General features: G+C 40.9%; 208 protein-coding genes, 1 tRNA gene, 3 rRNA genes, 4 pseudogenes, 4 riboswitches and 1 other annotated feature (2 of these 221 only partly in view). Of the genes and pseudogenes, 60 read left to right on the forward strand and 156 right to left on the reverse strand.

The genetic code is table 11. The features are described 5' to 3' along the window. From DESMER_RS16315 to DESMER_RS16325, 4 genes are all read right to left on the reverse strand, one after another. Positions 1-224 carry the 5' end (the start) of a DUF4367 domain-containing protein gene (locus tag DESMER_RS16315; RefSeq protein ID WP_014904167.1) on the reverse strand. Its footprint begins 541 nt before the window's first position, so only the first 224 of its 765 coding nucleotides appear in the window; it begins with the start codon at positions 222-224; its stop codon lies beyond the left edge, outside the window. Next, complete coding sequence (locus DESMER_RS16320) at positions 214-786, reverse strand: RNA polymerase sigma factor (RefSeq protein WP_014904168.1); 573 nt, start codon at positions 784-786, stop codon at positions 214-216. The genes DESMER_RS16315 and DESMER_RS16320 overlap by 11 nt, the downstream gene beginning before the upstream one ends. Before the next feature lie 180 nt (positions 787-966). Then, positions 967-1,176, reverse strand: a complete 210-nt coding sequence (locus DESMER_RS23185; protein WP_083856549.1) for a DUF2188 domain-containing protein — start codon at positions 1,174-1,176, stop codon at positions 967-969. 121 nt (positions 1,177-1,297) lie between these two features. Then, positions 1,298-1,549, reverse strand: a complete 252-nt coding sequence (locus DESMER_RS16325; protein ID WP_014904169.1) for a helix-turn-helix domain-containing protein — start codon at positions 1,547-1,549, stop codon at positions 1,298-1,300. Between the two features lie 343 nt (positions 1,550-1,892). Between DESMER_RS16325 and DESMER_RS24865 the strand changes: the two genes are divergently transcribed. Then, positions 1,893-2,096 (forward strand): hypothetical protein, encoded by a 204-nt coding sequence (locus tag DESMER_RS24865; RefSeq protein WP_345787945.1) that lies wholly within the window; start codon positions 1,893-1,895, stop codon positions 2,094-2,096. A 201-nt stretch (positions 2,097-2,297) separates the two neighbouring features. Further along, positions 2,298-2,495 (forward strand): antitoxin VbhA family protein, encoded by a 198-nt coding sequence (locus DESMER_RS16335; protein ID WP_014904170.1) that lies wholly within the window; start codon positions 2,298-2,300, stop codon positions 2,493-2,495. A 520-nt stretch (positions 2,496-3,015) separates the two neighbouring features. Here DESMER_RS16335 and DESMER_RS16340 read toward each other — a convergent pair. From DESMER_RS16340 to DESMER_RS16370, 7 genes are all read right to left on the reverse strand, one after another. Then, positions 3,016-3,843: a hypothetical protein gene (locus tag DESMER_RS16340; protein WP_014904171.1), complete on the reverse strand. Its 828-nt coding sequence runs from the start codon at positions 3,841-3,843 to the stop codon at positions 3,016-3,018. A gap of 1 nt (position 3,844) precedes the next feature. After that, on the reverse strand, positions 3,845-4,375 hold the full coding sequence (locus DESMER_RS16345) for a hypothetical protein (protein WP_014904172.1): 531 nt from the start codon (positions 4,373-4,375) through the stop codon (positions 3,845-3,847). A gap of 256 nt (positions 4,376-4,631) precedes the next feature. Beyond that, a complete protein-coding gene (locus tag DESMER_RS16350; protein WP_014904173.1) occupies positions 4,632-6,488 on the reverse strand; it encodes a serine/threonine-protein kinase in 1,857 nt (618 codons plus the stop codon). 34 nt (positions 6,489-6,522) lie between these two features. Then, positions 6,523-9,402, reverse strand: a complete 2,880-nt coding sequence (locus DESMER_RS16355; protein WP_014904174.1) for a coiled-coil domain-containing protein — start codon at positions 9,400-9,402, stop codon at positions 6,523-6,525. Continuing rightward, entirely contained in the window at positions 9,399-10,034 is a 636-nt protein-coding gene (locus tag DESMER_RS16360) for a hypothetical protein (RefSeq protein ID WP_014904175.1), read from the reverse strand. The genes DESMER_RS16355 and DESMER_RS16360 overlap by 4 nt, the downstream gene beginning before the upstream one ends. Then, positions 10,021-11,337 (reverse strand): hypothetical protein, encoded by a 1,317-nt coding sequence (locus DESMER_RS16365; protein WP_014904176.1) that lies wholly within the window; start codon positions 11,335-11,337, stop codon positions 10,021-10,023. The genes DESMER_RS16360 and DESMER_RS16365 overlap by 14 nt, the downstream gene beginning before the upstream one ends. Positions 11,338-11,581: 244 nt before the next feature. Beyond that, positions 11,582-12,112, reverse strand: coding sequence for a hypothetical protein (locus DESMER_RS16370; protein ID WP_014904177.1), 531 nt, complete (start codon positions 12,110-12,112; stop codon positions 11,582-11,584). A gap of 132 nt (positions 12,113-12,244) precedes the next feature. Here DESMER_RS16370 and DESMER_RS24530 point away from each other — a divergent pair, with 132 nt between their 5' ends. Then, a complete protein-coding gene (locus DESMER_RS24530) occupies positions 12,245-12,370 on the forward strand; it encodes a site-specific integrase (protein ID WP_242830999.1) in 126 nt (41 codons plus the stop codon). Between the two features lie 469 nt (positions 12,371-12,839). On the opposite strand, the gene DESMER_RS16380 is transcribed toward DESMER_RS24530, so the two are convergent. The 10 genes and pseudogenes from DESMER_RS16380 to DESMER_RS16425 form a co-directional block, all read right to left on the reverse strand. Further along, positions 12,840-14,639: a hypothetical protein gene (locus DESMER_RS16380; protein WP_014904178.1), complete on the reverse strand. Its 1,800-nt coding sequence runs from the start codon at positions 14,637-14,639 to the stop codon at positions 12,840-12,842. After that, complete coding sequence (locus DESMER_RS22650) at positions 14,623-16,650, reverse strand: McrB family protein (protein WP_014904179.1); 2,028 nt, start codon at positions 16,648-16,650, stop codon at positions 14,623-14,625. Before DESMER_RS22650 ends, DESMER_RS16380 begins: the two co-directional genes overlap by 17 nt. A gap of 1 nt (position 16,651) precedes the next feature. Beyond that, complete coding sequence (locus tag DESMER_RS16390) at positions 16,652-17,974, reverse strand: hypothetical protein (protein WP_014904180.1); 1,323 nt, start codon at positions 17,972-17,974, stop codon at positions 16,652-16,654. Positions 17,975-18,218: 244 nt separating this feature from the next. Continuing rightward, positions 18,219-19,157: pseudogene (locus DESMER_RS16395) on the reverse strand (transposase); the annotation flags it as partial. A 318-nt stretch (positions 19,158-19,475) separates the two neighbouring features. Beyond that, positions 19,476-21,890: an AAA family ATPase gene (locus DESMER_RS16400; protein WP_014904181.1), complete on the reverse strand. Its 2,415-nt coding sequence runs from the start codon at positions 21,888-21,890 to the stop codon at positions 19,476-19,478. After that, positions 21,877-22,539, reverse strand: coding sequence for a hypothetical protein (locus DESMER_RS16405; protein ID WP_014904182.1), 663 nt, complete (start codon positions 22,537-22,539; stop codon positions 21,877-21,879). The genes DESMER_RS16400 and DESMER_RS16405 overlap by 14 nt, the downstream gene beginning before the upstream one ends. Beyond that, entirely contained in the window at positions 22,536-24,032 is a 1,497-nt protein-coding gene (locus DESMER_RS16410) for a hypothetical protein (protein WP_014904183.1), read from the reverse strand. Before DESMER_RS16410 ends, DESMER_RS16405 begins: the two co-directional genes overlap by 4 nt. A 61-nt stretch (positions 24,033-24,093) precedes the next feature. Beyond that, positions 24,094-26,352, reverse strand: a complete 2,259-nt coding sequence (locus DESMER_RS16415) for a DEAD/DEAH box helicase family protein (protein WP_042333889.1) — start codon at positions 26,350-26,352, stop codon at positions 24,094-24,096. Positions 26,353-26,366: 14 nt separating this feature from the next. Next, a complete protein-coding gene (locus DESMER_RS16420; protein WP_014904185.1) occupies positions 26,367-27,452 on the reverse strand; it encodes a DUF429 domain-containing protein in 1,086 nt (361 codons plus the stop codon). Positions 27,453-27,813: 361 nt separating this feature from the next. After that, positions 27,814-28,602, reverse strand: coding sequence for a 4Fe-4S binding protein (locus DESMER_RS16425; RefSeq protein WP_014904186.1), 789 nt, complete (start codon positions 28,600-28,602; stop codon positions 27,814-27,816). A gap of 143 nt (positions 28,603-28,745) precedes the next feature. Here DESMER_RS16425 and DESMER_RS23195 point away from each other — a divergent pair. Then, positions 28,746-28,958: pseudogene (locus DESMER_RS23195) on the forward strand (transposase); the annotation flags it as partial. Positions 28,959-29,026: 68 nt separating this feature from the next. On the opposite strand, the gene DESMER_RS16430 reads toward DESMER_RS23195, so the two are convergent. The 3 genes from DESMER_RS16430 to DESMER_RS16440 all read right to left on the reverse strand — a co-directional run bounded on the left by DESMER_RS16430 (position 29,027) and on the right by DESMER_RS16440 (position 31,482). Next, complete coding sequence (locus DESMER_RS16430) at positions 29,027-29,404, reverse strand: HIT family protein (protein ID WP_042333892.1); 378 nt, start codon at positions 29,402-29,404, stop codon at positions 29,027-29,029. Positions 29,405-29,884: 480 nt separating this feature from the next. Continuing rightward, complete coding sequence (locus DESMER_RS16435; protein ID WP_042334682.1) at positions 29,885-30,700, reverse strand: nitroreductase family protein; 816 nt, start codon at positions 30,698-30,700, stop codon at positions 29,885-29,887. A 131-nt stretch (positions 30,701-30,831) separates the two neighbouring features. Beyond that, complete coding sequence (locus DESMER_RS16440) at positions 30,832-31,482, reverse strand: flavodoxin family protein (RefSeq protein WP_014904188.1); 651 nt, start codon at positions 31,480-31,482, stop codon at positions 30,832-30,834. A gap of 196 nt (positions 31,483-31,678) precedes the next feature. Here DESMER_RS16440 and DESMER_RS16445 point away from each other — a divergent pair, with 196 nt between their 5' ends. Together DESMER_RS16445 and DESMER_RS24535 are read left to right on the forward strand one after the other, a co-directional pair. Next, positions 31,679-32,047, forward strand: coding sequence for a winged helix-turn-helix transcriptional regulator (locus DESMER_RS16445; RefSeq protein ID WP_014904189.1), 369 nt, complete (start codon positions 31,679-31,681; stop codon positions 32,045-32,047). Between the two features lie 28 nt (positions 32,048-32,075). After that, positions 32,076-32,366 carry a hypothetical protein gene (locus DESMER_RS24535; protein ID WP_242831000.1) on the forward strand — a complete coding sequence of 97 codons (291 nt, stop codon included), beginning with the start codon at positions 32,076-32,078 and terminating at the stop codon, positions 32,364-32,366. A 386-nt stretch (positions 32,367-32,752) separates the two neighbouring features. On the opposite strand, the gene DESMER_RS16455 is transcribed toward DESMER_RS24535, so the two are convergent. Then, positions 32,753-33,058, reverse strand: coding sequence for a helix-turn-helix domain-containing protein (locus DESMER_RS16455; protein WP_014904190.1), 306 nt, complete (start codon positions 33,056-33,058; stop codon positions 32,753-32,755). A 348-nt stretch (positions 33,059-33,406) separates the two neighbouring features. Here DESMER_RS16455 and DESMER_RS16460 point away from each other — a divergent pair, with 348 nt between their 5' ends. Next, on the forward strand, positions 33,407-33,625 hold the full coding sequence (locus tag DESMER_RS16460; RefSeq protein ID WP_014904191.1) for a hypothetical protein: 219 nt from the start codon (positions 33,407-33,409) through the stop codon (positions 33,623-33,625). 149 nt (positions 33,626-33,774) lie between these two features. On the opposite strand, the gene DESMER_RS16465 is transcribed toward DESMER_RS16460, so the two are convergent. The 5 genes from DESMER_RS16465 to DESMER_RS16485 all read right to left on the reverse strand — a co-directional run bounded on the left by DESMER_RS16465 (position 33,775) and on the right by DESMER_RS16485 (position 36,895). Then, positions 33,775-34,869, reverse strand: a complete 1,095-nt coding sequence (locus tag DESMER_RS16465; protein WP_014904192.1) for a plasmid pRiA4b ORF-3 family protein — start codon at positions 34,867-34,869, stop codon at positions 33,775-33,777. 353 nt (positions 34,870-35,222) lie between these two features. Next, the gene (gene arr, locus DESMER_RS16470; protein WP_014904193.1) at positions 35,223-35,972 is read right to left on the reverse strand and encodes an NAD(+)--rifampin ADP-ribosyltransferase; all 750 of its coding nucleotides are present in this window, start codon (positions 35,970-35,972) and stop codon (positions 35,223-35,225) included. A 26-nt stretch (positions 35,973-35,998) separates the two neighbouring features. Continuing rightward, a complete protein-coding gene (locus DESMER_RS16475) occupies positions 35,999-36,193 on the reverse strand; it encodes a hypothetical protein (protein WP_014904194.1) in 195 nt (64 codons plus the stop codon). A 2-nt stretch (positions 36,194-36,195) separates the two neighbouring features. Next, on the reverse strand, positions 36,196-36,600 hold the full coding sequence (locus tag DESMER_RS16480) for an iron chaperone (protein WP_014904195.1): 405 nt from the start codon (positions 36,598-36,600) through the stop codon (positions 36,196-36,198). 76 nt (positions 36,601-36,676) lie between these two features. Further along, positions 36,677-36,895: a hypothetical protein gene (locus tag DESMER_RS16485; protein WP_014904196.1), complete on the reverse strand. Its 219-nt coding sequence runs from the start codon at positions 36,893-36,895 to the stop codon at positions 36,677-36,679. A 529-nt stretch (positions 36,896-37,424) separates the two neighbouring features. Here DESMER_RS16485 and DESMER_RS24770 point away from each other — a divergent pair. Then, entirely contained in the window at positions 37,425-37,556 is a 132-nt protein-coding gene (locus DESMER_RS24770) for a hypothetical protein (protein WP_282433028.1), read from the forward strand. A 334-nt stretch (positions 37,557-37,890) separates the two neighbouring features. On the opposite strand, the gene DESMER_RS16495 is transcribed toward DESMER_RS24770, so the two are convergent. From DESMER_RS16495 to DESMER_RS16505, 3 genes are all read right to left on the reverse strand, one after another. Beyond that, complete coding sequence (locus DESMER_RS16495) at positions 37,891-39,552, reverse strand: methyl-accepting chemotaxis protein (protein WP_014904198.1); 1,662 nt, start codon at positions 39,550-39,552, stop codon at positions 37,891-37,893. A gap of 760 nt (positions 39,553-40,312) precedes the next feature. Continuing rightward, entirely contained in the window at positions 40,313-40,747 is a 435-nt protein-coding gene (locus tag DESMER_RS16500) for a HepT-like ribonuclease domain-containing protein (protein WP_014904199.1), read from the reverse strand. Then, positions 40,731-41,027, reverse strand: coding sequence for a nucleotidyltransferase family protein (locus DESMER_RS16505; RefSeq protein WP_014904200.1), 297 nt, complete (start codon positions 41,025-41,027; stop codon positions 40,731-40,733). The genes DESMER_RS16500 and DESMER_RS16505 overlap by 17 nt, the downstream gene beginning before the upstream one ends. A 538-nt stretch (positions 41,028-41,565) precedes the next feature. Between DESMER_RS16505 and DESMER_RS16510 the strand changes: the two genes are divergently transcribed. Further along, entirely contained in the window at positions 41,566-42,006 is a 441-nt protein-coding gene (locus DESMER_RS16510) for a hypothetical protein (protein ID WP_014904201.1), read from the forward strand. After that, positions 41,999-42,217: a hypothetical protein gene (locus tag DESMER_RS16515; protein WP_014904202.1), complete on the forward strand. Its 219-nt coding sequence runs from the start codon at positions 41,999-42,001 to the stop codon at positions 42,215-42,217. The genes DESMER_RS16510 and DESMER_RS16515 overlap by 8 nt, the downstream gene beginning before the upstream one ends. A 107-nt stretch (positions 42,218-42,324) precedes the next feature. On the opposite strand, the gene DESMER_RS16520 is transcribed toward DESMER_RS16515, so the two are convergent. From DESMER_RS16520 to DESMER_RS16540, 5 genes are all read right to left on the reverse strand, one after another. Beyond that, on the reverse strand, positions 42,325-42,642 hold the full coding sequence (locus DESMER_RS16520; RefSeq protein ID WP_014904203.1) for a hypothetical protein: 318 nt from the start codon (positions 42,640-42,642) through the stop codon (positions 42,325-42,327). A 316-nt stretch (positions 42,643-42,958) separates the two neighbouring features. Beyond that, complete coding sequence (locus DESMER_RS16525) at positions 42,959-44,884, reverse strand: cell wall-binding repeat-containing protein (protein WP_014904204.1); 1,926 nt, start codon at positions 44,882-44,884, stop codon at positions 42,959-42,961. Between the two features lie 702 nt (positions 44,885-45,586). Then, positions 45,587-45,826: a hypothetical protein gene (locus tag DESMER_RS16530; protein ID WP_242831001.1), complete on the reverse strand. Its 240-nt coding sequence runs from the start codon at positions 45,824-45,826 to the stop codon at positions 45,587-45,589. A gap of 210 nt (positions 45,827-46,036) precedes the next feature. Continuing rightward, complete coding sequence (locus tag DESMER_RS16535) at positions 46,037-46,381, reverse strand: type II toxin-antitoxin system HicB family antitoxin (RefSeq protein ID WP_014904206.1); 345 nt, start codon at positions 46,379-46,381, stop codon at positions 46,037-46,039. Between the two features lie 2 nt (positions 46,382-46,383). Then, complete coding sequence (locus DESMER_RS16540; protein WP_014904207.1) at positions 46,384-46,641, reverse strand: type II toxin-antitoxin system HicA family toxin; 258 nt, start codon at positions 46,639-46,641, stop codon at positions 46,384-46,386. Between the two features lie 305 nt (positions 46,642-46,946). Here DESMER_RS16540 and DESMER_RS16545 point away from each other — a divergent pair, with 305 nt between their 5' ends. Then, positions 46,947-47,831 carry an SPL family radical SAM protein gene (locus DESMER_RS16545; RefSeq protein ID WP_014904208.1) on the forward strand — a complete coding sequence of 295 codons (885 nt, stop codon included), beginning with the start codon at positions 46,947-46,949 and terminating at the stop codon, positions 47,829-47,831. Between the two features lie 133 nt (positions 47,832-47,964). On the opposite strand, the gene DESMER_RS16550 is transcribed toward DESMER_RS16545, so the two are convergent. The 17 genes and pseudogenes from DESMER_RS16550 to DESMER_RS16625 form a co-directional block, all read right to left on the reverse strand. Continuing rightward, positions 47,965-48,705, reverse strand: coding sequence for a sulfite exporter TauE/SafE family protein (locus DESMER_RS16550; RefSeq protein ID WP_014904209.1), 741 nt, complete (start codon positions 48,703-48,705; stop codon positions 47,965-47,967). 318 nt (positions 48,706-49,023) lie between these two features. After that, positions 49,024-49,242: pseudogene (locus tag DESMER_RS24965) on the reverse strand (biotin synthase BioB); the annotation flags it as partial. Between the two features lie 166 nt (positions 49,243-49,408). After that, on the reverse strand, positions 49,409-50,332 hold the full coding sequence (locus DESMER_RS16555) for an ABC transporter ATP-binding protein (protein WP_014904211.1): 924 nt from the start codon (positions 50,330-50,332) through the stop codon (positions 49,409-49,411). Positions 50,333-50,343: 11 nt separating this feature from the next. Beyond that, positions 50,344-51,180, reverse strand: a complete 837-nt coding sequence (locus DESMER_RS16560) for an ABC transporter permease (protein ID WP_014904212.1) — start codon at positions 51,178-51,180, stop codon at positions 50,344-50,346. Between the two features lie 63 nt (positions 51,181-51,243). Continuing rightward, positions 51,244-51,714, reverse strand: a complete 471-nt coding sequence (locus DESMER_RS16565) for a nitrous oxide reductase accessory protein NosL (RefSeq protein WP_014904213.1) — start codon at positions 51,712-51,714, stop codon at positions 51,244-51,246. A gap of 1 nt (position 51,715) precedes the next feature. Further along, on the reverse strand, positions 51,716-53,227 hold the full coding sequence (nosD, locus tag DESMER_RS16570) for a nitrous oxide reductase family maturation protein NosD (protein WP_014904214.1): 1,512 nt from the start codon (positions 53,225-53,227) through the stop codon (positions 51,716-51,718). Continuing rightward, positions 53,179-53,793, reverse strand: coding sequence for a hypothetical protein (locus DESMER_RS16575; protein WP_014904215.1), 615 nt, complete (start codon positions 53,791-53,793; stop codon positions 53,179-53,181). The genes nosD and DESMER_RS16575 overlap by 49 nt, the downstream gene beginning before the upstream one ends. 121 nt (positions 53,794-53,914) lie before the next feature. Further along, positions 53,915-55,798: a Sec-dependent nitrous-oxide reductase gene (nosZ, locus tag DESMER_RS16580; protein WP_014904216.1), complete on the reverse strand. Its 1,884-nt coding sequence runs from the start codon at positions 55,796-55,798 to the stop codon at positions 53,915-53,917. Between the two features lie 37 nt (positions 55,799-55,835). Next, positions 55,836-56,309, reverse strand: coding sequence for a hypothetical protein (locus DESMER_RS16585; RefSeq protein WP_014904217.1), 474 nt, complete (start codon positions 56,307-56,309; stop codon positions 55,836-55,838). A 27-nt stretch (positions 56,310-56,336) separates the two neighbouring features. Further along, positions 56,337-56,738, reverse strand: a complete 402-nt coding sequence (locus DESMER_RS16590) for a cytochrome b family protein (RefSeq protein ID WP_345787929.1) — start codon at positions 56,736-56,738, stop codon at positions 56,337-56,339. A 15-nt stretch (positions 56,739-56,753) separates the two neighbouring features. Beyond that, positions 56,754-57,356: a selenite/tellurite reduction operon b-type cytochrome ExtP gene (gene extP, locus DESMER_RS16595; RefSeq protein WP_042334694.1), complete on the reverse strand. Its 603-nt coding sequence runs from the start codon at positions 57,354-57,356 to the stop codon at positions 56,754-56,756. A 56-nt stretch (positions 57,357-57,412) separates the two neighbouring features. Beyond that, positions 57,413-57,862: a QcrA and Rieske domain-containing protein gene (locus DESMER_RS16600; RefSeq protein ID WP_014904219.1), complete on the reverse strand. Its 450-nt coding sequence runs from the start codon at positions 57,860-57,862 to the stop codon at positions 57,413-57,415. Beyond that, positions 57,846-58,082, reverse strand: a complete 237-nt coding sequence (locus DESMER_RS16605) for a hypothetical protein (protein WP_014904220.1) — start codon at positions 58,080-58,082, stop codon at positions 57,846-57,848. The genes DESMER_RS16600 and DESMER_RS16605 overlap by 17 nt, the downstream gene beginning before the upstream one ends. Positions 58,083-58,111: 29 nt before the next feature. Next, the gene (locus tag DESMER_RS16610; protein ID WP_014904221.1) at positions 58,112-58,417 is read right to left on the reverse strand and encodes a hypothetical protein; all 306 of its coding nucleotides are present in this window, start codon (positions 58,415-58,417) and stop codon (positions 58,112-58,114) included. 43 nt (positions 58,418-58,460) lie between these two features. Beyond that, complete coding sequence (locus tag DESMER_RS16615; protein ID WP_014904222.1) at positions 58,461-58,880, reverse strand: DUF4418 family protein; 420 nt, start codon at positions 58,878-58,880, stop codon at positions 58,461-58,463. 31 nt (positions 58,881-58,911) lie between these two features. Continuing rightward, positions 58,912-59,631 carry an ABC transporter ATP-binding protein gene (locus DESMER_RS16620; RefSeq protein ID WP_014904223.1) on the reverse strand — a complete coding sequence of 240 codons (720 nt, stop codon included), beginning with the start codon at positions 59,629-59,631 and terminating at the stop codon, positions 58,912-58,914. Between the two features lie 12 nt (positions 59,632-59,643). Further along, entirely contained in the window at positions 59,644-60,846 is a 1,203-nt protein-coding gene (locus tag DESMER_RS16625; RefSeq protein WP_014904224.1) for an ABC transporter permease, read from the reverse strand. A gap of 430 nt (positions 60,847-61,276) precedes the next feature. On the opposite strand from DESMER_RS16625, the gene DESMER_RS16630 reads away from it, so the two are divergent. Further along, the gene (locus tag DESMER_RS16630) at positions 61,277-61,843 is read left to right on the forward strand and encodes a Telomeric repeat-binding factor 2 (RefSeq protein WP_014904225.1); all 567 of its coding nucleotides are present in this window, start codon (positions 61,277-61,279) and stop codon (positions 61,841-61,843) included. Here DESMER_RS16630 and DESMER_RS16635 read toward each other — a convergent pair. From DESMER_RS16635 to DESMER_RS16670, 9 genes are all read right to left on the reverse strand, one after another. Further along, on the reverse strand, positions 61,827-63,221 hold the full coding sequence (locus tag DESMER_RS16635) for a sigma-54-dependent transcriptional regulator (RefSeq protein ID WP_014904226.1): 1,395 nt from the start codon (positions 63,219-63,221) through the stop codon (positions 61,827-61,829). The genes DESMER_RS16630 and DESMER_RS16635 overlap by 17 nt on opposite strands. Beyond that, complete coding sequence (locus DESMER_RS16640; protein ID WP_014904227.1) at positions 63,214-64,524, reverse strand: ATP-binding protein; 1,311 nt, start codon at positions 64,522-64,524, stop codon at positions 63,214-63,216. Before DESMER_RS16640 ends, DESMER_RS16635 begins: the two co-directional genes overlap by 8 nt. A gap of 42 nt (positions 64,525-64,566) precedes the next feature. Continuing rightward, on the reverse strand, positions 64,567-65,586 hold the full coding sequence (locus DESMER_RS16645; RefSeq protein ID WP_014904228.1) for a uroporphyrinogen decarboxylase family protein: 1,020 nt from the start codon (positions 65,584-65,586) through the stop codon (positions 64,567-64,569). A 4-nt stretch (positions 65,587-65,590) separates the two neighbouring features. Beyond that, positions 65,591-66,223, reverse strand: a complete 633-nt coding sequence (locus tag DESMER_RS16650) for a cobalamin B12-binding domain-containing protein (RefSeq protein WP_014904229.1) — start codon at positions 66,221-66,223, stop codon at positions 65,591-65,593. A 169-nt stretch (positions 66,224-66,392) separates the two neighbouring features. Further along, complete coding sequence (locus DESMER_RS23210; protein ID WP_345787946.1) at positions 66,393-66,620, reverse strand: HIT family protein; 228 nt, start codon at positions 66,618-66,620, stop codon at positions 66,393-66,395. Further along, a complete protein-coding gene (locus DESMER_RS16655; RefSeq protein ID WP_242831002.1) occupies positions 66,617-66,805 on the reverse strand; it encodes a hypothetical protein in 189 nt (62 codons plus the stop codon). The genes DESMER_RS23210 and DESMER_RS16655 overlap by 4 nt, the downstream gene beginning before the upstream one ends. Positions 66,806-66,919: 114 nt before the next feature. Continuing rightward, complete coding sequence (locus DESMER_RS16660) at positions 66,920-69,526, reverse strand: polynucleotide kinase-phosphatase (protein WP_014904230.1); 2,607 nt, start codon at positions 69,524-69,526, stop codon at positions 66,920-66,922. Further along, the gene (locus DESMER_RS16665) at positions 69,519-70,955 is read right to left on the reverse strand and encodes a 3' terminal RNA ribose 2'-O-methyltransferase Hen1 (protein WP_014904231.1); all 1,437 of its coding nucleotides are present in this window, start codon (positions 70,953-70,955) and stop codon (positions 69,519-69,521) included. The genes DESMER_RS16660 and DESMER_RS16665 overlap by 8 nt, the downstream gene beginning before the upstream one ends. A 227-nt stretch (positions 70,956-71,182) precedes the next feature. Next, positions 71,183-73,084, reverse strand: coding sequence for a hypothetical protein (locus DESMER_RS16670; RefSeq protein WP_014904232.1), 1,902 nt, complete (start codon positions 73,082-73,084; stop codon positions 71,183-71,185). 556 nt (positions 73,085-73,640) lie between these two features. Between DESMER_RS16670 and DESMER_RS16675 the strand changes: the two genes are divergently transcribed. The 3 genes from DESMER_RS16675 (at position 73,641) to DESMER_RS16685 (ending at position 78,603) form a co-directional block, all read left to right on the forward strand. Beyond that, positions 73,641-75,284 carry a sigma-54-dependent Fis family transcriptional regulator gene (locus DESMER_RS16675; protein WP_014904233.1) on the forward strand — a complete coding sequence of 548 codons (1,644 nt, stop codon included), beginning with the start codon at positions 73,641-73,643 and terminating at the stop codon, positions 75,282-75,284. Positions 75,285-75,607: 323 nt separating this feature from the next. Next, positions 75,608-77,638 carry an anaerobic carbon-monoxide dehydrogenase catalytic subunit gene (locus tag DESMER_RS16680; protein WP_014904234.1) on the forward strand — a complete coding sequence of 677 codons (2,031 nt, stop codon included), beginning with the start codon at positions 75,608-75,610 and terminating at the stop codon, positions 77,636-77,638. 185 nt (positions 77,639-77,823) lie between these two features. Continuing rightward, on the forward strand, positions 77,824-78,603 hold the full coding sequence (locus tag DESMER_RS16685; protein WP_014904235.1) for an HPP family protein: 780 nt from the start codon (positions 77,824-77,826) through the stop codon (positions 78,601-78,603). A 172-nt stretch (positions 78,604-78,775) separates the two neighbouring features. Here DESMER_RS16685 and bzaB read toward each other — a convergent pair whose 3' ends face one another. The 14 genes from bzaB to DESMER_RS16750 form a co-directional block, all read right to left on the reverse strand. Further along, positions 78,776-80,056, reverse strand: a complete 1,281-nt coding sequence (bzaB, locus tag DESMER_RS16690) for a B12 lower ligand biosynthesis ThiC-like protein BzaB (protein ID WP_014904236.1) — start codon at positions 80,054-80,056, stop codon at positions 78,776-78,778. A 19-nt stretch (positions 80,057-80,075) separates the two neighbouring features. Next, positions 80,076-81,374: a phosphomethylpyrimidine synthase ThiC gene (thiC, locus tag DESMER_RS16695; protein ID WP_014904237.1), complete on the reverse strand. Its 1,299-nt coding sequence runs from the start codon at positions 81,372-81,374 to the stop codon at positions 80,076-80,078. Between the two features lie 150 nt (positions 81,375-81,524). Beyond that, positions 81,525-81,714, reverse strand: a riboswitch (cobalamin riboswitch). Positions 81,715-81,988: 274 nt separating this feature from the next. Further along, a riboswitch (cobalamin riboswitch) is annotated at positions 81,989-82,161 on the reverse strand. Between the two features lie 141 nt (positions 82,162-82,302). After that, positions 82,303-82,890 carry a DNA-3-methyladenine glycosylase gene (locus tag DESMER_RS16700; RefSeq protein ID WP_014904238.1) on the reverse strand — a complete coding sequence of 196 codons (588 nt, stop codon included), beginning with the start codon at positions 82,888-82,890 and terminating at the stop codon, positions 82,303-82,305. A gap of 206 nt (positions 82,891-83,096) precedes the next feature. Then, positions 83,097-84,767: a formate--tetrahydrofolate ligase gene (locus DESMER_RS16705; RefSeq protein WP_014904239.1), complete on the reverse strand. Its 1,671-nt coding sequence runs from the start codon at positions 84,765-84,767 to the stop codon at positions 83,097-83,099. A gap of 66 nt (positions 84,768-84,833) precedes the next feature. Next, complete coding sequence (locus tag DESMER_RS16710) at positions 84,834-86,258, reverse strand: MFS transporter (RefSeq protein WP_014904240.1); 1,425 nt, start codon at positions 86,256-86,258, stop codon at positions 84,834-84,836. 44 nt (positions 86,259-86,302) lie between these two features. Beyond that, positions 86,303-87,160, reverse strand: a complete 858-nt coding sequence (locus DESMER_RS24775) for a methyl-accepting chemotaxis protein (RefSeq protein WP_014904241.1) — start codon at positions 87,158-87,160, stop codon at positions 86,303-86,305. Positions 87,161-87,295: 135 nt separating this feature from the next. Then, a complete protein-coding gene (locus DESMER_RS16720) occupies positions 87,296-88,651 on the reverse strand; it encodes an MFS transporter (RefSeq protein ID WP_014904242.1) in 1,356 nt (451 codons plus the stop codon). Positions 88,652-88,874: 223 nt separating this feature from the next. Continuing rightward, complete coding sequence (locus tag DESMER_RS24045; RefSeq protein WP_014904243.1) at positions 88,875-89,018, reverse strand: hypothetical protein; 144 nt, start codon at positions 89,016-89,018, stop codon at positions 88,875-88,877. A 20-nt stretch (positions 89,019-89,038) separates the two neighbouring features. Further along, positions 89,039-90,193, reverse strand: coding sequence for a uroporphyrinogen decarboxylase/cobalamine-independent methonine synthase family protein (locus tag DESMER_RS16725; protein ID WP_014904244.1), 1,155 nt, complete (start codon positions 90,191-90,193; stop codon positions 89,039-89,041). 1 nt (position 90,194) lies between these two features. Continuing rightward, complete coding sequence (locus DESMER_RS16730; RefSeq protein WP_014904245.1) at positions 90,195-90,833, reverse strand: cobalamin B12-binding domain-containing protein; 639 nt, start codon at positions 90,831-90,833, stop codon at positions 90,195-90,197. Positions 90,834-91,026: 193 nt separating this feature from the next. Next, entirely contained in the window at positions 91,027-91,833 is an 807-nt protein-coding gene (locus tag DESMER_RS16735; RefSeq protein ID WP_014904246.1) for a methyltetrahydrofolate cobalamin methyltransferase, read from the reverse strand. Positions 91,834-92,073: 240 nt separating this feature from the next. Then, on the reverse strand, positions 92,074-93,924 hold the full coding sequence (locus DESMER_RS16740) for an ASKHA domain-containing protein (protein ID WP_014904247.1): 1,851 nt from the start codon (positions 93,922-93,924) through the stop codon (positions 92,074-92,076). Positions 93,925-93,970: 46 nt separating this feature from the next. Beyond that, positions 93,971-94,669 carry a GntR family transcriptional regulator gene (locus DESMER_RS16745; protein ID WP_014904248.1) on the reverse strand — a complete coding sequence of 233 codons (699 nt, stop codon included), beginning with the start codon at positions 94,667-94,669 and terminating at the stop codon, positions 93,971-93,973. After that, positions 94,662-95,342: a cobalamin B12-binding domain-containing protein gene (locus DESMER_RS16750; RefSeq protein ID WP_014904249.1), complete on the reverse strand. Its 681-nt coding sequence runs from the start codon at positions 95,340-95,342 to the stop codon at positions 94,662-94,664. The genes DESMER_RS16745 and DESMER_RS16750 overlap by 8 nt, the downstream gene beginning before the upstream one ends. Before the next feature lie 560 nt (positions 95,343-95,902). On the opposite strand from DESMER_RS16750, the gene DESMER_RS22655 reads away from it, so the two are divergent. Continuing rightward, on the forward strand, positions 95,903-96,391 hold the full coding sequence (locus tag DESMER_RS22655) for a YoqH family protein (protein ID WP_202949400.1): 489 nt from the start codon (positions 95,903-95,905) through the stop codon (positions 96,389-96,391). Between the two features lie 107 nt (positions 96,392-96,498). Here DESMER_RS22655 and DESMER_RS16760 read toward each other — a convergent pair whose 3' ends face one another. The 4 genes from DESMER_RS16760 to DESMER_RS24050 form a co-directional block, all read right to left on the reverse strand. Continuing rightward, entirely contained in the window at positions 96,499-97,158 is a 660-nt protein-coding gene (locus DESMER_RS16760) for a hypothetical protein (protein ID WP_014904251.1), read from the reverse strand. A 359-nt stretch (positions 97,159-97,517) separates the two neighbouring features. Further along, on the reverse strand, positions 97,518-98,174 hold the full coding sequence (locus DESMER_RS16765) for a DUF1638 domain-containing protein (RefSeq protein ID WP_014904252.1): 657 nt from the start codon (positions 98,172-98,174) through the stop codon (positions 97,518-97,520). Between the two features lie 187 nt (positions 98,175-98,361). Then, complete coding sequence (locus tag DESMER_RS16770; protein WP_083856508.1) at positions 98,362-99,087, reverse strand: acetate--CoA ligase family protein; 726 nt, start codon at positions 99,085-99,087, stop codon at positions 98,362-98,364. Then, a complete protein-coding gene (locus tag DESMER_RS24050; RefSeq protein WP_042333907.1) occupies positions 99,009-99,263 on the reverse strand; it encodes a hypothetical protein in 255 nt (84 codons plus the stop codon). The genes DESMER_RS16770 and DESMER_RS24050 overlap by 79 nt, the downstream gene beginning before the upstream one ends. Before the next feature lie 55 nt (positions 99,264-99,318). Here DESMER_RS24050 and DESMER_RS24780 point away from each other — a divergent pair, with 55 nt between their 5' ends. Further along, the gene (locus DESMER_RS24780; protein WP_083856551.1) at positions 99,319-99,477 is read left to right on the forward strand and encodes a DUF378 domain-containing protein; all 159 of its coding nucleotides are present in this window, start codon (positions 99,319-99,321) and stop codon (positions 99,475-99,477) included. Positions 99,478-99,728: 251 nt separating this feature from the next. Here DESMER_RS24780 and DESMER_RS16780 read toward each other — a convergent pair whose 3' ends face one another. From DESMER_RS16780 to DESMER_RS16805, 6 genes are all read right to left on the reverse strand, one after another. Then, positions 99,729-101,072, reverse strand: coding sequence for a vWA domain-containing protein (locus DESMER_RS16780; protein WP_042333909.1), 1,344 nt, complete (start codon positions 101,070-101,072; stop codon positions 99,729-99,731). Continuing rightward, positions 101,048-101,704: a hypothetical protein gene (locus DESMER_RS16785; RefSeq protein WP_014904254.1), complete on the reverse strand. Its 657-nt coding sequence runs from the start codon at positions 101,702-101,704 to the stop codon at positions 101,048-101,050. Before DESMER_RS16785 ends, DESMER_RS16780 begins: the two co-directional genes overlap by 25 nt. Continuing rightward, the gene (locus DESMER_RS16790; RefSeq protein ID WP_014904255.1) at positions 101,701-102,783 is read right to left on the reverse strand and encodes an AAA family ATPase; all 1,083 of its coding nucleotides are present in this window, start codon (positions 102,781-102,783) and stop codon (positions 101,701-101,703) included. The genes DESMER_RS16785 and DESMER_RS16790 overlap by 4 nt, the downstream gene beginning before the upstream one ends. A gap of 267 nt (positions 102,784-103,050) precedes the next feature. Further along, the gene (locus DESMER_RS16795) at positions 103,051-103,263 is read right to left on the reverse strand and encodes a hypothetical protein (RefSeq protein ID WP_014904256.1); all 213 of its coding nucleotides are present in this window, start codon (positions 103,261-103,263) and stop codon (positions 103,051-103,053) included. Positions 103,264-103,412: 149 nt separating this feature from the next. After that, positions 103,413-103,961, reverse strand: a complete 549-nt coding sequence (locus DESMER_RS16800) for a hydrolase (RefSeq protein WP_014904257.1) — start codon at positions 103,959-103,961, stop codon at positions 103,413-103,415. A gap of 233 nt (positions 103,962-104,194) precedes the next feature. After that, a complete protein-coding gene (locus DESMER_RS16805) occupies positions 104,195-104,677 on the reverse strand; it encodes a GNAT family protein (RefSeq protein ID WP_014904258.1) in 483 nt (160 codons plus the stop codon). Between the two features lie 712 nt (positions 104,678-105,389). Between DESMER_RS16805 and hcp the strand changes: the two genes are divergently transcribed. Both hcp and DESMER_RS16815 read left to right on the forward strand, forming a co-directional pair. Next, the gene (hcp, locus tag DESMER_RS16810) at positions 105,390-106,676 is read left to right on the forward strand and encodes a hydroxylamine reductase (protein ID WP_042334701.1); all 1,287 of its coding nucleotides are present in this window, start codon (positions 105,390-105,392) and stop codon (positions 106,674-106,676) included. Positions 106,677-106,937: 261 nt separating this feature from the next. Further along, positions 106,938-107,405 carry a CBS domain-containing protein gene (locus DESMER_RS16815; protein WP_014904260.1) on the forward strand — a complete coding sequence of 156 codons (468 nt, stop codon included), beginning with the start codon at positions 106,938-106,940 and terminating at the stop codon, positions 107,403-107,405. Positions 107,406-107,576: 171 nt separating this feature from the next. Here DESMER_RS16815 and DESMER_RS16820 read toward each other — a convergent pair whose 3' ends face one another. Both DESMER_RS16820 and DESMER_RS16825 read right to left on the reverse strand, forming a co-directional pair. Further along, entirely contained in the window at positions 107,577-109,322 is a 1,746-nt protein-coding gene (locus DESMER_RS16820) for a methyl-accepting chemotaxis protein (RefSeq protein ID WP_014904261.1), read from the reverse strand. Between the two features lie 171 nt (positions 109,323-109,493). After that, on the reverse strand, positions 109,494-110,270 hold the full coding sequence (locus DESMER_RS16825) for a histidinol-phosphatase HisJ family protein (protein ID WP_014904262.1): 777 nt from the start codon (positions 110,268-110,270) through the stop codon (positions 109,494-109,496). 105 nt (positions 110,271-110,375) lie between these two features. Between DESMER_RS16825 and DESMER_RS24560 the strand changes: the two are divergent. After that, positions 110,376-110,453, forward strand: a pseudogene (locus DESMER_RS24560) (MerR family DNA-binding transcriptional regulator); the annotation flags it as partial. 71 nt (positions 110,454-110,524) lie between these two features. Here DESMER_RS24560 and DESMER_RS16830 read toward each other — a convergent pair. From DESMER_RS16830 to DESMER_RS16840, 3 genes are all read right to left on the reverse strand, one after another. Beyond that, a complete protein-coding gene (locus DESMER_RS16830) occupies positions 110,525-111,709 on the reverse strand; it encodes an MFS transporter (protein ID WP_014904264.1) in 1,185 nt (394 codons plus the stop codon). Positions 111,710-111,927: 218 nt separating this feature from the next. Then, positions 111,928-112,122, reverse strand: coding sequence for an aspartyl-phosphate phosphatase Spo0E family protein (locus DESMER_RS16835; protein ID WP_014904265.1), 195 nt, complete (start codon positions 112,120-112,122; stop codon positions 111,928-111,930). A gap of 244 nt (positions 112,123-112,366) precedes the next feature. Continuing rightward, the gene (locus DESMER_RS16840) at positions 112,367-112,567 is read right to left on the reverse strand and encodes a helix-turn-helix domain-containing protein (protein ID WP_014904266.1); all 201 of its coding nucleotides are present in this window, start codon (positions 112,565-112,567) and stop codon (positions 112,367-112,369) included. Positions 112,568-112,724: 157 nt separating this feature from the next. On the opposite strand from DESMER_RS16840, the gene DESMER_RS16845 reads away from it, so the two are divergent. After that, positions 112,725-113,291, forward strand: coding sequence for a helix-turn-helix domain-containing protein (locus DESMER_RS16845; protein WP_014904267.1), 567 nt, complete (start codon positions 112,725-112,727; stop codon positions 113,289-113,291). Between the two features lie 61 nt (positions 113,292-113,352). Here the strand turns inward: DESMER_RS16845 and DESMER_RS16850 are convergent, their stop codons facing one another. Continuing rightward, complete coding sequence (locus DESMER_RS16850) at positions 113,353-113,691, reverse strand: winged helix-turn-helix transcriptional regulator (protein ID WP_014904268.1); 339 nt, start codon at positions 113,689-113,691, stop codon at positions 113,353-113,355. 113 nt (positions 113,692-113,804) lie between these two features. On the opposite strand from DESMER_RS16850, the gene DESMER_RS16855 reads away from it, so the two are divergent. From DESMER_RS16855 to DESMER_RS16865, 3 genes are all read left to right on the forward strand, one after another. Further along, complete coding sequence (locus tag DESMER_RS16855) at positions 113,805-114,197, forward strand: pyridoxamine 5'-phosphate oxidase family protein (RefSeq protein WP_014904269.1); 393 nt, start codon at positions 113,805-113,807, stop codon at positions 114,195-114,197. A 321-nt stretch (positions 114,198-114,518) separates the two neighbouring features. After that, the gene (locus DESMER_RS16860) at positions 114,519-114,959 is read left to right on the forward strand and encodes a C-GCAxxG-C-C family protein (protein ID WP_014904270.1); all 441 of its coding nucleotides are present in this window, start codon (positions 114,519-114,521) and stop codon (positions 114,957-114,959) included. Positions 114,960-115,168: 209 nt separating this feature from the next. Continuing rightward, the gene (locus tag DESMER_RS16865; protein WP_014904271.1) at positions 115,169-115,738 is read left to right on the forward strand and encodes a TetR/AcrR family transcriptional regulator; all 570 of its coding nucleotides are present in this window, start codon (positions 115,169-115,171) and stop codon (positions 115,736-115,738) included. 98 nt (positions 115,739-115,836) lie between these two features. Here DESMER_RS16865 and DESMER_RS16870 read toward each other — a convergent pair whose 3' ends face one another. From DESMER_RS16870 to polC, 4 genes are all read right to left on the reverse strand, one after another. Beyond that, positions 115,837-116,418 (reverse strand): Uma2 family endonuclease, encoded by a 582-nt coding sequence (locus DESMER_RS16870; protein ID WP_014904272.1) that lies wholly within the window; start codon positions 116,416-116,418, stop codon positions 115,837-115,839. Positions 116,419-116,690: 272 nt separating this feature from the next. Next, the gene (locus DESMER_RS16875; protein ID WP_014904273.1) at positions 116,691-117,176 is read right to left on the reverse strand and encodes a pyridoxamine 5'-phosphate oxidase family protein; all 486 of its coding nucleotides are present in this window, start codon (positions 117,174-117,176) and stop codon (positions 116,691-116,693) included. 93 nt (positions 117,177-117,269) lie between these two features. Continuing rightward, the gene (gene sugE, locus DESMER_RS16880; protein ID WP_014904274.1) at positions 117,270-117,587 is read right to left on the reverse strand and encodes a quaternary ammonium compound efflux SMR transporter SugE; all 318 of its coding nucleotides are present in this window, start codon (positions 117,585-117,587) and stop codon (positions 117,270-117,272) included. 49 nt (positions 117,588-117,636) lie between these two features. Next, positions 117,637-117,736: riboswitch (guanidine-I (ykkC/yxkD leader) on the reverse strand. 192 nt (positions 117,737-117,928) lie between these two features. Next, positions 117,929-122,260, reverse strand: coding sequence for a DNA polymerase III subunit alpha (gene polC / locus DESMER_RS16885; RefSeq protein WP_014904275.1), 4,332 nt, complete (start codon positions 122,258-122,260; stop codon positions 117,929-117,931). Positions 122,261-122,651: 391 nt separating this feature from the next. Between polC and DESMER_RS16890 the strand changes: the two genes are divergently transcribed. After that, the gene (locus DESMER_RS16890; RefSeq protein ID WP_014904276.1) at positions 122,652-123,728 is read left to right on the forward strand and encodes a GTP pyrophosphokinase; all 1,077 of its coding nucleotides are present in this window, start codon (positions 122,652-122,654) and stop codon (positions 123,726-123,728) included. Positions 123,729-123,741: 13 nt separating this feature from the next. Here DESMER_RS16890 and DESMER_RS16895 read toward each other — a convergent pair whose 3' ends face one another. Then, a complete protein-coding gene (locus DESMER_RS16895; protein ID WP_014904277.1) occupies positions 123,742-124,248 on the reverse strand; it encodes a GNAT family N-acetyltransferase in 507 nt (168 codons plus the stop codon). Between the two features lie 114 nt (positions 124,249-124,362). Between DESMER_RS16895 and DESMER_RS16900 the strand changes: the two genes are divergently transcribed. Further along, positions 124,363-125,061 carry a YjjG family noncanonical pyrimidine nucleotidase gene (locus DESMER_RS16900; protein WP_014904278.1) on the forward strand — a complete coding sequence of 233 codons (699 nt, stop codon included), beginning with the start codon at positions 124,363-124,365 and terminating at the stop codon, positions 125,059-125,061. 102 nt (positions 125,062-125,163) lie between these two features. Here DESMER_RS16900 and DESMER_RS16905 read toward each other — a convergent pair whose 3' ends face one another. The 3 genes from DESMER_RS16905 to DESMER_RS16915 form a co-directional block, all read right to left on the reverse strand. Further along, a complete protein-coding gene (locus DESMER_RS16905; RefSeq protein WP_014904279.1) occupies positions 125,164-126,210 on the reverse strand; it encodes a vWA domain-containing protein in 1,047 nt (348 codons plus the stop codon). Positions 126,211-126,620: 410 nt separating this feature from the next. After that, positions 126,621-129,287: a PEP/pyruvate-binding domain-containing protein gene (locus tag DESMER_RS16910; protein WP_014904280.1), complete on the reverse strand. Its 2,667-nt coding sequence runs from the start codon at positions 129,285-129,287 to the stop codon at positions 126,621-126,623. 39 nt (positions 129,288-129,326) lie between these two features. Continuing rightward, the gene (locus DESMER_RS16915) at positions 129,327-129,950 is read right to left on the reverse strand and encodes a TetR/AcrR family transcriptional regulator (protein WP_014904281.1); all 624 of its coding nucleotides are present in this window, start codon (positions 129,948-129,950) and stop codon (positions 129,327-129,329) included. Between the two features lie 562 nt (positions 129,951-130,512). Between DESMER_RS16915 and DESMER_RS16920 the strand changes: the two genes are divergently transcribed. After that, positions 130,513-131,157 (forward strand): flavodoxin family protein, encoded by a 645-nt coding sequence (locus tag DESMER_RS16920; RefSeq protein ID WP_042334704.1) that lies wholly within the window; start codon positions 130,513-130,515, stop codon positions 131,155-131,157. A gap of 6 nt (positions 131,158-131,163) precedes the next feature. Here the strand turns inward: DESMER_RS16920 and DESMER_RS16925 are convergent, their stop codons facing one another. The 3 genes from DESMER_RS16925 to DESMER_RS16935 all read right to left on the reverse strand — a co-directional run bounded on the left by DESMER_RS16925 (position 131,164) and on the right by DESMER_RS16935 (position 135,241). Further along, positions 131,164-131,799 (reverse strand): hypothetical protein, encoded by a 636-nt coding sequence (locus DESMER_RS16925; RefSeq protein ID WP_014904283.1) that lies wholly within the window; start codon positions 131,797-131,799, stop codon positions 131,164-131,166. A 69-nt stretch (positions 131,800-131,868) separates the two neighbouring features. Continuing rightward, positions 131,869-134,010: an ATP-dependent helicase gene (locus DESMER_RS16930; RefSeq protein WP_014904284.1), complete on the reverse strand. Its 2,142-nt coding sequence runs from the start codon at positions 134,008-134,010 to the stop codon at positions 131,869-131,871. A gap of 163 nt (positions 134,011-134,173) precedes the next feature. Next, a complete protein-coding gene (locus DESMER_RS16935) occupies positions 134,174-135,241 on the reverse strand; it encodes a sulfite oxidase (RefSeq protein WP_014904285.1) in 1,068 nt (355 codons plus the stop codon). 340 nt (positions 135,242-135,581) lie between these two features. Here DESMER_RS16935 and DESMER_RS16940 point away from each other — a divergent pair, with 340 nt between their 5' ends. The 5 genes from DESMER_RS16940 to DESMER_RS16955 all read left to right on the forward strand — a co-directional run bounded on the left by DESMER_RS16940 (position 135,582) and on the right by DESMER_RS16955 (position 137,830). Further along, complete coding sequence (locus DESMER_RS16940) at positions 135,582-135,938, forward strand: BlaI/MecI/CopY family transcriptional regulator (protein WP_014904286.1); 357 nt, start codon at positions 135,582-135,584, stop codon at positions 135,936-135,938. 3 nt (positions 135,939-135,941) lie between these two features. Next, entirely contained in the window at positions 135,942-136,853 is a 912-nt protein-coding gene (locus tag DESMER_RS16945) for a M56 family metallopeptidase (RefSeq protein WP_014904287.1), read from the forward strand. Between the two features lie 12 nt (positions 136,854-136,865). Continuing rightward, positions 136,866-137,042 carry a hypothetical protein gene (locus DESMER_RS23830; protein ID WP_014904288.1) on the forward strand — a complete coding sequence of 59 codons (177 nt, stop codon included), beginning with the start codon at positions 136,866-136,868 and terminating at the stop codon, positions 137,040-137,042. A gap of 249 nt (positions 137,043-137,291) precedes the next feature. Beyond that, positions 137,292-137,609: a YbjQ family protein gene (locus tag DESMER_RS16950; RefSeq protein ID WP_042334709.1), complete on the forward strand. Its 318-nt coding sequence runs from the start codon at positions 137,292-137,294 to the stop codon at positions 137,607-137,609. A 2-nt stretch (positions 137,610-137,611) separates the two neighbouring features. Continuing rightward, positions 137,612-137,830, forward strand: coding sequence for a hypothetical protein (locus DESMER_RS16955; RefSeq protein WP_014904290.1), 219 nt, complete (start codon positions 137,612-137,614; stop codon positions 137,828-137,830). A gap of 322 nt (positions 137,831-138,152) precedes the next feature. Here DESMER_RS16955 and DESMER_RS23225 read toward each other — a convergent pair whose 3' ends face one another. The 5 genes from DESMER_RS23225 to DESMER_RS16980 all read right to left on the reverse strand — a co-directional run bounded on the left by DESMER_RS23225 (position 138,153) and on the right by DESMER_RS16980 (position 144,907). Further along, the gene (locus DESMER_RS23225; RefSeq protein WP_148275300.1) at positions 138,153-138,449 is read right to left on the reverse strand and encodes an SdpI family protein; all 297 of its coding nucleotides are present in this window, start codon (positions 138,447-138,449) and stop codon (positions 138,153-138,155) included. Positions 138,450-138,546: 97 nt separating this feature from the next. Then, positions 138,547-138,662, reverse strand: a 5S ribosomal RNA gene (gene rrf / locus DESMER_RS16965). A gap of 104 nt (positions 138,663-138,766) precedes the next feature. After that, positions 138,767-141,676, reverse strand: a 23S ribosomal RNA gene (locus DESMER_RS16970). A 393-nt stretch (positions 141,677-142,069) separates the two neighbouring features. After that, a 16S ribosomal RNA gene (locus tag DESMER_RS16975) occupies positions 142,070-143,636 on the reverse strand. The 16S, 23S and 5S rRNA genes sit together here, the layout of an rRNA operon. A gap of 428 nt (positions 143,637-144,064) precedes the next feature. Further along, positions 144,065-144,907, reverse strand: coding sequence for a 4Fe-4S binding protein (locus DESMER_RS16980; protein ID WP_014904291.1), 843 nt, complete (start codon positions 144,905-144,907; stop codon positions 144,065-144,067). 273 nt (positions 144,908-145,180) lie between these two features. Here DESMER_RS16980 and DESMER_RS16985 point away from each other — a divergent pair, with 273 nt between their 5' ends. Beyond that, entirely contained in the window at positions 145,181-145,507 is a 327-nt protein-coding gene (locus tag DESMER_RS16985; RefSeq protein WP_014904292.1) for a PadR family transcriptional regulator, read from the forward strand. After that, on the forward strand, positions 145,507-146,061 hold the full coding sequence (locus DESMER_RS16990; RefSeq protein ID WP_014904293.1) for a DUF2812 domain-containing protein: 555 nt from the start codon (positions 145,507-145,509) through the stop codon (positions 146,059-146,061). The genes DESMER_RS16985 and DESMER_RS16990 overlap by 1 nt, the downstream gene beginning before the upstream one ends. Here the strand turns inward: DESMER_RS16990 and DESMER_RS16995 are convergent, their stop codons facing one another. The 6 genes from DESMER_RS16995 to pdxR (DESMER_RS17020) all read right to left on the reverse strand — a co-directional run bounded on the left by DESMER_RS16995 (position 146,062) and on the right by pdxR (DESMER_RS17020) (position 153,800). Further along, complete coding sequence (locus tag DESMER_RS16995) at positions 146,062-146,991, reverse strand: ketopantoate reductase family protein (RefSeq protein WP_014904294.1); 930 nt, start codon at positions 146,989-146,991, stop codon at positions 146,062-146,064. It lies immediately after the preceding gene. Positions 146,992-147,292: 301 nt separating this feature from the next. Further along, positions 147,293-148,771 (reverse strand): Lsa family ABC-F type ribosomal protection protein, encoded by a 1,479-nt coding sequence (locus DESMER_RS17000; protein WP_014904295.1) that lies wholly within the window; start codon positions 148,769-148,771, stop codon positions 147,293-147,295. A 316-nt stretch (positions 148,772-149,087) separates the two neighbouring features. Beyond that, the gene (locus tag DESMER_RS17005; RefSeq protein ID WP_042334711.1) at positions 149,088-149,618 is read right to left on the reverse strand and encodes a hypothetical protein; all 531 of its coding nucleotides are present in this window, start codon (positions 149,616-149,618) and stop codon (positions 149,088-149,090) included. A gap of 46 nt (positions 149,619-149,664) precedes the next feature. Then, positions 149,665-150,399 (reverse strand): energy-coupling factor transporter transmembrane component T family protein, encoded by a 735-nt coding sequence (locus DESMER_RS17010; RefSeq protein ID WP_014904297.1) that lies wholly within the window; start codon positions 150,397-150,399, stop codon positions 149,665-149,667. After that, positions 150,380-151,918, reverse strand: a complete 1,539-nt coding sequence (locus DESMER_RS17015) for an ABC transporter ATP-binding protein (RefSeq protein ID WP_014904298.1) — start codon at positions 151,916-151,918, stop codon at positions 150,380-150,382. The genes DESMER_RS17010 and DESMER_RS17015 overlap by 20 nt, the downstream gene beginning before the upstream one ends. Positions 151,919-151,983: 65 nt before the next feature. Beyond that, positions 151,984-152,157, reverse strand: a riboswitch (cobalamin riboswitch). Between the two features lie 131 nt (positions 152,158-152,288). Next, positions 152,289-153,800 carry a MocR-like pyridoxine biosynthesis transcription factor PdxR gene (pdxR, locus tag DESMER_RS17020; RefSeq protein ID WP_014904299.1) on the reverse strand — a complete coding sequence of 504 codons (1,512 nt, stop codon included), beginning with the start codon at positions 153,798-153,800 and terminating at the stop codon, positions 152,289-152,291. A gap of 115 nt (positions 153,801-153,915) precedes the next feature. On the opposite strand from pdxR (DESMER_RS17020), the gene DESMER_RS17025 reads away from it, so the two are divergent. After that, positions 153,916-154,641 (forward strand): AzlC family ABC transporter permease, encoded by a 726-nt coding sequence (locus tag DESMER_RS17025; protein WP_014904300.1) that lies wholly within the window; start codon positions 153,916-153,918, stop codon positions 154,639-154,641. Continuing rightward, on the forward strand, positions 154,631-154,948 hold the full coding sequence (locus DESMER_RS17030) for an AzlD domain-containing protein (RefSeq protein WP_014904301.1): 318 nt from the start codon (positions 154,631-154,633) through the stop codon (positions 154,946-154,948). The genes DESMER_RS17025 and DESMER_RS17030 overlap by 11 nt, the downstream gene beginning before the upstream one ends. 242 nt (positions 154,949-155,190) lie before the next feature. On the opposite strand, the gene DESMER_RS17035 is transcribed toward DESMER_RS17030, so the two are convergent. Further along, positions 155,191-156,468, reverse strand: a complete 1,278-nt coding sequence (locus DESMER_RS17035; RefSeq protein WP_014904302.1) for a 4Fe-4S dicluster domain-containing protein — start codon at positions 156,466-156,468, stop codon at positions 155,191-155,193. 285 nt (positions 156,469-156,753) lie between these two features. Here DESMER_RS17035 and DESMER_RS17040 point away from each other — a divergent pair, with 285 nt between their 5' ends. From DESMER_RS17040 to DESMER_RS17050, 3 genes are read left to right on the forward strand one after another with little or no spacing between them, the layout of a single operon-like run. Then, positions 156,754-157,542 carry an electron transfer flavoprotein subunit beta/FixA family protein gene (locus DESMER_RS17040; RefSeq protein ID WP_014904303.1) on the forward strand — a complete coding sequence of 263 codons (789 nt, stop codon included), beginning with the start codon at positions 156,754-156,756 and terminating at the stop codon, positions 157,540-157,542. 12 nt (positions 157,543-157,554) lie between these two features. Further along, positions 157,555-158,763, forward strand: coding sequence for an electron transfer flavoprotein subunit alpha/FixB family protein (locus DESMER_RS17045; RefSeq protein ID WP_014904304.1), 1,209 nt, complete (start codon positions 157,555-157,557; stop codon positions 158,761-158,763). A 49-nt stretch (positions 158,764-158,812) separates the two neighbouring features. Beyond that, complete coding sequence (locus DESMER_RS17050; RefSeq protein WP_014904305.1) at positions 158,813-160,213, forward strand: FAD-binding oxidoreductase; 1,401 nt, start codon at positions 158,813-158,815, stop codon at positions 160,211-160,213. Between the two features lie 147 nt (positions 160,214-160,360). On the opposite strand, the gene trmB is transcribed toward DESMER_RS17050, so the two are convergent. After that, entirely contained in the window at positions 160,361-160,999 is a 639-nt protein-coding gene (trmB, locus tag DESMER_RS17055) for a tRNA (guanosine(46)-N7)-methyltransferase TrmB (RefSeq protein ID WP_014904306.1), read from the reverse strand. A 295-nt stretch (positions 161,000-161,294) separates the two neighbouring features. Here trmB and DESMER_RS17060 point away from each other — a divergent pair, with 295 nt between their 5' ends. The 7 genes from DESMER_RS17060 to DESMER_RS17090 all read left to right on the forward strand — a co-directional run bounded on the left by DESMER_RS17060 (position 161,295) and on the right by DESMER_RS17090 (position 166,451). Continuing rightward, on the forward strand, positions 161,295-162,023 hold the full coding sequence (locus DESMER_RS17060; RefSeq protein WP_014904307.1) for a GGDEF domain-containing protein: 729 nt from the start codon (positions 161,295-161,297) through the stop codon (positions 162,021-162,023). Positions 162,024-162,144: 121 nt separating this feature from the next. Continuing rightward, the gene (locus DESMER_RS17065; RefSeq protein WP_014904308.1) at positions 162,145-162,675 is read left to right on the forward strand and encodes a UBA domain-containing protein; all 531 of its coding nucleotides are present in this window, start codon (positions 162,145-162,147) and stop codon (positions 162,673-162,675) included. Between the two features lie 166 nt (positions 162,676-162,841). Beyond that, positions 162,842-163,729, forward strand: a complete 888-nt coding sequence (locus DESMER_RS17070; protein ID WP_014904309.1) for a phosphatidylserine decarboxylase — start codon at positions 162,842-162,844, stop codon at positions 163,727-163,729. Positions 163,730-164,003: 274 nt separating this feature from the next. Beyond that, complete coding sequence (locus DESMER_RS17075) at positions 164,004-164,375, forward strand: GntR family transcriptional regulator (protein ID WP_014904310.1); 372 nt, start codon at positions 164,004-164,006, stop codon at positions 164,373-164,375. Beyond that, positions 164,372-165,070: an ABC transporter ATP-binding protein gene (locus DESMER_RS17080; protein ID WP_014904311.1), complete on the forward strand. Its 699-nt coding sequence runs from the start codon at positions 164,372-164,374 to the stop codon at positions 165,068-165,070. The genes DESMER_RS17075 and DESMER_RS17080 overlap by 4 nt, the downstream gene beginning before the upstream one ends. Beyond that, positions 165,064-165,864: a membrane protein gene (locus tag DESMER_RS17085; protein WP_014904312.1), complete on the forward strand. Its 801-nt coding sequence runs from the start codon at positions 165,064-165,066 to the stop codon at positions 165,862-165,864. The genes DESMER_RS17080 and DESMER_RS17085 overlap by 7 nt, the downstream gene beginning before the upstream one ends. 284 nt (positions 165,865-166,148) lie before the next feature. Then, positions 166,149-166,451: a hypothetical protein gene (locus tag DESMER_RS17090; protein WP_014904313.1), complete on the forward strand. Its 303-nt coding sequence runs from the start codon at positions 166,149-166,151 to the stop codon at positions 166,449-166,451. Here the strand turns inward: DESMER_RS17090 and DESMER_RS17095 are convergent, their stop codons facing one another. The 5 genes from DESMER_RS17095 to queC form a co-directional block, all read right to left on the reverse strand. Then, positions 166,452-166,919, reverse strand: coding sequence for a hypothetical protein (locus tag DESMER_RS17095; RefSeq protein ID WP_014904314.1), 468 nt, complete (start codon positions 166,917-166,919; stop codon positions 166,452-166,454). It abuts the gene before it with no gap. Between the two features lie 29 nt (positions 166,920-166,948). Beyond that, positions 166,949-168,025: an HD-GYP domain-containing protein gene (locus tag DESMER_RS17100; RefSeq protein WP_014904315.1), complete on the reverse strand. Its 1,077-nt coding sequence runs from the start codon at positions 168,023-168,025 to the stop codon at positions 166,949-166,951. Next, positions 168,018-171,797, reverse strand: a complete 3,780-nt coding sequence (locus DESMER_RS17105) for a response regulator (protein WP_014904316.1) — start codon at positions 171,795-171,797, stop codon at positions 168,018-168,020. Before DESMER_RS17105 ends, DESMER_RS17100 begins: the two co-directional genes overlap by 8 nt. A gap of 410 nt (positions 171,798-172,207) precedes the next feature. Further along, positions 172,208-173,467: a diaminopimelate decarboxylase gene (gene lysA / locus DESMER_RS17110; RefSeq protein WP_014904317.1), complete on the reverse strand. Its 1,260-nt coding sequence runs from the start codon at positions 173,465-173,467 to the stop codon at positions 172,208-172,210. Between the two features lie 264 nt (positions 173,468-173,731). Next, positions 173,732-174,406, reverse strand: coding sequence for a 7-cyano-7-deazaguanine synthase QueC (queC, locus tag DESMER_RS17115; RefSeq protein WP_345787930.1), 675 nt, complete (start codon positions 174,404-174,406; stop codon positions 173,732-173,734). A gap of 375 nt (positions 174,407-174,781) precedes the next feature. Between queC and DESMER_RS17120 the strand changes: the two genes are divergently transcribed. The 4 genes from DESMER_RS17120 (at position 174,782) to DESMER_RS23230 (ending at position 177,746) form a co-directional block, all read left to right on the forward strand. Then, on the forward strand, positions 174,782-175,327 hold the full coding sequence (locus DESMER_RS17120) for a UBA domain-containing protein (protein WP_014904319.1): 546 nt from the start codon (positions 174,782-174,784) through the stop codon (positions 175,325-175,327). Positions 175,328-175,359: 32 nt separating this feature from the next. Further along, positions 175,360-176,034: a response regulator transcription factor gene (locus DESMER_RS17125; RefSeq protein ID WP_014904320.1), complete on the forward strand. Its 675-nt coding sequence runs from the start codon at positions 175,360-175,362 to the stop codon at positions 176,032-176,034. Next, a complete protein-coding gene (locus tag DESMER_RS17130; protein WP_014904321.1) occupies positions 176,024-177,490 on the forward strand; it encodes a sensor histidine kinase in 1,467 nt (488 codons plus the stop codon). Before DESMER_RS17125 ends, DESMER_RS17130 begins: the two co-directional genes overlap by 11 nt. 82 nt (positions 177,491-177,572) lie before the next feature. Continuing rightward, positions 177,573-177,746, forward strand: coding sequence for a CDIF630_02480 family spore surface protein (locus DESMER_RS23230; RefSeq protein WP_014904322.1), 174 nt, complete (start codon positions 177,573-177,575; stop codon positions 177,744-177,746). Between the two features lie 275 nt (positions 177,747-178,021). Here DESMER_RS23230 and nifJ read toward each other — a convergent pair whose 3' ends face one another. Continuing rightward, a complete protein-coding gene (gene nifJ, locus DESMER_RS17135; RefSeq protein WP_014904323.1) occupies positions 178,022-181,549 on the reverse strand; it encodes a pyruvate:ferredoxin (flavodoxin) oxidoreductase in 3,528 nt (1,175 codons plus the stop codon). A 381-nt stretch (positions 181,550-181,930) separates the two neighbouring features. Between nifJ and DESMER_RS17140 the strand changes: the two genes are divergently transcribed. Next, positions 181,931-183,982: a sensor domain-containing diguanylate cyclase/phosphohydrolase gene (locus DESMER_RS17140; RefSeq protein ID WP_014904324.1), complete on the forward strand. Its 2,052-nt coding sequence runs from the start codon at positions 181,931-181,933 to the stop codon at positions 183,980-183,982. Between the two features lie 81 nt (positions 183,983-184,063). Here DESMER_RS17140 and DESMER_RS17145 read toward each other — a convergent pair. The 6 genes from DESMER_RS17145 to DESMER_RS17170 all read right to left on the reverse strand — a co-directional run bounded on the left by DESMER_RS17145 (position 184,064) and on the right by DESMER_RS17170 (position 189,009). Beyond that, positions 184,064-184,137: transfer RNA gene (locus tag DESMER_RS17145), tRNA-Gly, on the reverse strand. A 259-nt stretch (positions 184,138-184,396) separates the two neighbouring features. After that, on the reverse strand, positions 184,397-185,119 hold the full coding sequence (locus tag DESMER_RS17150) for an ABC transporter ATP-binding protein (RefSeq protein ID WP_014904325.1): 723 nt from the start codon (positions 185,117-185,119) through the stop codon (positions 184,397-184,399). Continuing rightward, the gene (locus DESMER_RS17155) at positions 185,112-185,879 is read right to left on the reverse strand and encodes an ABC transporter ATP-binding protein (protein WP_014904326.1); all 768 of its coding nucleotides are present in this window, start codon (positions 185,877-185,879) and stop codon (positions 185,112-185,114) included. Before DESMER_RS17155 ends, DESMER_RS17150 begins: the two co-directional genes overlap by 8 nt. 25 nt (positions 185,880-185,904) lie before the next feature. Continuing rightward, positions 185,905-186,885, reverse strand: coding sequence for a branched-chain amino acid ABC transporter permease (locus DESMER_RS17160; protein WP_014904327.1), 981 nt, complete (start codon positions 186,883-186,885; stop codon positions 185,905-185,907). Positions 186,886-186,918: 33 nt separating this feature from the next. Next, the gene (locus DESMER_RS17165; RefSeq protein WP_014904328.1) at positions 186,919-187,794 is read right to left on the reverse strand and encodes a branched-chain amino acid ABC transporter permease; all 876 of its coding nucleotides are present in this window, start codon (positions 187,792-187,794) and stop codon (positions 186,919-186,921) included. Positions 187,795-187,809: 15 nt separating this feature from the next. Beyond that, positions 187,810-189,009: an ABC transporter substrate-binding protein gene (locus DESMER_RS17170; RefSeq protein ID WP_014904329.1), complete on the reverse strand. Its 1,200-nt coding sequence runs from the start codon at positions 189,007-189,009 to the stop codon at positions 187,810-187,812. 99 nt (positions 189,010-189,108) lie between these two features. Then, positions 189,109-189,392: a binding site (T-box leader), on the reverse strand. Positions 189,393-189,562: 170 nt separating this feature from the next. On the opposite strand from DESMER_RS17170, the gene DESMER_RS17175 reads away from it, so the two are divergent. Together DESMER_RS17175 and bshB2 are read left to right on the forward strand one after the other, a co-directional pair. Then, positions 189,563-189,913: a YojF family protein gene (locus tag DESMER_RS17175; RefSeq protein WP_014904330.1), complete on the forward strand. Its 351-nt coding sequence runs from the start codon at positions 189,563-189,565 to the stop codon at positions 189,911-189,913. Positions 189,914-189,937: 24 nt separating this feature from the next. Then, positions 189,938-190,609, forward strand: a complete 672-nt coding sequence (gene bshB2, locus DESMER_RS17180) for a bacillithiol biosynthesis deacetylase BshB2 (protein ID WP_014904331.1) — start codon at positions 189,938-189,940, stop codon at positions 190,607-190,609. 145 nt (positions 190,610-190,754) lie between these two features. Here bshB2 and DESMER_RS17185 read toward each other — a convergent pair whose 3' ends face one another. From DESMER_RS17185 to DESMER_RS17215, 7 genes are all read right to left on the reverse strand, one after another. Further along, positions 190,755-191,645, reverse strand: coding sequence for a formate/nitrite transporter family protein (locus DESMER_RS17185; RefSeq protein WP_014904332.1), 891 nt, complete (start codon positions 191,643-191,645; stop codon positions 190,755-190,757). A gap of 325 nt (positions 191,646-191,970) precedes the next feature. Then, positions 191,971-193,134 carry a cache domain-containing protein gene (locus DESMER_RS17190; protein WP_014904333.1) on the reverse strand — a complete coding sequence of 388 codons (1,164 nt, stop codon included), beginning with the start codon at positions 193,132-193,134 and terminating at the stop codon, positions 191,971-191,973. 539 nt (positions 193,135-193,673) lie between these two features. After that, the gene (locus tag DESMER_RS17195; protein ID WP_242831004.1) at positions 193,674-194,240 is read right to left on the reverse strand and encodes an HD domain-containing protein; all 567 of its coding nucleotides are present in this window, start codon (positions 194,238-194,240) and stop codon (positions 193,674-193,676) included. A 173-nt stretch (positions 194,241-194,413) separates the two neighbouring features. Beyond that, positions 194,414-195,715, reverse strand: coding sequence for a homocysteine S-methyltransferase family protein (locus tag DESMER_RS17200; RefSeq protein WP_014904334.1), 1,302 nt, complete (start codon positions 195,713-195,715; stop codon positions 194,414-194,416). 263 nt (positions 195,716-195,978) lie between these two features. Further along, on the reverse strand, positions 195,979-196,971 hold the full coding sequence (locus tag DESMER_RS17205; protein ID WP_014904335.1) for a M42 family metallopeptidase: 993 nt from the start codon (positions 196,969-196,971) through the stop codon (positions 195,979-195,981). Then, complete coding sequence (locus DESMER_RS17210) at positions 196,971-198,023, reverse strand: M42 family metallopeptidase (protein WP_014904336.1); 1,053 nt, start codon at positions 198,021-198,023, stop codon at positions 196,971-196,973. The genes DESMER_RS17205 and DESMER_RS17210 overlap by 1 nt, the downstream gene beginning before the upstream one ends. Continuing rightward, complete coding sequence (locus DESMER_RS17215; RefSeq protein WP_014904337.1) at positions 198,004-198,957, reverse strand: zinc-binding metallopeptidase family protein; 954 nt, start codon at positions 198,955-198,957, stop codon at positions 198,004-198,006. The genes DESMER_RS17210 and DESMER_RS17215 overlap by 20 nt, the downstream gene beginning before the upstream one ends. A gap of 293 nt (positions 198,958-199,250) precedes the next feature. Between DESMER_RS17215 and DESMER_RS24565 the strand changes: the two genes are divergently transcribed. Both DESMER_RS24565 and DESMER_RS17225 read left to right on the forward strand, forming a co-directional pair. Continuing rightward, positions 199,251-199,559 (forward strand): hypothetical protein, encoded by a 309-nt coding sequence (locus DESMER_RS24565; protein ID WP_014904338.1) that lies wholly within the window; start codon positions 199,251-199,253, stop codon positions 199,557-199,559. 236 nt (positions 199,560-199,795) lie between these two features. Further along, positions 199,796-200,455, forward strand: a complete 660-nt coding sequence (locus DESMER_RS17225; protein ID WP_014904339.1) for a response regulator transcription factor — start codon at positions 199,796-199,798, stop codon at positions 200,453-200,455. Between the two features lie 4 nt (positions 200,456-200,459). Here DESMER_RS17225 and DESMER_RS17230 read toward each other — a convergent pair whose 3' ends face one another. From DESMER_RS17230 to DESMER_RS17250, 5 genes are all read right to left on the reverse strand, one after another. After that, a complete protein-coding gene (locus tag DESMER_RS17230; RefSeq protein WP_014904340.1) occupies positions 200,460-202,139 on the reverse strand; it encodes a two-component system response regulator in 1,680 nt (559 codons plus the stop codon). 34 nt (positions 202,140-202,173) lie between these two features. After that, on the reverse strand, positions 202,174-204,894 hold the full coding sequence (locus tag DESMER_RS17235; RefSeq protein WP_014904341.1) for a hybrid sensor histidine kinase/response regulator: 2,721 nt from the start codon (positions 204,892-204,894) through the stop codon (positions 202,174-202,176). A gap of 71 nt (positions 204,895-204,965) precedes the next feature. Continuing rightward, positions 204,966-205,958 carry a sugar ABC transporter substrate-binding protein gene (locus DESMER_RS17240; RefSeq protein WP_014904342.1) on the reverse strand — a complete coding sequence of 331 codons (993 nt, stop codon included), beginning with the start codon at positions 205,956-205,958 and terminating at the stop codon, positions 204,966-204,968. A 350-nt stretch (positions 205,959-206,308) separates the two neighbouring features. Continuing rightward, the gene (locus DESMER_RS17245; protein WP_014904343.1) at positions 206,309-206,704 is read right to left on the reverse strand and encodes a rhodanese-like domain-containing protein; all 396 of its coding nucleotides are present in this window, start codon (positions 206,702-206,704) and stop codon (positions 206,309-206,311) included. A gap of 213 nt (positions 206,705-206,917) precedes the next feature. Continuing rightward, positions 206,918-207,235, reverse strand: coding sequence for a DUF2680 domain-containing protein (locus DESMER_RS17250; protein ID WP_014904344.1), 318 nt, complete (start codon positions 207,233-207,235; stop codon positions 206,918-206,920). A 308-nt stretch (positions 207,236-207,543) separates the two neighbouring features. Between DESMER_RS17250 and DESMER_RS17255 the strand changes: the two genes are divergently transcribed. Further along, positions 207,544-209,280 (forward strand): ABC transporter ATP-binding protein, encoded by a 1,737-nt coding sequence (locus tag DESMER_RS17255; protein ID WP_014904345.1) that lies wholly within the window; start codon positions 207,544-207,546, stop codon positions 209,278-209,280. 203 nt (positions 209,281-209,483) lie between these two features. Here the strand turns inward: DESMER_RS17255 and DESMER_RS17260 are convergent, their stop codons facing one another. Both DESMER_RS17260 and DESMER_RS17265 read right to left on the reverse strand, forming a co-directional pair. After that, complete coding sequence (locus tag DESMER_RS17260) at positions 209,484-210,473, reverse strand: diguanylate cyclase domain-containing protein (RefSeq protein WP_014904346.1); 990 nt, start codon at positions 210,471-210,473, stop codon at positions 209,484-209,486. Between the two features lie 431 nt (positions 210,474-210,904). Then, the gene (locus DESMER_RS17265; protein WP_014904347.1) at positions 210,905-211,270 is read right to left on the reverse strand and encodes a winged helix-turn-helix transcriptional regulator; all 366 of its coding nucleotides are present in this window, start codon (positions 211,268-211,270) and stop codon (positions 210,905-210,907) included. Between the two features lie 167 nt (positions 211,271-211,437). Here DESMER_RS17265 and DESMER_RS17270 point away from each other — a divergent pair, with 167 nt between their 5' ends. Next, complete coding sequence (locus DESMER_RS17270; protein WP_014904348.1) at positions 211,438-212,013, forward strand: flavodoxin family protein; 576 nt, start codon at positions 211,438-211,440, stop codon at positions 212,011-212,013. A gap of 405 nt (positions 212,014-212,418) precedes the next feature. On the opposite strand, the gene DESMER_RS17275 is transcribed toward DESMER_RS17270, so the two are convergent. The 3 genes from DESMER_RS17275 to pdxR (DESMER_RS17285) form a co-directional block, all read right to left on the reverse strand. Then, positions 212,419-212,802, reverse strand: coding sequence for a response regulator (locus DESMER_RS17275; RefSeq protein WP_085931666.1), 384 nt, complete (start codon positions 212,800-212,802; stop codon positions 212,419-212,421). A gap of 197 nt (positions 212,803-212,999) precedes the next feature. Beyond that, entirely contained in the window at positions 213,000-213,596 is a 597-nt protein-coding gene (locus DESMER_RS17280; RefSeq protein ID WP_014904349.1) for a DUF4352 domain-containing protein, read from the reverse strand. Between the two features lie 313 nt (positions 213,597-213,909). Further along, the gene (pdxR, locus tag DESMER_RS17285) at positions 213,910-215,298 is read right to left on the reverse strand and encodes a MocR-like pyridoxine biosynthesis transcription factor PdxR (protein WP_014904350.1); all 1,389 of its coding nucleotides are present in this window, start codon (positions 215,296-215,298) and stop codon (positions 213,910-213,912) included. A 109-nt stretch (positions 215,299-215,407) separates the two neighbouring features. On the opposite strand from pdxR (DESMER_RS17285), the gene DESMER_RS17290 reads away from it, so the two are divergent. Next, positions 215,408-216,265 carry a pyridoxamine kinase gene (locus DESMER_RS17290; RefSeq protein WP_014904351.1) on the forward strand — a complete coding sequence of 286 codons (858 nt, stop codon included), beginning with the start codon at positions 215,408-215,410 and terminating at the stop codon, positions 216,263-216,265. Positions 216,266-216,367: 102 nt separating this feature from the next. Here the strand turns inward: DESMER_RS17290 and DESMER_RS24785 are convergent, their stop codons facing one another. Both DESMER_RS24785 and DESMER_RS17300 read right to left on the reverse strand, forming a co-directional pair. Next, positions 216,368-217,177, reverse strand: coding sequence for a methyl-accepting chemotaxis protein (locus tag DESMER_RS24785; RefSeq protein WP_014904352.1), 810 nt, complete (start codon positions 217,175-217,177; stop codon positions 216,368-216,370). A 590-nt stretch (positions 217,178-217,767) separates the two neighbouring features. Next, entirely contained in the window at positions 217,768-218,493 is a 726-nt protein-coding gene (locus DESMER_RS17300; RefSeq protein ID WP_014904353.1) for a peptidoglycan-binding domain-containing protein, read from the reverse strand. Between the two features lie 126 nt (positions 218,494-218,619). Between DESMER_RS17300 and DESMER_RS17305 the strand changes: the two genes are divergently transcribed. Together DESMER_RS17305 and DESMER_RS17310 are read left to right on the forward strand one after the other, a co-directional pair. Continuing rightward, positions 218,620-219,123, forward strand: coding sequence for a hypothetical protein (locus DESMER_RS17305; protein WP_014904354.1), 504 nt, complete (start codon positions 218,620-218,622; stop codon positions 219,121-219,123). A 348-nt stretch (positions 219,124-219,471) separates the two neighbouring features. After that, entirely contained in the window at positions 219,472-221,706 is a 2,235-nt protein-coding gene (locus DESMER_RS17310) for an acetyl-CoA hydrolase/transferase C-terminal domain-containing protein (RefSeq protein ID WP_014904355.1), read from the forward strand. Between the two features lie 106 nt (positions 221,707-221,812). On the opposite strand, the gene DESMER_RS17315 is transcribed toward DESMER_RS17310, so the two are convergent. The 7 genes from DESMER_RS17315 to DESMER_RS17345 all read right to left on the reverse strand — a co-directional run. After that, on the reverse strand, positions 221,813-222,271 hold the full coding sequence (locus DESMER_RS17315) for a universal stress protein (protein WP_014904356.1): 459 nt from the start codon (positions 222,269-222,271) through the stop codon (positions 221,813-221,815). Positions 222,272-222,448: 177 nt separating this feature from the next. Beyond that, complete coding sequence (locus DESMER_RS17320) at positions 222,449-223,561, reverse strand: YeiH family protein (protein ID WP_014904358.1); 1,113 nt, start codon at positions 223,559-223,561, stop codon at positions 222,449-222,451. Positions 223,562-224,045: 484 nt separating this feature from the next. Further along, positions 224,046-225,476 (reverse strand): sigma-54-dependent transcriptional regulator, encoded by a 1,431-nt coding sequence (locus DESMER_RS17325; RefSeq protein WP_014904359.1) that lies wholly within the window; start codon positions 225,474-225,476, stop codon positions 224,046-224,048. Between the two features lie 3 nt (positions 225,477-225,479). Then, positions 225,480-227,612, reverse strand: a complete 2,133-nt coding sequence (locus tag DESMER_RS17330; RefSeq protein WP_014904360.1) for an ATP-binding protein — start codon at positions 227,610-227,612, stop codon at positions 225,480-225,482. Then, entirely contained in the window at positions 227,609-228,556 is a 948-nt protein-coding gene (locus DESMER_RS17335) for an ABC transporter substrate-binding protein (protein ID WP_242831005.1), read from the reverse strand. Before DESMER_RS17335 ends, DESMER_RS17330 begins: the two co-directional genes overlap by 4 nt. A gap of 468 nt (positions 228,557-229,024) precedes the next feature. Further along, positions 229,025-230,554 carry an ABC transporter ATP-binding protein gene (locus DESMER_RS17340; protein WP_014904362.1) on the reverse strand — a complete coding sequence of 510 codons (1,530 nt, stop codon included), beginning with the start codon at positions 230,552-230,554 and terminating at the stop codon, positions 229,025-229,027. Between the two features lie 12 nt (positions 230,555-230,566). Continuing rightward, a protein-coding gene (locus tag DESMER_RS17345; protein WP_014904363.1) for a BMP family lipoprotein crosses the window boundary here: on the reverse strand, positions 230,567-230,686 show its final stretch. The gene runs 900 nt beyond the window's last position; 120 of the gene's 1,020 nt are visible here — the last part of the coding sequence; its start codon lies beyond the right edge, outside the window; it ends in the stop codon at positions 230,567-230,569.

The following is a 230,686-nucleotide window of genomic DNA, read 5'->3' on the forward strand; positions in this document are numbered from 1 at the left end:
GCATAAGTTTGTGACTTTTTTAACTGAGTATCCAGTTGCCGGCTAAATTTTTGAATTGCCTCTTTTGAAGGAGCAAATTCGGGATCATTTTTGAGTTTTTCCTTTTCCTCCAGGAAAAGCTTCCCTTCCCTTTCGGCAGCATCGTGCATAACCAGCTTAAACAAACTGTCCTCATATTCTTCAAAAAGTTTTTTTCGAATTTGATCCGGACGGTTATTTGTCATAATTATCCATCTCCTTGCCAATCATTTTTTTAGCGTTTTTACGGGCTCTTGTTAAATACTGCCGGACGCTGTCGGGAGCGATATTCAAAATTGGCGCGATTTCACGATCATCCATATCCAAAATGTATTTAAAATACAACAATTCTTTCTGGTTTTCAGGAAGTTTCAATATGGCATTTCCCATTTTTTCGATTTCTTCCTGTTGAATAATCTTGTCGACTATCGTATCTTCACCATCTGGAATTGATTTCGCCAAGTCACTTTCTTCTCCATAATATAAGTGTTTTGTTTCTACGTCTCTGTGTTTAATAAAGTTGATAGCCACACTCCTAGAACTATAGAAAACATAAGCGGCCGTTTTGCAACTATTTAAAGTACGAATTAGAGAGATTTTGTCAACTAATTTTAAAAAGGTATCATTAATCAGGTCCTCAAGGTTGTCCAAATCATGGGTAATATTATAAATAGTCTTCCGTACAAGACCATAATAATCATGATATAAGTTCAACGCAAAGGCCTTATCGCTATCGTCTGCTAGTACCGCGATTATCATCATTACCATCAGATCACTTCCCATTATTTACTTTTGTAAAGTTTTTCCCAAGAATAAAGAGAGTTATTTTTATAGTCCCTACTGAAGCTTGTTGATCAAGATATTTATTTCATGCCTTTAGAAGTTAGTAAGTTGGTGTCAGGCCCGGGGCAAGTTAAAGCCACCGCCTGTAAAAGCGGTGGTTTTATATTACTCTCTTGGCGGAAATGGGTCATTACCGAAGGAATCTTTATCTCTTATCTGACCGTTAGGGCGATGAATTACAAGTTCTAATTCTTGATTACGGGCTATGCTTCTCGCGATATCAATAGCCTCAGACTGTCTATCTGTCTTTATTGTTGCTTTTGTATTTCCAGCACCCTTAACTTGCCAACACCATCCGAAAGTCGCGAGGGATATGCTTTTAAGGGAGTAAGATCACACTTAATCTTACTCCCTTGTAAGAGCTTCGTAACGGTCAGATGACGAGTTCAATAATACTACAAACAATAATAGCAAATTAAAGCGTAAAACTAAATGACTACTTAAACATTAGAAGTTGGCTCGGATCGACGTCAAGGGCTTTAGCGATTCTGTAAATAGCAATAATAGATAAACCATAGACTGATGTACTTTCAAGATGGCTAATGGTGGTATAACTCAATTCCGATTTTTCGGCAAGCTCACTCTGACTGAGGCCTCGCTGCTTCCGAAGAAATTGAATTTTAAAACCTATATTCTTCAAAAATTGATTCTCTTCCTTGGTATATGACTTGCTGCTGATAGGGGGCATATGATTCCTCCATTAGATACAACAATATTTTATCTAATTCTACCCAAAATGGAATTGCAAGAATACGCAGTATTAAGATATAATATTGTTGTTATACCGCAATATCGAATTCATTATTGTCCAGAAATAGTAGAGGAAGGAGTATTACATTGTTAAACATTTGTATATGTGACGACAAGCTTATCCAGCGTAAATATCTGATGATGCTAATTCAAGAATATGAAACTGAAAATGACGTCAGATTCAAACTTTATCAATTTGATAGCGGAGAAACACTTATTGAAAGTTCAACGAGGATAAGGAATTTTTTGATCTTTTCTTCCTTGATAACTATATGAAAGGAATGACCGGACTGGAGACGGCTTTACATATTCGGCGCGACAATACTACCTGCCATATTATTTTTGCATCGGCTTCCGATGAGGCTAATGCTTTTATGACCGCTTCTCCACTTCAAATACTTTCTAAGCCTGTTCAAAAAAAAGATGTTAAGTTCATATTGAATAAAGTATTAGCTTGGAAAGCCGGCGATAGTTACAAATCATGAGTTCTTAAGATATATGTAAGCATTAAGGCGCCAGCGCATTTCCTGTATATCATGTCGTGATAAAGACCACAAAATAAACCTGACCCCTTGAGTTGCCACTGGTAGGCAAGTGATTACTTGCATCTTAATTTTGAGTAAACGCATGTTAATAATTGTCTATTATCATGGATTTGCGTATAATAACATAAGAGGTGAATCGCTTTGAAAACGAGTGTTATAAAGGGTAAAAGAAATCATAAAAGAGTAATCTCCAGTGTCAGAGCTTCAATGGCGATGGAAGGATTGCAACCAAGTTTACATGCTCAAGCACTTGGCAAACTGTACCTTGAAGATAAAATTACCGGCAGAGAAGCAATTGCGAGGATAAAGGAAAAACACTCTGCTAAATTTGGGCTATAAAATGGGTAACGGCTTTTCAACTTATGACCCTTTAGAAAATCGGCAGTCAATCTATTCAGGGAATTCCTATGGCAGTTGGCTTTTGAAAGAGGTTATATTATTAATTAGTCCTTAATTACAAGTGAGCCTTGTAGAGGCGATGATTACTGCGGTTAATAAAAGTATTGAACCATTAATAAGTGTATCTTTGAATACATAGAACACAAGTAACTGAAAAAAGCAATTAAGACGCACCTAGGGCTAGGTGCGTCTTAATTCGGCGGAACTTGTCGTTCCGTGCAGGTTCCTGGACCCAACGCGGAACGACAAAAAGGCTACTCCAATATATTCCGCCGAGTACGGATGTTCTCTAGCTAGTAGTCCTGGGCTTGTTTTCCAATTGGATGGAGTCAACCTCTAGGCACATTGGCAAAAACTCCCTTTTCCTCCCATCATCGGAAAAAGAAGTCTTAATCTCTCCGACACTTTCAGTCGAATAGGGATTTTTCCGCTCAACATATTATCAGTCTCCTTGAAGCTGTTAATAAAGCCGGATGATCGAGTTAGCGCATCTTTTTTCGTTGCCTACCGGCGTCGTATAGTAACGCTGTTCTATTCCATAAAGCAGTTTTTTCAGTTCGTCATCCGATTTTATTTTAAAGGCATTATTCTGGTATTCCAAGTCTGGACAATAATCTCGGATATAGTCCATTACTGTGCCTTTTTGTTCTACCTCAAAGTTATTCAATGTATCTAGTGCCATTGCAATTCGATGCCTGTTCGCCTTTCCGACTTTGGCTACAGAAAATTCTTCGTCTAGCTGAACAAACTCACTTAGTAAAAAATCGGCTGTCTCAACTTCCGTTGCTTCTCTATACAGCACGTCCATTCCTTTGAAAATACAGGAAATTTTGGGCAACCGTTTAAAATATAAAATATCCTGGTCTCTTATGTAAATCGCATCTGCAATAGAATTGATTACTATTGTTTTGCAGTTTTCTTCATATCGAAATGCGTCTCCTAAATACAGCCGCTTTTTACTGAGTAGTTGGGCTTTGGTTACATTCTGAAAATAGTATTCATTTTCGTTTTGATATGAGCATAAAAAATCAAGCTTGTCCACATCTATGGTATTAAGCACATCATATTCAGCTGAATTAAAAGGGGTCTTTAAAAAATCCAAACAGAATGCTTTTGTCGAAAATTGAGCAATTCCAAACCATGAATCTTCATCAAGGTTATGATCAGGGCTATACTGAACATAGGATACAAAGTCATCAGGTAACTCGTATAAAGACACATCAGAAAGCAACTTTTTGTATTTTGGGACATTGCCTCTTAGCCTTAATTTTGCTATCAGATGATTCATTCTATTTGCCACCCCTATCAATATATGTGAAATTATTAATTCGCTTTAATTTCGAAAAACTGAGTCCCTGAGTGCTGCGAATACGTTTTTTGCTTATAAGAAATATTTTAACATTGTTTTCTGTCGTAATGTAGTAAAATTGATACCCCCATAATAGAAATAAGGGGTTGAAATATAGCGTTTGGGAAAAATAGGTAAATACGAACAGAATAGCGAAAGTAAATATCAACGTTTCGCAGTACGGAACACTAAGGGCAACAAAAAAATACCCCAAATAGCTGGGCAGAAAAGCATTGTTTGCTTGTTCTAAGTCTCTAATATCGCCTTCAATATTGTCATTGCTCAAAAAACGAGTGAATATTAAGCTAATTCCCGTTAACAGGACTGGCATACAAATGAAAATAATATAAGATATCCATCTAGGATAGCCGGATAATAAACCAATTTTCACCTGAGCTTTAATTAGAAAGACTACAATAATTAATGATGTAGAATTCATAGTTAAAAATAGCTGATATAGAACATTTAACACACAAGATGTACCTCCCTTCAATGCTAGATATTTTTAAACATTCAATTTGCTGCACCAATAGCTATAGAGCACCTTTTTGCTTCTTTTTCACTGGATTGTACAACGAAAAATATGTTATAGCCGCTGGGCTTTAAAGCATACCCTGAACCCATAATATTTTGTAGTAAAGCAGTATAATTTCATCATAAAGCCTCTGAGTTTCAGTTAACCATGCTATGGTTCATCTAAGTGATCCAGTTATTCTTTAGGGCATACACTAATTCCCTAAACTTTTTATACAATCATTTAAATCTTTTTCAAACTCATATATACTCTGATAGCGTCGTCCTCTCTTATCCATAGCTTTCATAACAACACTCTGACACATAACTGGAACGTAAAATCTCTTTTTAGGTAGTTTGCTACTTAATAAATAGTACAGTAAGGCTCCCAGGGAGTAAATATCAGATAGATGAGTGGAGTCCGCTAAATTATTTAGCTGTTCGGGATCAGTAAAATCTTCTTGTCCATAGCTCTTTTTGGATAAGCTAGTCCTAAATGACACTGATTCAGGATCTTTTGCCAATCCAAAATCGGCTATTTTTACTTTCAAACCATGTTTAGTTTCATATAACAAAATGTTATTTGGCGCTAAATCTCGATGATATTTATCTTTCTCATGTAAGTACTTAATACCTGATACAATCTGATCAAAAATTTTAATACGTTGATCTACTGAAGCATCATGATTATCTTTTATCCATTTTTCCAGAGAAAAGCTTGCTAATGGCATAGTAAACCAAAAAGGTGTACCTTCCAGCTGAATCTTCTCAACCTCTACAATGTTTTTGTGCCGTAACTCTTTAGTTAGCAATCTAACCTCTCTCTTAAACCGAAGTATATATTCATCCCCATCATTTCCATAAACCTGTTTAAAGTAACTTCTCGGAAAAAGCACTTTACAAGCTACAATTGTATTTGATTCAGGATCAAATACTCTATAAACTCTGGCAAAAGAACCACTTCCGATTTCTTTTAAGACGATCAGCTCAAACTGCTGTTTTATCTGTCCTATCTTTAGGATCTCTTTTTTCAGAACATTAATGGAGTATTTTAAATCGTTTAAGATTGACAGCTGGACTTCTTTGGAGCTAACCTCAACAAGCCTTTCCGTACAATCATTATATACCTGCAAAAAAGTATATAAGGCGCTTTCCGTGGAATCTCCGACAACTTCACCAATTCGTTGGAGACAGCAATTCATTTCATTTATGTAAAACAATATTGAATCTTGCTGAATTTCGGACTCTATAAGTTTAACAACTAATTTTTGCAATTCCTCTACTGGTGAAATTAGTATTAAGGGTGCATGCAAAGTATTATTTATATCTGGAAGAAACACCGAGTTAAGCTCATCCAAGGTTATGCCTGCTGAAAGAGCAATTTCATTCTTGTAATTATTTAATAATCCTGGCTGACTCCAGATTTGATTTGATAAATAACGTAAAGGTAATTTGCTTCCCTTTTCTTTTAAATTGACATAGTAAGCAACCGAAAGAACTATTGACTTATATTTTTTAAATGACGTGCAATCCGCTATCACAGCACCTGATTGATCTTTTATTTCTGCATCTTCAATCCATTGTAATAAATAATCTTTCATCGGGCTTCCGCTATCACTTAGCAAGTTTATTACTGAATCTTTTATCCTCATGAGCTCTAAGTTGTAATCTGGACCTCTCTCGATTAGACATTCCATAGCCCTAGGATCAAGTTGTATTATTTTAGGCAGCCAATCAACCGTTTTTCGAGGCTTTTGATTTTTGAAGGTGATTTGAATAACACCATCTAATAATAGAATTTCTAAAGAGTCATTTAAATCTAACCATGTAAATCGTTGAAGTACTTGATTAACAAAAGGCTTATACTGTTTTGGACCTTTTAAAAGTAATTTAAGGACAAATTCCATGATCACTTTTTTACCATGCGGTTTATTTAAAGTAACCTCTACCCCACTATACTTCCGTCCGCTCGCTAACATTTCAGTTGGGAAACGATACTCATTCTTATATAGTTTACTTACTTCTATGCCGATATGATGTTCATCAATCTTTAAAATGTACTCCGGAACCATCTTTGATCATCACCCCTATTGATACCTTCTTCGCTTATTGCAGGTTTCTTCTAGCACGCTTTTTTAATATAAGTTGGTTGGCAAATTCTTTTCCAGGCTCACAGGCGCTACAAGTAAAGGCATGATCGATCCAATCAATGCTTTTTAAAGACTCGCCTTGTTGATGGGTGATAAAATACTGGATATCCGTAACTTGCAGAAGTTGCCCAATTTCATTGCCCCGATCGTCGTCCACCCGGGCCTTTGGCTCATCTAAAAACATGATGGGTGTTGTTTTTCCGTTATTGTTTTCACTTAAAGCTGCGAGCAAAATCATTAAACTGGTACTGGCCTTTTGCCCTGAACTAAGGTGTGGACCGTCAACTGCAACTGGTTCTTTTCCATCATAGCCAATAAAGAGATGAATTTCCCAGGTTTCCGGTTCTGGAGTGACTTCGACCAACTTTCCTTTGGCCGAAGCCTTGAGTAGGTCTGCAAAGCTTTCAAATTCTGTAATATAATCTTTCATGATTTCTTTAATATGACCGCGGAATTGAAATAGCAAATCATCACAGGTCCTTTCAAGATCCGAACGGTCTTCTTTTAATGTGCGTAGGTTCTTGGCTAGAAATTCTACTTGTCCTTCCTGCGCTTCGACCAAGCGGACGACTTCCTCATTGACAGAGGAATCATAAAGCTTTTCTTTGTCCAGGAGTAAAACATTCAACTCATTGCCCATTTGCTTGGAAGTAAGCAAATTCCCTTGTGGGTCCATAAAGGCGCTACCTTGTACATCATAAGCGATAAAGGCGATGTCATCGTCACTGAGTCCCAGCGCTTTCACTTCCGCCAAGGTTCGCTCTACAGAGAAAACGTGGGAATCAAGTTTATTCTGCAACTCCTTATACCGTCTGGAAAGATCTGCTGCCTTTTGTACGGCCTGATTTTTATTTTCAGTAAATTTTATTTTTTCTTCGCTGGCAACCAGCTCTTTTCTCCGGATTTCTTCTTTTTCCTTTTTTGCCTCAGTCCTTTTCACCGCAGTTTCTTCTATCAAAATTGAAAGTTTTTCTACTCCATCCTGCAACAGACTATACGTTTGTTGCATCTCCGGCAGCTTAGCCAATAACTCTTGGTTTTTGATAGCCTCCTTTACTTCGTCTAATTCGGCTTGGGCATTACGGACACTGTCCTGCAGTTCTCGAACAATGCTTTCTTTTTTCGGCAGCAATTCTTTTGCTCGCTTTTTCTCTTCTTCAATAGCTAATTTACCGCAGCATAGAGTATGGTATTTCATATGAATCGCGCCATCATTATCTTGAAGCAGGCCTTCCAGCGTAATACTTTCAATCCCGCGCGCTTGAAGGGCGTGGCCTTCTTCGACCGTTTCCACAAGATAGACGTGGTTCAATCGGTCCAGATACCCCTCCACCTTTCCCTGGTAGGTGATATTGATAGCCGAGCGAATGCTGGAATAGGGGATATCTTTTCTTTGAGGAAGTTCTTTTCCACTCTTGGGCAACGATACACGAGCCCCATATCTAGCCTTTTCCTGTATTTTTTTGGCAGGAAGGTAGTTGTCCGGTTCCACAATGATCCGGTATCGGTTGTTGCCGATATAGGCCTCGATAGCCTCTTGCCATTTTCTCATATCCGGTTTCACACTGATGGCATCGGCGAGCATAATAAAAGGAATTTGATTCACCTCAAGAATTGGTCTGAACTTTTTCGCTTCTTCTTTATAAGGCAGGAGGTTCCTTTCCAAATCGGAGAGCTTTTGTTTGATTTGGGTAAGTTCCGCTTGCCCCTGAGAATAATCCAGCCTCTTTTTCTCCAGACCCTCTGTGAGAATATCTTTTAGTTTGTCCAAATCATCCATGTTTTGCGATTCAATTTGTTTAAGCCTATTAATTTGCTGACCAAGCTTCTCAACTTCAGGTTCCTGCCGTGTTTTATCGTTTGTATATCGGATAATATCATTATTCGCTTGCTCTTCCAGCGCATCCAGACGGTTATATTCGTCTTCCAATCGGTCAATCTCTGCTTGTTTGGCGGTAATTTTTACAGTTAGCTTATTAACTTTATCCGACTCAGCTTTTCCCATTTCTTCAACTTCGATTAATCCTTCTTCTATTGACCTCAGCGTCTCCTGAGATTCAAAATATTCAAGCTTTTTAAGTCTTAGTCTCGTTCCATTAACTTCCTTTTCCGCAGCTTGATAAAGACGGAATTTTTGTGCTTTTTGTTTAGTTTCTTCAAAACGAGATTGAGCTTGCTTCATTTCTTCTTCTGCTCGCTCAATGGATACTTCCTGTTCACTTAGCCTCTGTTTACTGTTATCGTAACGTTTCTTATAATCCTTTGTGCCTTTCAGATCAAAGATTAAATGAAAAATTGCGTGTGGAGATGCGTTCACCACTTCTCGTATTGTATCAGGGCTCATTGCCATCAGATTACGAAATTCTTTTGTAATCCCCAGGCATTGCTCCAAATCTTCGAGATATTTTCCCACAGTCAACGCCACTTCACTGTAGGCTTTGGTATTAAAATGAAGATCCTTCAGATCATGAAATTCTCCATCGAATAAATAATAATCTCTGGCCCATGAACCTTGCTCATTTTTATAGATCCTACAACAAGCGGTAACCTCGTCTTTAAATTTTCGGGCCGCTTCAAAAGGACGCACCCCATTCACCGGCAAGTTATGAAAAGCTACTCTTACTACAGCCCAGTTACTTTTTTTATGAACATAAAACGAAAATGTCCTTTTGCTTTCAAAATGGCTGGCACCCAGCATCAGGCGAAGTCCATCCCAAATTGTTGTTTTCCCGTGACCGGATGGGCCAATAAAGGCATTGACCTTTTCATGAACTTTATACGGACCATTCGTGCTAGGCAGGTATCCCCAGAATACAGTTGAGAAGTCTTTAATCATTCCAGCTCATCCTCACCGTCAGCTATTTCTTCTTCAATTTTTTCAATAGAGTTCAGGCTTGCAGTCAGACCTTGGATGACATAATCGCATATATCCATCAGCATATCACTATTCAACATATACATGGCCGGCCCGACAGTTATTTTTGATTTACCTTTTTCTAAGAGAATATAGTGGTGTTTTTTTAGAGGCGTCAACAAGGTTTCAATCGTTTTGCGCGAGCTCTGTTTACCTTGCTGAAATTTCGCTCCATAGTTGTAAACAAGCTCATCCACGGTCAGACTCAGTTCATTTTCTGGGTCGACATGACGAAGCTCCTTCGGAAGGACGAGCTTCGTATATATGATGGTTAAGAGGGCCATATGCCTCCTGTCTATCCCTTTAACTCGTTTCAGAAAATAATCGAATGAAGCAGAATCATACTCTTTTTTCAAACGTATAACATACCATTCGGTTCCAGGAGGATTGAGCAACTCGTAGCCCATTAGGGAAAGATAGGTCTGGACATCACGAAACAGCTTAAGATCCCTTTCAATTGGTCCAATTTCCTTTTTAGAGATCCAGCCATAATGAAACATAGAACATATTTTTTGCGCTTCAGGATTAATGGTGGATTCATTAATTTGATCCATTCTTACTTCTCCTCAAATTGCACTCTGTTACAATTTCAACGGGACCTTCGGCTAACTTCTTATAGGAGTCGTTTACTTCGAGTTCGAATATTTCTTTTCCCGTAGTTTCCGGTTCTTTGTTGCTTCTTAATTCTCCGGTCAATTTGATCAGTTGCCCAGTCTTATACATAGCCAAGCCGAAACCATCGATATCTTTAAAGAGAAGTTCATCCATGGGGGCTTGATCTTTCAATTTCATTTTTAACACAATTTCCTGATAAAAGAGTTCCATAGGATTTTGCATCCGATCAATGATCATTTCTTCTTCAATGATATCCACAGGTTCTGGAGGAGGCGTAGCGATGATCTCTTCTTTTTCGTGTTCGAAAAACGCCCGCGTCCTGCTTTCAATAATTTCCTCTCTGAGTTGGAATACTTGCTTGGGTGCTGAAAAGTTTTTTTCAGCAAAGTTTGCCAGAATTTCCTTAGGCGCGTCATGTAGGGCGGCTTCTATCATTTCAGGGGAAATAAATTCACCTAATCCTTTTTGACTTTCTCTCTGAAATTGAATAGCCATTGATAGGATTTGGGTTGTTAAATCCAAAATACTGCTTGTTACGTCAAAAAATTCATCGTATCTTACTCTGGTAAAAATCTTTCGATTGCTGTTAAGCGTTTTTTGCGTATCTTTAATCACTTTAATAATTCCTTGGGTCTGCTTGCCGATCTCTAAAATTTCCCGCCGTGATTTCTTTTGAATCACACGCTCCAGATAGTCTTTCCATACTGACAACTCTCGAAATCCCATTTTTTTAAGAGACTCAGTATGCTCTTCATCCATATTAAATTCATCAGCGAACTCCGCTAGCATAACGGTGGTTTTAATCTGCTCTTCTATAGAAAGGTTTTCCTTGGCAAAGGATAAAAACATAGAGGACAAAAAGGATCTTACTTTCCCAGGGACTTCATAATCAAATCCGTCGAATACGATCCAACCTTTGTCCTGAAGTTCTCTGATTACTCTATCCCGGGACCTCTTGCTCATATAACTTAAGTATTCTTGGGCTTCCTCAATGGAAAACCGTCCTGCTTCACCGGCTAAAGTTTTGGCACCTGCCAGAATAAGAATGATTAATTGAGTGTTTCTTATTTTGAAAATATCAAATAGCTTAAGGTGCTTTTCAATACTTTTGATCATAACGATATCTTTATGCGCTAAATCGTAATCGCTTTTTCCCTCTACCCCCTTTCGATTGTTAGAATTAATAAAATTGATTCTCCCGGCAGAACCAGCACTGTGTTCGTTATTAAGAGTATCTTCCAAAGAAACACCTCCTTGTAAGATTAGTAGAAGGTTAAGGTTAAAACCAACCCGAATAGTCTATGATAACTTATTCTTTAATGTTTAGATGAATTGATTGCCACGCTGCATCTATAATTTCGTGCCAAAGATCTAAAAATAACACCCTTATTCTCATCTGACTCCTTACCCAATGAGTTCTTCCAGCTTAATAGATAACACGTCTCCAATTACCTCCGCAATATAATTCCTTAGGATTTCAAGATCGCTAAATTGTCCAAGATATACGCCATTCCTTTGCGCCAGTGATACTGCTTAAGCGCGCTGCGGGACTTATTGTCTTTGCTTCTTGCCAAGAAATCAAGCACAACCTAACTGTAAAAAGACCTGTATCTGGCCCTAGGGGCACCGTATTAATCCCCGACAAAAGGTCTTCACCAAGATTAGGATCTAAACTTAAAGCACTTAAATGGTCTACTCTTGAATTGCTTCGGAATTTGTATCTGTCCAAGCTGATAAATTCATGAATGCCACTCCAAGCATGTAGGAATCCAACTCCCCAAATAATAAGCAATTTTGTTAATACAGTTGCTCTCCTTTGCCAAAGAAGAACTGGTATTACAAATCGGCGGAACATGTCGTTCCGCGTAGGTTCCTGGACCCGATGCGGAACGACAAAAAATGACTGCCGGTAAGTATGTTCCGCCGAGTAATGACGATGCTTAATCACAAACCGTGCCATTCTTTCCCTCGCCCCAGTTAACACGGATACTAGGCAACCAACTGGGCTTTTCCTCATGCAACCCACCCCGAGTTACCCTCGATGCAATTTCGGATGGAAATATCCTTACTACTAGGACATCAGACCTGTGTCTGCACTAATTTTCAAGAAGAAGCTGCTTAATACTACTTGCAAGGAGATGATTAGCAAATGCAATCCAATAAAACTTGTCCCCTTGTTGAACAGTACCTAGGGTATCTTGTCGTTATAAAAGGCAGATCAGAAAACACGGTTAAGGAATATCGTACCGATTTACTTATGTTTTCAGCTTTGTAATGGCATCCCGAAACAAGCCTATAGCAAAATCTTTGTAGAGGTTGACTTGGAATTCATAAAAAAAAACGATAACTCTTAACGATATGTTTACAACAATGCATATTGTCAAACTGAACTACACGCTTTGAGCCTAGCACTAGAGCAAGAAAAACCGTATCTATCTGACAATTTTGGAAGTATCTCAAAACAAAGGCTCATCTTATTAATAACAATATTGCTGATAAATGACAACCCCAAAACTCCCTAAAAGAATACCAAAATATTTAAGTCTAGAAGATCAGTTAGGCTTCTAATTCAATGCGAGGAGTCTCCAGCGATCATTCGTGAATGGAATCGAGAGGCTGCGTTTAATAAGGTCTTACTTATTCAAATGTCCTATTAAGGCTATCCAAGAGAAGACTGGATTTGTCATCAATATATTTAAGTTGTTCATTGTTGCGCGTTCGTTTTGTTTTATATCAGGTTGTCATTAGTCAATTTTCGTTCCAACCCATTCATAAAACTCCTTTGAAAGTTCGTCTTCACCGATAGTTATCATTTCACCTTGCTGTGAAATTTGAGGAAACAAAGAAATATAGGTGACGTCTTCATAGTTTTTAATATCAACAGAGTCTCTTCCGGAATAAACACATATAACTTTGTCAACAGCCTGTCTGCCTGTTTTACTTTTAGGGTCCCGATACTTAATCCTATAATAAGAATCAAGTTGTTCCATGTCCTTTGTGTTGTAACGTTCCGAGTATATCCCAGAAAAGTTTTTGTGTTTAGCATCAATAACCAACATACCAAGAAACTTTTCTTCTGCAGGTTGAATATCATAAAGTTCTATTCTGATATCTGGCGCGTTTCTATTCATTGTATAAAATAGCTTATTAAAATTCTCTGCATCGTGTCTATTTCTCGGAAGTTCTTCATTAAAGGTAATTTCAATTCGATGAGTCTCATTTGTCAACGAAAAGCCCTGACCATTTGGAATGCCCTGAAAGATGGTTTTTTCAAAATCCCCATAAAACTCATCTGCAGGGCTGTAGCCAACTCCTGTTAATAACTCTATGATTTTAAACACTACGTAGTATTCATATACTTGCCATGTTGGCTTAACTATGGGTGAACGTTTTCTTGTTTCCGCATTCGCCCTAGAATCAAACTTAGAGTTTTTATAAAGCTGATAGAACCTTTTTAACGATCGGTCATTGAACTTATAATCCTGTCTTCGAGGGATTAAACGAATCTGGCTAAATTCAGGTTCATTTAATAGTTTCGAAAAGCGGTTTTTTATTAAGCACAACGAATCAAGCCATTCATTGTATATAGAAAGATGCAACTCTAACTCTTTTATCTTCTTTTTATTAACTATGGATTTGTTGCTTAGATAATATGAGTAAACCGTGGATGCATTATAAGGCAACGACCGATACTTATCATATGCCCAGATACTATCTAAGTTTAATTTAACGATCGCATCATCAGTATCTGCGGCTTCCTTATTCACCATATCTAACACTGATTCAATATTACTAATCCAGTTTGTGATTATGTGTTTTAGAGCAGCACATAATTCCAAATCAATTTGCAACAAATGTTTCTTACTATAATGAGTTAGCTCGCCTTTTCTATCAAAGGGTTTCATTATACCAAGTTTAATCACCTTTGAATCAATTCGCTGGGCCGTATGACCATTAAGGTACTTTTTCTCAAGATGGTATAACTTATCAGATTTGATTCCTTCAACTAAACTAAGTATTTCATGATTATGCTCGACATGAAATCGTGCATAATCATGATGCCACTTGTTAAACTGAAACCGTGGGTTGTTATGACCTCGTTTTCTCTCTAATAAATCGTAGCACATGCCTCGATAGGTTTCTTCGAGATAATCATGTATCATACCAACTTGAGTTTCATCTAAGTGGATCGGACATATTTTAATAAGATTAGTGTAGCAAGACTCGTTGCAGAAGAGCCTAACGGTTGAATACCCCAATCTAAATGGAAAACCACCATTATGAGAGTACAAGTTTTGAGGTTCCCCGACATGAATCGTAATAACCTCACGGGAATCCTGAACCTCTACTTCAAGAAATGAAGAAGTTTCCTTAAACCCCTCGTCAGACAAAAGACTAATATCGAGCGAATACTCTTCTAATATGGTAATTTTTCCGTTATCGCCATAGAGCTCAGGACTAAATGAAGAAACATGATGCTCCTTCTGGCCTACTTTGATGGTTAGAGACAATGGTAGAATTTCGCCATTACATTGTATAGCCATGAATTACCAGCTCTTTCGCCTTTTGTTTTAAGAAATTAACCGATTGTTCAAAGTTCTCAAAGACCTTTTCCTTGTCGTCATCATAAGCTTCAAGAAGTTGCATTATCTTGCTATTTACTACCCTATCTGTATCTAGGTTATATTCCCCTAAAAGTTCGATTAACATTTCTTTGTGGCCTTTAAGCTTTGTAAAAACCCTTTGCCGTAATTGCAAATCAAATGCAGAACGTCGAGCTATTAGAAGTTTACCATTTTCGTCATATGGTATGTTTGCAATATAACTACCAATAGCTTTGCATACCCTAAAACTAACTCCATTTTGTGCATCAATTTTACTTAGCTCTGTATGGATTTCATCTAATAGTGTCAATTCTTTATCGTTCATGCTTTGAAGTAGAGTTAATTCTTGCGCGGCCTTTCTCCAACTGCGAAAGATGTCTGCAGATATAGCATCATATGGCGGCACGCTAACTTCTTCTTCATTGACATTTTTAGCATTTAAAAATGATTGTTTAGTCAAATAAATAACATTGGCCCTATCGAGCAGTCGATTGCTAAATTCTTTGGTTGTCTCGTCAAAATTAGCCGTTCCGATCAGAATAACATTTTTCCCAAGTTTGATTGACTTTCGATATTCTTCGTTTAAGCAATATTGTCGTTCACTAACCAATTTTAATTCTCGGTGATTTTCACTTAACTCAAGAAGTGATATAAACGGACTAAACCAATATTCAACCTGACTTAAGTTCATTTCATCAAAGATAACCATATAAAGTCGGTCTGGGTTTTGGCTTGCATTATATAAAAACCTCGCCAGTCCGCTTTCACTTTCTACATAAGCCCCTGTTAAAGGGTTGAGGTATCCAAGAAGGTCTGAAGGTTCCGAATAAGAAGGGCTAATAGGTATAAAAAGTAAGTCCTCCCCATTTTTTAAACCTAAAGCCTTTGCATACTCTAACGCAAGTTGCGTTTTCCCAGTTCCGCTCATTCCTCCCAAAATTGTCAAGGAATTTGTTTTTACGGCTGTATGAAAATTATAGAGATCTTTCTCTTCATAGTATAAATTACTTTCGTTTACACAATTCTTCAAGGATTGCAGAAACTCATATTCTGTAACCTGGCCTGCAGGTGTCTGTGGCTCGGGTGAAGCTTCTTGCGTTTGAATTGAATTTATAAAATTCATATTTGTGTGATTGTTCTTTAATTCCTCTGTGTAAGAGACACCCTCATTGTTAAATAATGTTCTTAATTCTTCTGCGTAATTATGCGGGATAAAATACAGCCCTTGCCAGCTGCATCGGCTTGTTTCCTTAAATTCTGGCGGTAGCAATACCTTCTTTATCTGTGAGGGGTCTACAGGGGTAAAAGTGTTAATGTTTCTCGGATTGGCGGTTAAAGCATTCGAAGGCACATGATAAAGTACATCTTCACAAACAATGAATTCAGGACATGGCATCATTCCGTTATAGTGTATAAATTGAACTTGGGTCTTTTTCTCGAGAATCGACTCAAATCGTCTGCGGTCAATATGAGATACAACACTAGGAACGGTTACGTAGGAATCTGCCTCAGGTTTTTCATCTGAAATATGAACCATCTCAAAATTATAGAAATATCGTTCCCTAGAATCATTTGGGTCTCTAATTGGCCGAAGAACCGGAATGGCTAAAATAAGTCTATTCGCAAGATTTTCCTTCAAGAACGATAGATAATTCTCTGGTTGATGAGGAAGACCAATACTATTAAGAACTTTTAAATTTCTTTCCACAAATGAAACAAATGACTGAGATGAAACTTGGTTAAACTTTACAATCGGCTCGGGCAATGTTGACACGGGCTCAAGATATATTACAATGCCACCCAAATTTTTATGATATCCGATCGGAGTCCTGTCTACAGATAACGGGAAATTCCCGTTACCTGAACCACCTGGAGCTTTAAATAATATATAGTTTCGTTTAATCCAATCTATATCCCCCATATTTAAGGTTTCATTCTCTAACCATCCCATGTTATACTCCCTTTCCTATCAATGCTCTCAACCAATCTGATTCGTCAAGTGCCGGAATTTCAACAACCTTCATACAATAATCCGAGGCAATATTCTTAACTTCTTCTAGGTCTTTTGTTTTTCTAAATGCCTGTCGATGGAGAAATAATGTCTTACTTTGGTTATCCTCATACCATTTAGGGTTTTTACATTCCGAAATGTAAATAATCTGTTCCTTTGGAATCCACTTCGGTATACTACCTAGCAATACTCGTGTTGATGCAATAACATAGTTGTTATCGCTAGGGAATACTTTCATTAACATGTTTGCTTTCCGCACGGTTTCCTTAATTGTATTTAAAACATCATAAATTGAATTACAGTTTAATGCTTCAATTATCAGTCTAAGTTCTCTTTGTGACTCCCCGACCTTTGTTGTTTCATCTGTTAAGCGACTCTTTAATTCTTCAACCTCATTTTCTTTATGATATAAGTTTTCTTGCAATTCGAGATGCTTTTTTTCTTCTTCTTCGAGTTTAACATTGACCGTTTCAAGCTTCAGCTTTTCTTGATTCAATTTTGAGTTTAAGAATTCTATCTGTTCCTCTTGCTTTTTGATTGTTTCCCTAAGAATCTCCCTTTCTCCCAAATATGTTCGTTCATCTTTCTTTTGCGTTTGCCAAGTTGTTAAACACTGCCAAAACTTCACGCGATTTTCAATATCTAAATCCTTGCTGTAATCACCATTTAAGAAAGTATAGAGTAAAGCCATTTTTTCAACAATCGTTCCCTCGAACGCTAAAATATCAGATATTGTTTTTGCCTCTGTCGTTGATTCAATAGATGATAATTCATTCTTAATGTCATCCGTCCGAAAATTACACAATTCGGCATACTGCTTAACCAAAAAAGTTTCAAATCCAGAATTCGTTATATACTCCTCAAATAACATGTTTCTGTTTATAGCAATCCAATCGTTAATATGGTTCTTATATGTCTCAGGGTCTATTGTGAAAATGTAGGCTAAAAGGTAAGGTTCAGGTACGTTTGTACGCATAGCACACTCGAATAAAATCATCTCCCCTTGAACTTTTGGTAGTTGTAGGTCTTCAACAACTTTTTGACCTATGCGTTCTAATTCATCATAGAATTTTAGGCCTAACGGTTTGCCACGTCTTATCTTGTATCCTTCTTTAAACAATTCGTCTAATGAATTTTTTAGCATTTGAAAATTCATTTTATCGATTGACACTTTTCCCAAAGGTCTATTTAACGGTATGGTTTTAACATAGTTTATCAACTCTGTTTCTTTAAACCGCGAAATAAAAAATTCATGTTCGTACATTATTTTTTGTCACCACCATACATGTAATTTCATAGGTAAGAATTTCAATCTAGTAATTCTAATTCAAATTCTAAACATGGCCCCACCCCTTCCATAAATTGATTATTTTAAATTTTTATGTACCATTTTTATAATGAGTTATCTTATTAAATGTTGCAAGAGCAATTAATATAAAAATACCTTAATATCTATAAATGAGCAATTTCCATAACATATATTTACAGATAATTAGTTAAACTTCTCCTTAAGTAACTTTACGATGCTTTAAAATAACGTCTAAAGGTATTCCATTCCTACCACACTATAATCCATTGAATGTATTGACCTTTTACCGCTTTTCTTACTTTTCGCAGTCCATTACCAAAGAGTAGAGGTTGATGTAGTCCAATGGTACAGTACATATGAGTAAAAGCAATTAAAACTACTTGGTATTTATTAAAACCAAGATTTCCCTTACTTTGTCGAAAGAATATCTCAATTGACCATCGTCTGCTGTAGTAATTCAAAATGGTGTGTGTTTCTAATGAGACATCCATACACAAAAATACATGCAAAGTTTTTGGCTTTTGAAAGGCTTCTTTAGGCCAACAAAATAAGACCACAGCATTCTCAACCCCATTTAAAACGCCTTCATATCTATAAACCCAATAAGATGAACCGTTCACAGCCACAAGGCGAACTTCTTTTTGAGTCACGTAGGATGCAAGGTATCGAGACGATACTCTAATTCCTTGAGGATAGAGAATGCGATTAGTTTTAAGAGCACCAATTAGTTGGTAACCTTTTGCTGCATAGGCGTTAATTAGCTTAGGGCATGTGTACCAAGAATCGACTAAGGCGTAGCCTGATTTAGGGGGAATCGGCATGGTTTTGGTCAAGTTGCAGGCATCATCTATTTTGCTTTGTTTAGTTTTATCATACCGATCAATTTCATAAATGAGCGAGTGTTCGCCGCACTGAACAAGAGTTGCTTGGACTTGATGTCCCCAAACACTTTTACCCTCTAAGTGTGAAAAAATGAAAATCTGCCTGTGTTCGATTGTATGTTGTGCCTGTGACGAAGGTTTAGTCTTATTACAAACAGTGTCATCACGAATCACGAAAATAAGTTGCTCAGTTTGTTTGAACGCGATACAACAAATTGGAGGGATTCTCGTTTAACAATTTTCCGAAGATAGTATTCGACGGAACAACGTTAGAGTTGTCATTTATTGTCGTTCCGCGTCGGGTCCAGGAACCTTTGCTGAACGACAAGTTCCGCCGAGTACTAATGGAGGTTCGCCCAATTCAAAGTTTGTTTAATAAAAGGAAAGTGCTGGCTTGTTTAATGAGATAGCACTAATATGCATATTTTTGACCTTTTATGGATCCGATCTAACTGCCCTCCCATTTCGAATGATCTAAACAAGTTTTTATTAAATAGACTCTTCATCTTTAGTTGCTGCCAAATAATATTATTTATTATTGGTGAACAAATATAGCGTGCTCTTGAACGGACTTATTACATATCAAGATCAATCAACGATACAGGAATCTCAAACCCATCCATCTTATACTGGAACATCCGCTTCAGGTTTCCGTCGCAGGTGGAAAAGAAGAATTGCTGAATTGCAGCATTTTCTCCATTCCCTTTTCTACTCTCCGCTAGCTGATACTTAATGAGATCTATAAAGGATACCAAATTGATATCGTCCATACTATTTGTTATGTCATCGACAAAGTAGCAATGAAAACTTCCTGCCTCCTTACGGCGGAACGCGTTGCCCAACAAATACGACAGCATAAACGCACCCAACTGTCCATCGCTGATTATATTTAAAATAGGATTCTTATTTTCATCACTGAAAGTCAGCTTTGTATCTGACGCTTTGGCGTCGTTGCCCTGTAGCTGGAAGCCTTCAAGGGTGGAGTGCTTGACCAGTTTACTGAAAATGCTAAATAAATAGGGAGCAACCCCTTTCACCTCGTCGTTTTTCATCTGGTTGAGTTTTCCTCGGAGTACGTTTGCCCGTTCTTTAACCAGACTCTCTAACTCTGCTTTTTCCTTAATCTGTTCGTCTAGCATATCATTTTGTTTTCTCTTCTCGCCAAGTTTCCTTGTAAGGTCCGTCAAATGGCGATTTCCTTTACGTAATCGTAATGATATAATTTTCTCTCGTACCTCCAGTTCTTCAAAAACAAACATTGATGGAACTTCTTTCCCCAGCGGCCTAATAGCTTCTCTTACCACCTCCGGCGCAGTAGTTATCTGTTCGCAGTCTGAATAACCGAGAAAAGTTAGCAGCGAATAAATATTCTGCTCCTGTTTTCGAATTAAGTCTGAATCTATCTCCGCAAAGCCATTATATATTTCGAGCGTAACGAGGTCAGCAAACTGCTCTGGATTCAAACCTAGCGCTGCAATCTGTGTGAAGAACAATGCTGTAGTCTCTACAATTCTCTTATCCGTCTCAAGCTCTTTATTCAATATTTCTTCCGCTGCTTTCAGGACATCTTTCAGGTCTTTACCCAGTCGGACCTGGCACGTTTTCCACAGCTGTTTTTCCTCTTTTACCTGCTTCTCCATCGTCAGTTTTTTAGCATCATGGGCCTTAACGTAACTTTCAGCTTCCAAAGCAAGTTGTTCTGCCGGTTTAGATGCAAAAGGTTCTTCAGCGCCGCACAATGGGCATTTTCTATTCTCCTTGCGGTAGTCATCAATTTGTGCTCGGACACCCACCAATCTTGAAAATGCAGTCAGCAACTCATCGCCCTTTTTGGAGTCCTCAAAGGTGGATTCTGTCTTGCGCCAGGCGTCATTCAAGCGAAAATATTCTCCCCAGCGCGTCTGCCACTCGGCTGGCGTAAGTTCAGCGTACCTCAGCTCTGAGGCAAATTTACCGGCCTGTTCCAAAGTTTGATAAGTTAGACCCTGGAGCTGTTCTGATATTTTCCTTCTCTGCTCCTCTAAGGTACGCAGCGTATTTGGGTCGTACAGTTTATCTCTGATTGCTTGCTGAATATCTACTTTTTGTTCTTCAAACTGCTCCTTTACTGTCAGCCTGCGTCTCAACAGCATAAGCTCATTCAACCAGTTTGTGGCAGCATGATACCCTCCAGCAATTAGATCTTTAAGCTGTGTTTCCTGCTCCTCCAGGCTCAGCTGATCCACATCCAGTCGTTCGCCCGGATAGCTGGCACGTTGTGCATAAACTGGAATCTGAGCAGCTTCTTTAAGGCTTTGCTGCTCCTGTTCCAACTGTGTAAGCCGATCGTCGGGTGTTTTTTCGCTTTGTAAAGCTGTTACTTGATTTTCCAATTGTATTTGCAGTTGTTCCAGATTAGCAAGCACTTGCTTCGCTTCAGAATGTTCGAGTGTAAAATCCTCAAATTCCTCTGTCATATCCTTGCGGCTTTTACAGCGAAAATCTTCTGCTTTCTGTAAATCACAAATAAAATATTTATAAAAAAAATCTGTAAATGGTCTATCGCCGGAGTCAAACCACTTTGTAAACCATTGTTGTGCAATTTCCGCAGTCAATGTTTCTCCTGCCTGTGTAATGAATAAAGACGTCTTCTCTGGGTCAAGCTCATAGTTTGTTGTACTACGCCGAAGAGTCGATTCCATACCATCTTCCTCGAAAGTCAGCTCAACCCAAGTTTCTTCCCTCTTTTTGCAGTTTTTGTTGCGCAGCAAGCCAAAACTGTGTGCTTTCAGCGCATCACCCTTGATGCGCATTTTATAAGGTTTATTTAAATGCTGCACATTACCTGTTAAGCACCATTCTATTGCGTCAATAATGGAAGTTTTACCCTTGCCGTTACCTCCGAAAATCAACACTAATGGCGCAATTTCTGCATTCTCTGTGGCAAATATGAACTTCTTATCCTGATAAATTCGAAACATATGAATGTGAAGTGCCTTAATTCTTAGCATTGCCCAGCCACTCCTTTACTGCTGCCACTTCTTCCTCTGAAAATGCTTTTTCCGTTGTATACGTTTCGTAAAGACACATCACTTTATCGCGCCTGGGAAGTATCTGTTCAAGCTCAGATTCAGACTCCGATGCTGTAGTACCCTGTGTCAGCTGATCAAAATAGAAGGGCAACATTGAGAGGTCCGACTCGGTAACGTCACCATTTTCTATTGAGACAAACAGCTTGCGTGAAATATTCGTACTCTTTTCCTCCGACATGGCAGCGGCACAGCGTGCTATCACAGGATCAGAAAGCAAGATCTGCATAACATTGTATTTTAGCAGATACTGTGACTGCTGCTCGCGACCGGGTAAGCTACCGAAGTTTAAAAAGCTCAGAATCCGCTCGTCCCATTCTCTGCACAGAGCTTTTATTGCGTCTTCTTTCCAGCCGTCACTAACGTCTAACACTAGCAACAGTTCACATGGAACCCCTGATTCGTTGCATAACAGGTAAATTTCGCTCAATTCTTCCGGTACTGTCCCATCATCATTGCAGAATTCCTCAATAATAAAGCTCTCAGGACCGTCAGTCTCCATCTGAAGCAGCGGTTGATACCCATTTTTAGCAAAATATGTGCGCCACGCCTCCTGATACTGTTCACTCATGATTTCCCTCCGTATTTACATTTTTTAGAGAAAATACTATCAGCGCAATTTTCATTTTTTGCCCATTCACCTTCATCAATGCCAATGCATTCCATGCACTCTACTACAAACCGATCCGGTGAAATTGACGCTACGTCCAGTTCTTCCGGAGCAATGCGTGCAACATCGATCGAATAATCACCAAATCCACGTGTATCAGCACTTCTGAGATACCACTTTTGTGGCCGTTCATTCCAAGCACGTACCCGCTTCTGCACATTTTGAATCTTTCTCCTTGGACTGTCCCCAATAGAACTCATGATGATACTACGCCTCGACCAGTCTTTATGATTTTGGAAAGAAAATGCGATATACTCTCCGATTCCAGGTAATAAGCACTCTTCAAACGTTTCTTGTCTTAAGTTAAGTTTTATCTTCCAAATTTGATGATAGAAAGTTATAATTCTATCTTTGCAAATATATAGCGTATTACGTAGGTTCTGCGCTCTGTCACTTTCACTTGGCACTTTTGAATCAGTACTAACTGTATTCAACAATTGGACAACACCACAAGGTCTATCCAAATTATTCTTTACCCACTCGTTGGTAGAGACATACAAACGATTTAAACGTTTGTGGTTATCAGGTGATAATTGCTCATCGACAAGCTCACAGTATGCTTCATCCACAAAGCTTTGTATAACAAAATTAAATGACTGTTCAAAAGCCAGCGCTTGTCCTAATGCCGCGAAGAAATCTTCACGTATCACCTTGCGGTGCTTTAGCAGTTCCTGATTGTCTGCCGGCTGGTCAGGTTCATTATAGCGGTCTTGCACCAGCTTTGTTGCCAAGGCAATTAACAGGTCTTGCCGATTATCCGTATCCTCAACCGGGCAACAGTCTATTTTAATGAGAGTATCGAGTTTCTCTCCCAGTGCTTTCCGGTAACTACTGATGCTTTCCCCCACTTCTTCCATCTTATACACTCTAAGAAAGTCTCTCAGGTCTTCCAGTTCATAGAAAGATGCGAACAGATTGTTTTCCCGTTCTTTCTTGATACCTGTCTGAATACATTCTTTAACTTTCAACTTAATCTCAGCAGCAGTTCCCTGAAATCTCCTATGTCCCTCCGAAAGATTCAAATATTGCTTTGCAATCTCCTCATCTGGCTTAGTCGCTACATCTGCATGAAAGCTTAACACTGGAATAATGTCCCCGCTATAGCCGTACTGACGTAACTTGATATATTGGTAATAAAGCTCCCGGGTAATTGCTTCAATATCCAAATTTGTCTTTGGTGTATATTTGGCTTGAATAATGCGGACACCATTGTTAGTTACTGCGCAAACATCTTCGATATATTCAGAGCAAACATACTCTGTTTCTTCTTTAATCAACTCTTCAACAGCAAGTAAATCCTGAAACAAAAAACCACGAACCCCTGGCGCAGCATCTCTCCTGTTTTCACCAATATGCATATCTGGCAGATAAATTTCTGCGTCTTCAGTTACCAAATCTCTCTCACTTCTTTTCTACATATTCATTATTAAAAAGCTAAAAGTCTTCTTTAAGCATCTAAACCCGCTTCCTATAATACTCCTCCAACTTCTCATCACACCGCCCAACAATCCATTCCTTCTCCTCCTGAGTCATCCTCTTCCAAACATGCCGATTAAATTCCACATACTCAATATCCCGGCACCGACTCATAAACCGCATATCCTCAAACCGCTTAAAGGGATTGCTAAAGATATTTCTCTCAACATCCTTTCGGGTATATCCGTCTTTGCAATACAGACTGGATTTCTTCTCAACCACCAGCCCGCTCTCTTTTCTGACCCAATAGAAATCCATGAAGTAATTAACCATGTCCTCGACCCGAACTCTTCCGCTTTCGTCAACATTCTCAAGCATGGCTTTGAGCAGTACCGGCTTATAGGAAAAACTCATATCCATAGTCATGACCATATCCATAAACTTATCTTTCATATTGGCAGGATTAATCAGCTCCCAGCCGTATTGTTTAGCATAGCTCTCCACAGTCGCTTCCTTAAAATACTTAAAGCTCCTTTTATCCCCGAAGGGTACCTCTAAATCAGGGGTTATCTTGCCTTCACGCAGATACCGTTCAATGGTTTCTGTTTGCACATCAACCATTCTCACGAACTCCAGCTGAGATATCATCCCTTTCACTTCATCCTGCCAGTTAAAGAGATCAATCAGCTCATAATCTGCAGCATTCACTGGGAAATCCAGAAAGACAGACGGTTTTTCTCCTCTGGCGATTAAATCCCTGTCCATTTCAAACTGTTTCTGGGAAGCGACAACGTACTCTCCCGCCCTATATTCCTTCAGGTTAAACATTCGATGCAAGGAGTAGGGCATGTTGAACAATCCGGCATTATCAATAAAATCAAAAACCATCAGGTAGTCCTTACCCGCACACTTGCGCATCCCACGGCCCAGCTGCTGAACATAAAGTGTCTTGGAAAGCGTTGGCCTGGCCATGAACAACACTTCCGTTTTCGGACTGTCCCAACCCTCGTTTAAGAGATCACAGGCACATAAGACTTGGATGTTTCCATCTTCATAACGATCTAAAATCCTTGCCCTTTCTTTTGATTTCATAGAGCCGGAAACAGCTTCGCAATGAATTCCCATTTCCTTAAACAAGGCAGAAATCTCCTGCGCATGCTGTACGGAGGCACAGAATACCACGGTTTTCTTATCCCCAACATAATTCAGATAGGTTTCTGCAATGAGCTTATTTCTTTCCGGCACAAAGAGTTTACTTTCTAAGTCCTGAGCGTAATATTTAATGCCATTGATTCTCACCGTGGAAAGATCCACATTGGTCTTGACCCGGATACACCTGATGGGAACAAGTTCCCCTAATTCCACGGCTTGCTGCAAATCCAGTTTATGGGCCACATTTTTAAAGTCCTCCAGGATGCTCTCGCCATCGGCTCTGTCCGGGGTAGCCGTAAGCCCCAGAGTAAATTCAGGCTTGAAATAACTCAAAACCTTCCTATAAGTATCTGCCGTTCCATGATGGCATTCATCGACGATGATATAGCCAAAGTCATCGGGTTTGAACCCTTCCAGATTTCTGGCAACACTCTGAATACTGCTGCAGATAACATAAGCGTCTTTAGCTTTTTCTTCGGCAACATAGAGACCTGTCTCCGCCTGATCCCAAAGTTCTTCAAAGGTGCCTTTAGCCTGGGTTATTAGTTCTTTGGTATGAGCCAGAAACAGGGTTCGTTTCCCCAGACGTTTGGCGTCACTGACTGCGGTCACAGTTTTTCCCGTGCCGGTAGCATGATAAAGCAGAGCGATACTCTCCCCTTGATCACGCATGGTCTCTAGGCTGTCTAAAGCAGCTTGTTGATGTTCCCGCAGTTCAATCACCTTGCCCTTCTGCTTAGGCAGATAATCCTCTAGCATTCTGAAGGCAGGCATTTCTCCCACAAAAATCCGCAGTTCGTCCTTGACCTTTTCAGGTTGGTGCTTCAATTGATTGTATACCCAGCGATAAATCTTCCAGTTATGATAGATCAGGCTGTTTTGCTTGGCAAGGTCATCATAATATTTATTAGAAGAAACCTTATTGGGGTTATGATAGGTTTCACCATCAATCTCGATGGCAATTTTTAAGTCTTCACTTTTCAGCGCAAAATCTATGGAGCGTCTATTGCCATAAATATCGGTGACCGGATACTGAAGAAAGAGATACTCAGCTTGATCCGGACCAAAGGTATCACAGAACAGCTCGACGAAGAGATCTTCAGCGACACTGCCCAAACTGCCCTTCTGCTTAATCTTTTCTGTCAATTCCCTTCAACCCCTCAACTGTCGCTTACTTCTTTAAGCAGGAGCTTATCCCGGAAAGCGCCTCTCTCCTCGACCTTTTGCTTTCTGATATCCTTGAATTCCTGCCGAGAGACCCCTTTATAATCCAAGATGGCGTAGACCACTTCCACTAAATCCGCCAGTTCTTCAACCTTCTGGCTGTCCAGATACTCCAGAAGCTCTTCCCCTAACTTGGCGTTTAATAAGCCCAGGTACACTGGGCCTGAAACCTTTTCAATAATAGCTTTCTTACCGCTGTCTTCGATGATCTGGGGGATCTTGTCGCGAATCAGTTTATTGTAGACTTTTACCTTCTCTGATTTGCCATCACGGACTTCATTCTCATCTATTATTGGAATAGTAATGAACCCATCCTGATCATCACCGAAAACCTTCCCCTGATTATTGGCCAGCCAATAGGCAGCATAGGAGCATAAAAAAGCATCCAGCTTGTCCTCAAGGTTCTTAAACCCCTTCTTAGACATAGCTTGAATGCTCAATGAATGATTGAAGAAATCTTCTATATTATAGACGGGGGGATTGAAATCACTTAACCTCTTTAAAAGGTTAACCATCCGACCCATCTCCGTTTTAGTTGTTTCAAATTTGATCTTATGTTTGATTTTATATTTAACAGGAAAGGCATCGGGAAAAAGGCCTAAAGTTATTCCCGTGGGAAAGGTTTCGATAATCACGTGCTTCTTATTGGTTAAGTCACCTGTGAGAGCAAAAGCCGGCATCCGCTTTTGAATGGCTTTGACGACCTCTTCTCCTCTGACTACTCCGAAGTGGTTGAGCATAAAGCTTTTACTGCAGGTGAAAACAGACAGATTTTTACCATGAATTTTCTCTCTCATAATAGCTCCGTCACAGTATCTGGAACCTGTTTCGTTATTCACGATTAAAGGAGCATCAATCCCTACGATGGCTCCTTCTTGAGCATGTTCTGCAACGATGTCCGCTATCATTTCGTCGCTGAAAACCTGGGACTCAAAATAGACGATTTCCCCATTGTCAGCGATCACACAAATTCCCGATTCATTGGCATAGGTCCATGCTAAGTCGATTCCGATGTAACGCATTTATTTAACCCCCAAAGTCTTTGGCTTTAAGTCAATTTTCAAGCGAACAGTCTTTTGGACATCATTTGACGTATAGTTTCTTTTTCGCCGAACTTCCTGCTTTTCCTTCCACCAATCACCAAATATTTTAAAAACTATGCTAAGGAGCGCCAGTCAGTCTTAAATCTGATTGGCGCCCTTCAGAACTTTTGGCATCTATATTCACCTAACTTTCCAAACTAAAATAAAGCAAAGGGACTCGAACCCTCGTAGTTTGAGTCTTTTTGCTTCTATCATTTTTATGCTACATTAAGAATTGGCTATTTGTATAACCAATTCTTAATTGTTAAAGAAATGAATCGACACCTGCTCATAGCACCATCTATAAAAATAGCGGTATTAAAAAGGTTAACAATATGTAAAGCATTCCTGCCATTGCTACAAACAAAACTAACGGGATTTTTCTGCCTGCAAAACTATTAGTTAATGCCCCTTTCTTTGGACATACAACAATGCATTTTTGGCAGTTAAAACATTCAGCCGATATTACCTTCTTCATTTTATGCACCTCTAGATTTGAGGGACATTTCTTTGTACATAACGTGCAATTGATGCACTTATCTTCGCATCGGACGATACCACTGGGGCTAAACCGACCTGCAACTCCGGCGATAGCGCCCTGTATGCAGATATATTTGCAGAAGAAATAATCAATAAAAAATGAGCCAATAATTGTTACAAACATCAACATAATACTTATCCAGGCTAATCCAGGCAATATTATGCTATATTGCTCAAACACATCGTCAACACTGACTTGTAGCAGAAACTTGCCGCTTGCAATGGATAATGCTACAAAACCTGTAAGTATGATGTATTTCACTGCTCTAAGATATTTATCGAGTGTTGCAGGAACTGTGAACCTTTTTTTTAAAAGCTTGAATCCTATATATCCAACAATTCTTTGCAGCGCCCCCACCATGCACAAAAAACCACAAAAGCTTCTTTTGAAGATAATGGCAAACAAAATAAATACTATTAGAGCTGCCATAATGCTAAGTTGAACTGCATTTTCGAAAATCGCCTCAATAAGGGAACTAAAAACAACCGAGAACATTATTAGAAAAAAAGGAATGGTCGTTTTTGCTAATTTCTTAGTATTAATATTCATTACATGACCTCCGTATAATTGGTTTGGTTTACATACCGATTTCAGTATAGTTGTTGCAAATTAATGTTATATAAAAAAAAGATTAGAATATCAAAAGAGTTTTTTAATCATTTATTAATCTTTCTCCAACGATCACACTGTCCGGCAAGAAGGAAGTCGTAAACCTGCAGATAGGAGAAAACGAAAGCGGCAAATACTGGTTTGGAATTCTGAACGATCTGAAGAACCGGGGAGTTAAGGATATCATCTGATCTGTGCAGACGGGCTTACAGGGATAAAAGAAGCTATTTCGGCGGCTTTTCCTAATACGGAATACCAGCGCTGCATTGTACATTAAGGTAAGGAATACGCTTAAATGTCTCATCAGATCATTAGAAAATAAACATGGCCCAGAAACGACAACATTGTCATTCTAGGCCATGCTTTACTTCTCCCCATCCCCGGCATATGGAACAATACTCTTCTTAACATTCCGGACTCCGCCCAGGGGGTTTGTGACATCCCCCTCATAACGGGGAATAACATGAATATGCGCGTGAAAAACGCTCTGCCCGGCAGCTGCTCCTACATTAACCCCCACATTGTAAGCGATGGGATGGAAGCGGCTGTCTAACAAATCTTTTACTTCCTGAACTAATCTCCAGGTGCCCAGAACTTCTTCTTCGGTTAGGTCAAAGAAGCTTGCTACATGCCTCTTGGGAATAATCAGAACATGTCCTTCATTGACCGGGAACTTATCAAAAAAGGCCAGGGCCAGATCGTTCTGGACAAGGATAGCTATCTCTGGGAGCTTACAAAAAATACATTCATTTACTTTGCTTCCCCTTCTTTCCTAACAATGTGATCTTCTCTCTTTCAGGCCTTTTATATGTGAGCCGGTTGAATAGTTTACAATCTATGGATATAATATTTAATAAGGACTGACGTGTTGGAAGCACGCCAGCCCGGCAGATTGTCTAACCGAAGGGTTAGCCGGAACTACGAGTTACTAAGAAATAACCGCAATCCTTGGACGGGGGCGGTTATTTCTTCTTCATGATCATAACAATGAGTGTAGCAAGTATTATAGCGTAGGCTTCCAACAAAAGGATGGAAACTCTCGACGATTCCACCGGGTTAGGGCCCCCTCATGGATGGGGTTCTCCTTATCTGAGTGTATAGATTAATCCCCAGAAATGACCGAACAAAAAACCTCACCGATAGCACTGACAAAACTAATTTTTTGAAAACCCTCGCCTGAAAAGCGAGGGTTGTTTGATTTTAATTGGTACCAAGCACCCCTTTAGCCCCACCACGACACTTGCAACGGTTTTCTGTCCACTAATCGTTTATAAGTATACTTTGGAAAACCTACTAACAATCCACCGGTGACTACCATGTTTTCCGGTAGGTTCAAGATACTCAGCAAGGGCTGATAATTGGCAGAGGCGCACCCTTCAAAGAATCCCGCCCAACATGTTCCCAATTCAATAGCCGGGGCGTAGAGCTCAGCGTAGGCCAGGGAAAAATGGGTATTATCCCGTCCACGGGGGTGAAAGTCCTTGGAGGTCATAGCTATAATCAGACAGGGAGCGTTTCGTAATATGACATCTTGACCGGTTTGGCGATAAGTTTCCACCACTCTGCTATAATACTGTGCCCAGGCAGAACCCTTTTTTAATTGTTCTTCCATCCAATCAACGGTAACAGCCGTTATTTTGCTTAGTATTTCAGCGTTATCAATGACGAGATAGGAAACACCCTGAGTGTTGCCTCCGCTTGGGGCCAAGCGCGCCATATCCAGGAGCTGCACTATTTTTTCCCGGGGTACGGGATTTTCTTTGTAGCGGCGAATAGACCGTCGGGAGCGGAGAAAGCGGGCTGCAGTGTCAGCGTCAAGGACAGGTACATTTTCCAGGGGCAACTGTTTGGCCAGCGGTGCCTTCACGTTATCTATTGCCGCCACAGGACACACAGCTACGCAGTGTCCACAGGCAATACAATTCCGTTCTGTGGCCTGGGGCATTTGGTTTTCGATAATGATACTTCCTGTGGGACAGATTTCCGCACAGATTCCACAGCGGATACATTTTTCCTGGCTAACTTGAATCAGATCCATACTCATAAATTCATCACTCCTACTTTCCACTTTGTCCGGTTTTTTCAAATTCTTCATATACTCACCAATATATTGATGTGGAAGCTCTTGTCTCCCTTTCATCATGAGTAATTTGGTGAGTCCCCCAGTTGTTAGATCTCAGTGGATGCCAGCTTGATTCCCATTTCCCAAGCCCTTTGACAATCAAGGGGAAATTGTTCAGCTTTCTGTTTTGCCTTAGCCTCTTCAGAGAACATCGATGATTCATAGTTTTCATAATCAGAAAATTGATAAGTATCATAGCTGTATAGAGTTGTAAGAGGATTTCCAATGGTTTTGGCAATCATCATTTCATGTAAATTTAAACTTTGCTTAAGCCCAAATTGCTCGATTTGCTTTTCTGATGCGTTCATAGTATAGATAAACCCGGCTGGGATTTTCCTGGGATACACTGTTGGTATTTCCGGATTATAGATGCTATGGGAAAACAAGAATCGCTCTAAAAGTGCCCTCATACCGGCTGTAATGCTCATATAGTAAATCGGTGAACCAAAAATAATCCCATCAACTGTTTCTAATTTTTTCAGTATCTCTGCTAAATCATCCTTCATGGCACATTTTCCATGCTGCCCGTCTTTTCGTTTACACGCAAAGCAGCTGATGCACCCTTTGAAATTCAAATCATTGAGATGAATCAATTCAGTTTCAGCTCCTTGGGAAGCAGCCCCTTCAAGAGCTTTGTTCAGCAAGGTTGTTGTATTCCAGGTTTTTCGCGGGCTGCCGTTAAGAGCAATAATCTTCACTATAGTTCTCTCCTTCAATGATCTTGAATTTTTAAAGACTGGTTAACTTTTAAAACACATTTTGCACAGCTATTTTCGTTACCTTAATCATGCTATAATTATAGTACTTGGTCAAAACTAAACAAGTACGCAAATTATTTTGACTAAGTATATTATTTTTTACCAAGTATTTTTATTGACTAAAGGGGTTCGATAGATGGGAAATAACCGAAGTGATAAGCCGTTAACTACCCCTGTTCAATATTTGTTGCAAGTACTCGGCAGCAAATGGAAATTGCCCATACTATGTACCTTAAGCAAAAAAGACGTCCTGCGTTTTAATGAGTTAAAACGAGAATTAGCCGGAATTACAAATATGTCCCTAAGTAACTGCCTTCAGGAATTAGAGCATTACAAAATAATCAAGCGCGTTCAATACCTGGAAATGCCGCCTCGGGTGGAATATTCCTTAACGGACAACGGCAAAAGTTTGCTTCCTATCTTAAAGAATCTTGATGAATGGGTAAACAAGCAGCTGGAAATTAATTGCGAAAAAGCACAGGAAACCGAACCGAGGGACTCTTAACCATTTAGAAATGACAGGGCGCGGAACTGTGCCGGTCTGCATAACGAGGAGGAATAAAACATGTACATTTTCAGTATCTCAGGCAGCCCCCGAAAGGGAAGCAACACAGATCTATTGCTGGATGAAGTACTTAAAGGCGCACAAGAATAATGGAACAATCCAGGAAATTAATGCTGACGGGATGGCAATCCCTGGCCTAGTTAACCTTGATGCCGAAAAACTGGAGAAAATTTTCGGAGCCCAGGGGCAGGCTGTTTACGAAAATGCCCAGTCGTTGCTAAAACAAGCTTACCAAGTAGGTAAAAATTTAGTTTCCTAAGCAGCCGCAGGATGAGTGAAATCCCAAAAGATGCCGACGCTTGAATCGTCGGCATCTTTTTTCTTTAAAATTTACGAATATACGCAATGGACGACAAAGGTTTTGAAATTAACCTTCCGAGATTAGCTTTACTTCTCCCCATCCCCAGCATATGGAACAATACTCTTCTTTATAATTAGAATAGCCCCGCATGTCCGCTTCAAATATATGACGCACTTTCTTTGTCACAATGATACTACTACTTGGCAAAACTTGTCGTTTCGCGGAGTGGCATGGAACCTACGCGGAACCGACAAAAATGACTGCCTGTAAGCATGTTCCGCCGAGTACTCTCGATAGATCAAACTATAAAAGAGTACCTTATAGGTACCCTTAAAGCCAAAAAATCAATCTTTACTAAGCGATTCCAGTAACTTCTGAAGATAGTCGATTTGTTCTGGTGAAAGCTTTTTCGCAGTACCCAGTAGTCGTTGGATTTCCGGTCCTAAGACCTGTTCTTCTTCTGTGAAGAATTCCGCAAGACTAATGTTGAGAGCAGCGCATATGCTTTCGAGGGAACCCAGTGAGGGTTTAGAATCGTTGGCTTCAATTTTATAAATTGTAGTCGGATCCAGTCCAACTTTCTTCGCTAAAGCATTGGCTGAAATTCCAACTGTATTACGAAAGAACTTTATTCGCTGTCCATAATTCATTTCATCACATCCTGAATATAATTCATGTTCAATTATATCTGAATCGCACAAATGTAAATATCATGATTTTAATTCATCTTTTTCTATTGACATTTAGAATATAATTCTATAGTCTTTTAACTAGTAGTCTTATTGAATACTATAGACACAAATAAAAAGATAAGAACGATACAAAGTGACACAATAACAACTTGCTGATTTAGTTGATATCGATGAAGCATAATAAATAAAATCTAAAATGGTCTTTCTACAGGCTCAATCCAAACCTTAACTAACTCGCTACCGTTCTCGGTGTTAGTATTGCCGAACTAATCGGAGAACAATCCCCAGAAAAACCGGAGGAAAACGATGTCCAGACAAGACCTCAGTGATTTTGAGATTGGCTATGAATATGTCCGTAAGCGCTATTCGTTTTTAGCCGAACATAGCTCCCAAGATTTATGGAAACTGGGAGTCGCATATATGCAGGCAAGGGGGGTTAACGCAGAGCTTTCCCGAGGTATGGGCTTCTATTTCCTGGAGTTAGGTATTAAAATCCGTCTTGTTGAGATTACATCAGATCATTAGAAAATAAGCATGCCCCAGAAACGACAACGTTGTCATTCCGGACATGCTTTGCTTCGTCGGTATTTACAATCTATGGATATACCTTAAAGTAATTAGTCATTGGTAGCCTTTGTTTCATCGACGACCCAGGCAGTTCTCAACTAACATCACTATACACGTAAGATAGTTTCTAACCTTCTATTGATTAATCCTATATCAAAGTTTCTATACCATTGACTCTGCGCCCACTTTTGCATCGTTTCATAGTCAACATGGTTCGGATCAGCCATGATTTTTAAAAATTCCACGTATCCCGGAATGCCCCCCACATCTTCCGGTGGTGCATCACCTTCCCCCATTAAGCAAACCGGATAGGTTTTATTATATTCAGTATTTGTCCCTCGAATGGTAATTTCATGCTCCCAGTTGTCGCCGTAATCATAGCAATACGTAATTTTATTAGGCTGCTTGGCATATTCCGAGAAGTTAACCTCTGAATCTAACCGTATTGGGCAGTCCGGGCTTGATTCATAAACTTCTTCAAATTCACTGATCACCTTTAAAACGCACGTACTTGCCTCGTCCAAAATCTCAAAATCATAAAGATGATAACTTTTCCAACCGAATACTGCTTGTAATATGATATGCAGCTGTTTGAACGTAATATCTACAGGAGTAATAACTCGTCTCCAAGCTGTGTGGCGATCTAAATTTAGCTTGACCATTATATCGACAGCCTCACACTGAACGATTTCTTCCCCGGCAAAAAGCTTGAAATCCCTGTACAAAAGGGCATGCGGGTATGTATAAACCGCTTCCTGAGGAATTTTCATGAGGTCATTATTCATCCTTTTGGCAACATTAGTCTGATAAAGTTCCTTTGTTTCTAATCTATCATCAAATATATTTACCTGTTCACAGGCTTTATTGAGACGAGCAACGTATTTAGCACCTCTAGTCTTAGAGAAAACTAACTCTCCGGCTGCTTTCAAATAGCTTTCGATGATTTCGCTCTTTATTTTCTCGTCTCGCAAACAATTTCTAATTCCTTGGATAAGTAACTCATTAATGTTTTTGAAATCCTTGGCTTTCAAACCATGCAGAACAAACCCATAGCGATTGCTGTCATTGACTGCGACTAGCGTCTTTCTGCGCTTCACCGTGATTAAATGCACGCTCCAACAAAATAGATCGTTTTCTTCGGTTCCTTTTCCAGGCACTATTCCCATTTCGTCATATAGTTTTTTCGTACAGCATATTTGCATTTTTTCCCTCCTAAGTCCAAGAACTTAATCCTATATCTAATTCGACGAGATTCTAAGCCTTTTTAGATGTTCGCTTTGCTATGTTTACTCATAGATAATTTCTGCTTTTTTCTGCTAAACCCTGCTGCAGTTATTGCCATTCTTACAAAATGTATAATTAATGACTTGAAGATAACCTAGAAAAGTTGGCAAAACAAAAGGACTGACGTGTTGTACGCACGTCAGCCCAGCAGATTGTCTAACCAAGCGGTTAGCCCGAATTATAAGTTATAAGAAATAACCGCAATCCTAGCCAGGGGCGGTTACTTCTGGCTAATGATCATAACAATGAGTGCCACTCATATGAAATATGTTCAGTTGATAATTTCGCCCTTGTGTTTAGCTAAATTTTCGCGCCATTCGCGTCGCTCCGTAGTTGTCAGTTTCGCCCACTCTGTTTCTTCACCAATAATTCTTAAAGGTTCTTGTGAGCGATAAGAACGTGTTAAGTTACCAGGGAACTTTTTGTCACTAACATTTGGGTCGTTTTCAAATTCACCCGTTGGTTCTATTATATAAACGCGTTCTCTTCCATCTCCATTTGCTAATGCTGCTGCCAGCCCTGCGCCATTGATATTAGCGGTGAAATAAATGTGATTCATTATAAGCCCAGGTTTGTAATTTGAATTTCCACCCGCTGTCAGTAAATCACCAACCTGCAAATCTGCCTTTGTCCCATGATAAAATGGTCCTTCATCAGAAGGTGCACCTTTATATGAATTTGACAATTCATAATTTCTTTTTGCATTATATGAATCACACAACTCCTCATAACATTTGGCAATGTATGAATATAAAGTTGAGTATGCACTCTTAACATTTTCATCATTGATATTTAGTGCACACTGTAAAGATGTTTCCATCCATTTCAATTTGTCTGTAATACTCTTTTGTTGACGAGCTAAATGATAAGCTGCTATAAATCTTTCATAGTCGTCTGTTGCTTCGTGCCATGCTTTATGAAACATCATGAGTGCATCTTCGATGTTTCCACCATCTTCCAAACTCATCCCACTCATACAGAGTTTAACAACGACGTTATTGGGATCAAATTTTATATTCATCTAATCACCTTCAAATTAATTGATTATTATTCTCCCGGCTCTTTTTGGCCCTGTTCCTTCTCGATCAGCGTCAGTGCAACCTTTAGGGCAGCGATTCGTCGTTCAAGAAGAGTTTGCTGTGACTTGCCCAGTTTCGTTGCATCTATCTTCTCGCACTTGTGGAGCGTGGACAGCAAGGCGCGATGCGCTTCGCTCAACTCTTCAGATGTAAAGTCTGGCATATTCAACCCTCCGCTTGTTTTACCCTCCACCGCACGATGTCGGTGATGAGTTCATAATCTATCGGCTTACCAAGCGGAAACTGAATCGCTCCCTTGGAAGTCTTATAACCTGCGAGCCGCTCCGCGAACTCGGATGTGGCTTCGCCGCCGGGGTACAACCCGATGTGTTTTTTGAACGCAGCAAAGTGGATGAGGTTCTCACCCTGCCAGAACGTCGGCATCTGCCACGAGATTTTCTCTGTGGCTTCCGGTGCGGCTGCGCGGATGGTTCCGCGGATACTTTGCATCAGAGATTGCACATCTTCCGGTTGTGCGGCGATATATTCGTCAATGCTGTTCGGTTTCACGCAAAAGTGATCTTGTTCCTTGTTTTTGAACTCACGGCCGCACTTCGGGCATTTCCACATTTCACCCACGCTCCTTGTTATTGTGTCACACAAAAAATCTATTAACCGGATAATTTTGATCACAGTTTTTTCCGAATCAAATAAGCTTATTCAGCTTCTCCGCGTATTCAACTTCAGACCTTACATCCACCAGAATGATACCATTTTCATTATCTAAACGTTTCTTGGCAGTTTCACTGGTAATAGTTTGATAAGCAGGCTTCTTGTCAGATTCAGATTGAACTGGTGAACACCCTGCCAAGCTTAGGAAAGTTACAAAAACTAAAACGATGAATACCTGCACGATTTTTTTCAATTTAGTTTTCTCCTCAATATTTGCAGTTGCTTTTTTACTTATTAGTTTAACTCACTTCGTTTAGTAAAGAAAATCATCCAGCTATTCAATTGTTGGAATCCTTAAAAAAGAGTTTAACCCCGATTCTCATCGATGAGCTCTTGAATCTCAGACAATTAGACAAGTTGGCTGCCCCTACGAAAGCGGATGAATCTAAAGGGATAACCATATAACGCAAAGTAAAATTTTGAAAGTGGCTTAGAAGGGGTGATTTACCCCTTCTATTTGTCTATAATGGTTATGGGTGATTTTAATGAAATCTTTTTTTAGGACGATGGCTTTAGGAACGATATTCATTTATTTGTATGTTTTTTTTGCTCAATACTTTACTTTACTAATGAATAAATACAATCCATACATAGTTTTTATCCTTTTTATAGTTACGTTTGGAATAGCACTAAGAATTGTTATTATAATTATTAGGGCATTCGGAAGGTGATATGATTTCAACAAAGAGGAAGAGAAGTCGTCAAACGAGGAGGACGAGAACATGAACGTTGCTGTAAAAGACCACGGATATAGAAAAACATCACTATCACCACAAAAACTAAAGGCAATCTCTGTTCGCCCAGTGACAATTAAAGATGGAAAATTTCTGTTCGAGACCACAGGTATATTGTAAACGAGAGAGAATAAGAGGTTGAGTAAAATCGAACATATTCACGATAATCAGTAAGACCCCTTGCACTGGGGGTCTTTTCTTATTCCCTCCGTTCCCATGCAATTCTAATTTGACACGAGAGAACCGTCCCTCTGTGCCCATGACACGAGAGAACCGTCCCTCTGTGCCCACCTCCCTCTGTGCCCACCTCCTTCACTTTTTCCTAATAGGCCTGTGTGCGCACTCTTTTTCCTCAATCCATTTATCTTGTTTCGATCAGTCAAATATCTGTTATATGGAGTGATTCTGTTTCTTTTAATTTCACCAATTATCTCACCCAGCATTTTGACACTACTCAAATTTTGAAACGTCCGACGACAAGCTTAAGATCACTCGAAAGATCATTCAATGCACTCATATTCGCGCTTACCTCTTCGAAAGAAGCTGTCTGTTCTTGTACCGCAGCCGCAACGTTTTGTGTGTTGCTGGAGTTATTCGTCACAACTTCGGAAATCTTGCTCGCCGAATTTGCAATTGTTCCGAATTGATCTTTGACTACCAAATTGATGGATTCAATTTCTTTGGCATCTGTATAAGTAGTTTCAGCTTTGTTAACTATTTCATTTAATTTACTCATAACAACATCCATGCTTTGAGACTGACTTTCAATGCTCTCAGCCATTTGAGCCATGTTATCTCTTACCATGACTGTTTGTCCAGTGATATTGTTTATAATTTCGGATATTTGAACTGTAGCTTGACTTGTACCCTCTGCTAGTTTTCTTATTTCTCCTGCAACTACTGCGAATCCTCTTCCAGACTCACCCGCACGAGCCGCCTCTATTGCGGCATTCAACGCCAGTAAATTAGTTTGACTAGATATGTTATTGATTATCTCCAAAATACCTTTAATATCATTGGAATAGCCTTCAAGCCTTTTTACTGATGTATTTGCATCTGCTAAGCTCGAAACAACTTTCGTTAAATCTCTTGATTGAAGCTCCAGAAGTTGATTTCCTTCTCCCGCAGAAGCTTTAGAGCTTGCCGAACCCTGAAGCAGTTTCTCAGCCTTATCAAGCACCTTTCCCACATCATCATTCATCTGTTCCACCAAAGCATTGAGACTGCCTATCATTTCAGTTTGCTCTACGCTGCCGTTAGAAACTTCCATTACGGCATTGGCAATCATTTCTGTGGACTTTGATAGTTCATAGCTAGTTCCAGAAATACCCTGCATCGAGTTACTAAGCACATAAGAGGACTTTGATATCTTAATTACTATCTCCCTAATGCTAGCTAAGAAGTTGTTGAAATGCAGGATCAATTCACCAAGTTCATCCTGTCTTACAATTTTGATCAGCGTCGTTAAATCACCGTCTCCGGAAGAAATACCTTTCATTTCCATGGATAGACGTTCAATTGGACGTATTACTTGTGCCCTAACCATAATCACGCCAAATATTCCAAAGAAAACTGTGATTAAGAGCATGAGCTCACTAATAACTTTTGCATTGGTTACTTTACTCTGGGATAGGGCCGAATATGCACCAACAAGTTGGTCAACTTCAGCTACAAAGCTATCTACTGAATCCTCAATACTAGTTAGTCCTTGTTTATTTCCATCCCTAGCTATCATTTCATAGGCAGTTTTGTATTGATTACTCCATTTGCCTTCAATGGCTTGCAATTTTTCCAGCATTTCTGGCTGTTCTAGTTTCTTTAGTCCAAGAGCTTCATCCCCATTGATCAATGACTTAATCAAGTTATCAAAGAACGCAACCCTTTCCAGTAACTCTTTACTCTCTGTTTGTTGATCAATCCCACCAATAATAATTCGTTCTGAAAGGTATGCCATTCTGTAGCTGTTTGCTCTCAATTTTCCGGCGCTGTTTACAAAGACAGCATCACTGTCTAATGATTTGTAGGTGATTAAATTCAATCCCACGGTTGCAATTGATAGAAAAACCATAATAGAAAACACTAATAACAGTTTAGTCTTGAGTTTCAATTTTATCATCCCTTCACTTCATCCTGCATTATCATCCATTATTTTTTACGACTAATGTAAAGCCTCCAAACGACTCATAGTTAATCGAAGGAAAACGCGCCACTATGTACTACCTTCTGAGCAACCTTAACCACAATTGGTCCAAATTCAACGGTATCTACTACTTTATCAGCAAGCTAAAACTTGATTTATTGTAAGCCAAACATACTCATCTCTTGTTTTCCTTCCTAATATATATTATTTCTCTGGTGATAAGTTAAGTTTAGATCAAAATTAAAAGTTGTATCGTGATAGTTGTGATAATTTTACTGTGAAAAAAGTCACACCTCTCACTAACAACTCATGGATAAAAATTCGGATGAAGCATATTTTAATAAAATGATCTTAATAGTCCCAGATTGGTCTGGGATTTTATGTTTTACATCGGTGATCTTAGCAAAGCAAAGTACTCCGGGCCTGTCAAATAGCTCGGAGTACTTTGCTTTGCTCTCCAATATTCACTTGCACAAAAACTTTTCCCTTTAGACTATCTTCAATCCCATTCCGATATAACAGTTGCTGGCATTCAGTATCGCGACTCTATCTTTTTAATCCGCCGATAAAGCTCTTCATTTAATCATCTCGCTTGTAATTCCATTCAGGTCGGATAAGATGATGGTATGTTCACCTACCAATTCCCAATGCCCCTAAGCCAATAATGGATACCTTCTTTATCTCCATAGTACTTTAACACTTCTGGAATTGCTGTTATCCCATTTCTCGTACTTATTTAATCAAACTTAATATGCCGATAATAGAAACTCTTCTTAGCGGCCTCGTATTCCTCTGTATCGAAACTGCCCTTATCCAGTTCTATTCCCACAATATTCATAATCGTACCCCTAAGCATTTTGAGATCATTTGTGACGATATCAAATACCATAAAAGTATCAATATTAATATAGTCATGAACTACCCGATTCCTGAAGCTTTTTATCAACGGCCAATCTACATCCGAATATATTTGTTTAAGCTCTTTGCTGATTTTTCCAACATTCTCACCGATGTTCGTCAAAAGATTTAGAGTGGCGTTGAAATTCATCTGCTCATTCTTTTCCAAGAAGTCTTCAGCATCGGCACAATCTGCGGAATACAGTATGATTTTCTCGATGCACTCAAGTATATTTAGCAGATACATGAGGTCGTTCTTAATGCTCGGTAACATAGATAATCTCCTTTTTTGCTCTATGCAGCACTATGGGATTGGCATACTTTTCAATTACAATATCTATATGCTTATTTGTAAGTTTTTGGAGCTCATCTCTAAAGACTGAAAGTGATCGGTAATCAACATTGTCCTCAATGAGAATATCTATATCATTAGACACTTCTCCTCTTGCGGTAGAACCGAATACTCCCAATTTACTCAATTTGAATTTCTTAAATAGATTATTTTGATGCATAATACTCTCTAATTCAGATATCCGATGATTTTGCCCAGGCATTCAGATCACATCCTCTTGTCATTATCTAAGACTTTTCGTTTAATATCATTGGCTAATTAAAAAACTTAACTATTAACTTGGCAATTTCCGTCTCCAATTATTGGTATTCTCAGCATAGCATGCTGAAATTGTCCCGTCAATGTGCTTTTCTTGGTTTTAATCATCACATCAATATACAGCCCCGGCGGTGAATTGGAGGTAAAGGGCTGACGTGTTGCACGCACGTCAGCCCAGCAGATTGCCTAACCAAGCGGTAGCCCGAATTATAAGTTATAAGAAATAACTGCAATCTTAGCCAGAGGCGGTTATTTCTGACTAATGATCTCTATGTTCTTTTGCTGAATACTGTTCTATCGCTTCTTCAACATACTGATTCATGATTTACCCTTAGCGATCGACTAAACTGTAATCCTCTGTCTTGCGGAATCTCTTCATGGGCAACAACCCGAGAGTTCAGATGATGAACCGGGGTTGTTATATTCCCTCAAAATGTATATTGCGTACACTATGTACGTAATATACAATAGGAGGTGAAAGCATGGTTCCGAAAAAGGTGGGTGTAATTATGCAAGAAGTTATTAATGCCACAGATGTGAGGAGAGATTGGGGACGTTTTATTGATAATGTTGTGCGTTTAAAGCCCTCTTTGGTAAAACGGAACAGAGACTATCTCGCAGCTATGTCTCTTGAGCATTTAGAAGTTGTTTTAACACCGTATAGGTTCACTATTGAATATGAAAAAGAGGCTGACGACAGCTTAAGTGGTTCTCTGAAAGAGCTGGATATCATAGCTAATGCTGCAAGTTTAGGAGCGTTAAAAACAGAGTTTGCTAAAGAATTGATTGAATATGCACAAGAATACATGGATGAGTTCGATAAATATTATGGGGCTCCCAATAGAAAAGCTCATTTCCCTTATGTTATGCGGGTGCTAATCCAGAAAGATGAGGATGCCGTAAGAGGTTTGCTTGATGCCTAGCTGGAGAGAATTAAAGCGATTTTGTGAACGGGATGGATGGGAGCTATACAAAGATACAGATCATTATTTTTATCGAAAAATAATGGACGATGGAAGCTTAAAACGTACCAAAATCTCCAAGGGGACAGGTGAAATATCTTCGCGGTTATGGAAGAATATTTTAAAAAAGCAATTGCAGGTGGATGAAGCATATTTTAATACAATGATCTAAATAATCCCAGATTGGTCTGGGATTTTACATTTTACATCGGTGATCTTAGCAAAGCAAAGTACTCCGGGCCCAGTCAAATAGCTCGGAGTACTTTGTTTTGCTCTTCTCTACTTCTCCCCATCTCCGGCATATGGAACGATACTCTTCTTAACATTCCGAACTCCGCCCAGGGGATTTGAGACATAGGTGTGATTTTCTCTCTTGCGGGACTTTTTCCGAAATGCATTTTCTTGTCGTTTCTCATACATTTCCCGGATCCAGACACTTACAGGAGCCTTCCACTGTTCACTTTTACTAGGTATGTTTTTTATTAAACTTCTAGGATTTAAACCCATCTCTTTAGCCATTTTCAAGGTTTCTTCGTTAAGCCTGCATTTCTTTTTTGCTTCGGCCCATTCTGCATCCTTCTTAATAGATTTAGCCAATGCACTTACCCTTTCTCTTTGCTCAATTTAACCATAGGTGAGCCGGTTGCATATTTTACAATCTATGGATATATTATTATATAAGGACTGACGTGTTGCAGGCACGCCAGCCCGGCAGATTGTCTAACCGAACGGTTAGCCGGAACTATGGGTTATAAGAAATAACCGCGATCCTGGGCAGGGGCGGTTATTTCTTTTTCATGATCATAACAATGAGTGTCGCAAATGCAATCATGAGATACATCGTCTCAACCATTGAAATCATCCTACCACCCCCTTTCTAAAAGGGTGTGGCCAGTATAAACAGTTTTAAATCTTAGGACTGGTTTGCTTTAGCAGAAGTATTCTGATAACCGGAACCAGCCCGGTTCTTAATTGCAGAATCCAAGTTCGGTCCTTGAAGAACGGTCCAGTAATATTTTGCTGCAATTGCGGAGGATGCAGCATTATTCTCTAACACCAAAGCATCTGCTGAATCTAAGAGGTTGTTATAGGTGTTAAGGATTTTCTGAGAAACCATCGTCTTATCCCCTGACGAAACCAATGGGCTATTATAAAGAGTATTATAAAATGCTAAGGCCTGTACATAGTAATCGCCCCTGGGCTGCTGAGGGATTTCATAGTTATACCAGAAATCCCCGTTAGTCATCAATGACTCAGAATCAAATGCCAGATCTCCGCTGTGCATGGGAGTTGGCGTGCTCCAGCAACTGGAGAGATTCGGCGGATCTGTAAGGGGTAATAGGGATTTGGGAAGAATTGTGGCACCTGGAGCAAATGTAATTGCACTGTTGTATTTTTGACCGAGAAGGCCAAATACCTTATCCTGATAGGCGTCTTGACCCGTATAGTAATTCGGGTTATTTTCTTTAGTCCAAGCATTATAGGCCCATACGGCAAAATACCAATTTTCTAAGACGTTGCGATTCCCGTCTCCAATCTTGGGGTAGGCTCTAAACTTGTTATTGAGAATTTTACAGCCTGTGTCAATATTATAATCCAGATCACTTTTCAGCCTGGCAACATCGTATTCGGGATAATTAGCCGGAGAAATCTGCATAATTCCTATGCCGCCGTCGGCAGATATAAAGGGTTGATCGGTCAGAGGCTGTCCCGTTGTTGGATCTGATTCGTATTGTTTCCATCCACTCTCTATCCATGCAATAGCTTTAACCAGCGCGGGCGGAATATCATTCTGATTGGCTATATCCTCTATTTTTTGGGCAATTATTGCGTTTTTTACATTTGTATCTATTGTAGTTACAAGATTACGTTGACTCTCCGTAACGACTGCTTCGCCTCCGAGTGCAGTGACAATACAGTCAACGGACATCTTGCTTTTCACAAAAACGCCTGCAGCAGGAGACTTAACGCCGTCAGTGAGGACTATGGCAGACTTAGTTTGAGCAGCCAGCGGTGCACCGGAAAGAGCATCAATACCCGTAACTCCATTGGCCAAGTATACCTGGTCAAACAATAGAGAACCGGCGAAGTCTTTAATGACTTGATCATTCGTATCGTAAGCTGTGATTCCTGAATGGCGGGTAGGCTTTGGAAGTTGATTTAATACCGTACTATTAATGACGCCGGTTCCGCCAATGACATCAGACGTCGTGATGCCAGGATTTTCTTTTAAGAATTCTTGGACAATATCAGGAAGTTTAGCACTGTTCGTTAAAAGAATCGGCTGACTCCCCTGGGAAGCAATAGAGGCAATTGAGAGCGCGTCTTGGGTTAACCAGCCGTAGGCGACCGCGACCTTTGTCACCGGTGCACCGAGAGTAACCATCAGTTGAGCGATCTTAACCGAGGTTTCAAAACGGTCAACTCCACCAAGAGGTACAACCGTAATATTCATTGCTTTCAGCTCATCGAGGACTCCTTGCCTGATCACCGCCGTTCCGCTGGTCACATAAACCTTAGTAACGGCGAGTTTAACAAGTTCGTCTTTGGTAGCAGAGTCAAGTTTGTTTCCAGCTCCGGTCAGAAGGATAGGCGCTTTTAAATAATAGGCCAGCGGACCTGAGGTTAAGGCATCAACCATACCATAGGAAGTTGAGGAAGCAAGAATTGCGGTTCCGGCCCAACCAGTTTGATCAGCAATTCTGACTGCGGTTTGTTCAGCATTTGTACCTGCCAATCGAGTTGGAACCGTGTCGGAAGCAAATACGGTAAAAGGAACCATTGTCAATGCCATACTGGCCATAACTAGAGCAGCTAAAGCTTTTTTAATTTTACTCATTATTATTTTTTCGCCTCACGTCTCTTTAGATTTCTTTTTAACCATCGCTCTCGAAGCATCTTACTGCCTCTAATTAGACTTAAGTAAATTTGACCTGATGATCAATATTATGGCTTACGTTTAGTATTCGTTGGCGTGATGAATTTTCCTTCTGGTAATATTTGTGCCGATTGCGAATGTCTCACCGCGTGGATTTGAGACATCCCCCTCATTTCATGATCATAACAATGAATGTCGCAAATGGGTGTGGCTAACCGTTCCTCGACAACCTGTTCAAAACATTATGGCATAATATTCCAAAAAATAGATGAATGATATCTCTGATCACCGAGTTCAGGCCGCCTCACAACACAAGGCGGCCTGTTTTGTTCTAATCATGTTCTGTTATCCTTGAAGAATACTAATCTTGTCAAGGTTTTGCTCATATTGCGATTGTTATTGACATCATCAAAAGCAGCCAAGGTTTCAGCATTAGGTTGTTCAATTCGGAGGTCAAAAGGAATGCCGCCGAAGCGACATTCATCAGTGGTGCCGCAAAGCGGCATGGAAATCTGGTAGTATAAAAGATGAAGCATATTTTAATAGAATGATCTAAATAATCCCAGATTGGTCTGGGATTTTACATTTTACATCGGTGATCTTAGCAAAGCAAAGTACTCCGGGCCTAGTCAAATAGCTCGGAGTACTTTGTTTTGCTCTTCTCTACTTCTCCCCATCTCCGGCATATGGAACGATACTCTTCTTAACATTCCGAACTCCGCCCAGGGGATTTGAGACATAGGTGTGATTTTCTCTCTTGCGGGCCTTTTTCCGAAATGCATTTTCTTGTCGTTTTTCATACATTTCCCGGATCCAGACACTTACAGGAGCCTTCCACTGTTCACTTTTACTAGGTATGTTTTTTATTAAACTTCTAGGATTTAAACCCATCTCTTTCGCCATTTTCAAGGTTTCTTCGTTAAGCCTGCATTTCTTTTTTGCTTAGGCCCATTCTGCATCCTTCTTAATTTTACAATCTATGGATATATTATTATATAAGGACTGACGTGTTGCAGGCACGCCAGCCCGGCAGATTGTCTAACCGAACGGTTAGCCAGATTTACGGGTTATAAGAAATAACCGCAAACCCTGGCAGGGGCGGTTATTTCTTCTTCATTTTTGTTCTTTTGCTGAATACTTTTCTATCGCTTCTTCAACATACTGATTCAATGATTTGCCCGCTATCAAGGCCCTTTGTGCTGCTTGTTTATGAAGCTCAGGGGTTATTCTTACATTAAAGCTACCTTTATACATCTTTTCAGGTTCTTTACCGTTCAAATTGCACAGTTCAAGATAATCCTCAACCGCTTCTTCAAATGCTGACTTTAGTTCACTGACACTACTGCCTTCATAACTGATTGAATCATTTATGCCTTCAATCTTGCCATAGAAAATCTCGTCTTCTGTGTTGTAATGCACTGAACCAATATATTCTTTGTATATCATCACATCTTTCATAATCAAACCACTCCCTGATTTTTCAACTCTTCAATCAACTGCTCGATTTGATATTTCTTCAATATATTTCCCGGATGCAGTCTATGAAGTCTTATAATATGTCCTGTTTCGCAGTGGACAAAAGCAACTCTCGACCCAGAAGTATGCCCTCTGTTGTCTTCTTTGTAACCGAATTTTGCTAACAGTCTTCTTGCTTCATCATATTCAAAGTCGATAGGTCTATTAAGCAATCTGTCTATAAGTTTATCTCTTTTGCTCATCGTGCACCTCTTATTTTAAATATATTATCAACGGTCGAAATATGTAACTAAATATTAGTTGCATATTTCGACCGTTGATAACTTAGCAAGCTGCACCTCCTGTTAGCATCGGGATGAAGCATACTTTAATAGAATGATCAGTTAATAATCTCGGCAAGCAGGCTATGGGTACCGCCGCTTTCGTATCCTGCACCTTGAGACACGATGAATATGACAGACAGTTGTCGTATTTTCGAGATATACTAATCTAAGGTGATAAGCTGCAAATGACAGATTGTTAATAATCATAGTGAAAGGGATAATATATGGATTTCATACCGGCGAAGACAATTATATCAGGTTACAGTGGAGACAATAAATGGTTTGGAAACAACTATAATATGAACATTTATAAAGGGTGTAGTCATGGCTGTATCTATTGTGACAGCAGAAGTGAGTGCTACCATGTCGAAAACTTTGATAATGTTAGAGCTAAAGAAAATGCTCTGACCTTAATTCACCGTGATCTTAAGTCAAAACGTAAAACAGGAGTAATCGGTACAGGTGCCATGAGTGATCCATACAACCCTATAGAAAAGGAGTATGAACTTACCAGAGGTGCTTTAAAACTAATTAACTCCTTCGGTTTTGGAATTTCGATTGCTACAAAAAGTAATTTGGTGACTAGGGATATTGATATCTTAAATAAGATACGCCAGCATTCCCCAACTCTCATCAAGCTGACCATCACCACCTGTGATGACGTGCTTTGCAAAAAGATTGAGCCTAATGTGGCGGTTTCCTCGCAGCGTTTTTCTGCGCTTAAACAATTAGCTGAGAACAAAATTTTTGCAGGGATACTGCTCATGCCTGTCTTGCCATTTATTGAGGATAACGCAGAGAACATTAGCGGTATTATTCGTCTCGCCTCTGAGAATGGCGCTAAATTCATCTACCCAGCTTTTGGTGTAACACTAAGACAAAATCAAAGAGATTGGTATTATCGAAAACTTGATGAAATTTTTCCGCATCTTAAAGAGAAATATGCTCGTCAATATGGTAATTCCTACGAGTGTCACTCCCCAAGCTCCAACGAGCTCTGGCAGTTGATGAAGAGTGAGTGTGAAAGGCTTGGCATGCTTTACAAAATGGACGACATTATTCGAGCATACAAAAAAGGCTATTGCAATGATCAGCTTAGGTTGTTTTAGCAATCGTAAAGATCCTCTAAGTAGTCGTTTTAGAGACACATAAAGAGCATGTATACCAGAAAAAGGCTGGTTACATGCTCTTTATGCTTTTGTTATCAAATGAATAGTTTCCGTTTGCACGTAATCTTGTCTATTAACTGAATTGTTTCACCAATGCGCTGGCAACACTAACTACGCCACAAATAAATATAATCGCCAAGGTCAGCCATCTGAAAAGTTTAGGACTTACTTTGGCAAAGGTCTTTTCTCCCAGCCATACACCCGCTAGAACTCCGGGAATTGCATATATAAGATGTGTAAATACGCCTGTATCTAAGGCATCCATGTAATACATTGTGATTAGAGTCGCAAAATTTCCATAGCAAAAAAAGCGAATGAGATTTGCACGAAAAGCTTCCTTATCTTTTTGCTGATTCATTAAAAAAAACACAACCGGCGGCCCGCTTAAGCTCGTTGAACCTCCCATAAAACCGCTGACAATACCAACTAAAATTGTCGCTAACTTTTCACGTTTAATGGTGAAAACATAATTTGAGGTCATTAAAAATCCTAACAATAGAACCAAAGTTCCAATACTAAGCTTTAGTACAGAAGGGTCTATAACCTTAAGTATATATACTCCAAGTATAATTCCAAACAAACTGGCCGTAAACAATGGCCATATCACTTTTGGATCTGACCTTCCTCTTGTCTTATAGATAACTATAAGGTTCAGTAATAAACCGACGATGGTCATCAGACTAACAACCTGCTCCGGTTGCATAAAAAACAGCAGCAGCGGTGTACCCACAATTGCAAAACCAAATCCAGTAATTGACTGTAAAAATGATGATAAGAAGATAATGATGCATATATTAATTGCTAAAATGTCCATAAATTTACTCCATATTTATATTTAAATCATTACGAGCTTTTCGAGCGCGGTAAACGAATAGTAGGTACGCCTCGTTAAACTGAATAGAGACTCCGCTAATGGCAACTCCGTTATAAAAACCAAAAGCCATGAAATTGCAGCGTCCTTAGCTAGAGTTGGACTTGGTATAACTATTATTCCAGAATACTACGCGGAACGAGATATAGCAAGCAATCAATCATTATGCTATTACAGTTTAGAAAAAGGAATCGAACCTCGGCACGTCGGGTTAGTTTATTCTTCAAAAAAGCTTTATCTCATGCAGCAGGTGCGTTCAAGGATATACTTTTCGCTCAATTTCTTGGCGGAAGTGACGATGGAATAACGAAGTACTCCTCTTTCAGCGTTGTACTTGGCCAGTTTTACAAGGGTTTCAGTATCCAAAAGTGAATATTCGTTGATCTTACTAGTGGAGAAGGCTGATTGAGCACAGTATTTACAGTTTTCGGAACATCTGCCGCTCTTCCCGTTAATAATGGCGCAAATATCAAAGTTGTTCCGTAAATTTGTTTCATATCAAAATCAGAGTCTGGCGTTAACCTTGAAGTCGGTTCACCGAACGGGTGGTCTCCTTTACCTATCTCTACATTTAAAGTTGATGTTCCTACTCGACACTTGCTAAATATATTTAAATAGGAAGGAGACTTCACTCCAAATCTTTATCTTAACCAGGGGTAAACTGATTCATGACTTTCTGGTAAACTATGTCTAGTCCTGGTTCTTCAACTGAAAAATCCTCTATCACAACGCCATCATTTATGAGAGTCTGCAAAATGCTCATTTTCTCCTGTGATTCACAATAACAGATCAACGCATTATCATGGATCTCAAACAACCCGGTGTAATTATCAGCCAGTTGCTGACTAGTGAGCTTTGTGATTTGATCTCTGGAGACTCTCACTTCGATCCTCGTTTTTAATCTGTAATCATGCTTAAGTTTTGCTAAAGATCCTTCAGCAACCACAGAACCTTTGTGCATAATAGCTATGTTTTCGGCGAGTTCCTGAACATCCGAGAGATTATGAGAGGAGAAAAACATCGTTGTTCCTTCTTTATTCCAGGTACGAATCATCTCTTTTAATTCTAGGATTCCAATCGGGTCCAGCCCTGTCGTCGGTTCATCGAGGACGAGCAATTTAGGTCTGTGAATAATGGCTTGTGCCAGCCCCAGTCTTTGTTGCATGCCTTTAGAAAACGCCCCGACTTTCCGATGTTTAACATCAGCAAGTCCCACCTGCCCCAGCGCCTCTTCACAACGGTTTGCCGAAACGCCCTTAAGTTTTGCATAAAAGGTTAATGTTTCCCAAGCGCTTAAATTATCATAAAAGTTCATTCTTTCCGGCAGATATCCAATCAGATTCTTGATTTCTTTGCTTTTTTGCCCGTATTCAAGCTCATCAATCAGAATTCCTCCGGAAGTAGGATTCACTAAACCTAAAATCATCTTGATCAGCGTGGATTTGCCTGCTCCATTATGTCCGAGAAGGGCAAAAATCTCTCCTTGCTCAATACTCATGTTCAACTTATTAACAGCAACGAAATCTCCATAGTGCTTTTCCAGGAATTTTACGTCCAATATATGTCCCATAGCATTCTCTCCTAATAATCTTGTTTTCGGCTAAACAACCAGACAGATAATCCCAGAGGGCCAAAAAGCCAAAGAAGAAGCACCACACCCAGTAATACTTCGCCTGAACCGCTCCCCATCATCCGAGTGAGGGCTGCAAGGGTCGGACCAAATGTCTCTTCTCCACCCAATTGCAAAACGACCAGTACTCTGACCATATCGGCTGGGTTTAACAGCAGGAGGGTTAGCAATAGGGGGACAACAACCGTTACCTGTTGCAAAGAAGCAATTCCGATAGCTAAAAAATCATAAACTAAAATCGTGAAAAACCAAACAAGGATGGCTAAAGCGACTGCTTGAGAACGTCTCACAGTAACCACCGATATCAGTAAGGACATACTCAAAAATACAAGTGCTAAGACAATCGACAAAATTACAAACACCAAATAATCTAAGATACTTAAGGTCCCCGTTTTCCAGGCAATAACTACTCCCGCACCGCCAAAACCTGCTAAGATGGAAGCGGTTAAGGCCAAGGCCAAGCCCAAAAACTTTCCAATAATAACTTCACTTTTGTTAACAGGCTGGGTTAAGAGAACATGAAGAGAACCCGCTTCTTTCTCGCCTGCGATTGTAGAGGAGCCTATCACTAAGGCGATCAAGGGCAGAAGATAAAGAACAAGATTCAAAAGACTTGCTGTTACGCGGTTAAACCCTTGATATCCCCCAACTCCCATACCAGAAAGACCGAAAAATGAGATAAGTAAGGCTAGTAATCCGAAAATAATTGTAAAAGTAATCAGCCAGCGGCTGCGCATAGATTCCAATAGTTCTTTTTCAGCCACTACTATTACGTTAGCTACGCTCATCATGGCTTCTCCCCTTTTTGCTTGTAGGCCAATGTTAAATGTAGTAGAAAAATTCGAGTCTCCTTAAAAGCTAACAGTCTGCTTTGCCGTTAGGACCTCTTGCCAATTCATTATCCTAGCATCTTCATGCTCTTTTCTAAAAGATTGAGCAGCTTCAGGAGACCCAAATCCCACGATTCCAAAATTCATGGGGGTATTGATATGTGCTTTAATATAAGTGGCCTCGGAAGCTTTAATCCACTCCATGGTATTATAGTCCTTGACATAGATCATGCTCTCTTTGATAGCTGGCTCTTGACTGTTCTTTTTAAGGTATAACGCTAGGCAGCCAATATCATCAAATTTCTCCACATGCCCCTCTTGGGTAACAATTTCACCCGCAAAGCGCATGTCGACAATGCTCATGTTACAGGTCGGGCAGATATCAAGGCTCGAATCAATCGGTTGGGGGGAAGTATCCACCTGCGTCGAACATCCGCTCAATAATAAAGTCAAGCTTAAAACGAAGATAATCGCCACCATCTTTTTACCCATATCAGTTCCCCCTCTTTTTTCTGAACCCTGTCATTTCCTGGGTATGAGAACTTATCCTGAACACCCTATAGCAAACTAATCCGGCAACCGCCAGCATGACAATCGAATATAAACCTAATACTTTATTGCTGCTTCTGGGCGCCGTAAACTCCTCGGCCAGATTCGGGAGCGGCAAGGGAACAGGTTCGGCATAAGGATACTGGTCCTTTACCTTAGGGATATTGATAATCGAAAACATTCTCTCCGAAAACTCCAGGGCTGTTGCCGCCGGACTATTGAGAAACAGACGGACGGCAGGGGCCTTTTTCATTAAATACGTAAAGGGATCCCCACTTAAGTAAGGAATATCTCCAATTCCGTTACGATCCAGATCGAATCCCCGATAATCGTTCCAATAATTTCCCTGACCATCTTTAAAAAACGCGTTCCCGTCACCGACTAGGCCTGCAATCATCGCCACTTGTTGCAAGTTGTCGATTAGGTTATTACCCACGAAAAGATTATCCGTGGAGCTCGAGATCAGGTCTAGGCCAACATCATTTGAAGCGACTAAATTGTTACGAAACTCATTGTGCAAGGAAACATCAAAAAAGGCCCCGCGCGTATTATCCATAATAATATTTCCTTCGGCCAAGCTATCGTCACACGTTGCAAACAAGAGACCATATGATCGGTGCCCTCGGCTATGAGCGAAGACATTATTCCTAAAGGTTATATCTTTGGAAAACATCAAGGCAGCACCTGCCACATTGTTAATTAATATATTCTCTAGAAATGTATTCTCGTTAGAGTACATATAGTGAATTCCGTAGCGGACATTAGAAATTCGATTCCCAATAAGCTCATTGCCTTCCGCATAGTTGAAATAGATCCCATCCCGGGTATCCTGAATAATATTATTGATAACCTTGTTTTCAGGCGCTGCAAAAAGATGAATCCCGTCTCCTCCATCCCCTTCAAACGCCGGATGCAAACCCGAGTATTGGTCATTTTCAGCTTCGTTCTCTTCAAGTTTTTCTTTTATGGGCCGACCTTGAATGAGATTACCTTCCAAAATGTTTTGGGAGGCTTTATTAAGATAAATTCCAAATAAGTTATCTAGGATATGGTTATCCTTTACAATATTACCCCTTGAGAAAATCTTAATTCCGGCATCAGAGTTCTCAAGTTTTCGACCGCTGCCCCTCACTTCAAATCCCTGAAAGGTGACACCATCAGCCTTGATCGTTATGGCATCTCCTTTACCCCCGCCCTCAATTTCAGGATAATTTAAGCCCATGAGCTTTACCCTCTTATCGATGAGAAGTGGGCCCTGATAAACACCGGGATGGACAGTGATTTCATCCCCAGGGGCAGCCTTTGCTATGGCTTCGGTTATCGAGCTAATCGGACCGGTCGGGCTTACCTCAATAGTTTGAGCTTGAACCGGCTTAGCCCAAAGTACCAGTAAAAGAAGAACCCCAACTATCCAGCCATTATATTTGCCTTGGAATCCCTCTCTTTGTTTTCCCATCCCCTAAACCTCCAAAGCGCAATCATCATGCAAAAAATACTTAAACCTAAAAAGTAACCACCTATACCAAAGCCTGTATGGGTCACGAAATTCGCTACGTCATTACTCCCGATCATTGGAGGCACGAAAGGATCGATTCTAATTGGAGCTTGAGGATCTAATTCCGTTCCATAGCGGTGTAACCAGTACCAAAGATCATAAATTCCCAGCCCTCCCCCGATTAAAAGCAGTACTAAAGTGCTTAGTCCAAACCACACTTTTCTAAGCAAAGCGGCTAAAAAAGCCAACCCCGCTAAGCCAAAGGCTATATAGGACATATACTGAATTTCCGGAAAATCAGATTCCACAATTTCCTTCATGCCAATGTAATGGTTCAAGTTATTAATGATATCGATGCGGCCGCCGATTTTATCCATGTAAACAATCATTGCTAAGCCCTCAGGATACTGGGGTGCATCCAACTTCATATACCACAAAGGAAAGTAAGTACTCGCGATCAGACAAATACCTGCCAATACAAGCAAAATCCTTCCGGGCAGACTTAACTTACCTTGCAAAAACTTCATCTTATACCCTCCTTGAGTTACCTCCGGGGAATTACCTTAAATAGCTTCGGAGGAGCACAGACCTTTATTGGTAACTCCCCATAATAGGTCCGTACTCCTGAATTGGAATCAGGGTTCAAATTTAGGATTTTGGTTTAACTAAGAGATACCCTTGCATTTCCTGATGCAAGGCTGAGCAGAAGTTCGTACAGTAGTACGGATAGACCCCAGCTTTATCCGCCACAAATTCCAGCTTCTGCGTCTGACCGGGTTGGGCTTCGCAGTTAATGTCGTAGAACATGATCCCAAAGCCATGGGTAATGTCCTCATCGAAGTCCGTGTTCGTGAGATACCAGGTAACATGGTCCCCTTCATTGATTTCAACAGTATCCGGGTAGTAGCGGCTCCGGAAGCCCATCATATAAACCGTGACATTATTGCCGTCACGGACAACCCGGGCATCTTCCTTCGCATAGACAGCTCCTTCTATTGTCTCATCTTTAGGATAGACTTCGAAGGTTTTGATTTTATCCGCTTTAATCATTTGGGCAAAGTGTGGTTCCGGATCCACCGGGCTATCGTAGAGAACTTTCATCTTAGAACTCGTAAGGTCAATTAACTGCATACTTTCTGGGTGAGAAGGCCCTACAGACAGGTATTTATCTTTAGCCAGCTTATTCAAGGATACCAGGTACTTCCCATCAGGGTTTACTGTATCTCCCTCTGCTGCAGTTAAGTGTCCGGGACAATAATGTACTTGGGTTTTATCACTTACTTTAAAATCACTTAAACTCCATTTGGCGACGGCACTTTCGACGAACAAACTTGTGTACGCATTCCCTTGGTCGTCAAATTGAGTATGCAAAGGTCCTAAGCCAACTTCTACTTCCGCGACCCGTGTCTTTTCATAGTTCACAATCGGGAAGCCCCTTTCTTCCCCTTGAAAATCCTTATTGTTTACACACTCCATGAACTTTTCGAAACTAAAAACAGTGACTGTGGGAGAAAGTTTACCATTTCCGACGAAATACTTGCCGTCAGGGGTTACATCCACTCCATGAGGACTTTTTGCACAAGGAACCAGGTAGACCGAACCGGGAACATCGTTGGGATCAATGACTTTCGCCCCACCGATATCTTTAACTTTACCGTCTTTAGCTGCTTGTTCAAGCATCTTCCAATTGATCGCCACGATATAGTCCCGTTCTCTTTGGGAGGATTCAACTTCTAAAAGGTGGTACGCTTCTTCAGTATTATACGTCGTAAGGAAACACCAGCCATCACTGACACCCTTACCGGCATCGGAAAGGTCGTAAGACCATGGAGGAAGCAGCAATTCCCACCCGACACTCATGTTGCCATCTTTGGGATCAACGGCTATAGCAGCCATAACTCCTTTATAATCCTCTTTGAAGTTATCAATATCTGAGTAAGTACCATAAGGAATCGGCCCGGCAAAACGCGAAGCCATCATAAAATACTCCGAATTTGGAGTGAGAAAAACCGAACCATGAGGACCATAGATGTTAGGCACCGGCCCAAGTATCTGTTGAGTTGTAAATGAATCTAAATTCACGCGGGCGACCCGACTGTTAGCGTTATCATTGATGAAAAGCCACCGTCCATCATAATCACCCTTAGTTTCGCTGAGTGCAGGATGGTGGGCATCCCCCCAATCAAAATCCCCCAGCATTTCTTTGGTATCTGTAGTCCAGCCATAACCAACGGCGGACTCCTTGTTAAAGACCGGAATTGAACGAATACGTCTCATGGATGGCACCCCAAACACAAACAGTTGGCCAGAGTGTCCGCCCGATGCAAAAAGATAATATTCATCCAGTTGACCGGGGGGAACATAGGTTTTTAGGGCTGCATCGACGACATCCTCTGACACTCCCTCTTTAGAAGCCTTCAGCCCCCCTGCAGCTTCAGGGTTTATTTGAGACAGTATGGAATAAGCCAGCAACAAACCGGCAAAAAGCCCTGCAACCGCTGTGAATAGCGTTTTTAGCCTTCCTTTATGCATATACTCTAACCTCCAAGATTATTTAGTCTCTAATTATTCACTGATCCTTTTCATCGTTCACTTCTTGTCCTGCTGCTTTGCTTAACAATTGAAGAATTTGATTCCTGTCCTCAGTCGTTGTCAGCTGGGGAAGCAAATCACCCATAGTCCCTTCAGGTTTTTCCAAAAACTCCTGAAGACTTTTCCCGAATCTTTTCGGCGCATCTGTATAAGCAAAAGAAAGGTCTGGCCCTGTGGCACCACCCAGGATATTGTAGAATGAGACAGAATGGCACTGAATACAACCTTTCTGCTTAAAGATATCTCCTTCCAGAGTTTTCGGATTTGCAGTGTCCGTCTGAGCTTGCGCCTGAGGTTGAAGTCCCGTATTGTAAACGGTTTGGACAGTAGTATCAAGCGCTGGAGGATAGCTTGGTGTGGCTAACACTCTATAGGTAAACATGGTTAGAAAACCAATCCCCAACCACACGACAAAAATAGGCCACACACCTTTCCCGAAGTTTTTGAGCACATTTTCACCTCCTATACATCTAACAGCTTATACCCTTATTCCGATAACCGTCAGTACTACCAAAAGACATAAGGTCAAAACTGTTAGCATGAGAATCTTACGCCTTACTTTAAGGGCATTGTTCTTACTGTGATCAAGCCAAGGAAGAAGTAAAACCCCCGCGAACAACAGTCCTGTAAGAAATAGCCCTAATAGCTCCGGTACGATTTTTAAAAGCCCGAACAGCCAGAGGAAATACCATTCCGGGACAATCCGAGACGGAGTCATAATTGTATTAGCCGGGGGACCTAACTCCTTGGGCCATACTCCGGCTAATATAAACACTAAGCCAAGCACAGCAAAGGCCATCACAACTTCAGTTAAAAAGTGACCCGGGAAAAATGGGATATCTTCAGACTCCATGGGACTAAGCTTTTGTTCACTTTCCAATTTAATTTTCACCTCCTATAACCCACCGGATATTCCTTGCTTACGGATCATCAGAAAATGAATGACCATCGAAAAAATGGCAATCACAGGTAAAACTACAATATGCAGAGCATAAAACCTTGTTAAGGTATAACCCGTAACCTTGCTGCCCGCTTGGCTCAAGAGCAGCAACTTTTCCCCAAGCCAAGGAATTGATCCCATGATTTTTGTACCGATGACTGCAGCCCAATACCCCAATTGATCCCAGGGCAAAAGATAACCGGTAAAGCAAAAGGCAAAGACAACTATCAGCAGGCACGCTCCGATAATCCAGTTTAGTTGACGCGGGGGCTTATATGAACCCGTATAAATGACTCTCAACATATGAGCGAGGACAGTGATTACCATAAGGTTAGCCGCTATATTATGGATTGAGCGAATCGCCGCTCCCATCCAAACATCTTGTTCAATGAAAATCACACTTTCATAAGCCAACTCCGGTGTCGGCTTGTAGTAAATCGCCAGTAAAATCCCCGTAATAATTTGAATTAGAAAGAGTAAGAATGTTATTCCCCCGAAGCAAAACATATAACTTCGAGCATGTTTAGGCACTGGATGACTCGCAAGGTCCTTAAACATGTCTGTCAAGCTTGCTTCACTGTTTTTTACATTTTCCTTGCTATTAATAGCCACAATTAAGCCTCCTTCAGTTGAGCCATGACAATCCCTTCTTCCAACCAGGTTGCCAATTTGAGCAGAGGTTTTGGCGGCGGTCCTTTCACCACATCTCCTTTGGCATTATAGATTCCGCCATGGCACGGACACTCGAACTGCTGTGCTTCGGCATTCCACGATACGATACAGCCAAGATGAGTACAGACCCGAGAGAAAGCCAAGATTTCTCCTTCTCGCTTAAATAGCAGCGCCGGAGCCCCATCATACACAAACTCCAGCGGCTCGTCCTGAATATCTGCTTCTTTAATGACCGCCATTTTGGGAGGGGTTGGCATTAATGATTGGGGGGGATTAAGAGTTCCAGCAAGTAAAGTCATCGGGGTTACGACGGCTAAGCCCAGCGGTATACTCGCTGTTAAGGTTAGAAATTGACGTCGGGTTATCTTTCGACTATTACTGGTATTCTCCACGGTTTTCCATCACCTCCCTGTTCTCTAAAACTAAGGATCGCCATATATAAACGGAAATAGCTGTACATATAAAAATCATCCCACTTAAGATACTGACCCACTGGGAATTCCCAGCAATATAACTTTTAACAACCATCATGGCGAACATAAGAGATGCCCATGCGTCTAAGCCAACCAGCAGTAACCCGTAGGAAGACTGATCTTCTTGAACAAGGCTCATCTGGCCCGCCCCCCTTTCATCCGTTCTATCTATCTCGGATATGTTTTTTGCAGATAATCCTCTATTTCCTTTGTTTGATCATCCGTAACAAAGGCCCCAAAACTGCGCATTTGGGTTATAACCTCCGGCCATGGCAAAGTGCCGCTGTAATTTTGTACTCTACTGGCATCGTGGCATGTGGTACAAACCGATTGAAATGTTAGATATTCCTTTCCTCCCTGCTTTTCTTTAGGTATAGGCTGGGCATAGGATGACATCGCTGACAGCCCTATTGCCGTGCCCACCATCATCATAGTAATTCCTGTGGCAATCTTCTTAGAAAATCCTTTTGCCAAATTTCATCACCTCCTTTAACGGGAGCACTGGGACATTTTTGTCTCAACCCAAAGGAATTTGGGGTACCTTCGTAAATCCTAATACCAAGCCCCCCACCGTCAGCAATCCGCCGTAAACATACAGAAATTTGGCCGTTGTATGACATTCCATAGGCGACATACAAACCCCAATCCCCAAATGAGTAGGCATCAGAATCACTATCACACCAAGAGCCGCAAGAATAAAACCAAGATAGCGGCGCACCAGACCCTGGCTGAACAGAATCATCAGCGAGATTATTAAGGTCAAGATACCAAGATAGACCTCTGCCTGCCCTGTATAATGACAGCGCATGTGAGCCATATTGCCAGTTTTCATTTCAATCAATCCCTGACACACTGGTGCCAAATGAAATGGAGTAAAAATAATTAATACTCCGATGATGGAACCCAGAAGTCCGGTTACCTTACTTTTGATGCTCATGCATTTACCTCCCTTCCCCTTCTTCCCAATATTAGGCAAGTATCTCTTGACCCTTAGGGCGTTCATCGCTCTTAGATTTAAGGAGTAACCGTCCTTTGTTTAGAGTGTAAACACGGCTAGCAAAATTCGTAAGATAAGGATCATGGGTAGCAATAACCACTGATTTGCCTTTCTCAGCTAACTGTAATAACCGCTTACTGATGAGGAACCGATTGGCATCATCCATCTCTGCCGTAGGTTCATCCGCTAAAATCAGCTCCGGATCATGAACCAATGCTCTCACAATAGCGACCCGTCGCCTTTGCCCCCCGCTTAGTTGGTACGGAAGAAACTTTGCTCGTTCTAGTAATCCTGATTCTTCCAGGAGTCCTTTTACTTTCTGTTTTGCTTCTTTCTTTGGAAGAGGTTTTGGTCCAATCCATAAGGGCAGGAGTACATTCTCCCACACCGTGAGAGTCGGGATGAGAACACTCTGTTGTAAAATAAAACCGATCTTGCGAGAGCGTAGTTGGGCTAACTTGTCTTCCCCTAAGGTAGAAACAGCTTTACCCTCAATCATCACCTTCCCTTGAGTCGGATTAAGCAGGCACCCTAAAATAAACAAAAGCGTGCTTTTACCGCATCCTGACGGTCCTAAAATAGTTAACACTTCCCCTCTATCCACGCTTAAATCAACGTCTTGGAGTGGAACGATGACTTCCCCGAACTTATTAGCATACTGATGACTAACCTTTGACAGTGTGAGTTGCATTGAAAATCCCCCCTAGCGAAGCTGGCCTTCGGACAAGGCAAGAACTGGATCAAGACGAGCCGAACGTCTTGCCGGCCATAGTGCGGCTAAAAGGCTGATCCATAATGTCACTAAGCTAAGACCGCCTAGAGCAATCAGCATTTGTGATAAATTGGGGATAAGAAAAGGAAATGAACTATATTCTTTAAGCATTAACTTGAAATAGATAAGTAAACCTAAACCTAATAGTGAACCTAAGGCCGAAGCAGTAAGTACTGTAATCAATGACTCGGCCAAAATCATGCCAAAAACTTGATTTTTTCTCGCTCCTAGAATCCGCAACAACCCCACTTCTTCACGTTTTTCAAGGATTAAAGATGAATACCTTGTGTAGAGGGAGGCTGCAGTGATAGCACATATGATCAGTACTAAGACCCATATCACAGAGCGAAAAGCAATCAATTGTTCCTGCAAACTCTGCATGAGTTTCCCTGCCGTCACTGCCTTTACTCCTGATATCTTCGAGATCCTTTGACCGACAATCTCGGGCGATACCCCTTCACTGGTTTTGAGTAAAACAGCTGATACCAATCCTTGAGGGTTCCCGGCTCTTTGCCAAATCTCTTGTAAATAGGGACTTTGAGAGGCCACTCGCCGGGCTGTATCAATGGGAACAAAAATCGTTCGATCTATACTCCCCCCCTTTGGATTCAGATAACCGGCGACATCAAAAGGCTGTCCTAAAATGACGACCCGATCCCCTAGAAAGGCAGGAATTTCGCCGCCGATAATCACCTCATCCTGATTTAACTCTCTCCCAACACCTTGTGCCAGTAGGCCATTGACTAAGAAATCACTTACTGGATCATATCCGACTAAACGGTATTCATCAGGCAAACTACAACAACTTTGGTTGAGAGTTTGACTGAAAAATTGGGGAGTCGCTTTCTCCACTCCGTCAATCCCCGAAATCTCCTTAAGCACTTGGGCATCCATATAGATGTTGGCTGGGGAACCCGTGAAAAGCACCTCTTCCGGGCTATACTCTGCCTGCGCCGGTAAAACCAGAACATCTGCCCCCCATTGATTAAGAGCACTTTTAGCGCCATTCTCGATACTCCATAACGTAAGCAAACTTGCAACTAACGCAGCAGTACAGGCGGCGACCACAAAAATCGTCAACGAGGTTTGCCAGGGCCGTCGAACTAAATTTCTCCATACAAGTTTTAAAAGCAAATCATCACCCCTCTTCCTTCAAGGCCTTGGTGCTGAAACATACATTTTGCAAATCCCATGCCAGACTCCAAAGAGTCCTCAATTCCGCCTTAATTCAAACTAACTAAACTTGAAACAGGACCAACATAAAGAAGAAACTTGGCAGGTACCCGCACGAAGACACTGTCTTCGCACGTATTAGCCTTCTTGCAGTATTCCAACGAAGTTATTACTATCTGAATTAGTATAAAAAGCCACAGGCAAAGGGACATTAATGTCCCTTTGCCTGTGGCTTTTTTGTCTCACTTAATAAAAGAAGGGTTATTTGCCTACTGTAAACATGACAACCCCAGCTTCTCATAAATTAGGTATATAAATTGCATATAAGCCCTATTAACATCAATCTAAATTAGAGGATTACTTATTATACGTATTGAGGAGGCACTTAATTATGAAATGCACTAGAATAGCAAATTTAGCTGTGATGACCTTAATTACTGCAGCAACTCTAACACTCGGTGGTTGCTCTGCCACTTTAACCGGTGAGACTGGTCATCAGAAAACATCCACTAACACTGAAATTCCAAACTATAGTAGGACTCAACAACTTAATAAACTTGTCGACCTTGGCTCGATCAAAATGAGGATCGATAGTGTTTCCTTGATCAAAAATACCACAGAGTCTCAAACTGACCTCCAAGGGCATCTTGCCCTGGGACTTGAGGTCGGAAATATCTCAAATGAAAACGTCCGCTTCTATCCGGAACAAATCGTAGTTACTACCAATACAGGGAAACAACTTTTTACCGATACGTCCGGCTCTACCGATGATGGAGGGCTTTTAGGAGGCCTACTCCCACCTAAAAGGGTCTTACAGGGTTATGCGATGTTTCCACTACAAAAGTTAAACCCAGATGATATTAACGAAATCAAACTCAAAATTAAAGCTCCCCTAAATGAAAAGGACCAGCCCCTTTCTGACGATCAGGAGCTGGTGATCCCTATTCAACAATCCTAGACAGATTGTGTTTTTTTAGAAGGCGATGAATTGTTTTACGGTCTATCCCGGCCCATTCTGCAGCTTGGGTGACATTTCCACTAAAGCGTTCTAATAACTTCGGCAGATACCGGGATTCGAAATGATTGATCCAGAGGTCTTTAGCTTCCCGAAAGGGAAGGTTTGTCGGGATCTCTGTACAACCAATTGGATCTATAGGGACTTCCAACACCCGCAGGATCAAATCGTAAGTCCCAATAATTTCGTTTTCGGCAAGAGTAACCGCTCTTTCCATAATATTGCGTAATTCACGCACATTACCCGGCCACGAGTACTGAGTCAGCAGATCCATAGCCCCCGGTGTACAGCCCTTAATTACTTTGCCTGTTTTACGCGCAAACTTAGTACAGAAATATTGAACAAATAAGGGAATGTCTTCTCTCCTGTCCCTTAAGGGCGGAAGTTTTAAGGTAATGACATTTAAGCGATAGTAAAGATCTTCTCTAAATTCCCTACTAGCAACCATTTGTTCTAGGTCTCGGTTCGTCGCTGCCACGATTCGCACATCGACGTTGACTAGTTTATTACCGCCTACCCGACGGAAGGCATGCTCTTCTAAAGCTCTTAACAGCTTGACTTGTAAGGCCAGGCTTAACTCACCGATCTCATCCAAGAATAAGGTTCCACCGCTGGCCAGTTCGAATAGTCCTTCTTTCGTACGGTTAGCTCCCGTAAAAGCTCCTTTTTCATAACCGAACAACTCGCTTTCCAGTAAGTTTTCCGGAAGAGATGCGCAGTCTATGGGGATAAAAGGCCCTGTTGAACGATGACTATTCTTATGAATTGTATGAGCGATAAGTTCCTTTCCTGTACCACTTTCTCCCAAGATTAAAGTAGTTACAGTTGTTTTAGCAATTTTACCAATCTGTTTAAAAATACATTGCAATCCACCATTTGCTCCAATAAGATTCTCGCTATTGATCACCTCCTGAAGCTGATTCCGCAAGAGTTGATTTTCAGCCTTTAATTCGATCTGTTGAAATGCTTTAGTGATTGTAAAATGCAATTGGTCAAGCTTGAAAGGTTTTGGCAAATAATCGAAAGCTCCATTTTTCATGGCATTAATCGCTGAATCAACCGAAGCAAAACCTGTGATCATAACCACGAGCGTTTCAGGTAGACTTTCCTTGACCCTTTCTAGAATCCGGAACCCATCTACACCCGGCATTTGCAAGTCCGTTATGATAAGTTCCGGAGCAATATCCAACATCTTATCCAGGGCTTCCACGCTGTCATCGAAGATAACACTCCGGTAACCCATGCGCTTAATAATTCGAGAACAGGTTTCTAACATATCTTTTTCATCATCGATCACTAGAATTGTGCGTTCCTCATTCACGCCAATTACCGTCCTTTCCACTATCGAATGACGGCAATATCACGCTGAAACAGCTTCCGTTGCCTGGTTCGCTAACAACCTTTAGACATCCTCCATGGTTTTCAATAATTCCGTAACTTATTGAAAGCCCAAGACCCGTTCCTGATCCTTTATCCTTTGTCGTAAAAAAAGGATCAAAAATCCTGCTCTTCATCTCATCAGGGATCCCTGTACCTGAATCACTAACATCGACTTGAACCATTTTCTTATCTGTATCAACCTTCGAGCGGACAATAATTACTCCACCTTCAGCCATCGCGTCTTTAGCGTTGCTGAAAAGGTTCACTAACACCTGTTCCAACTGCTCAGGATTTCCGAAAACCCGCGGAATAGTATCGAGCTTTAAGTCAAAGCGGATGTTCTTACGCAGGAATTGACTGCGCAGCCAATCGGTTGTTTCAATAATAATGGTGTTTAGGTCTAGGGGTGACATGCGATCCAGCGTTTGGCGTGAAAATGAAAGCAAGCCCTTAGTCGTTTTGGCAATCCGTTCGGTATGATTGGCGATAACTTGCATATCCTCAATGACTTGTTGCGGTAAACCATACTCCTCGGCTTCTAGTAACAGCCATTCCAGCCTCGAAAGAATAACCCCTATGGGATTGTTGATTTCATGAGCTAAATTAGCCGACAGCTGGCCCGCAGCTGCTAAGCGTTCGGATATAACAAGCTGTTCCAGAGTTTTATTCAACTGCTCAATCGATTTTTGCAACTCCTGATTGAGTTGATTGATTTCTGTATTAGCTTTTTCAAGATTCGCCTTTTCCTGAGCTAAACGTGCAAAAAGCCGAGCCCGTTGAATCGTGGCCGCAATCTGATTTACAACAGCTAATAACAATTCCATCGAATCACGTTTAAATTCTGTTTTCTGCTTGCTTTTGAGGGTCACTATACCGAGTTTTTCAATCCCTGCAATAAGTGGCACACAAACATGAAATTGATAGCAATTAGTACAGGATTCAGCCTGACAACAAAGTCTGTCTCCCTGTTCCAAAGTCAAAGGAAGTTGGTCATTTAAAGCCTTACAGTATTCAGCTTTTATATATTCACAGCAAGATTCCAGACGCCCCTCAGTAAGTAAATGAAGCTCGCATTTAAATGGAAAGAATATGTCATCCATTTCTTTTATTATTGCACGAAGTAGATTATCTAGCTTAACAGGCAAGAATCCCGTCAGATTGTTAACCTTAATTAGTACAGCCATCTCCCGCTGCAATTGCTCATACAAGTCTTCTGACCTTGCTCTCATAATACGGCCTGACATGTTCCCCCGCCCTTCTAAACCACTATTTGGCCTTCATGCGGACTAGCAGAGACACTTTATTCTCCCTATTAACTCTAAAAAGTAAGTGATATTTTTCTCACAGGCATCCAGAGGAGTTTCACAGCCTGTACCAATGACATAGCCAAACTTTCGTTGTTGTTCGTATATATGCTTTAAAGTGCTGGACAATTGATCAAACGATGCGTTACGGAAAAGCATGGGATTAATATTTCCGATGACAACTTTGTTCTCAAGGCAGTGAAACGCGTCAGACAGTTTAACAGGCGAATCAATCGTCACCATCTCAAGATTAAAGTCCGCGATAAGAGGCAATACGGAAGAGGTATTACCAATTATTTGGAGCCACAAATAAGTCTCCTGTTGTTCCCTAATACGCTGGATCATCCCTTTTAGCTGTGGAGCAATGAGATCCGCAAAGACGCTCTTCGATAAAACATCAGGTGAAGCAGTTGGGTCATGCAGCATAATAGCGTGTATACCGGTTTCACGCAAGGCTGCACAATAGAGTTCGGTAACTTGGGTTGAAAATTTCAAAAGCTCCATAAAACCCTCAGGATCATCGACGATTAAATAAATCAGATTCTCGATCCCATAAATTTGCGAGGCGATTGTTACTGGGCCTAAGACTTGTCCAACTATAAAGTGCTCCCCCGCATCCTTTTCGACAACGGCCCTGGCAGCCTTCAGCATTAGTGGCATTCGTCCTGAGGACCATGGATCAGGCACAGTTAAACGATCAAGCTGATGCCAATCTGTTATTAGAGGAGTTGGAATGTTAGGATAAGCCGTATTTGAATACACCACTTTGGAACCCAAGGCTTCAGCTTCAACACATGAATCAAGGCATACACTTATAATGTCGGTTCTAAACTTCTTAACTGTCTCTAAGTTCACCGCAACTAGGATATCAACATCTGTAAGATATTTCTCTATAGATATCCCCGCTGATCTAGCTACAAACCCACTATGTTCAAAAAACACCGGAGTACGGTCAACGTCTGTAAAATTTAAGGTACCTAAAACTCTGGCCAACGATCTCATGCTCTCACCTCATCCGTTGTACATAGTGCAATCCATCAAAAGCATCCCTGGCCACATAATCCACATATAAATCCTCAGCCGTCATTTGTTGGAGGGCTGCTCCCCCTGCTACAACTGGGATTGTTAAATTTCGCTGTTTAAGATCTGCTTTAACTTCTCTTACATGTGGGACAATAACACTAATTAGCCCGGAAATGAAAATATAATCTGCCTTTGCTTCAGCAGCAGCTTCTACAAATCGCACAGGCTCCACGTCCTTACCTAAATCAATAACCTTATAACCGGCACAACTGAGTATGATCCGTACAACGTGTTTCCCTAACTCATGGATATCTCCCTTAATCGTTCCTAGAATAATAGTGCCCTTTTGTATCAAAGGTCGATCATTGTCAAGATGCTTGGCAACGACTTTATCCATAACTTCCATCATTGCTCGCCCAGCCAGCATAATTTCCAATAAATTAAACTCATCAGATGTACACTTTACATCTAACGCCTTTAAAGCGGGTGATAATCCATGTTCAACGATGCTATACAAATCAGTCCCTGCAGACAGTAAGCTTTCAGCATGAGCAACCGCATCTCTATGTCTTCCTTGGATCACTGCCTGTACAAGGGCATCTAGTCTATTTGACATTATATCACCCCGCTATAAATTCTCGAATTCTAGAGATTGCTCAATTTAAACATAGAAAATCTAAATTTTAACATGCCTAACAACTCTCTTTTAAACCTACGCGGAACGAAGGTAATTGTCAAGCTAGTTGTCGGATCATCCGGTTCGTTTTTTACGGAAACGGCGCGCTCTATATTTCCTCCTTATCCGCTTTCTTGACAACTTTTACTTCCTGAACTAATTTACAGGTGCCCAGAACTTCTTCTTCCGTTAGGTCAAAGAAGCTTACGACATGCCTCTTGGGAATAATCAGAACATGCCCTTCATTAACTGGGAACTTATCAAAAAAGGCCAGGGCTAGATCGTTCTGGACAAGGATAGCTGTCTCTGGAAGCTTACAAAAAATACATTCCCTTATTTTGCTTCCCCTTCTTTCCTAAAGGTGTGATTTTCTCTCTTGCGGGCCTTTTTCCGAAATGCATTTTCTTGTAGTTTTTCATACATTTCCTGGATCCAGACACTTACAGGAGCCTTCCACTGTTCACTTTTACTAGGTATGTTTTTAATTAAACTTATGGGATTTAAACCCATCTCTTTAGCCACTTTCAAGGTTTCTTCGTTAAGCCTGCATTTCTTTTTTGCTTAGGCCCATTCTGCATCCTTCTTAATAGAGTTAGCCAATGCACTTACCCTTTCTCTTTGCCGCACCGGGTGGAATCACAACCTTGGATCAACCGGTTCCGCTTCCAAAGCCAAGGTTGCTAACACACATTCATGAATCCGACTGATGGGCTCCTGACTTACAAAGCGTTTAACCCCTTCCACTCCCAAGGCAAATTCCATGAGGGCATGACGTTGTTTGCGTTTAACATTTCTTTGCTTTAAGCGCACCAGATTCTCAGGCTGCAAGTAATCCATACCATAGATAATATGAAGATACTTTCTCCCTCGAACTTTGATGGCCGGTTGCACTAACCAGCCTTTTTCATTTCTGGCGATAAACGTTTCCGGCTTTACGACAAAGCCTTCATGTCCGTTTTCCGTCATTTCCTCCCACCAGAGAATTGCTTCTTTCTCAGTCCGCTCATTGGTCACGATTTTGAACTCAGTCTCAATCAATAGGTCAGACAGCTTAGCAAGCTCCCGGTTCTGTTCCATATGCCACAGATGAGATTGGTCAAAATAAGTTCGTCCCTGATGAGCCAGGACATGAAAGGGAGCAATTTTGATCCCTTCAACCCCTTGGGTATCCCAGCAATACTTTTGAAACACCTCACGAAAGACTTGAGCATTCTCCAGCTTACCCTTATATTCCTCGATCCAGGAGTCAACCTCCCATCCATTCACTTTGGCCAACTCAAGTTTCTCTAAAAGCTTCCGGCGATCCAGGAGTGATACTTCCGAAACATGAGCGTACTGAGAGCTAATGAGTTCTTTGGCCTTTAAATTCCAAGGCAGAATTTCCGCATCTAGCAGCACGAAATCCGTGTTGTTTTTTTTGAAGTATTGTCCTTGATGTAAATCCGTATTCAATTGCTTGATAAGCTTTTCGGATAATTCCTCATCAAAAAAACCCCGACCCGTCCTGGTATAAATGGTTCCCAACTTTGGTGAACCTACATATCCAAGCGCAGTTTCCTCATCCTTAAACAGCAGCAGAATACCCCGGCTGCCCATATGTTTCTTCTCCACAACCATGGTGGTTATTCCCTGATTTCGATAATACTTAAAAGCCTCTCTCGGATGTTCAAAATAATTATCCAAGGAAGAGGGCTCAGGTGCAGGACTCATGGTTGGGGGAATATAAAGCAATTCTTTAAGCGGGACAGTATAGTGAGAAATAGCTTCAATCGCCGACTTTACATAGTCCGCATGAATATTAATTTCCCCATAGTCTTCTGTCTTTACAGAATAGCCCTTAAGAAAACTCTGGATATTAGGCGGATTGAAGCGTTCTTTTTTCCACTTCTGTAAGAAACTCTCCGGATCTTCGGCATAGTCTTTCTGAGCTTCAACAGCCACAAACTGTTTTTCCGGATAGCGATAGGCCGTTAACCTGCCACCGAAAACGACGCCTTGGTCAATATTGATCGTGCTATTGATAATCATCGGCTGGGGTCTGGGGTCATGCCCCCAAACAATTGTTTCTCCGGATCTATGATTGACAAACCAGTCTTTGCGTACCGGTTTCCCGCTCTCTTCGAAGCCCTCTGTATCACCATACCGACAAAAGTCCCGGATGCGTTTGGATTCCTTGCCGATATAGTGATCTCGTATTCCGGCATGGGTAGCCACAACCACCCCTACACCGTTACTCGTAAATACTAAGTTTGAAGGGGCACTTAGAAGCAGACTTCTAACCTTTCCTTTCAACTCTTCTGCAGCTTCTTGACCCTGTTCTCTTTCATAATTAGCAAACTCGGCTGCTATGAGTTCATCCCCATGGGCTAACTCCACCTTTCGACGGTCCAGCCAGCGAGCAATCTTCCAGCCGTGGTTACTATCGACCATATAAGCTAAGTCTTTTTCTACATGGTTAATAAAGAATTTCAGGCAGTCAATGCTGTTGGGACCTCTGGAAAGGACATCCCCTACCGAAACTAGCTTGCGACCTTCGGGATGGGTGTATAACCCCTCTTCATCCGACTGATACCTCAGCTTCTCAAGCAAGGCAAGAAATTCGCTATAGCAGCCATGGATATCCCCAATAAAATCCAGACCAGCCCCAACCTCTTTGAGCAAGGGGTTGGTTGCTCGCCCAAAAAGCGTATCTTCTACTTCCACTTCATTTAATATGTAGGAACTAGAAAACCCTTCCGTTTTTAAGGAACGAAGATTACTCTTAAAGGCTCTGACCTGCTGTTTGATTCGACTGCGTCCTCTGGGCTGCTCCCGTTGTTCATCTCTCGCATACAATAATTTTTCGTCCATATCTAAGGCAAGGGCCAGGATCGGAACGTGCTTGCGAGAGGCTAAATCAAGGTACTTCTTCCGATCGTCAGGCCATAGATGAGTTGCATCCACAACGGAAAGTTTCCCTAAACCACAACGGGTTTCTATAAGATCAGCCATCGCCTCAAAGGCTTTTTGAGAAATCAGTTGATACTCTGCCAAAAGCACATCCTGCTCATCTTTAGGACGTTTATTAAGTTCTATAAATTCCGTATCCGCAACTAAGACCCTGAATTGATCCGAACTGACGATTTCTGACCGCAACAAGATCCCCTGATCAATCAGCCGATTTAGCAGGGTGGTTTTGCCGCTGTTTGACGGCCCAACCAATAATACGATTCCGGCATGGGGAAATCGGATCTCTTTACTCATTCTCTATCCCACCTTGTCTTGTGAAGATCGCTATTTGCGAAGGGTGTCCATACCCTTCGGCTTCTTCACCAATTCCGTCTAATTGAACCTCGTAGGAATAGTTCCTTGCCAAATTATGAGTCCACTTGGAAAATTGAGCCCGAGTCCACTCGAATCGATGGTCCTTATGACGAACTGCCTCATCCATTTGATAAACAGTGTTATATTCCACATTCGGAGTAGAAACAATTAATACATTGGGTTTGTAGCTGCCAAGGATCGTGTCCATGACTCTCGGCAATCGACCTTCATCAATATGCTCGATCACTTCACTTAGAATCATGACATCTTTATTACGCAGTTGCTCATCATAGTAATATAATGAACCCCAAATTGGGATCGGTGCTATAAAGTCATCTTTGTAACTCGCTTCTGAAAATCGTTTAAGGGCGCGGAGTTGCTCCTTCTCCGTGGGTTCCACCGCCAATATCTCTTTGACACCCGGTATAAACCCAAGTCGTACAGACAACTTACCTTCCCCAGCTCCGAAGTCAACAATACTTTCTCTGGAGGGTAAATTCTCCACGATCTTAACAACCTTTTGGTAGCGAAGTTGGTTCAATCTTACGACAGGCTGGGATTCTAGGGTAGGTTCTGGCGTCGTATTTAATTTCGTCATATCCGCGTTCATCGTATCTGCGGTTGCTATATTAACTTTCGTTATATCAGGCTGAGCGAATTTTGCTCCCACCTGATCAATCAATTCCCTAAAACGCAAGGTCCGTTTAATAATGAGATCCCTAAGTGGATGCTCGGATAGCCACCCTTCCCCATATCGCTCCAGTTTTTCTATTTCTCGTTCATCAATGAAGTAATGCCGATAATTATCAAGCACCGGAATCAAGACAAAGAGATGTTGGAGAGCTTTTTGGACAGTGACGGTTCCTTTTAAATTTATAAAACGAGCTGAGCTTCTCTCCTTGAGCTGGAAGTTATAAGCTGCTTGTCCTCGTTCAATTTCTATTTGATAACCTAAAGTTTCAAAAAGTTCCTTAATCGCTGAATCGGGTAAATCGGTAGCCACCGGCCCAAAACCCATGTTCAGCTGAAAGGCATGCTTTGCCCAGTTCAGATATTCTTCTTTGGGTCGACCATTCAGAGCCGTTCCTAAGGCCGACCGGATATCGGAACAGAAAATACTGCTGACAACAAATTCTCTGTCGTTGATATATTGAGTAATTTGATAAGTATCCGGGCTATTCTTAACTAGTTCGACGGGATCGGGCGTAACAAAGATTACCGCTTCCACTTCCCTATCACTAAAAACAGTATAGGTTAAGCGGACGCGGTGTCCCTTGTCCATTCGGTCATAGAGATTTCGAGGATTCTTTGACAAGAGAAAGGAAAGCATTTCAGCCCCTTCCCCCGTCGCTTTAATTGCTAGCTGCACAAGCATAAACTCCTGTCCTTAAGAACTTTGTTTAGTTATACCCTATGAGTCATCATTCCATGACTTATCAGTGCTTTATTTGCTTTCTGAGTCCGCAGGTACGCCTTTGTTTCATCGCCGATCCGGCAGCTGTCAACCGCTTTTGGATAGCTTTGTTGTGCGTCAGTTCCTGGAAGGTTATCCAGGCTCTATTGCAGTGCCTAAGGTGCTGACACCTCGGATATTAACTAATAAGTTTGCGGGAACAGGCCCGGTGACAGCTTGCCTAACCCTTGAAATATCCAGGTATCTCCGGAATCTGCCCTCGAAAAGTAACCCTGGAGCTTTTCAGTTGATCCATCATTGAGCGTCACGATCATTTTCACTCTTGCTTCTTTGGCATCTGGGTTAACCGCCCTATGGGGTTCACTCATAGACCAGAGCTCTATTTCTCCAAGCTCAATTTTAGAGGATTGAGTACGTATCTTATTCAGCAGTGCCGCTGTTCGGACAGCATAATCGTCCTGAATTCCTTTTTGTCTAAAGTCAGCCTCCGCTTGGCCGGTCTTGATTTGAGTATCAATAAATTTTGTACATGCCCTGTAGACATCCTTCCTCGCCTGACTATCCGGCCAAGTTGAAAGCCCTGTCACATACCACTTTCCATCAATTTCTACCAACTCGTGAGGTCCTCTGAAATACTTACCGTCTAGGATAACCTCTGCCCTGTTGGGGGCTTTCATTTTAAGGGTCATGGTAACATTTTTGCCAATCTCCTGCCTTATAAACTGCCAGTATTTTAGGCCTTCTGTTTCCAGCACAATGTTTTCCAACGCTTCTTGAGGGATCGGGTCATAAGTGTTAATAAAAACTTGCTTTAGCTCCTCAAGCTTAGGGGATTCTGACCCATATAAGTAAAGAACACGCAGCATAAGATCTCTGATATCACTTTTTTGCTCAGCTTGCTGCAAGCCTGGGTCGCTGAACTTAAAGTCAGCAGTGTCCATAATACAGCTTGCCCCGTTTACGAAAGCGGCGAAATGCAGCAGGTTTTCTCCTGGTGTTAAAGTATATAAAGGTGAGGGCACCTCTGCGACGGTCTCTTTCCCCTTCGGTTCGATGCGTACCAGCCTATACTTGACACCGGTATCGCTTAACTTGAAGGTTGTAAATATGATATCTCCGGTAGTTTTAAGATAGGAAGCCTTAAATATCTTCCATACAGTGTGAAGATTTCCTTCATTATATAGCACTCTCGACGCACCGGTTTTAAGATCGTACTCTGCCAGCGTGAATCGGGCACCGCCCTCAGGATTGTCCTCATCGCAGGAAACCAGGATTTTCTCATGATTGATATCATGAATAATAACATCCCCGGCAAACAGTTGTTTCTCCGCAGCCTCCCCATAATACAGGCCACTGGCTACTCCCACCCGTTCTCCCTTACTGGTAAGAATGCCGCCGTCGGCCTTACCTCTGTAAGCAACATCACCCTCCTGAAATCCGCCCCTAACTTTCACCATCTGCTTCGAATAGGTATCATAGGCATAATAGTTCGGAGTAGTATCCAGATGCAAATAAATGGTTCGGTTATCAAGTCCCCAGCTTGTATTGTAGATATCGGTCTCATATTTCATCGGTACTTCTGCCAAACTTCGCTTAGCAAGATCTAAAACCTTAACCGACTTGTGAGAAACAAGGGCTAAACGAGCACCGTCTTCCGACCAGGCCTGATTAATTACGAATTCTGTTTTACCTAAGAAGGCAGCCTTATTTTCACTGAGGTCAACTAAATATAGCTCAATCAACTGCCTGGGCATCCCTATTAGGATCAGCTCATTCTCCGCTGCCATACTTTGCTTGTTTAGTTTATAAGTCACAAAATATTTCTGATCCTTAGTTACTGTCAGCGGGAGCATTCCATCCTTCCGGTAAAAATCCGAGTCCAAAAAGGTCTTTTCGAGAGAATTCAGCTTTAAAATTTCTTCACTTGGCAAGGGACCATTCTCACTTAGTGCAGAAGTTGACAAGATGTCCCCTTCATTCTCAGCTTGATCAGATACTGTAGAAGTCAGTCCTAAAACACCAACTACCGTCGCTACGATGATTATTCCGACTACCCGGAAAACAGGTCTTTGAAAGAACTTCATAATTACCCTCCTCATAATTCCGGCTTCACCTAACATCTAATAAAACCCGAAATTTGGCTCATCTATCTTTTTTCGCCAAGCTGCACTTAATTCCTCTCATTTGCCGCCCACAATAGTTGTTTCTTCAAAATATTGAGCACCTCTGGTTAATTAAGACCCAGTTTATTAAAACCTCTTTCAATTTTAATCAGTTGTTTCAAAGGAAAGGTGAGTATAAAAAATATCCTGCACCATCAAATTTGCAGGCTGCAGACGTTAGCGGGATAAATTCCGCATCAAGAAATGGAACACAACAACTGCTTAGGCGCGTCAGTCAGTCTTAAAATCTGATTGGCGTCCTTTTTATTTCCTCACTTTGTTTTGAGGATCTCTCTCGATAAATCTCCCTTGAGGGGTTCTTCTTTGAGCAGATCATCCTGTGCCGGGTGTAGGTCAAATTCGCCAGCAGTGCCGACGAATTTGGATTGCCGTCATTCATCGAATTATCAGACTTTTATTCTGCATATGTGTTAATATTATCTTGATTCTATAAATTAAAAAACCGCCGAGGTGCCCCATGACTCAAAATAAATTCAATTTAGATTTCGAAAGCTTTCAGCTCTTGCTTCTAGAGATGGCCCAGCAGCGTTCGGTCGATGAATTGCTAAAATTGGTTACATCATCTCTCGCATCGACCTATAACGTGGCCCTGGCTAGGGTCTGGATGATCACCCCAGGGGATATTTGCAACACTTGTAATGAGTACGCAGCCTGCCAGGACAAAAGCCGCTGCCTCCACCTGATGGCTAGCCACGGGCTGTCCATAGACAACAAAACCACCTGGAACACAATCCAACATGGTGCCTTTCGACGCTTCCCCATGGGAGTACGCAAGGTAGGCCGGATTGCCTCATCAGGCCAGCCCGGCAACATCTCAGCCATAAGCGGCAACTCTGACTGGATTGCCGATAGAGGCTGGGTAAAAAAAGAACATATCGCCAGCTTCGTCGGCCAGCCGTTGATCTATAAAGGTGAAGTCCTTGGTGTGCTGGCAATGTTTACGCGCATCGCTTTAGATCAGGGAGCTCTCGGGCTGATGCGTATGATAGCTGATCATTTAGCTTATGCCGTTTCCAATGCGCGAGCCTTTGAAGAGATCAAACGTCTCAAAAGGCAAATCGAGAATGAAAACGCTTACCTGCGCAAAGAAGTTAATATCGCCCAGTCCTTCAACGGTATCATCGGTAAAAGCAACGCCCTCCATGAAATTCTACAGCAGATCCTTCTTGTTGCTCCCATCGACACCAGTGTGCTTATAACCGGGGAATCCGGCACGGGCAAGGAGCTCATTGCCCGGGAGATCCACTCAAGAAGCAAACGGGCCGGGCATCCTATGATCAAAATAAATTGTGCCGCAATCCCCAAGAATCTTTTCGAGAGCGAATTCTTCGGGCATGCTCGGGGTGCTTTCACTGGAGCATACAAGGATCGAGAGGGATTTTTTCAGATTGCCGATCGGGGAACACTATTCCTGGACGAGGTCGGCGAGATCCCCCTCGAACTGCAGGGTAAGCTTCTGCGTGTCCTGCAAGAAGGTGAATACCAGCGCGTCGGCGAGGAAAAAGTCCGAAAAGTAGATGTACGCATCATTTCCGCCACAAACCGCGATCTCGGGCGAGAGGTCACAGCGGGACGCTTTCGTGAAGATCTTTACTACCGAGTTAATGTCTTCCCCTTTCTTTTGCCTCCCCTTCGTGACCGCAAGGAAGACATACCGCTTTTGGTCAACCACTTTTTGGCTCTTACCTCTCGAAGACTCAACCGCCCAAAGCCTCACCTCACCCAATCTGAGATTGAGTCCTTGACAAAATACGACTGGCCCGGCAATATCCGTGAACTACAAAACGTCATGGAGCGGGCGGTCATTACTTCTCATTTAGGGAAGCTGGACTCCGGTATTTCTTCCATAGCTCATTTGACAGTCAGCACCACTGCCCGCGGAGTCCAAACCACGGGGCAGATCGACAAGGGCGGCATCCTAACTGACGCCGAACTACGTCAATTGGAGAGAGAAAATATGATCGAGGCGCTTAGAGTCTGTAACGGCAAGATCTACGGACCGAGAAGTGCAAGCGAGAAACTTGGGATAAAGCCGACCACTCTGATTTCGCGCTTAAAAAAGATGGGGATCACTCTTGAGGATTGGAACGGTAGCAATTAGTCTCGCACACCTAGGCTAATCGGGCCTTGACATCCCCCGAACACTCTGCCCTTACTACCAAGACACAATGTTTATAACGAAATTTCGTTGATAGCAACGGATTATCATTATAGACATTGTGTTTTTCCGTTCAAGAAACTTCCTGTCCGCCTCCTATTGTTTGATTATTCCCACAACAAATGACTCTGGCATAGCAATTGCAGAAGGTACTTGTTTAAGCACAAAGGAGGGATCAGGATGCCGTTGATAAAGGTACTGACTTAGCAATTCCGACAGAGCACTTGTTTTATGCAACAACCTTTTATTTAGAGAGGAGTATTGATATGGGAGACAAGAAACATTCACAAACCCATGATGCTGACCACCACCATCACGATAATGATGACCACCCCCACCATCATCATCACCACGATAACGATTTCACCGATTACATGACCGCAGTAACGGAATATCGAAAGTCCTTCGCCAGCAAAGCTGACGTTATGTCCCAGGCTCCTGATCCCGCAGTAAGGGAAATGGTTGCCTATATGGATAGTATGGGCCTGGAAAACTGTTTTGACCGTTTCGACAAACAGAAACCTCACTGCGCTTTCGGCTTAGCCGGGGTCTGTTGCAAAAATTGCTCCCTCGGTCCTTGCAAGATAACTGAGAAGTCTCCCCGGGGTACCTGCGGAGCGAATGCAGATCTCATCGTAGCACGTAACATGGCCCGCGCGGCAGCCGGAGGTGTGGCAGCCCATGGAGCTCGTGCCCGTGAAGTCATGCTAACCCTAAAAAAGGCTGCCTCCGGAGAGATCGATCTCCCCATCTTGGGTAAAAGCAAGGTGCTTGGCGTAGCCAACATGTACGGCCTGGAGACTGCAGGCAAAACCGTCGAAGCTTTGGCCGGTGAAATTGCGGATATTTTGCTCGAAGATATGAGCCGTACGGTGCCTGGCCAGCACCGAACCCTTACTGCAGTGGCCCCACCTGAACGACAAAAGGTCTGGAACGAACTCGGGATAACTCCGATCAGCTCCTATCACGAAGTTTTTGAGACCTTGCACGCGACCACAGTCGCAACCCAAGGCGATTGGCGTAAAGCCATGGATCAGTTCCTGCGTTTAGGTATCACCTTTTCCATGAACAGCGTGGTGGGCGGCTCCATTGCCAGCGACTGTCTCTTCGGCATTCCCACCCGCAGTACCATCAAGGCTAACGTGGGTGCGCTGAAAAAGGACTTTGTTAATATAGCCATTCACGGCCATGCCCCCATGCTGGCTACGGAAGTCATCAAAACGGCCCGTACCGCTGAATTCGTCACCATGGCCCAGGAGGCCGGAGCCCAGGGTATCCAGTTCTATGGAATCTGTTGTTCAGGCCTGTCAACCATGTACCGCCTTGGCGGAGTCATTCCCCTCTCCAACGCTAACGGCGCTGAGCTGGTAGTGGGCACAGGCGCGTTGGATCTTTGGCTGGCTGACATCCAAGAAGTTTTTCCGGGTATTATGGATGTCGCCAACTGCTTTAAAACCGTGGTTGTCACCACGAACGAATCCAACCACCTGCCGGGGGCGGAACATATCGGTTACAAGCGAGATCTCTCCGACCTGAATCGACTTCCGGAATTAGCCAACAGAATTGTAACCCGGGCGATCGAAAGCTTCAAAAACCGCCTGGACGTGAAAAGGCATATTCCTCCCTACGAGGTGGAAGCGGAAGTGGGATTCGGTCTTGAGTATCTCAGCGAGTACTATGGCGGAAGCGTCAAACCCATCGCCGACGCTCTTAAGGAAGGCAAAATTCTCGGCATCATCAACTTGGCCGGCTGCACAAACACCCGCATTGTGTTTGAAAAGGCCATTGTGGATGTTGCAGACATTTTGCTGAAGAATAACATCCTTATCTTTGCCAACGGTTGTGCCGGCTTTCCAATGTTAAAACTCGGTTACTGCTCAGTCAAGGGACAGGATAAATGCGGAAATAGCTTGCAGGAATTTCTCGGTTCGGATCTGCCCCCAGTCTGGCACTTTGGCGAATGCATCGATAACGCTCATGCTGTCGGTACCTTCGCTGCCATAGCCGGTCTGCTCGGCCATCCGATCAAAGATTTGCCCTTTGCTGAAGTGACGCCCGAATGGTCCAACGAGAAAGGCGTTGGCGCAGCCCTTGCTTTCCGTATGCTGGGGTTTGATTCCTACCATTGTGTCCATGCTCCGGTGGAAGGTTCTAAAAAGGTGAAGGATTTCCTTTACGGGGGCACAAGAGAACTGCTTGGTTCCTGCATGAACGTTGACCCGGACCCCGAAAAACTTGCTCAGATGATCATCTCAGATTTTAAGGCCGCAAGAAAGAAGCTTACCTGGGACGTTTAGCCCTCCCAATTCAAAGCCTAGGGAGGTCGCGTTGCACAGGACATGCCGGTTGAAACACGCAACTTGCCTCACAGTGTACTGCGGCAAGAGTCATTAATTAAGTACGTGGTGACACAGAGCTTTGTCGTGTCCACCACGTACTTGCAGTTGAACCAAAAGCTTTGCATAGAGAGGAGATTGCCTAAGTGCCTAAGAAATTCAATTCAGTACAGATAAGAGTAAGATCCATTTGTCGAAGAGAATTTGCGAGGGACGTTTACCGTCCGGGAGTCATTTCGCTGTCACGCATCGTCTGGGGCTCCCTAGGTGCCGGCATAGCGCTTGCCATTATCGGTATGCTGTCCAAAGTCACGGGGATAGGAGTGCTCTTTCCGCCTCTGGCGGCAACCTGCTTCATCAATTCCAGTTGCGTGTATTTGCGAGTAGCTCGGCCCAAACCAGTCATCGTCGGACATTTTGTCTCAGCGATGGGCGGGCTGGCGGGAGTTTGGACAGGAGAATTGCTGGCAGGGGGAACAGACTTGGTTATTCCGCTTAAACTTAGTCTAGCGTTGCTTTGCGCAGCCTTGCTGATGCAGGTTTTTGATGCCGATCATCCTCCGGCGGCAGCCACCGCTGTCATTCCGGCTATTTTACCCTTGCCCATGCCCGCACAGCTGTTTCCCGCGTACATGGCTTGGGGCGCGACCATCGCCGTACTTTTCGCCCTCGTCTGGAACCGGGTTTGGTTCGAATTTCCGGCTAAAGATGACGATCATTGCGTTAAATATGCCGGGCTGTACATGGAAAAACCCCAGGTATGGGGCATGTCTTTATGCATGGTTAGTATGGTCCTGATGAGTTGCCAACAAGTCGCGCCGGTGTTTTATCCCATCGGGCTCTGGGGCATGATACTAGGCGTCTTGCTTCTCGGGATGCACCATTTTGTGGTTGCCCTAGTAACCCCAAAAACTGAAAACCACTAGAAAAATATCTAGAATAATATCATGAAGTTTATAATCACTATTATATAAAACCAGTTGTTCTAAGGAATCAACATCCTTTAGATTATTGTTATGTGACGAGGATAGGAATACCTAATTTTTGGGCAACGTTGGTTTTTGAAATGCTAAAGGTTTTCTTATCATACCCGGCCTCTTACCTAATCTCAAAATATTCGGCCGCAACCTGAGCGGCACAGCCGGTTCCGCAGACCACACAACCGCGATCATCACCGGCAGCTGCCGCAGCAGCCTTCAACTGTTCAGGATAAAGAGCCGCTTTAATTTGCCTGTTTAGGTTCAGGGCAACCCGGGCCTTAGCCATTTCCAGATCTCTGGCCCAGGCTTGTTGATTGCCTTTGGCAATATCCGCAATATGAGCCGCCATTCGGGTCGTAATCACCCCGGTTCGGACGTCTTCCTCGGTGGGCAGACCCAAGTGCTCGGCCGGAGTCAGATAGCAGAGGAAATCCGCACCGCAGGCTCCGATCAGCGCCCCGCCGATGGCTCCGCTGATGTGATCATAACCTGGCGTTACATCCGTGGCCAAAGTACCCAGGATATAATAAGGGGCATTATTGCATAGTCTTTTCTGCACTTCCATGGTTGCCTCCACATGATTGAGGGGCACATGCCCGGGTCCTTCCACCATGACCTGAACACCGGCCTCCTGGGCTCTTCTGGTAAGTTCTCCCTGGATGATCATGCCCTGCAGCTGGGCACCGTCCAAGGAATCGGCAATACTGCCGGGTCGGATGGCATCCCCCAGGCTTAAGGTAACGTCATAAGCCTTTAGTATTTCCAGCACCCGGTCAAATTTTTCGTAGAGGGGATTCTCTTTCTGATTGTGCAGCATCCAACCGGTGAGGAAAGCACCGCCCCGGCTAACCACGTCCGTTACCCGTCCGGTGTTTTGCATTCTTTTGATGACGTCCATATTCAGAGCACAATGAATCGCCATAAAATCCAGCCCGTCCGCCGCTTGTCGTTCAATTACCTCGAAAATATCCTCCTCTCTCATACTGACAACACTGCCGTATTTCTCAATGGCCTCGATCCCTGCCTGGTAAATCATGGTGCTCCCCATGGCTACATGAGCCAGGGACAAGGACTGCTTCCTCATGCCGTCGATGTCTTTTCCCGTACTTAAATCCATAAAGCTGTCGCAGCCGGCTTCTTCCGCAATGGCCAGCTTGCGGGCTTCCATTTCCATGTCGTCGCGATCGCTGGAGGTGCCAATCAGGGCGTTAACCTTAATCCGCAAACCTGCCCCGATCCCACAGTATTTAAATTCCTTGCGGTTTTTGTTTCTGGGAATGACGATTCTCCCTTCGGCAACTCCCTGCCGGATAAATTCCGCCTCAAGATTCTCATCAGTCGCCACAGCTTCCATTTCCTCGGTAATGATCCCGGCCCGGGCTTTTAAAACCTGTGTCATATTAACCACCTTTCCTTTCTTAACAGCTATGCTTAGTTGTGTTCAGATACTTGGCGACAATTTCCATTGCACAATACTTCCCGCACATGGCGCAAGCCGTAGATTCCCCGTTGTTGCGGGTTTTCCTGATCTCTGCCGCTCTGGGCGGATCAATGGCCAGTTCTAATTGTCTTTTCCAGTCCAGTTGCTTGCGGGCCAGAGACATTTCCAAATCCCATTGCCAGGCTTCTTTCCTCCCTTTGGCCAGGTCGCCGACATGGGCAGCGATCCGGGCGGCTATGACTCCCTCCCGCACCTGATCAGCACTGGGTACGCCGATATGTTCAGCCGGGGTGACATAACAAAGAAATTCCGCCCCTGCCCAGGCACTGAGTGCTCCTCCTATTGCAGCATTAATATGGTCGTAACCGGCGGCAATATCCGTCAGCAATGGACCGAAGACAAAGTAAGGGGCTCCCTGACAAAGGCTCTTTTGCAATGTAACCGTGGCCTTCACATGCTCAAGAGGCATATGCCCGGGCCCTTTAATCATAATTTGGACCCCCGCTGCCCTAGCCCGTCTGACCAGTTCCCCCAAGATAACCAATTCTTGAACTTGGGCTCCATCCAGGGAATCAGCCAGACACCCCGGCCTCATCCCATCAGCCAGGCTGAGAGTAACATTATATTTCCGGGCAATTGCCAAGACCCGGTCATATTGTTGATAAAGAGGATTTTCACATTCATTGGCGATCATCCAACCGATTAAATGAGCACCTCCGTAACTTACCAGAGGATCAAGGCGGCTTTCTCTCTTGGCTCGTTCTACAACATCCATAGTCGTTGCACAGTGTAAAGCCAAGAAGTCAACACCATCTGCCGCATGCCGTTCAATAACCTCAAACATTTCCTCTGCTGTCATTTTCACCGTGGAACCGTACTTTTTCCCAGCTTCAGCGATTGCCTGATAAACAGGGAGTGTGCCAACGGGTACGGAAGCAGAATTCAGGGTTTCCAGGCGCATGGCATCAATATCCCCGCTGACGCTCAGATCCATGAGAGCATCTGTACCTGCCGCCAAGGCTGTTTTGACCTTGCTGATTTCTTCAGCAAGGGAAGCTTCACTGCCGTAAAGACCGATACTGGCACTAACCTTTGTCCTCAGCCCCTTGCCGATACCTACAGGCATAATATTTTTGTGGTTGATATTACCGGGGATGACAATTGCACCTGCTGCAACTCCCTGCCTGATAAATTCCGGGGAGACTTTCTCCCGGGCTGCCACCTGCTCCATTTCAGAAGTAATTGTTCCTTCCAAGGCCCTTGTTAATAAACTCATCATTATCCTCCTTTGAACCTTTCATTGCTCAAAATAACCCCTATTAATAAGTCGTTATTTGCCTACCCTCCCTTTTTAAAATAAAAAAGTCCACACCTTAATTAGATGTGAACATTTCCACCGTTCCCGTCTTGCTGCCTTTATAAAGAACAGCTGGCAACAATTCAGGCAGGTCTCCTGACTTCCGGCGTAACGTCCGTGTCTCCCTTCCCGCCTGCTTTGCCTATCGGACAACAAGCGGTGGCTATGAGATGGACTACCGGTTACAGTGGCGGGACCGTCCGGGACTTACACCCGATTCCCTATTCTCCCTCGCGGGCACCTGAACGTTATCATATTTACTTAGAGTCACTTTTTAACCGGTTTCCTGTCCCCGCTGCTGCAGTGCGTTGAGACCAGAGTAAGCTTTCAGTGACACATTGTTTTCCGGTGCATAAATCCCAATACCCCGCATTCATCTCGGGGTTTATCATGCAACTCCCAAGGGTACATCTTCCTCTCCTCCTTAGAAATTAATAACCTTAGGCTATTTTTTAAAGCAAAAAAACCCGCAACTCAATAGAGCGCGGATTTTTCCATCATCCTCACCTAAACCGGCTTAATACGCGAAGCCGATGCTAAGTATTTTACAGGCAGGTCTCCTGACTCAGGCTCACAGCTTCCTTGCCTCCTTCCTCCTTACAGAGTGGTCATGGCCAAAGCTCCCCTTTACAGTGGCGGGTCCGTCCGGGACTTTCACCCGGTTCCCTATTCTCCCTCATTGGGCACCTGTAAAATTATGTTTATTTACTAATGATCATACTTAAGAAAACCGAGGATGTCAAGATACCTTTTAGATCAGGGCCCTCTGATCTTGTCAAACTTGAATCCATTCAACCATAAGGGCCTGCACTGAGAGAAATCCACCGACCTCTCCAGCTATTGTCCCTTATCTAGATACAAAGGGATTGCCCTCTACCCAAAAACGCCAGGGATAGTGTACGGCTTCTCTGCTGTTATTAATACCTATTCTTGGACCTACGGCAATGGACCCGACTTCCTTTCCTTCTGCGATAAACAGTGGATACTCAAACATCCCTCTCCCGTAATCTTCCTTAACTATCCCTAGAGATTTGGTTAACTTTCCCGGTCCATTGGTTAACTCCAGTTCTTTTTTTACGTTTCCCCGGCGTTGATACATCAGATCAAATCCGGAACAGGGCTCCAGGGCTCTGATTAACACCGCCTCCGGGTGCCCGATTTCTCCACTGACTACATTCATAAGACAATGGGTATGCATAACATAAGTATAGGCATACCCAGGTGGGCCAAACATTACTTCAGTTCTTTTAGTCCTTCGGTTGCCATAACTATGAGCCGCCCGATCTTCCGGTCCAATGTAGGCTTCAGTTTCTACAATCCATCCCGACGCTGTGCCAAACTCTGTTTCCTTCACTAGCAATTTCCCCAACAAAGCAGGAGCTAAGTTAAGGGTAGGTTGTTGAAAAAAAGCATAGTCTATCGGTTGAAATGTCATAACTCTATCTCCTTATTCCGAACTTCCAGTAGTAGGGGAATACTCATGTTTCTGATATTACCCTAGCGTCATTGTACACTTATTTTCCCTTAGTTATTCTTTAATTGTTTTTATGCAGGGACATTTTAAAGACCGCCGAATTCCTTGTGTCCAAGGATTCGCGCGGTCTTTCCACTTTCTATCTATAGTCAGGAATGAACCTAGGATTAGAACAACCCTGTAATTGTTCCCTCCGCATCAATATCCATTCTCGTGGCAGCCGGTCGTTTTGGTAATCCCGGCATGGTCATAATCGTACCTGTAACTGCCACCAGGAACCCGGCACCGGCGGAAAGACGCAATTCCCGAACTGTGATGGTAAAACCTGTCGGTCTGCCTAAGCGAGTGGGATCGTCAGTAAAAGAATACTGAGTCTTAGCCATGCAAATCGGTAAATTACCATAACCCATCTCCACATATTTCTTCATAGAAGCTTGAGCAGCTTTATCGAAGATAACTCCATCTGCTCCATAAATATCTTTGGCTATTTTCTCGATTTTCTCTTCAATGGACAAATCCAATTCATAGAGCACCTTAAATTTAGCTTCTTCCCGTTGGAGCACGGAGAGGACCGTTTCAGCAAGCTCAACGCCTCCTTCTCCACCGCGCATAAACACTTCGGAAAGGGCAACTTCTGCACCTAACTCCTGGCATCTTTCGCGAACTAGGTTTAGTTCAGCTTCCGAATCCGTTGGGAATCTATTGATAGCCACAACCGCCGGTACACCGAATTTCGCCATGTTTTCAATGTGTTTTTCCAGATTGACTACCCCCCGTGCCAAGGCTCCCAAGTCTTCTGTACCTAATTGATCTTTAGCCAGGCCGCCGTTCATCTTTAAGGCCCGAACAGTTGCCACAATGACAACAGCCTCAGGTTTCAATCCACCATAACGGCATTTCAGATCAAAAAACTTTTCTGCCCCTAGGTCTGCTCCAAAACCGGCTTCTGTCACCAGATAATCTGCCAGTTTCAGACCAAGTTTTGTGGCCATGATGCTGTTACACCCGTGGGCGATATTGGCAAATGGTCCGCCATGAATAAAGACAGGAGTGTTTTCTAAAGTCTGGACAAGATTTGGTTTAATTGCGTCCTTCATGAGAAGGGCCATGGCGCCTTCCGCTTCTAAATCATGAGCGGTTACAGGTTCTCCTTCATAGGTATAAGCAACGACAATCTTGCCAAATCGTTCTTTGAGATCCATAAGGTCCTTTGCTAAGCAAAGAATGGCCATGACCTCCGAGGCTACAGTAATGTCATACCCACTTTCACGGGGTACTCCTTCCATCTTGCCCCCTAAGCCCATGACAATTTTACGTAAGGCGCGGTCATTCATATCCACAACACGTCGGAAAACCACTTGTCGCGGATCAATATTTAAAGGATTTCCTTGTTGAATACTGTTGTCCAGCATGGCTGCTAAGAGACTATGGGCTGAAGTAATGGCATGAAAATCTCCTGTGAAATGGAGATTTATATCTTCCATAGGCACGACTTGAGCATATCCGCCCCCCGCCGCTCCGCCTTTAACACCGAAACACGGACCAAGAGATGGTTCACGTACCGCAATCATAGCCTTCTTGCCCATTTTGGAGAGTGCTTGCCCTAATCCTACAGTGGTTGTCGTTTTACCTTCTCCGGCAGGGGTTGGATTAATTGCGGTAACTAGGATGAGCTTGCCATCGGGCTTATCTTTTAAGCGATTCCACACACTTAAATTAATTTTGGCTTTGTACTTGCCATATAACTCTACCTCATCATCTTTTAAGTCAAGGTTTTTGGCAATCTCCAGGATTGGTTTCATTACTGCTGCTTGGGCGATTTCGATGTCACTTTTCATGTTGCATTCTCCTATTCTTGCTTAATTATTTTCATTCAGATACCAACACACCGGGATAGACCTTATTTACTCCTTTTTACTCGCGAGTTTTGTACTTACTCCCATAATCATGATGCAGCTGATTCCCATTAAGACCCCGTCTAAAATTAAGGGAGTTCCCCAACTTCCTGTACTATCTCGAATTGCTCCCGAAATCACTGGCGATAATACCGCTCCAATTTCCGAGACAAGATTCAGCATGCCAAAAGCAGCTCCCCGCAAATGAACTGGGGCAATTTCTGAAGTAAGGGCGTGAGCAACTGCTTGCAAAGCAAAAAAGATTAAACCTGAAGTAAAGAGAATAACCGATTGGACAACCATATCATTTCTTCCGGACATGACATAGGCTGCAAATACAAAGATAAACACCGTCAAAAGAGCTTCCATACCGATCAAGACATTGCGGCGGCCATTGGGTTTATGGGCTACCATATCGGAAATCTTTCCCCCTAAAGGAAAACCGATGACTCCAGCGATAGCGTTAAAGGAGATAACCAAGAGGGCAGATGCCAGAGTACCGCCGCCAAAATCTTTGATTACAGCTCCTCCCCAAAAACCATAAAACCAGAGATGCCATAACACGGCAATATAAGAGACATAGATAAGCACAAGATTTTTGTCCTTTAAAATCGGGTTGACTTCATTGCCTTTCCTGATAAAGATAAAAGCAATTAAGACAAAGGCTAAACAAGTTAGGATAACTGCAATTATCACATCATTTAAATGCATAGCATCTGTGATAAAATAAACAGCCATTATAGCTACTAAGAAGACAAAGGCATATTTAAGCAAGTTGAGTAAGGCTTTGCCAAAATTCTCTGACCCTAATTTTCCTTGTGGCTTTAGCGCCTGACGGATAAAGACTGCTGCAATAATTGTGACTGTTCCCAAGATAAGAAAAGGAGCTTTCCAAGCGTCGACACCCATGGACGGTTGAGCTAACTCTATTAAATATACTGTCCCTACTAAGGCTCCCGACAAGCCCACAGTAAGTCCGCCCATTACTACTCCCATACCCAAGCCCAGTTTATTCGGAGGAGTTACCTCGGCAACCAAGGAGCGGTCATTCGAGTAGAGAACGCCTTCGCCAAGTCCGGTGAAAACCCTCAAGGCTATAAATGCCACCAAGCCACCGGTTAGGCCCGTCAATAGGGTGGTAATGCCAGCCCAAAAAATACTGATAACAACAATTGTCCTATAACCATATTTATCCCCAAAGTAACCTCCCGGGAATTGGGTCAGCATATATCCGGCGAAAAACAAGCTTCCTAACAGGCCACCCAGGGCATGAGGGTTGCTGGCAGCTTCTAAAAAACCAACCTTATTGGCAATCATCCAAGTAACCACTGGGCCAGTCAATGTTCGGTCAGCATAGGATACTACCCAGCCAATAAAGAGCATGATCCAAATCGTGTGATACTTTTGCCAGCCCTTCTCTTTAAGTACCGTCATATTAACCATCTCCTCCTATAACATTTTAAATAGGTAAGAAGTAGTTATATCTTCTTCTGACTGATTAATTCCTCAACTGTTTGAACCTTAGACAAATCTGATAATTGCTTAGAAATAGAGACAATTTCATCAGTTGTAGCAGCCATTTCCTCAGTAGCCGCAGCTTGGTTTTCTGACGAAAGACTTGTTTTATTAATTTTTTCACTGATAAATTCAATTGCCTTTTTTATCTCAATAAGCGACCCCGCAACCTTTTCTGCTGACTCCTTACTTAAGTTCGATAGTTTGCCCATTTCTTTAGCTACAACACTGAATCCTCTGCCCGCATCTCCAGCCCTTGCTGCTTCTATAGAGGCATTTAAGGCTAGCAGATTAGAATGTTTGGATATGTTTTTTATATCCTCTATTATGCTGTCAATGGCATTGATTTTTTCGTGAGTATGAGAGCTGAACTCATCGATTTCCTTGATAAACGTTGATAGTTGCTGGGAACTAGAAGCAACTTCTTCAATACCAGCATTTAATTGCTCCATTGAGGAAAAGAGCTTTCTGGTGCCTTCTTCGATTTTGGCCTCTTTTTCTATGCTTTTGGAAACCGAAACTATAGCGACAACCTCTCCTCCTTCATCAAAGACCGGGGTTAGGAGACCTTTAGCAGGGACTCCGAAGAATCTGGTGGGAACTACTGACGGCAATTGTTTTTTCGATTTCTTCACAAGATTGAAGTTTTCCATATTCTTAATTGGGTCCCCAACTTTAGAAGGCATTTTAAGCTGACCCGGTTCATAAGCAGCGACAATCTCATTTCTAAGGTCAAAAACTATCACGGTAATATCGTCATGCATTACTTCATTTAATTTTGGCATTAACTCAATAAATCTTTGCAGATATCTTTCTTCCATATTTAACTCCTTTAATCGCCATTGATTAATGGTTTAAAATGTCTCCGCTGTCCAAATCTTTAAGAAGAAAGAGAGATGAAGCATCTCATCTCTCTTAATTTAAGAGACTGATTAGACCTTAGCTTAGGAGTCAGTCTATGCCTTTCGAGCTGCGATTTCATTTTGCATTTTAGCCAGGCTTTTAGGCGTAATTCTGAAAAGAAGAGTGATAAGGATTAATGCTACTAACATGATGACTGCAGGGATTAAGGTTAATCCATTCTTTATAGATTCTACCAGTAATGGCGTTGCCTCCATATTGGCAACATAGCCTGCTCCGGCAAGTACTCCCGTGATTATGACGCTTCTGACCAGAATTGCTACTTTGATCGGGAAATTGATTAAGGACATGATGAACCCTCTGGCATTCTTACCTGTTTTCCATTCACCGTAGTCAACGGTAGATGAATACATAACTACACCCAAGGCATCAGGCATGCCGTATCCTAAATAAGCAATGAACATAATGACCATGAAGGAGATATAATTCATAGGTAAAGCCCAGACAGCCAACAGCCCTACTATAAAGATCGAAAGGGATAAAATGTAGGTGTTTCTCTCGCCGAACTTCTTGGCCAGGGGGTTGGCAATCAAGGCCCCAACGAATGTTACTACGTTTAGCCCGGTCATGAAAACTGCAATAACAGCCAGATTATTAACTACGTACTTAAAATAATAGAATGCTAAGCCAAAGATAACAAACCTGCCTAAGTATCTTCCAATTTCACCTAACATTAAGCCAATAAGCGGCGGATTGACGATGATCTGTTTCAACATTTCGCCAATGGACATTTTCTTTTCAGCTTGACCTGTTTGAACAGAAGTCCCGTGGAAAGCATAGTCTTTGGTAATGAAGAACAAGGTATAATAACAAGCAATCATCACAGCACCTGTGATTACTACGGTAAGTGTATATCCCATGGCAGGATTGCCTTTGCCGAGTGACAGGATCATCTTCATGCCAATTAAAGAAAATGCAATAGCACCGAGAGAATTAAACATCCCTCTATTTGTTGACATAGCGATTCTTTCTTCTCGGACTGTTGTCATTGAAGAGTTTAAGGCCACATGCCCGGCGTAGAATATATTCCAAATCAAGTGACTGACTGCAAATCCGACGGTAATGATAATAGCATTGATTGTTGGAGAGCCAATTTTAGAAAACTGTAAAATAAAGAACAATGCCGCAAAGGGTGGGCCCACAAGCAACCAGGAACGGTATTTACCCCATCTCATATTGCTCTTTTCCAAGAGGACTCCGGCGGTAGGAACCCACAGAATATCACAGATACTGGTAATCAATAATACGGTGCCCACCAGGGCCATAGGGAGCTTGGCAAAATCAGTTAGAAACGCCGCAAAATAGAACACTTCCATATTGACGAATAACTGAAATCCGAAAGATGGTAATCCGTAAAGATTGATAATGGACTTTTTCAATCCCTTTTCCATAGTAAAATCTCCTCTCAAATCATTTTCTTTTTCTTATCTCTTATCTTCCGTCAACCTTACTCCCCTCTATTTAAAACTCAGATTTGTTCCCCAACTGGGAATATTCAGAAATATATGGAGTTAAATGGAGGGCAACCTCCGTCCTCGATTAAGTAATTTTTTTGCAGCTTAGTGCAATCCTTTTACGAGGTGCAGTGTTGCCCTATAACACTTCATTGAAGACCTACAACAACAAATCCATAATAAAAGTAAACATCGCGTCTTCATACTTTACAATTTTCGGCGCTATCGCTTGTTCAGGTTTTCCCTCTAATTCCGGATGCTCTGCTAAATATTCTTCCCAGGTTGTGTAGTATTTGGTATCCATTTCATCCTCTCCTTTCAAGATTAGTAGGTTCCGTTTTCATGCACATAGTCCAAGACAGCTCTGAGATTTTCTACAACCGGACCATTGATATCCAAATGAATGATGCTCTTATCCGCCTGCCACCAATATCTTCCGCCGGGAGCGAGTATATCCAATAATTCTTTGGCTTTATCTACACACTGCTGCTTTGTCCCGGTTTGCAGCAATGTCACAGGATAGAGTCCCGAAATAATGTGCTTTTTACCGAGCTTTTCTTTAATAATTTTCGGATCTCCGTATTCGAACCTCATGATGGTATTTTCCGGCAATTCATATAGGTAGTCCAGATATCTCATCCAATCTTGTTCCACAAATAATTGGACACTTTGTCCCATCCCTGCCAAGGTTTCCACCATCTTTTTGAAGGTAGGCCAGTATAAGGCTGCAAAGTCCTTTTCCCGCAAATAGGGAGCCATGTGCAGGGGAATAAAGGTATAACCTAGCATGGAAGGATTCGGCAGAGTCCCTTTTTTGATCATCAGAGGTAGTACTGCCTCGCAGGCAGCCGCAACTTTATCCGGATATCGGCGAACATCCCCTGAAATCCCTTTAAAGCTTCTAAGAAAATCAGACATAAAGTCAAAGGGAGCTTCTGTCAAAGCACCAACCATACCAGCGAAGCCATATTTTGCATTCATTTTTGCTCTTATTGCGCCTAAAGAAGCTAGATCGTCGGCTTGGGCTTTCATTGCCTTAGCTAAGGCCATTGCCACTTTTCCGGGAGGGCCGTTAAACTCCGTGTACAACCTGGGCAAAATAGTTTCGACTATACAGTCATAAGGGGAGGCAATAAACTCGTCGTATTCTTCAGCCAACATCCCAACCACATCCGGATGCTGCATGAATCCGCTGGAACTCATGACAATAGGAGTAGAGCCTAAAATTTGATAATGGGAGGGAATTCTGATCGAACCGCCAGGATAGGTGTCAGTATAGAAATCTTGACAAAACTTATCATAGACAGGCTCTAACTTTGTTAGATCCCATTGGCATTCAGCCAAGTCCAACCCTGCATACTGAATTGCAAAGTCTTGAGTTGCAGGGTTACTGATTGGTACTCTTTTGGGAGTTTTTCCACTGAACAGATCTTTAAATAATTGGTTTCGTTCATTTGTCCTTGCTATAGCATCTGTCATCTTAACTCACCCACCCTTGACAAGTTTTCAGCCCTTCTGCGGCGTTTGTAGTAAAAGCATCTGCGCCGATTTGCTTACAGGCATCTTCATTGACAGGATTTCCCCCAATAATGATCTTTACACTATCCCTTAAACCTGCTTCCGTGATGGCTTTGACCGTTTCTTTCATAGAATCAATAGCCAGAGTCAAAACACCACTCATCCCCACAATTTGTGGTTTAACTTCTTTTACCTTCTCTACAAAGGCACTTGGTGATACGTCAACCCCTAATTCATAAACGTCAAAGCCTGCAGCCTCGGCCATACTGCCGAAAATATTTTTTCCAATGTCGTGTAAATCCCCCTGCACAGTTCCAATAACAATAGATCCTACTTTTTCAGTGGCTACATCATTTAGTACAGGTTTTAAAAGATCAATTGTTTTGGATAGCAATTCTCCGGCAAAAATCAAGTCCCCCACATAGTACTCATTTTTTTCGAACAACTCTCCGACTATTCCCATGCCTTGCTGGCAGGCAAAAACAATCTTTTGAGCATCTTCACCGCTGGGGTTTGTCGCTACAAAATCCTCAATCATGGTCATGATAGTTTTTTCGTCAAGGTCTCCTACTGCTTGAGTTAGTGCCTGTAAATCGATCATGATGAAACCTCCTCTAATTAGTTAATAGTCTCTTTAAAAAGGTTGTATTGTATGTCCTATTAGAACTTTATTGACGACAGGTTTACTCCGGATGTTGTTCCATCAGGACAAAAATGACTTTGGATAGACCATTGTTTAACTGTATATACAAGTTTATTGAATAAAAAAATTTCCTTCCATCCTAAATTTTAATTTATACCTTTACGGGGCCAATCTTGTTTTTACGGTACGCATTCAGGTAATTCCTGCAAAAGCGGTCTTTTCCCAGTAAAGCATCTGTTACATACAGAGTTGTCACTATATCTCGGTTACAGGGATCCAGGATGGCTGAATCCATTCCTGCATACATTGCCAAGGTTAAAAAGTGTTGATTTATGACTTTTCTTAAAGGCGCTCCAAAGGATATATTACTCAAGCCTGAAGTTACTTTAATAGTGGGAAATAAGGTTTTTACTTCCTTTAATGTCTCTACAAAGTTTACAAGGGATTGATTATCTGCAGATAGAGCCATTACAAGGGGATCAATATGGATTCGATCAGGAGTTATATCGTATTTAAGGGCTTTATCTACCATGATCTCTGTGATTTCTACTCTTGTACGAGTGTCTTTAGGGATACCCCTATTATCACAAGTCAAGGCAATAACTTCCCATTTTGTACCTTTAATGATGGGATAAATTATTTCACACTTTCCCCCTTCCTCAGATACCGAGTTTATTAATCCGGGTCTCTTAGCATAGGGAAAGACTTTCTCAATAATCAGTGGATTGGGGCTGTCAATACAGAGGGGCGTATCTACGGTATTCTGCACGATGTTCATAAGCCACAGTAAAGTTTCTTCTTCTATTTCCGGGGAAGTACTGGCGCAGACATCAAGATAATCTGCACCTGCTTCCGTCTGCCGCAGGGCTAGATCACGAATAAATTCTTCATCCTTTTGTTCTATGGCTTTCTTAACACTTGGGATTGTTCCATTAATTTTTTCTCCAATAATAATCATTAAAGGCATCCCTCCTCAAAGCATATCTATTCCTGTATATACATGTATCTTATATTCATATATTAGCAATATTCAATATTTTTGTCAAATTATCTTTTTCACAAAAGCCAATATTGTAAATTTTAAAAATATTGGCTTCTGAGCTAGCCTTTAGCTTTAATTGTTGTGTTTTTGGGCAAATAAAACAAGGACGAAGCGCCTACCTAGATAGTGCTTCGTCCTTGCTTTATTGCGCTTAGATTATGGAACTTTAAAATAAGTGCATTCTCCAAAAATACTATTAAATCTTGGGTAACTGCCTAATTCCACAAACTTTACATCTTCAGCAATATCCCTTGCCCTTCGATATTCATCGGCCGATAGCAATGCCAACTTTGCACCGGTACCCGCCGCATTGCCGATCATCTTAATCTTGCTTTCCAGCTCAGGAGGAATTAATCCGATGACACAAGCACTATGTGGGTTTAAGTAGTTTCCAAAGGCCCCAGCCAAAAGTACTTCTTGAATATCTTGAACCTGAATGCCATAGGCATCCAGTAAGACCCTTACCCCGGCAGCCATAGCCCCCTTGGCCATCTGAAGTTCTCGTATATCACTCTGGGTAATCATAATGGGTCTGCCATGCCCTGTTTCATTTTCCCTAGCAAGCAGAAAAGCCCCTTGTCCCTCATACTCAATAAGGTTTTCCTTAAATCTTTGAGCCACAGGATTTGTTAATTGGTCAGGTGCTAAGATTTTACCTCTCTTATTCAGGATACCAAGTTCTACTAATCCGGCAACGGTATCCAGTAAAGCGGAGCCGCACACTCCCAAAGGTTTGCCTCCTCCTATGACCCCATACTCAAGCCTTTCTCGATAATAAACATGATCAATCGCCCCCACAGCGCCCCTCATCCCACTGCTAATTTGGGCACCCTCAAAGGCAGGGCCAGCTGCAGCTGAACAGGCAACTATCTTTTCTCTTGAGCCAAGGGCAATTTCGCCATTAGTCCCGATATCAATAACAAGCTTAATATCTTTACTCTGATCTAACTCAGTGCTCAATAACACAGCTACCGTGTCAGCCCCCACAAAACCAGCAATATTCGGCAGCACAAAAACCTTTCCTGCCTGATTAATGTCAATCTTAAGGTCTGAAGCATCTAAAACCAAAGGCTCGCTGAGAGCAGGAACATAGGGAGATACTGCAATGCTCTGGGGATTTATGCCTAAAAAGATATGATGCATACAAGTATTTGCTGCTATAGAGATGCCATAGATGTGCTCTCTTCCAATAGAGGTCTTCTGGATTGCCTCGGCAATAAGTTTATTAATAGCTTCAATCACTGCGTTGTGCAGTTTGTTTAAACCACTTTCTTCATGGCTTGCAAAGGTAAGGCGGGAAATAACATCGGCCCCAAAAGCCGTCTGTGGATTAAGGGCCGAAACTACATTCAACTCTTCCCCAGAAGACAGATCGAGGAGATAGCCCACAATAGTAGTGGTTCCGATATCAAAGGCCATTCCCAGCAATGTATTCCTAGAATCCAGCGGTTCGATCCCAACTACTTCACTGCCATACATAACAGCAGTGACACGGTTATCCGCCTCCCTAAGCACATCCGGCATCTTCCTGAAAATTGAAATCTCTGATTCCAATGCACGCTCCTTGTAGCCCTGTTTTATTAAACTATCCTTTAGGCGATGCCAATCAGAACTGTGAGCCTCACGGGAGGGTTTTTCAATTTCAAGATACAGTTTTTGCAGGTGGGGAGCAATTTGGAAAGACCTGGCCTCAGATGTTATTAGGATATTGTGTTTAAGTTGATTTTTGTTTGGAAGTTCAACTAGCAAATCATTGTCTACAGTAGTTAAACAGGCTAAGCGAATACCTGCATCTAATTCTTGAGCTTGAATTATCTCTTGTTCTCTAGGAACCGGTGCGGCCAATCCCTTAGAAATTCTGACCCGACATTTCCCGCATGTTCCTCTGCCGCCGCAGGGAAAATCGAACTCCAAACCTGCATCATTCATGGCCTCTTTCAGATTTTTACCTTCCGGCACTTCCAGCAGCACGTCACCTGGTTGAAAAACCACTCTGTGATAGTTCACGATGTTTCGCCCCCTATATCTTCAACATCTGACCAATACACTTAAATTAATCACTGCTACCCTGTAATTTTATATAATCTCCCCTGTAACTAGTAAAGCCTATCCCAATGGGTTTATTTTCATTGTTGTAAAGTTTCAGTTTAACTACCAGTAAAGCCAGATCATCATAGATATTGAGATATCTTTTAATATCTTCATTAGGTATCTCTGCACTAATACTTATCTTTTTCTTTAGTGCAAAAATAGGCAAAGAATTTGCCACCATTTCCTGGAATGTAGCCTGTTCAATCTCTTTTTCAACGATAGGCATCCCTTTGTTATACAGCAGATATTTAACATCGTATGCTACTGGGCTTCCATCGGTATAGAACAACCTGCGAATCATAATAACATGCTTATTTCTTGTAATCTGCAACTCATCTGCTAATTTTTCATCGGGCATGATAATCGTTACTTCCAACAATCTTGCCTTATCCACACTATTAATTGGGTTATTCATCTCATCATAATATAACGTATATTTGTTAACTTCTGGTTTTTGGACATAACTTCCTTTACCCGGAACAGAATAAATATATCCCTCACTCGATAAAATTGCTAACCCTTTTCTGACCGTCATTCTGCTAACACCATATTCTTTACAAAGGGCGGCTTCAGGAGGAACGGTATCACCGGGCTTCAATTCTGCACTGTTGACTTTCTTCTTAATATCTTCGACAATTTTTATATAAACTGGATCACCCATTACCTTCTACTCCTTGCCCGTGGCCAAGATTCATCCATTCCCTACACAATTTAGCGCCTACTGAAGCATCTGTAGCAAATCCATCCGCACCTATGAACCTGAAAGAATTCTCCGTTAGATGATTAGCACCAATAATGATCTTAACCTTATCTCTAAGCTGAACTTCCTTCAAAGCGTTTACGATTTCTCGCATTTCATCTACGGTGCTCGTTAAAACACCACTAAGGGCCAAAATATCCGGATTATGCTTTTGGACATTTTTAATAAAGATTTCTCTCGCTACATCTACTCCCAAATCAATTACATCAAAGCCATTGGCCTCTAACATATACCTGAAAATATCTTTTCCAATATCGTGGATATCTCCTTTGACAGTTCCAATAACTACTTTCCCAATTTTTTTATGATTGGTTCTGTGGAAGTAATCTGTTATTTCCTTTAGCCCTAGTACTTGTCTAAAAATCATCCCTGCCATGATTAGATCAGCAATAAAATAGTCCTTAGAGTCGTAAAGTATCCCTACTCTCTTCATTCCTTCATTCATTACATCAATCAGGCTTAGAGGATCAATCCCTGCATTTAAGGCTTCTCTAGCCAATTCCAGGGACTTTTCTTCGTCTAATTGTTCCACATAGCTGACTAGTGATTCCTTTATCTCTGTAAAGTCATTCATCTTTTTCCTCCCCAAACCATTTTAGGGTTTTGCAAGAATTATTCTTATATATACAGGTATAAACAAAAGGAATATTTTAAATTTATATTATAATCAAAAATTTGTTTTGTCAAACGTTCTAATCTTATTTTAAGTCATAATGTCCAATATTGAATTGGCAATCTCAACCCTTATATCTAATTTAGCTTTCACTCATAAAATCACAGACTCATCAATTCTTCCGTAGGGAGCTAGCATAAGCAACTCGCAAAATAATTGAAGTTTTACCTGAACCCAGAACTGAGTTCAGGCCGCCTCACAAGGCGGCTAGTTTTGTTCTAATCATGTTCTGTTATCCTTGAAGAATATTATTAAGTATCTAATATAATAATCACTGCTAATGGTCTTAAAAACCTCATCAATAACCAGGCTCTTTCACCAATAACTTTAATATACGTATACTAAACCATAGGGCTTTATCCTAAATAAAAGTTTGGAAGGAGATTGTTCTTATGCCTCCTCGCTTACCTTCAAGCTGTCCTCCAGGTTATAGAATGTATACTGTCGTATCAGGAGACATTATGTATTCAATCGCTCAAAAATTCGGAGTAAAACTTGCTGACTTAATTAAAGCTAACCCTCAAATATCTGATCCAAATGTAATTTATCCGAGTGATGTTTTATGCTTGCCTGGGCAGATACCGAGTCAATTAACGTTACCATGTTCCGTCCTACTTACGCCTACGGCACAAATACCATCTGGTATCATTGCCAACGCTATTGCCTATATCGGCCCAACTGGTAATCATACTATAAGTATTGTCTCTAACCTGCTGGCTCCGTCATTTTTGGGGAATTACTCCAGCTACGCTGCCTATATAGACAATATCCTATCAAAACCGCTATACGAAACAACAAATGAGCCAACTCCCTCTTGGGCAAGCACTATAGATTTAGGAACGCTGAAAATCCTTCCAAACATCAGATTAATAATTAGTGCTAATCAGGGTGATATGAGTCCGCCCCCAGGAGACCATATTTTATTTGAAGGAATTTTTAGTTGCTTTTGATAAATAGCCCAGAAAGAGAAGGATCTGCCTTTCTTTCAGAACTGGCCTTTGAAATAATGTAGTATATTCAGGTCAAGTTGTGTTAACTCAGAAATATTTTAGATCTCTCAGAAGTTGCTAGTTGCTAGGATATCGTGAATTTCTTGACTAATATCTACGTTATTAAATCTTCGTTGTAATGTATTACTTAGAACCTTTTTTGCGTTAGTATAATCTTCACTCGAAGTATATTTAACTCTATTACAAAGATGTTTCAAAACAGATTCATCGTTAGAACTTGTGTCATAAAGATTTTCTTGAAGATAGCGTAAATCATGTAGCTTATTTTCGTAATCATTTAATGTTATGGCTGTCTCTTCTATAGCTATCTCTACAAAAAGCAGCAGATTATTTGCTACTTGTGTATCTCCGATTTTATATGCATCCGTTCTTAGTAGTTCTAAATTATCCCTCCGAGTTTCTTGGATACCCTTACCTTTTTGGGCTACTTGAGTTTTAGTAATTAACATTTTCTTTGTTAGTTCAGGCGAATCTGGTAGTAATGGTTCCGAATCCCAGTCATTAACATTTTTAACCGTTAAAGCTAATAAGGTTTCCTCTTGTCTTATGTGTAAAAGAAGCTGTTCCTTAGTTTCATGGACTTCAATAGTTTCATGGACTTTATTGACTAACCCTTGGATTCCATCCCAAGTACCAACTATAAAAATCATGACAATAAATATGGTAAAAAACAGAGTCTCCAATCTTTCATAAAGATTCCTTTTCATTTTCAATCACTCCAAAAAGTATCATTATAGTCTAATTCGACAGTCTTAAAATTAACCCTTTATAAAAAATATTCCAGAAGGTTTGAAGGGATAAAGCGTGTTTAAAGAAGCATCCATATTCTAATGAATAGTTGAATAAGTTGAGATTTTGTTAACTTTCCGGTCCATTGTTAACTCCGGTTCTAGCGTCATTGTACACTCATATTAGCTAGGTTATTCAAGACATTTTAAAGACCGCCAATTCCTTGTGTCCTGAAGGTTCGGCGGTCTTTTTCCGTTCTATTAGAATAACCCAATAAATGTTCCGTCAGCATCAATATCCATTCTCGTGGCTACCGGTCGTTTTCTAATTTAGATATTCACCTCATAAAATAAGACTCCTCAATGCTTCCGTAGGCAGGAATGTTAATAAACTCCCCGTCAGGCCAAGGCCCATTGACTAGCCTTTCAATATATGTCAAATCCCCTTGGATAATTTGATGATCCAATTTTAGTAATTCTCCGATCTCTTTGGAGATCTTCAGATAGTTTTCTTCATTTGCAACTCCTGTCCGAATAAATAATACCCGCTTATAACCACTATACATCATGTCATAGATTCGAGCAGCCTTTTTGGCCCCATACTTTTCAAGAGTACGCTTATACTCTCCCAGAACAGAGCCTTCGCTGTTTGTCCAACCACAGGACAAATACAAGGTTCCTACCTCTTCCCGGTGATGTTTATCATAGCTTTCCTGTGAGCCAAGCAACAGGGGAATGCAGTCGTGAACCCTGGGGATGGTCAGCTTAAAATCACCCGCCCGTAAATTCTTTGTTGCATTGCCGCACAGACCAAAGGCCAGGATAACATGTGAATAACCCCTTAACCCATCTAAAATACCTTGCAATTCCTGACCTAATTTATCCGGATAATTATGCTTTCCTTGGGGAAGAAACTCAAAATCAATATCCCGACCTGAAGCAACTCCGAGCAGTTCTTCTTTCATGACCTCACAGGCAATTATTTTCAGACTCATAATACTATCTCCTTCTGACTCGTCTTACTTCAGCCAGTCTGACACGTGAACACCCAGTTCTTTTGCTAATCAGTGAACCTGCAAATTCGGTATTGTATTAAATATACCGCGTTTAATCTGTAAATGCTAGATTGTATTTAAAACGACAAGTATTATGCTCTGCTAATATGTTCCGCCGAGTAATAATTTAACTGCTTCGTAGAACAACCATAGCATCTGCAGCCTTAGCCCCCATTTGAGCAGGATATACTATTAAGGGGTTGATATCCAGCTCTTCAACTCGATCCTTTAGTTCCGTTACCATGGCAGATACCTTCATAATTACATCCACAAGCGCATCTAAATCGGCGGGCGGCTTTCCTCTTACTCCCTTGAGTAACCCAAAACCCTTTATTTCCTCAATCATATCCCGGGCATCTCCGGGACTAAGTGGTGCTACACGGAAGGAAACATCTTTTAACACTTCTACGTAAATTCCGCCCAAGCCAAACATAATAGTTGGACCAAATACTTTGTCCCTGGTAACCCCAATTATTACTTCAATACCCTCCGACAACATTTCTTGAACTAAGACCCCATTAATCCTGGCACTCGGCTTATGTTTTGTTGCATTTTGCAGTACAATCTTGTACGCCCTTCTTACATCTTCTTCCGAGGACAGATTAAGCATTAAAGCATTTGCTTCGGTTTTGTGCGGAATATCCGGTGAATCCACCTTGAGAACTACAGGATATCCTATCTGCCTAGCCATGAAAGCAGCCTCATCCTCATTTTGGGCCAAGCTTTCCTTGGTAACCGGAATGCCGAAACTGGCTAGGAGGTTCTTAGATATCCCTAGCAGGTCAATAGTATTTGTGGATGAGTCATGAACTTGCCTGTCATATCGATGGGGTTCTGGGCGGATGCGAAGAATGGAAGAACCTCTTTCATCTTTGCCATAGTGCTTTCTTTAAGCATGGGAAGAGTTAAACCCAGCCCCTCGCACGCATCGGCTAGAGTAATTCCGATACCGCCGGAAATGCTCACTATGGCAACGTTTTTTCCTTGAGGTAATCGGCCCGCTGAAGTAAATGGGGCAAAAGCAATCATCTCTTCGTACCCATCAATTCTGATGATCCCTGTTTGTTTTAAAAAACCGTCATAGATCTGGTCAACCCCTGCCAGAGAGCCGGTATGCGAGGAGGCAGCCTTTGCTCCAACCTTAAGGTCTTCATCTGGATTAAGTAGAATTATTTATACACTAGTAGGTCTAGCAGGTGTTTACTCTATCTCTTTCCTTTTTACAAATAATAAAGTAAGGTGAGAAAGCAATTCTCCCAAATATGCTTAGCAGTCGAGCTTGGTCTTCTTTCGGTATTAACACATTAAAATTAAATTCAAAAACTAATTGATAGTGTCCATTTAATACGTTGTTTATATTTTTTATAAATAAACTAGGGGCCGATGCTCTACGAACTCTGTTCGTATTGCAACAGCCCCTAGTTTATTGAATTACTAGTTTCAGGAAAAAGCAAAGTGATTTCTGATAATTTATATCAAGTCGTGTTTACCCTTTTAGGAACAGATATGGATTACATTGGCCCAAGCCGGAGCGCTTCTGTCTCCGTACAAAGCAACAATTACTTTCATCCCTCGTGGTGGACGATCGGGCCATGGTGTAACCCCATCAGTAATAACTATTCCCAATTGAGGCCTAGGCTTTAATCTTGAAGCAGCTTCCAAGCCAACCCCCATGTCTGTTCCGCCGCCTCCCGCAAGTTTGATTTGTTCTGGGCGAAACACCCGATGGCAAAACTCAACAGTTTGATCAACAGCCAAAACGTGGATTCGTTCCTTTTGTCCCAGGGACTTTAAGATACCGGATATTTCGGCTAAGGTCTGGGCAAGCATTTTCTCAGATATGCTTCCGCTAGTATCCGCCAGAACAGCTACTGAAGGTACTGGACAATGCATGGACGGAAAAATTACATCACCATTTCCGACCTGTCCCTGACGGCGCGAGGGCCGACGATAGGTATAATCTACTTTTCCGCTTATATCCGCTGCTGCAAATCGAACAGCTGCTGCAAGCTGTTTTCGCCAGTCTACTCTTGGATAAAGCTTATCTTCCGCCCAGCGGACCCAATGACCAGGTACACCGCCTTGACCTCTTGTATGTTCCTTGATTTGCTTGGCAACATTCCGGCGGATTAATTCTCCCTCCGTTACACTTAGACCCGAGGAAGACTCTTTGCTAGGCGGTTTATCCTCCCAAGACGCCATTTGACCGGTTGCACAAGAGCCGCACCGGCCTGATCCTGGTGAAGGAAGTTCACTTTTTTCTTCCGGTGAATTAGAACCACTGCACTCTCCTTCTTCAGCCTTTGAAGAGTTCCGATCACAAGCATCAGCTGCGTCTTCAGTTTCTTTTTCCACTGTTGAATTTGACAGTGGATTATTCTTTGCTTGCTTGGCTGATGACGGCCATTCCTTTTTCTCCAAGGCTGCATAGTATTCCTCAGCTAGGAGATTATCCTGTTGTCCGATAGATTCGGGAGTTACTGCTTGAGCCGGAAGCTTAACGCCTTCACAGATGAGGTCGTCATTAATTTCCGCGTCAGCAGCGATATTGCTTAATTGGGGATTATAGTTTCTCATCCTTTCCGAGTGATTGCGGAGAAGATGACAAATTTCATGGTATAAAGCGCCTTCGAGTACTTCCACCGGCCACATGGATAATACGGCAGGATCGTAGTAGAGTCTCCAATACATATCGACGGCCAGTGATGTCAAGCCAGGCTTTGGCACCGGCTGGAGGGCCCAGGCAGCAGAAGCCAAATAGGGACGTTCTATCGCTAGGCGGATACGGGCAGCCTGCAGCTCAAGAGGGAGAATCACGCCTGCAACACCTCCAAACATTTAATGGCTTCAATTGTTTCGAGGATTCCAGACGTTTCCCCAGCCCGAGAGATTCCTGAAGAAAAAACATGCTCATCAACAATAATTCTTTGGGTTCGCTCTCTCTGCTCTTGGATTGGGTCTGGAAGCTTCAAGAATTGCTGGTTTTTAGCGTCCAAATAATAAAGGGATGGCAAATGATGATTGAGTGGGTGATTTCGGTAGCGTTGCAGAAAAACGGGAGGATAATCCTCTATGATTTTCTTAAGGAGAGGTGCCGCATCTTCCAAGAGAATGGAGAAGTCATGGATTTGGTTGTTGGAAATGGTAATTACCGAGGAACAGACAGGCTCTTTCTGGCTAATTGTATAAAGCCGGTACTCTTTTTCCCCTTCAGGGCTTACAGATTTTTCTGCCTTCCACTGATTTTTCCTGTTTCGATGCAGGTTTTCCAGTGTTTCGACCCATTCCTCAGTGAGGGCTACTTTGAGAACAGCATAAATGTGATAAGCCGACAGTTTCGAGCCTTCATAATTCAATAAGTCCAATCTGGATTCCCTTATCATCCCTTCCATGCTTACTAAAACTCGGCCGGATTGCTTGAAAACACTTTCTTTCCAGGGGATATTGCGGTATACATAAGGAAGATTCACATTAGTCCCCCTTTTTGAAGCAACGGAGCAAATTCCTGTACTTCTTTCAGGGGTAAAGATAATTCCGGTTTCCTGGCTGCAGCTAATCTTTTGGCTGCAACCGCTGCTATATCTCTTTTTCCATGTTCCGATGCTTGGGCAAGTACTCTCCAAGCAGCAGACCAACGCTCCTCAGTCAGCCTGCCCACAGCGGCAGCGATGACTGAAACAAGTATGGCAAAGGCCTGGTCTCCCCGATCTGGCAACCGAAAGTAGGTCGGATTGGCCAAAATATCTTCTGGATCAGGCAGATCCAAATCCCTGCACCAGGCTAAGAACTCCAAACAGGCTCCTTCGCCAATGCATCCAGCAGTAAGTGTTGCCACGACATCCTCATTTGCCAGCACACTTTCCGCAGCTGCCAATAACCTGGCTGTCATGGACCAAGACCTGGGCGACGGCCAAGCTTTCCCGGCTTGACCTTCATCTTTGGGCACCTGGAGTAATAAATGGGGCCTATGCCGGACAAAGGCGGCAACAAGCATCTCTTTTTCTCGTATTGAATTCTCCCAAGACGAAGGCAGGTGGGGTAAGTCGGAGATACTCCATCCCCCAATCATACCGTCTACCCAGCCCTGGGTGTCCAGAGACCAAAAAAGGTGGCAGAATCTATTCGCCAAAGGCGCAGAAAGATCCCATCCACCAACCGCCTGTTCCGGCGGGTTTGCCGATGCAACAACAGTTACTCTATTAGGTAAAGCTAAATCCCCTACAACCCTATCTAAAACGACTCTTAATAGAGCAGACTGAACCGCAGGCGGAGCTGTTGAAATTTCATCTAGAAAAAGCACACCTTTTCCGGCTCGTGCCAGGCGATGGGCCCAGGCAGGAGGCTCCATACGGACACCCTCCTCCCCAATGACCGGAAGACCGGAAAAATCCGACGGTTCACGGATAGATGCCAGGACAACTTCTAAGGGGAGTGCCAGTCCATCCGCAAGCATAGTAATGGATGCTGTTTTTCCCACACCTGGGGGCCCCCAGGTTAGGATCGGGACTCCAGCCTGAATAGCAATAGCAAGGGCACAATTCGTAGACAATTTTGTTTCGCACCTCCGTTGGTCCAGACCGTGCCCGTTAAAAGCAGCACCGCATGTATGACCTTAGTTCATAACTCAAATCCTTTCCATTTTTTCTCTAAAATATAACTAAAATCCTAAGTATTTCCTAGAACCCTATAATAGCTTGGTTTCAGTGTTCATTCCTTTCACATATGACTTGTCTCTATTATTGTACAAAGTTTTCTGTTCGACGATAGTCTCACATATACCTACTTTCGTAACCATTAATATCTCTCAACCTCGGCTTTAACAATGGTCAATAAGTTCGTACTCAGGCAAATTAATTTGATGATATAATTTTGCTAATTTTGGATCAGTAAAACTCAACCATCCACCATCACATTTTAAGTTACCTATTCCTTTATACTCTGTCTCACGTTTCTCTTGCAAGTAGTTACAACTACTATTCATGTGTAAGGTACACTTCTTGGTTGGTTTATCAACATTCATCCAAACCATAAATAAGTTCCCCCTTGTACGTTTGACTATATTAAGTCTAAGTTCACCATGAAGAGTAAGTTTAAAAACCTGTGAGTTTTGCAGCCCACAAGATATAATAATTTAAAATTATGACTAAACTTCCCATTGTAGCTACCTGCATTACTTCTCTATTTTATCAGTTTAGAGAGTTCCCTGAACAGAGGTGTACCTGATTGCTTAACCAAATCGAATAATACCGTTTCTGTGTTAGTCACTACTGCTCCCATAGATGTCATTAGGGATAACCCATTTAAGTAATTCTCCTTGGTTCTTGAACACACCGCATCTCGCACTACAAAAACCTGGTACCCATTATCAAGTAAATCCCTTACCGTTTGAAAAACACAAACATGGGTTTCTGTTCCGGTAACAATGATTTTCTTTCGTCCCTGCCCCTTGAGTGCCGAAGTTACCTCACTGGTACAGCCTGAAAAGGTAGACTTTTCGTAGGTTAATGATCCCTCGAGATTGTTGCTTACCTCTGAAACCGTCTTCCCTAAACCTTTGGGGTATTGTTCTGTAACGATGATAGGAGCACTTAATTTCTTGGCAACGGAAATTAGTGTATTGACGTTTTGAATAACTTGTTCGCCGTATTTCATTACAGGCATTAATTTGTCTTGAATATCAATGATCATTAACACTACTTCGGACTCAATCAATAAATATTTGTTCAAGTTAGTTACCTCCACTCTACTTTGTTTAATAACTTCGTTAAAGTAAATAATTCATCGATTTGTTTTTCTCGGAAAATTATTTGAGATTGTGCCTTTTCAGGGGATACCGCATTCTTGAGTATCTTATTCGCCGAATTTTCTGATTTTCCTTCTACCAATTATGTATATTCGAAATAATACCAAAAGGGCACCTGTCAGCTAGTAAATCTGATGGGCACCACTGCCGGACCGGTTCAAAAATAGTTGGGTATTGCATCTAATGAACAATTCAAAAGTTCATTCCAGTTAGCATCATTACAATATACCATGCAGACACTTTTTTCGTATCTTTGAAATTTCGAAGGCAAAATTTTAAAGCTTAATCGTTCATAGAACTCAGGGTTTATATCTGAAAACAAAAAAACGAAGCAGTCATCTTTTTCTTTTTGGATACAGTTTATTAGCAATTTTGAGGCATAACCTTGGCCGGCGTGAATTTTTGGTGTTAATACAGACCCTATACCAAATGCTCTTTTTCCTGCAATATCCTTAAGTTTTAATAATATCAGTGAACTGACAATTTCGTTATCGACATCTAGGACGTATCTTGTGCCATACACATCTTCCTTGGCATTATCCCTGCAATATTGTTCAAACGTCCTGTTTTTGCTCCACTCTTTGAAACCTTCACTGAAGATATAATTTATCTCTTGGGGCAGCGCCTGTCTGAAAATCATCTTAACAGTCTCCTTTTTTGTCATTTAAATACTTTTAATCACATATGTTCGGATTTTCTTAATTTCAAATGTTGTTTTGTTAATATCCGTCAAGGTAACCCGATTCAAACTAGCATCTCCTATGATATCATGTCATCTGTATATAGATAGTTTATTTTGTTTGAATTTCTAGTATAATACCTATAGCGAAGCGAAGCAGAAAGATTATAAAAACAGAAAAGAGTTAGCGAGGATGTTTAAATTTTTCTGCCCAAACTGTAATAATACTTTATTTAGTGCGAGTGATCATCCTTATGAAGAGAAGATCTACTGCTCAGTTTGCAACACTTATTTTGATAATCCATATTACAAGAAACCATCTAATTAGCAAAACATTCCTCTAAAACCCCGGATTAATCCGGGGTTTTGCGTGTAGCGGTGCGTGTAGCGGCGTGTAGCGGGGACGGTCCTTTTAACACAATTTCTTGTGTTAAAAGGACCGTCCCCGCTACACGTTCCGCTACACGTTTTGTGATTCAATTAACAGTTCAAAGGTGATTTATAGCACTAAAAAAAGGACTGACTAGTCACAGCCTAATCCCTCTTCATAAAGTATCATAAATTCATAAGTCACATAACAAAAGGAGATTAAAACACAATGTCATTAAAAGATCTTTTCACATTTGGTGGTAAATCCCAAAACGATACAGCCTCTGCAAAAGAAATCAATCAAATGTTTTGTTATCAATGTGAACAAACCCCTAGCGGCGGGTGCACTAAATTCGGAGTCTGCGGTAAGAACCCGGATATCGCTAGCCTGCAAGACACCATAATTTTTGGTTTAAAAGGGGTAGCGGCCTACGCCACACATGCACGGCAACTGGGTTATAGCGACCCGGAAGTCGAGAAGATAACTCATGAAGCGTTGTATTCAACCTTAACCAACTCAAATTTTAATCTTACCGAAACAATTGGCATGGCCCTTAAAGTTGGAACGGCAACTGTCAAGATTATGGATGTCTTGGACCAAGCTCATACAGCTTTACTGGGAACACCAACACCTGTGACCGTTTCCGAAGACAAAATTGAGGGGCATTGTATTGTCGTCACCGGGCATAACCTGTTTGCCCTGGAACAGCTTCTCAAACAAAGCGAGGGCAAAGGCGTTAATATTTATACCCACTCTGAAATGTTGCCGGCACATGGTTATCCCCATCTAAAAAAATACGAGCATTTGAAGGGTAATATCGGTAAGTCCTGGTTTGATCAGCGGCAGCTCTTTGAAGCTTTTCCCGGAGCAATCCTTGGCACAACCAACTGCGTGATGCCGATTAAAGGAAGTTATAGCGATCGATTCTGGTCATACGACGTAGCAGGTTTGGAAGGAGTCGCCAAAATCGCCAATGACGATTTTACTCCAATCATTGAAAAGGCTCTGTCCTTGCCTAAGGCAGATGTCAAATCGAATAAGACTTTGCTGACGGGATTTCACCATACTACAGTTTTAGGTATTGCCCCACAAATTATTGAAGCCGTAAAAGCAGGGAAAATCAAGCGCTTCTTTGTCATTGCAGGCTGTGATGCCCCGGGAAAAGGCGGCGATTATTATCGTGAATTAGCTCTCTCCGTTCCTCAAGACTGTGTCATATTAACCACTTCCTGTGGAAAGTTCCGTTTTAATGACCATGATTTTGGTACGATTGATGGAATTCCCCGTTATATCGATTTAGGTCAATGCAATAACTCTGGTTCAGCCGTGAAAATTGCTTTAGCATTAGCAGATGCCTTTGGCTGCGGTGTAAACGACCTTCCTCTAACTATTGTTCTCTCCTGGTTTGAACAAAAAGCCGTGGCTATTCTATTGGGACTCTTTAGCTTAGGTGTAAAGAACATCTATGTTGGGCCAAAAGCTCCGGAATTCATTACTCCTGGTGTGTTGAGTGTCCTCCAAGAAAACTTCAATCTTCAATTGACCGGAGCTGTGAAGACTGACCTTCCCAAGATGTTAGCAGGTAAATAGGATAATCTATAAGTAATAAAGCGTGGTCAAGGGTGACAATCCTTGACCACGCTTTATTTAAGGTTATCAGACTTCGAGAAATCCATAGAGTATTTTTATATCTACCATGTCTTTGCTCTATGGACTTTTGTTCCCATAAATGTTAGGCTATACTTGTGAATATCTTTACAAGTTGTACATTTTTATGATATCTCGCTACATTAGTAACCTTTGAAATATAACAACGTAATTATGCAATATAACCTGATTGGAGGTTTGAAAATGAATATCGCATTTTTCCTTTTACCCAAAAAAGATGTTATTCACTTAAACATAAATTCAACCATGCGCCAGGCATTAGAGCGAATGAAATATCATCGGTATACCTCTGTACCTATCATCGACGATGATGGTAAATACGTGGGAGTTTTAACAGAAGGCGATCTCCTTTGGAAAATGAAAAATTCACCGGGGCTAACCTTTATGAATACCCAAAAGATTTCCCTCAAAGACATAGAACGGCATACATTTAACAATCCGGTTAACGTAGATGCCCAAATGGAAGATCTCTTCTCCTACGCCACCGAACAAAATTTTGTCTCTGTTGTTGACGATAACGGAATATTTATTGGTATTGTCCGTCGCAGCGAAATTATTAAGTATTGTTTAAACCTCATAAATTCTCCCCACTACTTTCCCACCTTCAAAATGAAGGATCGTAGTTCTGAACGCTCATTATCTCTTACTTAGCGGTGCTTCTTTAACGAAAAAGCAAATACCAGGCCTCCTGAATTTCAGAAGGCCTGGTATTTGCTTTTGGGAAGACTATGCTCACTATGCAAGATAGTTCTTTGATATGTTTTGTGACATTAGGTGCCTTTTTAGGATCCAGGCCGGAAATTGGTTCGTCAATAAACGTACTTACTTAAATTTATTAATAGCCTGTTGCAATTCATAAGCTAACGTAGAAAGACCTTGGCTTGCATTGGCTATTTCAATCATTGATGCTGTTTGCTCTTCAGAAGCTGCCGAAACTTCCTGGGTACTGGCGGCATTTTCTTCGGCAATACGATCCAATTTCTTCACCATATTAATAAGTTGTATCTCTTTCTCCTTCATACTTTGCCCAGAAACATTTAAGTTGCCGATAATTTGTTTGGTCTTTTCAACAGCTTGTGCTATTCCTTCAAACCGCTCACTTGTAATTTTAACACTGCTTTCTTGCTTCTCAGCAATGACTGAACTTTTTCCGATGATTTCTACAGCACTTTGTGAATTCGATTGTAACTCATCTATTACGGAATGAATTTCGCTGGTCAAGTTGCTTGATTGCTCTGCTAACTTCCGAATTTCTTCTGCCACGACGGAAAATCCTCTTCCGGCTTCACCAGCCCGGGCTGCTTCAATAGCCGCATTTAGTGCTAACAAATTAGTTTGATCTGCGACATTCTGAATCTGTTTGCTTGCAGAGTAAATTTTCTCGGCACTTACATTCGTTTTATTAATCCCTTCCTCGATCCGCTCGGTATACTGTTCTCTTTCTCGTGTGCGCTCTATCAGTTCTGTTATAGCGATTATACCCTCGTTTTTCATTCTTTCAACTGTTTGAGCTGAATTGTTTAGGTCATTCAAATATTGTTGATCCAACTCAATAATCTTACCTAATTCCGCAATCTCATTGACGCCGTTATCTGTTTCTAAGGCCTGAGTGGTTGCACTCGATGCAATTTGTTCGATGGTTTTAGAAATCTCTTCAACTGCTTTGGCCGACTCTTGTGATATGACTGTTAGTTCTTTAGAAGTTTCTGTAACTTGGTTCGTTGTTTGCAACAACCGACTCAAAATCTGTTTTTGGCTGACATTTGTCGCTTTGATTGCTTGTCCGAGAATACCAAACTCATCCTTTCTATTGATCAATCGCGCGACAATTGTTTCGGTTAGTGTATTTCTGAACCTATTTTTATACAATACAACATCTGCTTGAATTTCTTCAATCTCGTTTAAGACAATGTCTGTGGGAATAACTCCCAGGAACTTACCCTTATAAATAATCGGCATAACCACACTCGCCATTAAAATCTTTTTGCCTTTAATATTTTCCTCATAAGGCTCAGTTATTGTGATTTTACGGGTTTTCTTTGGCACAGTGTACCATGGCTGATTATAGATATCACCGAGACTAATGACCTTAGCACCTGCTTCCTCATCACGGTAAACATAGGCTGTAAAAGTACCTTTATCAAAGTAATCTATAGTTTGGAAACTACTGTCTCTCTGGTCAAATGCATTGGGTTCCCAGAAAGAACTTAAAGCTATAAATTCAGGATTTTCCATTAACAATTTCTTTTGAATATTTATAAGCATTTCACGGTCTAAATTATTGCTTTCAAGAATTGCCGTTATTTGGTGGTTTAACTGCTCAACCAACTTTACGCCCTTTTCTAAAACCATGTAATCCCCTAGGGATCCCCGTTTCAGGTATTCTATAGAGTAATCTAACAACTCGAAGGTTTTTCTGATATGTAATAAGCAAATAGTCATAAAGCCGCCGATACTCACTAAAAGCAATGGAAAAGTATAATTGCTATTCCTAAACATGACCCCTAAGGAAAACATAACCCCTGAAAATACGATAAGTACAAGGTAACGTTTCAACCAATTACTCAAAAAACTCCCTCCTCTTAATCATCCCTATATTAAAAAAGAGCTCTTCATTTAACCCCGGTTACCAGGGTTGAATAAAGAGCCCTATTGCTCACTATTCCTTTTTAGATTTGAACGAATATCTTCCTCATATAATTTCTTTCGACATGTTTTACAAAATTCCTTTAAACGTAGCTAAATTGAGACGAAAAGAGGTTTTAGATGGTCAAAAACGCAATAATAGCGGAAGCCTACTTCCCGAAGGGCTTGAAATCCCTCCTCCATTGCATGCATACTTGTGGTATGATGAGAATCCGTACCTAGGGTGATGATTTCTCCCCCTAACTCCTTGTAGAAGCGAAGGACTCGAAAATCCAGATCAAGCAAGGGGTTGCGCAGATTCAGTTCTATTCCCTTTCCTCGGGCAATTAAGTCTTGCAGTATTGCCTGTATTCCTTCGTCATAATAACTCCAATCAATATCCGACGGGTTAACCTTAAGCAGTAAAAAGAAACGCTTAATGAGAGTTATATGACCTAACACAGAAAAATCAAAGCTGGGAATGGACTCATGAATAACCTTGAAATAGTCACTGAAGGCAACCTTTAGTTCTTTCCCTCTAAAAAATTCGCCATTAAATAAATCCAAACCCTCAGCTCTGTGCAAGGACCCAATCACAAAATCAAAGTCTTTGTCTTCTAAGTACTCCTGAATCTGATGTTGAGAGTTTTTATCAAAGCCTACTTCTAAGCCAATCTTTAGGGACAGCTGTTTTCCATAACGCTCCCTTGCTCTAAACACAGCTTGTCGGTATTTGGTATAGTCGATTCTAATGTCCTCAGCTATTTCAAAGTGATCTGTGAAACAAAGTTCCTCAAGACCTAAACTAATGGCTCTCTCACAGGCTTGATCCATGGTAAGTGTAGAGTCCGGAGAGAAATCGGAATGTATATGATAATCTGCTTTTTTCATGATATGTCCTCCATTATTAATTCCTGAACTAAGATGATTGGTATTGACTTTACCCTTAACTGGAAGGTTTATACTTATACTGTCGACAAAAAAGGAGGAGGAAATGTGTACACAATCGGACAGTTTTCTAAAATTGGAAAGGTCTCAACTAAAACCCTCCGATATTATGATCAAATTGACCTATACAATCGAAGACCTGCCTCTGAAAATGTAAATTTTCAGAGGCAGGTCGTTTTCTGCTACGAGACAGACTTCTAGGCAGCGGGATTCGGCTCAACGACAGCTTCCCGTGCTCTAATATCCGGCAGAGTAACAGCCAGAATAATTCCCAGAATTGGCAGCAGACTGATTATGTTTATAGTTAAGGGCAGACCAAAGTGGTCAGCGATTCCTCCAAGTAAGGTAACTCCAATTGAACCCATACCGACTCCAAAACCTAGCAGCATACCGGAAGCAAGTCCAATATTATTAGGCAGTAATCTTTGACCGAATACCACAGTGGTTGAAAAAGTCGAGATCAGTGCTGCTCCGACAATAAAAGCCAAAACAGGGATCAAAGTGCTGTTTAAATGCAAAAAGGGATAGATTGCAATTAGGCTAACAATCATAGAAACCAGCAGCCCGTTTTTTCCTCCAAAACGGTCGGCAAAAGGCCCGCCCAAAATCGTACCTACTGCCCCTGCAATCAAAAATATACTGACTATATATTCAGGATCAGAAATTCCCCTAAAGCTTGGAAAATAAAACGGGATAAAATAAACCAGACCGGATTGTATCCATGATCTTATGGTTACATACAGCAGCAATAAGATTAGGCTTCCGATCCTAACCTTGCTTTTTACTCCTTGTTTTGTATTCTTTTTCTGTTTGTGGCTTTTTTCTGCCAAGATGGCCTTATATCTGGGCAGTAAAAACAAGAAGAGCAGCGCGGCCAAAGCCCCGGGGATCATAACACCTTGAATCGACTTCAGTCCGGCAAAACTTAAAACAAAAACGGCCAGCATGGGACCAAGACCAAAGCCGAGATTACCTCCCACAGAGAAAATTGCCATCGATGACCCCGCTTTGCTGTCCTCGCTGAGAAAATGGGCTAACTTCGATCCTTCCGGATGATAGCCCGCTACCCCGATACCGCTTAATAGTACCGCCAGCAACAATAGTCCGTATGAGTGAACCATGCCTGTCAAGGCCAAACCAAAACCTGAAAGAAATAGACTAACGGGCATTAACCAAGGCATACTATATCGGTCGCTGAGTACTCCGAAAATCGGCTGGATAATAGCTGAACTAAAGGTAAATGCAAGGGCGATTATACCAACTTGAAAATAGCTGAGATCAAAACTTTTCGCTAACACAGGTGTTAAAATCGGCAGGATCCCCTGACCTAAATCCACAACTAAATGACCAATACTCAAAAAGATTAAATACAAATTGCTCAAATTACTGCGCCTCTTTCTCAGATTAAAAAACTATTCCATAGGATAATCTCGACCAATCTTAGAATACTCCTAATCAATCCCTTCGTCTAGACTAAAAATCATGCTCCTCCACAACAAGAGTTTTGTATAGTTAAATAGTACACTAATGTGTTCGCCTTTGGTGAGATGCGATAAGCCACTGTTTCACTATGAAACGGTGGCTTATCGCATCTCACTTTTCAAAACTTCGATAGGATCGGGCCTCCAATCTCCGCTTTTTTCATTAGCATCTCCTGATACCTGTCTAAAACATTATCCAACTCTTGACTTGCGGCTACAACTGCCGGATCCGTATAAGCTCTTCCCTCTTTTGTCTTAATCACGTTCAGGCGTAATTCTTCAATTAGGATTATTAATTCGTCGATCTCCGACATATTATCCTCCGTCAATTTTTATTTTGGAGATTAGGGCACCCAAAAATTAAGTCCTCGGCAATACCGAGGACTTAATTTTATGTCTTAGGATTGAAAGAAAAGTAAACAAATAGGGGTAGAGCTTAGGACAGCCCTCCTCCAATTTTTTAACGTTCTTCACCTTAACTCCAGTTCAACCTATACCCGGTAATTTAGGTGCGGTTTAAGTTTAATACTATGTGAACCTTCACTCTGATAGTAACTCTCACGATTTATAAAAAATAGTCCAATCAAACATTAAAACGTTGCTAATTCTTTTAGCAGTTTTAACACCTGGGTTTTTGTTGCCTGACTCGATTTCTGCATAGTATGATCTGCTTATTCCTGCTTTATTTGCAACTTGTTGCTGTGTTAAATTCCCCCGATATTTTACTAGCCACAGCCTTGTCTTGCCAAATTCAGCCACAATCCTCCCCCTTTGTTACGTTGCGTAACACGACGCGAATTATCTTAATAATACAGTCGCAATTCGCGACTGTCAATGTTTTTGTTGAGATTCGCAACACATATTTTAAATGTCGCTTATTGCGACTATACTATATAAGAGAGGAGGGATGTTTGTAATGTTAGGAAAAAGGCTGCAACAGCTAAGAAATAAATTCGAACTCACACAAGAGGAACTAGCAAAAATTCTTTGTATGTCCCGAAGTACATATGCACAGTATGAAGTAGATAGACGTAAACCTGATTACGATACTCTACATAGAATTGCCGATTATTTTAAAGTCTCAATTGATTTCTTATTAGGACGGACGGAATATTCTATAATTGAAGAATGCTGTCTTCCAAGCAGACTAAAGATGATACGCGAACTAAATGATATCTCATTAGAACAATTAGCCGAAGGTCTTAACCTATCTCTAAACGACATCTCACAATTTGAAACAGGCGAAAAATATCCCACCCCCTCCACTTTGAAAGTTTTGGCAGAATGCCTGAACTGTTCTGTTGACTTTCTTCTCGGACGTATCACTGAACCAAGACCCTATTTATTTGAAAGCCAACAAGGTTACAGTACTTTAGACGCTTACGGTTCGGACGACCCATTGCAGGATCTGCCAGAAGAAGCAAAAAAATCCCTCGCAGAATTCAAAGAATTTATTCTTAATAAATATCGCAAAGAAAATTAGGACTGACAGAACAGCTGGGATCCTCTTATTTCTGTGGTACCACTATTAACAATATACCTCTTCAATTCTTATCCTTTAAAGTTTCGATGTATTCGCCCCCCCAAATTGCCAATTCGACCAATACTTTTTTAAACTTTATCCCGATATCACTTAAAGAGTATTCGACTTTTGGTGGGACTTGGGGATATATCTTTCTTTCAATTAATCCGTTCTCTTCCAAAGCGCGTAACTGTTTAGTCAGTGTTGACTGGGTTAAATCAGGCAACTGCCGCTGCAACTCTCCAAAGCGCATGGTCTTTTTTCCGAGATGGTAGAGAATCATTATTGACCACTTACCAGATAGAACCTTTTGTGCTGTCATATAAGGGCATTTCCCAAATAAATCCTTTTCTGCTTCCATAGTCTCCTCCCAATGGTATCTTTCTAGATACTATGTATGATAAATAATCGTACTTGTTATTTCAAGACTTTTATTGTAAATTTGTTGTATAAATTTGAAAGGAGATTTCTTTAATGCAAGAAGTTTTTGAGTTCTTAAAGAAGTGCCAGACCTATTACTTAGCTACAGTTGATGGAGATCAGCCACGAGTTCGTCCCTTCGGAACCGTCAACATTTTTGAGGGTAAGCTTTATATTCAGACCGGTAAGGTAAAGGACGTTTCCAAGCAAATGATAGCAAATCCCAAAATTGAGATTTGCGCTTTTAATGGCCAAGAATGGATTCGCATTCAGGCCGTGGCTGTAGAGGATGACCGTATTGAAGCAAAGGAGAGTATGCTGGAAAGCTATCCTTCATTACAGTCCCGGTATTCGGCGACAGATTCCAACACGCAGGTATTGTATCTGAAGGATGCAGTAGCTACAATAGCTACCTTTGTCGGTGAACCAAAAGTAATTAAGTTCTAAATTACGATTTAAACTCCATTAAACTTACAAGCCACCGTTTACTGTGAACGGTGGCTTGTTGTTATTCCTCTTGATTTTAAGGTCTATCCACTCCAAGGTACTCCTATGCCGAAAATCATCGCCCATTGAAATACAGCCCGGCAGATCTGGAAAATATACAGCAAATACCCCATCAGTAGAGAGTTCAAAAATGGCTAGCTTCCCAATCAGAAAAATATAAATTCATTTCATTTATGAATGTATTCATTTTTGATTGACAGTCTTAATACTTATGAATATAATACAAATATGAACATATTCATATTTTGAGGAGGATACAATATGTCTGTTTCTGAAAAGGCTGTTATGATGATGAAAAATGGGTTTTTATGCAGTCAGTCCGTTTTTGCTGCACTAAGTGAAGAACTTGGCTTAGAACGAGAATTAGCCTTAAAGATTTCAACTGGTCTAGGTGCAGGAATATCCTGTCAAGGTGATATTTGTGGGGCTGTTAGTGGAGGAATTTTAGCCATAGGATTAAAACACGGGAACCATGAGGGCCTCTCCGACCCAGACTCTCAAGGGAAAACTTTCTATCTTACCCAAGAGCTAATCGAGAAGATTAAAGCAAAGCATGGATGTTATACCTGCAAAGATCTTACGGGTTTAGATTTTACAAAGCCGGAAAACGTTAAACTTGCCCATGAGTCAGGGATATTTGAAAAAATATGTAGTCACGTAATTAGAGATTCCGTACAGATTGTAGAAGAAATTTGGAAATAATACCTCAATGATAATTTGAAAATGCATACCTGACAAATTCTATTGCATAGGTATGCATTAAATCCTCCACAAGATTTTACGCTCCATACTCAAACGCTATAGAACGGTTATGTTAACATTTGACGATGATTGAATAACTGTCTATAATTAGCAATGAATAAATTCATTGTTGAATTAGCTTTGTTGGAGATAAGCTTACGGAGGACTTAATGGATCGCAGACAAAGGAAAAAACTGCAGGTGCAGAAATCGATTGTTGATGTGGCAATTAAACTGTTCATAGAAAAAGGCGTTGATGAAACAACTGTGGCTGAAATTATGGAAGGTGCTGATTTTGGTATAGGTACTTTTTATAACTATTTTCAGTCTAAAGAAGACATCCTCAAATATGCCCTGGCTGAGAAAATCAGTGAGGTTAAACGGTCTCTGGAAGAGCTGAACCAATCGTCGGCTAATCCCCCACAAAAAATCTCTCAGCTTTTATTGATTTTAGGCAAGATATTTGAAGAGAATCAACAATTATTTAAATTATACCGTAACCAGTCACTATCACCAATACAACCGCCCCATGGTCCGGAGTTTAGAGATTTTTTAGTAAATGTTATTCGGGAGGGGCAGGAAAATGGAGAATTTAGAGTCACTATTCCAATTGAAATGGTGACAGAGATGTTCATGGGCCTGATCCAATCCGCTATAACCAGCCGTTCACTAATCCCTTTCCAAGAGAACCTTGAATACAAATTAGATTTATTTCTGGAGGGACTAACGGAGAAAAAATAGCACATCTACTTAAACTATACAAGCCACCGTTGCACTGAACGATGGCTTGTTGTTATTCTTATAGCTCTTGGCTCTATTGGTGAAGACTTTTTATGCACTCATTTAAGTAAGTCTTCAAGATTTATACTAAACCCCTTCAAAACCTCGGAATGGGCTATCCCTGTTTCCTTCAATACCTCTACTTGGTGATACTGCCCTTCCTCATTTAAAACATAGATTTGTACAGTATTCAAAAGAGGATTGACAATCCAATATTCTTTAACTCCATATTGCATATATAAATTGAGTTTTTTAACGAGATCATGAGCTTGATTTAAAGGAGATAAAATTTCAATGATAAGTTCAGGTGAACCAACATACTTGTTTTCCGCAAGTTTCGTTTTATCACAGATAACTGATAAATCTGGAATAACAACCTTGGTTTTTTCAGACTGATCCCCTTGGTCATCATCAGCTGTCCTAAGTTCAATGTCAAAGGGTGCAGGAAATACTTCGCATTCTTTTCCTTCAAGGAAATTGAATAACTTTGCATGTAATCTACTGGAAATCCTTTGATGTTTCGTCGAAGGAGATGGAGTCATATACACGACCCCATCAATGTATTCCAATCTGCTCTCGGAATTTTCCCTGAGTTTGTTATATTCGGCTATTGGTATGGCTTGAGGTTCAATTAAGCTCAAAATATACACCCCTCATCTGCAAAAATTGATATTATTACCATATTATAACACAAATCACCTATACATTCTATTGATATCCTCTTCAACTTCCTTTTGAAATTGTTGCATAAGATTTCGATTTCAGTCCCATGTAAAATTAACCTGCGCCCAAACATCAAGTCCCCGGCAATACACCCTACGTTCCATCACACTTAATCTTTTCATCTAGCGGAGCTAAATTAACATCTCTGTTGGATGAATTACACCTTCTCTTTTTTAAAAGAAAATTGTTATTATCTTTTAGCGTTAACATATTCAATAGCTTCCTTGCCAGTTATGTGCTCGACGTCAATTGCAACCATATAAGATCGCGTACATCCGGATATTTCTTTATGCTTGGCTTCTTCAGGTTGATCTGCTGAATACTTTTCAACTAAAGCCTCAAAAGCTTCCAGCCTTTCATCACCTTCGACAATTCTAACTTTACCCAAAGCTATAACGCTGCGGAAATAAGAAGTAAAATTTTCACTTACTATGGTATCTTCATCTATTACTGAAAAAGATACCTTTGGGTTCTTCGTAATAGCATCTATTTTATGTCCGGCTTTGGCTGAATGAAAATAGATTTTGTCATTCAAATAGACATAGCTAAGTGGAACTGCGTAAGGATAATCTTCATCACCTAAGCACGCCAGGACACCATTTGTGCATCTGTCCATTACAGCTACGGTGTCTTCCGTTGATAATAATTGCTTACATCTTCTCATTTCTCTAAACATTAATTATTTCCTCACTTTCATTGACTAACTTCCATCCCACTATGCTTTAGGTGAACTGGATTGCTCTTCTGTTGTGTGCGGATCGGAGAAAAACTATACAGAAGTAAGTTTCAACCCTAAAATACCCACTAGTATTAAGCAAATAAATACAATTCGCGGGATATTGACGGGCTCATTGAAAAGAAATATACCCATTAATACTGCGCCTAAAGCACCAATTCCTGTCCAAATAGCGTATGCCGTGCCAATTGGGAGTGACCTAATAGCAAGTGACAATAAATAAAAGCTGACTACCATGCCTCCCAATGTAATCAAAGATGGGAATAATTTTGTAAATCCATGAGAGTATTTAAGCCCTATTACCCAAATCACTTCAAAAACTCCTGCAATTACCAAATAAGTCCAAGCCATGTTTTCACCTCCATTACAAAAAATAAAGCCTGAAAGATACCATCTTGATATCTCCCAGGCTTTTATCCTTCCGTGACACAGCTATAAAACTGTGAGTTCTCTCTTGGTCACAGGCCAGTTAAAACTGCGGAACCCTAGAGAACTTTTGTTATTAACTTTTTATAAGACAAAACTCTTTCAAACCGACCATTAGTATATATTTATTTAATCCATAAGTCAATATCCCTTGTATGGTGAATTATCCTACCTCTTCGGTAGAGAGTTGGGTATTGGTTTTTTACTGGTGTTATAAAGTCTTAAGCCACCGTTGCACAGTGAACGGTGGCTTGTTATTTCACATCTTAAATCACATCAAAAAGGCTCATCTGATCACTTTCCGGAATTCCCTTAAAGCAGCCGAATTTCCGCAGTGAATCGATAGTAGCATTCCCGATCTTAGCCCTTTTCTTCACATCCTCTATGGAGTTGAAGGGTTTTTCTTGGGCGGCATTATAAAGACCTTCCGCTGCCACAGTCCCCATACCTGAGATACTGTTGATAGGCGGTCGTATGCCCTCCTCCTCCAGCAGGAATTTTGTGGCATGGGATTTGTATAAATCAATGGGCAGGAATTTAAAGCCCCTTTCATACATTTCCAAAACCAATTCCAAGTCATCGTACATATCCTTATCTTTTGGGGTGGCAGTGTTACCCAGCTCCTCAATCTCTTTCATTTTGCTCTTAACCTTTTCTTTGCCGAAGATCATATATTCAGCGTCAAAGGCCTTGGCTCGAATGGTGAAGAAGGCTGCGTAATAAGCCTGGGGTATGTGCACCTTAAACCAGGCTATGCGGAAGGCCATCATGACGTAAGCTGCAGCATGGGCTTTAGGGAACATGTATTTGATTTTTCGGCAGGAATCGATATACCATTCCGGTACCTTATGCTCCCTCATCAAGGCTTCATATTCCGCCCATTTTTCAGGGTTGGATAAAGCTTTTCCTTTACGCACCAGCTCCATGATCTTGAACGCTGTATTAGGCGGCAGGCCTTTTTTAATTAAATAGGTCATAATTTCATCCCGGGTACAGACGGCTTCACTTAAGGTCACGGTTCCCGCATCAATTAAATCCTTGGCATTTCCCAGCCAGACATCCGTCCCGTGGGAAAGTCCGGATATACAAATTAAATCCTCAAAGGCTTTTGGCCTGGTATCTAAAAGCATTCCTCGAACGAACTTCGTACCAAACTCCGGAATGCCGAAGGTTCCGACCTTGGAATTGATCTGCTCCGGGGTTACCTTTAAGGCTTCAGTAGAAGAGAATATGGACATGGTCTCTGGATCATCCATGGGTATCTTTTGCGGATCCACACCAGTAATATCCTGGAGCATTCGGATGACCGTCGGGTCGTCATGCCCTAGGATATCCAGTTTTAAGAGATTAGAATCAATGGAGTGATAATCGAAATGGGTGGTTATGATATCCGAATTAGAGTCATCGGCAGGATGCTGGACGGGACAGAATTCAAAGATTTCCCGTCCTTTCGGCACGACGATGATTCCGCCCGGGTGCTGTCCTGAGGTTCTTTTGATCCCGGTGCAGCCCTTGGAGACTCGCAGAGTTTCTGCCTTGCTAACGGTACGGTTTTTTTCCTCATAATACTTTTTCACATAGCCGAAGGCTGTTTTTTCGGCGATGGTACCGATGGTTCCGGCCTTAAAGGTTGTACCCTTGCCAAAAATTACTTCGGTATATTTATGGGCCTTGGCCTGATATTCTCCTGAGAAGTTTAAGTCAATATCCGGCTCTTTATCGCCATTGAAGCCTAGGAAGGTCTCGAAGGGGATATCGATGCCATCCTTGGCCAGCTTTTCTCCGCAAACCGGACACTCCTTATCCGGTAAGTCAAAGCCGATTTTAGCCCCATAATCGGAGAAGTCCGAATACCGGCAGCCGGGGCAGCGGTAGTGAGCCTGCAGGGCATTGACTTCCGTAATCCCGGTCATATAGGCAACCACCGAGGAACCCACGGATCCTCGCGAGCCCACCAGATAGCCATCCTCATTGGATTTCCAGACCAGCTTTTGAGCGATGATATACATAACAGAAAAGCCATTTTTGATGATGGAATCCAGCTCTCTGTCCAGCCTTTGCTGAACAATTTCCGGCAGGGGGTCTCCATAGAGGGCATAGGCCTTCTCATAGGTAATATCCTTAATCGTCTGCTCGCAACCTTCAATATGAGGCGCGCACTTCTCCGCTGAAATAGGACTGATCTGCTGGCACATATCGGCTATCAGATTGGTGTTGGTTACAACCACTTCATAGGCTTTTGCTCCTCCTAAATAGGAAAACTCCTCCAGCATCTCCTCGGTGGTTTTCAAATATAAGGGGGCCTGATTATCCGCATCTTTAAAGCCTTGACCGGCTTCCAGAATTCGCCGATAGATCTCATCTTCCGGATCGAGGAAGTGAACATCCCCGGTGGCCACCACAGGCTTGTTTAGTTTTTCACCCAGAGCTACAATTTTGCGGTTGATTTCCTTTAAATAGTCTTTGTCCGGTACCTGCTCGGTTCTGACTAGATAATCATTGTTCCCGAGAGGCTGGATTTCAAAATAATCGTAGGCCTCGGCAATTGCTTCAATTTCCTCATTGGATTTTCCCAGTAAAATGGCCTGGTAAAGCTCACCCTCACTGCAGGCACTGCCCAGAATTAAACCTTCAGAGTATTTTTTAAAGAGGCTCTTTAAAATCCGTGGTTTTTTATAAAAATAATCCAAGTGAGAATAAGAAACCAGCTTATATAAATTCTTTAAGCCCACATAGTCCTTGGCTAAGATGATGGCATGATAAGTTTTAAGCTTCTTATACTCCACGCTCTTGGCGTCTGCATCGGAACCATAGCGATCAATATCCTCAAGGGTTTCCGCTCCCCGTTGCTTAAGCTTTTCCAGCATAACCTTAAAAACTTTCACCGTGGTATCCACATCATCTAAGGCCCTGTGAGCTACCTCCACCTTGAAGCCCAGGTTCTTAGCGATTCTGCCTAATTTATAGGTTTTAAAATCCGGAAAGAGCTCCTTGGCCAAGGACAAGGTGTCCAAATAGGTGTAATCAAAGCTATAGCCTAAGACCCTGGCATTATGCTTTAAAAAACCGATATCAAACTCAGCGTTATGAGCCACCAAAACGCTTCCCTCAATAAATTCCAGTAGTTTAGGAAAGACCTGGTCGATGGTTTCGGCATCTTTTACCATATCATCCGTGATGTTGGTAACCTCTACAACCCTTGCCGGAATCGGCTTTTCCGGATTTACAAAACAGCTGAACTCGTCGATGACCTTGCCATCTTGGAGTTTCATAATTCCTATTTCAGTGATTTTTTCCGTTACTGCTGAGAAACCGGTGGTTTCCAAGTCCAACACGCAATAGGTAGTATCAAGGTTTTGGCCTTTGGCGTTGGTTAGGGAGGACTTTTTATCCGGTGCCAAATACGCTTCCACACCATAGATAACCTTCATGTTCGGATTATCTCGACCTAAGAGCTTGTGAGCCTCGGGAAATGACTGCACTACGCCATGATCCGTAATGGCAATAGATTTCATCCCCCAGCTCATAGCTCTTTTTATCAGATCGGTAGCACTGGTCATGGCATCCATTTGACTCATCTGGGTATGCATGTGCAGCTCGACCCGCTTCTCCTCTGCTCTATCCTGCCGCTGAGCTTTCTTCCTGCCTGCTGTTTCTACGATGGTATTGGCAATCAGCTCAATTTCCCCGGAAAACTGGCTAAAGCCGGCATTTCCTGCCAGCTTGACGCCCTTAGCCTTTTTCAGCCGGGATATTATCTCACCATCTTCACCGGGCTTGATGAAAGCCTTACAGGTCATGGAACTTGAGCCGTCATATAAATCAAAGGATATTAAGGTTTTTCCACTTCTTAATTCCTTGGCTTCGATATTGGATAGCTCACCCTGGATAGCTACCCTGCCTTCATCCGGTGTGATGTCCGTAATTTTAATGACCGTGTCCTTGATCGTCGAGTTTCGGCCTAAGATCAAGGAAGGATCACTTTTTTTTCCGTCGTCCCCTTTAGCTTCCGACTTTATTGGCGTAGCTTCCATAGGGGATTCAGTGACTGGTGCAGCAGCAACTTGCCTTTGCAGAAGCATAGCCTCATTCGCTTCCGTAGCTTCTTGTAATCTTTTTAATTCTTCACTGCTCACATCATCGACAAAATTAATTTGGTAGGCAGCCCCGTAGAGATTTTTTATAGTCTCCTGAATTTTTTTGTCATAACCTCTAGCTTTTAATAGATAGGAAACTGCCGTTTTAAATGTAAATTTGATCACATGATTTTCTATTTCATAATCACAACTTCTAAGCGCTCCATTTAAAATGGGATGCTTATTGGCTAACAATGACAAAATATGTTTGAGTTCCTCTTCTAAGTCTTTTTTCTGGGTTCCCTCAGGGTAAACTACCGTGATGATTGAATCGTCTAAGGCCAATCGTTCTCTGATAAACCGATTGAGGGATTCAATTTCTCTTGTTTCAATATATTTATCAGAGCTGATTTTCATCTCCAAGGTTTTCGTACTTTTAGTTAAGACCACTGCTTGTACAATAGCAGTATTGAGGTTACCCTCTGCTTCATAATCACTAAAAATTTCATTTATATGTTTCATGTACTTTGTCAGTCTCTCCTAAAATTTTTTGAAGGTTGTAGCCATGGAAGGCAAAAGCCAGTATTAATTTCTGCCGCATCTAATCTTATCATTAATGACCTTCCTCTGAAAAGGTAAATTTGTCCGGGATCTTTACCCAAGGAAATAAAACAAAGCCAAAGTATAATAGCCGAAGGAAATATGCACAATGGTTATGATTATATTTTTCGGTTTCCTACGTGATATTTTATATGGTTATATTGGGTTTTCTTCTTCATAGAAAGATATATCTTCGACTTTAGAAGGTTATTTCAGTGTATTTAAATATATCGCGGCCGAGGCCAAAAATATCCGTTAATGTGATAACATAATAGTTAAAAAGAAAACTATAGCAGCCGAAGGGAAATATAAGATGACCAATCAAAATTCAGCCGACATCATTGCTAAGTTTGACCAAGTTTATCCCGTATATGCCGATTTTACAAATGTCACCGAAAACTTGTTAAAAGGAATACTTCAGCTTAAGGCCATCAACGTTCACTCCATCACTTCCCGGGTAAAAAGCAGGGAAAGCTTAAAGAGAAAGGTCAATCGGGAAGACGATAAATACACAAAGCTAGAGGACATCACCGATTTAGCCGGGATTCGGATTATCACCTATTTTGCTGACCAAGTGGATCTTATCGCAAGTTTCGTGGAGGAGGAATTTGAAGTAGATCGTTCAAATTCCGTGGACAAGCGGGAATTGATTGACCCTGAGAAATTTGGCTATCTATCCCTTCATTATGTCGTCAAACTCCCCTCCTTTAGGCTCCAGCTTATTGAGTACCAACGCTTTAAAGATTGCAAGTTAGAAATTCAAGTCCGCTCCATTCTTCAACATACCTGGGCCGAAATCGAACATGACTTAGGGTATAAAAATGAACACGCTGTGCCTCGAGAAATCCGAAGAAGCTTCTCGCGACTAGCCGGATTGCTGGAGCTAGCGGATGAAGAGTTTATCAAGATTCGTTCCAACCTGGCTAATTACGAGGCCGAAGTTGAAGCTCAAATTGAGAAGACCCCCACCACGGTGCTTATCAATCAGGCATCGCTAAAATCCTATGTTCTGAAATCCCAACAGATCCGTGAACTCGACCAGAAGATTAGCTATATCGTTAACGCTGATTTGGAATTAAAGGATCGTTTTTTTGGCTATCTGACAACGGTCTTTAGTTACCTGGGAGTAAAAACCATTGGGGAACTCGATAAAATCGTTCAAGACATCGGGGATGATCTCTTAAATTTCCCTCGCAATGGACTCAAAAACAAACAAGGGGAGAAGGTCAATTGGGGTACCTGTTTATTCTACTTAGCTTATGCCATCGTCGGCCGAAGAGGTTCCCCTAAGCAAGTAGCTGATTATCTTGAGCACTTCAAAATCGAGACGCCTGAAAGCCGGCAAGAGCTCATTCAACAAATCCTGACGGCCTATTCTTCGAAACCTTAAGAAAGGTCCTATCTCAAACTACCCTCTCAACTGCCTTTTCCATGAAACATACAGTAAAGGGTAAATGCTCATATTTCTTCAACCCAGTCTCTCTGAAACCATATAATTCATACCAATCTTTCAGTACTGAATTCTCATCCATAATACCAATAGATACTTTCTTTGCTCCTTGAGCCTTTGCATAATTAAAGACAAAATCTATTAAAACTTTACCATACCCTTTATGCCTATATTCCGGCAACACAGATAATCTTTCTAAGTAGAAACTATCATCAGCCTTTTCAATTGCTACAAATCCAATTTGATTGCTATTTTCAAACAAACCAAACATAGCGATCCCCTTATTTTTCATCTTTATAAGGTTTTCCAAGTTTATGAATGCAGGATTTGATGAACAATTTTCTTCAGTTAGGTTAAACTCTCTCGCAACTGTAGTGAATGAATTCTTGATAACATTTAGGCTACACACCAGACTAGCCTCGTCCATGATTTCATTAATACTAATTTTCTCAAGAGTCATACGATATCACCTTTCTATTTAGCAGATATTGGCTGCACAATGCCAGCCAATGAGCTTCTCTCTACATCTAGTATACATAGAGTTACCGATAATTTATATTATGGAGCAAAAAAAATGAGTTATAAAATATTGCTATTTGATTTAGATGATACATTGTTAGATTTCACTGCAAACGAAATTTATTCGTTAAACAAATTGTTTCATCAACATGGATATACTTTTTCGGATGAGCTGTTTGGAGTATACAATTCCGTCAACAAACAACTGTGGACTGATTATGAAAATGGAACTATTGCCTTAGAAGAAGTATTAAATTCCAGGTTTTCAGAAACCTTGTTGAAATTGGGCAAAACTGTGGATGGTATAGAATGGGAAAATCAATATCGAGAACTTCTAGGCAATGGGCATCAACTGATGGACGGAGCTTTTGAATTGTGTCAGAGTTTATCTGTGTCCCATAGACTGTTTGTCATTACAAATGGAATAACCAAAACTCAGATAAAGCGTTTGAAGCATGCGGGACTATATAGGTTTTTTGAAGATATATTTGATTCTCAAAGCATTGGATTCCAAAAGCCATCAAAAGAGTTCTTTGATTATGTAATTGGTCATATCAAGGATTTTGAAATCAGGGAAGCGCTTATTATCGGGGATTCCTTAAATACCGATATTAAAGGTGGCCTTCTGTCCGGAATAGATACCTGTTGGATCAATAGCAGATTGCAAAAATGCTCTGCGGAAATTCAAAGCACCTATACAATCACAAGTTTAACAGAATTATGTGCTATTTGCGGCCTTGAGCATAATGCCTAGTGATTGAACGGACTGCCCCAAAATCGGAAAACGTTTCCGATTTTGGGGCAGCATGGGCTGTATAAAATGTTTACCCTATCCGCACTCTGCCCCGAACTACCCCTAAAGGGGTTGCTCATCCTTAGTTATTAACACCCTTCCTATAACCAGGATAATGAACAGACTTAGGATCATGGGAATCAGGATCACCATAACTCCATAATAGCTCGTTCGTAAATTTTGCTGGTTATTAAGCTCCGTTGTATTTTCAACAGCTGGCGTGGCAGTGAATTTAACCGTTTGCTTGATTTCCTCCTGACCCCCTGGCAAGGATACAGTAAGCTTAGCCTGCAGGTTTAGGGGTTTAAAATTATCACAGCGCAGCATAAGGACACTGCTCTTCTCCTGGGAAGCCTTAAACTGAGCGAAGAGCTTATTTCCACTCATGCTAACAAAGGATTGTCCACCCGTCCTCTCACCAATTTGATCAGCTGCGTTCCTAAAATCCTCATCTATAGAGGCCTGCTGGCTTAGAATTAAGGTATAAACAGGCAATCTGTCAACATCAAGATAGTTTTTCAGGTCATCACAACTGAGACAGTCTCCTTCAACCCCGCCGTCGGTTACAAGTATAATAATCCGCCGGGAAGGGATGTCTGGGGCTGTCCTACCTCGGTCATAAGCTTCCCTGATCCCCGAATATATATAGGTTCCTGCCGAGGCATCCAAAGATAAGGCATTTTGAAGGTTTCTACTCACCTGATCTGAAGAATCATTGCTCATAAAATCCTTGACCAGTTGCAATTTGTTGCTCACACTAAAAACAGCTATTTTGTCCTCTGAACTGACAAAGCTAAATAACTCTTTCAATATACTCTGAACTTCACTTAAAGAGTTTTGCATTGATGCCGATGTATCGACTAGAACCAGGTAGGCCGTATTTTCAGCAACTTTGTTTCCGTTCTTAACAGACTGAATGTCCGTTATTTGAGCTGGAGTATCATTAAGTTTAATGCTCAAATTCTTTTTTAGTTTGCTGTTATCCAGATTAACGTTTTCTAATTCCACAAATAACTTTAGATTTGGTAAGTTCGACTCTACTTGAGTAATTCTCAGTTTCGAATCACCGGCTGCCCTGCTGACGTCGGCAACCATCAGGATTGTCAGCATTAACAGCACTAGACTACGAAGGGTTCTTCCTTTTACAGTCCCAATTGAGCTCCTCCCCTCAAGCTAAATGACATTGTTATACTATGCTTTGGAGGAGTAAATTTAGATTAACAAATACTGTCATAAACGATATCTAAAGAGAAATTTATAGTCTTGATAATCTTTATGTAACTGTAAGCTAAAGGAACTTAACTGTACTTTTGATCACAAAAAACTAGCCCCAAGACAGGGCTAGTTTTTTCATTTATAAAATTAAGTCATCTTTCGCATAGGCTACCCTCCCTTGTCCCATTATATCTTGGATATGAGTCGCAAGAAGACTCATGGTAATATTTTGCAATCCGGTTTTTAACCAGGATGTGAATTACGTTCTTAAGTCATTAATAAAGAACTATTCAGATCTCTTCCTTCTAACCTTTTAGGAATACTTTCCCTTCATCCCCATCGACATCAACTTTCCAGCCCTCTTGAATGACTGTCATGACACCGGGTATATTCACCACGGCGGGAATCCCATATTCTCTGGCCACGATGGCACCGTGGGACAGGAAACCTCCGGTTTCCATAATCACGGCACTGGCTTTTAAAAACAATGGCGTCCAACCGGGATCGGTGGATGGTGCTACCATAACATCTCCCGGCTGCAGCCTGTTTCCTTCAGCTGGATGACTGATCAATCGAGCTTTGCCGGAGGCTTTTCCGGAGGCAACAGGAACACCTGTCAGGAAATTACCGGAAGAACGAGGAGAGGCTTCAGTATACTTAGGAGTATCCCCCATAATAATGTCCGGTGGGGCAATTGACTCCATTTCTTTCATAAAGACTTTTCTTTTAGTAATTAAAGCCTTAAGCCCGACACCATTCCATTGACCGTTCAATATGGAAACCAGTTCAGGCCAGGTACAGAAGTAAATATCCGCTGCTTCCTCGATAATAGCCCTTTGACAAAAACGGAAACCTAATTCTTGGGCTATTTTCCGGTATACCTCCATCATCACTGCCAGTACCGATTTAGTCTTTTCCCGCACGGCAGCCCCTTCCTGGGCCTTACTGATGAGTTTTTTGATTGAGGAATGCTTGTTGGATGGCACTATAGTCTCAATTTCCTGCCAAGCATGATCAAACTTTTCTTTTTGCTTTGCCTTCAATTGCCTAAGATCAGCTGTATTGATCGTGCTGCGTATGATGTTTAGCAAATAGGAAGGGTCTTCATTCCATCTGGGATTAATGATATCCAGCTCGTAAACTCCCCGATGCCCATATTCTTTGATAAACTCACGGAAAGCCTGTTTAAAGGCTGACCCTTCAGGTAATCCTTCCCAATCAAGCGAATCAAAGGCTGTGCCATCGAAATATTTAACCGCGTCATTATCCCGCCTGGCAATTTCGGCCAGCTCCACAAGTCTGTAACCATGATCAGCACTAGTTATCCCCGCTGCACCCCCTACCATTAAAGCATTTAAAACCATTGGGGCTCTCTCACCAAAATATTTGCTGAGAATTTTCATCAATCCCCCGATGGGTATCGAGGCTGCTCCACTTAAAAACGAGAATTGCCCTGTGAATTCTATGGAAATCTTATTAAGTTCGTTATACCGTTGAATTAAATCCTTATCTTGTAAATGGCTAAACCCTTTTTGAGTTAAACTCTCAAAGGCGTCCAAGAACCGGGCATGAATTTCTGGGGCTTTTTTTGCCGCTCGGTTAATCAAAATGACACTTTTTATTCCGCGCCACAACCGTTTCATACCCCTTAGCCCTTTATAGGGTTTAGGATCCTTTAACTCTATTTCAGGCTGATGGCCACCCCAACCAATATTGAATTCCCGGGGTAATGCACCCATCGCATCATACATAGCCCATTGCAGAGCTGATAGATTACAATACAGCCGTCCATTGAAAAACCTGGAGAACTGTAAGCCATCCGGCAGGCTGTAACCAATTTCACTATAATTTGATTTAAGAATTTTATCGATAGTAGTAATCGTTAGACGCCGGATGAGTGGTGACAGAACCATTGGAACCGCATCCCTGTAGTTTCCGTTGGACCAAATATCAGGTTGGTTCTTTAAAGCAGCAAAAGTTCTTCTAGGCAAGGAAGTTACCGGTCTGGACTGGACGAGAATAAAATCTCGACCGTCAAAAACCCACTCCACATCCTGGTGTTGGTCACAATCTCCCAGCGCTTCGAAAACCCTTAAAAGAAGTAGGCCCAGTTTTTCAATGTTCTCCTCTGACAACACCTGCTTGCCAGCTAACTCAGGGGTCTTGACAAATTGAGTTCCCCCATCCTGATTGAGACAGGTTAATCCCTCCTTTCTCCCGGATCTCCGCTCAATTAGATGAGGTACTGAGTTCCATGGACTGGCATCCAGATAATAGGTGTCCGGCTCTACACTGCCTGTGACAATCGTTTCGCCTAGGCCAAAGTTTGCATTAATAACTACAATGTTTTGGCGACCGGTCTGGGGATCGCAGGTAAAACCTACTCCTGCAGCTTGAGCTTCTACCATCTCCATCACTACTACACCAGTGATTACCTCGTCATCCCTGATATGTAATTTCCGGCGGTAGGCAATAGCTCGGTTAGACCAGAGAGAGGCATAACACTCTTTCACCGACTTAAAGATATCCATCCCCCGGACATTGAGAAAGGATTCATGGATACCCGCAAAGGAAGCCTTTGCCGAATCTTCCGCTGAAGCCGACGATCTGACAGCCACTGATCTTTCCAGTATTCCTAGAGTATCAAGCTTAGCTTTTAATTCTTCCACGATTAGAGGCGGAATAGTTCCAGCTTTGATTTTAGACCTTAATTGATTCAAACTATCTTGATGATTAGTTTCATCAAGATTTTCCCCGGTAACAGTCTGGGTAATGTTATTAACCATGTCCTGTAGGCAGTTGTACTTGATAAACTCCTCGTAGGCGCAGGTAGTAAGAACCCCTCCGCGAGGAATTTTGAAACCATACTGAGCTAATCTCCCCAAATTCCAGCCCTTGCCCCCAGCCACTTGTACTCCGGATTGAACAGCTTCATCCCAGGTTAAAAAGTACTTTTCAGTACATACTGTCACATAAACCACCCCTTGCTTAAATACTCCTCACGCCGATTTCTATTTTTTAGCACCTTTTCCAATGGCTCCATTCAGAAATAGGTCAACCATCAAAGACATTTCTTTGCGAAGCTCTAACCTAGTCGGATCATTTAACCAATCCATGACCACTGCTCCCCGAAGCATATCTAATTGTTTGACTAGGAGTTTGGCTTGAATATCCTGCCGAATTTCACCCGCCAGCTGGCCCAGCCTAATAATCTCAGTAATAAGACTTTGAGTACCGCCACTGCTGTACCCTTCCCCTTGAAACATATTTTTCAAGCGATAGCCCATTGAAATCCCGATGATTTCCGGGTTAATTTCCACCTGTTCATATACTTTGTCGAGGGTCTCCAGTAAACGTGACCTTGTATCAGGCAGGTCTTGCAATTTATTAATGGTCTCTTGAGTAAACTCCCTGGAAAGGCTTCGGACATGTTCGTCAACAATTGCCTCTTTGACAGGAAAGTGATTATATAGTGTTTTTCTAGCTACGTCAGCTTCTTCCGCAATTTGCTCCATGGTAGTATTGTCAAACCCTTGGCGCTGAATCAAATCCATGGCTGCTCTAATAATTTTCTGCCGTGTTTCCTTTTTCTTACGCTCTATCCTGCCCTCTACCAGCACATCCCTTGGTTCCATTATTACGCCTCCTATGTATTGTTCTTATACAATCCACGAATTATGGGGAGATCAAGTTTTACACCAATTGTAGTATTACACCAAATATACTATTACACAATGTGTATTTACTTAATTATCTCTTTTAATTACTTGTGTGTCAATAGCTTTTTAATCTATAACTTCCAAGAATGTTTTTTTCACTTGAACTACATTAAACTTGTATATAAAGATATAAGCACGTTGAAATGCTGTTAGGCTATCAACGTGCTTATATCTTTATAGGTCATTTACTATTTATATAGGAGTAAAAAGTGAACCTTGATTTGAAGTCTTTACTTGTGGAAAATAAACTATTTTTACGCAGTTGATACACATCTATGGTACCTTCACCTAGTCCGAGATTACCCTTGGGAAGCAATAGTTGGGTAGGTCTTTTTTCTCTGCACTTAGCTAAGTTGTTAACTGAATTAATACATAGGCACAAAAATGTGCGTACTTGTTTATTTCTTCCTAAATATTATAATGAAACTGTCCTTGAACAAATCAAAACTAAGTAACTTATAGGAGACGATGGCTAATGATAAAAGTACTTTCTCTTAATGGCAGTCCTCGAAAGAATTGGAATACTGATACGTTATTGCAAAAAGCCCTTGAAGGGGCTAAATCTGTGGGAGCGCAAACAGAAGCCATTCATTTATATGACTTGAATTTTAAGGGTTGTACCAGCTGCTTTGCCTGTAAAAGGAAGAATTCCAAGTTCGTCGGACACTGTGCTATGAAAGATGACCTAACTGCAGTTCTAGAAAAAGTTCAGCAATCTAATGTTCTCTTGTTGGGATCACCTATCTACTTTGGCAATGTAACCGGTTTAATGCGTTCATTTTTAGAACGTTTGCTATTCTCTAACCTTTCCTATAATGAAGGTCATCGTTCTGTTTTTCCCGGGAAATTATCCTCGGGTTTCATTTATACCATGAATGTCCCCAAGGAGTATATTCACCAAGTCAACTACGAAGCTTTATTTGAACAAAACAAAACTGTACTGCAACTACTTAATGGAACCTCTGAATTTTTGATTTCCGCTGATACTTATCAGTTTGAAGATTACTCCAAGTATGAAGCATCCATGTTCGACGTAAAACACAAGTCCCAGGTCAAAGCTGAGCAGTTCCCCATCGATTGCCAAAACGCCTTTGACCTGGGGGTTCGACTTTCAGGCCTTTAAACTACTTCACTTTGAGTAAAATCTCCCTTTTACCAAATATACGTAATCATTTTGGTATAACTCTTGATCACCAATGGTTTGATTCGTAAAAATTTCGTCAGGTATTATTGCGGAACTGTTACCACCATCTACAACTCTTACTGCCAATAAAAATTCAGTGTCAGAATCACAAAGGATCGGACTGTCATTCTTTTTATTAGTAGTAACACTCTGCTCCATGATTGGTTTCTCTTTTAGCAAGCTACTACCGTTAATTGTAATTCTTGTCTTGTTATCGATATCTTCAAACCTGCATATAATACTCCCGTCCTTAGCTGCCCCTTCATTGATACTCAAAAGCTTACTGGTTTTTTGGCCTTTCTCATAGTATTCAATCCATACTTCTAGCCAGTTGTATTCTATAGGAATTCCATCGTATTCGAAGTAAAAAATATCATCTGGACTACCTCCAATTCCTCTGATAATCTTTTTCTGGGAATCATCAAATTCTATGACTTTGATGATTCCTTTTTCTTGAGAGTTATCAGCTTTTGGCGCTGCATCAGTTACTCCGTTCTCAGGCTGTTCAGTTTTAACAGAACACCCTGTTGTTATCAAACAGATAATTAAAATAGTCAATAATGCTTTTAAACTCTTACTCATTTTATCCCCCCGTTCAGAAATACCAAGAGCTGAGAATGTTCCTGTCGTTGCATAGATGGAATCTTAGAATCAAACAGCCCAAATCAACCTCTGCTTGGCACAGATATCTTTCATGAAGGAACGCTGTGAACTATCCTTAAAACGAACGACAATCATATTTCCTTCATCCTTAAGAATAACTCCTTCTCCAAATGATTTATGCTGTACAACCAACCCGGGGACTAAGTCACTCAGCGGGGTCGATACTTGAGAAGTCACCTCTTGAGGCTTTTTACCTTGCAGCACAAGACTGACCTCGCCAAGGAAGCGAGAGGCTTTAACCCTTTTCTGATGATAGTAATTCAGAGAACATAAGGTTAACTCTCGTTTGGCCCTAGTCATGCCTACATAAAAAAGTCGTCTTTCTTCCTCTAACAATTCCTTCTTGCCACCTTGATCTTCCCTAATAGTCTCCCATTCAGGAATGATCCCCTCGACAAGATCAATTAAGTAGACCTGATCCCATTCTAAACCCTTGGCCGAATGGATGGTTGAAAGGGTTACGACATTCTTGTGTTTATTTTTATAGGAAGACATCATTAGCTTGTCCAGATGGGTTAATCGATTGGCAAACTCTACAATCGTAGGTTCCTTCTGCGCTATTGAACTTAGAACATCCAAGAGGCTTACTACATAGTCTTCAGAAAAGCCTAGGGACTCGCACATTCGCTTCAGCGCTTTATCATAATCAAGCTGGTTTCGGATATAAGGGATTGCCTTCGCAGGTGAAAGAGTATTAAGCTCCTTAAACCATTTTTTTAGGTCTAAAAACTCTGTTTTTACCTTAGTAGTCACTCCCGGTTGTTCAGCCAGAATTTCAAAAATTGAACGATCGATTGGCATTTGCTTTAGTAAATCAAGATGTTGCTTGCGGATTGGACAACTTAGCTTAGACCATATCCGCTCCAAGACGGGCAGGCTTTTATCGTTAAATGAGAAGCGAAGGAAATTTAACATATCGTTAATGGCCCAGTGGGAGAAAAACCTCTGTTTACCTGACTCACGCATATAAAAGGGAATTTTAGCCCGATCCAGCTCATCTGCCAAAGAAATGGCGGATAAATTATTGCGATACAGAATCCCTACCTGGGCTAAATCCTTTTGACTCTGGAGTTTCCGAATAATAAATTGATTTTGTTCTTGAATACCTTCAAATTGTTTGCTCTGAAGGACGCCCCCCCTTGGATTCTTAGTAAACATGGCTTTATCAAAGCGCAGCTGATTGGAACGAATAAAACCGCAGGCTACTGTGACAATCTGGGGAGTCGAACGAAAGTTCTGCTCCATGCGCAGAATCTTGGCCCCAGGGTAAGTCTGTTCAAACTCTAATAGGTACTTTGGCTCTGCTGCTCGAAACCCGAAAATTGATTGATCATCATCCCCCACGACAAAAATATTGTTCTTAGGCTTAACGACCATTTCGATGATTTTGTGCTGAAGAAGAGACGTATCTTGGCTCTCATCCGTAAGCATATAGTCAAAGCGCTTTCGATAATACTCCAAGCAGGTTGGGTTACCCTCTAACTCTTGATAAGCAAGAGAAAGCATATCGTCATAATCAATCAGACGTGGGCGGCTGCTTTCCTTATAGTCCTCATAATCGTTATATATGAGGGAGAAATTTTTAATGTCGCAGTTTAAAAGCTCTGCGGGTTTGCTCAAAGTATTTTTCACATAACAAATGGTATTCTGCAACCCTTCCAGCTGCTCATCAGTAATTGAGGAAGCATTATGCTTTTCGTAGATTCTTCGCAGAACTCCCGTCTTGCTTTGAGCCCCGGTTTGTTCCTCAATAATTTCAAATCTGGTACCTCTTTGTCGAAAAGCGGTTCGAACTATCTCATAAGCGAAGCTGTGAATGGTAGAAAATTGAATTTCTCCACAGCCTTCAGTTTGCCCCCTTACCATTGCCCCAAAATTCTCAACAAACCGTTCTCGCATTTCCTTAGCGGCAGCTCGTCCGAAGGTTAGACAAAGGATCCTTCGAGGATCTATGTTTTTCACAAGAATCAAATAGGCTAAACGAACCGTGAGAACCGTGGTCTTCCCGGCGCCGGGAACCGCTAAAAGTAAAAGAGGGCCCTGGTTATGAACCACAGCCCGTTTTTGCTGTTCTGTTAAATCAAAACCTCTGGCTTTGATTTCTTCAAAGAAATCCTTTTCGCTAATCACCGTAAATCTCCCACTATGTATTTCTAACACCTTACTAATAGTTGATGGATGTCATAAGGGTGCATGATTTATTGTATAGTGCCTAGTCAATCATAGCAAGGCTAAGACCTTCGGTATTCAAATAATAGGGCACACATTTTTAATGGCCTTAGTCAATGAGATTCTATTCTACCTTGACTTTTACAGTATATACGCCATTATATCCATAACCTTTTCTATTCCACATTGCTTTAAAGGGTTGGATATGGCCAAAAGAATCCTTGGCCCTCGACATAATCAAATACTCGCCTTTATTAGGCACTTTCCAGACGTACTTCCAGAATGTCCAAGAATATAACGGTGATTGCTCCTGAACAAGATTAGCCTTATGCCAGCTTTCGCCTCCATCTGTTGTAACCTCAACTTCTATGATTACCCCCGTGCCTGTCCAGGCAAAACCTTCAATGATATGTTTTCCGTTATCCAGAATTGAACGGTTTACCGGCTGCTGTATCACTGAATTAACGTTAATCTGAGTTACGGGTGTTTTTCCTAGATCATTATCTTTATATGGGAAATAGTTATAATCAATTTCCTGATATGGCCCTTTGAAGTGATGATCTATAACCACTATTCTTTTGAGCCACTTTATTGAAGCCATGGCATACCATTGAGGTACAATCAGCCTTAAAGGGTAGCCATGCTTATAGGGAATGGGCTTGCCATTTAATTCATAAGCAATGAGTGTATCGGGATGAAGTGCCTTTTGAATAGGTAAGCTCCTGGTAAAATGAAACTTTCCCGCCAAATCCTTTCTTTTGCCATAATCATACGCCTCAAAGACCACCTCCAGCGAAGTGCTTTTCAAGCCTATTAAGGCAAGGAGATCCTTGAGCGGGACCCCCTTCCATAGCCCCTGACTAATAGCTCCATCTTCCCATTGCTCCCCATAGACCTTCGGATCAAAAAACGCCCTATTATTACCTGAACATTCAAGTGGCAGGGTCAAGTGTTTTGAGGGCATACGTATAATGTCCTGATAGGTAAAGATTGTGGGTCTCATTGCTTCCCCTGCTATAGGAAGGAAGAACGCTTCTTGGGTTTGAAGTGGATATTCGAAGTGATTTCTGATAAAGAAATACTCAGTCGGTGTAATGGTTTGACGAAGAAAATGAATAGGAGTTTCCTGGTTTTCAGGGTTTAATTTTCTGGTTGTTAAATAAGGAGTTATTGCAGGTTTCTCGATATCCAAAGAATCACCACCTCTCTTGTCAAGATACAGAGCGACGATTGATACCTTTAACTTATTAGTCAGTCTTGCAAAGTAATATTAAATGATTAATGTAATATTTACCATCACTTGTTCTCCTGTATTCTTTTTGTGGCTGCTTGAATGAACTCGTTCAGCTAAAGCCGAACATCGAGACTTCGGTGGGTGAGTCTACCCCCTACCGAAATAGAATTAGGAATACCCACTTGAGGAAGTGGGTGTCTCGGAATTCATAAATTAAGACTATTAAGATAGTCTTTACAAACCCAGACTATTTTAATAGTATATAGGCATACTACTCAAATAGCCTGGAGGGTTAACTTTGGAAACAGTAAAATTATTTGACAGCGAACTAAAAATTATGGACATTGTCTGGGATAAGGAGCCTGTATCGGCAAAGGAAATCACTCTTATCGCCGCCGAAACCATCGGCTGGAATAAGAACACATCCTATACGATTATCAAAAAACTCATCGAAAAAAAAGCCCTTGAACGGACTGAACCGAACTTTATCTGCACTTCCCTGGTCAAGAGAGAAGCTGTACAGAAGGCTGAAACTCAAAGCCTGATCGACAAGTTGTATAACGGCTCTAAAAAGGCCTTTTTCGCTTCATTTATTGAAAACGATATTTCCGAAGAGGAACTTGAGGCATTAAAAAAGCTGCTGGAAAAGAGGTAGCCTATGCTATCCGAACTATTCTACTGGGTACTTAATATGAGTATTATCGGCAGTATTACCGGATTGGTTGTTTTGTCTCTGCGTAAGCTCAAAGCTCTACCACGTTTTGCGATATATGTCTTATGGGTTCTTCCTTTGATCAGGTTCTGGCTTCCTTTTGGAATTGCCAATGAATTCAGCCTGCTAAGCCTAATTTCAAAATTCACCACCAAAACAGTAGTCGTCTGGAAAGAGCTTCCTCAGATCACAACTACCAACAGTATAATGGGGGCCAAAGGCTATTTCCCTATTGAATATAAAACCGACCTGCTTGCAAATGTATTCAAAGTCGCATCGGTGGTTTGGGTTACAGTTTGCTGTGCTGCCATTCTGACTTCAGTGTTGTTATACTTTTTAACAAAATCAGAGTTTAAGACAATGAAGTTTATTAGAGCTAATATCTATAAATCAGATAGAATTACTGCTCCGGCCGTATATGGTATTATTCGTCCGAAAATTATTATACCTATTGGGATAGCTGATAGAGATATAGATTATATCATCCTGCACGAACAGGTGCATATTGAACGCAGAGACAATCTGTTTCGGGTGATAGCCGTGATAACGGCCTGCGTTCATTGGTTCAATCCACTATCCTGGGTCTTTCTAAAGTATTTTTTTGTTGATATGGAACTGGCGTGTGATGCAAAGGTTTTAAAAGGCCTGAATGAAACTCAAACCAAGGAGTATGCTCTCACCATTCTTACCTGTGCCTCCGGCAAAGCTTTCTTCGTATCGGCGTTTGGGGGAGCCAAAACAAAGGTACGCATTGAAACTATTTTGTCCTATAAAAGGCTCACATTTTTATCCTCCCTCTGCTTTGCTCTATTGGTGATGGCCATTGCGGTCACCATTATCACAAATGCAACTGTTTAGGGGGGTGCTGCTTTGAAAACAGTTTTTATGATAATACTCGCAGCTACTTTGTTACTGACAGGATTTGTAAAGCCGGAAAGGTTCAACAAACTAAAAGCAGATAATATTACAGTTTTTTACGGCGTCTCCAGCTATGCTATGTTTGGTGCAGATCAAGTGGTCATTGATGACTTGCTACATCAGTTTTAAATATGGTAAGGGGTTCTCCCTTAAAACCGATTTTGGCAATTCCTTTCTCAGTAGCTGATATTGTTATAATTTTGGTTTCCGGCTTGATTACATATATCCTTCTGCAACGTCTTAATGACTAAAGCCATTCACAAAAGTAACAAAAAGCACAATAGTGTCCAGAATAAATTGCTACTCTATTAAAATTGGTTGCAAATTTTATCCTTTTAAAGCCATAATAATGTTAAGAAGGTCGAAAGGATGATTTTAATGATTGTTGTTACAACAGAAAATATACCTGGTAAAAAAGTTATAGAAGTTAAAGGTCAAGTCTTTGGGCTCATTGTTCGATCTCGCGGAATTGGTAAAGATATTATGGCCGGATTAAGAGGTTTAGTCGGAGGAGAGATTATGGAATACACCGAGATGATTGAAGATGCTCGAAGGCAAGCAATTGAACGTATGGTCAGAAACGCCAACCTCATGGGCGCTAACGCCATAGTTATGATGCGTTTCGATAGCTCCTCGATTATGAATAATATGTCCGAAATTGTAGCCTATGGAACAGCTGTCGTTATTGAGGATTGAATATGAAATACGTTTTAATTTTTTATGGAGTCCAATTCCTAGTGCTTGTCTTTGTTGGGATCGTCTCCTGGAAATTCTATGATAAACGCATGCACAATCGCAAGAAAGCTCCTGAAGGTTATCTTAAAACTGATGAGGTTTTTATCGATCCAACCACAAATAAAACTTTAAGAGTTTATTATAATAGAGAAAATGGAGCACGCATTCATGTTGAAGAATAAATAAAAATATTGAATTTCCTAAGTTTTAAAAAGGGTGTAAACACAAAAAGAACCGTTCAAATTTGTCATAGTCTACCATGTTGTATCAAAACCTTTTACAAAAACTTAACCCAATAAAAAAGCCTATCTCGTTAGGGATAGTCTCTCGTTTTTTACCTGGCTATACGAATGAGCCTTTCGCCACACTGCGTCCCGTGACGCATTCTCCTGCAGTGTGGATACCGAACCGATGGAACCCCGACTCTCCAAATTCGCCGGCGTCGGCGAATTTAAGACACCCCAGATGAGGTGGAAAGATGAACACAAAGAAAGACCACCTCATTCAGAGATGGTCTTTCGCTTGTTTACCTGGCGATACGAAAGGCGGACGAGCCTTTCGCCACACTGCGTCCCGTGACGCATACTCCTGCAGTGTGGATCCTACTTTCCCGGGGGCTATGCCCCAAGTATCATCGGCCCTGGAACGAAAGGCACGATAGTGTCCGGTGGACAGTATCGCCGAGCCGCCTGCCCCAAAGGAAACCTTAGCGGCGAAGGAATGAGCTTTTCGCCACACTGCGTCCCGTGACGCATTCTCCTGCAGTGTGGATCTCGAACCGGTGGAATCCCGGCTCCCCAAATTCGCCCACGTGGGCGAATTTAAGACACCCCAGATGAGGTGGAAGGATGAACATAAAGAAAGACCATCTCTAACGAGATGGTCTTTCGCTTGTTTTACCTGGCGATGACCTACTTTCCCAGGGGCTATGCCCCAAGTATCATCGGCCCTGGAGGTCTTAACTTCCGTGTTCGGTATGGGAACGGGTGGAACCCCTCCGGCATAATCACCAGATGTCTGAGATAGTCGCTTTCTTTCGATTGCTGTTCTCTCAAAACTGCACAGAGTCTATCTAGTATTGTCTAAGAATTTGAGCCACTCACCTAGCGGTCTCGATTTAGGTCAAGCCCTCGACCGATTAGTACCAGTCAGCTCCACACGTCACCGTGCTTCCACACCTGGCCTATCAACCTGATCATCTTTCAGGGGTCTTACCAGCTTTCGCTGTGGGAAATCTCATCTTGAGGTCGGTTTCGCGCTTAGATGCTTTCAGCGCTTATCCGCTCCGAATATAGCTACCCAGCTATGCCTCTGGCGAGACAACTGGTACACCAGGGATTCGTCCATCCCGGTCCTCTCGTACTAGGGACAGATCCTCTCAAATTTCCTGCGCCTGCGACGGATAGGGACCGAACTGTCTCACGACGTTCTGAACCCAGCTCACGTACCGCTTTAATGGGCGAACAGCCCAACCCTTGGGACCTACTACAGCCCCAGGATGCGATGAGCCGACATCGAGGTGCCAAACCTCCCCGTCGATATGGACTCTTGGGGGAGATAAGCCTGTTATCCCCAGGGTAGCTTTTATCCGTTGAGCGATGGCCCTTCCACTCGGTACCACCGGATCACTAAGCCCGACTTCCGTCCCTGCTCGACTTGTAGGTCTCGCAGTCAAGCTCCCTTTTGCCTTTACACTCTTCGCGCGATTTCCAACCGCGCTGAGGGAACCTTTGGGCGCCTCCGTTACTCTTTAGGAGGCGACCGCCCCAGTCAAACTGCCCACCTGATACTGTCCTAATCCCCGATTCAGGGGACCTAGTTAGAATTTCAGTACAAAAAGAGTGGTATCCCACCGTTGACTCCACCAAGGCTGGCGCCCTAGCTTCTTAGTCTCCCACCTATCCTGTACATTTTATACCAAAATCCAATGTCAAGCTACAGTAAAGCTCCATGGGGTCTTTCTGTCCTGTCGCAGGTAACCCGCATCTTCACGGGTATTACAATTTCGCCGAGTCCCTCGTTGAGACAGTGTCCAGATCGTTACACCTTTCGTGCGGGTCAGAACTTACCTGACAAGGAATTTCGCTACCTTAGGACCGTTATAGTTACGGCCGCCGTTTACTGGGGCTTCAATTCAAAGCTTCGGGTTGCCCCTAACCTCTCCTCTTAACCTTCCAGCACCGGGCAGGTGTCAGCCCCTATACATCTCCTTTCGGATTAGCAGGGACCTGTGTTTTTGTTAAACAGTCGCCTGGACCATTTCTCTGCGGCTCTTGTTACCAAGAGCGCCCCTTCTCCCGAAGTTACGGGGCTATTTTGCCGAGTTCCTTAACGAGGGTTTTCTCGCGCGCCTTAGGATTCTCACCCCATCTACCTGTGTCGGTTTACGGTACGGGCACCTAGTCACTCACTAGAGGTTTTTCTTGACAGCTTGGAGTCGGTTACTTCGCTACTAATTTTCGCTCCCCGTCACGTCTCAGAGTCTCGCAGGGCGGATTTGCCTACCCTACCTCCTACTCGCTTGGGCCAACTCAACCAACGGTTGGCTTAACCTATCCTTCTGTGTCACCCCATTGCTCAAACATTTCTAGGTGGTACTGGAATCTCAACCAGTTGTCCATCACCTACGCCTTTCGGCCTCGGCTTAGGTCCCGACTTACCCTGGGCGGACGAGCCTTCCCCAGGAATCCTTAGATTTTCGGCGGGAAGGATTCTCACCTTCCTTTCGCATACTCATACCGGCATTCTCACTTCTATCCACTCCACCAGACCTTACAGTCTGACTTCTCGGCTGATAGAACGCTCCCCTACCCCTGCGCATGAAGCGCAAGCCATAGCTTCGGTGATACACTTGAGCCCCGTTACATTTTCGGCGCAGAACCACTCGACCAGTGAGCTATTACGCACTCTTTAAATGGTGGCTGCTTCTGAGCCAACATCCTGGTTGTCTGTGCAATTCCACATCCTTTCCCACTTAGTGTATACTTGGGGACCTTAGCTGATGGTCTGGGCTGTTTCCCTTTCGACTATGAAGCTTATCCCCCACAGTCTGACTCCCAATCTAAATCTGATGGCATTCGGAGTTTGATAAGGTTCGGTAACCTGGTAAGGCCCCTAGCCTATTCAGTGCTCTACCGCCATCGATCATCAATTGAGGCTAGCCCTAAAGCTATTTCGGGGAGAACCAGCTATCTCCGTGTTCGATTGGCATTTCACCCCTACCCACAGCTCATCCCCTGCCTTTTCAACGACAGTGAGTTCGGGCCTCCAGTGGGTTTTACCCCACCTTCACCCTGGCCATGGGTAGATCACACGGTTTCGGGTCTACAGCATGTAACTTTCGCCCTTTTCAGACTCGCTTTCGCTTCGGCTCCGGCTTCTCGCCTTAACCTTGCTACATACCGTAACTCGCCGGTTCATTCTACAAAAGGCACGCTACTACACATAACTGTGCTGTAACTGCTTGTAAGCGTACGGTTTCAGGTTCTTTTTCACTCCTCTTCCGAGGTGCTTTTCACCTTTCCCTCACGGTACTGGTTCGCTATCGGTCGCTAAGTAGTATTTAGCCTTGGGAGGTGGTCCTCCCTGCTTCCCACGGGGTTTCACGTGTCCCGCGGTACTCAGGATTCCCTCACAGAATGTCCTTCTTTCGTCTACAGGAGTGTTACCTTCTTTGCTCGACCTTTCCGGATCTGTTCGACTAGAATTCCATTCTTAAAAGAGGGTCCTACAACCCCGAATCCCGAAGGATTCGGTTTGGGCTCTTCCCGTTTCGCTCGCCGCTACTCAGGGAATCGATGATTCTTTCTTTTCCTCCGGGTACTTAGATGTTTCAGTTCCCCGGGTTGTCTTCTTCAACCTATGTATTCAGTTGAGGATAACCGGACATGACTCCGGTTGGGTTGCCCCATTCGGGTATCCATGGATCAAAGCCTGCTTACGACTCCCCATGGCATTTCGCTGTTAACCGCGCCCTTCTTCGACTCTTAGCGCCTAGGCATCCACCGTACGCCCTTAATAGCTTGACCTATTGGTCGCTACTTTTAGGTTTACTCAATACGTCCGTATTGATGTGAATTCGTTCGACTTTACTAGTTTTCTCTATGCAGTTTTCAAAGAACAGTTCTGGTTTAAGTCTGTTAAGACTCTTACCCGTCAAAAATATAGGATATTAGTCAGGCATAACTGCCTTTCCTCAATCCTTTGTGAGTGAGGTTCCATAATTCATCGAATTCCTTCGATGTTTCCTGGTCTCTCAAAACTAAACAACAGCTGTTTCCAATGAGTTGCCGATCCCTCGGCGTGAGTCTTGCGACTCGTTATTGATCTTTACAGTCGATTTGGTTTTCAACCTCGTCCTCTGAAAGAATCGACCACTAGGATGTTCGTCTAAAGCCTAAGCTCTAAACCGTTCTCCTTAGAAAGGAGGTGATCCAGCCGCACCTTCCGATACGGCTACCTTGTTACGACTTCACCCCAATTATCGGCCCCACCTTCGACGGCTAGCTCCCTTTCGGGTTACCTCACCGGCTTCGGGTGTTGCAGACTTTCGTGGTGTGACGGGCGGTGTGTACAAGGCCCGGGAACGTATTCACCGCAGTATGCTGACCTGCGATTACTAGCGATTCCGACTTCATGCAGGCGAGTTGCAGCCTGCAATCCGAACTGAGACCGGCTTTCTCGGATTTGCTTCACCTCGCGGCTTCGCTTCCGTCTGTACCGGCCATTGTAGCACGTGTGTAGCCCAAGACATAAGGGGCATGATGATTTGACGTCATCCCCACCTTCCTCCGGTTTATCACCGGCAGTCTATTTAGAGTGCTCAACCTTACTTGTTAGCAACTAAATACAGGGGTTGCGCTCGTTGCGGGACTTAACCCAACATCTCACGACACGAGCTGACGACAACCATGCACCACCTGTCTCTACGCTCCCCGAAGGGCACTCCCTAGTTTCCTAAAGATTCGTAGGATGTCAAGCCTTGGTAAGGTTCTTCGCGTTGCGTCGAATTAAACCACATGCTCCACCGCTTGTGCGGGCCCCCGTCAATTCCTTTGAGTTTCAACCTTGCGGCCGTACTCCCCAGGCGGAGTGCTTATTGTGTTAACTGCGGCACAGAAGGGGTCGATACCCTCTACACCTAGCACTCATCGTTTACGGCGTGGACTACCAGGGTATCTAATCCTGTTTGCTCCCCACGCTTTCGCGCCTCAGCGTCAGTTACAGTCCAGAAAGTCGCCTTCGCCACCGGTGTTCCTCCACATATCTACGCATTTCACCGCTACACGTGGAATTCCACTTTCCTCTCCTGTCCTCAAGATTCCCAGTTTCCGATGCACTCTCAGGGTTGAGCCCTGATCTTTCACACCGGACTTAAGAATCCGCCTACGCGCCCTTTACGCCCAATAATTCCGGACAACGCTTGCCCCCTACGTATTACCGCGGCTGCTGGCACGTAGTTAGCCGGGGCTTCCTCCTTGGGTACCGTCATGTGGCCTCAATATTTTCAAAGCCACCGTTCTTCCCCAAAGACAGTACTTTACAATCCGAAGACCTTCATCATACACGCGGCGTTGCTCCGTCAGACTTTCGTCCATTGCGGAAGATTCCCCACTGCTGCCTCCCGTAGGAGTCTGGGCCGTGTCTCAGTCCCAGTGTGGCCGTTCACCCTCTCAGGCCGGCTACTGATCGTCGCCTTGGTAGGCCTTTACCCCACCAACTAGCTAATCAGACGCGGGTCCATCCATAATCGACAGCATCTTCAGAGGCCATCTTTCCTTAATGCCTGATGCCAGGCTCTAAGATTATCCGGTATTAGCCCTCGTTTCCAAGGGTTGTCCCGGATTTATGGGTAGGTTACCCACGCGTTACTCACCCGTCCGCCACTAAGAATTTTTCTAAGCAAGCTTATCAAACTCTCCGTTCGACTTGCATGTGTTAGGCACGCCGCCAGCGTTCGTCCTGAGCCAGGATCAAACTCTCCAAAAAAAGTTATTTCAAACTTCTCATTAGAAGAAGATGATTGACTCATGATTTATTTTGAAACTCTTACGAGTTTCTCTCATTGGCTGTCCTTGTTGTTTAGTTTTCAAAGACCATGGATTTTGGCTTTGACCCGTTTGGGCCGGAATCACATCTTAACATTTTCAACTAGCGTTGTCAATACTTTTTTTAGCCGTGTAGCACTGAGTATAAACTCTATGTACTTTTGGTTTTTGTGATTCTCTTTGGCTGTTTAGGCCAGAGTTGTATCTTAGCATTTCCAACTCTCGTTGTCAATAACTAATTTCCAACTCGTTGTTTAAGTGTTCGGCCTGTTTCTTGGCCGGAAGTACATACTAGCATCTGCAACTTATGTTGTCAACACTTATTTTTATATTGCTAGATCCTTATAGCCATACTTATAGCCTTATAGCCTATCTTTTTGGAATACTACTTTCGCAGGGAACCCTGACCTGACATTTCCCACAACCATATCTCGGTTGAAACATTTCCTTAGTTTTATTAACAAATTCCGAACATCTTAAATGATTTTTACCCGTCTCAAGGGATATAGCATTAGCCGGGCAATTTTTTACACAGGCACCACACATAGAACAATTTTCATAAATGTTATCTGATACACGAGTATCTGGCGATAACTCTAACTCTGTAACAATACTTCCTAACCTCCCAGCAATTCCTTTTTCAGTTATAAACCCTTTAGAAAGTCCGAAAGTTCCGAGTCCACATACATAGGCAATATGTCGTTCAGACCAATTACTTGTATATACTGCTCCCTCTCCACATGGAATAGATTTTAGAGCACTATTATTACCCACCTTTGCCCAAAACCTTTCATCCAGAGATGGTGAAAGACTTTTATAACCGGCTTTTGTCAATACAGCACATATATGTTGACAGAGCTTTACAACAAACGCCTGGCCTTCTATTCTGCCATGCAGCCATTCCTCCGAGGGCCATACCCCTTCCCTGCTGTTACCCTTCTTTACGACATCAGTAAAGGGTAAAAAAAAGGAAATCACTGTTTTAGCCTTCGGCAACCATTGTTTAGGTGCAAGGAAATGTGGTCCTATAACTGATGGTTCAGTCAATTTCTTAAAGTAAGGGTCAATAGCCGAACCAAAGGCAAATATCGGATTTTCAAAAATTCTCATGCCAACAACTGCTTCGCTTAGCGCAATCCCCTCGGGTATTATATTTTGCTCAGACTCTTCCACAAAACTATTCGCTATTTTTAGTATTTCTATTTTATCCAACTACCTCCACCCCTTATATCCCACTTAATACAAGAGCATCCTTTCTGCCCATTTTAATCCATATAGACGCTTCTTACAATAACTTCTCACTAATGTACTAAGAAGGCAAGAGGGCATCGCCCCCGCCCAGCGACGAATTCTTATACCGTGTTTGAACAGATAGAACCCAAACTGAAGATTGACACTTATATCGGCAGACGATATAATCTCAATAGGTAGTATCGGTAGCCGATATAGTAAAATTATTAAGTTTAGTTTAGGAGATCAAATAATATGCCTGAAAGTACAGAACGTGGTGCTCTTACAGAAGCTGTTTACTATATCCTCTTGGCACTACATTCTCCCATGCATGGTTATGGGATTATGCAGTACGTCAAAGAACTTAGCAACGATCGCGTAAATCTTGGGCCAGGAACTCTCTATGGAGCTATCAATACACTAATCGAAAAGGGTTGGATTAAAGCCTTGTCAAGTCCCGGAAATAGTAGAAAAAAAGAATATGAAATTACTCTAAAGGGCAGGGAAACAGTGCTCTTGGAAATAGAACGTTTAGAGGAACTACTAGCCCATGGTAAAAAAATTGCTAGGAGGGATGCCTGATGAAATACCGGACTTTTAAATTCTTTATCGACTTCGAAAAAGAAGAAAAATGGCTGAATCAAATGGCTGCTAGAGGTTATAATTTTATAGATTTCAGCCTTCCTGGCCGTTATCTATTCGAGATAGGTAATCCTGGGGAGTACATCTATCGATTAGAATTACTGAAGCATCTGCCAACCGCCCCAGAGAGTAAAGACTATATCGAATTCCTGGAAGATACCGGAGGCGAGTTAGTATCAACCTATTTTCGCTGGGCTTGGTTTCGCAGAAAATCAGCAGATGGCCCCTTTCACTTATTCACAGATTATTCCTCCCAAATTAAACATTATCAACGAATTATTTGGTTTATTGGTATTGTTGGAATTATTAATCTTGTTATTGGTTTATATAATCTAGGCTATGGCCTTCTTCTAACAGGCCCAGATTACGGTATTTTCTTCAATGCCTATTTAGCCCCTATTAGCTTCTTAGTAGCTTTCTTCTGTCTTAAGGTCACAACATCCTATTATTTCAACCTAAAAAAGTTGCAGAGAGAAAGCCAAATTCACGAATGATTAAGCCAAGAGATGGTATTGAGCTTCTTTCTCTTTAATCCGCCGATAGAGTTCTTCATTGACAGGTGTGGAAACACCATATTTTTTTCCCAATTCTAATACTGCCCCGGAGAATAAATCTACCTCGCTGAAACGTTTAGCCTCCATATCTTGGCGCATTGAAGGTTTGCCTTCCGGGCACAGCGGATCTAAAACATTCAGCCAATACTTTAAATCCAGCTCAGTCAGATTAGTACCTTCCTTTTCTGACAGAACCATGACCTCCCTCATCGCTGCAATCATTGTATCTCTAGCCGCTCCTTCTTTTTGAATTTCCCCATAATTGCTCTCATAGACGGCAACTGTTTGGTTCACACCTACATTGAGCATGAATTTACCCCAGATTCGCTTATTCATATCCGTAACTGCTTCAAAAGGGACAGCCATGCTTTCAAAAAAGCGTGCAACTTCCCGAACCCGCTCTGAGATAAACCCTGGTTCTTGCTCACCAAAAACCAGCATCCCCATATGATCATAAGTTGCTCGATTCCCAACTTTAACAGCATCCATCCCTTGTGCTACACAATAGAGTATTTTGTCTATTCCATAAGTCTGTCCAATAATCCGTTCACTTGTGATTCCATTCAGTGCGGATAAAATGATGGTATGTTCCCCTACCTGATTCTTGACTGCTTTAATAGCATCATTAAGTCCACTGTATTTAACTGCAAAAATAATAAGATCCGCTGGTTCTTCTACGTCTTCAGGGGCTAGATAATTGAACTCGCAGCGCTCACCATTGCAAAAAACAGAATCGCTTTGATAACGTCGGATTCTTTCTTGATCAGCAATAATTCTCAAATCTCCTTTGGGCATTCTTTTAGTCAAATGATGGCCATATAAAATCCCTAATGCCCCTAAGCCAATAATGCATACTTTCTTTATCGCCATAATACCTTTACCTTTCTAACATTTTTAATGACCTCAATAATATTAGCGTGCCTACATCCGTTCGAATTGCCGTCTTCTTAATGCTTATCATTATTTTAAATTGATATATTTGCTGTTATATTTACTTGACAACACTATACCTTTTTCATATAGCATTGACAACGATTAGGCTTATTTAGAAGATATCTCAGACCTATTCTTAAGACTGTCGTTGATACTTAAAACACCCTTGACAAGTCAGAAACTTGCCAAGGGTGTCTATATAAGAAAAATTTCCCAGTGACATAGATATAGTAGGGAATCAGATAGTTACAATCTTTGTCGCGATATTCCCGCTAAATGTCTTATCGTGCTCCACAAACAAAATAGTCGGTTGGTATTCAAGCAACAGTTCTTCGATCTGTATACGAGAAATTACATCTATAAAGTTGAGGGGTTCATCCCATATATATAAATGTGCTTGTTCACAGAGGCTTTTGGCAATCAGCACTTTTTTCTTTTGACCGCCGCTAAACGTTGACATATCCTTTTCAAATTGAATTCTGGAAAAGGCCAGCTTTCTCAAAATGGATTTAAAAAGGCTTTCATTAATGGCGTTATCTTTGGCATAGTCTGTCAAATTACCCTGTAGATGGGAAGTATCCTGTGAAACTGAGGATATTTTAAGCTGACTCCCTTTCCTAAAGGTGCCTGTATAGTTTATAGCCTCGCCACAAATAAGCTTAAGAATACTTGATTTTCCCGAGCCATTTTTACCGATCAGGGCTATTCGGTCACCTTGCTCGATCGTAAAGCTTATATTGTTACAAATCATTGTTTCTCCATAAGAAATTGAAACCGCTTCAAGTTCGACAAGTTTATTCTTATGATAAGCAAGTTGAGAAATCTTCAAACTATCCGCTTCTTCAATATTTTTAAGGAGTTTAGACTTTTCATCAATGGCTGATTGCTGCCTGCTTTCGATTGACTTGGAGCGTTTCATCATTTTAGCAGCCTTATGACCAACGTAACCCTTATCCAGCTTTGACCCGGAATTTGTTGTGCCATTTTTAGTCTTTTCCACTTCCAGTGACCAGTTGTTCGTTCGTTTGGCCGAATTCGATAAGCGATTAATATCTTTTTTAAGCTTTTCATTTTCGGCAAGTTCAAAACTATCCTGCCTCTTTTTATTGTTCCACCAGCTTGAAAAGTTACCTTTTTGAATTTCGATATTCGTCTTATTAATTGAGAGAATATGGTCAACACAGTTATCCAGGAATGCCCTGTCGTGAGATACCAGTATAAAGCCACTTTTTGTCTTGAGGTAGTCGCTGACAAGTTTTCTGGCAGTCATATCCAGGTGATTAGTAGGCTCATCAATCAATAGAAAATTATTCTCCTTGAGAAACAAAGTAGCAAGCAACACCTTCGTTTGTTCACCCAGGGATAAGGACGCAAAAGGACGATATAAAACCTCCTCTGAAACTTCAAGCAATGAAAGCTCCCGCATCAGTTTCCAGTGCAGGTAGTCGGGAAAAATGTCACTGATTACTTCAAGGGTATTTATTCCCTTGTTTTCAACATGAAAAGGAAAATATGCAAAGCTGACATGTGCCGATATTTTACCTCTGTATTCATAGTCTCCAAGCAACAACTTAAGAAATGTGGTCTTACCTCTGCCATTTCTTCCGGTAAACCCTAGTTTCCAATCCGTGTCTATTTGAAAGCTCACATTTTCAAAAATGTTATCGTAGCTCCCATCATAAGCAAAAGTCAGATTTGTTACATTTATTAATGACATAATTTTGTCCTCCTGTGCGAAAAAATAAGAACTGCAAGAAAGCACTTCTTACAGCTCTTAAATACACAGCTAAGCCAGACCCCTATCAGGGATATGGTAAGGATGTATCCTTTGAGTGAAAAGAATTAGTAACTTTCTTGCCTAAGCACAACAAAACAAGCCGTTTTGCGACTGTCCATATTATGCTTGTATTTAGCAAGAAAAATTACGCATCTTTCCATCTCCAATCTCTAGTTGATTTTTTCATTTTACTATACACCCTAAAAAAATACAACTGTAACGTAGGGAGCTTACTCCTCATATAGGAAACCACATTTTAAAGCAATGCAGATTTTTGTAAGGAGCCATAGACACTCTTTGTCAGGATGCCTGCAGCAATCGTTCCAACGCAGGCGGTTAGGCAGGAGGATAAAAGTGCAATCTTCCAGTCAAGATGAAAGACATAGATTAATCCTACCATAACGCAAAGGTTGCCGGAAACAGCAGTCCCGAGCATTGCCAATATGTGGTGGCCTAATTTATCCATGGATAATCTTCCCGAAATTAATGTGTAGACAACGGATCCGATAACATTGGCGAATAGGAAGAAAAAGCCCAGGGGCGAATAGCCCGTTGCCATGGCTACTACTGCTTCCACTACTCCAGCGATAATACCCGCCGGTTGTTTGTACATTAAGACAATCAGACCTGTAAAGAATGCCCAGCAGGTGCCATTAAGTAGTAAGAGGGTTGGATCCAATATTGCGTCAATACGTCCTGTAACCTGCATCATGATCAACATGACGATTCCTATGATGACTGAGCCTACAAGTGCCTTTGTGTCAGTTCTGATTAATTTTTCATTCATTTGTAACTTTTCATTCATTTTATTCTCCCCCTAAAATTATTCTAAATTATATTAATGATATCTTGCTTGTCAGGCTGACGATTATTACTATTAACATCCCAGAAATTAAAATAACATCGTAGGTTTTAAGCTCCAGACTTGAGGTAAACGTGCGGGTTTTAGTTCGTCCGTAGCCTCTTAACTCCATGGCCAAGGCAGTTTCAGTGGCGCGTCGAACTGAGCGGTATAAAAATGGCAGAAAGGTTGGAAAAATACCTTTGAGATTGTCCCATGCACTTTCCATTTTGAGACCCCGAGCACGTTGGCTATCAATTATTGATATATATTCAGCTTTCATGAGTGGAAGGAATCGGGCACTCAGTCCTACCAACATAGCAAATCGGTAAGGGATCTTAAATTTTATCAGCATCAAGGTAAACTCTTGGGGTGAGGAAGATGTGAAAAAATGCATACTTGCCAAAACAATAATGCTAGCCTTGAGTATACCGGTGATTGCTAGTGGCAGGGCTTGACTGTATATTTTCAGAATGCCCCATTGGTAGATTAGAACGCCTTCTCGGCAGAAGATCAGCTGTACGACCAATATCTGAAGTCCTAAAAGCAATAAAATCACAATCATGGCTTTATACCGCTTTAAGGAACCCATCCAGACTAGCGAGGCCATAACCTCCACTAATAAAACAATACTTAACTGAACAGCAGTCCCACTAATCAGTGAAAAATTGATCATCAGAACATACCAGGCCAGCTTAGTTCTGGGATCAAGCTTGGAGAGACCCATCTTCCACCTCCCTGAAAGAAATAGGGTTATGAAAATTCAAACCAATGGCTTTAAGTGTATCAAGATGTTGATCGAGATCTCTTCTCGATATATCAAGTTGAATACGATTTTTATGCAGGGCGACTAGCCTGTTGGAATAGTCTTTTGCCATGGTCAAGTCGTGGGATATAAGTAGGATTGTGTGACCATTTTTTGATAAGTGACGGAGTTTGTCCATGATCATATACCCTTGGTTTTCGTCAAGACCTGAAGTTGGTTCGTCGGCAATAATGAACTCTGGATCACTGACGAGGATGGAGGCCAATGCTAAAAGCTGGCGCTGACCACGGCTTAAGCGATGAGGGTGTATATTCTTATAATCCAGTAGTCCCACAAACTTGAGAGACTCATCAATCTTTTGTCCGATTACTTCATTTTGTTCCCCCCTTAACTTCAGAGAAAATCCAACTTCTTCTTCTACGGTGCTTGCAAAGATCTGATAGTCAGGGTTTTGAAACAGAAATCCCACCTGGGAACGGATCTCTGCCAGTTTCCCTTTATTCAAAGGCTGGTCAAACACTTTAATTTCGCCTTTTGAGGGCTTCAGTAGACCGATAATCAGCTTAGCCAAGGTCGATTTTCCGGAACCATTTAAACCAATAACTGATAAAAAATCGCCCTTATAGATTTCTAAATTAATATCTTCACAACCTAGTAAATTGTTTTTGTATAGGTAGGTGACATTCGAAATTTTTGCAATAATTTCATTGGGCCTACTTTGATCCTTGTTGGAGGAGGAGAGGTGTTTTATCCTTCCTCTTCGATGCTTCATTTGCTCCATGTAGTATGCTTCTGGTAAATACTCTTTAACAATTTCACCTGCTCGAATATAGAGGACTCTGTTGGCATAGTTGAGGACTTCTTCAATTCGATCCATGACTAAAACAATGGTTAAATTCTGAGTTTTATTCAACTGACCTAACCGCTTATAAAGGTCATTGCGGCCTTGTGGATCAAGTTCAGCCGTCGGCTGGTCTAGAATTAGAATAGGGGCATTGAGGGCTAAAACACCAGCCAGAACGACTCGTTGGGCTTGACCACCTGAAAGAGCAGCCGTTTGTCGGCTTTCATAGCCCGTTAAACCGACAAGTTGCAAGGCGGTTTTAACCCTCTGATCCATTTGCTCTAAGGGGATTTCCAGATTGCCGAGGCCAAATGCAATATCCTCGTAGACATCCAAACTAATAATTTGATTTTGGGGCTCCTGCATCATGTATCCCACATAATTCGACATTCTATTAAGAGGAATATTCTTAATATCTTGCCCCATGATTGTGACTTTTCCCGTTAAGTCCGCGTCATGATAGTGAGGGATTGCGCCTGTTATAGTATGTAGTAAAATGGATTTTCCAGAAGCTACTCCTCCGGTAATGACGATGAAATCTCCCCTAACAATCTCAAAATCGATGTTTTTTAGTGCTGGTTTTTCTTCATGCGGAAAGACTAGTTTTTCAATTTTAATCTTAGCAATCGTTTCCATGACATCTCCTAAAGTTTGAATTAAAAAAAGTCCCAGCTTAATAAGCTAGAACTTTACCTTTGTCCTTTTGCAATATTTCATAGGCAGGTTTCCTGACTTATAGACTAGAATGTACGCCTTCCCAGTTACCCAGTGGCAAATGTACATTTTCAACATCTACTTACAGTGGTGGGTCCGTCCAGGATTATTAACCTGGTTCCCTATTATCCCTTGCGGGCACCTATTCAATAATGTATTCTATTAGACTTATGATAGAATAATTTGATTAGTTTGTCAATAAAAGTTACATAAATCACTCTGTATTTAACCCATCTTGTTGCTGATGGATACAGCATAATTCTGTAATTTATGCACAATAGATTTCTATAGGTTAAATAATCGGCCATACTGAACTTGGTGATACATCATTGTCTTGATTCTTTTTTGTTATTTGGGTTAAGGATTTGGCCAAGCGCTGGACGCTTTCCAGTAAAACCGCTTCATTATGCGCGGTAAAACAAAGGCGAAGTTCCTTATCCTGAGTGGGCATTGTATAGAATGCTTCTCCTGGCACAAAAGAAATTCGGTTCTTGGCTGCTTCATGGAGGAGTCGCTGGGAAGTGCCCGCTTGTTTTAACTTACACCAAAAATAACATCCACCTTCGGGTACAGTGAATTCAAGATCGTTGGCACACAAACGCTGGAGAGCTTTAGTCATTGCATTTCGGCGTTTTTTATATTCCCTGCGCACAGTTTCCAGATGCGGAGCCAACTTTCCTTCATTTAAAAACATCGTCACCAACCATTGGGCAATGTTGTTGGAATGGAGGTCTATATACTGTTTTTCCAAGGCAAGGCGGTTAATCAAAACAGGCGGGCCTGCCAGATAGCCGGTGCGTAAGCCGGGGAAGAGAATTTTGGAGAATGTCCCTAAATAAACAACTCCTCCGTAAGAATCTAAAGCTTTAAGAGACTGAGGGGGCTTTTGGTCATAATACAGATCACTATAGGGATCATCTTCCACGATAACAAGCCGATGACGTTTGGCCAAGTTTATCAGATCTTGGCGCTCCTGCGCCGGCATAACCCTTCCGGTGGGATTTTGATAGGTCGGTATACTATAAAACAATTTTGGCCGATAGCGAACTATAAAGTCCTCCAACAGCTCTAATGATAATTTCCCCGAACAGGGTAGACTTAAAACTCTGGCCCCTGCGGCCTGAAACACTTGTATTGCCCCGATGAAGGTTGGCCCTTCCATGACAACGTAGTCACCCGGTTCTAACAACACTTTGCTAAGCAAGTATAATCCCTGTTGGGACCCGGAGAGAGTTAGGATGTTCTCTGTCGAAGTCGAGATGCCCTTTTCACTCAACATTGCCGCAATTGCTTTTCTCAAAGGGGTATATCCTTCTGTAGGGATATGTCCAAAATCAGCAAGATTAGCAGTTGCAATATTCCGGTTAAATAACTCGGTAAAGATGTCCAAAGGATAAAGAGCAGGATCAGCCATACCTGCCGCGAGAGATATAGTTCCTGGGGCAGGAGTAGAGACTAAATCCCTCAGAATTGACGCTAAGGGATTTTGAGGATAGGCAGTAAACAGTTGGGGCCAGGGAACTTCAGATGAAGACTCAACATTAAGGGTTTGGGCTACATAAGTTCCGCTGCCGACTTTTGTCCAGACCAATCCCATTTGCTCCAACTTACGATAAGCATTTATAGCGGTTGTACGACTGACTGAAAAGAGATCAGCCAATTCCCGCTCAGGAGGTAGCTTCGTTCCTGCAGGCAGGATTTCCTTGTGGATTTTATCAGCAATGAGTAAGGCAATTTGCAGATAAAGAGGTTGCTTATCCAAGGGATCCAACTCTGCACTATTCAGAAATTTGGATATGTCCATTTATCACTCCCCCTTATTATGTATCCAATTTTTATTATATCGTCACAATTGGATATTTACAATGTTTTAGCTAATCGTTAAGATTTAGTAAATGTTTAAGGTAGGTGGAGTAATCGTGCAGCAATTAAACCTCATCTCAAGAAAGAATCAATTTGCAGAAGAAGTGGGGGTGGCACTTCGAGAGTGTACGCCTGTTGTGCTCGGGGTAGTGCCCTTTGGAATTACCTGCGGAATAATGGGCCTGACAGCACAAATGTCAGGATTAGAAACTATTCTAATGTCTGTCTTTGTTTTCGCCGGTGCGTCACAATTTATCGGCATTACCATGTTGGGCGCAGGTATAACAGGCTGGGGAATTATTGTACTGACTACCTTACTGGTAAACTTACGCCATTTAATCATGGGATCATCCTTGGCACCCTATATGATTAGACTACCCCTCCCCCTTCAAGCATTTATGGCCTTTTTTTTGACTGATGAAGCCTATGCCCTGACCATTAGCCGAATTCCTAATACCGGGTACAGCGTGCTCTATCAAGTTACCGTGAGTACAACTCTTTATCTGGTTTGGGTTCTAGCTACTGTAACCGGGGTATTCTTAGGCAGTTACATATCCGATCCCTTAACTTGGGGGCTTGATTTCGCCATGCCGGCAACCTTTCTGGTATTACTGATCCCGATGTTGGCTAACCGTATCGGTCTTATTGTATTTGGCATAGCTGCTGTAGTCTCGGTATTGGGGGCCCTGTATCTACCCGGCAAGTGGTACATCATTGTGGCCTGCCTCACAGCCAGTTTAATCGGCGGTTTATTGGAAGGGGAAAGCAACCATGCGAAGTGAAGTTTTGTTCATTATTCTCGGGATGGCTTTAGTCACGTATTTTACAAGATTTGGAGCTCTGGCCTTATTTCGGTTTACGGGGATACCAACCTGGTTAAATAGATGGTTAAAGTATGTCCCAGTTGCAATATTGACGGCCTTAATCATACCTTCGTTACTTTTACCTCAAGGATATTTAGATATTAGTTTAAACAACCACTACTTAATTGCCGGCATAACTGCTGCTTTTGTAGCTTATAAGAGCCGCAATATCATTGCAACCTTGGGACTCGGAATGTCTGTAATGCTTATCTTGAAATTATTGTAGATACCTGAAATCAGTTCAATAAAAAAACAACCCTGATATTGCTTCTGCAAATTCTAAAGGGCATTATGAAAATCCATTTCTGGCATGGCCAATTATCATACCAGAACTTGCCTACATTCTCATGAACAGGCTCTATTTGTGTTTATACTTTTTTGAGTTGTCGCTTTAGATATTAGTTCAGGGAGTTGGGTAAGGGCATTCTCTGACCCAAAAGAACACGATGATAAAATTCGTGTCACCTGCTACTTATAATTCTTAACTAGAGCCAGCAAATACTTCGACTTCATTTGCTCACTAGCCATAATTTGCTTGGTAAGAGGCATTTTTAAGACAGCTCCCAGGATTGCGGCCATAGCTCTGTGACTGTAATGAGCCTGGTTATCGAAAATCAGGTTTTGAAGTTTCCCTTGTTCAATACTCATCAACACAATTCGGTGAACGGAATTTATAGGTGTAATAACTCGTTGATTCCGATGCTTAAGGGTAATTGACCCACGATTACAGGCTCTGACACAAACGCCGCAGCCCAGGCATACTTCTTCGTCTATAACTGCCCTCTTTATTACTTTATAGTTCCCCGTCTCCTGAGTAACCAGCTTTAAGGCTCCAACTGGGCAAGCCAAGACACACTTACCACAGCCATTGCATTTTTCGTTCCTAATTTCAGGCAAGAAATTAGTAGTATTGATTGAATTTAAAGTTCCAAATCTCTTAATAGCCAGCAGGGCTTCGCAGCAACATCCACAACAATTACAAATAAAGGGTAACCCCTCTTGTTCATTTTCTCCAATTTGAACTAGATTGTGATCGTAAGCCTTTTCAAGCAAGCTCATACATTCGGAAACACTGACCTCCCGGGCATGACCATACTTAATAAGGCTTGAAGCTGTAGTTCCAAAGGTCATGCATATATCCATAGGAGCATTACAAGCTTTGCCGAGATGGCTCATTTTATGCCTGCAATAACACATGCCGATCCCTATACTGGAGGCTTGTTTTATAACATTGCTCGTTCGTTCGTAATCTAGGATATGTAAATTGTTTACTGTGCTTAACGCTTGTTCGTTTACAAAGATTCTTCCCAGCTTTGTTTCAGTGACAAACAAGTCTCGGACGAAATCCTCTTCAACATTTAAGTATTGATAAAACAGTTCGGAAAGGAGCTTCTGATCCAGATCTGATCTGATGCGCATCAAGGTAAACTCAAAGAAACCGGCCATTGGAGGTGGCAAAACGAAAGTCCTGTCCCCATCTGTGCCTTCAATATCTATTAATAAAGCGCGGGAAGCCAGTTCGGTAAGTATCTTTTCAGTGTCTTCTCTACTCATTCTTAAAGCTGCGCTGGCAGTTTGAATTGAGAAAGGTTTTATGGGTAAAGCTGACATAACCCTGGCTTCTTTTTCATTCATTATGACACTAAGGATCTTAAATAAATAATCGGAAGGCGGAGCTCCTTGAGGAAATTGATTTAGACGTTCGCTCAATTGCTGGTATCCGGATTTTATAGTTCTATGTGCCATAGCTCTCCTTTATTTTAAAGGTTTTAAGATAATTATTTGTTGATACCTAAATTATTCCATGTTTTTATAACTATTTTTGACTAAGATTTGTCTGGTTAGTCCTATATTCACAGTCTATTTCTCAATTCTATTTACCATGTTCTAAACTAATGCTGACGATTGTCCGCTTGTGAATATTAATTTTTGAAAGGCTCAGAATCTTATGCTATCATGAAAAAGCGGTCAAGCGGTCTGACCATCAGTCATTCTTTGAAATATGATATTGCATTTACAGGAGGTTGAGTCATGCAAATCCTAGTATGTATTAAACAAGTTCCGGGAACCTCAAAGATAGACGTGGATCCGGTTACAGGTGTCTTAAAAAGAGACGGTGTAGATTCCAAGATGAATCCCTACGATTTATATGCAATAGAAACTGCCCTGAGGCTCAAAGAGCAACAGGGCGGAACGATTAAGGTTATTACTATGGGACCACCCCAAGCTAAGGAAGTCATTAAAGAAGCCTTCATGATGGGTGTCGACGCAGGTGTATTGGTTTCGGATCGTAAGTTTGCCGGGGCAGATGTACTGGCAACCTCTTACGCTATTTCTCAAGGGGTTCGCCAACTGGGCAACCTGGACCTAATACTTTGCGGCAAGCAAACAACCGATGGAGACACTGCCCAAGTGGGGCCTGAAATGGCTGAATACCTTGGCATACCTCATATCGCCAATGTCTTAAGGATCATCGAAGTCAAAGAGACTTCCATCCTCGTGGAAATGGATATGGCCAACACTGTAGAAATGGCCGAAATCCAATTCCCTTGTCTCTTAACTGTGGAAAAAGACATTTTTCAGCCCCGACTTCCTTCCTACAAGAAAAAGCTTAGTACAAAAGATCGTGAAATCAAGACGATCACCTTCAATGATCTTGAAGATAAAAATGAAAAAAGATATGGACTTAGTGGTTCGCCAACTCAAGTTGAACGAATCTTTCCCCCTTCGGTTAATACGGATCGAGAAACTTGGACAGGTACCGCATCAGAGCTTAGTTCTCAAATAGCCGATAAACTCAAACAATTAAAATTCATTTAAGGGGGAGAATTCATGAGTAAGTTAATTTGTCATCAAGAAAAATTAAACGAATCCATTATTCAAGCCTTAGTGGAGGTTTGTCCATTTAATGCTCTCGAAGCAAAGAATGGAACCTTGGAAATCACAGCAGCCTGTAAAATGTGCAAAATCTGTGTTAAAAAGGGTCCTAAAGGGGTCATGGAATTTATCGAAGAAGTGTCCACCACTGTTGATAAAAGTTTATGGAAGGGTATTGGCGTCTACGTTGACCATGTTGAAGGGGACATACATCCCGTAACCTTTGAGCTAATCGGTAAAGCCAAGGAACTAGCGGCAGTGGTCAATTTCCCGGTTTATTGTGTATTTATTGGCAATAACATTAAAGATAAAGCTCAAGAGTTGCTTCATTATGGCGTTGACGAGGTCTTTGTCTATGATTATGAAGAATTAAACCATTTTCGTATCGAGCCCTATACCGCTGCCTTCGAAGACTTTATTCAGAAAATGAAACCCTCCTCCTTACTCGTCGGAGCTACAACCATTGGACGCTCTTTAGCGCCCAGGGTAGCGGCAAGATTCCAAACTGGCTTAACTGCTGATTGCACAACCCTCGAAATGAAGGAAAATACCGACCTGGTTCAAATCAGACCGGCTTTTGGCGGCAACATTATGGCTCAAATTATTTGTCCTAATACCAGGCCTCAAATGGCGACGGTAAGATATAAAGTTATGGATGCTCCTGAAAAACAGTGTGAGCCAAGGGGTAAGATAACACTCTGTGAATTAGATCCAGCCAAACTTGTATCTGCTATTAAAGTTTTAAAAGTAACCCGCAAAGAGATCGAAGAAAATATCTCTGATGCAGAAGTCATCATTGCTGTCGGCAGAGCTTTAAAGTCCGCGAAAGACATGGCTATGATCCAGGAATTAGCGCAATTGTTAGGCGCTCAAATAGCAGGTACTCGACCCTTAGTGGAGGCCGGTTGGATTAATGCCAAGCAGCAAATAGGTTTATCTGGGAGAACCGTTAAGCCTAAACTGATCATAACCCTGGGAATTTCGGGCGCTGTTCAATTTGCTGCGGGAATGAACAGCTCAGAGCAAATTTTTGCCATTAATAAAGACCCTCATGCTTCAATCTTTAATATCGCTCATTATGGGATCATCGGAGACATTTATGAAGTCGTTCCTCAACTAATCGAAGATATCAAAAGCTCTAAGCCTCTGGCTTGCGCCCGTTAATTTATAGAGTGGAGTCGTGAATCAGATAGAAAATCGTGGAGGGGATTAGATGAATAACTATAAAACGCTGGATGCTAAAGATAGAGAGTTTTTAGTTTCGCTTTTAGGTGAAGAGCGAGTTTATACCGGAGAGGCTATTAGCGATGATTTTAGTCATGATGAATTAGGCGGAATAAGTAGATTACCCGACGTTTTAGTGGATGTTCTGTCCACGGATGAAGTTTCAAAAATTATGAGCTATGCCAATGAAAATAACATTCCAGTAGTAGCCAGAGGATCAGGAACCGGACTTGTCGGAGCATCAGTTCCAATCTTTGGCGGGATCATGCTGAATATGTGCGGCATGAATAAGATCCTGGAACTCGATGAAGAAAATCTAACCCTCACCCTAGAACCGGGAGTACTATTAATGGAAATCAGTAAATATGTAGAGGAACATGATTTGTTCTATCCCCCAGACCCTGGCGAAAAATCTGCCACCATCGCAGGTAATATTAATACCAATGCCGGTGGCATGAGAGCTGTAAAGTATGGCGTAACCAGAGATTATATCCGCGGGCTGGAAGTAGTGCTTCCCACTGGCAAGGTTATTAATGTGGGAGGAAAGGTCGTTAAGAACTCTTCCGGTTACAGTGTGAAAGACTTAATCTGTGGTTCCGAAGGAACTCTGGGTATTGTTACTAAAGTGATTTTAAAACTTATTCCTCTGCCGAAGAAAGCTATTTCCCTCTTAATCCCCTTTCCCGATCTGGACAGCGCCATTAGTACGGTTCCTAAAATTATCAAATCAAAATCCATTCCTACAGCCATTGAATTTATGCAGAGAGAAGTCATTCTTGCTGCTGAAGAATTTCTCGGCAAAAAATTCCCCGACAACTCCTCCGACGCCTATCTCTTGTTGACTTTCGATGGCAATAGCACTGAAGAACTGGAAAAAGATTATGAGAAGGTGGCGAATATCTGCCTTGCCGAAGGGGCTTTGGATGCCTTCATCATCGACACCGATGAACGAAAAGAAGCTGTTTGGTCTGCTCGTGGCGCTTTCTTAGAGGCAGTAAAAGCCTCTACCACGGACATGGACGAATGTGACGTTGTTGTGCCCCGTAACCGGGTCGCTGAATTCATCAAGTACACCGATCTTCTTCAGGAACAGTTTAATGTTAGAATCCGAAGTTTCGGCCATGCCGGTGATGGCAATCTGCACGTCTATGTGTTAAAGGATAAGTTGTCAGACGAGGCCTGGAAAATTAAACTGGCTGAAGTTTTTGAAGCAATGTATCGAAAGTCTCGTGAGCTCCATGGACTGGTATCTGGAGAACATGGTATCGGCTATGCCAAAAAGGGCTATATGTTTGATCAATATGAACCAGACTATGTCGAGCTTATGAGAAACATTAAGTTGGCCTTTGACCCTAAAAACATTCTCAATCCAGGTAAAGTCTGCGAGTAAAAGCAGCGTTCAGCAAAATGAGAACCGCCCACAAAAAACCTAAAGTTTGCAGGAGAATTCTCCGCAAACTTTAGGTTTTTATCTACTTTTTAATCCAATATCAATCAATGTCTTTAAAGACTATAACGAATTACCTGCTAATCTAAGTTAACTTTTTATCTTAAACCGGCCAAACTTAATTTTTATCCCTTGATTGCAAAATTTCTCTTCATATTCTGTCATAATATTTCCTTGAAAATCACTCTGATGTAAGTCATCTGCGATATACAGTCCAATGAAGCCTTCCCCTTTAAAATACTCTAAGCTATCTATAAAAAGTCTTTCGTCATCCGTCTTAAACCAAATTTCTGATCCTTGCTTTAAAATGTTTTGATACTGTCTAAGCAGATTAGGGTGAGTTAACCTTCTTTTGTGATGTCTTCTGTTAGGCCAGGGATTGCAAAAGTTAATGTATAGTTTCTCAATTTCTCCCTGAGCAAAAATCCCCTCGATATTCTCAACATTTATTGGAATCAGCTTAAGATTCTTGAGTTGATTTTCATTAGCTCTTCTCAAGACATGAACCAACAGTTCGTAGTAGACATCAATAGCAATATAGTTAGTAGTTGTATTCGCACTTGCCAGTTCGTTAATAAACCGACCGCGACCACATCCCAATTCCAAATGGATTGGGTAATCATTACCAAATAAGCCTTTCCACTTTCCTTTATACTCCCAAGGGCTAAAAATGACATTCTGGTCGTTTTCCAATTCAGGCTTAGCCCAGGCTCTTTTTCTAAGTCGCATCTAAACTTTTCTCCTCTAAATACGAATAATTTCTAATGATTATTGATGTTACACTTCCGCAACCAAGGGGTCAGTTATTTTACCCACGGCAATGATGGGAAGATAAACAAATTGTAATTATTATAGTTGTGTCCCCCCTAAATATTTAACAGTTTTCGTATTCTTTATTATAAAAGGAACAAGCAAATAACTACTTGACGCCAAAATTATGACCTAAGAACCTCACTTTCTTATGATTAGTTTTGCTACTCAACTTTGCTTCATCATCTCTTCTTTAAGGAAGGTGTACTCACAAATGGCTAAAACATCAGTTTTTTTGCAAAAGTTCCCACATACTATTTTAGCTGTCCTCGGCGGATGTTTTGGCATCTTTATTTGTTTAAGTGATCTATTTCTTCCAACTTCATTGCGTTTGAATTTGTTTGTATTGCTCACTGTCATCCTTATTATAACAGGACTGTTCCTAGGTTTAATACTTAAAAAGCTATTTTTTAATGCCTACCGAGACACTCTTACCGGATTAGGAAACAGGGGTATGTTTTATCATAGCCTTAAGAAAGAAGTGAATCGAATAAAAGGTAATGGCTTATGCCTAGCGATGCTGGATCTGGATAATTTCAAACAAATAAACGATACCTATGGTCACATTGCCGGAGATATTGTACTTAAGCAACTGGCTAAATTATTAGAACAAAATATCCGCAAATCAGATACCGTGGTTAGATGGGGTGGTGAGGAGTTTGCAATACTAATGCCGAATACTAATCTGCCAGGGGCATACGCTTTATTGGAAAGAATAAGGACAATTATTGAAGCACATAACTTTGGCTCTGAGATAAACTCCAGACAAATTACCTTTAGCTCCGGTGTAGTCTCCTACTTAAATGTATCCAATCTATTGCAAACGAAGACCAATGAACTAAATCCCTTAGACCTTTTTGTTAACTTGGCTGACAAGGCTTTATATAAAGCTAAGGACTCAAAAAATACTGTCGTTACATGGAATGAGGAGCTTTGTGCGTAGATAATTCTTTATGTTAATAGAGGGACTTTTAATCAAATTTTAATTTTAAGCAAATTTCCCTTGAAGTTTTTCGGGTTAGAATTTAGACATACTCAATCCAAAAACCAAGGGGGAATTTATTATGACAACCTTAGAACAAGTAGAAAAGCTATGCGCAATGGCTAAAATCAGCTACGAAGAGGCTAAAGCAGCCTTAGATGCAACAAACGGCGATTTACTGGAAGCTATTATCTATCTGGAGAAACAAGGAAAGATAACCGCACCAACAGGAGAAGGTTTTTACAGTAGTGAAAAGAAACAGTATCATGATTATGATGCTCATCATGCTCATCATCACTGTCACGATGGAAAACACTTTATTTCTGGGCTAAAGAAAATCGGCGGCTTTTGCCTGAAAATGATCCGCAAGGGCAATACAAATTCTTTTGAAGTACTTAAGGGAGAGGAAATCAAAGCCTCTTTTCCAGTAATTGTACTTGCACTGCTTTTGGTCTTTGCCTTCTGGGTCACCATTCCACTGATAGTGATCGGATTATTCTTTGGTCTGCGTTATCGGTTTAACGGGCCTGATCTTAGGCATAACCCGGTCAATGACGCAATGAACAGTGCAGCTGATGCAGCAGAAAACCTCAAAAAGTCCATAGAAATTTAAGAAACTCCTTTATTCTGAACTCAAAGGATGCTGGCGAGAAGTCGTCTGCATCCTTTTCTTTTATGGATATTACTGCAAATCCGACGGCTGCCAATCGAAGCCTGCTCCTTGGCACTTGCATAAACAGTAAATAATAACTTACAATGTCTTATAGGAGTTGATATAGTTGATCAAGTTTTACAACCGGAAAAATAAATCCTACGAAATCGAGCAGGTGGCTGGAGAAAAGGTTTTAAACTGGACCTACTCTTCCCCACTGGGTATGAGTCTCTTAGAAGCTGTCATCAAGAAAAAAATGTGTTCAAGCCTCTATGGTTGGTATCTGGACAGAAGAATAAGCAAGAATAAAATAAATCCTTTTATTGAAAAGTTTAATATTGATATGTCTATTACCGAAAAAAATTCTCAGGATTATTTGTCCTTTAACGATTTCTTCTATCGAAAATTGAAGCCTACCGCACGTGAAGTCGATTCTGATCGGAATTCACTGGTTTCTTTGGGAGATGGGAAGCTTTTTGCCTATGAGAATATAGATTTAGAAAGACTTGTTCAGGTCAAGGGGCTCACCTACAGCCTTAAGGAGCTCATTAAAAACCCTCAAGTTGCTGAAAAATATCAGAAGGGCACCTGCTTGATTTTAAGGCTCTGCCCGACAGATTATCATCGTTATCATTTTATTGATAGTGGAACCTGTGAGGATACCAAGAAAATAAACGGAGCTTACTACTCAGTAAATCCGGTTGCTCTGCGAAAGGTTAAAAAACTCTTTTGTGAAAACAAAAGGGAATGGAGTACTTTCCATTCGGATCACTTTGGTGATGTCTTATATGTTGAAGTAGGGGCGACCTGTGTCGGATCAATCATTCAAACTTATATCCCTCATAAGCCCCTGAAGCGCGGAGATGAAAAGGGCTATTTCAAATTTGGCGGATCGACAGTGATTTTATTCTTCCAGCCTAATAAAGTAAAAATTGACGAAGACATAGTTGAACAAACAAAGCTCGGGTATGAAAGCTATGTGTTGCTTGGTGAAAGGATTGGCACAAAGATTTGATAGACTAAATCCCCTTAAGAAGTCCATAAGTCTACTTAAATAAGAGTTTCCAAAAGGGGCAGTCTTAATAGAATGATATTCTATTCAAGGCTGCTCTTTATCTTCTGCCAAATTACAAATTCATAAGTTTAGACTTTATCTTCGCTAAAACTTCAGCTTAGTTCTATCCTAATACAAAGAATTCAGATTGAAAGAATGGCAAATTATCTTGACAATAATTTGCAGATGTATTATTGTATTAAGAAGTTAATACAATAATACAGAGGTGATATTGATGCCCTGGGAATTAAAAAATGACAGACCTATTTATACCCAGCTAATTGAACAAATTGAGCTAATGATTTTTTCCGGTGTATACCCCCCGGGGTCTAAACTGCCTTCAGTACGGGATATGGCTCAAGAAGCAGCAGTAAATCCCAATACCATGCAAAGGGCTTTGGCGAAATTGGAGGACGATGGCCTCATCATTACTCACCGCACAAGCGGCCGATCGATTACGGAGGATGCACAGATGATTGAAAAGGCGAAAACTAAATTGGCTCAAGAGCAAATCTCGCACTTCTTAGAAAAAATGCAGTTGATGGGTTTCGAACAAAAGGAGATCTTAACTATTATCGATGACATGGTAAAGGAGATGAAGAAATGAGTGCAATTTTAGAATGCAGCGGCCTAACTAAACAATTTGGCAAGAAAGAAGCATTATCTGGGGTTAATATAAAGGTCGAACGCGGACAAATTGTTGGGCTTCTGGGACCAAACGGCAGCGGTAAAAGTACCCTCATCAAACTTGCCAATGAACTCCTAACCCCCACCAGTGGTACAATTCTTATTGGAGGCAAAAAACCGGGGGTAGATACTAAGAAAATCGTATCCTACCTTCCGGAAAGGACTTATTTGAATGATTGGATGCGTGTAAACCAACTCATTGAGATGTTCTCCGATTTCTATGAAAATTTTAACCCTGAGAAGGCTTACGATATGTTAAAAAGTCTTAAGATCAATCCTGATGACCGGCTAAAAACCATGTCCAAAGGTACGAAGGAAAAAGTACAGTTAATTCTGGTTATGAGCCGCGAAGCAGAACTTTATCTATTAGATGAACCTATAGGCGGAGTTGACCCGGCAGCCAGAGATTATATTCTTCAAACAATACTTCGCAATTACAATGAAAAAGCAACAGTGGTTATCTCTACCCACCTGATTTCAGATATCGAGAATATCTTGGATTATGTGATTTTTATAAATCAAGGGCAAGTAGTTTTGACCTCTTCTGTAGATGATATTCGAGATGAAAAAGGAAAATCTGTGGACAGTTTATTCAGGGAGGTGTTCAAATGTTAGGCAAGCTTATGAAGTATGAAATTAAGGCCACAGGAAGAATATTCTTCCCCCTATTTCTTGCTCTGCTAATTTTTGCAACTATCACCAGGTTGCTATCCTCAATCGGCCCAGAGGCATGGGATACCCCCGCAGTGATAAGCATGGTCATCTATGGCATTATCATGGTAGGAATGTTTGTAATGACCCTTCTCATGATGATTCAGCGTTTTTATAAAAATCTGCTTTCTGATGAAGGCTATTTAATGCTTACACTACCTGTAAAGCCCTGGCAGCACATTGTCAGTAAACTTCTGGTGTCAATGCTGTGGATAGTAGCCAGTATATTTACGGCCTTTATTTCGAGTTTGGTTATCGCTCTTAAAAAAGGAGATCTCACAAAAGGTATCACAGAGTTTACGGCACTTTATCACCGTGCTGTTCAAGAATTGGGTTCATCCGTCTATATTTGGTCTTTCGAGATTATTATAATGCTTCTTATTAGCTTAGCTTCAGGTATTTTAGTTATCTATGCCTCAATCGCTCTCGGACACCTCTTCAATCGACATAAAATGTTGGCTACATTTGGAGCTTTCATTGTCCTGAGTACCCTTACCCAGATCTTTTTCACATTCCTCGGCATGGTTCCAGGAGCCACTTATTTATCCAATCTTCATATCTCAGCCAATGATATCCTAGGCATGCAACGAATCGCTCATCTGGCAATGGTTGGTGGAATCATTTTCAACGCTCTTCTCTGCTCAGCCTACCTTGCTATAACCAATTTCATTTTAAGTAAACGACTTAATTTGGAATAGTCTAGACTCTGCATCCCTGAACTTATGTTGAACCCAAAGAATTGGGAATTAGACCTTAAATTAACTAATATCCTATCCCTATATGAAAATGGTCAGGATTTTTTCAACAATCATCCTGACCATTTTCTTTTTATTAATAGCTGTCGGTTACATTGATCACAGACTGGCTCTTCTTGCAATATTTCCTTGTTAATGAATGTCAAATTGGTGAATACTACATTTACTTAAATTTTGACTTATTGATGAAACATAACTTAACTACTACCCAAAAGAGAGGTGCTATTATGAAATACTATAATGATTTAGAAAGTGAATCCCATCTACAAAAGAAAGCCGCTGATGTTTTAGCAGGTACAAAATTCGATGATCTTTTTCCATCAGAATTTATGAAACAGTATACGGAATTTAAATCAATCGAAGAATTATTAGCCTCCGGTGGATTTGTGATTAATTCTGAAGAAGATTATGATTCTATTCCTGATAAGGAAATTGATGCCCATATAGCCAAGACTACTCAATTTAAATCTTGGAGAGAAATGCTTACTAATGCCATACAAGCTGCAGCTCTAATAAAAATCAGTAATTAATCACTCTCGAAGTTGCTCCAACATTTCAATATGCTTAGCTTTATTTTCAATAATATCTGTTAGTATTCGATAAGTATTGGTGCGAACATCATCACCGGTTTTGACAAATCGCCCCTGAATATCTAGAAATAAGGAATAAACAGCTTTCTCCATTTCCAGAGAAAAGTTCAGCAACTCTCGTGCATTCCTAACATTTTCAGTATTAATACGATTATTAAAGTCATTAATCAAGAAAGAAATCTTGTCATAAATTGAAAAATCTATTTCTTCAAAATCCCTATCATTGACTAAGTTTAATAATGTTTCGTAATACTCTATTGTCTTGTTAACCTCTTTGTTTAAAACCTTCGTTAATATTTTAATTGATAAGATATCCCCCTTGTCCTGGCCTATCTTTTGATAAACAACTCTTCGGCGAACTGCAATATTCACTGCTTTTTCAATGATGTCTGCTACGTTGTATGCCATAATTTAACTCATCCACCTTATGTTTATCGTCAGGACAAATATTTCTCCCTGATCTCAATAAATCTTGCTTCTTTTCTAAGAAAAGCATCCACAATATCCGGGTCAAAATGTGTTCCTCTGCTCTCCAGAATAATCTCTCTCGCTTCATCATGGGTAAAGGCATTTTTATAGACTCTCTTACTTATCAAGGCATCATACACATCACTGACTGCCATTAGTCTACCTGAAATCGGAATTTCCACTCCGGCTAAGCCCCTGGGATATCCAGATCCATCCCATTTTTCATGGTGTGTTAGCGCAATTTCTTTGGCTAGGGTCAGGAAGGAATCCTCACCTAATTCTTTAATTCCAACCATTAGTGACTCCCCCCCATAAATTGTGTGTTTCTTCATCTCTTCGAATTCTTCCTCGGTTAAACGTCCCGGTTTCAAGAGAATGCTGTCCCGAACACCCACTTTACCAATGTCATGTAAGGGGGCTGATTGATATAAGAGTTCAATATAGTCGTTGGTTAGAATCCCTTGATATTTGTCGATACCCTGCAGTTCTAAGGCCAATTCTTTGATGTATCCTTGAGTTCTTTTGATATGTTCCCCAGTTTCCGGATCCCTAGTCTCTGCTACTGCAGCAAGACAGTATATAGCGGCAGAGTTTGTTCTTTCGAGGAGTTTCGTTCTTTCCTTAACCTTTTCTTCTAAATACTGATTCTGATTTTCCAGCAGCAATCGGGCCTCTTCAATTTTTAGTTGGGTTCTAACTCGTGCTTTTACTTCCACAATTTCAAAGGGCTTAGTTACATAATCTACCGCCCCTAATAAAAATCCTTTGGTCTTTGAATCACTATCGGTAATTGCTGAGAGCAAAATGACAGGTATATTCTCCAAGTCAGCGGACCTCTTAATTGTCCTTAATACTTCATACCCATCCATCTCAGGCATCATAATATCGAGGAGAATTAAATCCGGTTTCTGCCCTTCTAGGAGTTCCACAGCCTCTACCCCGTTAATGGCAATAATCAATTCATAATCCTCTTGGAGTGCTTCAACCAGAATATCAATATTCATTTCCGTATCATCAACTATCATGATAGTCTTTTGTTTACTCATGACTCTGCTCCTTTATCAGGTTCAGTAATTCTTGAACCATAACCTTAGCCTCTTTATAGCGGTAGCGATTGACCAGTTTTTTTATCTCATTTATTTGTGTAATAAAGGGCAATTCTTGAGGATTAGAACCAAGCTCACTCATGATATCTTTTACTTCTTTAGCACGAGCTTTTTCCAAAGCCTCGGCCAGTTTAGATAAGGCATCATCAAGATCACAATGGGAACTTAGCCGATTTTTCTTGGGATCCTTGACCGAAATGATTCCGTTAATAGTCTCAATTAGTTCTAAGTTTAATTCGGAAAGTTCGTCAAGCTTTTGCGCCAAATCCTGTTCCTTGTAGGATTCATAGTCTTCTTCTAACTGAATGATAAAAGTGCTGAGCTTAATTGCCCCTATATTTCCGCTGACACTCTTAAGACTGTGAATCAATCGCTTAGCATCTTCATATTGATGATTTATCATCATTGCCCTAAGATCTTCGGCTAGGTGGCTGTAGCTATCCGAGTATTTCTTTAATAAGCCGGAATAGAATTCCTGTTTATTACCCAATCGACTAAGGGTTCTTTCATAATCTAATATTTCCATCCTTTGAGGAGCATGGGTTCCAAAGCTTTTGCTATTCTTACTTACCAGCCACTTTTCAAGGGTCTCAAACAATAGTATTGGATCGATAGGCTTGGAAATGTAATCATTCATTCCTGCTTCAATGCTTTTTTCCCGATCCCCTCTAAGGGCATTGGCCGTCATAGCTATAATAGGTAATTCCTCGCTTGAATAGCTTTCCCTTAGAATCTCTGTAGCTCTATATCCATCCATAATAGGCATTTGCACATCCATTAGCAAAGCATCATATCTATTCCCATGTACATATTTAATAGCTTCCTGACCATTATCGGCAATGCTGACATGGATACCTGCTTGTTCTAAAATATCCTTCGCAACTAGTTGATTAATTTCGTTATCTTCAACTAGCAATAAGCGTTTGCCCGCCAGCTTCTGTCGATGCTTTAATTGAACTTCTTCGTTTCGTATCCTATTCGCCTGACTCCACGCTCTCCCTTTTAAAGCATTCATGACTGCATCAAACATTAAGGATTGGTTAATAGGCTTTACCAAGAAATATTTGATTCCCAATTGATTTGCTTGAGCATAATAGCTTTCTCTTCCGGCGGCACTTACAAAAATTGTTTTTGGCAAAGTGATTTCGGTATTTGCTACTAACCTCTTATACATCTCTATTCCCGACAAATCAGGCAGATTATAATCTAATACAAGCAAATCAAAGTCTTTTTGATGCATCAGTTCAATGGCTTCAAAGGGATTATTTAGGGCTGTGACCTCTAAGGAGAAAGAGCAAAGCATTCTTTCAAGGATTACCAAGGACGTTTTATTATGATCGACGACCAGCACTTTTTTTCCTCGTAAATCCGGATAGTCTGCAAAGTTTGGTTTTATTAGAGCCGAGTCCTTCTCAAATTGGAGAAGAACTTCAAAGCTGGTACCTTCTCCATAGACACTTTCGACCCAAATATCCCCCTTCATTAGTTCGACTAATTGTTTTGAAATAGTTAAACCAAGCCCAGTCCCACCATACTTTCTGGTTGTTGAACCATCTGCTTGGGTAAATGCTGTGAATAATTTTCCTATGTGCTCCTCTTTAATTCCAATCCCTGTATCGGTTACCCTAAAATGCAGCTTAACTTTGTCTTCGGTTTCTTCGAAAACTCTTACGGAAACATTGACCTCTCCCTGATCAGTAAATTTTATAGCGTTAGTGATTAAGTTTGACAAAATCTGTTCTAAGCGAAGTGGGTCACCAATCAACTCATCCGGTACTGCTTCTCCTCGGTCAAAATTTATGTCAATCCCTTTATTGGTTGCAGAAATTGTATATAGATTTGATATATTCTCCAGAACTTTATCTAAATTAAACTGAATCATTTCTATTTCTAGTTTCCCGGCCTCAATTTTTGAGAAATCTAAAATATCATTGATGATTCGTAGCAATGCTTTTGAAGCTTCTTCAGTTTTTAAAACATAACTTTTCTGAGTGTCCTTTAAATCCGATTGTCTTAATAAATGGGTCAGCCCCATAATAGCATTCATGGGTGTTCTAATTTCATGACTCATATTGGCAAGGAACTGACTTTTTGCCTGACTAGCTTCTTCCGCTTCTTCCATGGCAGCCTTTAGCTCTACTTCTATCCTTTTTCTTTCCGTGATATTTTGCAGCACTCCTATGAACCTTTGTACGTTCCCCAACCCATCTCGTTCAATGACTTGTCCTATAAATGAAAACCAGATATTCGGATCTTCTTTTAATCGCACCTCAGTATAAAAGTCTTCGCCTATCATTGGTAAGTTCTCTTCCCGAAACGGGGTAAAATTGGAAAGATCTTTATCATAAACATAATCCTCTAATTGTCCTTTAAACTGAACCCAATCACTCTCTTTGATGAGGCCTTGCTGATACCCAGGTGCATTAATTAAGTTTAGAAAAATTCCATTAACCACCAAAACATTATTGTTGCAATTTGAATCATAGAGCCCTATATGTGAGGCTTCCATGGCAATTCTAAATCTATCTTCTGAAACAGCTAAATTATTAGTGACCTCCGTTAAAGCTATAGTGCGGTCTTTTACCCGACACTCTAGTTCCACATTCAACCGTATTAACTCAGCTTCAGCACGCTGTCGTTCTTTAATCTCGTTGTTAAGGGCCTGAACATTTTTACGAATATTACTAGCCATTTCATCAATGGTATTGGCAAGAATCCCGATCTCATCTTTACTGGCTTTTAGATCATAGGGGATTTCGATAAGATTAGTACCATCAGAGTGCTGGATAATTTCGACCATACGAGTCAAGGGTTTTGTCATTACTGTTGTCATTTTATTAGCCGCAATGAAGATAAAGAGACAGGCTACCATTGCGCCTGCGATAATTAAGAATAATAAAAATCTCATTGCCTCCAAGGATTCACTGTGTTCTATTCCAATTGCTAAATATAAACCCTCAGAATTAGGTATTTTAGCGTAAATAAGATAATTGACTCTATCTTCTTGGGTAATTTTCAATTCTCCTGAAGAGTGTAAAGTTACTAGATCTGTAAAGTTTTCAATAGATGGCGAAGGTTTTTCTAAATTAGGATTAATAATAGCTTTGCCGTTTGAGTCAAGTATCCACATTTCAGTGAATTTGCTCATTTTCTCTTCAACAAATGATCCCATTAATCTTTTGATGGGAATATTAATAATCATTGATCCCTTAAGATTACCATCGTCATCCATTACCTTTGTACCAATATACGTAACATATTCTGCGTCATTTTCATCATAAATGGGTTTAGAGACCAAGGTCAATTGATCTCCGGCTAACAATTGCTTTGCAAAATCGGCATCTTTAATATTATCAGGATTATGGGCATACTCTTCCCCAGTTACCCATCTGTACTTCATAGCAGACCATAAATCTTTTCGATTCATTTGCTGATCAATTTCTTTTTTAACACTTGGATATTGACCTTTTTTGAAGGTTTCTGTACTAGCAAGCTGCTCTAACATATTTGCTTGGTTATTAAACCGTTCGCCAAGATATTGGGCTTCCCCATCAACAACCTGTAACCCGATATGACTTATCAGGGGTTTAATGATGTTGTCTACTTGATAATATAAAAAAGTACATATTAAAACTAGAACAATAAACATTAGCATTGTATAGGTAGCTCTCAATTTGTGTTTAAAAGATTTATTGACAAAATTCCTTTTCAAAAACTGACATCTCTTTTCTTTCCTTAAGTTTCCTTATCTTTTCGACAAATAAAGAATTTATTCCTGCTAATTATCAGAATCTAACCTCATCTAGAATAACTGTACCAATGTCAAGACAGTCTTAGAGGGGTATTCCAAACTTATCGCTGAATTCCCAAAAATCGAAGAAATTATTCGTGACGAAGCATTGCCTGCAAATTTATAAAAAATGCAGATTAAAGATTAGGACCGGCACTAGTGTTGTTTCATAAAATGTATTTAGCTTACTTAGGTCTATAAATGTAATACTTCAAGCTCTGAAAAACTCTGTTATTTAACAAACAAGATGGTTAAGCACATTTGCTTAACCATCTTGTTTGTAGCTTCTGATTAACTTAGTCTCCATCGTGTTAGAAGAGAGACCCACCTTATTAATCCTCAAGTCCTGCAAAATCTAAAGTTGCAAAAAGATCCTCAAGGGTCTCCGCCCGTCGAATCAGTTCGACACTGCCATCTTCCTTGAGAAGCAACTCCGCAGAGCGAAGTTTACCATTATAGTTAAATCCCATGGCATGACCATGTGCACCTGCATCGTGAATAACTACAATATCATCAACATCCATTCTGGGCAAGGCTCTATCTATGGCAAATTTGTCGTTGTTCTCACAAAGTCCTCCAGTTACATCGTAAATATAGTCACAGGGCCAATCCTCTTTTCCCATAACGGTTATATGATGATAAGCGCCATAGAGAGCAGGTCGCATTAAGTTTGCCATACAGGCATCTACGCCTACATAGTTTTTGTAGATTTCTTTCTTATGCAATACCTTTGTTACTAAATAACCATAAGGGCCCAAGATCATCCGTCCGCTTTCCATAGCGATCTTTAAAGGATCTAATCCTTTTTCAACAATAAATTTGTCATAAGCCTTTTTAATCCCTTGACTTACAATATCCAGGTTTACGGGTTCTTGCTCTGGACGATAAGGGATTCCAATACCCCCGCCTAAATTTACAAATTCTATTCTAATCCCTAACTTCTCGTATATTTCTCCAATAAGCTTAAACATCATTGTGGCAGTCTCAATAAAATACTTAGCATCCAGTTCGTTAGATATAATCATCGTATGGATCCCAAAGCGTTCTACCCCTTTTTCTTGGGCAATACGATATGCTTCAAAAATTTGATCCTTGGTTAAGCCATATTTAGCATCAGCAGGCTTCCCTATAATCGCATTTCCACCGTCCCGAAGTCGACCGGGATTATAGCGAAATGATAAGATCTTTGGCAGGCCCACATTTTTGTCTAAGTAATCAATATGAGAGAAATCATCGAGATTTATGATTGCACCTAGTTCCAGGGCCTTATTATACTCGTTCAAAGGAGTATTATTGGATGTAAACATAATATTTTCGTCAAAAATTCTCGCCTTTTCTGCTAAAATAAGCTCTGCCAAGGAACTGCAATCCGCTCCAAACCCTTCCTCCCTTAAAACTTTAAGGATATAAGGGTTGGGTGTTGCTTTAACTGCAAAGTATTCTTTGAACTCTGGAGCCCAGCTGAAGGCATCTATCAATTTACGGGCATTTTCCCGAATGGCCCCTTCGTCATAAATATGAAACGGGGAACCGTATTCTTCAATGATTGATTCTAACTGTTGCGTGTTAAAAGGTAAGCTTTTCTCTGCCACTAATGTTCTCCTCCTACTTCAATGTATGCCCAAAATAAAAAACAGTTGTTCATGAGCGCAGGCGAATCCATAGATATTCTTGAGATACTTTTATTATAGCATTTAGTAGATCCGTGAGAATATTCACCTCAGAAATAATTCCTAAATAACTTCTTAAACATTAATTATAAGGTGTCAATCGTCAAATTGTAAAGCCCAAGAAAACCCCCTCGAGAACATTAGCACCTTAAATAAGCAAAAACCATTAACAATAAAGACATTTCCTCAAGTTGACTGCTCTTTTTTAGCTAAATATTTCTTCAGCCCGGCATTTCGCAACTTACACGCAGGACAATCGCCACACCCTTCTCCCATAATACCGTTATAACAAGTTAATGTATTTTCCTGTACGTATTCTAGGTGTCCTAATTGATCAGCCAATTCCCAAGTCTCAGCCTTATCAATCCACATCAACGGCGTATCTATGACAAAGGAATAATCCATTGCTAAATTTAATGTAACATTTAAAGACTTTATAAAAATATCACGACAATCCGGGTAACCACTAAAGTCTGTCTCACAAACGCCTGTAACAATATGTTTAATACCTTTTTGCTTTGCCACAACCGCAGCAAATGAAAGGAACAATAAATTGCGTCCGTCCACAAATGTGGTAGGTGGCTGCCCTTCTTCGCCGGTCTTAATTTCCAGCTCAGTTCTGGTTAGTGCATTGGGAGCCAACTGGTTAAGTAAACTCATATCAATTACCATATGCGGTATATTAAACTCTTCAGCTATTTTCCTTGCACAATCAATTTCACTCTTATGTCTTTGATTATAGTTAAAGGTGACTGCTTCCACTCTTTCAAAAGTTTTCATTGCCCAAAAAAGGCAAGTAGTGCTATCTTGTCCGCCACTGAATACGACCAGTGCTGACTGATTCATCAGATTCCCCTCCATGCTAACCTAAATTATTATTCTTAATTCTACCGGCATCAGTAGAGATTCTATCCTTATTGTCAATAATATATTACTGTTTTATTACGTCTCATCCCAAATTTAATGAACCTCTAAAGAAACAGAGGAATCACTTTAAAGGATCACTGAAGTTAGTCACAGATGGGATTTATCTCTACCTCTTTAAATTCGTATAATTATAGCATAAATCGGCGTCCCAAGGAGTGCTCTTTTCTATTGAAACGAAAAGGATTATGGGTTAGTATTTTTTTAATGCGATTTTAATAATATGCAAATTCTTCTTGAAGTTTTTTTGGTTATTATTAATTCATAGTCATCTGACTTACTAAACAAAAGAACATTAGGAGGAACAAATTAATGACTACCCTAGAACAAGTGGAAAAACTACGCTCAATGGGAAATATAAGTTACGATGAGGCTAAATCTGCTCTGGATGCTTCAAACGGAGATTTGCTTGAGGCCATAATCTATTTAGAGAAACTGGGAAAACTAACTCCACCAACTGGAGGAGGTTACTATAGCAGCCATAAAGCAATAGATATTAGCGCTGTGGCCTGCAAAGACGCTTGCTGGGATAAGCATAAAACTAATCAAAGCGGAAAGTCGTTTATGGCTACTCTGAAAGGAATTTGGAAATTTTGCTTGAACTTAATTCAAAGAGGAAATGCTAATTCCTTAGAAGTTCTAAAAGGCGAGGAAAGCAAAGCAGTTTTACCCGTCACAGTCCTTGCTTTACTGCTGATATTCGCTTTCTGGATTACTATTCCACTTATGATACTCGGGTTCTTCTTTGGTTTTCGCTATCGCTTCCACGGGCCGGACTTTAAGGGAAGAACAGTCAACCAGGTGATGAATAGTGCTGCAGACGCTGCCGAGAATCTTAAAAAGTCCATGAATAAATAGTCAGAGAATCTACGAGAAATGGCGGGGCTTCGATGAGTTCAAAAATATTAATTATCGAGGATGAAGAAAAGATTGCCCGATTTGTCGAGCTTGAGCTTGGTTATGAGGGATATACTACAAGAAAAGCCTTCGATGGCCGAACAGGGCTTGAACTCGCTGAAACCGGCGAGTTCGACCTCATTTTACTTGATGTTATGCTGCCTCAGCTAAGCGGCATGGAAGTGCTGCGTAGAATTCGCCGCACTTCCTCAGTTCCTATTATCATGCTAACTGCCAGAGACAGTGTCATGGATAAAGTATCCGGTCTAGACAGCGGGGCAAGTGATTATATCACCAAACCTTTTGCTATTGAGGAGCTTCTTGCCCGCATCCGTACAGCTCTTAGAAAAAGCACCCCTGAGGAATTGGTTTTGTCTGCCTCCGGTCTGCTATTAGACACTGGCCGCCGCACAGTTACCATGATGGGCATACCTATTGATTTAACTAAACGTGAATTTGACCTCCTGCACTATCTGTTGAAAAATAAAGGGCTGGTCATATCTCGAGAAACATTGCTTGAAAATGTGTGGGGCTTTGATTTTTCCGGAGAAACCAATGCCGTCGATGTTTACGTTCGTTTTCTGCGTGGAAAAATTGACGAGGTGTTTGATACGAAGTTAATTCATACTGTAAGAGGAGTGGGATATGTGATTAAGGATGAAAAATGAACCATCGAGCACTTCTACTAACGGTATCGGCAATAAAATACGATTTTCCTTAGTATGGAAGCTTAATATTAGACTTTTTCTTCGTTTAGTTGTTATATTCCTGACTATTAATGTATTTCTCTGCTTTGCGTCGGTGACAGCAGTAATTGTACGCACCGAGATGACTGTCACCAATGCCGCCCAATTGCTCAATCAAAGCGGACTGCCCTCAGAAGATACGGAAAGCTGGCTTAAACTCCAGGGTTACAGCGTGTCACTCCTGACAGAAGAACAGGAAGGGTTTAGAATTCCTAACTTTATTCAAAAAATTCTCCCCAACGACATTGTCACCGGCTCAAGAAGTGTGCACATCCCAGAATCAGAAAGCATGGACTCTTGGCGGCACTCAGAGGGTATCCTCTATAATGTGACATTCGATGCTGACGGACGCACTTATCTTATTTCCATCAGCCTTAAAGAAACCCTAATAATATTTTTAGGGATATTTGTTTTACTACTGATTCTGGAGATTTTAATGCTGCTTGTCAGCATTTCTTCAGGGGCAGGAACCATACGCAGGGCTCTCAGACCTATTGAAGAATTAGCTGAAACTGCACAAAACCTCAATACTGACGGTACCTTTACTCCTCAACAGCTAGAAGTTCTGGCAGGCAAACTAGATGATATTAATGTTAGCCGGCTAGATACGAGAATCTCAGTAAACGAAACCCAGAGTGAATTAAAGACTCTTGCCGGAGCTATTAACGACATGCTGGATAGAATCAACGCATCCTATCGTTCCCAAGTTCGCTTTGTATCTGATGCATCTCACGAGCTTAGAACGCCCATTTCTGTTATTCAGGGGTATGCCAATCTGCTGGATCGCTGGGGAAAGAATGATAAAAAGGCTCTGCAGGAATCTATTGATGCCATTAAAGCAGAAACTGCGAATATGAAGGGATTAGTGGAACAGCTTTTGTTTCTGGCACGAGGGGACAACAACACCATGGCTTTGCAAATAGAACATTTTGAGCTGTCCCTTCTTGCTTTAGAAGTACTGCGCGAAACCCAGATGATCGACAGCGGACACGAATACAATTCCAGTGTTACATCAGTTTTTATTAAGGCAGATAGAGGTCTCATCAAACAAGCGATGCGAATCTTGATTGACAATGCTATTAAGTATACTCCTCCCGGAAACCGGATTACTGTTTCAGTTTCCGGAGCAGGTGGCTTTGCTCGACTAACTGTTCATGATGAAGGCATTGGTATTGCTTCAGAGGCAGTTCCGAAGATCTTTGACAGGTTCTTCCGGGCTGACGAATCCCGGGCCAGAGCTACCGGCGGAACCGGACTGGGCTTATCCATTGCCAAGTGGATAACAGAGCGTCATGGCGGGCACATGGAGGTTCTGAGCAGACAAGATATCGGTACTAAGATTTCTATAGTACTTCCCATTGCCGAAGAGAATCTATAAAAATCCTCAAAGAATGATTAATAACAATTAGAGAATAAAAAATTGGGAATAATAAGACCGAATCTTTAAAGGAGGTATTGTAATGGCTGAAAATAAATCAAAGGAAAAGTTCTTGGCAAACCCAATTGAAAGACACGACACAGCTGCTTGGCGCGGGCATATTGAAAAAACCAAACCTGAATCCAATGTCCCTATCCCCAGCGAAGAATCTGTCCATAATGCTAAGGAATGGGTTGATTCTAATTCCTTGTCCTAACAACTGAAAGAAGAATCTAACAAAAATGACTCCTGAATTAATCGGGAGTCATTTTTGTTGAGGTCAAAGATAAACGTGTAAGAGAGCGTGTAAGAGGGACGGTCCTTTTAACACAAAGTAATGTGTTAAAAGGACCGTCCCTCTTACACGTTTTGCGGTGTTTCAATGGATAATTGTTTAATTAAATTATTTTCGGTTTGATGTAATGAGAATTGCTGCAAGGCATGTCAAATCCATGACATGCCTTGTAACAAGATTATCCTTTTTAAAGTTTATCAATACTGCATTTCTGCGAAACGCTTTAAGGTCTGATACTTTTCTTTTGCATGCCCTTCGGCCACATCGAACATCTCTTGAGCGACTTCTGGGAACACATTCATGAGTGAGGAATAACGAATTTCCCCTTTTATGAAATCTTGGAAAGAAGCGCTAGGTTCTTTTGAATCCAGCATAAACGGATTCTTGCCTTGACCTTTAAGCCGAGGGTCAAAGCGCCAGAGATGCCAATATCCTGATTCAACTGCTTTCTTCTGCTCAAAGATGCTTGTACCCATTCCAGATTTAATTCCGTGGTTCACACAAGAAGCATAAGCAATGATAATTGAAGGTCCCGGATAGCTTTCCGCTTCAGCGATTGCTTTAATCGTCTGATTCATATTAGCTCCCATGGCAATTTGAGCCACGTAGACATAGCCATAGGTCGTGGCCATAAGACCCAAGTCCTTTTTACGGACTTTTTTACCCGCTGCAGCGAATTTGGCAATGGCAGCGGTTTGGGTTGCTTTTGAGGATTGTCCACCGGTATTGGAGTACACCTCGGTATCCATAATGAAGATATTGACATCATCCCCGCTAGCGATGACATGATCAAGTCCATTATAGCCAATATCGTAGGCAAAACCATCTCCTCCGAAAATCCAGACAGAGGGTTTGATAAGATAATCTTTCTTTTCTTTGATTTCACAAAGAATTGGATTGCCGGCAACATCCTCATTTTTCATGGCCTCTAGTACATGAGCAGAGGCTCTCTTCGATCCCTCTCCATCCTCCATGTTATCGAGCCATTCCTTAAAGGCCTCTTTCAGTTTTTCACTGAGAGAACTTTCTAACCCTTGTTGCATTAAATGCGCAAGCTTAGCTCTAATTTGCTTAGATCCTAAATACATACCATAGCCAAACTCGGCATTATCTTCAAAGAGAGGATTCATCCAGGCAGGTCCTTTTCCTTCTGCGTTAACCGTGTACGGAACAGATGGGGCACTCCCCCCCCAGATCGAAGAACACCCTGTTGCATTGGCAATTAACATTCTATCACCGTATAACTGGGTTATCAGCCTTGCATAAGGTGTTTCTCCGCAGCCTGGGCATGCTCCATGGAACTCAAGGAGCGGCCGAGCAAATTGGCTGCCTTTAAGGGTTTTGACATCCATAAGCTGACGTTTTTCGCTTACTTTGTTAATGGCATATTCCCAGTTTTCCGATTCCATTTCGATCTCATGATCGGCAGGTTTCATAATGATAGCTTTGCCAGGAGCAGGGCAAACATCAGCACAGTTACCACAACCGGTACAGTCCAAAGGCGCAACCTGAATTCGATAGTGGTAGCCATCGAGTCCTTTGCCAATCGGCTTTTTAGTCTTAAAGGTATCCGGTGCTTTTTCAAGTTCACTATCATCCAATAGGAAGGGGCGAATGGTGGCATGGGGGCAAATATAAGCGCACTGGTTGCATTGAATACACTTGTCAATTTGCCATTCCGGTATATAGACTGCAATGCCGCGTTTTTCGTAACGTGTTGTACTTAAAGGGAAAGTACCGTCTTCTATTCCGACAAAGGCACTGGTTGGCAAGTCTTCACCTTCATGACGAGCCATGGGCCTTTGAATGTTTTTAACAAAATCCGGTTCATCCTTAATTGGCATATCTTCATCAGGAACCTCTGCCCAAGAAGCAGGAACTTCTACCTTATGTAAGGCTTCAATTCCACGATCGACAGCCTTATAGTTCATTTCAACAATATTGGATCCTTTTTTGCCATACACCTTCTCGATTGACTTTTTAAGGTATTGAATTGCTTCCTCAACAGGGATTACTTTTGCCAATTTAAAGAAAGCAGCCTGCATAACCATGTTGATACGTCCGCCAAGTCCAATATCCCGAGCAATAGCTATGGCATCGATGGTGTAAAAGCTAATATTGTTTTTTGCAATATAGCGTTTCAAATAAGCCGGCAGGTGATCCTCTAATTCTTTAGCTTGCCAAGGACAATTTAAGACAAAGGTTCCACCTTTTTTTAGCCCTTTTAAAATATCGTAGTGATAAATAAATGACTTATTATGGCAGGCAATATAATCTGCATCGAATACCAAATACGATGATTTGATTAACTCCTTGCCAAAACGCAGGTGAGAAATTGTTGTCCCACCGGACTTCTTACTATCATATTCGAAGTATCCTTGAACATTTAGGTCAGTATTATCCCCAATAATTTTTATGGCGCTTTTATTTGCGCCGACGGTACCATCAGAGCCCAGTCCCCAGAATTTACAGCGAATGGTTCCTTCTGGCGATGCATCGATGGTCTCTTCGATGGGTAAGGAGGTATGGCTCACATCATCAACTATTCCGATCGTAAAGCGATCCTTGGGCTGAGCCTTCTTCAAATTTTGATAAGCTGCGAGAATCTGTGAAGGAGTTGTATCTCTAGATCCTAAACCGTAGCGTCCTCCAATAATTAATGGCTTTACTGTTTCATGGTTAAAAATCTGTAGCAGATCCAGGTAGAGAGGTTCACCTGTAGAGCCCGGTTCCTTAGTCCGATCTAAAACGGCTATCTTCTTAACCGATTTGGGAAGGACATCAAAGAAATATTTTTTGGAGAATGGGCGGTAGAGGTGTACTTTAATTAATCCTACCTTCTCCCCTCTTTTAGCCAAGAAGTCAATGGTTTCTTCAATAGTATTACAAACCGAACCCATTGCGACGAGAATGTTCTCTGCTTCCGGATCACCATAGTATTGGAAGGGATGATATTCACGTCCGGTTATTTTCTTAATCTCTTTAAAATAGTCTTCGACAATATCCGGAACCGCATCAAAGAAAGGGTTAGATACTTCCCGACCTTGGAAATAAATATCCGGATTTTGGGCCGTACCTCTAAGGACTGGATGGTTTGGGTTCAACGCTCGGTCTCTAAATTCTTGGATTTTCTGGAAGTCGACAAGTTTAGCTATTTCGTCATAACTAGTAGTCTCAATTTTTTGTACTTCATGGGAAGTTCTGAAACCGTCAAAAAAGTGTAAGACCGGAACCCTTGATTTAATGGCCGCAAGATGGGAAACAAACCCTAAATCCATTGCCTCTTGAACATTATTTGAACAAATCATTGTAAAACCTGTTTGGCGAGCAGCATTAATATCTTGATGATCTCCGAAAATAGACAAGGCATGGGCCGCTAAAGCTCTGGCACTGACGTGAAAGACTGCCGGAACTAGATTTCCAGCCATCTTATACATTTCCGGAATCATAAGCAGTAAACCTTGAGACGCGGTGTAAGTTGTTGTCAAGGCTCCGGCTTGAAGGGAACCGTGCAAGGCGGCTGAGGCCCCAGACTCAGATTGCATCTCAACTACTCTTACCGGTTGGTCAAAGATATTTTTTTTACCATGAGCCGCCCATTCGTCAACTCCTTCAGCCATTGGTGAAGATGGAGTGATCGGGAAGATGGTTGCGACTTCAGTCAGGGCATACGATGCCTCTGCTGCAGCCTGATTTCCATCCATTGTCTTCATTTTCTTAGCCACACAAAGAACCTCCTCAAAATGCTTTTTTGATCATAGGCTTAAATTAGTATTTGTCAATGGTCAACTCTCATACATATTTTTCTTAAAAAAATACAAATTCACAAAAAAGTAATTAGTTTTCCGACTATGACAGTTATGTGTAAACTTTCTAATATTCTTATAGGGTCAATTAATCAATTATAAATTTGCACATTAAATTTTATATCAAAGTTTAAAGGAATTATCCTTATTTTGTAGAATTATAGTGATTCATGTAGAAGTTTAAGACTATATGATGGTATTGGCATTGAGTCCGTGTTACGAGCATGATTAAGGATTGGTTTAACAATCAGGTTAGGATCTGACAAATTCAATTCGCTTAGTTTAAAGGAGTAAAGGATTATGACGCTGTCTTTTCGAAACTTAGCTCTGCTAGTAATGCCTCTTCTGTTCTTTCCATTGTCTAATAATATCTATTTACATTCTGACCCCAAAGGCTTTACCTGGCTTATAGCGCTATTGATAACCTTTACGACTGCAGTCACGTTTTATACTCGAAATAAGACCGTTGAAAAAAAAGCAGTTTGCAAAGCTAAGGAACTAACAAACACTCTAAAAAAGCTTACCGACAGTGAGGATAAGCTAAAAACCCTACTTGTCAATTTGAATGTAGGTATTGCCGTGTTTTCCCCACAAGGAGAATTGCAACTGTGCAATAGGAAGTTTATTGAGCTTGGAAGCCCTTTTAACCTTGACGAAGTAAGCCCTATTGGGACTTTGATCGACCCATCTCTTAATGAGGATTTGCCTAAAGACTTGTTAGAAAAGGCAATTGTCCATTATATCAATGAAGAAGGGCAGGGAATGTCCATCTATGAGTTTCCTCTATTCAAAGTAATATCTACTTGCAAACCTTTACATAAGCAAATAATCGGCATAAAGACTCCTGATAACGGGGGTGTTCGGTGGGCAATGGGAGATTATAAACCCGAGTTTAACGAAACAGGTGGGTTATCTAAGGTAGTTGTTACAGTCGTCGATATAACTGATCAAAAAAACTCAGAAATAGCCTTGATGAAAAGTGAAACAAGGTTAAATGCATTTTTAAAGGTTATACCAGACATGTTTTTCTTATTAGATCAAAATGGCAATTTGATTGATCATTATTTAGAAAATACAATAATTCCCTCACATATGCAGGGTGCTTTCATGGGCAAAAATGTTAATGATTTAGACTTTATCGATAGGTATCTTTCTCAGATAACTATCCAAAAAATCGAAAAACTTTTTGAGACGGGTGACATCCAAACCATTGAGTTTTGTGCACAGGAACATGGTAAAGAGATTTACTTTGAAGTAAGATTAGTTCTTTGGGGAGACAATAAGGTTCTAGCGGTAGTTAGAGATATTTCTAAGCGTAAGGAATCAGAAATCAAGCTCTATAACATGAGCATTTATGACACTCTAACAAATCTATATAATAGAAATTATTTTGAGGAGACCTTAAATAAACATTTGAATAAAGACACTTCTGGAGTAGGTATTGTCATTTGTGATATTGACGGATTAAAACTAGTCAATGATACTCTCGGTCATACTATAGGTGACGATTATCTCAAGATGGCGGCAACGATACTGCACGAGAATTTTAAGAAAGAAGACGTAGTTGCTAGGATTGGTGGAGACGAGTTTGCCGTGTTAATAAATCATACATCTACAACTGACCTCTCCTCCATCGTAGCTAAAATCGATAAATCACTAGAGCTTATTAATACTGAGGAACGTATTATACCTATTAGCATGTCTTTAGGTTATGCGGTTGGGAATGGCACACAAAAGGATTTGAAGGAACTCCTTAAGCTTGCCGATAATCTAATGTACCGTGAAAAGCTCCACCACCGACAAAGCGAAAAGAGTAAGAATATACAAATCCTTGCTAAGATGCTGGAGGCCCGTGACTTTATAACGGAAGGTCATGGTGACAGGATGCAAGAGTTATGCGGCAAATTGGCGGAAGGTATTGGAATGTCTAACAATGAGATTAAAGACATGCATCTTTTTGCTCAATTCCATGATATTGGAAAGGTTGGTATACCTGATAGAATTCTATTTAAACCGGGAAGACTTACCAGAGATGAAATGGAGGAAATGAAACTCCATCCCGAAATTGGCTTTCGTATTGCAGAATCTTCGCCGGACCTCGCGCATATTTCGGACTGGATACTCAAACATCACGAGTGGTGGGATGGTAATGGTTATCCATTTAAGTTGAAGAGAGAGGAAATTCCCTTGCCTAGCAGGATTCTTGCTATTGTCGATGCCTTTGATGCCATGACAAACAACAGGCCTTACCGAAAGGCCATGTCTAAGGAAGATGCTTTAAAGGAAATTATAAATTCTAAAGGAAGGCAGTTTGACCCTCTGCTTGTAGAAAAGTTTATTGAATTGATTTAACAAAAAAACGCCGCGTTGTGGAGGCAAAACCTCTGCAACACGGCGTTAGTATATATCTGAAATAAAATATTATAGCTTAAGTGGAGCGGGTGATGAGAATCGAACTCACGTAGCTAGCTTGGAAGGCTAGTGCTCTACCATTGAGCTACACCCGCAAACTGTTCGACATTAATTATACCATATCAATTGCTTTTAAAGAAGACCCTAAATTAAATTTTTTAACCTCAGTTGATAACCTCAGATGATAAAATGATGTTTTCCCGAAGTTAACATATCGCTATAAAGAAAAAATTTCTTTAAGATTGGATCATTTATTATACAGTAAGTGTTGAAAAACCGCATAGTTAGAAAAAGCAATAGACAGGGCACCTATATTAAGTGTCATGTCTATTGCTTTTAATGACAAAGGTTAAATTAATTAGTGTGTGCTTTCCCCAAGTAGGCCTCTTGAATCAAAGAGTCAGCAATGACATCTGAAGAGCTACCGCTATGGGTTATCCCTCCTCTTTCCATTACTAAGACACTGTCCGCAACTTTTAGGGCCGATTTAGTATTCTGTTCTACCAGGATAATCGTAACCCCTTTCTTTTTTAATTGAACCAGAATGGACATTATCTCTCGAACGACTAATGGAGCTAGTCCTATGGAGGGTTCATCAAGCATTAAGAGGGTCGGACGTGACATTAACCCCCTGCCGATAGCTAACATTTGCTGTAAACCACCACTTAAACTGCCTGCCTGATCCCTCTCTCTCCCTTTTAAAGCTGGAAAAAGCTCCATTATTTCTTTCACATCATTCATCAATTCGCTCTTATCTTTCCTGTAACGATGAAAAGCTCCCAACATGAGATTATCTAGGACACTTAATGAGCTGAAGATTTCTCTTTTTTCCGGCACAAGGCTAATCCCTTGTTTGACTACCTGATCCGGTTTTTGTCCGGCAATGGAGTTATTCCTAAAGATAATCTCTCCCGCTGAGGGTCTGTACAGCCCCGCTATCGTTCCAAGAAGGGTACTTTTGCCTGCCCCATTCGCTCCCAAGATAACCAGCAATTCCCCCTCCTTGGCTTCTAAAGAGAGATTGTTGATGGCCTGCACATAGCCGTGATAAACACCTAAGTTTTTAATGCTAAGCAATCTTTTCATCCTCTCCGAGATATGCTTTAATCACTTCAGGGTGAGCCTGAATTTCTGCCGGTGTTCCTTCCGCGATTATTTGACCAAAATTTAAAACGACAATCCTATCCGCGGCTTCCATCACGGTTTGCATATCATGCTCTATCAGGATCATGGCTGTACCTTTTGTTTTGAGTTTTTTTAAATAGTCTGTCAGGGCCTCTGTTTCCGAGGGATTCAAGCCTGCTGCAGGTTCATCAAGGAGTACCAGTGCAGGCTTAGAGGCCAGAGCTCTGGCTATTTCTAAAAGTCTTTGCTTACCAAAGGGCAACTGAGTAGCCGGCAGTCCGGCGGTTTCCGCCAGCCCAATTTCTTCAAGTAAGATTAGTGATTCTTCCCGGATCCTTTTTTCTTCACGACAAGTTCCGGGAAAGGAGAAAAATGAGCGAAGAAATCCTTTTTTACTTCTTAGATATGCCCCGGCCATAACATTTTCCAAGACCGTCATGCTGCCGAAAAGCTGAAGGTTTTGAAAGGTTCTGGTTATGCCGGCAGAGGCAATCTCATAGGGTTTTAGCCCGACCAACTCTCGGCCATTAATGGTTACTGAACCTGTCTCCGGTAGGAGAGTCCCCGTAATAATATTGAAGAGGGTAGTTTTTCCTGCCCCGTTAGGACCAATCAGAGCTAGGATACTTCCTTCTTTTACTCCAAAACCTATATCCTTGACTGCCATAATCCCACCAAAATGTTTTGATATCCCGCTTAGTTCAAGTAGCATTTTGCTAACCCTCCTTTTCCGCTTCTTACCCTTCAGGCTTCAGTTCCTTTTTGGGAGGTTGTCTGAAGTATCGTCCAATACTGCTTAAACCTTTGGGTTGGAAAATCATGAGACCTACAAGAATGATTCCGTAGATGATGATTTGATATTCGCCGCCTGCTCCCGGTATTAATAAAGGTACAATTTCTCTTAGCAGTTCATTCAAGGAAACCACCACAACTGCTCCTAATAAGGGTCCCCAAAAGGTGCCCAAACCTCCGATTACGGCCATGAGCACAAATTGCACTGACGTATGAAAGCTGAAGGGGGAAGGACTGATAAAGGTAACATAAAAAGTATATAACCCTCCGGCAAGTCCGGCTAAAAGTGCGCTAAAGATAAATGCCTGGAGTTTGAGCCTGGCACAGTCAACCCCAGCATTTTCGGCTGCATACTCACTTTCTCGAATTGAGCAAAGGGCTCTTCCTGTGCGTGAATGAACTAAATTATAGATTCCTACTAATATTATTAACAGCATGAACCAGACCAGTAAATAGAATTTCTGATCATTGTCGAAAGATATAGTCCCTATCGTAAGGTTTGGAATCCCACTCATTCCTGAAGGACCACCGGTGAGTTCTCCCCCCTCGTTGAAGATTATATGAACTAATATTCCAAAACCAAGTGTTGCTAAGGCCAAATATAGTTCTCGTAGCTTCAGGGTCTGCCGACCAATTATAGCTGCTATAATTCCCGGTAAGATCGCTGCTGCAAGGAGGGCTAAGAGGGTGGGCCAATGAAAGCGAGTTGTTAAAATGGCTGCTGTATATCCTCCTAAGCCAAAAAATGCCGCATGCCCAAAGGATACCTGGCCTGCATATCCCATCAAAATCCCCAAACCCTGCACGACGATTGAATAGATAGCAATAATAACTAATGTGCTGTAAAGGTAATTGCTATCTAGCTTAAGAGGTATGACAAGAAGGAAAAGCAACAGAATTAAGCCCTTATGATTCTTCAAATGCATTGTTTCACCTCTAATCCTTCTAATACTTTAAAATTATATTTTCCGTTCTCTAATTGCTCCGATAATTCCCTCAGGTCGTATGAGAAGAACCCCCAGCAAAATGATGATGGATATGGCATCCTTTAAACCCGAGGAAATGAGTCCGGAACTAAAGGACTCCAGAATCCCTAAGAGAATCCCCCCGATAACTGCACCACCGACATTGCTCAGTCCTCCAATCGCGGCAGCCACAAAGCCTTTAACTCCCAGCATAAACCCCATATCATAGGTGACCATAGTGATAGGCCCAATACTCACCCCAGCTGCTGCCCCCAACCCTCCTGCGGATACGAAGGCTAACAGGGAGATGGTATTTAAGTTTATGCCCTGAAGTCTCGCACCAGTTTGGTTATATACGGAAGCTTTTACAGCCTTTCCCCAGAAGGTATGCTCAAAGAAGCCATATAATCCAGCTAAGGTAACTGCAACAAGAGAAAAAATCCATATACTCTGAGGATTTAGGGCAGCTCCACCAATCATTATTGACCCTCCTTGGGAGAAGGCGGGGAGAGAATAGGTATCCGTTCCCCAGATAAGCAGCGCCAAACCGCGTAACGATATGGAGAGACCAATGGTTATTATTAACATCCCCAGGCTGCTGGCGCCTCTCGCTCTGTTAATTGTCAGGCGCTCCAGCAAACCACCGAGGATACCTACTAAAATTACCGAGACCAGAAATACTGCAGCCATTGGCATCCCGGTTCCTTGTAAGCTGACCGCTATCAGGGCCCCGATGACAACAAATTCCCCTTGAGCCAAGTTTAAGATGCCCGTAACATTAAAAGTCGTAACCAGGGTTAAAGCAATGATGGAGTATATGCTGCCTAAGGTCAGTCCGGTGAGTAAAAGTTGTAATAGTTGTTCTCCCATCAATAAAACACCCCGTTATTCTATAAGCTTCCATTTTCCTTGATCTACCTTCACTAGTACCGCAGAATCTTCCTTCAGGCCATTATGATCCTCAGGTGACATATTAAATACTCCTGAAATACCGACAAATCCCTGAGTCTTTTCCAGTTCTCCCCTAATGGCCTCACGATCCGGCCCGGCTTTTTCCAGCGCACTTACCAGCAGATTAAAGGCGTCCCAGGCATAGCCTCCAAAGGAATTCGGCTCGCTATTATATTTCTTGGCATAATCAGCGATGTAACTCTCCAATACTTTTTTCTGAGGATCATTGTCTGGAATTTGCTGAGCCACAGATAGTTTGCCAATGGGCAGGAGAGTATCATCAGCAGCACCTTGCGCAAGTTCAATGAATTTTTGGTTGCCTACTCCATGACTGTGAATCAAGGGAATAGTGAGACCTACATCTTTAAAATTCTTAGTTAAAATTGAAGCCGAAGGCGGGATAGCCCAAACGATGACGACTTGAGCCTCACTGGCTTTTACTTTGGATAACTGGGGAGTCATGTCTTTGTCATTGGCATCAAATTTCTCTTCAGCAACAATACTAATTCCACTATTTTTCACGGCAGCTGTGAGCGCTTTTTTTCCATTGTCGCCGTAGGAGTTGTTCATATACAAGAAGGCAATTTTGTTCAAGTTGTTTTTCTTAAGGTAACTAATTATCTTACTAATCATGACAATATCGCTTTGGGCTGTTTTAAATACCCATTTCCTATCACTCGTTGGCTCAACGATACTGCTGGCAGCGGCTAAGGAAATCATAGGAACTTTTTCACTTTCGACGGTCTTGATCATGGCCATAGACGTCCCGCTGGAACTAGCCCCCAGTATTGCCAGTGATCCTTTTTCAATCAGAGTTTTAACGGCTAAAACGCTTTCGGTTTCGTCACTTTTGTTATCCATGATGGTCAGATCCACCGGATGTCCGTTAATCCCCCCCTCAGAGTTTAGCTTCTCAACCATCATTAGCAGGGTGTCACGTTCTGGTACTCCTAATGATGAGGAATTGCCGCTGATATCCAATACTGCCCCAATTTTATAGGGTTCATTTGCCGATGCCGTAGTACTCTTTACATCTGCTTCCTTAGTTGGGCTGCAGGCACTGATTAGTAAGCTGATTACCAATAGAAGCGCAAGTCCTAATCTTCTCTTTAATCCCTTTGACATGTTTTTCATGCAAATCACTCCTTACGATTTTGTTATAAGGCCTCATAAATAACCGCTGAAATTTTCACCTCCAAAATATAAAATAAAAAAATAAACACTTCTCATCCCTAAAGGGACGAAAAGTGCATTTCGCGGTACCACCCAGATTGAGTCTATAAAAAGACCCCTCCTCATTTAAGTACGGGAATAATAATATTCATAGAATATCTATTCCTTATACCCTCTTCCTTTTAACGGTGGAAGTCTCCGACCAAGCCTACTTTCCATAAGGTTTCAGTTTGGTAGCTCAGAGGTGAACCTTCAACGGTTGATACCATAGCAGCGCTTTCAGTCTATGACGCCGCCTCCCTGAAAAGATCGTTCCGTTTACTTTACCCCGTCATCACAAATAAAAATATAGGTTATATGGTTGGTATTCTACCAGCTTTTTCTATTAAGGTCAATATATAAAATTTAAAATAAGTGAATATTGGCTAAGACCCTTTTGCGCGTGCTTCCGTGAAAATAACCTTAAAATAGTATATAATGATTACAAATTACTGTTTTAAGGTAGGGATTGTCCATGAATCCGATTAATAAATCTATCGTACAAACTGAACTAGATCGTTTTCTAAATCGTGAAGTCTACCTCCACCTTGAGACAACCAATGGCGCTTATGCCGTTCATAGACAAGAGAGCAAAATGACCGTGGGGGCGTATATACGCAATGGTCTTATCCGCTTTGGGCGGGGGATTATCACAGGAGAAGGCCCATACCGCGTAGGTCTTAAAATGGAAATCGGCTGGGTCTACGCCGAAGGCTTAACGGATTACGAGATTGATCCGGAAGGTCAACTCTTACTAGCCGGCCATGATCAAGAGGGGCGCTTAGCAGTGGCTCTAGAACTCAGCCTGTCTCCTTTTGAATTGTAACTTATAGTGTGGAGGGAATATTTCTTGGAAGAACATGTTCTTGTAGTTTTCCCGCACCCAGACGACGAAACGTTTGGCTGTGGCGGAACCATAGCTCAATTCACAAAATCTGGAGTTCCTGTCACTTATATCTGTGGTACTTTAGGACAAATGGGACGCAACATGGGTAAGCCACTCTTTGCCAACCGCGAATCATTGCCAATTATACGGGAAGTGGAGTTGGAGGTAGCATGCCAGGCCCTTGGTATTCAACGCCTGATTCAACTTGGATTGCGAGATAAAACGATAGAGTTTGAAAACCCTGAATTATTGACGGACAGGCTTGAGCAGATCATTTTAGAAGTCAAGCCATCCTTGGTTCTTACCCACTATCCCGGTTATGCTGTTCACCCGGATCATAATGCTCTGGGCGACGTGACCATCCGAGCTGTATCCCGCCTTTCCCCTCAAGAACGTCCTACGGTGTATGCCCACGCTTTTGCTCGCGACTGTCAAGATCAGCTCGGAAAACCAGATATAATAAACGACATTAGAGATGTTGCTGAGATAAAGCTGGCTGCAATCCGAGCTCACAGATCCCAATCACAAGTAATTCTTCCCCGTCTCTCTAATGGACAGTTTAAGAATCCGTCTTCGAAGAACTCATACAACCATATGCTCACTCGCGAATCCTTCTGGATCTATCGTTTTTCGTAAATATTTTTAACATTTCATATATTGACAAGTAACAATGTATGTCCACCTTGACCTTAAGACACTTATTTGAAAATCCGGCGGTTTTGATGTGAACTCATCTAGACGAGTTCACATCAAAACCGCCGGATTTTTTAGTTTACTAGGTTTACTTAGCAGCATTAGATCTGGACTGATTTATTAAGGCACGTTCTGCTTTAACATCATTTTTTATATATACGAACCAATAAACTCCGGCGACAAAAAAGGATCCCCCTACAATGTTTCCCAGTGTAACCGGAACCAAGTTATTTATTACAAAGGTTCCCCAGTTTAAATTCTCTAGCGCTTGTGATCCCAAATGAGACTCAGTCACCCAACTCGGATTTGCTTTTGCTAGAATTCCAGCGGGAATATAATACATGTTCGCTATACTATGTTCAAAGCCGGATGTGATAAAAAGCCATATCGGGAAGAAGATCGCCAGTATTTTACCAACCATATCCTTCGCCCCATAGGCCATCCAGACTGCTAGACAGACTAACATATTACACATAACCCCCAAATAGAATGCCGACATAAACGGCAACCCTACTTTATAGGAGGCAATTTTGATGGTTACTCCTCCTAAAACATTAGCACCACTGTTATACAATCCAGAATGAACCATCATATAAGCAAGAAGTATTGCTCCAATGAAATTGCCGCAGTAAACGAAAAACCAATTCTTTAGCATATCCTTGAATTTTACTTTTCCATCTAATACTCCGCCTAAAATTAAGGTGTTTCCGGTAAACAATTCTCCGCCTGCCAATACAACCATCATAAGTCCTGTTCCAAATATTGCCCCTGCCAGAACTTTTCCCAAGCCATAGGTTTCCGGCTTGGCAAATAAATTAAAAGCCGCCATATTTGAGCCTTCGGCTGCAAAGGCAATGAAAGCACCCGCTAAAATTGCCAAAATAAATTGATTGGAATATTTCATACCCACCTTTTTGATGCCTGTTTGTATAGCAGTATAAGTTATTTCAGATGGTGGCAAATAACTTTTTGTCTCCACAGTTATCACTCCTACTTGATAGTTTTTGACTGCTTTTAAAGTTTATAATTACTGTTTCTTCTAAAGATAAGCTTCTGCTCACTCCTTTTTAGGTTTTATTCTTCACTACCTCAGAAACAAATTTGATTACCAGAAGTTATGAACCGTAGTTAACTTTACCGTGCTTCTACCAGTATGTCATCCATTTGAACATTAATAAAATGTTTTGTGGATAATTAATATATTTCGAAATTTTCGTTAATTGCAGAAAAAAGCAGCATGATCCGGCTCAAACCGTACTCATACTGCTAGTCTTAAATATTGAGAAATTATTTCAGAGGATATTTTAGATTGGAGTAAATAGCTTAACTGGTCGGCCAATTCCATATTTAAGCTTGGATATTAACAGACCACGGTCTTCTAAGAACTCGAGATAGCGACGTACTGTTACCCTAGTTAGCTTCACTCCTTCAGCAACCTCTTCTGAAGAAAGGGGTCGGCGGTTAGCTTGTAAAAATTCAATGATCTGCTCAAGAGTTGTTTCGTTTAATCCTTTTGGCAAATCCTCCTCTTTGATAGACCATGCTGTGTCAGCTTTAGATACTTCTTCTGGCTCACTAGTGTTAGACGTTAAGAGGGAAAGATCGGTTGTCTCAATGTCCTCAGACGAATCAATAACTGTATCTTCAATTTCGGCAAGTGGCATTTCCCCATTACTATCAGCTCTGCTATCAATCTCCTCGATGGAAGTTTGAAACTGTTCTACCATTTGGTTAAAGGCATCCTCCAACTCTTCAATTTCTTTGACTCTAGAAACTTTAACCTTCTCAGTAACGTGCCCAGTTGCTACATCTCTAGTTCCTAACATGATATTATGTAAAGGATTAATGATAACTTTCTGAATAAAAAACCAGGTAATAAGTGCTATTAAGATCGTTAAACCTAAACCCAAGACCGCCATTGTGATTAGAGATCGGGTGATTATTTCCTTCTCATAAGCATGGGAAATTCCCACATAAAAGATCCCAATAATATTGCCATTTTCCGCTCGTAAAGGAGCATATCCTGATTGGTGCCACTGTCCTACAACATTGGCTTCTCCTATGAAAGTTTGACCATCCTCCAATACCGTCCGGGCTACGTTAGCTGAGACCTTGGTTCCTATCACTCGTTCATCGTTTGACCCAAGAACTGTAGTTGCTACCCTTGTATCGCCCAAGAAAAAGGTCACTGTGTCTCCGGTTAGACGGGACAAATGATCAACTAATTCGTTATTTAGGTTGATCTTAGTGGCCCCTTTATATAGGTTTCCATCTTGCACTGACCAGTAACCAGGATAGGTCTTATCAATAATCTCTCCACATGTTGCCAAATCTGTCTGCGTTTTTATAATTGTGGCTGCCACAACGCGATCTTTCATATACCACCCCAGAACCGTGAGAAAGCAAACTGCCAGCAAAAACAATGAACCCAGCAGCAATATGAGCATTTGATGTTTGAGTGAACGCACTCAAATTCACCTCTTTCGTTTGCGCTTAGACTTATATAGATATTTAAGATTAATTCGCAAATAACTTTAAAATACCTTCTCAAATCACTAATTAAGGCTTGCTTTTTATCGAAAAGTATAGATTTTTTAGTTAAAGATAGTTTCGTGTGAAAAATGTGCATACGAAAACCTTTGGTGTCAAAAACCGTTACATGGAGTTAAAAATGATGTAGAGTAAACCAAATGTTAACGTCAGACTCGGCCGGGCTTATACCAAGAATCTTACACGCGTAAGATTCTTGGTACAAGCCCATAAGAAGCCTAGCTAATTATAATTGCAGTTAATTTTTATTGACTATTATCAATGACCTTCTCTATATACTGAAGAACTCTAAGAGTGTCTTTGGTTTGAGGAATAAAAGCAAAGAGCCTTGGGAGAAATTGTTTCCTCTTAGCAAGATCCAAAGCGGCAGGATAATTCAGATCCAACAACCAAGCAAGGCGGATCAGCTTAATATCTACAGGAGTCTTTACACTAGTGTAAGAGATTTGTTTTCCCCTTAAGATGCCTGGATAATATCCGAAGAATATCTTTCATCTTTGTGATTTCTTTCAATGGCAAAATGAGGAGTTCGGGCAGGATTCTCATAAAAACTGATTACCTGCTCAAGAATATCCAGTTTGTCGGCATCTCGAATTAACTTACAGAGTTTTAGAGTATTCCCAAGCACCTTTTTATGAACGACACGTTGATTGTGATTAAGTATGGCAGTAAATATAAGATCTTTTTCCTGCTCACTCCCTCGACCTAAAAAGACTTGTTCCCGCTCCAGAACTGATAATCCCAGTTTGGCATGATCTTCACTCTGATAATCTTTGAATGTATGATATCTTACATATTGTTCAAAACGCCCTACATCATGAAAAAGCCCTATTACTTCTGCGAGAAACATCTGATTCTCGTTTAACCGAAGGTCATGGCCAAGGGTTAGCATGTATTCTCTAACTCTTATGGAATGTTCCTTTTTATACCACAAATTAGCCTCTATTTCTGGATCTTCCGAAGGGAATCTCTTCGTGTATTCTTCAAACCATGTTCTAAAAAAACGAATATCCTCTTGGGTCATCGAATATCTCCTTTATGTTTTAGGCATTCTCTTATTATCCATTATAATTATAGTCCACCAAATAATATTACTCTTGAAACAATCTAAAACATAGTCAACACCAGCAATAGAGAGCCCTCCCGAAGCCGCTTTAACAGCATGGAAGGGCATGGCCAATTATAGGATTATGGGAGTTATTCCTGGACACTCGGTTCAAATTTGTCATTAAGAATTAAAGCACCATAGTGTTTTAATTGCTCACGAGATAGATTTGAAGTATTCGATAGAACTACGCCCACCCTTCCAGGATAATATCTTAGGATTTTGTCAACTATTTCAAGAGAATCACATTTGATAATCAGCGGCTTCTTAACGAGATAGCTTATAGTGCTAATAAATTCCCATACGTCAAAGGTTACATTCATATCCCCAAAATCTATGAACAAGCAATCCATCTTTGCCGCTTTATAATCTTGCAGCAAGCTATAAAAATCGCCTTTTTTTAACACGTCTCTCAGATCATTATTAATGAAAAGCTTTTCAATAGATAATTCCTTGTTAGAAAGTTCTAAGTAACTAAAAGCTGACGCAATCATCGTATTCGAACGCAATTCTAAGTTCGGAACTTTAATCTCATTGAGCTCTTTCCTCAAGGCACTGATAAATTCCGGGGTGGTTCCACAACACCCACCGATAAGTCTTACTCCATGCTCAACATATTCTTTTGTATAAGCACTAAATTGTTCTGGTTTTTGTTTATAGACCGCTTCTCCTGCAACTAATTCTGGCATACCAGCATTCGCTTTAACTGAAAGAGGAATGGAAACAACCCCATGCATTTTCTTGATAGGTTCAAGTAAACTGTCAGGTCCGCCGGAACAGTTAGCCCCAACTACTTCCACGTTTAAAGCTTCACAGACTATTCCACATACCTCAGCTGAATTACCGGATAGAGTTCTACTATTGTCATTAAAGGTTACCGAAGCAATAATTGGCAAACTTGTAGTTTCTTTAGCGGCCAAAATAGCTGCTCTTAATTCATTTAAATCTGTAAATGTTTCAAAATTAACAACATCCGCACCCGCATCCTCGATTGCCTTTAATTGCTCTTTAAAAATATCATAAGCTTTGTCAAAACTTAATTCCCCCGCAGGTTCCATAATCATTCCCGTTGGTCCAACTGAAGCAGCAACGTAAGTGTTATCTCCTGCTACCTCTTTAGCCAATTTGACCCCTTCAAAGTTTACTTGATAAGTCTTATCCCCTAAGCGGTGCTTATCAAGGGTAACTCTATTACCAGGAAACGTATTGGTTTGGATTACGTCAGATCCTGCTTGTTTATAGAGATTATACAGGTTTTTGATCTCATCAGGTTTTGATAGATTCCATGATTCAGACGCTTCATTGCCTTTTAACCCTCTCTTCTGAAGCATGACACCTTTAGACCCATCATATAGTAAAACCCTTTCTTGGATCGAAGTTAAAAAACTCTTCATAAATTAAACCTCCTACTAAAATACAATAATAAGCAATATTAATAAACTATACCTTATTTTTACGCAATTCTCTACTTTAAATCCCCAAAAACACTTATTAATTGTACTCGCTTCAAGTAAAAAACAAATTCGCCCTTAGTTATTAAATTGCGAATCACTTTATTAACAAAAAAGTACTCAGTCAAAGCTGAGCAACCAATTTATGGAGGTGTTCATTTATACGAATTGAAAGAGAATCACGCAATTAATCAATTTACACTTTCTCAATCCGGAGGATGTTCAAGTAAACTCACGAGTAAATCCACGGCAGCTTGAACATCACTTCGATCAACCATTTCAGCCGGACTGTGAACATATCTCGTCGGGATTGAAATTACACCGGAAGGAACTCCTCCTCTAGACAAATGAATAGCTCCGGAATCCGTCCCTCCGTACTCTAATACCTCCCACTGGAAGGGAATATTCCTTTCCGCTGCTACTCCAGCCATCCAGCGTTTTATTTGAGGAGGGGTAATCAACGAACGATCGAGGACTTTAATCCCCACACCACTTCCTAATTTCACCGACATGGTGTGGTCCTTAGGAGTATCTCCTGTAGCTGTCACATCAACAGCTATTGCCAGGTCAGGTTCAAGAGCATAGGCTGCCGTTTTGGCACCTCTGGTTCCGATTTCTTCTTGCGCAGTAAAAGCAAAAACTAATTCATTAGTAGACTTGGAACGTTTAAGGGCTTCAATAACCACAAAACAACCAACTCGGTCATCAAGAGCTTTGGCCATGATTCTTGATCCTACTTCCACGAAATCTCCTACAAACACTGCCGTTTCTCCTAGGTGGACAATCTGTTCGGCCTCATTCTGGGAAACTGCACCAATATCAATATAGAGTTTATCTAGTTTAAAGTCACTTGGTTTAGCTAATTTTTCTACTCCGATGGTTCCGATTCTCCCCGTATTAAACTTAACCCTTTGTCCAACTAGGTTAGCAGTACGCACTCCACCAAGAGGGGTAAAACGTAAGAATCCCTCTTTATCAATATGTGTAATCATCAAGCCGATTTCATCCATATGAGCAGCAACCATGATTTTTTTACCCGTTCCGTGACGTACAGCTAGGAGATTTCCTAAAGTGTCACTAATAACTTCGTCACAATAAGGACTTATCTGAGCAGATATGAATTCTGCGACTTGCTCTTCTGAACCGGAAGGGCCAAATATCTGGGTTAACTGTTCCAGGATTCTGAAATCCATATCCATTAAGATTTATCCTCCTTAGCAAAATTAATTGAGCTTCCTTCAAAGAAATTTGGTAATTCCTTTAGAAGAGCATTAACAAGGTCATAACAATCTCTATAATCCTTTTCTGAAATTACTGAGGCAAAAGAATGGATATAGCGACACGGCACATTCAAACAAATGGTGGGTATTCCAACATTGCTGATATGTATCGAACCGGCATCGTTTCCGCCACCACTTCCGCGCCGAAACTGTAAAGGAATACCGTTTTGTCGAGCTACACTCGTCACCCATTGGATGAGCTTGGCACTATAGAGTGTCGATCTATCCATTAATGAACAAGCGGGACCATTACCGAGCTCGGTGATCCAACCATCTTCGGCACCTTCGGACATATCGTCCGCCACACTTGCTTCCAGTATGATTGCAAAATCCGGAGCCAAGTGATGAGCGGCAACCTTAGCCCCTCGCAGGCCTACCTCCTCTTGAACAGTAAACCCTGCAATCAAGGGGAAATCATAATCGTTTTTGAGCAGCTCTGCTAATATGGCACATCCCACTCGGCCATCAAGGGCCTTACCCTTATAAAGCCCGTCTCCAAAGGGCTCAAATTCGGTTGTGAAATAGGCATAATCTCCAAGTTTTACTTTGCTTGAAGCATCTTCTTTGGATTTTGCTCCGATATCAATATAAAGTTGGTCACAGGACAAAGCATTTTGCCGTTCCGTATGTTTTTGGAGATGAATGGCCTTCGCCCCAATAACTCCCACGCAGGAGTTGTTGATTTGAACAGGTTTTGAGACCAGAATTCGGGCATCTATTCCGCCAACAGGGCGAAATTTAAGAAATCCTTCTCCGGTTATATCGATAATCATTAAGGCCACTTCGTCCATATGGGCAGCCAGCATTACTTTTGGGCCGGAAAGAGAGTCATTTTTCATCCCAATCAGATTTCCCATTTTGTCAGTACTAATAATGTCTACAAAGGGTTCTATTGTTTGCCGCAAGAAATTACGAACAAGATTTTCCGCCCCTGAAGTACCATTTAATTCGCTAAGACTCTTTAATAACATAACATTCCCTCCAAATCATCCGGTAAGGAGGCGATGGAATAGGCCAAGCATCCGTTCCTGAATGCCCCGGAATCGGTTCAATTTGAATAGGTACACGATGAAAATAAGCTGTGTCCACAAGATGTCGATAGATAGCCGGATGGATATTTGGCCCGAGCGCAACAGTCGGCCCTTTTCCCAGATCAATTGTAACTTGCCCTTTTAGATCAGGAGTACAAGCATGAGTAACATCTATAGTTACTGCCAGATCCGGATTAAGAGTATAAGCACTGGTGATTGCTCCCCTGGCCCCTACTTCTTCCTGGGTAGTTGCTACTGCAACTACATCATGAGAGTGCTTAAGCCTAGACAGTTCTTCCAGGCAAACCTTCATTGCTACTACTCCGGCTCTATCATCAAAGGATTTTCCAGCTATTAAGTTATTGAGAAGCGAATAGATTTGGCGTTTTATAGTGATTATATCTCCAACTTGGATAACCTCCTGGATTTTGGCCAGAGGCATCCCTACATCAATAATCATTTCTTCCATTTTGACAGCCTGACTTGATTCCATTTTATCGAATAGATGGGGCGACAACGAAGCTATAATACCAGGAATGGCTTGATTTCCATGAACCAGTACCTCTTGAGACAAGAGAGTGCGCTGGTCGGTTCCGCCAATGGAGGTGAATTGAAGAAAACCACGGGAATCAATCTTTTTCACAATCAGACCAATCTCATCCAGATGCGCAGCTAACATAATCTTTTTATTAGAATCTTTATTCCCTCTTTTCAGAGCATAAACATTGCCCAATTTATCATGCTGTACCTCATCACTAAATTCTTTAAATCCTTCCCTGACCAAAGAGGCAATTGAAAACTCATACCCGGAAACTCCCGAGGCTATTGATAAGAGACTAAGAAAATCTCTGACATCCTTCATTTGCGGATTCATTGAAACCTTCACCTTCTCTCTGCAAGCTGTTTCTAGGGTACGTAATGTTATATATTACTTTGGTTTTCTATTCAGAATAATCTCCAAAACTATTTCAAAACAATATACTCAGGCAGCAAATGCATTAATTTGACCCAAATACTCTTGGTAATTGTCCGTTGTAACATAGTTTTTATTTTGTTCCTTATTATTTCGAATTTTGGAACTTTAGTAAATGCAATCTATTTTGATGTGAAAAGTTATATAATTAACTGAATGAGTAAAATAATGCAATTGAAGCGAGGTATGCTAAATTGAGTATTTTTGAAATTATAATGTTAATATGCTTTGGTGCAGCTTGGCCCCTTTCTATTTACAAATCCTATACCTCTCGATCAACGGCAGGTAAAAGTGTATCTTTTTTAATTGTAATACTTATCGGCTATGTTGCAGGGATCATGCATAAGGTGTTTAATCAGTATGATGCAGTCGTATATTTATATCTGCTTAATTTTTTAATGGTCTTTACGGATCTCCTAATCTATTTTCGCAACAGTCGTTTCTCAACTTCAAACCATCCTAGTAAAAAGAAAGTATCTCACTCAGCTGTTTCTGCTAAGTAATAAATAATATTTTGGTATTTCTAGCTATCTCAGAAACAATTCAACTCTAACATCACTGGTCGCAAAATCGATTAATTAAAGGGCTGTCAAGTGACAGCCCTTTAATTAATTTATTCCTTAGTTAGCCCGTATCAAGTATGTTGATAAACCATATCTTAAGCTAAAGGCTAGACCCCTGAAGCTTAAATTATATGATATAATGTACGCGATATTCTAATTAAAAAAGAGGTTGTACTATGTTAAAGGTATTAATTGCCGATGATCAGAAACTCTTACGAGAGAGCTTTAAAACTATTATTGAAAACCACGGGGAAATGAATGTTGTTGCTTGTGCCGCTAATGGAAGAGAAGCCTATGAATTGTGCGGCAAGTGCAATCCCGATGTGGTGTTAATGGATATTTCTATGCCGGTCTGCAATGGAACCGAAGCAACTAAATTAATTAAATCTGATTATCCACATGTCAAGGTTCTGATCGTTACTGCTTCTGATGACGAGGAAGATGTGTCTGAAGCAATCAGTAATGGAGCAAATGGCTACATTCTAAAAAATGTTGGTACGGAAGAATTAATGCTGGCTATCAAAAGCACTTACCATGGTTTACAGATAATGCATAGAGATGTTTTTAGGCCAGCAACTTTTAATAAAAACCTTAAAGAACCAGTGCGAATACAAAACAATAAAGTAATTATTAACGATATCGAAATTCCTATATCTGACAGAGAAGTGGAAATTATCCGTATGATTGTGGAAGGGAAAGACAACAAAGAAATAGGTGCTTCCCTATTCATTGCGGAGGGAACCGTAAAAAATACGATAACCACCATTATCTCAAAGCTTCAACTTAAAGATAGAACCCAACTTGCCGTTTTTGCATTAAAAAATCATATAGTATAGTAGACTATTGTTTTTCAAAGGGTTGCGTGAGCAGGAGGTTGCTCATCTCGTTTTCGCCAACGGGCTTGCTGAAGTAATACCCCTGCATAATATCACAACCCAAATTTGCAAGTAACTCCACATGTTTTTCTTCCTCTACACCTTCAGCCACCGTTTTGAGATTTAAAGTTTTAGCTAGTTCAATAATATGTTTGACAATCTCGTAGTCGACTTTCTGAGTTAGACAGTTTTGAACAAATACTTTGTCAATCTTTATTTCGTCAATTGGATAATCTTTCAAATAGGCTAAGGTAGCTTGTCCCGTGCCAAAATCATCAATCGATAGTTTGAAGCCTTTTTCTTTTAGGGCATACATTTTCTTCTGAGCTTCATCGGGATTTGCAATTATGGCACTTTCCGTTATTTCTATTTTAATAGTTTCGGGAGCGAGATCATATAAACAAGCAAAGTTTGAAATCCTAGCTTCTAAACTTGGATCGTTAAACTGCAAGGCTGATACATTGACGGAAACACTTGTTGATATTTTTTTATTATGAGTTAGCTCGGCTAAATACCTCATGGAATCTTTAATTACCCAATTGCCTAAATTAATTATAGTTCCATTTTCTTCAGCACGGTGAATAAAAAAGTCAGGAAACATAAAGCCATAATCTCTGCTATTCCATCTTATTAGTGCTTCCATTCCAACTATTTTGTGATTATCAGCCCTTACTTGAGGCTGAAAATGCAGAACAAACTCACGATTATCAATGGCCTTAAATAAATTTGTAGCAATCTCAACATGATTCTTATAGTTTCTTTCAAGTTGCTCGTCATAAAATCGAATATAAAATTTTTCCTTGTTCTTTTCTTCGTTAGCTAGTCGAGCATTATTAACAAGTTCATTTCCTGTGGAACCATTTTGAGGGTATAGGGAAATCCCTATTTTGCAAGAAAGCAGTAACTCCCCGTTCAAATACTCAATTGGATTGGCAAATGCCTTGACAAGATCATCTGCAAATCTAGCCGCCTGCTCAGGCCCTGCACTATGAAGCAAAATTGTGAAATTGCCTTCTTTATTATAGGATATTATTTTCACATCTTCTCGACCATTTTGGAACTTTTCTACTAGCCCTTTAAGCATTTGTCGATCATTGATTTTCGAGAGGTAATTGTTTAAAAACATGGAATTGCTTAATTTTACTGCAACTATGGCAAATTGGCAGGTCTTGCTTTGATCTTGACGTATCATAATATTATCAATATAGTCAATGAAAAGCATGTCATTGGGCAATCCCGTGCTCTGGTCATAGAGCAGTCTTCTAAACCGATCAAGTTTTAGAACAGTCCTCACTCTGGCCTTTACTTCCAAAGCATCTAGGGGTTTACATAGAAATTCGTCTGCGCCCGATTGAAAACCTTTTAGTTTTGAAGCTCGATCTTCTAAAGCAGTAACCATAATAACAGGCATTAAGGATGTATAGGGATTATTTCTGATTCTCTTACAAACTTCAAATCCATCCATATCTGGCAATATGACATCAAGGAGCACTAAATCCGGCTTAATCTCAAAGGCCTTTTTCAGAGCTTCCTTGCCATTTGATGCAAATTCTATATAGTAATCCTCTCGTTCTAGCAATGCGTTTAATACTTTCTGTCCCGAGATACTATCATCAACAATTAAAATACTATTTTTTCTATCCATAATATCCTCCTCTCTAAAGATCTAATAGCAGTTATTAGTGCAGATATTCATCACACTTCTCTTTAAGAACTCCCATAGAGACTGGTTTGCTGATATAATCATCCATCCCGGCGTTAATACATTTTTCTCTGTCGCCTTCCATCGTATAGGCAGTCATAGCGAGAATGGTTGTGTTTTTATTAAAGACACTTTTTTTTCTAATTTGGATTGTAGCTTCATAGCCATCCATTATTGGCATTTGGCAGTCCATCAGAATTAGATCATATTTTTTTGTATTACAGATCTCAACAGCCTGTTGCCCGTTAGTTGCCAGTTCGACAGTGTAACCAAGCTTTTTCAGGATTGTCATCTCTAGTCTTTGATTGGCTAGCATGTCTTCAACTAACAAGATTGAAGGTTTTTCATCACCACGGGTCTCTTGAATAACTGAATTATTTATTTCAACCTCTTCTGATAAAGCAGAGGTTTTTAGTAATGCAATCTGAGAAATAAGTTCAATTAACTCCTTCTTGCGGACAGGTTTCAACAGGCATCCGGCAAATCCTATCGTCTTAGCTAATTTAGCATCTCCTTTCTGAGCTGCGGAAGTAATCAGAATCAGTTTAATGTCTCGATACCTCTCATCTCTTAACACCTTTTTTCCAAATTCATAGCCGCTCATCCCTGGCATCATATAGTCCACTAAAATAATTCGAGGTAAATTTTTTGAGGACAATTCTCTTAGAATTTCTATTCCTTCAAAGCCATCTTTTGCACTCTTTACAAGACATCCCACTTCACCCAAGTATTCTCGAAAGATCATTCTGTTAGTATCATTATCATCAATGATCATGATGGAAAGATCCTTCAACTCAACTAATCTAGGCTTTTCTTCATGGTTTTCGAGCTTAGCTTTTTCTAACTCTAGGGCGATTATAAAGGTACTCCCCTTACCTAGCGCACTGACTACATCAATTCTGCCTCCGATTAGTTCGATTATCTTTTTCGATATGGCCAGGCCCAGCCCTGTTCCTTCATATTTTCTTGTTGTAGAAGCATCTGCTTGAGTAAAAACTTGGAATAGGTTTTTCTTAGTCTTTTCGGACATACCAATGCCTGTATCGCGAATTTCAATCTGCAATCGGATTATCTCGGCATTTTCTCTAATCTGCTTTACCGTCACTGTCACCTCACCCTGGTCGGTGAATTTGACAGCGTTCCCTATGATATTATTTAGGACTTGCCTTAATCTACTGGGATCCCCTTGAACACTGCTCGGTACTCCGGCGGCGATAAATAAAGCTAAATCGATACCCTTGCCATTTGCTTTAGGAGAAAATAGGGACACGCTCTCTTCCACAAGACTGTGAAGATTAAAAGGAATACTATCAATCAACAATTTGTTGGCATCAATCTTTGAATAATCCAAAATGTCATTAATCAACAAAAGAAGGGAATCAGTTGAAGCTTTAACTTCAGCTAAGTAACTTGCTTGTTCTTTTTCTAGCGGCATTGTTGAGAGCAGTTCTATGTAACCAATAATTCCATTCATTGGTGTTCTAATTTCATGAGACATGTTGGCAAGAAATTGACTTTTGGCGATATTTGCTGCTTCAGCAGCTTCCTTGGCCTGCATCAATTCTAATTCTGTTTTTCTTTCTTGTTCTAGACTTATCATGAATTCATTAAACCAACGACATAATTCTCCAATCTCGTCGTTAGATATTGACTGGATTCGAGTTTCCAGGTTTATCCTTCCCTTTTTTAACTCTTTAAAAGAATTAGTAATTTTTCTAATCGGCTCAACAAATGATTTAGAAATGGCAAAAGCAAATAAGAACATGAATATGAATGAAACCCCTAGGAACCATATATTGTATCTGAGAATATCCTTAACTTTCTCAGAAATACTCTTCTCCGATATTAACGCCAAAAGCGTCCAGCCATTTTTAGTCTTGTCATAAATGACTTGTTTGTTATCTCCTTTAATCTCCGTATTGAATCTGCCGGAATTCTTATAAATATTTGATAGAAAATCGCCATCTAGTTTGTTTCCAATTAATGACTTTTCCGGATGATAGACGATTCGTTTTTCTCTGTCAATAATCATATATTCCGTGTCTTTATATGTACTAGTAAAATGATTATAAAAAACGTCAATATCATAATTTATTAAAAGCAAGCCAATCGGCTTTTCAGCAAAAGTGTTGGGGTCAATCTTTTTTAGAACCTTTCCAATCAGAATTACTTTTTTATTATTTGATTTTAAGTTCAGATTGTCTTCAATTCCTTGCCATAGGATCGAACTTTCTGAGTATAATGCCTTATTAAGTATTTCATTCTTAGAATCTGTATTAATATCTTGAACATCTAAGGTATCTCCGACATGATAATGCTCTCCACTCAATGAGTATATGTCAATTGAAACAAGCCCTTTAAGATTTGTAAAACTGCTTAGTAGATATCCAATTCTGGCTTGGGTAGCCAGTCTTTCGAAATCAGTGATTCCTTCACCATTCTTCGCCAATACATCTTTGATATCTTCAATGCTGGAAAGATTGGCAACCAATCCCTCCACTTCTTCCATAATAACCTCAAGATAACGTTTCTTCTCTTCCAATAAGTTTATTGATGTCTTGTCGATCTCCTCTTTAAGGATGGATTTTGACTTACTATAGGACATTAACCCTAAAAAGGCTAAAGGTACTATGCAAGCTAGCAATAGATATATTAAGAGTTTTTCGGTTATGTTCAATCTTAGAGATTTAGGAAACATATAATTAATCCTTTCAAGATGACATTTATAACTATTGAAATTACCTGTAGCAAGGTAGGTCTGGTTAAGGCTCAATCAATTGTTGCTTTTGTTACTAACTTAACATCAATAAAGGTTTCTGAGGGTTGTTTCTTGCCCTTTATCATTTCATAAGCATAATGCACGCCTCTATACCCCTGAATATCTGCGTGTTGATTAATTGTAACTTGCATACTTCCTTTACTAATTGCTTTTTCTGCTTCTCTTAAATCATCAAATCCTGCAACTAGCACTTTGCTGCGATTTGATTTATCTAAGTATTGTATTGCTCCTAAGGCCATCATATCATTGGCACAAAAGATTCCACCTATGTCTGGATATTTAGCAAAGATTGATGAAGTAATAAAGAATGCATCATCAATTTTCCAATTTGCGCTTTCCATGGCCACGATTTGAATGTTAGGATTCTCTGCAAAGGCTTTCAAGGCCCCTTTCTTACGTTGTTCAGAATTATCAGCGCCGCGAATTCCTTCCAGTATTGCAACTTTGGTTGGTTTATTAATTTGGTCAGCGATATATTTAGCGGACTTATAAGCACCGTCTTCGTTGTTTACGCTGATAAAGGGAATGTCTGTTAAATTCATTTTTCTTAAAAAGTTAGGATCTAACCTGTTATCAATATTTACAATCGAAATATTTGCTTTCTGAGCTTTTTGCAAAACCGGAATCAAATCTGTGGAACTTCCGGGCGCAATTACTATGGCATCCACTTTCGAATTTATAAGTTCTTCAACGATACCAATCTGTTGTTCGATTGAAGTCTCTTTTGCTCCGGTTTTAACAATCAAATTAACACCTAACTCGTTTTGAGCTAGACGCGCTCCTTTTTCCATCTCAATAAAGAAAGGATTTGTTAGGGTTTTCATGACTATGGCAATATCTGGTATATCTTTATCGTCATCTATATTGACGATTTGCTGCGAATCATTGTCAGGATTATCCGGGTTTTCATTTTGAATCTTTTGGCCACATCCTGTAAGTATAAGACTAAAAAGAATTAATACACAAACTAAAATTCTCTTCATATAAACACTCCTTGGATTTATAAATTGATAATTAACGGTAATATAATTAATCTTTCCTAGTTATAATATCGAATTTGCAACTTATAAGTCAGTGTCCATTGGCATTAATTACAATGCTTTAAGCACGTTCTCATTACTTTTTCAAAATGAATAACATTTTACGATACTGATGAAACCAAAAAAGAGAAGGAATTTAAGCCTTCTCCTTCTCCTTCTCTATTAAACAAGTCTTTACACAGAGTTCTTTTTTTTCACATTTGCGACAATTGCTCTCGCTGATTAGAGATCTTTATCAGCTAGTTTTATACCTCTCCTACAAACGCGAATCGTCCCCCTGTCTCGCTTTTTACTTATTTTCCGGAAACCGTCCTAAAAGGCCAACGAACTATCCCGCCCAAATCAAAAACATTAGTGTAGCCCTGTTTCAATAATATCTTAACAGCAGCTCTACTCCGATTGCCACTTCTGCAATAGGCAAAAATTGTAGTTTGTTTGTCTGGTAATTTTGAACTAGCTTCTTGTCTTAAAACAGATAAAGGAATTGAAATGCTCTTAGGTATGTGACTATCGATATATTCTTCTTGGCTTCGAACATCAAGTAAAATGATGCCTTTTTCCTTATCTAATCTTCTTTTTGCTTCTTGAGGATCGATCCTTAGTTGGCTGATCTTTCCTCGGCTTTTTATATAAACTGCCAATATTAATAGCCCTACTGATAAACTTCCTATTATAATTGCTTGATCCATAATCATATCCTTTCTAACCTGAAATGAACTGCTCAGCGGCTAAGACATGACACAGTTAAATTCATTTATACCCTCTAACAGTATAAAGGAATTCTAATGCTCCCTAATTCTTTTGTCAAATGAACCAATAAAGAGCGACCTCCAAAATGTTTCAATTGGAGGTCGCTTCAAAGTGTTATCCGACATCAGTTAATTTGTGAATGAGTTCCAAGACTACTCTGTCTTTGGAGCATTTGAGTTTTTACGGCAGCCGCCTTTTTTGGGCCCAATGCCATGGAATTCGCCTTTGTCGATATCTTGCTCAATCTTTGCTTGGCGTTCTTGCATGGATTTCTTGATTTTCTCGGCTTTTGCCTGATCTAATATTCCCGCCTCTACTTCCTTATCAATGATCTGAGCCTTAATGTTGGTCATTTGCTGATTAAGAGCTTTAATCTCTTTCAATTTCTCTTGATCAACAGCCCCGAAGGCAGGAACGGCACTTACAACTAAGAAAACCAAAGCCAAAACGCTTGCAGCCAATTTTCTCATTTGCCAGACCTCCCCATTCATTTTTTTTGCCGGAAACAATCTTATAATGCCCAATAACACTATTTTTATAGTTGGAAAACATAGAATTTCATTATACAACTTTCATTTAATTACCTATTTATTATTGATAAATCAACCTGGTATGCTAAGATTGTATAATCTAGCATTACCAAGTACGATGAACTATTTGTAATGAGTATTATAGAAGGATACTTCAAATGTTTAATTAAACACGCTTCCCTTTTAGGGAGAAAGCCTGAATGCCTTCGGGCTTTCTTCTCTTAGCGATAGAAAGAGAGTGAATTATAATGTCTATTCTTAAAAAATTTATTACTTATTACAGGCCTTATAAGAACTTATTTTATGCAGATATGTTCTGTGCCCTTCTTGTTTCGATTATTGACTTGGCCTTTCCCCAAATTCTTAATTATCTCGCCAAGAACCTATTCACCCAAGACAAAGGCGTCATTTTAAATGCTATTGGTTTTGTCGGAATATCCCTCTTGCTAATGTACGTCATTAAGTATTTCTGCCAATATTTTATTATTTCCTGGGGACACATCATGGGCGCCAGAATGGAAACCGACATGAGAAAAGATCTGTTTAGTCAATTTCAGCGCTTATCTTTCTCCTATTATGACAAAAACAATACTGGAGAAATGATGTCCAAATTAGTCGTAGACTTGTTTGATATCTCTGAGCTGGCTCATCATGGGCCAGAGAACGTTTTTATCTCCGCTCTAAAAATCGTTGGCTCTTTTAGCATCCTGCTTCTAATTAATGTTAGGATGACTTTGATTCTCTTGCTAGTCACTATAATTATGGTGTTTTTCAGCGTTTATAAAAACTATAAGATGGCACCTAGCTTTTCAGATAGCCGGATCAAAATTGCTGCGGTTAATTCCAGCCTTCAAGATAGCCTAGCTGGAGTTAGGGTGGTTAAGTCTTTTGCTAATGAAAACCTAGAAAGGCTAAAATTCCAAAAACACAATCATGAGTTTTTAGAATCCAAAAATAGAATCTACAAACTTATGGGCTCTTTTCACGCCTGGAATTCATTTTTTGAAGGATTACTCTACGTTGTAATCATTGTGTCCGGCGGAATATTTATTGCCGATGGTTCATTAAAGGTTTCCGATTTAGCTATATATGTTCTATACATCAACCTTTTCATCACCCCCATTGATGTCTTGATAAACTATACAGAGTCATTTCAAAAAGGATACGCGGGGTTTAAGCGTTTTATCGAAGTGATGGAAACCCTACCTGATATTGCGGACAAGGATACCGCTGAACCTCTAACAGATGTTAAAGGAGATATTATTTATAAAAATGTTTCCTTCCGCTACAACGATGATTCCAATGTTTTAGATAATGTTAGTTTAGCAATAAAGCCAGGTAAAACCATTGCCCTAGTCGGTCCATCCGGAGGAGGAAAAACCACTTTATGTTCTCTTCTGCCAAGATTTTATGATGTGACTGCAGGATCAATTACTATCGATGGAAAGGATATCCGAGATGTCACCTTAGACTCCTTACGAAACGCTATCGGCATAGTACAACAGGATGTCTATATGTTTGACGGCTCAATCAGAGACAATATTGCCTATGGCAAAGCTGGCGCTACCGAAATGGAAATTATTGAAGCTGCTCAAAACGCTAATATTCATGAATTTATCTTGTCTTTAGAGCAAGGGTATGATAGTTATGTGGGGGAACGAGGGGTTAGGCTCTCCGGCGGGCAAAAACAACGGCTCTCAATTGCCAGAGTCTTTCTGAAAAATCCCCCGATATTAATCTTAGATGAAGCTACATCGGCATTAGACAACGAAAGTGAACGATACATTCAAAACTCCCTAGAGAAACTATCAAAAAATCGAACGACTATCGTTATTGCTCACAGACTTAGTACGATAAAGAATTCAGACGAAATAGTGGTCGTTACCGATGAAGGTATTCAGGAAAGAGGAGATCACAAACAGTTAATCGAAAAGGCAGGTATCTACGCACGTTACTACAATATGCAATTTGAAGGATTAGAATAATTCAGCTTCTACTCCAAGTTTGAATTATGTCGTCCTCACATCCTAAAGTTTTCCCAAAAATGAAAAAAGAGCATCGAGATTGCCCTTTTCACAAAATTCATCTTCAGCTTCAGTTAACGGAATCTCAGGTAACTCTTCTTTTCGATATTACATTATTAATCATCCGCTCCATTTATTGCAACATCCTTACTACCACTTGTTTATTAATCATTCTTAAGGATATCTATTGTTACTCGATTGCGGCCTTGATTTTTAGAACAGTAAAGTGCCCGATCCGCAGTCATTATTAAATCATTCGAGTTGTCCAAATGCCCTTGGAATCTTGTCACAACCCCCAGACTTATCGTAACATGATCTGCACAAGGGGAACTGATATGTTCAATGTTCGCTCTCTCGATACTGGCTCTCAATTCTTCTGCTATAACAGCTGCTCCAATATCATCTGTGTTCGGCAAAACAACGCCAAACTCTTCCCCTCCATACCGAGCGGGAAAATCACCGGGTCGTCTTAAGGTCTTTACCAACAAAGATGCTACAGTTATTAAACAATCGTCTCCTTTTAAATGACCATAGGTATCATTAAAGGCTTTAAAGTAATCGATGTCCAGCATAATTAGAGAAAGAGGATTCTTCTCCCGCATAGCACGTTTTCTCTCTTGTAGTAATCTCTGGTCAAAATTCCTTCGATTAGCAATCCCAGTTAGGCCATCGAAGAAAGAAAGATTTTGCAACCTCTCGTTAGCCGCTTGTAGCTGACGAGTAACCTCAAGCAGTTCCAATTCTCGAGCTTTTCGCCGAGCTGTCTCATGTTTCAATTTTAACGCTGAACGCACTCGGGCTAACAATTCAACACTATCAAGAGGCTTCTTAATATAATCCATAGCTCCTGAAGAAAATGCCAGATGTAGATCATTTCTGTCTGTCCTCGACGTTACCATGATTACTGGTACGTCAACAAGCCATTCTCGCTTTTTGACACTCTGGCAAGCCTCAATTCCATTAATTTCTGGCATCACAATATCCATTAGAATTAGATCTACTTCCACAATTCCCCATTCTGAATGGCCGTCGATCAACCGATAAAGCTCCCTTGCTGACTTTACAGTAATAATATCCATATATCCCGCAGCCTTAAGCCATGCTTTTGTCACTTCTAAGCTAAACATAGTATCGTCTACAATAACTATGGCCATTTTACCAATCCCCCTACCGCGTTTATTTCTCCCTTAAAAACATAAATTCCTGCATTTTTTCAAGTAATTATGCATTTTTATCAGAAAAAGGATCTTCAATTGTTCTTGGTTTTAAAATAGGAATGACAATTATTATTGCAAAATGAATATCACTCTTATCTGAATTAATTGCTAATTAATCAAATAAACAAATTACAAACTAATAACAAAAAAACCTCACTTAGAATTCAATCTGAGCTGAGGTTTTTCTTACTAGTTTACTTACTGTTACAAATTTAACATTTCGGATCTTAGACATACAACCTAATAATTTTTCTATTCAACCATTTTTTCCAACAGCCAAACACCATTTACTTCCTGCAGGCCAACGGTAATAGTCTTATTTTTTGCCTGCTGGAGAATCATCCGTTGTGAAAATTAATATAGATCTACTACTCTTCTTGAGCAAGCTTTAATTCTTGTTTATTGTTTTCATACTCATTTGCGTAGTTTTGTCCCCATTTACACATTGTATTTAAAATCGGCAAAAGGCTTTTACCCGCTTTTGTCAAAGAATATTCTACTTTTGGAGGTATCTGAGTATAAATTAACCTCTTAACCAATCCACTGTCTTCTAGTTCCCTAAGTTGTTGCGTTAACATTTTGGGTGTGACATTAGGTATTACTTTTCTCATTTCACTGTATCTTAATGTTTTCTCCCCTAAGTGCCAAAGTATTAAAGCCTTCCACTTACCGCCAATGAGCGCTAAAGTCAGTTCCATAGAACACTGATACTCAGTATTTTTAAACTTTATCATAATTAATAACACCTCTTAGAGCTTTATTTCGGGAGCACACATTTGTCTTTCTTTTAGTATCCAATTGGGTACTATATAACAAAAAGGTACGTACTTGTTAATATGTATTATATAGTTTATTATAATATCAAACAATTACTTATGTCAAAGAGTTAGGAGTGTTCTCAATGAAAGTTATAGCATTTAACGGAAGTCCCAGGGGTAAGGGAAATACCTCACAAAGTATACAAATAGTCTTAGATGAGTTGGAAAAAGAAGGTATTGAAACCGAGATGATCCAATTGGGAGGCCGTAAGGTATTTGGTTGCCTAGCCTGCGGGAAATGTAAGGAAACTAAAGATAATCGCTGTGCTCGCAAGGATGACGATATGAACACATTTATCCAGAAAATCGAAGAAGCCGATGGTATTATTATTGGTTCCCCTACTTACTTCAGCAATGTGAGCACCGAGGTAAAGGCTCTTATTGATCGCTGTGGTTATGTCTCAAAATCCAACGGTGGAGCTTTATTAAAAGGAAAAGTAGGGGCATCCGTCGTCTCAGCTCGTCGAGCTGGAGCAACCTTCACCTACTCTGCCATTAATTTCTTCTTTGGCATTGCTGAGATGATCATTTGCAGTTCAAACTATTGGAATCTGACTCTATCACGGGATCCAGGCGATGTCCAAAATGATAGTGAAGGCATCCAAACTTTTCAAACCTTAGGACAAAACATGGCCAAACTCTTAAAACAGGTTCGCTAATAATGTTTGTTTTAAGCAGACTAATAATCGAGTGAATCTTAAGCTTCAGATGGAGTTTGCCTAAGAGGAATACTAACTCCAGCTGAAGCTTAGAAGAACTTATCCAGGGACGTAGCAGCCGTTATCTCATCCTCACCGCTAAAGTTGTTCTATGTAGTTTGCGGTTCGGCGAAAGCAACCTGCGCCGTTATGCTTTTCTTTGCTGCAGGCGGCTTGGGCGAAACCCTCACCCGGGTTTCCTCACTGGCTGTTTTCGTACTTATAGAAGATGGGAGTCTTACGTCTGGTAGTCATCGTAAATGTCTTCAACTTCTAACTATCTCTAATATAGGAGTTCTAGAATCCGAACAAAAAGTTGCCAGAGCGTTCACGCTCTGGCACTTCTTTCTTTAGTCATATCAAACATTAAACATCTTTTTCTTTAAGTAGTCCAATCTTCTTAATCACTTCAATCAGTTTGTTGGTATCAATTGGCTTGGCCGCATACGCTTCACATCCAATATCAAAGGCTTGATTTACATAGTCCGTTTCTGCAAGAGCAGTTGTCATTATAACCTTCACTCTCTCCTCAGACTTTAACTCGAGTTTATTCTCGAATTCTCTTATTGCCTTTAACACTTTGACTCCATCGACTTTTGGCATCATAATATCCAGACATATTAGGTCATAGGGTTCTTTGTCCTTATTGGCTATCAAATAGGCATCAAGCGCTTCAAGCCCATCAACGACTAGATCAACTTCGCCATATTGGGCTAGAAATTTAGATAAAAATCTCCGACTAGCTAAAATTTGCTGCTATAATTTTCTTTTCATTTTATATTATAAACTGCCCATAATGCCCCTTATTAGAAGAGCGATTTAACCGATAAATCTTGAAGATTGGGATCGCTAGTTAGCTTTTTGATATGATTTTTAAGGAATAAAAACTCCCCTCCTATGCTTAATGCATTAGAGGGGAGTTTAACCGTTATAAAGTGTATTCAAATTTACTTATCTATTGATAACTTAACACTTACATTTTTTGCTTTAGAATCTAATGGATCGGGAATAACAATCAAACTAAATTCTTTAGCCTCTTGTGATACCTCATATCCCAATTCCCCATTTATTGTTTCCGCGGATCTTATTGTTCCATCAATATGGTTTTTTGCACCCAGAAAAGCTCCTAGACTTGATTCTTGGCTCTGACCATTCGAGTCTTTAAGCTTAAATCCTATTACGCTTCTAACTTCAACATCGCTAAGACTCTTGTTTTCAATGGTTAGATTTACAAAGAGATAGACATTTCCCTGACGTGGCGATCTAATCTCTGTTTTGCCCGTTGATGTCCGAACACTGTCGATTCGATATTGAAGATTTCCTATCTTAAAGGTCTCACCTAGCTTATATTCATCTTGAAAGACCGGTATTGAACCCTGGGATGTTAGAAACTGCGGCGAATTAGTATGCGCTTGGGTAGTTAGAGCACCAGCACCTAATAAGAAAAGCAACGTTGGTACCAGGAGGACGAGTAAACAATATTGAGCCTGAGAACAATACCTACGCTGCTTGCCTGCCTTACCAACTGTTACAATTTTCCCCATGTTCTTCGTCCTCCTTCAAATAGTAATTGTCAACAGGAAATTGATGAGAATTACTTTTAAGTGAATGTTAGCACAACTCTTCTCCATTGTCTATAGCCACAAAATATAGCTTCATTAATATTATTTATTTCAAGAAATAACTTATGAACTCATTTTAACCACTGAATTAAAGGAACCTTAAAATTATCACCACTAATGTTCATTGAATCACTTAATTATTACCATATATCCGTTTTATGATAAGGAATCTCAATAGTTCCTCTCTCAATTTTAAACAATAAAGGGGTCTTCACTTGTTTGTGAAAACCCCTTGCTAGTGCCATGCTTTGTATAATAGTTTAACACCCTCCGATATCTCTAGTTTACTTAACGCACCGAAACCTAATAAGTAGATATTTTCATACTTACTTAATACTTCGCCTATAAAATAGTCTGAAACAGGATATACCTTGACCCCATTTTCAATAGCAGCATTTCTTACTTCCTTTTCACATTTCTCAGTGATTAACTTAATAAGCAAGTGATTTCCTGCGCTTTCGCCCACAACTTTAATCTGGTTCCCAAAAATTGATAACTCTCTTATTAAATGGGCCCTTTTGTCCTTATAGAGTTTTCGCATTTTGTTAAGATGTTTCTCGTAGTTGCCCTCTGAAATAAACTTTTCAACAATTTTCTGTTCAAGGATTGATACTTCCGAGCCAAATTCACTAAATATTTGATTGTAAATTTTGAGCAATCTTAAGGGTAAGACCATGTAGTTCATTCTGATAGATGGGGCAATCGAGGTAGAAAATGTTCCGACGTATATCACCTTTCCATTTTGGTCGATACTTTGTAAAGAAGGCAAAGGTTTTCTAATATATCTAAATTCACTATCATAGTCATCTTCGATAATAAATCGGCCATCAGCTTCATTGGCAAAATTTAACAGATCAATTCTCCGGCCGATTGGCATACTTACTCCAAGAGGGAATTGATGTGAGGGAGTTAGATAAACTGCAACATTAGAAAGATCTCTTAGTGGCTCTATTTTAATACCCTTATTATCGATAGGTATGGGCAAAATTTTATGGCCCATATGTTCGAATGTTTTATAAGCCTTTCGATAAACGGGATTCTCCAGGGCAATAGAGGTATTATTGCCTAGTATTAGGCTTATAGTGCGCAAAGAACTTTCAGTTCCCGCTCCAATGACAATCTGTCTTTCATCACAGTTTACCCCTCTGGAACTATGCAAAAATGTAACTAGTTCTTGCCGCAAGCCTAGATTTCCCTGGGCTATGGTTCTTTTTAGTATGCTATTATCAAATTCATTAAAGCAACTTTTAAAATGATTTCTCCATGTTTTATAGGGAAATGCTTTGTGGTCAATGTCACTGGGAGAAAAATCAATTTTTAATTTCCTTATACGTTCGTTTAATGGGGCACTATCGTGCTGAACTATGTTTATATTATGGTATACGTCAATGTCACATACATAATAACCTTTTTTAGGGATTGACAAAATATATCCTTCGTCAATTAATTGGCTATAGGCAGTATCAATCGTATTGATACTGACACAAAGATGCTCTGATAGTTTCCTTTTTGAAGGGATCTTGTCGTTTGGCTTAAAGTTCTTACATTGAATTTCAGTTTTTAGCCAATCATAAATTTGCTTGTATAAAGGTAATTTGGTAGTGCATAAAGGCAAGGTAATCAAGTGATCCCTCCAAACTGTTACTATACATATATTAAAAACTGACACTTCTATGGGTAACAGTTTTATTTTATAATCAATTTATTAATTGTCAAGGAGGATATATTTTCTTATGAATAAACAAAAAAGGATTGCTGCAATTCACGATATTTCATGTGTTGGCAGATGTTCTCTTACAGTTGCACTACCAATACTCTCAGCTGCTGGTTTTGACACTAGTGTCCTGCCTACAGCTATTTTATCAACGCACACTGGCGGATTTGAAGGTTTTACTTATAGAGATTTAACGGAAGATATCAAACCTATTTCAAACCATTGGCAATCGTTGAACCTGCATTTTGATGCATTATACAGTGGATTTTTGGGGTCATTCGAGCAAATAGATCTAGTCGCAGACCTCTTTGACACATTTAAAAGCCCAGACACCTTAATAATGGTTGATCCCGTGATGGCAGACAATGGTGTCTTATATTCAATCTATTCTCCTGAAATGGCTAAGGGAATGACTAAATTATGTGCGAAAGCCGATATTATTGTTCCCAATTTGACGGAAGCCGCTTTTCTTTTAGAGGAAGAATATGTTGGAGAAGACTACACACAGGATTATATCGAAACAACCTTGAAAAAACTGTCCGCTTTGGGATCAGATAAAGTTGTACTATCCGGAGTATCCTTTGAAAGTAACAAAGTAGGCGCCGCTGCTTATGACAGTATCACCGGTAGGGTCAGTTATGCCTTCAATGATAAAATTGACGGTTACTTCCATGGCACTGGAGATGTGTTTGGCAGTGCTTTACTATCCGCACTTTTGAACAATTTCCCTCTTGCTGAAGCAACAAAAATTGCTGTGGACTATACCCATATGTGTATTTTTTTGACTCAAAAAGCTGAACAAGAAAAAAGATATGGTGTTTGCTTTGAAAAAGCAATTCCATATCTAATAAAGCAATTAGGGTTACTTAATCAATAAAGATATGATGCTCGAGTTCTTTAAGCTCTTTGGGGAAACAGTTTCATTTTAGCTAAAGGGAGAGGGTTTATCCAGTTCAGGATAAACCCTCTCTTTAAATGTTCAGTTTTGTCCCAATTCTAAAAGTCTTTTAGCCATACTTTCAATTCTCACTAGAGTGTTAGCTATTTCCGTTACATCATTGGCATGGCCTTCAGTCGCCTCGGTAAGCTGTTTTATAGCTTCAATTAAAAGCCCCACAGAAGATTGCACTTCTTTAACGTTACTTTCAATTGCGTGGGTAGAAGCATCGGTATCTGTCGCGAGTTTCCTAACCTCCTCTGATACTATTGCAAATCCCCTACCCTGTTCCCCAGCTCGGGAAGCTTCGATGGCAGCATTAATTCCCAGAATATTGCTTTGTTTGGAAATTTTCTTTATTTCCTGAGTTAATTCATTGGTTTTCTGCATCTCAAGATTAACTTGTTTAGTCTCATCGTTCATATTCCTTATTGTTGCTGCTAATTCTTCCGTAGCACTTGAAAGATTTTGGGCTGAAGAAGAAATTGTTACTACTGCATCAAGTATTTCCTGACCAGTTTCCAAGAGACTATCATAAAGTTCTAGGGAACAAGCAATCGCCAGACAACCTGCGAGCTTTGAGTCATCGAAGATTGGAAGAGCAATACCGACAAAGGGAACACCAAATAGTTCTTTCGATACGCGCCTTACTACTCGTTTTTCACTAGTAAGTGCCTCTAACACATTAGAACCTGGGGTCGGAGGGCTGCCAATCTTAGCTTTTGTGTCAATTGTCTTTCCCGGGTAATAAGCAACAATTTTTTCAGTATCGAAAAGGGTAACCGCAACATCTTCATTAAAAAACTTCTGGATCTCCGAAGCTATAATCTGATAAGCCTCAAATTTTTTCACTCTTTCTAATACCCCCGCACGAGCAAAATTTCCTAGTTATATTTCCTTCTTATTTCTTTAAAATTTTCACAGTACCCGTTAATTACTATATTCGACACAGACTCTCAAAAGCCTTCAAATATTGAGCTTATTTTAAAAAAGCAAACCGCTTGCAACCCTAGAAATATCTATCAGCTATTCGGGTTTACCTTCTCCCATTTTCGCAAGCATTACTCTTTAGCCTTTGGGATCAATATCGCAGGCCAACATAACTCTTATGACCAGCAAGTCTATGATTGCAGTAACGTTTATACAGAAATCAGAAAAAAACTATTAATAAATAGCTGTAAATAGCAATAACTTCAGTAAATACCGGCGTATACTTGCTCACTGTTACAACTAGGAATCCTGCCTCTTTATAGAATTGCCAAAGGTGCAGGATGCTTCATCGTCGACATTATACTTAAAAATTAATTAGGATAATTATATTACAACGTGGTCAATATTTCCATCTTATGCATATTATTATATCTTGATTTGAGCATTTCTGCCGCTTCATAGGAATAACCCCCACTCCTCGAAAAGAGAATGGGGGTCTCTACTTTGCCGATTTAATAATAACAGTTAACACCTAAAGCAGTCCAAGTCTTAATACCTACTATTCCATCTTGAACTAAGCCCATACACTCCTGAAAATACAGAACTGCTCCTTTCGTAATAGGGCCAAAGATTCCATCCACATTTCCCGAATAATACCCTTTCGATTTCAACAATCCCTGAAGTTTGACAACTGCTGGACCATTACTACCCTCTTGGAGAGTTGGACAGTGGTTTACCGGTGGGGGCGGTGTAGGGGTACCGCAGTTCACCCCAAGTGCAGTCCAGGTCATTTTACCGACAATTCCATCCTGAGCTAGCCCAGCACTTTGTTGAAATGCTATAACGCCTGCACGAGTAATGGGTCCAAAGATTCCATCAATGTTTCCTGCGTAAAATCCTCTTGCTTTTAGGCGACTTTGAAGGTCAACAACAGCCGGTCCGGTACTTCCTTGGACAAGAGTCGGACAATGATTTACCGGTGGGATAGGCGAATTACAATTTACCCCTAGCGCAGTCCAGGTCATCTTACCAACAATTCCATCTTGAGCAAGATTTCTGCTCTTCTGAAAAGCTAGAACAGCCGATCTGGTTAATGAGCCAAAAATACCGTCAATTTTTCCCGGCGAAAATCCCGCCTCCAATAGCTTAGTCTGTAACCTTTTTACATCGGCTCCTGTCGAACCCATTCTTAATAAAGGACATTTCCATTGTCCATCACCTATGTTTTTATTGTGCAAGTTTAGCCCTCCTTTTTTTCTAGCATATGTATAACTAGCTTGCGATGTTAATTGTCCTCCAGGCCAAAAATATAATCATAAAAATTTACTTTTAAAGCATAATATTGTCAGGAGGTGTTTCAATTCATGGATCTATATTGGCTAACACAAGCAGTTGCCTATTGGTCACTCGTTCTATTTTTTATACCGCCCTATTATATTAAGAAATTAATGTTGTTTTCTTTTTTAGGTGGATTTGTGTATACATGGATAGTCCAAATAATTGCAGTAAATATTTTGAAGCGCTGGATCTTTGAAGCAGATATTTTTATGATCTACAATATACCGGTTTTTTTCACTATCAGTTGGTTTGCTGTTACTACAATTTTTGGTTATCTGTTATGGCGATTTTCTAGCTATCAGATATGGATCGTCATTTTTTTTACGTTATGGGCAACCTTGATGAACCTTACAGCAGTTTACCTTGAAAGAATATCTCTACCGGAATGGAGTATCCCTGAAACATTTATGTTTGCAATTTTTTCACACGTTCTTTTGCTATATGTTTTCAAATATATGCACCATGTTGACGCTTTAGGAGCCAACGAAGAGATGTTTAAGGACTCATTTATGGGATTTAGAAAAAGATAGAGAATTTTTTAAGCGACTGGATTTCAGTCGCTTTTTTGCAAAGTTCATCGCTCCCCGTACCTTTTACATAGCCGGCTGACCCTTATTATCAGGTGAGGTCTAGTAAGGTTAAAGCTCAATTCCATATTTCGTTTAAATACTCGAAATTTATTATATTATTTTAATTTGTTTTTATATACTTTATTATCAGATTTGTGATAATATTCATTTAAATGAATTCGGATTCATTTCCCTTCTTTCAGGTCCTTATAAATATATCCACTTTATTCGCAGATATATCTTTCGTCGAAAATTTCACTTTCGGGGATACTTTAACCCAATTTTTAAATGAAATGGCAGGCGACAATAATGTATCAAAAACAGGGATTAATTTATGATGACGTAAAAAAATGTGTTACCGAGGTTATTAATTATGTTGGGAATAACGTTATTTTTAGTATACCTCTGGCCCTAGGAAAACCCGTCATATTCACAAATGAACTCTATCGGCAGGCAAAGGAGAACTCCGAGATCAATCTAAAAATCATTACTGCACTTACGCTAGAAAAACCTAAAGGACATACCGATTTAGAAAGGCGATTTTTAGGTCCTTTAGCAGATAGAGTTTTTGCCGGTGTCCCAGAATTCGATTACATCCTTGATTTCAGAGCTGGAAAGCTGCCAAAAAACGTTGAGATATTTGAATTTTTCAGCAAAGCCGGAGGATATTTAAATAGCCCTGTTGCTCAGCAAAATCATCTAGCAACAAATTATACCCATGCTATTCGTGACGCTTTAGCCTTGGGTGCAAATGTTTTCGCTCAGTTAATTAGTCACCGTGAATTTAATGGAAAAAATATGTACTCAATGGGTTGTAATACAGATGTTTGTATTGCTGCAATCAACGACTTCAAATATTTAAAAGCACAGGGCAAAAAAGTTGCTATTATTGGAGAAGCCAATATAAATATGCCCTTTATGTATGGAGATGCCGTTGTTGAAGCTGATTCCTATGACATAATTCTGCAAGGATCACAATTTAACTACGAGCTCTTCTGTCCGCCAAAAGATCCGGTTGCTCTTTCTGATCATATGATTGGTATCAATGTAAGCACCCTGATAAAAGATGGTGGAACCATACAAGTTGGGATTGGGGCTCTTGGGGACGCGATTGTATCAGGACTCATTATGCGTAATGAACATAACGAATTATATCAAGACGTCCTCCAAAAATTGGGAGTTAAGCAACGATACAGACAATTGATCGATAACTGGGGAGGTATAGGAGTTTTCCAAAAAGGGCTTTACGGTTCATCGGAGATGTTTGTTGATGCCTTTATGCAGATGTATAAAAGTAAAATTCTAAAAAGAAAAGTTTATGAAAGCGTTCCCATAATGAAATTGATCAATGAAGGTAGGCTTGCTTCAGATCACATACCTCCTGACATTATTGATCAACTAATTAAGCTTAAAGCGATTAACTCTAGGCTCTCTGAAGAAAATTTTAAGTTCCTGACAAAGTTTGGCATTTTCAAGCAAGGCCTAAGTTATGAAAATGGTATTGTTCTTGATCAAGGTACTCCGTACTCTGCAGATATGAGCGACGAAAAAGGCCGGAATCAAATTCAAAAGCTATTAGGCAAAGAATTATTAGGTGGTCAAGTTATAATTGGTGCATTCTTTGTTGGGCCAAAGGCCTTCTACCAAGCCCTTAATAATATGAGTGAAGATGAAAGAAAGCTATTTGGGATGTCTGGGGTTGATAAGGTAAATCAGCTTTATGGAGGGGAAGAATTAAGAGCCCTGCAGCGAAAAGATGCTCGATTTGTCAATACAGGCATGGTATCAACTGTTCTTGGGGCTATAGCTTCAGATCAACTTGAAGACGGCCGAGTCATAAGCGGAATCGGAGGGCAATACAATTTTGTCGCAATGGGGCATGCCTTACCCGATGCTAGAGTTATTATGATGATTAAAAGCACCAAGGGTTCAGGTAAGAGTCTTAAGTCCAATATTGTTTTCAGCTACGGCCATTGCTCCGTTCCCAAGCATTTAAGAGATATTATTGTCACAGAGTATGGTATCGCTGACGTTCGAAGCAAACCTGAAAAAGAAGTTATTGCTGAGTTAATTAATGTAGCTGATTCTAGATTTCAAAACAAGCTCTTAGATCAAGCAAAAAAAGCCGGAAAAATTCCCAAAGATTACGAAATCCCACAGGAATACAGAAATAATACTCCCGAAAAGATCACTGCCTTGCTAAAGCCATATCAGTCGCAAGGAGTATTTCAACCATTCCCCTTCGGGACAGATTTGACTGAGATTGAGATAGCTTTAGGAGGAGCGCTAAAAGGCTTGAAGAAACTTGCCAACGGTTACCGCCTGAAAATGGCTACAGGGTTAATAAAAGAGTTCTTGAGGCCTATTCCTGCATCTAGCCGACCCTACCTCGAGAGACTAAATCTTCAAAGACCTTCTTCTATGAAAGAAAAAGTCATCCGAAAACTAGTTATTTTCTCACTAAGAAACAATAACGTTTTTGACACTTTGAATCTTCATCATAAGTCAACTTCTAATCAGGTAAAAGATCGCCAAGTACTTTAATTTTCGCAAATTAAAATTATCACCCTTTTCCATTTTTAAGTGGGAGGGTGATAATTCTATTCAGCCTTCAATAAATAAATCTTAGTAAGGGACCAGAAGACTTCTATTATTGGGGACCAATATAAATGGGACATTCTACCTTTTTGGACAAAGAACTAAGGTTGAATCTAAGGCCCGCCGTAGCGGCTGGAGCGGTTGCGTGAGGATTGGGCAGAACTAATAAAGCGGTTTCCTGTTCAGTGGTCAGTTCAACAATGACCTTTTCTGTCTTACCAATCTTTATTTCGGTTTCAACCTCCCCCCCATGTTCTTTGACCTTTTCCGTAACCTCAGCTAACACCTCTTGGGAGTGTTTATGAATTCCGTCTTCAAACCAATGAAAAAATCTCATCCTTGTTGAAGACGTATTGATCCATTCATCGCCCAAAAAGTTGTTCCATCCTTCATCTAATATGAAGACCGCCTTTAAAGGTAGCTTTAAAGCTAGAGACATCTCGGTTGCCATTTGACCAGCAGCGTCCGCAGAAGGTGAGCCATCGGTAATTAATAGAATGTGACCGTTCATCGGAAACCTTCTTTCTCAATTAAAGAATTAAAACCAGAATCATCACAAGGGCAGCACCAAAAATAGCAACCAAATCTTCGTGTTTATCATTACTAAATAAGGATAATTGTTTTTCTTCTTTTTTCTCTGACATATCATTACCTCCTTTAGATTATTAGCCCTCAATAGGAACTATTATTAAAAGAGCCATAGAACAACCACTAATGAAAGTGCAGCCTTCAGGAAACCCGCTACAGAGCCGATAACCAGTGGAGTTCCTCCGGCTTTTCTCATTTCAGCAAAGGAGATTTGCAAGCCTAAGCCAGTAAGACCGATGGAGAAGAACCAGCTGTAAATGTCACGAAATGCTTTCAGATCTGGCGATACAGGATGAGTGGGACCAAAAGCACCGAAGGAAGTTAAGGTAACTGTTGCGATAAAACCAAGCACGAACAACGGAAATTTGCTAAAGAAGGTTTTCCCTGCGCTAGCTGCTGTTTCTACGGTTTTGTCATCAGACATACGAGCATAAAGAATCGTGATTAGCAGAACAACTAAAGGCAAGAACACAACACGGGTTAAGTTGTAGATTTCGCCTACTTTTAAGCTAATGGAAGGAACATCAGCGGTTCCGGGGTCAAAGGCCAGGGCCGCCGCTAATACTTGTCCAGAGTTTAAGATGCCGGTACCAGCCCACATTCCGAACTGCTCAGGGGTCAATCCCATTAAGTGTCCCAGGATTGGGAAGGTAAATAGACAAACGATTCCAAATGATAGAATTGTGGCGATTGAGTAGGCTATATCTTCCCCTCTGGCTTTTACTGCAGGAGCAACAGCGACGATGGCGGATACACCGCATACACCGGCGCCGGCAGCCAGACAAGCTGCAGAACCGGGATCCATATTGTATTTCTTACCGAGCCACATGGTGAAAATAATTGTTGAAAACATGAATGTTGCAATTAATAAGATCGAAGTTGAACCCAACGTAGCTAATTCGGCTAAACTATAAAGTGATCCCAGTAGAATAACACCCATTTTAATGAATATACGGGATGTTTTCACACCCGCCTGAGCCCAAGAAGGAATTCCGATAGTATTTCGAATCACCATTCCAATGATAATTACAATAATAACGTGGTTAATCTTCAGTACATCTCCTAAGAATTTGGAGTTAGTTTTAATCCATCCTTCTAGACCAGCCCACTCACCACCTAAAGTTTTTGTCCCCATGGCTAACAAAGCAATAACAAACATAAATAAAAGTCCGGGTAAAACTTTAATCCATTTACTAGCTGTGCTTTCGTTCACAAAAAATACCTCCTTTAAAAATTGACACTTCTTTTCTTATTCTTGTCTAAATAACTTTACTTTACAGCACCTACTTTCAATTTTGGTTTGATTAGTGTCACCAGATTCCATTGCAATCCTTATACCAATATTTCATAAGATCTATTAAAATATTCTATAATTAGTCCCTATCCGTAAGGATATTTCTTTGGTTAAATAGGGGTTTTAGGTTGTTTTTCCGGTATTAATTCCCTTTAAAGCTTGAACCTTGGATTAATAAGCCAATTTCAGAGGACTTCTACAGTCTGTAGAAATAAGTACTTTCTATGGATAAATTGTTTAAAAAGAAAACAAAGGATCGAAGGCCATTGTTATAAGCAATAATATTATTGTATTTCTATCCATACGATTGCCATCTATTAATTTTTTGCTGACATTGCTTATAGCCTCAACATGACATAATGTCACAGTGACACATTGTCACGGAAGAAACCGTGACAATGTGTCACTGTATAATGTCGTCATTACCATAGGATTCGATTTTACGGTATAGATTTCTGACACTAATACCAAGAAGCTTTGCTGCTTGTGCTCTATTACCCTCTACTAACTTGAGTGTAGAAAGAATGTATAGTCTTTCTACCTCTTCAAGCACGGGGTAACCTTGTTTTTGAATTTGTGATAGACATTGCACAAATTCTGATTCATATACTTTTTCCTGCTCACTCAGGGCTCTTTCTTGAAGAGTACCTTTATATTTCTCCGGCCATATATCTTGTGGATAAATAACGTTACCAGAGGCCAGAATCTGACCGCGTTTTATTAAATGAGCAAGTTCGCGAATATTACCGGGAAAGTCATAATCTAACAATCTTTCTTTAGATTTCTCGGATAATACATAAACAGCCTCGAAACCATCTCCCGGACTCACCGTGGATGTCTTCAGAAAATAATCCGCAAGAAGGAGTATATCGCTCTTACGTTGGCGAAGAGTCGGAACATCTAAAGAGATAGCATTTAAGCGATAAAATAAATCCTGGCGAAACCTTTCTTGATTCATTTCATTTTTCAAATCCCGGTTAGTGGCTGCAACAATCCGCACATCAACTTGGCGCAGTCGATTATCTCCCACACGCCTGAATTCCCCGGTTTCCAAAAAGCGCAAGAGTTTAACCTGAATGGATAGAGGCATTTCCCCGATTTCATCTAAAAATAGAGTACCTTGATCAGAGATTTCGACAAGACCTATCTTTTTACTTCCTGCTCCGGTAAATGCACCTTTTTCATGGCCAAAAAGTTCACTTTCAATGAGAGTTTCGGGAATTGCGCCACAGTTTATGGGGATGAAAGCATGGTCAGCACGGTTACTCCAAAGATGAACAGCACGAGCGATAAGTTCTTTGCCACTCCCACTTTCTCCTCTAATAAGAACAGATTCATCACTCTGGGCTACTTTCCTAGTAATCGCTAAAAGGTCTTGTATTAAAGGGCTTTCCCCTATGATCTCTATTCCTGGGGCTTGACGATTGAGAACTTCACGCAGGCCTTTGTTTTCAACTAGTAATTTTCGTTGATCACAGGCTTTTTGAAGAGATATTTCCAGTTCTGCTAAATTACAAGGTTTAGTCAGATAATCAAAGGCACCTAACTTCATTGCCTCAATCGCTGATTCAATGGTTCCATGCCCAGTTAGCATAATGATTTGCACATCCGGCTGCTGGACTTTGATTTGTTCCAGTAAATCAAGTCCGTTGCCATCAGGCAGCTTTAAGTCTAGAAGAACCCCGTCGAAAAGATTTTCATTACAAAGTTCTAAACCCCCTTGAATTGTTCCTGTTTCGAAGACCTCATACCCTTTTCGTCTTAATCGTTTGCTAATGACGGAACGCAACTCAGCTTCATCGTCAAGGATCAGTATTCGATGTTTATATATCAATGTTTAACCACCTTTATAAGCAGGCAAAGTAATACTCACAGTAGTCCCTTTACCTTCAGTACTTTCTATAATTAGACGTCCATTCATTCGCTGGATAATCCCATAACTAACGAACAAACCCAGACCTGTCCCTTGACCCACCGGTTTGGTAGTGAAAAAGGGATTAAAGACACTTTTTAATTGATTTTGGGGGATACCCTGACCATTGTCTTTTACTATAAAGTAAATACTGCCATCAATGCGACAACTCTCTATTTCAACTTGGGAATTAGTTGGTGAAGCGTCCAGAGCATTTGATAAAATATTTAAGACTACTTGTTGCCATTCATTTTCATTACCTGCAATATACAGGCCAGGGTTCAGCTTTCTTTTAAGAGTTATAAATTTTTGCTTTGCTTTATATTCTAAAAGTTTGATCACCTGAGAACTTACCGCTCCAATATCCATCATGCTAAAGGAATGCTGTCGCTTGCGTGAAAATTGCAAGAGGCCATCCGTGATCTGCTTACAACGAACAATTTGCTCCGAAGTAATTCTCAAGCTCTCTTTGATTTCGTCAATGTCAACTTTATTTGGTTCTTCATTTAAGCAATCCAACAGGTCCTCACTATAGGCTGATACTATCGCTAAGGGATTATTAATTTCATGAGCAATTCCTGATGCTAGAAGCCCTAGTGTTGCCATTTTATCCGTTTCAATAACTCTGGACTCCATCTCAACCTGTTGTGTGACGTCTTCCAGTATAACTAGGTATACCGCTCCTTCACTATTCTCACTTGGGATTTGATAGTGTAATTGCCTAAGATATTTCCGTTCTCCGTCAAAAACGAAGGGGTTCACTCGTCCACTTTGGAGAAATGAACAATCAAAGTCTTCTTCACTCTGCACAATGTCTTCGCAGGAAAGATTAAAGTAATTTGTCTCACCAAACCATTCCGCAAAGGTTGGGTTCCACCAAATAATTTGTTTTTGGCCATTCAACAAAACCATTCCTGCCCCAATGCCATCAACGACTGTTCTTAAAAGCTCCTTTTCCGCTTTAATATTTTGATTCTTTTTATCTAACATTGCCATAAGTTGCTTAAACGAGTAGGCTAGTCTACCAATTTCATCTTGAGATGAATAGGAAATATCAGCTTGTAAATCTCCCGTTACCTTAATCTTTTTGACTTGGGTTTCCAGGTCTTCTATGGGCTGTACAAGCTTTAATCCAAAAACAATACTTAGTATCGTCACCACCGCAATGGTAAGGAATAAAACTCCCCCTAAATTCCTGGCAAGTTCATAAATCGGCTCGTATGCTTCTATAACAGGCTGCTCGATAAAAACTCCCCAATTAGGTTTATCCACCCGAGCAAACGACCCAATGACTTTCCCTCCTTGATCACCTGTGTACTCATTAGGAGGCTCTTCTCCAGTCAAAAAACTACTGACCGCTGGATTTTTTCTGATATCCTTTTGGCTTAAAACCCTGCTAAAATCCGTATGACCAATTAAAGAACCCTCTTCATCGACAAAAAAGACATACCCCTTATGTCCTATACGAGTATCTATATATTGATTAATCATTAGTTTTAAATCAGCCTTAGCTTGAAGATATCCCAGGTGTTCACGAGTTTGAGTATCCCTTATTCCTAATGTTATAAAAAATTGCGGTCGTCGATCTTTAGAAAAAAAAACATCACTCACAGAGTAGTGTTCAGGCATTGTTTCCGGTCCTACGTAGTCAGCATTTGAAACAATACCATCTGTTATAACTTCCCTCCTGGAGACTTGAACTAAGATATTTAAATTTTTATCCAATATCTTAATATCTTCTAAATAGGGTTCCTGACGCAATACAATATTTAGGATTCCCTCTTGTTCTTTATCCTTGCCTTTAATCAGGACAGTGGAGTTTACATCGGTAAGATTAGCTAAACTCTCTACAATATTTGTAATTGAAACCTGAAGCTTTGTGGCTATAACCATAGTCTTTTGTATGTTTTGTTCTCTAATACTATCTTTAAACTTGTACCTTACAGTGTTAAAAGTAGTCAAGGAAATAAACACCATGGGGATGATTGACATTAAAATTCCAAATACTAAAACTCTAGTTTTAATACGCTGATTCCAAAGCGTCTTTCCCGCTTTCACTGATGGCCTCCTTGTCCGATAACTTCATCTGCAAAATATATATATGCTTCTTCAAGAGAAATCCCTAATCTTTGCGCAACCTCTAGGTTAACCGTAAAACTTAACTTTTCTGCTGTTTCAACAGGAATAGACTTCGGAGAATACCCCATCATGATTTTGTGTACCATATGTGCGGTTTGAGCACCTTGATTATAATAAGATGTCCCGTAGGAAGCAATGCACCCTTTTTCTGCATCACTAGGGTAGACTCCAAATACCGGTACACCCTTTATTAACGCATAATTTGCTATCGCCTTTGTATGGGTTTCCAAAAATAATCCCGGCATAATAAGGATAGCTTGGCTGGTCTTGCTAATTTCGTTAACGATTCTAGGAATATCTTGTTCTATGGAAATATCATATATTTTATAGCTAATATTCAACTCCCGCGCAGTCTGCGCAAGACCCGGTTGAGAATCTTGAAATAAATTTGTTCTCTTATCTCCCAGAACCGCAACCTCTTCAACGTGAGGCATTAACCGTTTAAGCAGATCAAGCCTTTTCGCAATGAGTTCATAATGATAATTATTGAGTCCCGTAACATTTGTCCCCGGGATTACCTCGCTTTCTACTAAACCAATTGCTATAGGAGAAAGTGCTCCCATAAATATTATCGGCGGGGGATTGTTGAGCTTAGCTACCGTTTTTGACAGAGATCGTGTCTCTCCCTCTCCAGAAGCAACTAGCACATCAAATTTCTGGGATACTAATTTCTCAGCAAGTTGATCCATTTCTGCGTAGTCATTTGGGGCGGTCATTACCTCGTAAACAACATCTTTACCCTCTTGATAATTTAAGTTACTGAGTTCGTCCCTAAGACCCTCAAACTTCTCTAAACGATCTTCATTCTGAGATAGAACACCGATTCTAACAACTTTATCTTCAGCAATTGATACTTTACTCATATAAAAACCCGCTCCGACCAAATACAATATATAAATAAAATAAATAACACGTCCCATATTCAAGGCCTCATCTCAGTTTGAGTTATTATCTTTAATTAAACCCAATAGTTTAAATCTTTCTTCATTGTACCAGAGGAAGGATAATATAGCACCACAGATCATATGTTAAATATTTCATATAAATCAAAGAAAACTTAACTAATTTCTTGAAATTTTTCCTTATAAACTCAATTAAACTTTTCAATCTATAGTTTAACATTTTTACTTTAAGGAACTATTAAACGAGTCCTAATACTATTAAACGAAAAGTCTTCCCATTTCCGCTTTTAAACTTTAAAAAAAGAAAGTTTCATCGTCTAACTTTCTTCTTTCTTCTCAACTATACAATCCCATGTTGAAAACAGCTCCCTTAAAGGCCCAATAAGCACTCTAAGGGAGCTGTTTCAATCTTCTACTTTCGGAAAAATTCTAGTTCAGCAACTGAGCATCCTCGGCAATACCTGCCATCAGTAGGCCCATAGTACGTTCATCAGCTTGCTCAACAGGCATAACCTTCATAATTTTCCCTTCGTACAGTACCGCAATGTTATCACAAATACTAGTCAATTCCTCAAGATCCTCAGAAATTAACAAGATTCCAACACCATTGCTTCGGGCCTCTAAGAGTTTGCTGTGTAAGTATTCAGTCGCCCCAATATCCAACCCTCTTGTCGGATAAGCTGCTACCAAGGCAACTGGGTTACGGGTTATTTCCCTAGCCAGCACTACCCTTTGGATGTTACCTCCAGATAGTCTTGCCGTAGGGGTTTCTAAGTCCGGTGTTTTGATGCCGTACTTTTCCACTTGTGAAGAACTATGAGACATAATTGCTTGGTTTTGGAGAAGTGAATACTTGGCAAAGGGCGACCGGTGATGATCCTTTAGAATGAGGTTTTCCCAGATACTAAAGGAAGGAATAGTTCCCACATGAATTCTATCCTCTGGGATATAGCCAAGACCTTGCTCTATAATTCCAGCTGGCAACATATTAGTGCTGTCTTGACCGTTCAGTGAGATATTGCCAGAACTGATTTTTCTCAAACCTGCAATTACTTCCGCAAGCTCTTTTTGTCCATTTCCTGATACTCCGGCTATTCCCAATATTTCATTTTCTCTTATCTGAAGTGATACTCCTGCCAAAGCTTCAGATCCCTTATCTCCTTTTGCATGAACCTGCTCAAGTTCTAAGACAATCTTTCCCGGAGAATAGTTACCATCTCTTCTACAGGGAGCCATTTCTCTCCCTACCATTAACTTGGCTAACTCTTCTTGAGTGGTTTCTTGAGTTTTGACATTTGAACATACTACCCCATCTCTCAATACAGTAACTCTGTCACTTATTGCCATAACCTCATTAAGTTTATGACTAATCAAAATTATTGAGTTTCCCAATTGAGCCATGTTTTTCAACAGTAAGATCAATTCATTAGATTCCTGGGGCGTAAGTACCGCAGTGGGCTCATCAAGAATTAACAGGTTTGCTCCTCTGTAAAGCGCTTTTATAATCTCTACACGCTGTTGTTCCCCTACACTTAGCTGCCAGACAAAGGCATCAGGATTAATTGCTAAACCATATCTATCGGTAATCTCTTTAATTCTTTTGGCAGCCGTTTTTAAATCCACAAAGAATTTTTTGGATAACCCTAGAATTACATTTTCACAGACGGTTAGAGTGGGAACCAACATAAAATGTTGATGCACCATGCCGATCCCCAGCTCGATAGCTTCACTTGGCGAATTAATCCTGACTTGTTTACCGTTAAGCAAAATCTCACCAGCGTCAGGTTGATAAAGACCGTAGAGGATATTCATCAGAGTGGTTTTCCCTGCTCCGTTTTCGCCAAGAATGGCCAGTACCTCACCCGCTTCTAGTTGGATATTGACCCTATTGTTACTTAGGACTCCAGGAAAACGCTTAGTGATTCCAGACATCTCTAATTGTTTAATCTTTTCAACCATTCAATTCACCTATTATTTCTTAGGTAGTTCCACCTTTAGTTTTCCGCTAATAATCTCTTGTTTAGCCGTTTCTACAGCAGCCTTTACTTCAGCTGGAACTTTATCAGCTAATTTTTCGTTGTACTTAAACTC

The sequence above is a fragment of the Desulfosporosinus meridiei DSM 13257 genome, assembly GCF_000231385.2.
GTDB lineage: Bacteria > Bacillota > Desulfitobacteriia > Desulfitobacteriales > Desulfitobacteriaceae > Desulfosporosinus > Desulfosporosinus meridiei.

Excerpts from the sequence above, each read along its gene's own strand:
- DESMER_RS16320 (WP_014904168.1), bottom strand. The coding sequence starts at position 786 with ATGGTAATGATGATAATCGCGGTACTAGCAGACGATAGCGATAAGGCC.
- DESMER_RS16325 (WP_014904169.1), bottom strand. The coding sequence starts at position 1,549 with ATGCCCCCTATCAGCAGCAAGTCATATACCAAGGAAGAGAATCAATTT.
- DESMER_RS24865 (WP_345787945.1), top strand. The coding sequence starts at position 1,893 with ATGACCGGACTGGAGACGGCTTTACATATTCGGCGCGACAATACTACC.
- DESMER_RS16340 (WP_014904171.1), bottom strand. The coding sequence starts at position 3,843 with ATGAATCATCTGATAGCAAAATTAAGGCTAAGAGGCAATGTCCCAAAA.
- DESMER_RS16350 (WP_014904173.1), bottom strand. The coding sequence starts at position 6,488 with ATGGTTCCGGAGTACATTTTAAAGATTGATGAACATCATATCGGCATA.
- DESMER_RS16355 (WP_014904174.1), bottom strand. The coding sequence starts at position 9,402 with ATGATTAAAGACTTCTCAACTGTATTCTGGGGATACCTGCCTAGCACG.
- DESMER_RS16360 (WP_014904175.1), bottom strand. The coding sequence starts at position 10,034 with ATGGATCAAATTAATGAATCCACCATTAATCCTGAAGCGCAAAAAATA.
- DESMER_RS16370 (WP_014904177.1), bottom strand. The coding sequence starts at position 12,112 with ATGAGGAAAAGCCCAGTTGGTTGCCTAGTATCCGTGTTAACTGGGGCG.
- DESMER_RS24530 (WP_242830999.1), top strand. The coding sequence starts at position 12,245 with ATGCAATCCAATAAAACTTGTCCCCTTGTTGAACAGTACCTAGGGTAT.
- DESMER_RS16380 (WP_014904178.1), bottom strand. The coding sequence starts at position 14,639 with ATGGCTATACAATGTAATGGCGAAATTCTACCATTGTCTCTAACCATC.
- DESMER_RS22650 (WP_014904179.1), bottom strand. The coding sequence starts at position 16,650 with ATGGGATGGTTAGAGAATGAAACCTTAAATATGGGGGATATAGATTGG.
- DESMER_RS16390 (WP_014904180.1), bottom strand. The coding sequence starts at position 17,974 with ATGTACGAACATGAATTTTTTATTTCGCGGTTTAAAGAAACAGAGTTG.
- DESMER_RS16400 (WP_014904181.1), bottom strand. The coding sequence starts at position 21,890 with ATGCTAAGAATTAAGGCACTTCACATTCATATGTTTCGAATTTATCAG.
- DESMER_RS16405 (WP_014904182.1), bottom strand. The coding sequence starts at position 22,539 with ATGAGTGAACAGTATCAGGAGGCGTGGCGCACATATTTTGCTAAAAAT.
- DESMER_RS16420 (WP_014904185.1), bottom strand. The coding sequence starts at position 27,452 with ATGCGTTACATCGGAATCGACTTAGCATGGACCTATGCCAATGAATCG.
- DESMER_RS16425 (WP_014904186.1), bottom strand. The coding sequence starts at position 28,602 with ATGAATATTAATACTAAGAAATTAGCAAAAACGACCATTCCTTTTTTT.
- DESMER_RS16435 (WP_042334682.1), bottom strand. The coding sequence starts at position 30,700 with ATGGATCTGATTCAAGTTAGCCAGGAAAAATGTATCCGCTGTGGAATC.
- DESMER_RS16445 (WP_014904189.1), top strand. The coding sequence starts at position 31,679 with ATGGGAAATAACCGAAGTGATAAGCCGTTAACTACCCCTGTTCAATAT.
- DESMER_RS16455 (WP_014904190.1), bottom strand. The coding sequence starts at position 33,058 with ATGAATTATGGACAGCGAATAAAGTTCTTTCGTAATACAGTTGGAATT.
- DESMER_RS16460 (WP_014904191.1), top strand. The coding sequence starts at position 33,407 with ATGTCCAGACAAGACCTCAGTGATTTTGAGATTGGCTATGAATATGTC.
- DESMER_RS16465 (WP_014904192.1), bottom strand. The coding sequence starts at position 34,869 with ATGCAAATATGCTGTACGAAAAAACTATATGACGAAATGGGAATAGTG.
- arr (WP_014904193.1), bottom strand. The coding sequence starts at position 35,972 with ATGAATATAAAATTTGATCCCAATAACGTCGTTGTTAAACTCTGTATG.
- DESMER_RS16475 (WP_014904194.1), bottom strand. The coding sequence starts at position 36,193 with ATGCCAGACTTTACATCTGAAGAGTTGAGCGAAGCGCATCGCGCCTTG.
- DESMER_RS16480 (WP_014904195.1), bottom strand. The coding sequence starts at position 36,600 with ATGTGGAAATGCCCGAAGTGCGGCCGTGAGTTCAAAAACAAGGAACAA.
- DESMER_RS24770 (WP_282433028.1), top strand. The coding sequence starts at position 37,425 with ATGAACGTTGCTGTAAAAGACCACGGATATAGAAAAACATCACTATCA.
- DESMER_RS16495 (WP_014904198.1), bottom strand. The coding sequence starts at position 39,552 with ATGATAAAATTGAAACTCAAGACTAAACTGTTATTAGTGTTTTCTATT.
- DESMER_RS16500 (WP_014904199.1), bottom strand. The coding sequence starts at position 40,747 with ATGTTACCGAGCATTAAGAACGACCTCATGTATCTGCTAAATATACTT.
- DESMER_RS16505 (WP_014904200.1), bottom strand. The coding sequence starts at position 41,027 with ATGCCTGGGCAAAATCATCGGATATCTGAATTAGAGAGTATTATGCAT.
- DESMER_RS16510 (WP_014904201.1), top strand. The coding sequence starts at position 41,566 with ATGGTTCCGAAAAAGGTGGGTGTAATTATGCAAGAAGTTATTAATGCC.
- DESMER_RS16515 (WP_014904202.1), top strand. The coding sequence starts at position 41,999 with ATGCCTAGCTGGAGAGAATTAAAGCGATTTTGTGAACGGGATGGATGG.
- DESMER_RS16525 (WP_014904204.1), bottom strand. The coding sequence starts at position 44,884 with ATGAGTAAAATTAAAAAAGCTTTAGCTGCTCTAGTTATGGCCAGTATG.
- DESMER_RS16530 (WP_242831001.1), bottom strand. The coding sequence starts at position 45,826 with ATGGCGAAAGAGATGGGTTTAAATCCTAGAAGTTTAATAAAAAACATA.
- DESMER_RS16535 (WP_014904206.1), bottom strand. The coding sequence starts at position 46,381 with ATGAAAGATGTGATGATATACAAAGAATATATTGGTTCAGTGCATTAC.
- DESMER_RS16540 (WP_014904207.1), bottom strand. The coding sequence starts at position 46,641 with ATGAGCAAAAGAGATAAACTTATAGACAGATTGCTTAATAGACCTATC.
- DESMER_RS16545 (WP_014904208.1), top strand. The coding sequence starts at position 46,947 with ATGGATTTCATACCGGCGAAGACAATTATATCAGGTTACAGTGGAGAC.
- DESMER_RS16550 (WP_014904209.1), bottom strand. The coding sequence starts at position 48,705 with ATGGACATTTTAGCAATTAATATATGCATCATTATCTTCTTATCATCA.
- DESMER_RS16555 (WP_014904211.1), bottom strand. The coding sequence starts at position 50,332 with ATGGGACATATATTGGACGTAAAATTCCTGGAAAAGCACTATGGAGAT.
- DESMER_RS16560 (WP_014904212.1), bottom strand. The coding sequence starts at position 51,180 with ATGAGCGTAGCTAACGTAATAGTAGTGGCTGAAAAAGAACTATTGGAA.
- DESMER_RS16565 (WP_014904213.1), bottom strand. The coding sequence starts at position 51,714 with ATGGGTAAAAAGATGGTGGCGATTATCTTCGTTTTAAGCTTGACTTTA.
- nosD (WP_014904214.1), bottom strand. The coding sequence starts at position 53,227 with ATGGGAAAACAAAGAGAGGGATTCCAAGGCAAATATAATGGCTGGATA.
- DESMER_RS16575 (WP_014904215.1), bottom strand. The coding sequence starts at position 53,793 with ATGAAGTTTTTGCAAGGTAAGTTAAGTCTGCCCGGAAGGATTTTGCTT.
- nosZ (WP_014904216.1), bottom strand. The coding sequence starts at position 55,798 with ATGCATAAAGGAAGGCTAAAAACGCTATTCACAGCGGTTGCAGGGCTT.
- extP (WP_042334694.1), bottom strand. The coding sequence starts at position 57,356 with ATGTTTAAGGACCTTGCGAGTCATCCAGTGCCTAAACATGCTCGAAGT.
- DESMER_RS16605 (WP_014904220.1), bottom strand. The coding sequence starts at position 58,082 with ATGAGCCTTGTTCAAGAAGATCAGTCTTCCTACGGGTTACTGCTGGTT.
- DESMER_RS16615 (WP_014904222.1), bottom strand. The coding sequence starts at position 58,880 with ATGAGCATCAAAAGTAAGGTAACCGGACTTCTGGGTTCCATCATCGGA.
- DESMER_RS16620 (WP_014904223.1), bottom strand. The coding sequence starts at position 59,631 with ATGCAACTCACACTGTCAAAGGTTAGTCATCAGTATGCTAATAAGTTC.
- DESMER_RS16630 (WP_014904225.1), top strand. The coding sequence starts at position 61,277 with ATGAAATGCACTAGAATAGCAAATTTAGCTGTGATGACCTTAATTACT.
- DESMER_RS16640 (WP_014904227.1), bottom strand. The coding sequence starts at position 64,524 with ATGTCAGGCCGTATTATGAGAGCAAGGTCAGAAGACTTGTATGAGCAA.
- DESMER_RS16645 (WP_014904228.1), bottom strand. The coding sequence starts at position 65,586 with ATGAGATCGTTGGCCAGAGTTTTAGGTACCTTAAATTTTACAGACGTT.
- DESMER_RS16650 (WP_014904229.1), bottom strand. The coding sequence starts at position 66,223 with ATGTCAAATAGACTAGATGCCCTTGTACAGGCAGTGATCCAAGGAAGA.
- DESMER_RS16660 (WP_014904230.1), bottom strand. The coding sequence starts at position 69,526 with ATGAGTAAAGAGATCCGATTTCCCCATGCCGGAATCGTATTATTGGTT.
- DESMER_RS16670 (WP_014904232.1), bottom strand. The coding sequence starts at position 73,084 with ATGAAGTTCTTTCAAAGACCTGTTTTCCGGGTAGTCGGAATAATCATC.
- DESMER_RS16675 (WP_014904233.1), top strand. The coding sequence starts at position 73,641 with ATGACTCAAAATAAATTCAATTTAGATTTCGAAAGCTTTCAGCTCTTG.
- DESMER_RS16680 (WP_014904234.1), top strand. The coding sequence starts at position 75,608 with ATGGGAGACAAGAAACATTCACAAACCCATGATGCTGACCACCACCAT.
- bzaB (WP_014904236.1), bottom strand. The coding sequence starts at position 80,056 with ATGACACAGGTTTTAAAAGCCCGGGCCGGGATCATTACCGAGGAAATG.
- thiC (WP_014904237.1), bottom strand. The coding sequence starts at position 81,374 with ATGAGTTTATTAACAAGGGCCTTGGAAGGAACAATTACTTCTGAAATG.
- DESMER_RS16700 (WP_014904238.1), bottom strand. The coding sequence starts at position 82,890 with ATGACATTTCAACCGATAGACTATGCTTTTTTTCAACAACCTACCCTT.
- DESMER_RS16705 (WP_014904239.1), bottom strand. The coding sequence starts at position 84,767 with ATGAAAAGTGACATCGAAATCGCCCAAGCAGCAGTAATGAAACCAATC.
- DESMER_RS16710 (WP_014904240.1), bottom strand. The coding sequence starts at position 86,258 with ATGACGGTACTTAAAGAGAAGGGCTGGCAAAAGTATCACACGATTTGG.
- DESMER_RS24775 (WP_014904241.1), bottom strand. The coding sequence starts at position 87,160 with ATGGAAGAAAGATATCTGCAAAGATTTATTGAGTTAATGCCAAAATTA.
- DESMER_RS16720 (WP_014904242.1), bottom strand. The coding sequence starts at position 88,651 with ATGGAAAAGGGATTGAAAAAGTCCATTATCAATCTTTACGGATTACCA.
- DESMER_RS24045 (WP_014904243.1), bottom strand. The coding sequence starts at position 89,018 with ATGGATACCAAATACTACACAACCTGGGAAGAATATTTAGCAGAGCAT.
- DESMER_RS16725 (WP_014904244.1), bottom strand. The coding sequence starts at position 90,193 with ATGACAGATGCTATAGCAAGGACAAATGAACGAAACCAATTATTTAAA.
- DESMER_RS16730 (WP_014904245.1), bottom strand. The coding sequence starts at position 90,833 with ATGATCGATTTACAGGCACTAACTCAAGCAGTAGGAGACCTTGACGAA.
- DESMER_RS16735 (WP_014904246.1), bottom strand. The coding sequence starts at position 91,833 with ATGATTATTATTGGAGAAAAAATTAATGGAACAATCCCAAGTGTTAAG.
- DESMER_RS16745 (WP_014904248.1), bottom strand. The coding sequence starts at position 94,669 with ATGGGTGATCCAGTTTATATAAAAATTGTCGAAGATATTAAGAAGAAA.
- DESMER_RS16750 (WP_014904249.1), bottom strand. The coding sequence starts at position 95,342 with ATGAATGACTTTACAGAGATAAAGGAATCACTAGTCAGCTATGTGGAA.
- DESMER_RS22655 (WP_202949400.1), top strand. The coding sequence starts at position 95,903 with ATGTATTCAATCGCTCAAAAATTCGGAGTAAAACTTGCTGACTTAATT.
- DESMER_RS16760 (WP_014904251.1), bottom strand. The coding sequence starts at position 97,158 with ATGAAAAGGAATCTTTATGAAAGATTGGAGACTCTGTTTTTTACCATA.
- DESMER_RS16765 (WP_014904252.1), bottom strand. The coding sequence starts at position 98,174 with ATGAGTCTGAAAATAATTGCCTGTGAGGTCATGAAAGAAGAACTGCTC.
- DESMER_RS24050 (WP_042333907.1), bottom strand. The coding sequence starts at position 99,263 with ATGATTGCTTTTGCCCCATTTACTTCAGCGGGCCGATTACCTCAAGGA.
- DESMER_RS16780 (WP_042333909.1), bottom strand. The coding sequence starts at position 101,072 with ATGTTTGGAGGTGTTGCAGGCGTGATTCTCCCTCTTGAGCTGCAGGCT.
- DESMER_RS16795 (WP_014904256.1), bottom strand. The coding sequence starts at position 103,263 with ATGGTTTGGATGAATGTTGATAAACCAACCAAGAAGTGTACCTTACAC.
- DESMER_RS16805 (WP_014904258.1), bottom strand. The coding sequence starts at position 104,677 with ATGATTTTCAGACAGGCGCTGCCCCAAGAGATAAATTATATCTTCAGT.
- hcp (WP_042334701.1), top strand. The coding sequence starts at position 105,390 with ATGTTTTGTTATCAATGTGAACAAACCCCTAGCGGCGGGTGCACTAAA.
- DESMER_RS16815 (WP_014904260.1), top strand. The coding sequence starts at position 106,938 with ATGAATATCGCATTTTTCCTTTTACCCAAAAAAGATGTTATTCACTTA.
- DESMER_RS16825 (WP_014904262.1), bottom strand. The coding sequence starts at position 110,270 with ATGAAAAAAGCAGATTATCATATACATTCCGATTTCTCTCCGGACTCT.
- DESMER_RS16835 (WP_014904265.1), bottom strand. The coding sequence starts at position 112,122 with ATGTCGGAGATCGACGAATTAATAATCCTAATTGAAGAATTACGCCTG.
- DESMER_RS16845 (WP_014904267.1), top strand. The coding sequence starts at position 112,725 with ATGTTAGGAAAAAGGCTGCAACAGCTAAGAAATAAATTCGAACTCACA.
- DESMER_RS16850 (WP_014904268.1), bottom strand. The coding sequence starts at position 113,691 with ATGGAAGCAGAAAAGGATTTATTTGGGAAATGCCCTTATATGACAGCA.
- DESMER_RS16855 (WP_014904269.1), top strand. The coding sequence starts at position 113,805 with ATGCAAGAAGTTTTTGAGTTCTTAAAGAAGTGCCAGACCTATTACTTA.
- DESMER_RS16860 (WP_014904270.1), top strand. The coding sequence starts at position 114,519 with ATGTCTGTTTCTGAAAAGGCTGTTATGATGATGAAAAATGGGTTTTTA.
- DESMER_RS16865 (WP_014904271.1), top strand. The coding sequence starts at position 115,169 with ATGGATCGCAGACAAAGGAAAAAACTGCAGGTGCAGAAATCGATTGTT.
- DESMER_RS16875 (WP_014904273.1), bottom strand. The coding sequence starts at position 117,176 with ATGTTTAGAGAAATGAGAAGATGTAAGCAATTATTATCAACGGAAGAC.
- sugE (WP_014904274.1), bottom strand. The coding sequence starts at position 117,587 with ATGGCTTGGACTTATTTGGTAATTGCAGGAGTTTTTGAAGTGATTTGG.
- polC (WP_014904275.1), bottom strand. The coding sequence starts at position 122,260 with ATGAAACATATAAATGAAATTTTTAGTGATTATGAAGCAGAGGGTAAC.
- DESMER_RS16890 (WP_014904276.1), top strand. The coding sequence starts at position 122,652 with ATGACCAATCAAAATTCAGCCGACATCATTGCTAAGTTTGACCAAGTT.
- DESMER_RS16895 (WP_014904277.1), bottom strand. The coding sequence starts at position 124,248 with ATGACTCTTGAGAAAATTAGTATTAATGAAATCATGGACGAGGCTAGT.
- DESMER_RS16900 (WP_014904278.1), top strand. The coding sequence starts at position 124,363 with ATGAGTTATAAAATATTGCTATTTGATTTAGATGATACATTGTTAGAT.
- DESMER_RS16905 (WP_014904279.1), bottom strand. The coding sequence starts at position 126,210 with ATGCTGACAATCCTGATGGTTGCCGACGTCAGCAGGGCAGCCGGTGAT.
- DESMER_RS16915 (WP_014904281.1), bottom strand. The coding sequence starts at position 129,950 with ATGGAACCAAGGGATGTGCTGGTAGAGGGCAGGATAGAGCGTAAGAAA.
- DESMER_RS16925 (WP_014904283.1), bottom strand. The coding sequence starts at position 131,799 with ATGAGTAAGAGTTTAAAAGCATTATTGACTATTTTAATTATCTGTTTG.
- DESMER_RS16945 (WP_014904287.1), top strand. The coding sequence starts at position 135,942 with ATGCTATCCGAACTATTCTACTGGGTACTTAATATGAGTATTATCGGC.
- DESMER_RS16950 (WP_042334709.1), top strand. The coding sequence starts at position 137,292 with ATGATTGTTGTTACAACAGAAAATATACCTGGTAAAAAAGTTATAGAA.
- DESMER_RS16955 (WP_014904290.1), top strand. The coding sequence starts at position 137,612 with ATGAAATACGTTTTAATTTTTTATGGAGTCCAATTCCTAGTGCTTGTC.
- DESMER_RS16985 (WP_014904292.1), top strand. The coding sequence starts at position 145,181 with ATGCCTGAAAGTACAGAACGTGGTGCTCTTACAGAAGCTGTTTACTAT.
- DESMER_RS16990 (WP_014904293.1), top strand. The coding sequence starts at position 145,507 with ATGAAATACCGGACTTTTAAATTCTTTATCGACTTCGAAAAAGAAGAA.
- DESMER_RS16995 (WP_014904294.1), bottom strand. The coding sequence starts at position 146,991 with ATGGCGATAAAGAAAGTATGCATTATTGGCTTAGGGGCATTAGGGATT.
- DESMER_RS17000 (WP_014904295.1), bottom strand. The coding sequence starts at position 148,771 with ATGTCATTAATAAATGTAACAAATCTGACTTTTGCTTATGATGGGAGC.
- DESMER_RS17005 (WP_042334711.1), bottom strand. The coding sequence starts at position 149,618 with ATGAATGAAAAATTAATCAGAACTGACACAAAGGCACTTGTAGGCTCA.
- DESMER_RS17010 (WP_014904297.1), bottom strand. The coding sequence starts at position 150,399 with ATGGGTCTCTCCAAGCTTGATCCCAGAACTAAGCTGGCCTGGTATGTT.
- DESMER_RS17015 (WP_014904298.1), bottom strand. The coding sequence starts at position 151,918 with ATGGAAACGATTGCTAAGATTAAAATTGAAAAACTAGTCTTTCCGCAT.
- pdxR (WP_014904299.1), bottom strand. The coding sequence starts at position 153,800 with ATGGACATATCCAAATTTCTGAATAGTGCAGAGTTGGATCCCTTGGAT.
- DESMER_RS17030 (WP_014904301.1), top strand. The coding sequence starts at position 154,631 with ATGCGAAGTGAAGTTTTGTTCATTATTCTCGGGATGGCTTTAGTCACG.
- DESMER_RS17035 (WP_014904302.1), bottom strand. The coding sequence starts at position 156,468 with ATGGCACATAGAACTATAAAATCCGGATACCAGCAATTGAGCGAACGT.
- DESMER_RS17040 (WP_014904303.1), top strand. The coding sequence starts at position 156,754 with ATGCAAATCCTAGTATGTATTAAACAAGTTCCGGGAACCTCAAAGATA.
- DESMER_RS17045 (WP_014904304.1), top strand. The coding sequence starts at position 157,555 with ATGAGTAAGTTAATTTGTCATCAAGAAAAATTAAACGAATCCATTATT.
- DESMER_RS17050 (WP_014904305.1), top strand. The coding sequence starts at position 158,813 with ATGAATAACTATAAAACGCTGGATGCTAAAGATAGAGAGTTTTTAGTT.
- trmB (WP_014904306.1), bottom strand. The coding sequence starts at position 160,999 with ATGCGACTTAGAAAAAGAGCCTGGGCTAAGCCTGAATTGGAAAACGAC.
- DESMER_RS17060 (WP_014904307.1), top strand. The coding sequence starts at position 161,295 with ATGGCTAAAACATCAGTTTTTTTGCAAAAGTTCCCACATACTATTTTA.
- DESMER_RS17065 (WP_014904308.1), top strand. The coding sequence starts at position 162,145 with ATGACAACCTTAGAACAAGTAGAAAAGCTATGCGCAATGGCTAAAATC.
- DESMER_RS17075 (WP_014904310.1), top strand. The coding sequence starts at position 164,004 with ATGCCCTGGGAATTAAAAAATGACAGACCTATTTATACCCAGCTAATT.
- DESMER_RS17080 (WP_014904311.1), top strand. The coding sequence starts at position 164,372 with ATGAGTGCAATTTTAGAATGCAGCGGCCTAACTAAACAATTTGGCAAG.
- DESMER_RS17085 (WP_014904312.1), top strand. The coding sequence starts at position 165,064 with ATGTTAGGCAAGCTTATGAAGTATGAAATTAAGGCCACAGGAAGAATA.
- DESMER_RS17090 (WP_014904313.1), top strand. The coding sequence starts at position 166,149 with ATGAAATACTATAATGATTTAGAAAGTGAATCCCATCTACAAAAGAAA.
- DESMER_RS17095 (WP_014904314.1), bottom strand. The coding sequence starts at position 166,919 with ATGGCATACAACGTAGCAGACATCATTGAAAAAGCAGTGAATATTGCA.
- DESMER_RS17100 (WP_014904315.1), bottom strand. The coding sequence starts at position 168,025 with ATGAGTAAACAAAAGACTATCATGATAGTTGATGATACGGAAATGAAT.
- queC (WP_345787930.1), bottom strand. The coding sequence starts at position 174,406 with ATGGAGGGGAATCTGATGAATCAGTCAGCACTGGTCGTATTCAGTGGC.
- DESMER_RS17120 (WP_014904319.1), top strand. The coding sequence starts at position 174,782 with ATGACTACCCTAGAACAAGTGGAAAAACTACGCTCAATGGGAAATATA.
- DESMER_RS17125 (WP_014904320.1), top strand. The coding sequence starts at position 175,360 with ATGAGTTCAAAAATATTAATTATCGAGGATGAAGAAAAGATTGCCCGA.
- DESMER_RS17130 (WP_014904321.1), top strand. The coding sequence starts at position 176,024 with ATGAAAAATGAACCATCGAGCACTTCTACTAACGGTATCGGCAATAAA.
- DESMER_RS23230 (WP_014904322.1), top strand. The coding sequence starts at position 177,573 with ATGGCTGAAAATAAATCAAAGGAAAAGTTCTTGGCAAACCCAATTGAA.
- DESMER_RS17140 (WP_014904324.1), top strand. The coding sequence starts at position 181,931 with ATGACGCTGTCTTTTCGAAACTTAGCTCTGCTAGTAATGCCTCTTCTG.
- DESMER_RS17155 (WP_014904326.1), bottom strand. The coding sequence starts at position 185,879 with ATGCTACTTGAACTAAGCGGGATATCAAAACATTTTGGTGGGATTATG.
- DESMER_RS17160 (WP_014904327.1), bottom strand. The coding sequence starts at position 186,885 with ATGCATTTGAAGAATCATAAGGGCTTAATTCTGTTGCTTTTCCTTCTT.
- DESMER_RS17165 (WP_014904328.1), bottom strand. The coding sequence starts at position 187,794 with ATGGGAGAACAACTATTACAACTTTTACTCACCGGACTGACCTTAGGC.
- DESMER_RS17170 (WP_014904329.1), bottom strand. The coding sequence starts at position 189,009 with ATGAAAAACATGTCAAAGGGATTAAAGAGAAGATTAGGACTTGCGCTT.
- DESMER_RS17175 (WP_014904330.1), top strand. The coding sequence starts at position 189,563 with ATGAATCCGATTAATAAATCTATCGTACAAACTGAACTAGATCGTTTT.
- DESMER_RS17195 (WP_242831004.1), bottom strand. The coding sequence starts at position 194,240 with ATGACCCAAGAGGATATTCGTTTTTTTAGAACATGGTTTGAAGAATAC.
- DESMER_RS17200 (WP_014904334.1), bottom strand. The coding sequence starts at position 195,715 with ATGAAGAGTTTTTTAACTTCGATCCAAGAAAGGGTTTTACTATATGAT.
- DESMER_RS17205 (WP_014904335.1), bottom strand. The coding sequence starts at position 196,971 with ATGGATATGGATTTCAGAATCCTGGAACAGTTAACCCAGATATTTGGC.
- DESMER_RS17210 (WP_014904336.1), bottom strand. The coding sequence starts at position 198,023 with ATGTTATTAAAGAGTCTTAGCGAATTAAATGGTACTTCAGGGGCGGAA.
- DESMER_RS17215 (WP_014904337.1), bottom strand. The coding sequence starts at position 198,957 with ATGAATCCGCAAATGAAGGATGTCAGAGATTTTCTTAGTCTCTTATCA.
- DESMER_RS17225 (WP_014904339.1), top strand. The coding sequence starts at position 199,796 with ATGTTAAAGGTATTAATTGCCGATGATCAGAAACTCTTACGAGAGAGC.
- DESMER_RS17230 (WP_014904340.1), bottom strand. The coding sequence starts at position 202,139 with ATGGATAGAAAAAATAGTATTTTAATTGTTGATGATAGTATCTCGGGA.
- DESMER_RS17235 (WP_014904341.1), bottom strand. The coding sequence starts at position 204,894 with ATGTTTCCTAAATCTCTAAGATTGAACATAACCGAAAAACTCTTAATA.
- DESMER_RS17240 (WP_014904342.1), bottom strand. The coding sequence starts at position 205,958 with ATGAAGAGAATTTTAGTTTGTGTATTAATTCTTTTTAGTCTTATACTT.
- DESMER_RS17245 (WP_014904343.1), bottom strand. The coding sequence starts at position 206,704 with ATGGATCAAGCAATTATAATAGGAAGTTTATCAGTAGGGCTATTAATA.
- DESMER_RS17250 (WP_014904344.1), bottom strand. The coding sequence starts at position 207,235 with ATGAGAAAATTGGCTGCAAGCGTTTTGGCTTTGGTTTTCTTAGTTGTA.
- DESMER_RS17255 (WP_014904345.1), top strand. The coding sequence starts at position 207,544 with ATGTCTATTCTTAAAAAATTTATTACTTATTACAGGCCTTATAAGAAC.
- DESMER_RS17260 (WP_014904346.1), bottom strand. The coding sequence starts at position 210,473 with ATGGCCATAGTTATTGTAGACGATACTATGTTTAGCTTAGAAGTGACA.
- DESMER_RS17265 (WP_014904347.1), bottom strand. The coding sequence starts at position 211,270 with ATGATAAAGTTTAAAAATACTGAGTATCAGTGTTCTATGGAACTGACT.
- DESMER_RS17270 (WP_014904348.1), top strand. The coding sequence starts at position 211,438 with ATGAAAGTTATAGCATTTAACGGAAGTCCCAGGGGTAAGGGAAATACC.
- DESMER_RS17280 (WP_014904349.1), bottom strand. The coding sequence starts at position 213,596 with ATGGGGAAAATTGTAACAGTTGGTAAGGCAGGCAAGCAGCGTAGGTAT.
- DESMER_RS17290 (WP_014904351.1), top strand. The coding sequence starts at position 215,408 with ATGAATAAACAAAAAAGGATTGCTGCAATTCACGATATTTCATGTGTT.
- DESMER_RS17305 (WP_014904354.1), top strand. The coding sequence starts at position 218,620 with ATGGATCTATATTGGCTAACACAAGCAGTTGCCTATTGGTCACTCGTT.
- DESMER_RS17310 (WP_014904355.1), top strand. The coding sequence starts at position 219,472 with ATGTATCAAAAACAGGGATTAATTTATGATGACGTAAAAAAATGTGTT.
- DESMER_RS17315 (WP_014904356.1), bottom strand. The coding sequence starts at position 222,271 with ATGAACGGTCACATTCTATTAATTACCGATGGCTCACCTTCTGCGGAC.
- DESMER_RS17335 (WP_242831005.1), bottom strand. The coding sequence starts at position 228,556 with ATGAGTAAAGTATCAATTGCTGAAGATAAAGTTGTTAGAATCGGTGTT.
- DESMER_RS17340 (WP_014904362.1), bottom strand. The coding sequence starts at position 230,554 with ATGGTTGAAAAGATTAAACAATTAGAGATGTCTGGAATCACTAAGCGT.